Annotated in this window: 160 protein-coding genes, 2 other RNA genes and 2 pseudogenes (1 of these 164 only partly in view); 107 read left to right on the top strand and 57 right to left on the bottom strand. The window is 63.4% G+C overall.

Features of this window, described 5'->3' with window-relative positions; translation table 11 throughout:
• The first annotated feature begins 253 nt into the window (after nucleotides 1-253).
• The 3 genes from FJ958_RS13930 (at nucleotide 254) to FJ958_RS13920 (ending at nucleotide 2,030) form a co-directional block, all read left to right on the top strand.
• Entirely contained in the window at nucleotides 254-772 is a 519-nt protein-coding gene (locus FJ958_RS13930) for an Rrf2 family transcriptional regulator (protein WP_140743438.1), read from the top strand.
• Between the two features lie 29 nt (nucleotides 773-801).
• Nucleotides 802-1,260 (top strand): carboxymuconolactone decarboxylase family protein, encoded by a 459-nt coding sequence (locus tag FJ958_RS13925; RefSeq protein ID WP_140699425.1) that lies wholly within the window; start codon nucleotides 802-804, stop codon nucleotides 1,258-1,260.
• A gap of 275 nt (nucleotides 1,261-1,535) precedes the next feature.
• Complete coding sequence (locus FJ958_RS13920; RefSeq protein ID WP_140743436.1) at nucleotides 1,536-2,030, top strand: DUF3592 domain-containing protein; 495 nt, start codon at nucleotides 1,536-1,538, stop codon at nucleotides 2,028-2,030.
• 239 nt (nucleotides 2,031-2,269) lie between these two features.
• On the opposite strand, the gene FJ958_RS13915 is transcribed toward FJ958_RS13920, so the two are convergent.
• A complete protein-coding gene (locus tag FJ958_RS13915) occupies nucleotides 2,270-2,905 on the bottom strand; it encodes a TetR family transcriptional regulator C-terminal domain-containing protein (protein ID WP_027051045.1) in 636 nt (211 codons plus the stop codon).
• A 227-nt stretch (nucleotides 2,906-3,132) separates the two neighbouring features.
• On the opposite strand from FJ958_RS13915, the gene FJ958_RS13910 reads away from it, so the two are divergent.
• From FJ958_RS13910 to FJ958_RS13885, 6 genes and pseudogenes are all read left to right on the top strand, one after another.
• Complete coding sequence (locus FJ958_RS13910) at nucleotides 3,133-4,461, top strand: aspartate aminotransferase family protein (protein ID WP_140743434.1); 1,329 nt, start codon at nucleotides 3,133-3,135, stop codon at nucleotides 4,459-4,461.
• Between the two features lie 112 nt (nucleotides 4,462-4,573).
• Nucleotides 4,574-4,858: pseudogene (locus FJ958_RS31985) on the top strand (endonuclease domain-containing protein); the annotation flags it as partial.
• Between the two features lie 157 nt (nucleotides 4,859-5,015).
• The gene (locus tag FJ958_RS13900; protein WP_140743432.1) at nucleotides 5,016-6,266 is read left to right on the top strand and encodes a Zn-dependent hydrolase; all 1,251 of its coding nucleotides are present in this window, start codon (nucleotides 5,016-5,018) and stop codon (nucleotides 6,264-6,266) included.
• 154 nt (nucleotides 6,267-6,420) lie between these two features.
• Entirely contained in the window at nucleotides 6,421-6,801 is a 381-nt protein-coding gene (locus FJ958_RS13895) for a DUF559 domain-containing protein (protein ID WP_246679591.1), read from the top strand.
• 100 nt (nucleotides 6,802-6,901) lie between these two features.
• A complete protein-coding gene (gene hydA, locus FJ958_RS13890) occupies nucleotides 6,902-8,353 on the top strand; it encodes a dihydropyrimidinase (RefSeq protein WP_140743430.1) in 1,452 nt (483 codons plus the stop codon).
• Between the two features lies 1 nt (nucleotide 8,354).
• Nucleotides 8,355-8,732: a hypothetical protein gene (locus tag FJ958_RS13885; protein WP_181176386.1), complete on the top strand. Its 378-nt coding sequence runs from the start codon at nucleotides 8,355-8,357 to the stop codon at nucleotides 8,730-8,732.
• A gap of 242 nt (nucleotides 8,733-8,974) precedes the next feature.
• Here the strand turns inward: FJ958_RS13885 and FJ958_RS13875 are convergent, their stop codons facing one another.
• Complete coding sequence (locus FJ958_RS13875) at nucleotides 8,975-9,379, bottom strand: cupin domain-containing protein (protein ID WP_015317160.1); 405 nt, start codon at nucleotides 9,377-9,379, stop codon at nucleotides 8,975-8,977.
• Between the two features lie 145 nt (nucleotides 9,380-9,524).
• Here FJ958_RS13875 and FJ958_RS13870 point away from each other — a divergent pair, with 145 nt between their 5' ends.
• From FJ958_RS13870 to FJ958_RS13850, 5 genes are read left to right on the top strand one after another with little or no spacing between them, the layout of a single operon-like run.
• Nucleotides 9,525-10,316 (top strand): ABC transporter ATP-binding protein, encoded by a 792-nt coding sequence (locus FJ958_RS13870; RefSeq protein ID WP_140743428.1) that lies wholly within the window; start codon nucleotides 9,525-9,527, stop codon nucleotides 10,314-10,316.
• Nucleotides 10,306-10,833 (top strand): endonuclease domain-containing protein, encoded by a 528-nt coding sequence (locus tag FJ958_RS13865; RefSeq protein WP_140743426.1) that lies wholly within the window; start codon nucleotides 10,306-10,308, stop codon nucleotides 10,831-10,833. The genes FJ958_RS13870 and FJ958_RS13865 overlap by 11 nt, the downstream gene beginning before the upstream one ends.
• Entirely contained in the window at nucleotides 10,826-11,704 is an 879-nt protein-coding gene (locus FJ958_RS13860; RefSeq protein ID WP_140743424.1) for an ABC transporter permease, read from the top strand. Before FJ958_RS13865 ends, FJ958_RS13860 begins: the two co-directional genes overlap by 8 nt.
• Entirely contained in the window at nucleotides 11,701-12,855 is a 1,155-nt protein-coding gene (locus tag FJ958_RS13855) for an ABC transporter permease (RefSeq protein WP_140743422.1), read from the top strand. Before FJ958_RS13860 ends, FJ958_RS13855 begins: the two co-directional genes overlap by 4 nt.
• A gap of 40 nt (nucleotides 12,856-12,895) precedes the next feature.
• Entirely contained in the window at nucleotides 12,896-13,867 is a 972-nt protein-coding gene (locus tag FJ958_RS13850) for an ABC transporter substrate-binding protein (protein ID WP_140743420.1), read from the top strand.
• A gap of 49 nt (nucleotides 13,868-13,916) precedes the next feature.
• Here FJ958_RS13850 and FJ958_RS13845 read toward each other — a convergent pair whose 3' ends face one another.
• Nucleotides 13,917-14,375: an Lrp/AsnC family transcriptional regulator gene (locus FJ958_RS13845; RefSeq protein ID WP_140743418.1), complete on the bottom strand. Its 459-nt coding sequence runs from the start codon at nucleotides 14,373-14,375 to the stop codon at nucleotides 13,917-13,919.
• Nucleotides 14,376-14,496: 121 nt separating this feature from the next.
• Between FJ958_RS13845 and FJ958_RS13840 the strand changes: the two genes are divergently transcribed.
• Entirely contained in the window at nucleotides 14,497-15,780 is a 1,284-nt protein-coding gene (locus FJ958_RS13840; RefSeq protein WP_140743416.1) for a cystathionine gamma-synthase family protein, read from the top strand.
• A gap of 152 nt (nucleotides 15,781-15,932) precedes the next feature.
• The gene (locus tag FJ958_RS13835) at nucleotides 15,933-16,376 is read left to right on the top strand and encodes a CHRD domain-containing protein (protein WP_140743414.1); all 444 of its coding nucleotides are present in this window, start codon (nucleotides 15,933-15,935) and stop codon (nucleotides 16,374-16,376) included.
• Between the two features lie 89 nt (nucleotides 16,377-16,465).
• Here the strand turns inward: FJ958_RS13835 and FJ958_RS13830 are convergent, their stop codons facing one another.
• From FJ958_RS13830 to FJ958_RS13820, 3 genes are all read right to left on the bottom strand, one after another.
• Nucleotides 16,466-18,115: a thiamine pyrophosphate-binding protein gene (locus tag FJ958_RS13830; RefSeq protein WP_140743412.1), complete on the bottom strand. Its 1,650-nt coding sequence runs from the start codon at nucleotides 18,113-18,115 to the stop codon at nucleotides 16,466-16,468.
• Nucleotides 18,112-19,287, bottom strand: a complete 1,176-nt coding sequence (locus FJ958_RS13825; RefSeq protein ID WP_140743410.1) for a CaiB/BaiF CoA-transferase family protein — start codon at nucleotides 19,285-19,287, stop codon at nucleotides 18,112-18,114. Before FJ958_RS13825 ends, FJ958_RS13830 begins: the two co-directional genes overlap by 4 nt.
• Nucleotides 19,288-19,395: 108 nt before the next feature.
• Nucleotides 19,396-20,328, bottom strand: a complete 933-nt coding sequence (locus tag FJ958_RS13820; protein WP_140743408.1) for an alpha/beta hydrolase — start codon at nucleotides 20,326-20,328, stop codon at nucleotides 19,396-19,398.
• Between the two features lie 189 nt (nucleotides 20,329-20,517).
• On the opposite strand from FJ958_RS13820, the gene FJ958_RS13815 reads away from it, so the two are divergent.
• The 4 genes from FJ958_RS13815 to FJ958_RS13800 all read left to right on the top strand — a co-directional run bounded on the left by FJ958_RS13815 (nucleotide 20,518) and on the right by FJ958_RS13800 (nucleotide 25,583).
• Nucleotides 20,518-21,525, top strand: a complete 1,008-nt coding sequence (locus FJ958_RS13815; protein WP_140743407.1) for a ribonuclease — start codon at nucleotides 20,518-20,520, stop codon at nucleotides 21,523-21,525.
• 228 nt (nucleotides 21,526-21,753) lie between these two features.
• On the top strand, nucleotides 21,754-23,403 hold the full coding sequence (ettA, locus tag FJ958_RS13810) for an energy-dependent translational throttle protein EttA (protein WP_140743405.1): 1,650 nt from the start codon (nucleotides 21,754-21,756) through the stop codon (nucleotides 23,401-23,403).
• 45 nt (nucleotides 23,404-23,448) lie between these two features.
• Nucleotides 23,449-24,219 (top strand): trans-aconitate 2-methyltransferase, encoded by a 771-nt coding sequence (tam, locus tag FJ958_RS13805; protein ID WP_140743403.1) that lies wholly within the window; start codon nucleotides 23,449-23,451, stop codon nucleotides 24,217-24,219.
• Nucleotides 24,220-24,461: 242 nt separating this feature from the next.
• On the top strand, nucleotides 24,462-25,583 hold the full coding sequence (locus FJ958_RS13800; RefSeq protein ID WP_140743401.1) for a beta-ketoacyl-ACP synthase III: 1,122 nt from the start codon (nucleotides 24,462-24,464) through the stop codon (nucleotides 25,581-25,583).
• Nucleotides 25,584-25,608: 25 nt separating this feature from the next.
• Here FJ958_RS13800 and FJ958_RS13795 read toward each other — a convergent pair whose 3' ends face one another.
• The 3 genes from FJ958_RS13795 to FJ958_RS13785 form a co-directional block, all read right to left on the bottom strand.
• Nucleotides 25,609-26,175, bottom strand: coding sequence for an isoprenylcysteine carboxylmethyltransferase family protein (locus tag FJ958_RS13795; RefSeq protein ID WP_140743399.1), 567 nt, complete (start codon nucleotides 26,173-26,175; stop codon nucleotides 25,609-25,611).
• A 104-nt stretch (nucleotides 26,176-26,279) separates the two neighbouring features.
• Entirely contained in the window at nucleotides 26,280-26,678 is a 399-nt protein-coding gene (locus FJ958_RS13790) for a glyoxalase/bleomycin resistance/extradiol dioxygenase family protein (RefSeq protein ID WP_140743452.1), read from the bottom strand.
• Between the two features lie 19 nt (nucleotides 26,679-26,697).
• A complete protein-coding gene (locus FJ958_RS13785) occupies nucleotides 26,698-27,120 on the bottom strand; it encodes a tautomerase family protein (RefSeq protein ID WP_140743397.1) in 423 nt (140 codons plus the stop codon).
• Nucleotides 27,121-27,244: 124 nt separating this feature from the next.
• On the opposite strand from FJ958_RS13785, the gene FJ958_RS13780 reads away from it, so the two are divergent.
• Together FJ958_RS13780 and FJ958_RS13775 are read left to right on the top strand one after the other, a co-directional pair.
• Nucleotides 27,245-27,886: a TetR/AcrR family transcriptional regulator gene (locus FJ958_RS13780; RefSeq protein ID WP_140743395.1), complete on the top strand. Its 642-nt coding sequence runs from the start codon at nucleotides 27,245-27,247 to the stop codon at nucleotides 27,884-27,886.
• Between the two features lie 4 nt (nucleotides 27,887-27,890).
• Entirely contained in the window at nucleotides 27,891-28,508 is a 618-nt protein-coding gene (locus FJ958_RS13775) for an MOSC domain-containing protein (RefSeq protein ID WP_140743393.1), read from the top strand.
• Between the two features lie 52 nt (nucleotides 28,509-28,560).
• Here the strand turns inward: FJ958_RS13775 and FJ958_RS13770 are convergent, their stop codons facing one another.
• From FJ958_RS13770 to tsaA, 4 genes are all read right to left on the bottom strand, one after another.
• Complete coding sequence (locus FJ958_RS13770; protein WP_140743391.1) at nucleotides 28,561-29,400, bottom strand: SDR family oxidoreductase; 840 nt, start codon at nucleotides 29,398-29,400, stop codon at nucleotides 28,561-28,563.
• A gap of 133 nt (nucleotides 29,401-29,533) precedes the next feature.
• Entirely contained in the window at nucleotides 29,534-30,496 is a 963-nt protein-coding gene (locus FJ958_RS13765) for a D-amino acid aminotransferase (RefSeq protein WP_140743389.1), read from the bottom strand.
• 198 nt (nucleotides 30,497-30,694) lie between these two features.
• The gene (locus tag FJ958_RS13760; protein ID WP_140743387.1) at nucleotides 30,695-31,009 is read right to left on the bottom strand and encodes a DUF2293 domain-containing protein; all 315 of its coding nucleotides are present in this window, start codon (nucleotides 31,007-31,009) and stop codon (nucleotides 30,695-30,697) included.
• Nucleotides 31,006-31,530 carry a tRNA (N6-threonylcarbamoyladenosine(37)-N6)-methyltransferase TrmO gene (gene tsaA / locus FJ958_RS13755; RefSeq protein WP_140743385.1) on the bottom strand — a complete coding sequence of 175 codons (525 nt, stop codon included), beginning with the start codon at nucleotides 31,528-31,530 and terminating at the stop codon, nucleotides 31,006-31,008. Before tsaA ends, FJ958_RS13760 begins: the two co-directional genes overlap by 4 nt.
• A 226-nt stretch (nucleotides 31,531-31,756) precedes the next feature.
• Here tsaA and FJ958_RS13750 point away from each other — a divergent pair, with 226 nt between their 5' ends.
• Both FJ958_RS13750 and metF read left to right on the top strand, forming a co-directional pair.
• Nucleotides 31,757-32,779 (top strand): metalloregulator ArsR/SmtB family transcription factor, encoded by a 1,023-nt coding sequence (locus tag FJ958_RS13750; protein ID WP_140743383.1) that lies wholly within the window; start codon nucleotides 31,757-31,759, stop codon nucleotides 32,777-32,779.
• Complete coding sequence (gene metF / locus FJ958_RS13745; protein ID WP_140743381.1) at nucleotides 32,779-33,696, top strand: methylenetetrahydrofolate reductase [NAD(P)H]; 918 nt, start codon at nucleotides 32,779-32,781, stop codon at nucleotides 33,694-33,696. Before FJ958_RS13750 ends, metF begins: the two co-directional genes overlap by 1 nt.
• A gap of 491 nt (nucleotides 33,697-34,187) precedes the next feature.
• Here the strand turns inward: metF and FJ958_RS13740 are convergent, their stop codons facing one another.
• Nucleotides 34,188-35,105 carry a DMT family transporter gene (locus tag FJ958_RS13740; protein ID WP_140743379.1) on the bottom strand — a complete coding sequence of 306 codons (918 nt, stop codon included), beginning with the start codon at nucleotides 35,103-35,105 and terminating at the stop codon, nucleotides 34,188-34,190.
• 213 nt (nucleotides 35,106-35,318) lie between these two features.
• On the opposite strand from FJ958_RS13740, the gene FJ958_RS13735 reads away from it, so the two are divergent.
• Nucleotides 35,319-36,539, top strand: coding sequence for an alanine racemase (locus tag FJ958_RS13735; RefSeq protein WP_140608085.1), 1,221 nt, complete (start codon nucleotides 35,319-35,321; stop codon nucleotides 36,537-36,539).
• Nucleotides 36,540-36,618: 79 nt separating this feature from the next.
• Here the strand turns inward: FJ958_RS13735 and FJ958_RS13730 are convergent, their stop codons facing one another.
• Together FJ958_RS13730 and FJ958_RS13725 are read right to left on the bottom strand one after the other, a co-directional pair.
• On the bottom strand, nucleotides 36,619-37,797 hold the full coding sequence (locus FJ958_RS13730; protein ID WP_140743377.1) for a lytic murein transglycosylase: 1,179 nt from the start codon (nucleotides 37,795-37,797) through the stop codon (nucleotides 36,619-36,621).
• A gap of 246 nt (nucleotides 37,798-38,043) precedes the next feature.
• A complete protein-coding gene (locus FJ958_RS13725) occupies nucleotides 38,044-38,844 on the bottom strand; it encodes a GH25 family lysozyme (RefSeq protein ID WP_140743375.1) in 801 nt (266 codons plus the stop codon).
• A gap of 285 nt (nucleotides 38,845-39,129) precedes the next feature.
• On the opposite strand from FJ958_RS13725, the gene FJ958_RS13720 reads away from it, so the two are divergent.
• Nucleotides 39,130-40,509, top strand: a complete 1,380-nt coding sequence (locus tag FJ958_RS13720; protein ID WP_140743373.1) for a serine hydrolase — start codon at nucleotides 39,130-39,132, stop codon at nucleotides 40,507-40,509.
• A 23-nt stretch (nucleotides 40,510-40,532) separates the two neighbouring features.
• Here FJ958_RS13720 and FJ958_RS13715 read toward each other — a convergent pair whose 3' ends face one another.
• The 5 genes from FJ958_RS13715 to FJ958_RS13695 form a co-directional block, all read right to left on the bottom strand.
• Nucleotides 40,533-40,841, bottom strand: a complete 309-nt coding sequence (locus tag FJ958_RS13715) for a HigA family addiction module antitoxin (RefSeq protein ID WP_140743371.1) — start codon at nucleotides 40,839-40,841, stop codon at nucleotides 40,533-40,535.
• Between the two features lie 8 nt (nucleotides 40,842-40,849).
• Nucleotides 40,850-41,146, bottom strand: coding sequence for a type II toxin-antitoxin system RelE/ParE family toxin (locus FJ958_RS13710; protein WP_140743369.1), 297 nt, complete (start codon nucleotides 41,144-41,146; stop codon nucleotides 40,850-40,852).
• A 146-nt stretch (nucleotides 41,147-41,292) separates the two neighbouring features.
• Nucleotides 41,293-41,958: a class I SAM-dependent methyltransferase gene (locus FJ958_RS13705; protein ID WP_140743367.1), complete on the bottom strand. Its 666-nt coding sequence runs from the start codon at nucleotides 41,956-41,958 to the stop codon at nucleotides 41,293-41,295.
• Nucleotides 41,955-43,253: a DUF3419 family protein gene (locus FJ958_RS13700; RefSeq protein ID WP_140743365.1), complete on the bottom strand. Its 1,299-nt coding sequence runs from the start codon at nucleotides 43,251-43,253 to the stop codon at nucleotides 41,955-41,957. The genes FJ958_RS13705 and FJ958_RS13700 overlap by 4 nt, the downstream gene beginning before the upstream one ends.
• A gap of 157 nt (nucleotides 43,254-43,410) precedes the next feature.
• Nucleotides 43,411-47,163, bottom strand: coding sequence for a hydantoinase B/oxoprolinase family protein (locus tag FJ958_RS13695; RefSeq protein WP_140743450.1), 3,753 nt, complete (start codon nucleotides 47,161-47,163; stop codon nucleotides 43,411-43,413).
• A 188-nt stretch (nucleotides 47,164-47,351) separates the two neighbouring features.
• Between FJ958_RS13695 and FJ958_RS13690 the strand changes: the two genes are divergently transcribed.
• The 7 genes from FJ958_RS13690 (at nucleotide 47,352) to FJ958_RS13660 (ending at nucleotide 51,333) form a co-directional block, all read left to right on the top strand.
• A complete protein-coding gene (locus FJ958_RS13690; protein ID WP_140743363.1) occupies nucleotides 47,352-47,564 on the top strand; it encodes a hypothetical protein in 213 nt (70 codons plus the stop codon).
• Nucleotides 47,565-47,724: 160 nt separating this feature from the next.
• The gene (locus FJ958_RS13685) at nucleotides 47,725-48,444 is read left to right on the top strand and encodes a DnaJ family molecular chaperone (protein WP_140743361.1); all 720 of its coding nucleotides are present in this window, start codon (nucleotides 47,725-47,727) and stop codon (nucleotides 48,442-48,444) included.
• The gene (locus FJ958_RS13680; protein WP_140743359.1) at nucleotides 48,441-49,196 is read left to right on the top strand and encodes an N-acetylmuramoyl-L-alanine amidase; all 756 of its coding nucleotides are present in this window, start codon (nucleotides 48,441-48,443) and stop codon (nucleotides 49,194-49,196) included. Before FJ958_RS13685 ends, FJ958_RS13680 begins: the two co-directional genes overlap by 4 nt.
• Nucleotides 49,197-49,407: 211 nt before the next feature.
• Nucleotides 49,408-50,127, top strand: a complete 720-nt coding sequence (locus FJ958_RS13675) for a transglycosylase SLT domain-containing protein (RefSeq protein ID WP_140743357.1) — start codon at nucleotides 49,408-49,410, stop codon at nucleotides 50,125-50,127.
• A gap of 65 nt (nucleotides 50,128-50,192) precedes the next feature.
• Nucleotides 50,193-50,591: RNase P RNA component class A (gene rnpB / locus FJ958_RS13670), an RNA gene on the top strand.
• 167 nt (nucleotides 50,592-50,758) lie between these two features.
• On the top strand, nucleotides 50,759-51,043 hold the full coding sequence (locus FJ958_RS13665; RefSeq protein WP_150829157.1) for a type II toxin-antitoxin system ParD family antitoxin: 285 nt from the start codon (nucleotides 50,759-50,761) through the stop codon (nucleotides 51,041-51,043).
• Nucleotides 51,040-51,333 (top strand): type II toxin-antitoxin system RelE/ParE family toxin, encoded by a 294-nt coding sequence (locus FJ958_RS13660; protein ID WP_140743353.1) that lies wholly within the window; start codon nucleotides 51,040-51,042, stop codon nucleotides 51,331-51,333. The genes FJ958_RS13665 and FJ958_RS13660 overlap by 4 nt, the downstream gene beginning before the upstream one ends.
• A gap of 9 nt (nucleotides 51,334-51,342) precedes the next feature.
• On the opposite strand, the gene FJ958_RS13655 is transcribed toward FJ958_RS13660, so the two are convergent.
• Nucleotides 51,343-52,458, bottom strand: coding sequence for a cystathionine gamma-lyase (locus FJ958_RS13655; RefSeq protein WP_140743351.1), 1,116 nt, complete (start codon nucleotides 52,456-52,458; stop codon nucleotides 51,343-51,345).
• 406 nt (nucleotides 52,459-52,864) lie between these two features.
• Between FJ958_RS13655 and mraZ the strand changes: the two genes are divergently transcribed.
• From mraZ to FJ958_RS13535, 23 genes are all read left to right on the top strand, one after another.
• Nucleotides 52,865-53,338 (top strand): division/cell wall cluster transcriptional repressor MraZ, encoded by a 474-nt coding sequence (gene mraZ / locus FJ958_RS13650; RefSeq protein ID WP_140743349.1) that lies wholly within the window; start codon nucleotides 52,865-52,867, stop codon nucleotides 53,336-53,338.
• Entirely contained in the window at nucleotides 53,335-54,351 is a 1,017-nt protein-coding gene (gene rsmH, locus FJ958_RS13645; protein WP_140743347.1) for a 16S rRNA (cytosine(1402)-N(4))-methyltransferase RsmH, read from the top strand. Before mraZ ends, rsmH begins: the two co-directional genes overlap by 4 nt.
• Nucleotides 54,352-54,355: 4 nt before the next feature.
• Complete coding sequence (locus FJ958_RS13640) at nucleotides 54,356-54,751, top strand: hypothetical protein (protein ID WP_140695619.1); 396 nt, start codon at nucleotides 54,356-54,358, stop codon at nucleotides 54,749-54,751.
• Nucleotides 54,748-56,463, top strand: a complete 1,716-nt coding sequence (locus FJ958_RS13635) for a penicillin-binding protein 2 (RefSeq protein WP_140743345.1) — start codon at nucleotides 54,748-54,750, stop codon at nucleotides 56,461-56,463. Before FJ958_RS13640 ends, FJ958_RS13635 begins: the two co-directional genes overlap by 4 nt.
• 56 nt (nucleotides 56,464-56,519) lie before the next feature.
• Entirely contained in the window at nucleotides 56,520-57,974 is a 1,455-nt protein-coding gene (locus FJ958_RS13630) for a UDP-N-acetylmuramoyl-L-alanyl-D-glutamate--2,6-diaminopimelate ligase (RefSeq protein ID WP_140743343.1), read from the top strand.
• Nucleotides 57,971-59,401, top strand: coding sequence for a UDP-N-acetylmuramoylalanyl-D-glutamyl-2,6-diaminopimelate--D-alanyl-D-alanine ligase (locus FJ958_RS13625; RefSeq protein WP_140743341.1), 1,431 nt, complete (start codon nucleotides 57,971-57,973; stop codon nucleotides 59,399-59,401). Before FJ958_RS13630 ends, FJ958_RS13625 begins: the two co-directional genes overlap by 4 nt.
• Nucleotides 59,402-59,424: 23 nt before the next feature.
• A complete protein-coding gene (gene mraY, locus FJ958_RS13620) occupies nucleotides 59,425-60,507 on the top strand; it encodes a phospho-N-acetylmuramoyl-pentapeptide-transferase (RefSeq protein ID WP_140608041.1) in 1,083 nt (360 codons plus the stop codon).
• An 8-nt stretch (nucleotides 60,508-60,515) separates the two neighbouring features.
• On the top strand, nucleotides 60,516-61,916 hold the full coding sequence (gene murD / locus FJ958_RS13615) for a UDP-N-acetylmuramoyl-L-alanine--D-glutamate ligase (RefSeq protein WP_140743339.1): 1,401 nt from the start codon (nucleotides 60,516-60,518) through the stop codon (nucleotides 61,914-61,916).
• Nucleotides 61,916-63,067: a putative lipid II flippase FtsW gene (gene ftsW, locus FJ958_RS13610; RefSeq protein ID WP_140743337.1), complete on the top strand. Its 1,152-nt coding sequence runs from the start codon at nucleotides 61,916-61,918 to the stop codon at nucleotides 63,065-63,067. Before murD ends, ftsW begins: the two co-directional genes overlap by 1 nt.
• 1 nt (nucleotide 63,068) lies before the next feature.
• Nucleotides 63,069-64,196 (top strand): undecaprenyldiphospho-muramoylpentapeptide beta-N-acetylglucosaminyltransferase, encoded by a 1,128-nt coding sequence (murG, locus tag FJ958_RS13605; RefSeq protein WP_140743335.1) that lies wholly within the window; start codon nucleotides 63,069-63,071, stop codon nucleotides 64,194-64,196.
• Nucleotides 64,193-65,593, top strand: coding sequence for a UDP-N-acetylmuramate--L-alanine ligase (murC, locus tag FJ958_RS13600; protein ID WP_140743333.1), 1,401 nt, complete (start codon nucleotides 64,193-64,195; stop codon nucleotides 65,591-65,593). The genes murG and murC overlap by 4 nt, the downstream gene beginning before the upstream one ends.
• Nucleotides 65,590-66,555 (top strand): UDP-N-acetylmuramate dehydrogenase, encoded by a 966-nt coding sequence (murB, locus tag FJ958_RS13595; RefSeq protein WP_140743331.1) that lies wholly within the window; start codon nucleotides 65,590-65,592, stop codon nucleotides 66,553-66,555. The genes murC and murB overlap by 4 nt, the downstream gene beginning before the upstream one ends.
• Nucleotides 66,556-66,878: 323 nt before the next feature.
• Nucleotides 66,879-67,805 carry a D-alanine--D-alanine ligase gene (locus FJ958_RS13590; protein WP_140743329.1) on the top strand — a complete coding sequence of 309 codons (927 nt, stop codon included), beginning with the start codon at nucleotides 66,879-66,881 and terminating at the stop codon, nucleotides 67,803-67,805.
• The gene (locus FJ958_RS13585; protein ID WP_140743327.1) at nucleotides 67,793-68,734 is read left to right on the top strand and encodes a cell division protein FtsQ/DivIB; all 942 of its coding nucleotides are present in this window, start codon (nucleotides 67,793-67,795) and stop codon (nucleotides 68,732-68,734) included. The genes FJ958_RS13590 and FJ958_RS13585 overlap by 13 nt, the downstream gene beginning before the upstream one ends.
• Entirely contained in the window at nucleotides 68,731-70,038 is a 1,308-nt protein-coding gene (gene ftsA / locus FJ958_RS13580) for a cell division protein FtsA (RefSeq protein WP_140743325.1), read from the top strand. Before FJ958_RS13585 ends, ftsA begins: the two co-directional genes overlap by 4 nt.
• A gap of 66 nt (nucleotides 70,039-70,104) precedes the next feature.
• Complete coding sequence (ftsZ, locus tag FJ958_RS13575; protein WP_140743323.1) at nucleotides 70,105-71,793, top strand: cell division protein FtsZ; 1,689 nt, start codon at nucleotides 70,105-70,107, stop codon at nucleotides 71,791-71,793.
• 279 nt (nucleotides 71,794-72,072) lie between these two features.
• Nucleotides 72,073-73,023, top strand: a complete 951-nt coding sequence (gene lpxC, locus FJ958_RS13570; RefSeq protein ID WP_140743321.1) for a UDP-3-O-acyl-N-acetylglucosamine deacetylase — start codon at nucleotides 72,073-72,075, stop codon at nucleotides 73,021-73,023.
• A 263-nt stretch (nucleotides 73,024-73,286) separates the two neighbouring features.
• The gene (locus FJ958_RS13565) at nucleotides 73,287-74,156 is read left to right on the top strand and encodes an outer membrane protein assembly factor BamD (protein ID WP_140743319.1); all 870 of its coding nucleotides are present in this window, start codon (nucleotides 73,287-73,289) and stop codon (nucleotides 74,154-74,156) included.
• Nucleotides 74,157-74,384: 228 nt separating this feature from the next.
• Entirely contained in the window at nucleotides 74,385-76,058 is a 1,674-nt protein-coding gene (recN, locus tag FJ958_RS13555; RefSeq protein ID WP_140743315.1) for a DNA repair protein RecN, read from the top strand.
• Nucleotides 76,059-76,170: 112 nt separating this feature from the next.
• A complete protein-coding gene (gene ligA, locus FJ958_RS13550; protein ID WP_140743313.1) occupies nucleotides 76,171-78,375 on the top strand; it encodes an NAD-dependent DNA ligase LigA in 2,205 nt (734 codons plus the stop codon).
• Nucleotides 78,375-79,067 (top strand): TIGR02453 family protein, encoded by a 693-nt coding sequence (locus FJ958_RS13545; RefSeq protein WP_140743311.1) that lies wholly within the window; start codon nucleotides 78,375-78,377, stop codon nucleotides 79,065-79,067. The genes ligA and FJ958_RS13545 overlap by 1 nt, the downstream gene beginning before the upstream one ends.
• 170 nt (nucleotides 79,068-79,237) lie before the next feature.
• The gene (locus FJ958_RS13540; RefSeq protein ID WP_140743309.1) at nucleotides 79,238-79,966 is read left to right on the top strand and encodes an AzlC family ABC transporter permease; all 729 of its coding nucleotides are present in this window, start codon (nucleotides 79,238-79,240) and stop codon (nucleotides 79,964-79,966) included.
• Entirely contained in the window at nucleotides 79,963-80,259 is a 297-nt protein-coding gene (locus FJ958_RS13535; protein WP_140743307.1) for an AzlD family protein, read from the top strand. The genes FJ958_RS13540 and FJ958_RS13535 overlap by 4 nt, the downstream gene beginning before the upstream one ends.
• A gap of 239 nt (nucleotides 80,260-80,498) precedes the next feature.
• Here the strand turns inward: FJ958_RS13535 and FJ958_RS13525 are convergent, their stop codons facing one another.
• Nucleotides 80,499-82,343 carry an aminopeptidase P family protein gene (locus tag FJ958_RS13525; protein WP_140743305.1) on the bottom strand — a complete coding sequence of 615 codons (1,845 nt, stop codon included), beginning with the start codon at nucleotides 82,341-82,343 and terminating at the stop codon, nucleotides 80,499-80,501.
• Between the two features lie 377 nt (nucleotides 82,344-82,720).
• On the opposite strand from FJ958_RS13525, the gene FJ958_RS13520 reads away from it, so the two are divergent.
• On the top strand, nucleotides 82,721-85,741 hold the full coding sequence (locus FJ958_RS13520; protein WP_140743303.1) for an autotransporter domain-containing protein: 3,021 nt from the start codon (nucleotides 82,721-82,723) through the stop codon (nucleotides 85,739-85,741).
• A 45-nt stretch (nucleotides 85,742-85,786) separates the two neighbouring features.
• Here the strand turns inward: FJ958_RS13520 and FJ958_RS13515 are convergent, their stop codons facing one another.
• On the bottom strand, nucleotides 85,787-86,659 hold the full coding sequence (locus tag FJ958_RS13515) for a 50S ribosomal protein L11 methyltransferase (RefSeq protein ID WP_140743301.1): 873 nt from the start codon (nucleotides 86,657-86,659) through the stop codon (nucleotides 85,787-85,789).
• Nucleotides 86,660-86,719: 60 nt separating this feature from the next.
• On the bottom strand, nucleotides 86,720-87,298 hold the full coding sequence (locus FJ958_RS13510; RefSeq protein ID WP_140743299.1) for an SCO family protein: 579 nt from the start codon (nucleotides 87,296-87,298) through the stop codon (nucleotides 86,720-86,722).
• Between the two features lie 189 nt (nucleotides 87,299-87,487).
• Between FJ958_RS13510 and FJ958_RS13505 the strand changes: the two genes are divergently transcribed.
• The 3 genes from FJ958_RS13505 (at nucleotide 87,488) to FJ958_RS13495 (ending at nucleotide 89,457) form a co-directional block, all read left to right on the top strand.
• Nucleotides 87,488-87,991, top strand: a complete 504-nt coding sequence (locus FJ958_RS13505; RefSeq protein WP_140743297.1) for a CreA family protein — start codon at nucleotides 87,488-87,490, stop codon at nucleotides 87,989-87,991.
• Between the two features lie 85 nt (nucleotides 87,992-88,076).
• The gene (locus FJ958_RS13500) at nucleotides 88,077-88,718 is read left to right on the top strand and encodes a DapH/DapD/GlmU-related protein (protein WP_140743295.1); all 642 of its coding nucleotides are present in this window, start codon (nucleotides 88,077-88,079) and stop codon (nucleotides 88,716-88,718) included.
• A 313-nt stretch (nucleotides 88,719-89,031) separates the two neighbouring features.
• A complete protein-coding gene (locus FJ958_RS13495) occupies nucleotides 89,032-89,457 on the top strand; it encodes a low affinity iron permease family protein (protein ID WP_140743293.1) in 426 nt (141 codons plus the stop codon).
• A gap of 10 nt (nucleotides 89,458-89,467) precedes the next feature.
• On the opposite strand, the gene FJ958_RS13490 is transcribed toward FJ958_RS13495, so the two are convergent.
• The gene (locus FJ958_RS13490; protein WP_140743291.1) at nucleotides 89,468-90,334 is read right to left on the bottom strand and encodes an SDR family NAD(P)-dependent oxidoreductase; all 867 of its coding nucleotides are present in this window, start codon (nucleotides 90,332-90,334) and stop codon (nucleotides 89,468-89,470) included.
• Between the two features lie 226 nt (nucleotides 90,335-90,560).
• On the opposite strand from FJ958_RS13490, the gene FJ958_RS13485 reads away from it, so the two are divergent.
• Nucleotides 90,561-90,842, top strand: coding sequence for a hypothetical protein (locus tag FJ958_RS13485; protein ID WP_140743289.1), 282 nt, complete (start codon nucleotides 90,561-90,563; stop codon nucleotides 90,840-90,842).
• A 122-nt stretch (nucleotides 90,843-90,964) separates the two neighbouring features.
• On the opposite strand, the gene FJ958_RS13480 is transcribed toward FJ958_RS13485, so the two are convergent.
• On the bottom strand, nucleotides 90,965-91,540 hold the full coding sequence (locus FJ958_RS13480) for a TMEM175 family protein (protein ID WP_140743287.1): 576 nt from the start codon (nucleotides 91,538-91,540) through the stop codon (nucleotides 90,965-90,967).
• 504 nt (nucleotides 91,541-92,044) lie between these two features.
• Between FJ958_RS13480 and FJ958_RS13470 the strand changes: the two genes are divergently transcribed.
• A complete protein-coding gene (locus FJ958_RS13470) occupies nucleotides 92,045-93,253 on the top strand; it encodes an MFS transporter (RefSeq protein WP_140743285.1) in 1,209 nt (402 codons plus the stop codon).
• A gap of 19 nt (nucleotides 93,254-93,272) precedes the next feature.
• On the opposite strand, the gene FJ958_RS13465 is transcribed toward FJ958_RS13470, so the two are convergent.
• Nucleotides 93,273-94,745, bottom strand: coding sequence for an MATE family efflux transporter (locus tag FJ958_RS13465; protein WP_140743283.1), 1,473 nt, complete (start codon nucleotides 94,743-94,745; stop codon nucleotides 93,273-93,275).
• A gap of 378 nt (nucleotides 94,746-95,123) precedes the next feature.
• Nucleotides 95,124-96,611, bottom strand: coding sequence for an esterase-like activity of phytase family protein (locus FJ958_RS13460; RefSeq protein ID WP_140743281.1), 1,488 nt, complete (start codon nucleotides 96,609-96,611; stop codon nucleotides 95,124-95,126).
• A 277-nt stretch (nucleotides 96,612-96,888) separates the two neighbouring features.
• Between FJ958_RS13460 and FJ958_RS13455 the strand changes: the two genes are divergently transcribed.
• The 4 genes from FJ958_RS13455 (at nucleotide 96,889) to FJ958_RS13440 (ending at nucleotide 102,091) form a co-directional block, all read left to right on the top strand.
• Nucleotides 96,889-99,300 carry an FAD-dependent oxidoreductase gene (locus FJ958_RS13455; RefSeq protein ID WP_140743279.1) on the top strand — a complete coding sequence of 804 codons (2,412 nt, stop codon included), beginning with the start codon at nucleotides 96,889-96,891 and terminating at the stop codon, nucleotides 99,298-99,300.
• Nucleotides 99,301-99,312: 12 nt separating this feature from the next.
• The gene (locus FJ958_RS13450) at nucleotides 99,313-100,866 is read left to right on the top strand and encodes a trimethylamine methyltransferase family protein (protein WP_140743277.1); all 1,554 of its coding nucleotides are present in this window, start codon (nucleotides 99,313-99,315) and stop codon (nucleotides 100,864-100,866) included.
• Nucleotides 100,867-100,966: 100 nt separating this feature from the next.
• The gene (locus FJ958_RS13445; RefSeq protein ID WP_140607978.1) at nucleotides 100,967-101,722 is read left to right on the top strand and encodes a DUF4239 domain-containing protein; all 756 of its coding nucleotides are present in this window, start codon (nucleotides 100,967-100,969) and stop codon (nucleotides 101,720-101,722) included.
• 54 nt (nucleotides 101,723-101,776) lie between these two features.
• Nucleotides 101,777-102,091, top strand: a complete 315-nt coding sequence (locus tag FJ958_RS13440) for a hypothetical protein (RefSeq protein ID WP_140743275.1) — start codon at nucleotides 101,777-101,779, stop codon at nucleotides 102,089-102,091.
• A 36-nt stretch (nucleotides 102,092-102,127) separates the two neighbouring features.
• Here the strand turns inward: FJ958_RS13440 and FJ958_RS13435 are convergent, their stop codons facing one another.
• The gene (locus tag FJ958_RS13435) at nucleotides 102,128-104,833 is read right to left on the bottom strand and encodes a UvrD-helicase domain-containing protein (protein ID WP_140743273.1); all 2,706 of its coding nucleotides are present in this window, start codon (nucleotides 104,831-104,833) and stop codon (nucleotides 102,128-102,130) included.
• A gap of 80 nt (nucleotides 104,834-104,913) precedes the next feature.
• Nucleotides 104,914-105,744 carry a DUF2059 domain-containing protein gene (locus FJ958_RS13430; protein WP_140743271.1) on the bottom strand — a complete coding sequence of 277 codons (831 nt, stop codon included), beginning with the start codon at nucleotides 105,742-105,744 and terminating at the stop codon, nucleotides 104,914-104,916.
• 187 nt (nucleotides 105,745-105,931) lie between these two features.
• Between FJ958_RS13430 and FJ958_RS13425 the strand changes: the two genes are divergently transcribed.
• Nucleotides 105,932-108,247, top strand: a complete 2,316-nt coding sequence (locus FJ958_RS13425; protein WP_140743269.1) for a glucose/quinate/shikimate family membrane-bound PQQ-dependent dehydrogenase — start codon at nucleotides 105,932-105,934, stop codon at nucleotides 108,245-108,247.
• A 261-nt stretch (nucleotides 108,248-108,508) separates the two neighbouring features.
• On the opposite strand, the gene FJ958_RS13420 is transcribed toward FJ958_RS13425, so the two are convergent.
• Together FJ958_RS13420 and FJ958_RS31585 are read right to left on the bottom strand one after the other, a co-directional pair.
• Complete coding sequence (locus FJ958_RS13420; RefSeq protein ID WP_140743267.1) at nucleotides 108,509-108,943, bottom strand: hypothetical protein; 435 nt, start codon at nucleotides 108,941-108,943, stop codon at nucleotides 108,509-108,511.
• Nucleotides 108,944-108,952: 9 nt separating this feature from the next.
• Nucleotides 108,953-109,108, bottom strand: coding sequence for a hypothetical protein (locus FJ958_RS31585; RefSeq protein ID WP_181176385.1), 156 nt, complete (start codon nucleotides 109,106-109,108; stop codon nucleotides 108,953-108,955).
• Between the two features lie 250 nt (nucleotides 109,109-109,358).
• Here FJ958_RS31585 and FJ958_RS13415 point away from each other — a divergent pair, with 250 nt between their 5' ends.
• Nucleotides 109,359-110,255, top strand: a complete 897-nt coding sequence (locus FJ958_RS13415) for a dienelactone hydrolase family protein (RefSeq protein ID WP_140743265.1) — start codon at nucleotides 109,359-109,361, stop codon at nucleotides 110,253-110,255.
• 26 nt (nucleotides 110,256-110,281) lie between these two features.
• On the opposite strand, the gene FJ958_RS13410 is transcribed toward FJ958_RS13415, so the two are convergent.
• A complete protein-coding gene (locus FJ958_RS13410; RefSeq protein ID WP_140743263.1) occupies nucleotides 110,282-111,193 on the bottom strand; it encodes a DMT family transporter in 912 nt (303 codons plus the stop codon).
• A gap of 89 nt (nucleotides 111,194-111,282) precedes the next feature.
• Here FJ958_RS13410 and FJ958_RS13405 point away from each other — a divergent pair, with 89 nt between their 5' ends.
• Entirely contained in the window at nucleotides 111,283-111,762 is a 480-nt protein-coding gene (locus tag FJ958_RS13405) for an Lrp/AsnC family transcriptional regulator (RefSeq protein WP_140743261.1), read from the top strand.
• Between the two features lie 77 nt (nucleotides 111,763-111,839).
• Here the strand turns inward: FJ958_RS13405 and FJ958_RS13400 are convergent, their stop codons facing one another.
• On the bottom strand, nucleotides 111,840-112,037 hold the full coding sequence (locus tag FJ958_RS13400; RefSeq protein WP_013894716.1) for a hypothetical protein: 198 nt from the start codon (nucleotides 112,035-112,037) through the stop codon (nucleotides 111,840-111,842).
• Between the two features lie 262 nt (nucleotides 112,038-112,299).
• A complete protein-coding gene (locus FJ958_RS13395; protein ID WP_140743259.1) occupies nucleotides 112,300-112,779 on the bottom strand; it encodes a thioesterase family protein in 480 nt (159 codons plus the stop codon).
• A gap of 102 nt (nucleotides 112,780-112,881) precedes the next feature.
• Between FJ958_RS13395 and FJ958_RS13390 the strand changes: the two genes are divergently transcribed.
• The 4 genes from FJ958_RS13390 (at nucleotide 112,882) to FJ958_RS13375 (ending at nucleotide 119,721) form a co-directional block, all read left to right on the top strand.
• Nucleotides 112,882-114,300 (top strand): FAD-linked oxidase C-terminal domain-containing protein, encoded by a 1,419-nt coding sequence (locus FJ958_RS13390; RefSeq protein WP_140743257.1) that lies wholly within the window; start codon nucleotides 112,882-112,884, stop codon nucleotides 114,298-114,300.
• A complete protein-coding gene (locus FJ958_RS13385) occupies nucleotides 114,301-114,837 on the top strand; it encodes a hypothetical protein (RefSeq protein WP_140743255.1) in 537 nt (178 codons plus the stop codon).
• A 113-nt stretch (nucleotides 114,838-114,950) separates the two neighbouring features.
• Entirely contained in the window at nucleotides 114,951-115,472 is a 522-nt protein-coding gene (locus FJ958_RS13380; protein ID WP_140743253.1) for a hypothetical protein, read from the top strand.
• 265 nt (nucleotides 115,473-115,737) lie between these two features.
• Nucleotides 115,738-119,721, top strand: coding sequence for an AsmA-like C-terminal region-containing protein (locus FJ958_RS13375; RefSeq protein WP_140743251.1), 3,984 nt, complete (start codon nucleotides 115,738-115,740; stop codon nucleotides 119,719-119,721).
• An 89-nt stretch (nucleotides 119,722-119,810) separates the two neighbouring features.
• On the opposite strand, the gene FJ958_RS13370 is transcribed toward FJ958_RS13375, so the two are convergent.
• The 4 genes and pseudogenes from FJ958_RS13370 to FJ958_RS13355 form a co-directional block, all read right to left on the bottom strand.
• On the bottom strand, nucleotides 119,811-120,260 hold the full coding sequence (locus tag FJ958_RS13370; protein WP_140743249.1) for an ester cyclase: 450 nt from the start codon (nucleotides 120,258-120,260) through the stop codon (nucleotides 119,811-119,813).
• A 30-nt stretch (nucleotides 120,261-120,290) separates the two neighbouring features.
• Nucleotides 120,291-121,259, bottom strand: coding sequence for a zinc-binding alcohol dehydrogenase family protein (locus FJ958_RS13365; RefSeq protein WP_181176384.1), 969 nt, complete (start codon nucleotides 121,257-121,259; stop codon nucleotides 120,291-120,293).
• A 182-nt stretch (nucleotides 121,260-121,441) separates the two neighbouring features.
• On the bottom strand, nucleotides 121,442-122,098 hold the full coding sequence (locus FJ958_RS13360) for a hydrolase (protein WP_140607946.1): 657 nt from the start codon (nucleotides 122,096-122,098) through the stop codon (nucleotides 121,442-121,444).
• 406 nt (nucleotides 122,099-122,504) lie between these two features.
• A pseudogene (locus FJ958_RS13355) lies at nucleotides 122,505-122,701 on the bottom strand (LysR family transcriptional regulator); the annotation flags it as partial.
• 147 nt (nucleotides 122,702-122,848) lie between these two features.
• Here FJ958_RS13355 and FJ958_RS13350 point away from each other — a divergent pair.
• Entirely contained in the window at nucleotides 122,849-123,448 is a 600-nt protein-coding gene (locus tag FJ958_RS13350; RefSeq protein ID WP_140607944.1) for an NADPH-dependent F420 reductase, read from the top strand.
• A 161-nt stretch (nucleotides 123,449-123,609) separates the two neighbouring features.
• Here FJ958_RS13350 and FJ958_RS13345 read toward each other — a convergent pair whose 3' ends face one another.
• Nucleotides 123,610-124,047: a helix-turn-helix domain-containing protein gene (locus FJ958_RS13345; RefSeq protein ID WP_140743245.1), complete on the bottom strand. Its 438-nt coding sequence runs from the start codon at nucleotides 124,045-124,047 to the stop codon at nucleotides 123,610-123,612.
• A gap of 63 nt (nucleotides 124,048-124,110) precedes the next feature.
• Here FJ958_RS13345 and FJ958_RS13340 point away from each other — a divergent pair, with 63 nt between their 5' ends.
• On the top strand, nucleotides 124,111-126,006 hold the full coding sequence (locus FJ958_RS13340) for a chloride channel protein (protein ID WP_246679589.1): 1,896 nt from the start codon (nucleotides 124,111-124,113) through the stop codon (nucleotides 126,004-126,006).
• Between the two features lies 1 nt (nucleotide 126,007).
• Here FJ958_RS13340 and FJ958_RS13335 read toward each other — a convergent pair whose 3' ends face one another.
• The 4 genes from FJ958_RS13335 to FJ958_RS13320 all read right to left on the bottom strand — a co-directional run bounded on the left by FJ958_RS13335 (nucleotide 126,008) and on the right by FJ958_RS13320 (nucleotide 127,826).
• Nucleotides 126,008-126,232 carry a ribbon-helix-helix domain-containing protein gene (locus FJ958_RS13335; protein ID WP_140743243.1) on the bottom strand — a complete coding sequence of 75 codons (225 nt, stop codon included), beginning with the start codon at nucleotides 126,230-126,232 and terminating at the stop codon, nucleotides 126,008-126,010.
• A gap of 10 nt (nucleotides 126,233-126,242) precedes the next feature.
• Nucleotides 126,243-126,437: a DUF4169 family protein gene (locus tag FJ958_RS13330; protein ID WP_140743241.1), complete on the bottom strand. Its 195-nt coding sequence runs from the start codon at nucleotides 126,435-126,437 to the stop codon at nucleotides 126,243-126,245.
• A 17-nt stretch (nucleotides 126,438-126,454) separates the two neighbouring features.
• Nucleotides 126,455-126,991: an SspB family protein gene (locus FJ958_RS13325; protein ID WP_140743239.1), complete on the bottom strand. Its 537-nt coding sequence runs from the start codon at nucleotides 126,989-126,991 to the stop codon at nucleotides 126,455-126,457.
• Nucleotides 126,992-127,136: 145 nt separating this feature from the next.
• Nucleotides 127,137-127,826: a TetR/AcrR family transcriptional regulator gene (locus tag FJ958_RS13320; RefSeq protein WP_140743237.1), complete on the bottom strand. Its 690-nt coding sequence runs from the start codon at nucleotides 127,824-127,826 to the stop codon at nucleotides 127,137-127,139.
• A gap of 186 nt (nucleotides 127,827-128,012) precedes the next feature.
• On the opposite strand from FJ958_RS13320, the gene FJ958_RS13315 reads away from it, so the two are divergent.
• Nucleotides 128,013-129,218: a multidrug effflux MFS transporter gene (locus FJ958_RS13315; RefSeq protein WP_140743235.1), complete on the top strand. Its 1,206-nt coding sequence runs from the start codon at nucleotides 128,013-128,015 to the stop codon at nucleotides 129,216-129,218.
• A gap of 61 nt (nucleotides 129,219-129,279) precedes the next feature.
• Here FJ958_RS13315 and FJ958_RS13310 read toward each other — a convergent pair whose 3' ends face one another.
• On the bottom strand, nucleotides 129,280-129,834 hold the full coding sequence (locus FJ958_RS13310) for an AAA family ATPase (RefSeq protein WP_140743233.1): 555 nt from the start codon (nucleotides 129,832-129,834) through the stop codon (nucleotides 129,280-129,282).
• 116 nt (nucleotides 129,835-129,950) lie between these two features.
• Nucleotides 129,951-130,311, bottom strand: a transfer-messenger RNA (tmRNA) gene (gene ssrA, locus FJ958_RS13305).
• 166 nt (nucleotides 130,312-130,477) lie between these two features.
• Between ssrA and FJ958_RS13300 the strand changes: the two genes are divergently transcribed.
• Nucleotides 130,478-130,789: a DUF2853 family protein gene (locus FJ958_RS13300; RefSeq protein WP_140607920.1), complete on the top strand. Its 312-nt coding sequence runs from the start codon at nucleotides 130,478-130,480 to the stop codon at nucleotides 130,787-130,789.
• A 354-nt stretch (nucleotides 130,790-131,143) separates the two neighbouring features.
• Nucleotides 131,144-131,938, top strand: coding sequence for a thymidylate synthase (locus tag FJ958_RS13290; protein WP_140743444.1), 795 nt, complete (start codon nucleotides 131,144-131,146; stop codon nucleotides 131,936-131,938).
• 10 nt (nucleotides 131,939-131,948) lie between these two features.
• Here FJ958_RS13290 and FJ958_RS13285 read toward each other — a convergent pair whose 3' ends face one another.
• Entirely contained in the window at nucleotides 131,949-132,158 is a 210-nt protein-coding gene (locus FJ958_RS13285; protein ID WP_140743231.1) for a molybdopterin-binding protein, read from the bottom strand.
• Between the two features lie 171 nt (nucleotides 132,159-132,329).
• Between FJ958_RS13285 and modA the strand changes: the two genes are divergently transcribed.
• The 4 genes from modA (at nucleotide 132,330) to FJ958_RS13265 (ending at nucleotide 135,386) form a co-directional block, all read left to right on the top strand.
• The gene (gene modA, locus FJ958_RS13280; protein ID WP_140743229.1) at nucleotides 132,330-133,124 is read left to right on the top strand and encodes a molybdate ABC transporter substrate-binding protein; all 795 of its coding nucleotides are present in this window, start codon (nucleotides 132,330-132,332) and stop codon (nucleotides 133,122-133,124) included.
• A gap of 27 nt (nucleotides 133,125-133,151) precedes the next feature.
• On the top strand, nucleotides 133,152-133,856 hold the full coding sequence (modB, locus tag FJ958_RS13275) for a molybdate ABC transporter permease subunit (protein WP_140743227.1): 705 nt from the start codon (nucleotides 133,152-133,154) through the stop codon (nucleotides 133,854-133,856).
• Nucleotides 133,853-134,965 carry a molybdenum ABC transporter ATP-binding protein gene (modC, locus tag FJ958_RS13270; RefSeq protein WP_140743225.1) on the top strand — a complete coding sequence of 371 codons (1,113 nt, stop codon included), beginning with the start codon at nucleotides 133,853-133,855 and terminating at the stop codon, nucleotides 134,963-134,965. The genes modB and modC overlap by 4 nt, the downstream gene beginning before the upstream one ends.
• Before the next feature lie 79 nt (nucleotides 134,966-135,044).
• Nucleotides 135,045-135,386: a winged helix-turn-helix domain-containing protein gene (locus tag FJ958_RS13265; protein WP_140731937.1), complete on the top strand. Its 342-nt coding sequence runs from the start codon at nucleotides 135,045-135,047 to the stop codon at nucleotides 135,384-135,386.
• A 136-nt stretch (nucleotides 135,387-135,522) separates the two neighbouring features.
• On the opposite strand, the gene cobF is transcribed toward FJ958_RS13265, so the two are convergent.
• Entirely contained in the window at nucleotides 135,523-136,284 is a 762-nt protein-coding gene (gene cobF / locus FJ958_RS13260; protein WP_140743223.1) for a precorrin-6A synthase (deacetylating), read from the bottom strand.
• Nucleotides 136,285-136,410: 126 nt separating this feature from the next.
• Between cobF and FJ958_RS13255 the strand changes: the two genes are divergently transcribed.
• The 6 genes from FJ958_RS13255 to FJ958_RS13230 all read left to right on the top strand — a co-directional run bounded on the left by FJ958_RS13255 (nucleotide 136,411) and on the right by FJ958_RS13230 (nucleotide 142,035).
• Nucleotides 136,411-137,430 carry a DUF4424 domain-containing protein gene (locus FJ958_RS13255; protein ID WP_140743221.1) on the top strand — a complete coding sequence of 340 codons (1,020 nt, stop codon included), beginning with the start codon at nucleotides 136,411-136,413 and terminating at the stop codon, nucleotides 137,428-137,430.
• Complete coding sequence (locus FJ958_RS13250; protein ID WP_140743219.1) at nucleotides 137,430-137,948, top strand: dihydrofolate reductase; 519 nt, start codon at nucleotides 137,430-137,432, stop codon at nucleotides 137,946-137,948. The genes FJ958_RS13255 and FJ958_RS13250 overlap by 1 nt, the downstream gene beginning before the upstream one ends.
• A gap of 165 nt (nucleotides 137,949-138,113) precedes the next feature.
• The gene (hflK, locus tag FJ958_RS13245; RefSeq protein ID WP_140743217.1) at nucleotides 138,114-139,229 is read left to right on the top strand and encodes an FtsH protease activity modulator HflK; all 1,116 of its coding nucleotides are present in this window, start codon (nucleotides 138,114-138,116) and stop codon (nucleotides 139,227-139,229) included.
• On the top strand, nucleotides 139,229-140,173 hold the full coding sequence (locus FJ958_RS13240; protein WP_140743215.1) for a protease modulator HflC: 945 nt from the start codon (nucleotides 139,229-139,231) through the stop codon (nucleotides 140,171-140,173). The genes hflK and FJ958_RS13240 overlap by 1 nt, the downstream gene beginning before the upstream one ends.
• 6 nt (nucleotides 140,174-140,179) lie before the next feature.
• Entirely contained in the window at nucleotides 140,180-140,368 is a 189-nt protein-coding gene (locus FJ958_RS13235; protein ID WP_140743213.1) for a DUF2065 domain-containing protein, read from the top strand.
• A gap of 149 nt (nucleotides 140,369-140,517) precedes the next feature.
• On the top strand, nucleotides 140,518-142,035 hold the full coding sequence (locus FJ958_RS13230) for a DegQ family serine endoprotease (protein ID WP_140743211.1): 1,518 nt from the start codon (nucleotides 140,518-140,520) through the stop codon (nucleotides 142,033-142,035).
• A 30-nt stretch (nucleotides 142,036-142,065) separates the two neighbouring features.
• Here FJ958_RS13230 and FJ958_RS13225 read toward each other — a convergent pair whose 3' ends face one another.
• Nucleotides 142,066-142,638: a GNAT family N-acetyltransferase gene (locus FJ958_RS13225; RefSeq protein WP_140743209.1), complete on the bottom strand. Its 573-nt coding sequence runs from the start codon at nucleotides 142,636-142,638 to the stop codon at nucleotides 142,066-142,068.
• Nucleotides 142,635-143,522: a phosphoserine phosphatase SerB gene (serB, locus tag FJ958_RS13220; protein WP_140743207.1), complete on the bottom strand. Its 888-nt coding sequence runs from the start codon at nucleotides 143,520-143,522 to the stop codon at nucleotides 142,635-142,637. The genes FJ958_RS13225 and serB overlap by 4 nt, the downstream gene beginning before the upstream one ends.
• Between serB and miaA the strand changes: the two genes are divergently transcribed.
• Nucleotides 143,512-144,477: a tRNA (adenosine(37)-N6)-dimethylallyltransferase MiaA gene (gene miaA / locus FJ958_RS13215; protein ID WP_140743442.1), complete on the top strand. Its 966-nt coding sequence runs from the start codon at nucleotides 143,512-143,514 to the stop codon at nucleotides 144,475-144,477. The two genes, serB and miaA, sit on opposite strands and share 11 nt — an antisense overlap.
• 105 nt (nucleotides 144,478-144,582) lie before the next feature.
• Nucleotides 144,583-145,374 (top strand): GGDEF domain-containing protein, encoded by a 792-nt coding sequence (locus FJ958_RS13210; protein ID WP_140743205.1) that lies wholly within the window; start codon nucleotides 144,583-144,585, stop codon nucleotides 145,372-145,374.
• Nucleotides 145,375-145,593: 219 nt separating this feature from the next.
• On the opposite strand, the gene FJ958_RS13205 is transcribed toward FJ958_RS13210, so the two are convergent.
• Nucleotides 145,594-147,426: an ATP-binding protein gene (locus FJ958_RS13205; RefSeq protein WP_140743203.1), complete on the bottom strand. Its 1,833-nt coding sequence runs from the start codon at nucleotides 147,424-147,426 to the stop codon at nucleotides 145,594-145,596.
• A 154-nt stretch (nucleotides 147,427-147,580) separates the two neighbouring features.
• On the opposite strand from FJ958_RS13205, the gene FJ958_RS13200 reads away from it, so the two are divergent.
• The 3 genes from FJ958_RS13200 to FJ958_RS13190 are packed head-to-tail and all read left to right on the top strand — an operon-like array spanning nucleotide 147,581 to nucleotide 149,034.
• Nucleotides 147,581-148,144, top strand: coding sequence for an XRE family transcriptional regulator (locus FJ958_RS13200; RefSeq protein ID WP_140743201.1), 564 nt, complete (start codon nucleotides 147,581-147,583; stop codon nucleotides 148,142-148,144).
• A 4-nt stretch (nucleotides 148,145-148,148) separates the two neighbouring features.
• Nucleotides 148,149-148,457: a hypothetical protein gene (locus FJ958_RS13195; protein WP_140743199.1), complete on the top strand. Its 309-nt coding sequence runs from the start codon at nucleotides 148,149-148,151 to the stop codon at nucleotides 148,455-148,457.
• 46 nt (nucleotides 148,458-148,503) lie between these two features.
• A complete protein-coding gene (locus tag FJ958_RS13190) occupies nucleotides 148,504-149,034 on the top strand; it encodes a GNAT family N-acetyltransferase (RefSeq protein WP_140743197.1) in 531 nt (176 codons plus the stop codon).
• Nucleotides 149,035-149,044: 10 nt separating this feature from the next.
• Here FJ958_RS13190 and FJ958_RS13185 read toward each other — a convergent pair whose 3' ends face one another.
• Nucleotides 149,045-149,932: a LysR substrate-binding domain-containing protein gene (locus tag FJ958_RS13185; RefSeq protein ID WP_140743195.1), complete on the bottom strand. Its 888-nt coding sequence runs from the start codon at nucleotides 149,930-149,932 to the stop codon at nucleotides 149,045-149,047.
• A gap of 120 nt (nucleotides 149,933-150,052) precedes the next feature.
• On the opposite strand from FJ958_RS13185, the gene FJ958_RS13180 reads away from it, so the two are divergent.
• Together FJ958_RS13180 and FJ958_RS13175 are read left to right on the top strand one after the other, a co-directional pair.
• Nucleotides 150,053-151,204 (top strand): gamma-butyrobetaine dioxygenase, encoded by a 1,152-nt coding sequence (locus tag FJ958_RS13180; protein WP_140743193.1) that lies wholly within the window; start codon nucleotides 150,053-150,055, stop codon nucleotides 151,202-151,204.
• A complete protein-coding gene (locus tag FJ958_RS13175) occupies nucleotides 151,201-151,791 on the top strand; it encodes an HD domain-containing protein (protein WP_140743191.1) in 591 nt (196 codons plus the stop codon). Before FJ958_RS13180 ends, FJ958_RS13175 begins: the two co-directional genes overlap by 4 nt.
• Before the next feature lie 46 nt (nucleotides 151,792-151,837).
• Here the strand turns inward: FJ958_RS13175 and FJ958_RS13170 are convergent, their stop codons facing one another.
• A complete protein-coding gene (locus tag FJ958_RS13170) occupies nucleotides 151,838-153,646 on the bottom strand; it encodes an NAD(P)/FAD-dependent oxidoreductase (protein WP_140743189.1) in 1,809 nt (602 codons plus the stop codon).
• Nucleotides 153,647-153,844: 198 nt separating this feature from the next.
• The gene (locus FJ958_RS13165; RefSeq protein WP_140743187.1) at nucleotides 153,845-155,767 is read right to left on the bottom strand and encodes a sigma-54-dependent Fis family transcriptional regulator; all 1,923 of its coding nucleotides are present in this window, start codon (nucleotides 155,765-155,767) and stop codon (nucleotides 153,845-153,847) included.
• 425 nt (nucleotides 155,768-156,192) lie between these two features.
• Here FJ958_RS13165 and FJ958_RS13160 point away from each other — a divergent pair, with 425 nt between their 5' ends.
• The 3 genes from FJ958_RS13160 to FJ958_RS13150 all read left to right on the top strand — a co-directional run bounded on the left by FJ958_RS13160 (nucleotide 156,193) and on the right by FJ958_RS13150 (nucleotide 158,941).
• The gene (locus tag FJ958_RS13160) at nucleotides 156,193-157,974 is read left to right on the top strand and encodes an acetolactate synthase 3 large subunit (protein ID WP_140743185.1); all 1,782 of its coding nucleotides are present in this window, start codon (nucleotides 156,193-156,195) and stop codon (nucleotides 157,972-157,974) included.
• A gap of 78 nt (nucleotides 157,975-158,052) precedes the next feature.
• Complete coding sequence (gene ilvN / locus FJ958_RS13155; protein WP_013894763.1) at nucleotides 158,053-158,628, top strand: acetolactate synthase small subunit; 576 nt, start codon at nucleotides 158,053-158,055, stop codon at nucleotides 158,626-158,628.
• Between the two features lie 106 nt (nucleotides 158,629-158,734).
• Nucleotides 158,735-158,941 (top strand): hypothetical protein, encoded by a 207-nt coding sequence (locus FJ958_RS13150; RefSeq protein WP_140743183.1) that lies wholly within the window; start codon nucleotides 158,735-158,737, stop codon nucleotides 158,939-158,941.
• A gap of 34 nt (nucleotides 158,942-158,975) precedes the next feature.
• Here the strand turns inward: FJ958_RS13150 and FJ958_RS13145 are convergent, their stop codons facing one another.
• Entirely contained in the window at nucleotides 158,976-159,368 is a 393-nt protein-coding gene (locus FJ958_RS13145; protein WP_140743181.1) for a metalloregulator ArsR/SmtB family transcription factor, read from the bottom strand.
• A gap of 180 nt (nucleotides 159,369-159,548) precedes the next feature.
• Here FJ958_RS13145 and FJ958_RS13140 point away from each other — a divergent pair, with 180 nt between their 5' ends.
• The 8 genes from FJ958_RS13140 (at nucleotide 159,549) to FJ958_RS13105 (ending at nucleotide 168,870) form a co-directional block, all read left to right on the top strand.
• Nucleotides 159,549-160,472 (top strand): acyl-CoA desaturase, encoded by a 924-nt coding sequence (locus FJ958_RS13140; RefSeq protein ID WP_140743179.1) that lies wholly within the window; start codon nucleotides 159,549-159,551, stop codon nucleotides 160,470-160,472.
• Nucleotides 160,473-160,607: 135 nt separating this feature from the next.
• A complete protein-coding gene (locus FJ958_RS13135) occupies nucleotides 160,608-161,204 on the top strand; it encodes a LysE family translocator (RefSeq protein WP_140743177.1) in 597 nt (198 codons plus the stop codon).
• Between the two features lie 213 nt (nucleotides 161,205-161,417).
• Complete coding sequence (locus FJ958_RS13130) at nucleotides 161,418-162,758, top strand: efflux RND transporter periplasmic adaptor subunit (RefSeq protein ID WP_140743440.1); 1,341 nt, start codon at nucleotides 161,418-161,420, stop codon at nucleotides 162,756-162,758.
• Entirely contained in the window at nucleotides 162,755-165,916 is a 3,162-nt protein-coding gene (locus tag FJ958_RS13125) for an efflux RND transporter permease subunit (RefSeq protein WP_140743175.1), read from the top strand. The genes FJ958_RS13130 and FJ958_RS13125 overlap by 4 nt, the downstream gene beginning before the upstream one ends.
• A 73-nt stretch (nucleotides 165,917-165,989) precedes the next feature.
• On the top strand, nucleotides 165,990-166,595 hold the full coding sequence (gene nthA, locus FJ958_RS13120) for a nitrile hydratase subunit alpha (protein WP_140743173.1): 606 nt from the start codon (nucleotides 165,990-165,992) through the stop codon (nucleotides 166,593-166,595).
• The gene (nthB, locus tag FJ958_RS13115) at nucleotides 166,592-167,251 is read left to right on the top strand and encodes a nitrile hydratase subunit beta (protein ID WP_140743171.1); all 660 of its coding nucleotides are present in this window, start codon (nucleotides 166,592-166,594) and stop codon (nucleotides 167,249-167,251) included. Before nthA ends, nthB begins: the two co-directional genes overlap by 4 nt.
• Nucleotides 167,238-167,603 carry a nitrile hydratase accessory protein gene (locus FJ958_RS13110; RefSeq protein WP_140743169.1) on the top strand — a complete coding sequence of 122 codons (366 nt, stop codon included), beginning with the start codon at nucleotides 167,238-167,240 and terminating at the stop codon, nucleotides 167,601-167,603. The genes nthB and FJ958_RS13110 overlap by 14 nt, the downstream gene beginning before the upstream one ends.
• Before the next feature lie 139 nt (nucleotides 167,604-167,742).
• Complete coding sequence (locus tag FJ958_RS13105; RefSeq protein ID WP_140743167.1) at nucleotides 167,743-168,870, top strand: ATP-dependent RecD-like DNA helicase; 1,128 nt, start codon at nucleotides 167,743-167,745, stop codon at nucleotides 168,868-168,870.
• 4 nt (nucleotides 168,871-168,874) lie between these two features.
• Here the strand turns inward: FJ958_RS13105 and FJ958_RS13100 are convergent, their stop codons facing one another.
• Nucleotides 168,875-169,294, bottom strand: a complete 420-nt coding sequence (locus FJ958_RS13100; RefSeq protein ID WP_140743165.1) for an STAS/SEC14 domain-containing protein — start codon at nucleotides 169,292-169,294, stop codon at nucleotides 168,875-168,877.
• A gap of 152 nt (nucleotides 169,295-169,446) precedes the next feature.
• Between FJ958_RS13100 and FJ958_RS13095 the strand changes: the two genes are divergently transcribed.
• Nucleotides 169,447-169,493: the 5' end (the start) of a pyridoxine 5'-phosphate synthase gene (locus FJ958_RS13095; RefSeq protein WP_140743163.1), read on the top strand. Its footprint extends 694 nt past the window's final position; only the first 47 of its 741 coding nucleotides appear in the window; the start codon lies at nucleotides 169,447-169,449; its stop codon lies off the right edge, out of view.

The following is a 169,493-nucleotide window of genomic DNA, read 5'->3' as shown; positions in this document are numbered from 1 at the left end:
TGGCCCAAAGATGCGTCGGCCTCTCGTCCGCCACCGCTCCCGCCATCATAACGGATTCGGCAAATGACAAGTTACAAAGGTGCCGGCAGGCAGGTGAGGGGCAGTGCCAGCGCCGAATTGGAAGGCGTCTTGGCACGACAACGGGTCTTCGTTCTCCAAGAAAACCTCTCTCAAAAATCAGGCTCCTACGATTCTCCTATTGCAGATAAAATATATCGAGGATAAATTATATCGACGAATTTGGAAACCGACAATGAAGCTGGGCGAGGGCGTTGAGGCGGCCATTCACTGCGCGGCCACGCTGGCGAGCGTCGAAGGCAACAGCACCATTCCAGGCGCCGCGCTGGCAGAATCCTTTGGCCTCTCGCCGAGCTATCTCCTGAAGCATCTCAACATGCTGACTTCATCCGGCATCCTGGAATCGGTGCCGGGGCCAACCGGCGGCTACCGGCTGGCGCGGGCGGCCGAACGCATCACCCTGCTCGATATCGTGCTGGCGGTCGAAGGGCGCGAGCCGGCTTTCCGCTGCGGCGAAATCCGCCGCAACGGTCCGGTCAAGCTCGATGCCTCGGCCTATGTCAAACCCTGCGGCATCAACGCCGCGATGCTGAAGGCGGAGAGGGCCTATCGGGCCGCGCTTGCCGAGACCAAGCTGTCCGACGTCGTGGCCAATTTCGCCGAGGAAGGCGATCCCCGGTCGATTGCAGCGAGCTGCGCTTTCGTCGAGCGCCACCAGCGGCCGCAGAAATCCGGTTCCACCAAGCAAATCTAAAACCCAGTCGATGTGAAAGGAACAACACGATGAAACAGAGGATACAGTTCTTCGCCAAGGCGCCGGAGGTCATGAAGGCGGTGATGGCGCTCAACAAGGCGGTCGACGAATGCGGGTTGGAGGTGAGCCTGTTGCACCTGATCAAGCTCAGGGCCTCGCAGATCAATGGCTGCTCGTTCTGCGTCGAGATGCACAGCCGTGAGGCTCGCCGTGACGGCGAGACCGAGCCGCGGCTCTATCTGGTCTCGGCCTGGAAGGAATCGCCACTGTTTTCCGAGCGCGAACGCGCGGCCTTGGCCTGGACCGAGGCGGTGACCCTCATCGCCAACAACGGCGTGTCGGATGAGCTCTATGCACGCACGCTCGAGCATTTCTCGGAAGAGGAATTGGTCAAGCTGTCGGTCGCGCTCGGCATGATCAACACCTGGAACCGGCTTTGCATTCCGTTCCACGCCATTCATCCGATGCCGGCCGCCAAGGCTGCCTGATTGCCCTGTTGCCCGGGAGCGCCGCCAAGGCGGCGGCGCTCCAGCTGTTTGAAGGAAGCGGTCGATGCGGCCGGTTTCCGGGGGACCATCAAGGCCCTGACACCGGGCAGCGCATGAACGGCTTCATCGGCAATGTCGCGCTGAGCGGGGCCTGACGCTTCATAGGGCAATACTTCCGAGCGGGCCGGGGAACTCGGCGCAATCGACGCCACCCGTGTTAATCGCTCCGTTGCGATTATCCTGTATGAAATCGTGGGTTCACGAGTGGAGCGGGCATGGAGCAAGGCTGGACCGCATTCTGGGCACGCGTTTCGGAGATCTTCCATCAGGCGCTGTTTCCGTTCCGCGCGATCGCGGAAGCCGTTGGCTGGCATCCAAGCGACTTACAGATCTGGTGCCTCCTGTGCGGCGTCTTCTTCCTGGCGCCCATCGGCGTGCAGAGCTATGGCGGTTTTGTCCTCAAGCGGCGTGGCATCTTTGCCACCGGCAAGGTGGTGGACATCGATAAGTCTGGCGAATATTCAGACAACCCGATCATAGAATTCGCCGATCGCTCCGGACGAACCTGGCGTTTCGAGTCCTATCTGCCGGTTAATGGCAAGACACGGTCTATCGGTGCCGCGGTCGACGTCATCTACGATCCTCTGCACCCTAAGCGCGCCCGGGAGATGGGCCGCCCCGTCCTGAAAGCAGTCCACCTGGCAGTCGGTTACGCAATTGTCGCCGGGCTGCTGCTGTTCGCCTTCTGGCCCGGTCTGATCTCCAACTGATCCCGCCGCAGTGCCGCAGCCTATCCGTCAAAGGACGACCAGGATCCTCTCGGCCTCCTTCCCACTTTGATCATAGCACTGAACAAACACACAGGATCCTCGGGTCTGCGCTGCGTCGCTTCGCTCCTTGCTCCGCCCGTGGATGACGAAATGATGGATGCCTCGGCCAATCCTTACGGTCGGCAACAACCAAATGACCGGTAAGTTGGCCCTATCCGTTAAGCCCTTTTCCCGAGACCCTAGCCCTTCGGCTTCAGCCCATCGAGGAACAACTGCTCCAGAAAGCGCGCCGCGTCCTCGAAGCGGCCGTCGCCGCCGCGGTTCGGCCCCAGCACGGCGCGGACCTGGACGTCGAAATCGGCGTAGTGCTGGGTCGTCGCCCAGATCGAGAAGATCAGGTGCCAGGGGTCGGTCCGGGCGATCTTGCCGGCACGCATCCAGCCCTTGATGACGGCGGCCTTCTCGTCGACCAATGTCTTCAGTTCGCCCGCCAGCAGCGGCATGATGCGCGGCGCGCCTTGCAGGATCTCGTTGGCGAACAGCCGGCTTTCGCGGGGAAAATCTCGCGCCATTTCGAGCTTGCGCCTGATGTAGCTGCGCAATTCGGTCATGGGATCGCCGATGTCGTCGAGTTCCCTGAGCGGCGCCAGCCAGGTGTCGAGCAGGCGCTGCATCAAAGTCTCGTGAATGTCTTCCTTGCGGCGGAAATAATAGAGCAGGTTGGGCTTCGACATGCCGGCGGCTTCAGCGATCTGGTCGATGGTCGAGCCGCGGAAGCCGTTGGTGGAGAACACCTCGAGCGCTGCCTCCAGGATCAGTTCGCGCTTTTCCTGCTGGATGCGGGTGCGGCGAGGGGCTTCCGTGCCGGTGTTCACCGTTGCGGACCCCCGCGTTGGCGTCTGTCTGGACCAATTCTCTGGACCAGTTTTTCCCCAGCCTGTGGAACGCACTTCAGGAGCCGCATTTCCGCTAGTAATCCCTTGACCGCCGACAGGGCGGTGCTAACGTTTGTCCAATCGGTCAAAAATTTGCGTAGCACGAAAGCGCGGCAAAGACCAAGCGTTGGACGCACCGAAACAGGTTACAAGGGGAAGTCTTGGTCATGTCCAACCGGCTGAAAGTCACGCCGAACGATCTCAGCGCATTCTGGATGCCGTTCACGGCAAACCGGCAGTTCAAGCAGGCGCCGCGCATGTTCGTGTCCGCCAAGGATATGCATTACACGACCAGCGATGGCCGCAAGGTGCTGGACGGCACCGCCGGCCTCTGGTGTGTCAATGCCGGCCACTGCCGTCCGAAGATCACCGAGGCGATCCAGCACCAGGCCGCCGAGCTCGACTACGCGCCGGCCTTCCAGATGGGCCATCCTATCGTGTTCGAACTGGCGAACCGCCTGGTCGACATCGCGCCCAAGGGCATGGACCATGTGTTCTTCACCAATTCCGGTTCGGAATCGGTCGAGACGGCGCTGAAGATGGCGATCGCCTATCACCGCGTGAAGGGCGAGGGCTCGCGCACCCGTCTGATCGGCCGCGAGCGCGGTTATCATGGCGTCAATTTCGGCGGCATCTCGGTCGGCGGCATCGTCTCCAACCGCAAGATGTTCGGCACGCTGCTTGGCGGCGTCGACCACATGCCGCACACGCATCTGCCCGAGAAGAACGCCTTCTCCAGGGGCGTGCCGGAATATGGCGCGGAGCTCGCCAACGAGCTGGAGCGCATCGTTGCCCTGCATGACGCCTCGACCATCGCCGCCGTCATCGTCGAGCCGGTCGCTGGTTCCACCGGCGTCATCCTGCCGCCCAAGGGCTATCTGCAGAAGCTTCGCGAAATTTGTACCAAGCACGGCATCCTGTTGATCTTCGACGAGGTCATCACCGGTTTCGGCCGTCTCGGCGCGCCGTTCGGCGCCGATTATTTCGGCGTCACGCCCGACATCATGACCACCGCCAAGGGTGTCTCCAACGGCGTCATCCCGATGGGCGCGGTGTTCGTGAAGAAGGAAATCCACGACGCCTTCATGACCGGCCCCGAGCACATGATCGAGTTCTTCCACGGCTACACCTATTCGGGCAATCCGGTTGCTTGCGCCGCCGCACTCGGCACGCTCGACACCTACAAGGAAGAAGGCCTATTGACCCGTGGCGAGGAACTGGCGCCCTATTGGGAGGACGCGCTGCATTCGCTGAAGGGCGAGCCACATGTCATCGATATCAGGAACATCGGCCTGATCGGCGCTGTCGAACTGGCGCCGATCGCCGGCCAGCCGACCAAGCGTGCCTTCTCGGCCTTCGTCAAGGCGTTCGAACGCGGCGCGCTGATCCGCACCACCGGCGACATCATCGCGCTGTCGCCGCCGCTGATCATCACCAAGGGCCAGATCAACGAACTGATCGACCATGTGCGTGAAGTGCTGAGGTCAATCGATTGAAGAACTGGGCACAGATATCTCTCCCCCTCGAGGGGAGGGTGGCCGCGAAGCGGCCGGGTGGGGTCAGCGCGGCAGTGCGCCGACCTGATCTTTTGCAGCGAGGCGGCCACTGATGCCCCGTACCCGCGTGAGCTTCGAAATGCGCCAGAAGGCGCGCGCGCTTCGAGTTCACGCGACCAAGGGTGAATCTCTCCTTTGGTATGAGTTGCGTGAGCTGAAATCGGCAGGCATCAAATTCCGGCGCCAGTGCTCGTTTGGGCCTTACATCGTTGACTTTGCCTGCCTTTCCGTGAAGCTGATCGTTGAAGTCGACGGTGATCTTCACGAGTACAAGAAGGGCAAACGGCACGATGCTGTCCGTGACGCCTATCTGCATTCGCTCGGGTTTGACGTCTTTCGCGTCGACGAGCCTGATGTCATAAACAGCGCTTGGCACGTCGCGCAGGTGGTCAAGGAAAAGGTCGAGCGCATGAGCGGCGACCCCACCCGACCGCTTCGCGGCCACCCTCCCCTCGAGGGGGGAGGGGGACGCCGCGCAATCGATGGGGTTTTGAATGGCCGCACCCGGCGAGAATCTGCGAATCAATTCAGACCGTTTGTGGGATTCCATCATGGAGATGGCGAAGATCGGCCCCGGCATTGCCGGCGGCAACAATCGGCAGACCGTGACCGACGAGGATGGCGAGGGTCGGCATCTGTTCAAGCGCTGGTGCGATGCCGCAGGGCTCGAAATGGGCGTCGACGAGATGGGCACCATGTTCGCCCGCCGCGAAGGCACCGACCCCGACCTGCCGCCGGTCTATGTCGGCAGCCATCTCGACACGCAGCCGACCGGCGGTAAGTATGACGGCGTTCTCGGCGTTCTCGGCGGGCTGGAGGTCGTGCGCTCGCTCAACGACCTCGGCATCAAAACCAAACATCCGATCGTCGTCACCAACTGGACCAACGAGGAAGGCGCGCGCTTCGCACCGGCGATGATGGCCTCCGGCGTGTTCGCCGGCGTGCTCGAACAGGCCGACGTCTACGAGCATACGGACAAGAACGGCAAGAAATTCGGCGAAGAACTGGAGCGCATCGGCTGGAAGGGCAACGAGAAGGTCGGCGACCGCAAGATTCACGCCTTCTTCGAACTGCATATCGAACAGGGCCCGATCCTCGAGGACGAAGGCATCGACATCGGCGTCGTCACCCACGGCCAGGGCCTGAAATGGCTGCAGGTGACGCTGACCGGCAAGGAGGCGCATACCGGCTCGACGCCAATGCCGAAGCGCCGCAATGCCGGGCTCGGCATGGCTCGCGTGATCGAACTGGTGCACGAGATCGCCATGGACTACCAGCCCGACGCCGTCGGCGCCGTCGGCCATATGGAAGTCTACCCCAACTCGCGCAACATCATTGCCGGGCGCACAGTCTTCACCATCGACATCCGCTCGCCGGAGAAGGAAGTGCTCGACGCCATGGACGGTCGCATCCGCGAAGGCATCGACACGATCTGCGACGCGCTCGATATCAAATACAAGATAGAGCAGGTCGGGCATTTCGATCCGGTGACCTTCGACAAGGGCTGCGTCAAGGCGATCCGCGATGCCGCCGAGCGCCTCGGCTACACGCACCGCAACATCGTCTCGGGTGCGGGCCACGATGCCTGCTGGATTAACCGCGTGGCGCCCACCGCCATGGTGATGTGTCCCTGCGTCGATGGCCTCAGCCACAACGAGGCGGAGGAAATCACCAAGGAATGGGCCGCCGCCGGCGCCGACGTGCTGTTCCACGCGGTGGTGGAGACGGCGGTGATTGTCGAATGAGATGTCGGCGCTGTACCCCCACCCCTAACCCCTCCCCACAAGGGGGAGGGGGACCGTCCTCGCCGGGGTATTTTCCTGTAGCGCGAAGCTTTTGCGGTTGCGTAATGATGGCGCTATCCCAAGCCTCCCTCCCCCTTGTGGGGAGGGATTGAGGGTGGGGGTACTCGCCTTGGCACCGACCGCGATCGACCCTGCTGCCATAAAACGTGCCAGGGCGTTGCGCCGGAATATGACGGAAGGCGAGCGTAAACTCTGGTCCGAGCTAAAGGAGTTCCGTCGGCTCTATGGTCTGCATGCCAGGAAGCAGGCGCCAATCGGCCCTTACATTGTGGACTTCGTTCTCCACGAGAAAAGTTTGGTCATCGAGGTGGATGGACAGCACCATTTTGTACCGCAGCAAATGGAGAAGGACCGGATACGTGATGGCTGGCTGAGGACGCAAGGCTATCGCGTGCTGAGGTTTTCGACAGGTGAATTGACGGAATCGGTCGACGGGTGCGTGGAAGAGATATTGCGGGAACTCGGAGTCATGTAGCGGCCATTCCCAATGGGGATGACGCTGATCCAGATGGTCTGCTGATCGAGAATAGAAGCAAAGCGCTCTAAAAGAAGCGCAGCAAAACAAGGGAACGAAAATGACCAAAGTCATCAGGAACGGCACCATCGTCACGGCCGACCGCACATGGAAGGCCGATGTGCTGATACAGCATGGCAAGATTGTCGCCATCGGCTCCAATCTGCATGGCGATCACGAATTCGACGCCACCGGCTGCTATGTGATGCCCGGCGGCATCGATCCGCATACCCATCTCGAAATGCCGTTCATGGGCACCTATTCGGCCGATGATTTCGAATCCGGCACGCGCGCGGCACTGGCCGGCGGTACCACCATGGTGGTCGATTTCTGCCTGCCGGCGCCGCAGCAGTCGCTGCTCGAAGCCTTGCAGATGTGGGACAACAAGACCTCCGGGGCCTCCTGCGATTACTCCTTCCACATGGCGATCACCTGGTGGGGCAAGCAGGTGTTCGACGAGATGGCCGACGTCGTCGACAAGGGCATCACCTCGTTCAAGCACTTCATGGCCTACAAGGGCGCGCTGATGGTGGATGACGACGAGATGTATGCCTCGTTCCAGCGCTGCGCCGATCTTGGCGCGCTGCCGCTGGTGCATGCCGAGAATGGCGATGTGGTTGCGGCCCTGTCGCAGAAGCTGCTCGCCGCCGGCAATAACGGCCCGGAAGGTCACGCCTATTCGCGTCCGCCGGAAGTGGAGGGCGAGGCCACAAATCGCGCGATCATGATCGCCGACATGGCGGGCGTGCCGCTCTATGTCGTGCACGTCTCCTGCGAGCAGAGCCACGAGGCGATCCGCCGCGCCCGCCAGAAGGGTATGCGTGTGTTCGGCGAGCCGCTGATCCAGCATCTGACGCTGGATGAGAGCGAGTATTTCGACAAGGATTGGGACCATGCGGCGCGCCGCGTAATGAGCCCGCCCTTCCGCAACAAGCTGCACCAGGATTCGCTGTGGGCCGGCCTGCAGGCGGGCTCGCTGCAGGTGGTGGCGACCGACCATTGCGCCTTCACCACCAAGCAGAAGCGCTTTGGAGTCGGCGATTTCACCAAGATCCCCAACGGCACCGGCGGGCTCGAGGATCGCATGCCGGTGCTATGGACCAAGGGCGTCAACACCGGGCGGCTGACGATGAACGAGTTCGTCGCGGTGACCTCGACCAACATCGCCAAGATCCTCAACATGTATCCGAAGAAGGGCGCCATCGTCGAAGGCGCGGATGCCGACATCATCGTCTGGGATCCGAAGCGCAAGAAGACGATTTCTTCGAAGAAGCAGCAGTCGGTCATCGATTACAACGTGTTCGAGGGCGTCGAGGTGACCGGCCTCCCGCGTTTCGTCTTCTCGCGCGGCGAACTGTCGATCCAGGAGGCCGAGGTCAAGGCGAAGCCTGGACATGGCGAATTCGTCGGCCGCGAGCCGAATGCGGCGGTCAACCGCGCGCTGTCGACATGGAAAGAGATCACCGCGCCGCGCAAGGTCGAGCGGACAGGCATTCCGGCGACCGGGGTTTGAGGTGAGGCACGCGAGGCTTCGTCTCACCGCTGTTTTTGTTCTGCTTGCCGGCTCCGCTTCGGCGGCCTGCATCGACCTGTCCAAGCCGTACGGCAACAAGTCCGGCTGCATCAACAAGAACGGCCAGGAAGTCTATGCCGAGGACATGCTGCTGCTGACCAGCGAGGCATTCGTCACTGTGGCGAGCGCTTGCACCCTTACCGAAAAGAAGGCCCAGGCCGATGGCTCGCTGACGGTCAAGGCTGACTGTGAAGCCGAAGGCGAGGAGGGAAAGTCGCCCGCCACCTTCACCATCAAACACAGCGCCAAGAATGCCGGGAAATTGGTGATCGCTGATGAGGAAGGCACCGTATACGGGGAAGTGACTCGGTGCAGATGATTGCCGACGTCCGCGCCGCCCCTCATCTGCCTGCCGGCATCTTCTCCCCGTATAGAGACGGGGAGAAGGGGGCTGAGTGCGATCTCGGTGCTCTTTCTGGCAACGCAGGCTATTGGCGAAATCCTTCGCGACGGCGTCCTTCTCCCCGTCTCTATACGGCGAGAAGTGCCCGGCAGGGCGATGAGGGGCGGCGCGGACCTGAAGCTATTGAGCGTCGGCCGCCTAACCCGCCAATAACGGCCTCACGCAACCAGGGCATCGAGCTCGGGCAGCAGGACGACGCTTTCCTGTTCGTTGGGGTCGGTGCGGGCAATGACGGCCGAAGAGGGAGCGTTGCTCAGATTGGCCGGCAGATGCGGCACGCCGGCCGGGATGTAGAAGAGGTCGCCGGCCTTGACGACGATGTGGTGCTCGAGCCGGTCGCCATACCAGGTGTGGACCTCTCCGGAGAGCACATAGATCGCGGTTTCATGGTTCTCGTGCAGATGCGCCTTGGCGCGCGCGCCGGGCGGCATGGTGAGCACGTGCATGCAGATACCGGAGGAGCCGACCGATTCCGTGGCAATACCGGCGAAATAGGTCAATCCCTGCTTGCCTTCATAAGTGCTTTCAGGGCGGATAAGATGGCATGTCGGTTTGGGCGACATCGGGAAAACTCCGGGCGTCAATCGAGTGGGACAAATTCAATGGCGAGTGGGACAAATTCAATGGGACTGGGCAAGTGGAAAACAACATCGCGATAAAAGCAATCGGAATCCCGCCGCAGGGACAGGACAAGGCAGGCACCCGCCGATGACTGGGATTTCGCCAGCCGTCGTCGCGGCAAGCAAACTTGGCCTCACTTTCCAGACCAATGACGGGCCGGTGCAGGCGCTGTCCAATGTCGATCTCACCATCGGCAAGGGTGAGTTCGTCTCTTTCATCGGCCCATCGGGTTGCGGCAAGACCACCCTGCTGCGCGTCATTGCCGACCTGGAGAAGCCGACGTCCGGGACGATATCGGTCAACGGCATGACAGCGGAACAGGCGCGCGAGAAGCGCGCCTACGGGTATGTCTTCCAGGCCGCCGCACTGTTTCCGTGGCGCACCATCGAGCGCAATGTCGCGCTGCCGCTGGAGATCATGGGCCTGTCCAGGGCGGAGCAGGTGGAACGGATCAAGCGCACGCTCGATCTCGTCAACCTTTCGGGCTTCGAGAAGAAATATCCCTGGCAGCTTTCCGGCGGCATGCAGCAGCGCGCCTCGATCGCCCGTGCGCTGGCCTTTGACGCCGACCTCTTGTTGATGGACGAACCGTTCGGCGCGCTGGACGAGATCGTGCGCGACCATCTCAACGAGCAGTTGCTGCAATTATGGGGGCGGACGAACAAGACCATCTGCTTCGTCACCCACTCCATTCCGGAAGCGGTGTATCTGTCGACGCGCATCGTCGTCATGTCGCCGCGCCCGGGCCGCGTCAGCGACATCATCGAATCGACACTGCCGAGGAAGCGCCCGCTCGACATCCGCGAGAGCCCGGAGTTTTTGGCGATCGCGGCGCGGGTACGCGATGGCTTGAGGGCAGGGCACAGCTATGATGATTGAGGGGAGCGACGACTGGATTCCTCCTCTCCCCCCCGTGGAGAGGGTGGCCGGAGCGAAGCGGAGGTCGGGTGAGGGGGCGGCGCCGACGCATCCAACCAGGAGGAAGGCCGGGGTCACGGAGCGCGCCCGAGGACTGCGGCTTGACGAAACTAAGGCCGAATACCGGCTTTGGGGCGAGCTACGGGGGCGTCACCTCAACGGCTACAAGTTCGTAAGGCAAGTGCCACTCGGACCGTTCTTCGCCGACTTTCTCTGCCGCGAAAAGAGCTTGATCGTTGAAATCGATGGCAGCCAACATGCCGACTCCCTGACTGATGAAAGCAGAACAGCTTGGCTGAACAGCCATGGTTACTCTGTTCTTCGGTTCTGGAATCACGAAGTTCTCGCCGAACGGCGGGCGGTCTTGGATACGATCTTGGCAGTGCTTGAGGGGCACATACACTCCCCCTCACCCGGCCTTCGCTTCGCTCCGGCCACCCTCTCCCCAGCGGGGAGAGGAGGGGGCGCCAATGGATAGCTTCCGCTCCAAGATCATCCCTGTCACCACCATCCTCGTCGGCGTGGTCGTGCTCTGGTACGTTTTCGCAGTCATCCTAAATGCGCCGTTTCAGCGCGATATCGACAGCCGGGCCAACGTGACGCCGGGCACCGTCGAATTCATCGGCAAGACGCTGTCGCAGCCCAAGCCGACGCTGCCGGCGCCGCATCAGGTGGCGGTGAACTTCTTCGAGAACACTTTCCTGCGGCCGATCAACTCGAACCGCAGCCTCGTCTACAACGCCTGGGTGACGCTGTCGTCGACGCTGCTCGGCTTTGCCTTCGGCACCGCGCTCGGCATCATCATCGCGGTCGGCATTGTGCATGTGGCGACGCTCGACCGCAGTCTGATGCCGTGGATCATCGCCTCGCAGACCATTCCCATCCTGGCGGTGGCGCCGATGATCATCGTCGTGCTGGCGGCCGTCGGCATCACCGGCCTGATCCCGAAGGCGATGATCTCGACCTATCTGTCGTTCTTCCCGGTGACGGTCGGCATGGTGAAGGGCCTGCGCTCGCCCGAGATCATGCATCTCGACCTGATGCACACCTACAATGCCAGCCGCGCCCAGACCTTCTGGAAATTGCGCGTGCCGGCCTCCGTGCCGTTCCTGTTCACCTCGATGAAGGTGGCGGTGGCGGCAAGTCTCGTCGGCGCGATCGTCGGCGAATTGCCGACCGGTGCGGTCGCCGGCATCGGCGCCAAGCTGCTTGCCGGCGCCTATTACAGCCAGTCCATCGATATCTGGTCGGTGCTGGTCGCCGGTTCGATCGTGGCCGCGCTTCTGGTCATGGTGGTCGGCATCGCCGGCCGCACCGTCGACCGCGCCATGGGCGGGAGGCCGGCATGAACTGGCTGAAACCCTCGTGGCAGGCCGTGCTGGCGATCCTGCTGTGCCTGGTCGCGATTGCGCTGGGCGCGATGTCGAAGCCGGAGGCGGCAGCACTCTCGGATACGGCTGCCAGCATCAACTATCCCTATCTCGGAACGAAGGGTTTGATGCTCGGCCTGGCGATCGTGGCGGCGCTGATCTCGATGGTCAGGTTGCCATCGCTGGGCGAGGCCGTGGTGCTGTTCGTCGGCGCCCATCTCGTGGCCTGGCTGCTGATCTCGGGCATTGCCGGTTTCGAAGGCACGGCGCTGGCACCGTATTTCCTGCTGCTCACCGCGGCCTGGCTGCTCGGATGGCGCTGCGTGGCGGCGCTGTCCGGGCTTCGTCCAACGACAGGCTGGTCCCGGAACGCGCTGCGCCTGATCATCCCGGCCATCTTCGGCGCCTGGATACTCATCATCTGGGAGGCGGTGACGCGTGGCGCCGGCATCCCCTTCATCCTGCTGCCGCCGCCGAGCGCCATCGGCGTGCGCATTGTCAACTCGCTGTCGGTGCTCGGCGCCGATGTCCGGCAGACCATCTTCAAGGCGGTGCTTTTCGGCTATATCGTCGGCAGTGGCGCCGGGTTCGTCACCGCGATCCTCGCCGACCGGGTGCCGTTCCTGCGGCGTGGCCTGCTGCCGATCGGCAACATGGTTTCGGCACTGCCGATCATCGGCGTGGCGCCGATCATGGTCATGTGGTTCGGCTTCGACTGGCAGTCCAAGGCAGCCGTGGTCATCATCATGACCTTCTTCCCGATGCTGGTGAACACGGTCGCCGGGCTTGCCGCGTCGGGGCATATGGAGCGCGACCTGATGCGCACCTATGCGTCGGGCTACTGGCCGACGCTGATCAAGCTCAGGCTGCCGGCCGCCGCTCCCTTCATCTTCAACGCGCTGAAGATCAACTCGACGCTGGCGCTGATCGGCGCCATCGTCGCGGAGTTCTTCGGCACGCCCGTCGTCGGCATGGGCTTCCGCATCTCGACCGAGGTCGGGCGGATGAACATCGACATGGTGTGGGCTGAAATCGCAGTTGCAGCACTTGCGGGTTCGGTCTTTTATGGCGTGGTCGCCCTTGTCGAAAGGGCCGTCACGTTTTGGCATCCCTCTGTCCGTGGTGGATAGGGGCGGTGGGTTCAGGGCACTAACTTCAGAGGGTAAAAAAATGAAAAGACTTCTTATTCCGCTTCTGGCCGGCGCGCTGTCGCTGGCCGCTTTCCAGGCAATGGCCGCCGACAAGGTGACGCTGCAGCTGAAATGGGTCACGCAGGCGCAGTTTGCCGGTTACTATGTCGCCAAGGCCAAGGGCTTCTATGACGCTGAAGGCCTCGACGTCGATATCAAGCCGGGCGGCCCCGATATCGCACCCGAACAGGTGATCGCCGGCGGCGGCGCCGATGTCATCGTCGACTGGATGGGCGGGGCGTTGGCTGCCCGCGACAAGGGCGTGATGCTCGTCAATATCGCCCAGCCCTTCAAGAAGGCGGGCATGGAACTGGTCTGCCCCAAGAACGGACCGATCAAGACCGAGGCCGATTTCAAGGGCCACACGCTCGGCGTCTGGTTCTTCGGCAACGAATATCCGTTCTACGCCTGGATGAACAAGATCGGCCTCAAGACCGATGGCGGCCCGGACGGCGTCACCGTGCTGAAGCAGAGCTTCGACGTGCAGCCGCTGATCCAGAAGCAGGCGGACTGCATTTCGGTGATGACCTACAACGAATACGGCCAGGTGCTGGATGCCGGCTACAAGCCCGAGGACCTGATCGTCTTCAACTATTCGGCCATGGGCAACGACTTGTTGGAGGACGGGCTCTACACGCTTGAGGACAAGCTCAAGGATCCGGCCTTCGCCGACAAGATGGTGCGCTTCGTGCGCGCCTCGATGAAGGGCTGGAAATACGCAACCGAGAACACCGACGAGGCGGCCGGCATCGTCGTGGACAATGGCGGTCAAGACGAGAACCACCAGAAGTTCATGATGAAGGAAGTGGCCAAGCTGATCGACAATGCCGACGGCAAGCTGATCCCTGCGGCTTACGAGCGCACCGCCAAGGCCCTGCTCGACCAGAAGATCATCACCAAGGAGCCGACCGGCGCCTACACCACCGCGATCACCGACAAGGCCGTGAAGTAAGCGTAGCCCCGCTACGATCGATCTTCAGAGCGGCGCCTCCGACCAAGGGTCAGAGGCGCCGTTCCTTTATGGTGTTCATCACAAAGCTGGTCTCGATCGAGGCGACGCATTTCAGCCGCGCGATCTTTTCCTTGATGAAGCGCTCATACTGGTCGAGGCCGCCGGTCACGACCTTGAGCACATAGTCGCGCGAGCCGGTGACGAGGTGGCATTCCAGCACTTCGTCCCACCCGCGGATCGCTTCCTCGAACATGACGATCTCGTCCTCGTTCTGGCGGCCGAGCCTTATGGTGGCGATGGCGACCATGGTCCAGCCAAAGGCAGCCGGATCGACCAGCGTCGTGTAGCCCCTGATAATTCCGGCTTCCTCCAGCCGCCGCACGCGCCTGAGACAAGGCGACGGCGACAGGCCGATGCGCTCCGCCAACTCGTTGTTCGTGATACGCGCATCGGCGCGCAGTTCATGCAGGATCTTGCGGTCGAAATCATCAGCTATTTTCTGCTGCACTTTTGGCCTCTCCAGGCAATTCATTGCGATAGTGCAGCCATGGGGGGCCAAGAATAGCAAGGACTGTGTGGTGGGGATCGCATAAATTGCCGCCACACGTCTCGAAAAAGCAGGGAACATCATGACCGCGCCGCGTCCTTCGAAAACCCATATCGGCAACCACAAGCTTCATCCCGAAACGCTGATGCTGAGCTATGGCTTCGATCCGCAGCTGTCGGAGGGCGCAGTCAAGCCGCCGGTGTTCCTGACGTCGACCTTCGTGTTCAAATCGGCGGAGGAGGGGCGTGATTTCTTCGACTACACGTCCGGCCGAAAGGAGCCGCCGAGCGGCACGGCGTCGGGCCTTGTCTATTCGCGCTTCAATCATCCCAACAGCGAGATCGTCGAGGACCGGCTCGCCGTCTATGAGGGGACGGATGCCTGCATCCTGTTTTCGTCGGGAATGTCGGCGATCGCGACGACGCTGCTTGCCTATGCCCGCCCCGGCGACGTGATCCTGCATTCGCAGCCGCTCTATGGCGGCACCGAGACGCTTTTGACGCGCACGCTTGCCGGCTTCGGCATCGGCGCGGTCGGCTTCGCGGATGGCGTCGACGAGGCGGCGGTGCGCGTGGCGGCCGATGCGGCGACCGCGAAGGGCCGTGTGTCGGTTATCCTGATCGAGACGCCGTCGAACCCGACCAATAGCCTTGTCGATATCGCGCTGATGCGGAAGGCCGCCGACGAGATCGGCGCAAGGCAAGGATCGACGCCGATCATAGCCTGCGACAACACGCTGCTCGGTCCAGTCTTCCAGCGGCCTATCGAGCACGGCGCCGATATCTCCGTCTATTCGCTGACCAAATATGTCGGCGGCCATTCCGACCTGATCGCGGGCGCCGTCATGGGCGGCAAGGCGGTCACAAAGCCGATCAAGGCTCTGCGTGGCGCGATCGGCACGCAGCTTGATCCACATTCCTGCTGGATGCTCGGCCGCTCGCTGGAGACGCTGTCGATCCGCATGGAACGGGCGAACGACAATGCCCGTCTGATTGCCGGATTCCTGCAAGAGCATCCCAAGGTGGCGAAGGTGCATTACCTGCCGTTCCTCGGCGAGGACACGCCTGCCGCCCGCGTCTATCGGGCGCAATGCAGCGGCGCCGGTTCGACCTTCTCCTTCGACATCAGGGGCGGACAGAAGGCGGCCTTCGCCTTTCTCAACGGGCTGCAGATCTTCAAGCTGGCGGTAAGCCTCGGTGGCACGGAATCGCTGGCCAGCCATCCAGCCGCCATGACCCATTCGGGCATTCCCTTCGACGTGCGCCAGCGCATCGGCGTTCTGGAGACCACGGTCAGGCTGTCGATCGGCGTCGAGCACCCGGATGACCTGATCGCCGACCTTGCGCAGGCGCTGGCCGCCGTCTGATCCCAGGCGGTGAATGGGCGGTAATCGCCCGTTTTTCCCGTGGCCGGTCACAAAAACGTGTGCAGGGATACATTACGCCGCCCAATCGTTCCCGTTGACGCATTCGCGTGTCGGGAAGCCATGACGGATGCGCAGCTAACTGGAGGTTCTTCATGCGCAGACAATCCTTCATGCCGGTGCTTTCCGCGCTGGCCATTTCGACCGCCTTTCTATTCGCATCGCCGGCCATGGCCGAAATGGTGAAGTACAAGGCAACGCTCGATGGAGGCCAGCAGAGCCCTCCCATCACCACCAAGGGCAAGGGGACTGCCACTTTGACCTTTGACACCACCAAGAAGAAGCTAAGCTGGAACGTCAAATATTCCGGTCTGAGCGGACCGGCGACGGCCGCGCACATTCACGGTCCCGCGGGGATGGGCGAAAATGCCGCGCCGGTAATCCCGTTCAAGGGCAAGCTCAAGAGCCCGATCAAGGGGTCAGCGACGCTCACAGATGCGCAAGCGGCTGACCTTGAGGCCGGCAAATACTACGTTAACGTCCACACCGCCGCCAACAAGGATGGCGAGATCCGCGGTCAGATCGAGAAGGCGATGTAGCGCGGTCGGAAGGGGCGGCGCACCGCCCCTTTGCCAAACGAGTCCTTAAGCTCAGCACGGCCGACGAAAGGCAGCAGGCTGCCTTTGCCTTAGCCCTTGTTGCGGATCTGGGTCATCGTCCGGGTCGGTGTGATCGCCTCCGGATCGAGCCGGATTTCGACGATCGACGGCTTGCCGCTGGCGCGCGCACGCTCGAAGGCGGATGCGAAATCTGACGTCTTCTCCACCGTCTCCCCATGGCCGCCATAGGCTCGGGCCAGCGACGCGAAGTCGGGGTTCTTGAGGTCGGTCGCAACCACGCGGCCAGGATATTCGCGCTCCTGATGCATGCGGATGGTGCCGTAAATGCCATTGTTGACGACCACGACGACGATCGGCAGGTCGTACTGCACGGCGGTGGCGAATTCCTGACCGTTCATCAGGAAGCAGCCATCGCCGGCAAACGCGACCACGGTGCGTTCCGGAAACAGCTCCTTAGCTGCGACCGCGGCAGGCGTGCCATAGCCCATCGAGCCCGACGTCGGCGCCGCCTGCGTGCCGAAGCGGCGGAAGCGGTGGAAGCGATGCACCCAGGTGGCATAATTGCCGGCGCCGTTGGTCAGGATGGCGTCTTCCGGCAGCATCTTTTCCAGATAGTTCATGATCGGGCCCATCTGGACCGGGCCAGGGCCGCTTTCCGGCGGCGTCGACCATTCGAGATAGGCCGCATGGAGTTTTGGCGTCTCGGCCGCCCATACCGGCTCGGAGGCCGGCTTGCGCCTGGCGAAAGCCTCGACGAAAGCCGACGGCGAGGCGTTGATGGCCACGGTCGGCCTGTAGACGCGACCGAGCTCGCCGGCATCGGCGTGGACATGCACCAGCGTCTGGTCAGGGTAGGGGCTCTTCAGCAATGTGTAGTCGGATGAGGGCATCTCGCCCATGCGGCCACCGATCAGCAGCAACAGATCGGCCTGCTTGATGGCGGTAGCGAGTTTCGGATTGATGCCGATGCCGACATCGCCGGCATAGTTCGGATACAGATGGTCGAACAGCATCTGGCGGCGGAAGGAACAGCCGACGGGCAGCGACCACCCCTCGGCGATCGCACGCATCCGTGCCACGGCCTCCGTGTCCCAGCGCGTGCCGCCAAGGATGACGAAGGGCCTGATGGACTTGGCCAACAGCGTTTCCAGCGCATCGAGTTCTGCTTCGCCCGGACGGGTCTCGACCGGCGTGTGCGGCAAGACGGCAGGCGCCTCGACGACGCTGGTCAGCATGTCCTCCGGCAGCGAGATCACCACCGGGCCTGGACGGCCCGATGTCGCCACCGCGAAGGCGCGGGTGACGAATTCGGGAATGCGCGAGGCATCGTCGATCTCCACCACCCATTTGGCGATATCGCCGAAGAACCTCTTGTAATCAACCTCCTGAAAGGCCTCGCGCTCCTTGGCGTGGCTGGCGACCTGACCGATGAACAGGATGAGCGGAATCGAATCCTGCATGGCGATGTGGATGCCGGCCGACGCATTGGTGGCACCGGGGCCGCGGGTGACGAAGCAGATGCCGGGTTTGCCGGTCAGGCGCCCGTGGCAGTCGGCCATCATCGCCGCACCGCCTTCCTGGCGGCAGACGATGGTGCGGATCGTGGAATCATGCAGCGCGTCGAGTACCGCGAGGTAGGATTCGCCGGGTACGCAATAGATGCGGTCGGTGCCGTGGGCTTCGAGCGCGTCGACGATCAGTTGTCCGCCGGTCTTCATTTTCCAGACCTCTCCAGTTCGGCAAGGATTTCTTGGGTGTGTTCGCCAAGGCGCGGCGAGGGGCGCTCATAGACCAGCGGCGTGCCGGACATCACCATCGGCGCGCGCACCGAGGGCAGCAGGTTGCCATGGCCGTCGTCGAGGTCGAGCCGCATGCCGCGCGCGACCGTCTGCGGGTCGGCGAACATCTGGCCGATCGTGTTGATCGGGCTCGCCGGCACGCTTGCCGCTTCGAGTCTTGCCAACAGCGGATCGCGGTCGAGAGACTTCAGCGCCTCGACGATGCGCTCGCGCAGCTTCACGCGGTTGGCGACGCGGGCCGGGTTGGTGGCGAAGTCGGGATTGGCAGGCAAATCGTCCAGTCCGACGGCGGCGCAGAACTTGGTGAATTGGCCGTCATTGCCGACGGCCAGGATGATGTGGCCATCCCGGACCGGAAGCACTTCGTAAGGGGCGATGTTCATATGCGCATTGCCCATCTGCACCGGCGAGTTGCCGGAGACGAGATAGTTGAGGTTCTGGTTGCCGAGCGCCGAGATCTGGGTGTCGAAGAGCGCCATGTCGATATGCTGGCCCTCGCCGGTCTGCTCGGCATGGCGCAGGGCTGCCTGGATGGCGACGACCGAATAAAGACCGGTGAAAAGATCCGATATGGCGACGCCGGCCTTTTGCGGCTCGCGTCCGGCCTCGCCGGTGATCGACATCATGCCGGCCATGGCCTGGATGATAAAGTCGTAGCCGGCGCGGGGCGCATAGGGTCCATCCTGGCCGAAGCCGGTGATGGAGCAGTAGACCAGGCGCGGGTTGATCTTGCGCAGGCTGTCATAATCGAGCCCGTACTTCTTCAAGCCGCCGAGCTTGAAGTTTTCGATCAGTACATCCGACGTCGCGACCAGCCGGCGCACGGTCTCGGCGCCGTCGGGCGTCGAGAAGTCGATGGCGATGGAGCGCTTGCCGCGATTGCAGGAATGGTAATAGGCGGCCGACAGATTCTCGCCATCATGGCTCATGACAAAGGGCGGCCCCCATTTGCGGGTGTCGTCGCCGCCATCGGGGCTTTCCACCTTGATGACATCGGCGCCGAGATCGGCAAGCAATTGCCCGGCCCAGGGCCCGGCGAGGATGCGGGCGAGTTCGACGACGCGGACGCCTTTCAGCGGGGGCTCAGCCATAAATCACCGTGGTTGCCGCAATCACCGTGATCGCAGCGAAAGCAGAGCCTCTATCAAGCCCGGCGACGACTGTCACGGCCCTTGCAATGGGCCAACGAACTGGCTCGGTCACACTTTCAGAACGCTATCCGCCCAGGCCGCGAAATCGTCCATGACGATGTCGCGGTTCACCTCGTTCAGGCTTTCGTGGCGAGTGTCGGCGTAAACCTTTGATACGAGATTCGAAAAACCCATCTTGCGCATGCGGTTGGCGAGATGGGTGATGCCCTTGCCGTAGTCCGGGGCGGGGTCTTTCTCACCGCCGACGATGGCGACGGGAAGACCGCGCCGGACCCCGGCAAAGCCGGCGTCCTTGCCGCCATTGAGCGCCATCGAGACCACGTCGCGCCACATCGAGATAGAGGCATCCCAGCCGCACAGTGGATCGGCGACGTATTTCGCCACCTCCGCCCCGTCGCGCGACAGCCAGTCGAACAGCGTGCGGTGATTGGGCACCGCCTTGCCCCAGGCCTGGAAGGTGAGTCTCGGCAGCAGGCGCGACGGAACGTCCGAGCCCAGCCGCATCCGCTCCCAGGCAAGGATGCCGAGCGCCAGCTGTCCAAGCAGGCCTTGCGAAAAATTGCCGTTCCAGATCGCGGCGGCATGGATGCGGGATGAGTGGCCCAAAAGGAAATTCAGCGCCACGGACGCGCCCATCGAGTGGCCGAAGAGGATGACGGGCAGGCCTGGCCATTCCCCGGCGATCAGATCGTGGACTGCATCGACATCGGCGATCACCTTGGCCGGTCCATCCCTGTCGGCGAATCTGCCGAGCGGCGCGTCTGGCGCCTTGGTCCGGCCATGGCCGCGATGGTCATGGGCATAGACGTGGAAGCCGCGTGAGCCAAGGAAATCGGCAAAGCGGGCATAGCGCGCGGCATGCTCGGCGAGACCATGATTGATCTGGACGACCGCGCGCGGCCGGCCATCGGCCTGCCTGATGAAGAGATTGAGCTCGGCGCCGGTCGGCGAGCGGACCAGGCGTTGCTGGTTGAATGGCATGCAGGCTGGTCTCCACCCCTGGTTCGCCTCATGGCGTCCGACCTGTGTGCCCCTGCCGCCGGTTTTGCGTCAATCCACACCAACCGCTTTTTGCCCAACGATGTTTCTTGCGTTTGGCCAGCAAAATATCGCAATTCTGACATGGAGACAGCGGCAGTCTGTCACCCATTTGCTTCAGCGGGGATTCCTATGCGCATTGGTGTTGTTTTCGGATTGGCCTTGTTGGCGGCATCGCTGGCCAGTGCAGCGTTTGCCGACGTCAAGATGAGCGGCACTTTCGTCGCCGACGCCGCCTGTCCGGCAACGCAGGCCATCAAGAACGGCAAGAACCCCGGCAATGTCTCGACCGATGCCGGACAGGGCTATCAATTGCTTGCCGGCAACAAGGATGCGCCGACGCACTATTTGATCCAGGTGCCCGGCGCCGATCCGGAGCGTCGCTGGGTGAAGGTCTCCTGCGGCCATCTCTCGGGCAGCAGCGCCGCGACGGTTCCGGCGGCTCCTGGTAGGCAAGACAAGCAAGCGGCGTCGGGAAAACCCGAATATGTCTTCGCGCTGAGCTGGCAGCCGGCCTTTTGCGAGACCAAGTCGAACAAGGCCGAATGCAAGGCGCAGAATCCGAGCGAATTCGACGCCACCAATTTCACCTTGCACGGGCTGTGGCCACAGCCGAACGGCAATTTCTATTGCCAGGTTTCGGCCGGCGACAAGGCCAACGACAATCCTGCCCACTGGCAGGACCTGCCGCCGGTCAACCTTGACGCCGGCACCCGCGCGGAGCTCGACAAGGTGATGCCGGGCACCGCCTCGAAGCTCGAGCGGCATGAATGGATCAAACACGGCACCTGCTACGGCAAGAGCCAGCAGGAGTATTTTTCCGACGCACTCAGCCTGATGCGCGAAGTGAACAGCTCACCTGTGCGCGATCTCTTTACCAAGAACATCGGCGGCAAGCTGACGGCCGACCAGATCCGCAGCGCCTTCGACCAGGCCTTCGGCTCGGGCGCAGGGGATCGGGTGCGCGTTTCCTGCGTCATCGATCCGTCGAGCGGCCGGCGGCTGATAGGCGAACTGACGCTCGGCCTCGCCGGCCCGATCGGTCCTTCCAGCTCGCTGAAGGACCTGCTGCTGGCATCGGTGCCCACCAACAAGGCAGGCTGCCCGGTGGGTACGGTCGATCCGATCGGCTTCCAGTAAGCGCAAGACCGCCGCGTTTGGTAAGCCGGCGTGCCAGTCGCGGACAGACGCGGAAGGTTAACCGGAGCTTTCAGCAGGGGCGTGACCGGCAGAAACGTCGCCTCTCGGCGGACACTTCCCCGTGTGCCCGGCCCGCAAAAGCGATTGCCGTTCGCCGCCGCATCGCCTACATAGCGGCCAACCTCCATTCAAATCGACAATTCAGTCAGTTTTTCAGGGAAAGCGCGCGTGGCACGCCAGTTCATCTATCACATGTCCGGCCTGTCGAAGGCCTACGGCACCAAGAAGGTGCTCGATAACGTTCATCTGTCCTTCTATCCGGACGCCAAGATCGGCATTCTCGGGCCGAACGGCTCGGGTAAGTCGACCATCCTGCGCATCATGGCCGGGCTCGACAAGGAATATCAGGGCGAGGCGTGGCTGGCCGAGGGCGCGACCGTGGGCTACCTGGCGCAGGAGCCGCAGCTCGACAACTCAAAGACCGTGATGGAAAACGTCATGGACGGCGTCGCCAGGAAGACCGCCATCATCGAGCGCTACAACGAGCTGATGATGAACTATTCCGACGAGACGGCGGACGAGTCGGCAAAGCTCCAGGACGAGATGGACCGGCTGAACCTGTGGGATCTCGAGCAGCAGGTCGAGATGGCGATGGACGCGCTGCAGTGCCCGCCGGGCGATTCCGAGGTGACCAACCTGTCGGGCGGCGAGCGTCGCCGCGTGGCGCTCTGCCGCCTGCTGCTACAGCAGCCCGATCTGCTGCTGCTTGACGAGCCGACCAACCATCTCGACGCCGAGACCACGGCGTGGCTGGAAAAGCACCTGCGCGACTATCCCGGCTCTGTGCTGATCATCACCCACGACCGCTACTTCCTCGACAATGTCACCGGCTGGATTCTCGAACTCGACCGTGGTCGTGGCATCCCCTACGAGGGCAACTACACCAGATATCTCGACGCCAAGGCCAAGCGCCTGATCCAGGAAGGCCGCGAGGACGACGCCCGACAGAAGTCGATCTGGCGCGAACGCGAATGGATCCAGTCCTCGCCAAAGGCGCGCCAGACCAAGTCGAAGGCGCGTATCAAGGCCTATGAGGAACTGGTCGAGCAGTCGCAGAACCGCAAGCCCACCGACACGCAGATCGTCATCCCGTCGAGCGAGCGGCTGGGCAATGTCGTTATCGAGGTCGAGAACCTCAGCAAGGGCTTCGGCGACGAGCTTCTGATCGAGAACCTGTCGTTCAGGCTGCCGCCGGGCGGCATCGTCGGCGTCATCGGCCCGAACGGCGCCGGCAAGACGACGCTGTTCAAGACGTTCACCGGCCAGGAGAAGCCGGATGCGGGCTCGGTCCGCATCGGCGAGACGGTCAAGCTCGGCTATGTCGACCAGAGCCGCGACGCGCTCGATCCGAACAAGACGGTGTGGGAAGAAATCTCCGGCGGCGCCGAAGTCATCAAGCTCGGCAAGCACGAGGTCAACAGCCGCGCCTACTGCTCGTCCTTCAACTTCCGCGGCGGCGACCAGCAGCAGAAGGTCGGCAACCTCTCGGGCGGCCAGCGCAATCGCGTGCATCTGGCCAAGATGCTGAAGACCGGCGGCAATGTGCTGCTGCTCGACGAACCGACCAACGATCTCGACACCGAGACGCTGAGCGCGTTGGAAGACGCGCTGGAAGCCTATGCCGGCTGCGCGGTCATCATCAGCCACGACCGCATGTTCCTCGACCGCATGGCCACCCATATGCTCGCCTTCGAGGGTGATGCGCATGTCGAATGGTTCGAAGGCAACTTCGAGGAATACGAGAAGGACAAGCTGCGCCGCCTCGGCGCCGAAGCGGCCGCCCCGCACCGCATGACGCACAAGCGGCTGACGCGATAAGGGGGCACTAGGCGGCGAATTCTCAAGGCGATATGAGGAGCTCAAATGGCCGACTGGTCCGCCGCCCAATATCTGAAATTCGAGGACGAACGTACGCGGCCGGCGCGTGACCTCGCGGCCCAGGTGCCGGTCGACTTCCCACGCCGGGTCGTCGACATCGGCTGCGGGCCGGGCAATTCGACCGAGCTTCTGGTCGAGCGCTGGCCGGATGCGGAGGTCATCGGCTTCGACACCTCTCCAGACATGATCGAGAAGGCGAGGGCGCGCTTGCCGGGCGTCAGTTTCGATCTGGCGGACGCCTCCACGTGGCAACCGGCCGAGCCGGTCAACGTCATTTTCGCCAATGCGGTGTTCCAGTGGTTGCCGGGACATCCGGCGGTATCCCAGCGGCTGATGGGTCTTCTGGCGCCGGGTGGCGCGCTTGCCGTCCAGATGCCCGACAATATGGGCGAGGACTCCCACCGCCTGATGCGCGAGACCGCCGCCGAAATGCCGTTTGCCGCCAAGATGAAGGGGGCGGCGCGCGCGCCGCTGCCTCCAGTGTCGTTCTATTACGACCTGTTGTCACCGCTCAGCGACAGGGTCGACATCTGGCATACCATCTACAATCATCCGCTGGCCGATGCCGAGGCGATCGTCGAGTGGGTGAAGGCAACCGGGCTGAAGCCGTTCCTCGATCCGCTTGAAGAGCACGAGCGCAAGCTGTTCCTCGACAGCTATACGGCAAGGATCGCCAAGGCCTATCCCAAGACCGCGAACGGCAAGGTGCTGCTGCGTTTCCCCCGCATCTTCATTGTCGCCAAGCGGGCCGGATAGGGCATGTCCGAATTCAGGTGGCGCCGGCCTGCAAACGCGGCCTCCTGCGCTTCCGCTGCTCAGGTACGAGAACCACGCGCCGCTCCTGTTCTCAACCTGTACGCCTGGTGGAAGTCAGGTTTACGTGCGCGTAAATCTTTGGTTTAAGCCGGCGTAAACCGGCGAAGTGAGAAAAGTGTTGCGCCGAAGCGTTTCGGCGCTCACATGAAGCCGCAAGGCCTGCGGATGGGACGGACTGAAATATGCATCGCGTCATCATCAGCGGCATCGGCGCTGAAATTCCTCAACCTGTCATCACCAACGAAGAGCTGGTCGAAAGCTTCAACAGCTGGGTCGACACCGAGAATGAGCGGCGCCAGGCCACAGGCGGGACGCTGCTGCAGAAGTCGGACGCAGACTTCATCGTCCATGCTTCCGGCGTGCGCAGCCGTCATGTGATCGAACGCGAAGGCATTCTCGACCCGACCCGCATGGCACCGCGCATTCCGGCGCGGCCGGATGACGTCCTGTCGCTGCAGGCCGAGTTCGGCATCGCTTCGGCCAGGAAGGCGATCGCCCATGCCGGCATCGACCCGTCAGAGATAGATCTGGTGATCTGCTCGTCCTCGCATCAGCAAAGGCCATATCCGGCCATCGCCATTGAAATGCAGGAGGCATTGGGCACCAAAGGGGCCGGCTTCGACATGGGGCTCGGCTGTTCGTCGGCGGCGGCGGCATTGCACATGGCGGTCAATCTGGTGCGCTCGGGCGCGCACAAGCGTATTCTGGTCACCACGCCCGAAATCATCACCGGCCATCTCAATTTCCGCGACCGGCAGACGCATTTCATCTTCGGCGACGCTTCGGTGTCGATGGTGGTGGAAGGGCTCGCTTTGGGCGAAAAGCGGCCGGAACGCTTCGAGGTGCTCGACACGCGTATCTGGACGCAGATGTCGAACAACATCCGCACCAATCTGGGCTACCACACCCGCACGGCCCAGGACGATCCCTATATGATCGACCTGGAGAGCAATCTGATCAAGCAGGTCGGCAACAAGGTGTTCAAGGAAGTCACCGTCGCCGGGCACAAATTCATCGTCGAATTCCTGGCCGAACATGGGCTGACGCCGCAGGCCGTCCGCCGCTTCTGGCTGCACCAGGCCAATGCGCGCATGAACGCGATGATCCTGAAGCTGGCGTTCGGCCACGAGGTCGGCCACGACCGCGCGCCGATGGTGCTGGAGCGACTCGGCAACACGGCGGGCGCCGGCGCCATCGTCGCGCTGTCGGAAAACCATGCCGACATGAAGCCCGGCGATTTCGGCCTGATCTGCGCTTTTGGCGCGGGGTATTCGATAGGCGGCGCGTTGCTGAGGATGCTCTGACCTGCGGGGGTACTCCGGCGGCGCGTCAGGCGGGAGCGAACGGCACCAGCATCGGCACACGCCTGGCATAGTCGTCATAGGCGGTTCCGAGTTCGCCGCGCAGGAAACGCTCCTCGAGCTTTGCCTTCATGACGATGCCGATGATGAGCAGGAGCGCGCCGGCAATGCCCCAGACAGTTCCTTTTGCCGCCATGGTGGCAAGAATCGCCAGAAGCAATCCTGTGTAGATCGGATGGCGAACGAGGCCGTAGGGGCCGCTGTCGACGACACGGTGCCCTGCCTTGGCGGTGACATTGCCCGACCAGAGACGGCCAAGATGCAGCCTTGCCCACCACGAGAAGCCGAAGCCGACAGCGATCAGCACAACGCAGGTCCAGGCCACGGCAAGATCGGGAACCCACAGCCGCAGGCGCCCGTAGTAATTGTGTGCCGGGAGGAGGAACAGGACCGCGCCAAACACCATCACCATCCGGTAGCGCATCTCCGACCCAAGGTCGGCACGTTTGGCGACCGGATCCGCCCAGAAGGCGGCAGCCGCCCACGACACCACCCAGGTCAGCCAAAGCAGCACGATTGCCGTTCCGGGACGCATGATGATCTCCGCGGACCTGTCCTGACGTCACCATGGGACCGGCACGGCATGGCGGCAATGCGGAGCCGGTTCTGATCGAGGTAAGAAGATCGTGATCCGCGCCCTCATTCACCGGAACAACTGAACATCCACTGCACGCCATAGGCGTCAACCAGCATGCCGAAGGAGGTTCCCCAATATTGCCGTGCCAGGGGCACGGTGATCCGGCCGCCGACGGCCACGCGGGAGAAAAGTTCGCGCATGGCCGACAGGTCGTCGAACTCCAGCATCATGGCGGAGCCTTTCATCGGTTCGGCATCGTCATTGTCGGAGGCATGGAACAGCACGCCCGGGCCCTCAAAGCGGGCATGCAGGACTTTTCCGCGCATGGCTTCGGTTCGCACCGGCATGTTGTTGTCGCCCCAGCGCAGCAGGATCGTTCCCCGGCCAAGGCCGCATTGTTCGTAGAAGGCCAGTGCCGGCTCGCAATTTGTGGTGAAGAACAGCGAAGGAGAGAGCCGCACCGTCATCGCTCCTGCCGGATCAGTGCGCGGCGGCCGTGGCGGCGGCGACAAGCGCGTCGCCTGTATATTGCCTGTCGCCGATGCCCCAGCCGCCATCGGGCGCGTTGACGATGTTGATCCAGGTGTTTTCGGGTCTGTGCCCTGGCACGCAGAGTTCGGCGACAATTTTCGCGGCAGCGTTGATGAAGGCCTTGCGAGTTTCGACCGAGCCAAGACCGATATTGGGCAATTTCAACTCCACCATGACGACAGGCCGATTGGCGCCGCCGGCATAGATGTGGCGGGGCGGCAGGATGTGGACCGTGCCACCGACAATCGCGGTGAAGAAGGAATTGCCGGTGGCACCGGAGGCTTCGATGAGAGCGGCGCTGAGACGCGGTAGGATTTCGCGCTCTCCGGCCGGGGTCAGTACGCCTTCCGGCGCGGTCACGGTGATTGGCATCTGGACTCTCCTTGTGCTCGGGCTGCATGGCCTTGCCAAGGGATCGTCCTTCGGCTTGCCATGTTTCGTATCAATTGTTATGTTATGTGCGGAAGGTTAGTCAATAGGTTTCGTATCGATCGATATGGAAGATTTGGAAAAGCCGCGCGGTGGCCGGCCGCGTGCATTCGACCCCGACCGGGCGCTGGATGCGGCGATGCATCTGTTCTGGGAGCATGGCTATGAGGCGACGTCGCTCGCCATGCTGCGCGAAGCGATGGGGCTGACGCCGCCACAGATCTACAATGCCTTCACCGACAAGGAGACGTTGTTTCGCAAGGCGCTGACACGCTACCACGAGACCGAGATCGGCTTTGCGCTGGAGGCGCTGAGCGCGCCGGTCCCGACGCGGGAGGCGATCCGGCGGTTGCTGCTGGGTGCAGCGGAAGCTTATTCCAGACCCGGCAAGCCGGGCGGATGCCTTTTCGTCAGCGGCGCGCTGGCAGCCTCGCCGCAGGCGCAAGCTATCGCGGATGAACTCAAGGCCTATCGCAAGGCGAGTGAAGCGGCGATCGCGCAGCGGCTGGCCAAGGGGAGAGCGATGGGCGATCTGCCGGAAGGCCCCTCCGTCGAAGGCTTCGCCAAATATATCGCCGGCGTCATGAACGGCATGTCTATCCAGGCGCGTGACGGCGCATCGGCCGAAGAGTTGCGCATTATGGCCCAAACCGCTCTTGCGGCCTTGCCGGCCGAAGGGCAAAACCGAGCCGCATCATCCAAGGAATGAAGCTATGCTGGATCTCTTCCCCGAGGCCGAGAAGCCGGTCGAAATCATCCCGGCGAAAAAGCTTTCTGCCCGTGCGGCGGCGCTCTATGTCGCGCCGGCGGATCATTTCCAGACGCGTCCGGCGGAGGAATTGCGGTTGGGCTTCGACGGCATTTCAGGCGATTTGCACGCCGGACCAACGCGGCGCTCGGGCGGGCGCGAACCCTGGTATCCACGCGGCACGGAAATGCGCAACGAACGGCAATTGTCGATCGTGGCAGCGGATGAACTGGCCATCGTCGCCGAACGGATGGGATTGGCCGAGATCAAGCCGGAGTGGATCGGCGCCAATCTGGTGATCGAGGGCGTGCCGCATCTGTCGATGCTGCCGGCCGGTACGCTGCTTTTCTTCAAGGACGGAGTGACCCTCAAGGTCGATGCCCAGAACGGGCCTTGCCGCATCGCCGGGCGATCGATCGCCGAAAACGGTGGGATGGCGGATGTGGAAGCCGGCGCGCTGTTGTTTCCGAAAGTGGCCAAGCGGCTGCGTGGCGTCGTCGCCTGGGTCGAGAAACCGGGAACGATCAGGGCCGGCGAAGAGATTTCGGTGCGGGTGCCCGAGCAGTGGATTTATCGCGCATAGCCGAGGGTAGGGCTACGCCGCCCATCGGGCGGCGTAGCAAGACCCTGGGCCCTTAGCTCTTGCGGTTCTTGCTGGCGCCTTGCGCCATGACGGAAACGTGGTCCCACTTTTCCCAGAGCGCGATGCGGTTGGCGTATTCCTGGCGGATCATCGGCAGGCCGCCGTCGCCGAAGAACACACGCAGCGGCGGTTCGGCGGCATCGACAATCGCCAGCATCGCCGGTCCGGTGGCCTCGGGATCGCCTGCCACGGCGCGGCTGCGGCGTTCCGCCATGGCGGCGCGAGCAGGCGCATAGGCCTCGATCGCTTTGGAGACCTTGGCCGACGGGCCGGCCCAGTCGGTGGAGAAGCCGCCCGGCTCGACCAGCGTAACATGGATGCCAAATTCCGCGACCTCGAGGCTCAGCGACTGGCTGAACGCTTCCAACGCCCATTTCGAGGCATGGTAGAGGCCGAGCGAGGCAAAGGCATTGACGCCGCCGATGGACGAGATCTGAATAATGTGACCGGAGCGCTGCGCCCGCATGATCGGCAGCGCGGCCTGGGTGACCCAGAGCGCGCCGAACACATTGGTTTCGATCTGGTCGCGGGCTTCCTGTTCGCTCACTTCCTCGATGGCGCCAAAATGACCGTAGCCGGCATTGTTGATGACGACGTCGAGCCGGCCAAAGCGCTGGTGCGCCTCGGCAATTGCCGCATCGACGGCTTTCTTGTCGGTGACGTCGAGCTTTATCGCTGCAATGTTGTCGCCATATTTCGCGACGAGATCGGCGAGCGTTCCGACGTCGCGGGCGGTTGCGGCGACGCGGTCGCCACGCGCCAACGCGGCTTCCGCCCAGACACGGCCAAAGCCCTTCGACGATCCGGTGATGAACCAAACCTTGTTTGTCATGATGTGCAATCCTTGCCCGTGTGGGCGTGATTTTTGGTGAAAACGGAGGCTTCTCCGCTTTCGCGCATATACGGCCTGTCCCGTGATTTTCCAGAGGCGAGGCGAAATCTTTTTGACCAGCCTGCCCGGTTGATCAGGGATAGCGCACCGGGCTCGACCATGCCGGATCGTCGTGTTTTTGCCAATAGAGGGTCATCAGCCGGCTGGTGATCGGCCCGACCTTGCCGCCGGCGATCGCCGCGCCGTCAATCTCCGTCACCGGCATGATGCCGCCAGCGGTCGAGGTGATGAAGACCTCGTCGGCCGCCTTGAGCGCCGCGACGCCGACATCGGCGGCCTCTGCGGCGAGACCTTCCTCGGAGCAGAGGTCAAAGACTGTGCGCCTGGTGATGCCGGGCAGCACGCCGATGGCCGGCGTCGATAGTTTGCCATCCTTGACGCAGAACACGTTGAAGCCCGGACCTTCGGCGACATTGCCGTTGAAGTCGAGAATGAGAGCGGTCTCGGCGCCACGGTCGTAAGCGTCGTAGAGGCCGCGCACCAGGTCGAGCCAGTGGTAGTTCTTGATCGCCGGATCGATCGAGGCCGGCGGGATGCGCACCTTGTCGCTGATGGCCACGCGCAGGCCACGCTGCAATTGCTCGGCATTGGCGACCGAGCCGAACGGTACGGCGAAGGCCATGAAGCGGTTGACCGCCTGGCGCGGGTCGCGGCTGAAGGTCGGCGAGGCGCCACGCGTGCACAGCATTTCGACATAGGCAGCGCGGAGACCAGACAGCGCGACGCAATCGTGCAGGATTTCGCTCACGCCGTCGCGATCGAACGGGATGGTCATGCGCAGTTTTTCCAGCCCTGCGAAGAAACGGTCGAGATGTTGGTCGAGACGGAAGAAACCGCCGTTCCAGACATGCACGGTATCGTAGGTGGCGTCGGAATGCAGAAACCCCCAGTCCAGGACCGATACCTTGGCTTGCGACATCGGCAGGTACTGGCCGTCGAGGAAGGCGACGCCGTTGGGATAGGCATGCGGGTCGATATGCCGATCGGAGACAGCGGGCAGTTGCCGTGCATCCCACGTCTTCGTTGTCTGGCTCATCGAGGCCTCCTCTCGCACAAGCGGACCATCAGCCTAGCGGTCCCAGTCGGAAGGCATAGGGCCAGCCACCCGGCGCTGTTCGTCCTCTATCAGGATCAGGGTTTACAGGGGAAACCTGTCCTGACCTGGGTCGGCCAGGCGGACGGCCAGCCTGACAATGCAATCGTCGTGCCGACGCGGCAATAGGGGGACCAAGCCTTACTCGTCCTCTTCATCGGCGTCGAGCAAGCGGGTCGCGCGCCAGCGCGTAAGCATGATGTTGGTCTGCTCGATGACGAAGAAACGGGCCGAGTCGCGGTCGTAGCCTTCGGTCAGCAGCTTTTCGTAGTCGGTATGGTTGTGGCGGATATGGGCAATGGTCGCCAGCCAGACGGCGATCGTCGGCGGCAAGGTCTTCATGTGCACCGAGCCGGCGTCGGCGCGGATCTTCTCCATGTCGGCATAAGGCGCCAGCGGCAGGAGCGCGGTCAGCGCCTTGGCGATGGCGCGGCGGCGGCCGGTCGGCGCTGTCATCGTTCATCACGTCCTTCGACCGTCGCCTCTGCTATGGCTTCGGTCGAGGCGAAGTAAGGCTTGATGTCGATGACCGGCGTGCCGTCGAGCACGTCGATGGCGTCGAGGTCGACGCGCCCGGTGCCGATGTCCAGCCCGACGAGCCTGGCCACATGCAGGCCGATCGGGTTCGGTCGGGCAGGGGAGCGCAGGCCGAATACGCCTTTCGCATCAGCCGCATGGCGCGGTTTCTGCACGATCAGATTCCGCGGCGCGTGCTGCAGCCAGGACAGGACAATGACATGGCTGGCTCGTTTCAGTCCGCGCAGGCCATCGCGGTAGGGCGCATCGATGGTCAGCACCGCGGGTTGTCCGGTCTCGCGCGCCGCGCGCATGTTTTTCGGGCAGCTTTCCCGTGTCGTCCATGGCGAGGCGATGCGGCCAATGAAAACGACGCCGCCATCCGCGGGCATCGTTGCCGGATCCTGCTCCAGCCTGATCTCGCCTTCGCGCGACTCGAACATCTCACGCGGCCCGGTCATTCTGTCGATCTCTGCGTTGATGCAAGTCATGGTTGATGCAAGTCATGGTTGATGCAAGTCATGGTTGATGCAAGTCATGGTCCAAAGACCGCAACACATTTTTGCACGACATGCACCCGGAAATCACGCATGCGGCATTTTCTTGTCCGGAAGCGACATAGCTCTTGCAAGGCCTCAAAAATCGACATAAACATATGTTTATATCTTTTTCAAAGAGAATACGCTGATGCATGTCTCGCTCGACACCATGGTGGATACGTTGAAGGCGGCGGCCGAATCGAGCCGCCTGCGCATACTGGCGCTGCTGTCGCGCGGCGATCTCACCGTTTCCGATCTTACCGAAATTCTCGGCCAGTCGCAGCCGCGTGTCTCGCGGCACCTGAAACTGTTGCTGGAAGCCGGGTTGATCGGCCGCTACCAGGAGGGATCGTGGGCCTTCTTCCGTCTGTCGGATGCCGATTCGGCGCGCGATTTCGTGCTGAGCCTGGTTTCCAGCATTCGCGGCGCCGACCCGCAGGTCGAGCGCGATCTCGAGCGCCTGTCCTCGGTCAAGCGCAAGCGGCAGGACCGGGCGGCGGAGTATTTTTCGGTGAATGCCGCGAGTTGGGACCATATCCGCTCGCTGCATGTGCCGGACCGTGCCGTCGAGGCCGCGATGCTGAAACTGGTCGGCAAGCGGCCGTTCCAGTCGATGCTGGACCTGGGCACCGGCACAGGCCGGCTGCTCGAAATCTTCTCGCCGCTCTACCGGCGCGGTGTCGGCATCGACATGTCGCGCGAGATGCTGACCGTGGCGCGCGCCAATCTCGACAAGGCCGGCGTTTCGAATGCGCAGGTGCGGCAGGGCGATATCTTCTCGCCGCCGGTCGAGCGCGATGCCTTCGATCTCGTCACCATCCACCAGGTGCTGCACTATCTCGACGATCCGGCCCGCGCCATCCATGAGGCGGCGCGGCTTCTGCGCCCGGCCGGCCGGCTGGTCATCGTCGACTTCGCGCCGCACACGCTGGAATTCCTGCGTGACGAGCACGCGCATATGCGCCTTGGCTTTTCCGACCGGCAGATCGGCGAGTGGTTCGCCGAGGCCGGCCTCGACCTCGAGGATGCCCAGGAGTTCGAACCGCGCGGCGGCAACGAAGCCAGGCTCACCGTCAAGCTCTGGCTTGGCCGCGACCGGCGCCTGCTGATCGCCGATCCCGCCAACGCCAGCCAGCAGACCAGAGTGAGCTCGATAGGGGAAATCGCGTAATGAACCAGTTCCGTTTTTCCCGCCGGCCCGACATTGGCGACAAAGTCCGGGTTTCGTTCGAATTCTTCCCGCCGAAGACCGACGAGATGGAGGCAAGGCTCTGGGACACGGTGACAAGGCTGGAGCCGCTGAAGCCGAAATTCGTCTCGGTGACCTATGGCGCCGGCGGCTCGACGCGCGAGCGGACGGCGCGCACGATCGACCGCATCCTGAAGGAGACCAGCCTGACGCCGGCGGCGCACATGACCTGCGTCGACGCCGCCCGCCATCAGGTCGACGGGGTGATCCAGGAGTTTGCCGATATGGGCGTGAAGCGCTTCGTCGCCTTGCGCGGCGACCCGGCCGCAGGTGTCGGCACCGCCTACCGCCCGCATCCGGACGGCTACGCCAACGGCGCCGAACTGGTGGGAGCGCTGAAGGTTGCCGGCGATTTCGATATCTCGGTTTCGGCCTATCCGGAGAAGCATCCGGAAAGCCCCGATTTCGCCACCGACATCGACATGCTGAAGCGCAAGGTCGACAATGGCGCGACGCGGGCGATCACCCAGTTCTTCTTCGACAACGATCTCTACGAGCGTTATGTCGAGCGCGCGCGCCGCGCCGGCATCTACATCCCGATCGTGCCCGGAATCCTGCCGGTGCACAATTTCACCCAGGTCGCCAATTTCTCCGCGCGTTGCGGCGCGCTGGTGCCGGCATGGCTGGCCGAGCGCTTCGACGGCCTGCAGAACGACCCGCAGACGCACGCGCTGGTGGCATCGGCGGTGGCGGCCGAACAGGTGCTTGATCTGGTCGAGCGCGGGGTGGGCGACTTCCATTTCTACACGATGAACCGCGCCGACCTTGTCTTTGCCATCTGCCACATGATCGGTATCCGCTCGCACGAGGCGGAGGTGGCCGGATCGGCCGCGGCATGAGGCACTGCTGAACAGCAAAAGGCCGGGTAAAAACCCGGCCTTTTGAATTGTTTGAACTATCTGGTGCTGGTCTTCCCCGGCTTGGCGGGTTCAGGGAAGGACGCCCATAATGAGGGCGCCGATGAAAGCAAACGCAGCACAAATCATCAATGCGTTGATTGGCCTCGTAAGTCCCATGACATAGCCTCCTCTTAAAGAGCTATGCCCGGAGTCTAGGTTCATTTGTGCCACAGGCAAGCGGAAAATGTGCTGCATTGCGACATGAATGCCAGATTTGCGACTCGTTTTTGCCGTTAGATGTTGAAACTTCTAGGCAAAAACTCGCTAGAGACCTGTGAATAAATTATGGCGGGACCGTGTCCCTGGCGTGTCATGGCAGCGCTACCGCGTCGATCCGAAAATCGAATCCGGCTTACATCAAGTCGGCGGCCGACACTTGATCGAAGCGGTTGGAGCGTTCTCTTCTGCGCCCGGTTTGGACGCGCCGCGCTCTAACGTTTTCCGAACAACCGCCCGTCGATGGTAACAAGGCCGAGACCGATCAGCATGACACCGCCGATCTCGAAAAGCTCCAGCCGTTCGCCCAGAAACAGGAAACCGAGCAGCATGGCGCTGGCCGGAACGACCAGCGTCACCAGCGAGGCGTTGGTGGCGCCGGCAGAGGCGACCAGGTTGAAATAGAGGATGTAGGCGAAGGCGGTGGACAGGAGCGCCAGCGCCAGCACCGCCGCCCAGACGGGAGGCGAGGCCGAGAAAAGGCCGGCCGGGCCATGGGCGAAGAGCACGATCGGGACCATGATTATGGTCGAAGCGGTCAGTTGTCCGGTGGCGAGCACCGGCGAAGGCACGCCCTTGAAACGGCGGGCGACCATCAGCGCGACGGCATAGGACAGAGACGCGCCGATGAGGGCGGATTTGGCCCAGACCGGGCCGCCGAGCCCGGCAAGCAGGCCGGGACCGATCATGACGGCGGTGCCCGCGATGCCGAGACCAATGCCGGCCAGTTTGTTCCAGGAGAGCTTTTCGTCCGATGTCATCGCGTTGGCAAGGATCAGCGTCCAGAACGGCGTCGTCGCATTGAGCACGGAGGCGACGCCGGCGCCAAGCTCTGTCTGGCCGGCGAAGATCAGCGAAAAGGGGACGACGTTGTTGGTGAAGGCCAGCACGAAGAACAGGCCGGCGTGAGGCAGGGCAAGGCGGAAGGAGGGGCCGCGCAGGCCGAGATAGAGTTGCAGCGCGATCGAGGCGATGACGACGCGAAACAGGACCAGCACCAGCGGATGAAGTTCCGCCACCGCGATGCGGGCGAAAAAGAAGGAGCCGCCCCAGATCGCACCGAGCAGCAGCAATTGCCCCCAGTCCTTGAGGACCATCGGTCCGCGTGGTGCTGAAGTCGCGGCTATTGCCATGTGCATCGTCCTCCCCAAGACGGCCTGAGAGCCAGTCAGCCAGGCAGAAGCCATATCGGGTTCGGCGACAAGCGCCACCCGAAACCTGATCGATGGCAAACATCGCCGCCAAAAGGATCTAGCGCCACGGCGCCAGGCGCACGAGACACAGAATTGTTTTCATTAGCCGCTAGCTTGGATTAATTGTGCACAGCCGAAGTCGAGGATTCGTCAATGCAGCGATTCGAGAATGCACGCGAGGCGGCTCTGGCGCTTCGCCCCGACGATCCTGTCTATTGCTTCCGCCCGCAGGTGCTCAAGGCCGATGCCAGGCAGTTCATGGGCATGTTTCCCGGCAAGACCGCCTATGCGGTCAAGACGAATGGCGAGCAGATCGTGCTGAAGACGCTTGTCGATGCCGGCGTCACCGCTTTCGACGTCGCTTCGCCCGGCGAGTTCGCCGCCGTACGCGCCGTCTCTCCCGATGCAGAGATGCTCTACATGCATCCGGTCAAGGCGCAGTCGGACATCAAGCTGGCGCTGGAGAAATACGGCATCCGCGTCATTTCGCTCGACCATGAGGACGAGATCACCAAGCTGACGCGGGTGGTGCGGGCGCTCGATATCGACCCTGGCGCGATCAGCGTTTTCGTGCGGGTGCAGACCAAGGGCCATGCGGCCTACGAGCTGTCGAAGAAGTTCGGCGCCGGGCCGGCTTATGCCGTGGAACTCGCCGAGCGGCTGAACCGCACCGGCTACAAGGTCGGCCTGTGTTTCCATGTCGGCAGCCAGATCGAGGACCCCGACACCTATGAGCGGGCGCTGGCCTCGGCCGACTGGGTGCGCAACCGGCTGACCTTCGATCTCGCCGGGCTCGATGTCGGCGGCGGCTTTCCGGCTGAATACGGGCATGACCCCAACCGAAAGCAGATCGAGATGCCGTCTCTCGGCCAGATCATGTCGCGGCTGTCCGGCGACATGAAGGAATACCAGTTCGACCAGATGCCGCTGGTGGCGGAGCCGGGCAGGGTGATCGTGGCGCGCTGCCTGTCGCTGATCGTGCGCGTGCTGTTGCGCAAGGGCAAGCGGCTCTACATCAATGACGGCATTTGGGCGTCGCTGTCGGATTCCTGGACCGGCAAGATCACGCTGCCGGCGCGCTTCATTCCCGATCCGGCTATCCGGACCCGCAATGGCGCCGAAAAGAACATCGTGCCGTTCAAGGTCTGCGGCGCGACCTGCGATTCCGTCGACATCCTGTCCAGGCCGTTCTGGCTGCCTGAAACGGTCGACACCGGCGACTGGATCGAGATCGGCCACATCGGCGCCTATTCGCTGTCGCTGAGGACCCGCTTCAACGGCTTTTATCCCGACACCTTCGTCGAGGTGGCGACACCCTTCGACGAGGGCGATGCGCCGGAAGGGTTTGCAAGTTTGGAGACGATGGCGGATTAGGGAATGGGCAGTAGTCAGTAGTCAGTAGTGGAAATATAGAAATTCCCTACTGACTATTCCCTACTGACTACTCACTCCTTCACAGCTTCCCCAACAGCTCCGGCGTCGGCCAGCCGTCAACTGGCAGATCCAGCCGCGTCTGCTCCTTGCGGATTGCTTCGCGCGTGTTGGTGCCCAGAATGCCGTCGACCGTGCCGACATCGTAGCCCCTGGCTTCGAGCTTGGTCTGCAGCGCCTTCATCTGCTCATCGTTGAGGCCCGGCTCGGGATTGCGCGGGTCGATCGGCGGCGCGCCCGCCAGCCGTGCGGCGAGGTTGGCCGCCGTCAGCGCATAGGTGAAGGACTGGTTCCATTCGAGATAGACGTCGAAATTGTCGTAGGTGAGGAAGGCGGGACCCTTGCGGCCCATGGGCAGCGCCAGCCCGGCCTTGAGGCCCTTGTCGGCCAGCGGCGAGCCGTCGGGATTGGTGACGCCCCACTGCGACCACTGCGTCAGCGGCAATTTGTTGGTGCGCCCGGTCTGGTCCCAGGGCATGTCTTCGGGAACACGGACTTCCTGGATCCAGGGTTCGTCGCGCTTCCAGCCGCGCGACAGCACCTTGTTGCCCGTGGTCATGATCACGTCGGGCACGCTGTTGCGCAGGTCGATCTTGCCGTCACCGTCGCCATCGACGCCACGGGCAAGATAGTCCGAAGGCAGGATCTGCGTCTGGCCGATTTCGCCTGCCCACGCGCCCTTGACGTCGGCCGGCAGCACACCGCGATCGATCAACTCCAGAAGCGGCACGAGCTGCTGCCGGAACAGCTGCGGGCGGCGGCAATCATGCGACAGCGTCACCAGCGCGCTCAGCGTGTGGAAATCGCCCTGCACGGCGCCGAAATCGGTTTCCAGTGCCCAGAAGGCAGTGATGACAGGCGCCTGAACGCCGAACTGCTGGTCGGCGCGAGCAAAGATACCGGCGTATTTCTTCATGTTCGCCGCACCTTGCTTCAGCCGGTAGGCCGAGATCATGCGGTTGGAGAATTCGATGAAGGTCTGGGTGAAGACACCCTGGGCACGGTCTCGCGCCAGCGCCCTCGGGTCGAAGGCGGCGTCCTCCAGAGCGTCGAGGCCGACAGCGCCGACACCAGCCGCCTTGGCTTCGGCCGCCACACCCTGCTTCCAGGTTTCGAAGTCGCCGCCGCATTCCTGCGCCATTGCCGGCAAGGCCGTGGCGCACAGCAATAGCGCCGCGAGGGCTTGGGAACGCAGTCGCATCAGCTTCCTTTCGACATTCAGGGCTCCAGGCGACCCGGCGCGTCCGTGCGGATGCGCGTCGTCTTGGAGTACCGGCGGTTGTACTCTTGGCCGCCGGCAGTGTCGAAAAGCAGGCGGCAGGCCCGGTGTCAACGGTTCTTCTGCCGCGGCCGCTTGTTAAAGACGCCTCCGCTGCCGCTGAACAGGTGTCAACGGTGCCTGCCGCGGCCGCTTGTTAAAGTCGGCCCCGCTGCCGTTCAACAGGTGTCAGCGGGTGTTCTGCCGCAGCCACTTGTTCCAAGCGGCTTCGCTGCCGTTGAAGACGTTGATGTCGGATTTGCCGGTCATGCCCGGAACGATGCCGGTTCCGGTGTACTGCCAGAAGGTGAAGGGGTGGCTGCCATACTTCTCGCGCGGATGGCCGGCGACGGAGCGCAGCCAGTAGGGGTAGCCCCGGAAGGTCGACAACTCATTGTCGTCAAAGAAATCGACCGACGTGTAGATGATCGGCTTCTTGCCGTAATGCCGCTCGACGAGTTCGAGAAAGGTGGTCATCTCCGCGCGCACCGTGGCCGCGTCGGGGCGCAGCCTGCAGGTCGGCGATTTCGGGTTCCATTCCATGTCGAGGACCGGCGGCATGGCGGACCGGTCGACGGGGACATTCTGGATGAACCAGCGCGCCTGCTGGGCCGCCGGCGTGCAGAAATAGAAGAAATGATAGGCGGCGCGCGGAACACCGGCGGCCTTTGTGCGCGCCCAGTGCTCGCCGAAATAGTCATCGAAGCGGTCGCCGCCTTCGGTCGCCTTGATGAAGGCGAACGAAATGCCGCTCGCCCTGGCCGCGGGCCAGTCGACCGAGGTCTGATATTTGGAGACGTCGGTGCCATGGACGGAATAGTTCCAGGGTGCGCCGCTGTCCCATTCATGCGGCTTGGAATCGGCGAAGCGCGGCGCGCGCACCGCTACCGTCGAACTGCTCGACGCGGATGGCGACAGCGGCGACAGATCGTCGACGGTCGAGCAGGCGCCAAGCAGCGTCAGCACGAAAAGAGCCGCAAGACGGCGCATCACAACTCCCGAGCCGGAATCAGCCGGTCGCTGATGGGTCTGTGCACTGACGGCCGCCGACTGGTCGAGCCCCCTCCAGGCGATCGCCCCACAGCATCGCCTGGTATCTCCTTTTTTGCATGTCGCTGCCCCAGAACCGTTGCGAAGTTCGGGCGACACGCTCCCTGTGATCGCCGATCATGGTTGATAATCCGTTGACGGCGCTCGACAAGAGACCCGATTTTGCGGAAGCAATGACGGCAAATCGATGACATAAGAGCCGGGCGAAAGCCGGGGAGGCAACACATGCGGATCGTGGTCAAGTTCGTGAGATGGCTGCTTGGCCTGATCGTGCTGGCGGTCGTCGCGCTGATTGCGTGGCTCTATATCGCGCCGCCTGAACTCATCCGTGTCGGCTCCGGCTATTCGGCCAAGATCGTCTGTTCCAATGTCTTCATTGCCGGGCGCGATGCCAAGGAGGTGCTTGCCGTCGACGTACAAGCGCCCGGACACCCGCTGCTGCGGCTGATGCGGGTGTCGGTCGACAAGAACCGGAGCACGGTTTCAGCCGGACTGCTCGGCTTTCTCGGCAAAAGCGTGGCAGTTGCCCGTGACGGGCTGGGCTGCGCTTCGGTTCCCGATGGGGATGTCGGCAAGGCGCGGCGCACGGCAATCCGTACCGAACCATCCCCGACCGCTCAGGACGCGCTGTGGCCCGAGGGCGAGCGGGTCGATGCCTCGCAGAACCCCGAAGTCTCGAAGATCATCGGCGATGCCGCGATGGCCGGCACCGGCATGCGCGCGATCGTGGTGGTCAAGAACGGCCGTGTCGTCGCCGAACGCTATGGCGAGGGCTTTTCAGCCAAGACGCCACTGCTTGGCTGGTCGATGACCAAGACGGTGAACGCCGCCATCGTCGGCACGCTGGTCAAGGACGGCAAGATGGCGGTCGACAACAAGAGCCTGTTCGGACCGTGGAAGGCGGATGGCCGTGCCGCGATCAGCCTCGCCGACATGATGGCGATGTCGAGCGGGCTGGAGTTCAACGAGGACTATGGCGATGTCGCCGACGTCACGCGCATGCTCTATCTCGAACCCGACATGGCGGGCTTTGCTGAATCAAAGCCGCTGGCGGGCGATGTGGGCAAGGCGTTCTCCTATTCGAGCGGCACGGCGGTGATGCTGTCGCGGCTATGGCAGGACGCGATCGGCGACAAGGCCAAGGCGCTGACATGGCCTCGCACGGCGCTGTTCCAGCCGCTCGGCATGCACAGCGCGGTGCTCGAAACCGATGAGCAAGGCACTTTCGTAGGTTCGTCCTATCTCTATGCCACCGCGCATGATTGGGCCCGCTTCGGCCAGTTCCTGCTGCAAGGCGGGGTGTGGAACGGCAACCAGGTTCTGCCGGCAGGGTTCGTCGACTGGATGCGCGAGCCGGCGCCTGGCTCAAAGGTCTACGGCAAGGGCCAGTTGTGGATCGAGGCGCCCGGCGATGAGGAAAATCCCGGTGCCGGCGTCGCGGCGGGCTTGCCCAAGGACACATATTGGATGGAAGGGCACGACGGGCAAACGGTCGCCATCATACCGTCGGAACAGCTCGTGATCGTTCGGCTCGGCTTGACGCCGGCCAAGCTTGGCTATCGGCCTCAAGCGATGGTGGGAGCGCTGGTGAAGGCGCTGCATTAAGCCGCGCCCGATTGTCGTGTCATCTACGCTGCTGTCGCCAAAGGCTTGGCACGATCGACGCGCGCTCGCTCGATGGGCGAATTCATGACTTGCCAGAGATCGCTACGGCGCTGCACGTTCAGCCAGAAGTCCGGGCTGTTGCCAAACACCCGAGCCAGAATGAGCGCGGTCGCTGCGGTCACGTTGCGGCGGTCATTGCACAATTCGTTGACATGCTTGCGCTGAACACCCATCGCCTCGGCCAAAGCCGCCTGTGTCAGGCCGAGCGGTTGCATGAATTCTTCTGTGAGGATTTCACCAACCGTTGCTGGCTTGCGCGTGGTCGTCAACATATGTCACCTCACTTATAGCTATGGTCGTCGAGATAGATATCCGCCGCCTCACCGCGGCCGCCGTCCCACCGGAAGATCAGCCGCCATTGATTGTTGATGCGGATTGAATGAAGGCCATCGAGATTGCCACGCAACTTCTCGAAATGATTGCTGGGCGGCACACGCAAATCCTGATCGGTCATCGCGTCATCAATCATCTGGAGTTTACGGAATAGCCGTCTTTCGAGATCGGACGGAATGTTGCGGGAATGGATATCTTCCACGAAGAACGCCCGCAGCCATTCGTCTCGAAATCCGACGATCACTCCGCATTCCTCCCAAGCGGAGATAATGTACCACTCCTTGGGTCAGATCGCAATCTGTTTCGGATGGCGATCCAATCGCGTCCTCGAGGCCCCGGGGGGTATCAGGGGCCGGCTACCAACAGCGATGGGCGGCAATTTACCTGATGTCAGTGGCCGAGCTTGACAATCGCAAGCCAGGCATAGCCGCGATAAAGCGTTCTGAAATGGAAGGTTGCGCCGGTTCGCTCAGCTTCCGATTCAAGGACGTCCCACAACGAGTCACGCGGCGTCACGTGGAATTTCCTCAGCCAGCCGCGCAGCAGCGACCGGAACCAGCGCGGCAGGCCTTCCTGCTGGCCGAAGTCGACGACATGCAGAGAACCCTCGGGCGAAAGGGCGGCGAGCGCCGCCGACACCGTTTTTTCCCAGCCGGGGATCATCGACAGCGAGTATGAAACGAACACACGGTCGAAGGTGGCCCGGCCGAACAGCGAGCCGGAGTTGAACTCCGTGGCGTCGCCCTTTGCCAGCTTGACGCGCCCGGACAGGCCTTCACGGGCAATTGCGGTGCCGGCCGTCTCCAGCATTTCGGCTGAAATATCGAGGCCGAAGAAGCGGGCATCGGGAAAGCGACGGGCGGCGAGGATGATGTTGCGGCCGGTGCCGCAACCGAGTTCCAGCACGGTGCCGCCGGCTGGAACGTCCAGGCCGTCGATCAAGCGGTCGCGTCCGAGCAGATAGTATTTGCGGGTCAGGTCGTAGATGTGGCGCTGCCAGCGGTAGACGCCGTCCATCAGCTCGGCGTGGCTGGCCGGCAGCTCCGTCGCGCTCATGCCGCGCGCTTCACATAGAGGTGGAAGCCGCCATAGATGGCGGAACGATCGCGGGCCGAGAATTCGCGTGACGCCTCGTTCTGATAGTCCCATTGGTCGAGCAGCGAGGTCGAGACGCGGCCCGGCAGCAGGCTGGGCTCGGCGGCGGTGCGGAAGATGACGCGGGCGCCGGCGGAAGCCGTGCGGGTGATCTCCGACCACAGCGCATTGAGCTGATCATCGGTCATCCAGTCCTGCGCGTCGAGCAGGATGAACCGATCGACCGCGCCGGCATCCTTGGCGGCGAGGAACTCGATCAGATTGGCATGGTGGATGGCAACGCGGTCGATATTGCCACGGATGGTGTCGTAGTTCTGTTTTTCCAAATAGGCGGGCAGGGCGGCTTCACCTGGATTCGGATAGCGCCGCGCAAAAGCCTGCCAGGCGAAATAGTTGTTCTCCAGAGGGAAATCGCAGGCGAGCTTTTCCAGCCGGGCCTTCAGCACGCTGGCCATCGAGCCGTCGCCTGAGGTGATCAGGGAATCATATTGCGCCGGCGGAATGCCGAGGCCGAACAATGAGGCCTTGCGCGAGGTCGCCCATTTCAGGAGCTTTTTGTCGAAGACCGGAGCCAGCTCCTCGTTGAAGAAGCGGCGCTGTTCGCCGATATTCCTGGCTTCCATCATGCGGGCCGGGTTGACACCGAAGAACTTCGCCGTGCGGTGACCCATGGCGATGAACAGGCCGAGCAGGCCGGTCTGGTAGAAATTGCGGTCGAAAACCGCGATGCGCCTGATGCCGCGCCAGTTGCGGCGTTCCCAATAATGGCGGCTGACCGGATCGAGATGCGGGGCGATGAAGCGGTCGTAGGCTTCCGAATTGTGGCTGGTGTCGGCGGCGCCGAAGAAACGGAACAGGTCGCCCTGCGAGGGCAAGCGGCGCACCGCCTCCAGCTTCATGCGGTTCAGCGCGATGTGCGCGGCGTTGAGGTCGACCGCGTCGACCCTTGCCGGCGAGCGCGTGAGGTAAGCCAGGATGTTGCAGCCGCCCGAGGCGATGGTGACGACGCGGTGGCCCTTGCCGAGCTGCATGGCTTCCATGTCGACATCCGGGTCTTCCCAGATCTGAGGATAGACGAGGCCGGAGAAGAGGAAGGCGAACAGCCGTTCGGAGATGCCGGCTTTCGAAAGCGGGCGGTTCTGGTAGACGGCTTTTCCAACTTCCTTGCCGCGCCGAAAAACCAGATCTGCGGAAACGTCCGTCATGGCAAGGTGATTCCCCATTTGCTTTGGCGCAAGCGGGTAGCGCAGGGTCATGACAAGCCGGTGACAGTCGGAAGCATCGATAATTCTACTGCGACGGTCATCTGACGCGGCTTTCTGCGCTTCCGGTGCTCACGGACCTAGCGTCCGCCCGCTCCGGTTCTCCACAGCCACGCCATCTGACTCGCCGCAGCGAATTGTGGATGCTTCCTTACAGCTTGCCGAACCCGCCCGGCGTCGGCGTCGTCAGGATGACGGCATCGCCGGCGTCGAGCACGGTCTGGTCGCAGGCTTTGAGCACGTCGATCGCGCCGTCCTTGCGGCGGATCTTGGTCGAGCCGACCTCGCCATTGCCACCACCGTCCAGCCCTTGCGGCGGGCGGTTGCGGTGCGATGACAGGATCGCGCATTCCATCGTCTCGAGGAAGCGGATAGTGCGCCTCGTGCCGTCGCCGGCGTTCCATTTGCCCTTGCCGCCCGAGCCGTCGCGGATATGGAAATCCTCCAGCACCACGGGAAAGCGCAGTTCCAGAACCTCAGGATCGGTGAGGCGCGAATTGGTCATATGGGTGTGGACGCCGGAGGTGCCGGCAAAGCCGCGCCCAGAGTTCATGTGCCCGGCCGGCGAGCCGGAACAAATCGTCTCGTAGTACTGGTATTTCTTGTTGCCGAAGGTCAAGTTGTTCATAGTGCCTTGCGCATTGGCCATCGCGCCCATGGCGCCGAACAGCGCATTGGTGACATGCTGCGAGGTCTCGACATTGCCGGCGACAACGGCGGCAGGATAGGCGGGCTTCAGCATACAGCCATCGGGAATGACGATGTTGATCGGCCGCAGGCAGCCGGCATTCATCGGGATCATGTCCTCGACCATGACGCGGAAGGCGTAGAGCACAGCGGCACGGGCGACCGGTTCGGGCGCATTGAAGTTGTTCTTCATCACTGGCGACGTGCCGGTGAAGTCGACGGTCGCCTCGCGCTTCTGGCGGTCGACCGATATCTTCACCTTGATGACCTGGCCGGTGTCAGTGGGATATTCATAGGCCGATGTGTCGGGCAGCCGCTCGATCACCCGCCGCACGCTCTCGGCGGCGTTATCCTGGACGTGGCCCATATAGGCCTCGACGACATCGAGGCCGAAATGCGCGACCATCTTGCGCAGTTCGGCGACGCCCTTCTCATTGGCGGCGATCTGCGCCTTAAGGTCGGCGATGTTCTGGTGCGGGTTGCGGGCCGGATAACGGTGGTCGGTCAGCAGCGTCTGCAATTCCTTCTCGCGGAATCTTCCGCGGTCGACGATGCGGAAATTGTCGAACAGCACGCCTTCCTCATCGACCGTGGTGGCGAGCGGCGTCATCGAGCCGGGGGCGGTGCCGCCGATGTCGGCGTGATGGCCGCGCGAGGCGACATAGAAGAGGATATTCCTTTGAGCATCGTCGAAGACCGGGGTCACGACGGTGATGTCGGGCAGATGCGTGCCGCCATTATAGGGTGCGTTCAAGGCAAAGACATCGCCAGGACGGATGTCGCCGGAGTTCAACCGGATGATGGTTTCGACCGAGCGATCCATCGAGCCGAGGTGCACCGGCATGTGCGGCGCGTTGGCGACCAGCGCCCCGGTGTGGTCGAAGACGGCACAGGAGAAATCCAGCCTTTCCTTGATGTTGACGGAGTACGCAGTGTTCTGCAGTGTCACGCCCATTTGCTCGGCGATCGACATGAAGAGATTATTGAAGACTTCGAGCATCACTGGATCGGCTTCGGTGCCGAGGGCGGCGGCGCGCGCTTTTCTTTCCGTTCGGCGGATCACGACGTGATTGAGGTCGGTGATTTCAGCCTGCCAGCCCGGTTCGACGACGATGGTCTGGTTCGGTTCGATGATCAGGGCGGGGCCTGCCACCCGATCCGACGTGCGCAGGTTTTCGCGACGGTGGACGCCAGCTTCATGCCACCTGCCTTCCGTATAGATGCGCCGGGTTTGGGAAGCGCCGATCTTATCCTTCGCAGGTCCGGCGGGTGCATGGGCTTCGGCGCTGTTTTCGGCGATTTCGGTGCCTTCGACCCCAACCGTCTCGACGATCATCGGCTTATCGTCATAGACGAAGCCGAATTGCGCCTTGTGGGCGATTTCGAAATCGCGCTTGGCTTGGAAAATCGAGCCGCTTTCGAAATTCACCGGCAGCGTCGTATCGGTGCCGTCATAGCGAATGTGCAGCACGGGCCTGGTGGCAACCGCATCCTCGGCGATGCCTTGCGCGGCGAGTTCGGCGATAACGGCTTTTCTCAACGTCGCGATGAGACCGCCGATCTCTGTCCTGGAGTCCTCGGCAAGCGGCTTGAGCAGCGCCTGCTGGCGCGAGGCAAAGACCGACGCCAGGCCAATGCCATAGGCTGATAGAAGGCCGGAGAAAGGATGGATCAGCACGGCTTCCATGCCAAGCGCGTCGGCGACGAGGCAAGCGTGCTGGCCTCCCGCGCCGCCGAAGCAGTTCAGGAGATATTCGGTGACATCGTAGCCGCGCTGCACCGAAATCTTCTTGATGGCATTGGCCATGTTTTCGACGGCGATGGTGATGAAGCCTTGAGCGACGGCCTCGGGCGAGCGGCCGTCGCCGATTTCGGCGGCAAGTGCCTCGAATTTCGCGCGCACCGTTTCCAGATCGAGCGGCTGGTCCTGGTCGGGGCCGAAGATGGCCGGGAAGAAATCGGGCTGCAGCTTGCCGAGCATGACGTTGGCATCGGTAACCGCCAGCGGCCCGCCGCGCCGGTAGGCGGCGGGGCCTGGATTGGCGCCCGCGGAGTCCGGTCCGGCGCGAAAACGGCCGGCCTCGTAGTGCAGGACCGAGCCGCCGCCGGCGGCGACCGTGTGGATGCGCATCATCGGAGCGCGGACGCGCACGCCGGCGACTTCGGTGTCGAAGGCCCGCTCGTACTCGCCATCATAGTGGGCGACGTCGGTGGAGGTGCCGCCCATGTCGAAGCCAATGACCTTGTCGAAGCCGGCGAGCTTCGCCGTCTCGACCATGCCGACGACGCCGCCGGCCGGGCCCGACAGCAGCGCGTCCTTGCCCTGGAACATGTCGGCGGCGGTGAGGCCGCCAGAGGACATCATGAACATGAGGCGCGGGCCTTCCCTCCCCGTCGAGGGGAGGGTGGCGGCAAAGCCGCCGGGTGGGGTCGGTTCGACTGGGTGCGACGTTCTGGCGGTGCCTTCTGAGATGACCCCCTCTGTCGGCTTTGCCGACATCTCCCCCTCGAGTGGGGAGAAGACGCCGAGCTCTCCCGCCACCCTTTGCACATAGCGCGACAGGATGGGCGACAGATAGGCGTCGACGACGGTGGTGTCGCCGCGGCCGACCAGCTTGATCAGCGGCGAGACTTCGTGGCTGACCGATACCTGGCTGAAACCAAGCTTGCGGCAGACCTTCGCCACCGCCTTCTCGTGATCGGGGTATTTCCAGGCATGCATGAAGACTATGGCGACCGCATCGATGCCATCGGCTTTGGCCTGCTCGATCGCTGGCCGGCAAGCAGCGATGTCGAGCAGCCGTTCGACGCAGCCATCGGCGAGCACGCGTTCGTCAATCTCGAGGACGCGCTCATAGAGCTGTTCGGGCAGGATGATCTCCTTGGCGAAAATGTCGGGCCGCGCCTGGTAGGCGATCCTGAGCGCATCGCGGAACCCCTTGGTGACGAGCAAGAGCACGCGGTCGCCCTTGCGCTCCAGAAGGGCATTGGTGGCGACGGTGGTGCCCATCTTGATGTCGCCGATCAGACCCGACGGCATTGCCGCGCCCGGCGCAACGGCAAGCAGATCGCGGATGCCCTCGATGGCGGCATCGGCATAGGCTTCAGGGTTCTCCGAAAGGAGCTTGCGCGGATGCAGCCCACCCTTCGGGTCCCGGCCGATGACGTCGGTGAAGGTGCCGCCGCGATCGATCCAGAAATCCCATTTTGCGGCCATGGCGGCTGTCTCCGGCATTTTTCGTTTCCAGCTTTCGTTGTTAATCCGCCGCGACGCCGGCAGCAACGTTGGCCACATCCCGTTGCTGTTACACGCCGAAACGCAACGTTACGAAACTCATGGCCGTGTGACGCATTTCCCCTGCGACCGTTCACCGCAATGTGAGCGTTTGTTGAAGGAGAGATGTCATGAAAAAGCTCATTCTTGCTTGTGTGTCCGCTCTTGCCCTGTTGGGCGTTGCGGCCTGCAGCGACAGCGGCACAGGCACTGACAAGACCACCACCCAGAGCACCAATCCGCCGCCTGCCGAGCAGCCCATGAAGCCCGCGGCTCCGGCCGATAAATCGACCAAGCCCGCCGAGCCGGCTCCGGCAACGCCTGCTCCTGCGCCCGCGCAGTAGTTCGTTAAGCAGTAAAAGTGTCTTGGGAGGAAGGGCCGGCGTCTCGTCGGCCTTTTCTTCGTCAGGGCACCCGTGGACCGGCAAATGCCAGTCTTCCACAAGCGAGGCCATGGCCGTTATTGGCTTGATAGCGGGGACCGGTTCGCTTTAAGAAGCGGCCATGTCGATTTGGGACCGTCTCGGAGACTTCATCACACGGGTATCGTCGTCAGCTTCGTCGGGCGTGGCCGACGTCGTCGAGGCTGTGCGCACGGTTTTCTCCGGGGATGCAGACCTGCGCCGGCGCGTCGCCTTCTCGGTGGCGATGATCGCGCTTTCGGCAAAGATGGCCAAGGCCGACGGCATCGTCACCCAGGATGAGGTGCGGGCCTTCCAGGAGATATTCGAGGTGCCGCCAAGGGAGACGCGCAACGTTGCGCGGCTCTATGACTTGGCCAAACAAGACGTTGCCGGTTTCGAAACCTATGCCGAGCGCATGGCGCAGCTTTGCGGCTCCGGCCATTCGAATTGCGCAATGCTGGAAGACATACTCGACGGCCTGTTCCACATCGCCAAGGCCGACGGGCTGATCCATGAGCGCGAAGGCCAGTTCCTGCACCGCATCGCCGAGATTTTCCGCATCGACGAGGCGCATTACGAGTCGATCCTCGCCCGCCACGTCAATCTCGGTGCCGCCGACCCCTATGTCGTGCTGGGTATCGAGCGCGGCAAGCCGTTCGAGGAAGTCAGGAAGCGGTATCGCAAGCTGGTTTCCGACAACCATCCCGATCGGCTGATCGCGCGCGGCCTGCCGCAGGAGTTCATCAAGATCGCGACGACCAGGGTCGCGGCGATCAACGCCGCCTATGAGATGATCGAGCGGGGCCTGCGGCACGCATGAGCGGCTTCCTGCCCGACGAGCCAAGCGCCGAGGTCAGGGTATCGCCGAATTTCGGGCCAAGGCGCGACACGCTGAAGCCCGACATGATCGTGCTGCACTATACCGGCATGGCGACAGGTGCCGGCGCGGAATCCTGGCTGTGCGACCCGGCGAGCGAGGTTTCCTCGCACTATCTCGTCCATGAGAATGGCCACGTCGTGCAGATGGTCAGGGAAAGCGACCGCGCCTGGCACGCCGGCAAGAGTTCCTGGTTCGGACGCACCGACATCAACTCCTGCTCGGTCGGCATCGAGATCGTCAATCCAGGGCACTCGCTGGGTTATCCCGGTTTTCCCCGGCGCCAGATCGACGCGGTCATCGGCCTATGCCGGGGGATCGTCAGCCGCCATGCTATCGCGGCCGAGCGGGTTCTGGCGCATTCCGATGTGGCACCGGGTCGCAAGATCGATCCGGGTGAGAAGTTTCCCTGGGCAGTGCTGTTCGAGGCCGGTGTCGGCCATCTCGTGCCGGCCGCCCCTATGAGGCGCGGAGCCGCGCTGAAGCCCGGCGACAGCGGGGCTGATGTCGAGGCGCTGCAGTCGATGCTGGCGCTCTATGGCTACGGCGTTGAGATATCAGGTACTTTTGACCATCAGACACAGAACGTCATCGAGGCTTTCCAGCGGCATTTTCGGCCGCGCCGGATCGATGGGACGGCAGACGGGTCGACGGTGCGTACGCTGGAAAGGCTGCTTGCTTCCGTCCGGAGGTGACCCCGGGTCAAGGTGCCGCCCAAGTAATCCTTTTCGCTGTTAGGTTACAAACTGTCACTCAAAGTGACTTGCCCCGCCTTCATTGCCGCCAATTCGGGCTTCAAAGGGCAATTCGTACAGTTTGTCGGACACCTAACCCCCCGGATGTTCCGACGTTAATCAAGCAATCCCGCGCGAAAATCTTCGCGTGGTCCAGACAGAACAGGATCTCATGCAGAAATTGACCGTTGTAACGGCAGCTCTTGCTGCCGGCGTAATGACTTTTGCCTCCAGTGCGGCCAACGCCGCGCCGGTAAGCCCACGGGCCGATCAGGGGCTGGTCGCGGTGAGTGCCAAGGGCAAGGTCATTCCGACCGAAAGCAGCAAGAGCGCCAAGGCGGTGACGAAGCAGCCTTCGGCGAAGGTGGAAAAGGCAAGCTGGTCCAAGGCAAAGAGATCCGCAGCCAAAAGGCGGACGAAGCGTAGCCGCAAGACCATCGACATGACGACGACGGCATCGATCGGCCTGAGGAATGTCGCCGCGTCGACCGCGGCGGTGGCCAGTGGCGGCCAGTATTCGGCGATCGTCGCCCGCTACGCGGCGAGCTATGGCGTTCCTGTTTCACTGGCTCAAGCCGTCATCAAGATCGAGAGCAACTATCGGCCGAACATGGTTGGCAGCGCCGGTGAGATCGGCCTGATGCAGATCAAGCCGGCAACAGCGCGGATGATGGGCTACAACGGCTCGGCCAAAGGGCTGTTCGATCCCGACACCAACATCAAATACGGCATGAAGTATCTCGCCATGGCGCGGGATCTCGGCGGCGGCACCACTTGTGGCACGATCCTGAAATACAATGCGGGCCACGGCGCGACCCGGATGAACCCGGTGTCGGCGGCTTATTGCAGCAAGGTCAAGGTGCAGTTGGCCGCTGTTGGGGCGCCCGCATGAGAAGAACTGGCCGCAACCGGCTTTTTCGGTTGCGTTTTGCCGGCTGAACCCCTTTATACGCCCAGCCAGCTGGCTGGGCGGCCGCACCCGCAAGCGCCGAAAGGCCGTGGGTGAGGAAAGTCCGGGCTCCATGGAGACACGGTGCCGGTTAATGGCCGGCGGGGGCGACCCCAGGGAAAGTGCCACAGAAAGCAAACCGCCACGATTTATCGTGGCAAGGGTGAAAGGGTGGGGTAAGAGCCCACCGCGCGACTGGCAACAGGAGCGGCACGGTAAACCCCACCGGGAGCAAGACCGAATAGGGGCGGTGCGAGGGGAAACCCTCGAGGGCTGTTTCCGGCTCACCGTCCGGGTAGGTTGCGTGAGGCGCATGGCAATATGCGTCCAAGATGAATGGCCGCCACGTTCTCGTCCCGCAAGGGGCGAGGGCCATACAGAACCCGGCTTACAGGCCGGCTGGCAGTTTCTCCCCGAGAAATCATTGAGATCAGCAGGTTGCGCCGTCCGGCGCGCCTGTCGATTCAAGTCTCTTGTTGCCTCATTGATTCCGTCAACACCGTGCAGGATGGCTATCCTTGAAAATGGTACGATTAAATCGTACCATACCTGTGAACGGAATAAGGAGCGACTCATGGGTCAGGTCGACAAACGTAGCATTACGCTTTCGCCGGAACTGGCGGCAGCTGTCGATGATGTCGTCGCTGCTGGCGAGTATGCGTCGGCAAGCGAAGTAATCCGCGATGCGCTCAGGCAGTGGAAGGATCGTCGCGACCTCTTCGGCTACACGGTGGAGGAACTGCGCAAGCTGGTGCAGGAAGGGATCGACAGCGGGCCGGCGCTGGTGGGACCACCAATCCTCGAACGCGTGCGTGCCAAATATCTCAAGATGGCTGAGGCAAAAGGCCTTGAGGAGTGAAATACCGGCTGCTTCCTCAAGCGGCGGTCGATCTCGAAGGGCTTGGTGACTATATCGCCAGCCACAATCCCAATGCCGCGGTCCGTTTCGTGGACGCCTTGGAAAGACGATGGAACTTACTCACCCTGCATCCTTTCTCAGGGGCGCCGCGCGAGGACATCGCGCCGGGAATCCGCCATCTGGTCGTCGGCGAATACCTTACTTTATATCGAGTTACTGACGACGCGATCGAGATTCTTCGCGTGCTGCACGGCCATCGCAAGATCGAAGCCGACGATCTCGGACCGTGACCGATCCGCTCAGCCGCAGATCTCGTCCAGCGAGGCCTCGATCGCCTTCCAGAGTTCCTCCACCGGTTCACAGCCGACGGAGACGCGGACGAAACCTGGCGGCACCGCGTCGCCGCGCTTCAAGCGCCGTTCGGCCGAGGTATGGACGCCGCCAAAAGATGTTGCCGCCTGCATCAGCCGGCAATTGTTGATGAAATCCTCGGCCTTCTCCTCCGAGGCGAGTTCGAACGAGATCAGAAAGCCGAAACGTTCCATCTGCGCGCGGGCAAGATTGTGCGACGGGTCGCTTTCCAATCCGGGATAGCGCAGGCCGCTTATCGCTTTGTGGCCCTGCAGCCGTCGCGCGATCACTTCCGCCGAGGAGCACATGCGGTCGAAGCGTATGTCGAGCGTCTCCAGGCCGCGATGCACCAGCCAGGCTTCGAACGGTCCGGGAATGCTGCCTGATACCTCGCGCCAGCCGGTCACGGCAGTGATGATATCCGCATTACGGCTGGCGACATGGCCAAACAGCACGTCGGAATGGCCATTGGGGGCCTTGGTGTCTGCGGCCACCACGACATCGGCGCCGTGGTCGAGGGGACGCTGGCCAAAGGGCGTCATTGTCGTGTTGTCGATCGCAAGCAGCGTACCCGCTTTGTGAGCGGCCGCGGCAACGGCTGCTATGTCGCAGATGTCCAGCCCCGGATTGGCGGGGGTTTCGACGAAGGCAAGCCGATAGCCATCGAAGCCTCCATCGAGGAAGGTGGATGTCGGGCGGACATCGTAACTGATGCCGAAAGGCCTCAGGAAACGGTCGGCCAGCGCCCTTGTCGTGTGATAGCCGTCCGACGGCAGCAGAATACGGTCGCCAGCCTTGAGCAGCGCGAAAAACACCGAGCAAATCGCGGCCATCCCCGAGGGAAAGGCCACGCAAGGCGCGCCTTCCAGATGAGACAGCATGTGCTCGACGGCAGCCCATGTCGGGTTGCTGAAGCGGCCATACTGATCGTAGCCGGTGGCGTCGCCGGGCGAGTGGTAGATGGCGGCCATGGTCAGCGGCAGGGGGATCGGGTCGCCCTTTGCGAGCCCGCTGTTGCGCAGATGAGGAAGTGCTGCGGCGCGTGTGTTCGCTGATTCAGGCATCGATTCTCAAACCCCTTTGGTGACCGGTCGGACGCGCAGACGCTATGCCCGGCAGCCATTCGCGGCAAGGCGCGTCCGGTTGGGCCAGGCGGCCCTAAACGGTTCGTTAGGCTTAATGGTTCATAAAGATCAGACGTGCGTAGCGGCTGCTCTGGTGGTCCCGGCGTGCGTGTTTGTGAAGTCTATTCCCGTTGACGCCCATAGTGCCCCATGATATCCCATTACAACACTCAAGCCTTCGTTCCGCGTCAGGGTAAAGCGTACGCCAATCGGGCAGCCGCGCCGGCTGCGCGTTTGCCGGTTTTTGCGCTCGGGGACGAGGTGGGTGCGGGGCAGGGAACGCGCTGCGTCGGCGCGTGCGACACGATGAAGAGGGGTGCGGCGGCGCAAGCGGCTGTAACGTGTGATGGACCGGTTTCTGTCGAACACGGTGAGCAGGATCGATGCGAAGGGGCGGGTGTCCGTTCCGGCGCATTTCCGTGCTGTCGTGCAGAAGCGCGGCTATTCGGAACTCTACGCACTGCGCTGTCTCGACCTGCCGGCGATGGATGTCGGCGGGCTCGATCTTCTCGATCGCTACGAGCAGCGCATCGCTCAGGAAGATCCCTTCCTGCAGACGGCGGACGACATGTCGTTCTTTTGCCATGGCGACGGAGCATTCCTGAAACTCGATCAGGATGGCCGTATCACGATGACCGATTTCATTCGCGAGCACACCGGCATCTTGGCGGAGGTGGCCTTTGTAGGCCGTGGCAATTTCTTTCAGATATGGGAGCCGGCACGGCTTGCCGCCTACGGAGCGCAGGCGCGGGCCAGGCTTTTGCAGCTTCGGCAGGGGACGAAGGCTCACGAGGCCAAGGCTGGGGAGCGACCGGAATGACGGCGGGCCACGGCGATGACCTTCACGCCGTTGGCGGATCGGTTCGCCACATTCCGGTCCTCCTTGGCGAAGTGCTCGCGGCACTGGCGCCGGCGGAGGGCGACGTCATCATCGACGGCACGTTCGGAGCCGGCGGTTACACGAAAGCCATTCTGGCGACGGGCGCTTCCGTGGTGGCGATCGACCGGGATCCCGATGCGATCGCGGCCGGACGCGACCTGGAGGCACAGTCGGGCGGCAGGCTCCGGTTGGTGCAGGCGCCGTTCTCGACGCTGGACGAACATGTCGAAGGCGCCGACGGCATCGTGCTCGACATCGGCGTGTCCTCGATGCAGCTCGACCAGGCCGAACGTGGATTTTCCTTCCGTACCGACGGGCCGCTCGACATGCGCATGGCGCAGGCTGGCCTCAGCGCCGCCGATGTCGTCAACAGCTTCAAGCCGGGCGACCTTGCCCGCATCTTCGGCTTCCTGGGCGAGGAGCGTCATGCCGGCCGCATCGCCCGCATGATCGAGGCACGCCGCGAAAAGCGTCCGTTCGAGCGCACACTCGATCTCGCCGATGCGATCGAGACGCATATCGGTCGCGCGCCGAAGGACAAGATCCATCCCGCCACCCGCGTCTTCCAGGCGCTGCGCATCTTCGTCAATGACGAGCTTGGCGAATTGGCCAAGGCCCTGTTCGCGGCCGAACGCGCGTTGAAACCGGGCGGACGCCTCGTCGTGGTGACGTTCCATTCGCTGGAAGACCGCATCGTCAAGCGCTTCATCGCCGACCGCGCCGATGCCGCCAGCGGCTCGCGCCACATGCCCGAGGCGCAGGCGCGCAGTGCCACCTTCCGTAAGGCCGGTGGCGGCGTGACGCCTGGCGACGCCGAGATCGCGGCCAATCCGCGCGCCCGCTCGGCCAGGCTGCGCGCCGCGATCCGCACCGAGGCTCCGGCGCGCGCCGGCGATTTTTCGATCTTCGGCCTTCCAAAACTTCCCGGTATCGACCGGCCGGGGGAGAGGTAAGCACGTGTTCCGTACCAGCGACATTGTCCTGATCGCCGTCATGGTTTCGGCGGCGGCCCTGACCTACAAGACCAAGCGCGAGGCCGAGGACCAGTTGGCGGCGGTGCAGAAGATCCATACCCAGATCCGTTATGAGGAGGAGACGATCGACCTGCTCAAGGCCGACTGGAGCCTGCTCACCCAGCCGTCGCGGCTGCAGAAGCTGACCGAACTCTACAAGTCGCAACTCGCACTCGAGCCGGTCAGCGGGCGCCAGATCGTGGGCTTGAGCGACCTGCCGGCGAAGGCCCTGGACATTCAGGACATCCTGAACGGACGCCAGGGCACGATGGCCGACAATTCCGACAAGGCGCCCTCGGGCGGCAAGGACCCCGTCGTGACCGGAGGCATCGCCCAATGATCGGAATTGGCAAACTGCTGAAGCGTCGCGCCAGGACGGGTGAAGATGGATCGATCGTTGTCGACGGCGCCCGCAAGGCGACCGGCGGCAAGGGCAAGGCGCGCATCGTGATGACGATGGCGGTGTTCTTCGGCATCTTCTCGACCATTTCTGGGCGGCTGGTCTATCTCGGCTTCCAGACGCCCGACCTGTCGGGCGGCCCGCAGAGCCGGATCACAGCCTCGCGGCCCGACATTGTCGATCGCAATGGCGAAGTGCTGGCGACCGACATCAAGACAGCGTCGTTGTTCGCGGAGCCACGCCGCATCGTCGATGCCGACGAGGCGATCGAAAAACTGTCGACCGTGCTGCCCGAGATCGATTACGAGCAGACCTACCATAAGCTCAAGAGCGGTGCCGGCTTCGTCTGGCTGCAGCGGCAGCTGACGCCCAAGCAGCAGGCCGACATCCTGCAGCTTGGCATTCCCGGCTTCGGCTTCCGTACCGAAAAGCGCCGCTTCTATCCGAGCGGCGAGACCTCTTCCTATGTCGTCGGCCTGACCAACATCGACAACCAGGGCATCTCCGGCATGGAGAAATATATCGATGAGCAGGGCCTGAGCGACCTGCAGGCGTCGGGCCTGGCGGTGGCCAAGGATCTCAAGCCGGTAAAGCTTTCGATCGATCTGCGGGTCCAGCATGTGGTGCGCGACGAGATCGCCGCCGGCCTGGAGCGTTATCGCGCCGTCGGCGCTGGCGCCGTTGTGCTGAACGTCAAGACCGGCGAAGTGATAGCCATGGCGTCGGTGCCGGATTTTGATCCGAATAATCCTTACAATGCGCAAGAGAAGGACCGGCTGAACCGGATGTCGGCGGGTCTCTATGAGATGGGCTCGACCTTCAAGAGCTTCACATCGGCCATGGCGCTTGATTCCGGCAAGGCGACGATGGCGAGCCGCTTCGATGCTTCGCATCCAATCCGGGTCGGGCATCAGGCCATCCATGATTTCCACGGCAAGAACCGTGTGCTGTCGTTGCCGGAGGTGTTCCTCTATTCGTCCAACATCGGGTCGGCCAGGGAGGCCGAGTTGGTCGGCATCGAGGCGCATAGGGAATTCCTGCATCGTCTTGGCATCCTGGAAAGAATGCAGACCGAACTGCCGGAAGTCGCCCGTCCGACCGAACCGAAGGTCTGGAAACAGGTCAGTTCGTTCACCATCGCCTTCGGCCACGGCGTGTCGACGACACCGCTGCAGGCGGCTGTAGGCTGCGCGGCGTTGATGAATGGCGGCTACCTGATACAGCCGACATTCCTGGTCCGCAGCCAGCAGGAGGCGATGGCGGCGGCGAAGAAAGTGGTTAGCGAAAAGACGGTCGAAGGTATGCGCTACCTCTATTCGCTCAACGCCGAGAAGGGTTCGGCCAGAAACGCCAGAGTCCCCGGCTACCGCGTTGGCGGCAAGACCGGAACGGCCGAGAAGGTTATCAACGGCCGTTACTCGAAGGACTTGAATTTCAATACCTTCGTCGCCGCCTTCCCGATGGACGATCCGCAATACCTGGTGTTTACGATTGCCGACGCTCCGCACCCGGAAAAGCCTGGCATGACAGACGTCGCGGCCGCCAATGCGGGGGTTATCGCCGGCAATATTATCAGGCGTTCAGCGGCCATGCTTGGCGTGAAACCCGATTTCAGCCATGAAAATGGTGCAACGCTGGTTTCCTATGAGTGATTCTTGGGGCGCGCCGGCGACTGCGCGCTCTTTAATATTGCGGTGAACGGAACTCAATGAAGCTCAGAGATCTAGCCGGTGTCCTGCCAGTCGAAGGAACAGCTTCCGCCGATCTGGAGGTCACCGGGATTTCGTCCGATTCCCGCCAGGTGAAACCGGGCGTCGTCTTTTTTGCGCTCGCCGGCACCAAGGCGGACGGTGCGGCCTACGCCGCCGACGCTGCAAGGCGCGGCGCGCTTGCGATCGTGACAAGCAAAGGCAGTTCCGTTGCCGGACTGCCGGTTCCGGTGCTGGTGGTCGACGATCCGCGCCTGGCACTGGCGCTCAGCGCTTCCACCTATTTCGGCAAGCAGCCGCAAACCATGGTCGCCGTCACCGGCACCAGCGGCAAGACCTCGGTCGCCGCCTTTACCAGGCAGATCTGGGAGCAGGCGGGATATGCCGCCGCTTCGATCGGCACCACCGGCGTGGTGGCACCGGGCCGCAACGAGTATGGCTCACTGACGACGCCCGATCCGGTCGCCCTGCACCAATTGCTGAGGGAATTGGCCGAAGCCGGCGTCACCCATGCCTCGATGGAAGCCTCCAGCCATGGGCTCGACCAGCGCCGCCTCGACGGCGTGAAATTGGCGGCCGGCGGCTTCACCAATCTTGGCCGCGACCACATGGATTACCATCCGACGGTCGAGGATTATCATCGCGCCAAACTGCGCCTGTTCGATACGCTGCTGCCGAAAGGCGCGCCGGCAGTCATCTTCGCCGACGATCCGTGGTCGGCGCCGACAATCCAGGCGGCGCGGGCCGCCGGGCTCCAGGTGCTGACGGTTGGCCGCCACGGCGATTTCCTGAAACTGAAGCGGGTCGAGCATGAGCGCCACCGCCAGCGCGCCGAGGTCGAGGCCGACGGCGTGATTCACGAGATCGACCTGCCGCTGGCTGGCGATTTCCAGATCGCGAACGCACTGGTTTCGGCGGGGCTTGCCATTTCCACGGGAACGCCCATCGCCAAAGCCTTGATGGCCTTGGAAAAACTGAAGGGCGCGCCTGGCCGCCTCGACCTCGTCGGGACCACTGCCAGCGGCGCACCTGTCTATGTCGACTATGCCCACAAGCCCGATGCGCTGGAAAACGTGCTGGCCTCGGTAAGGCCGTTCACGACGGGCCGCGTCATGGTCGTGTTCGGTTGCGGCGGCGACCGTGACCGGGGAAAAAGGCCGATCATGGGCGAGATCGCGACCCGGCTTGCCGATGTCGTCATCGTCACCGACGACAATCCGCGCTCGGAAGTGCCCGAGACGATCCGCGCCGCCATTCTTGCCGCCGCACCCGGCGCCATCGAGATCGGCGACCGACGCCAGGCGATCCACGAGGCTGTCGGCATGCTTCATGCCGGCGACACGCTGATCGTGGCCGGGAAGGGCCATGAGGAAGGCCAGACGATCGGCTCCGAGACCCTGCATTTTTCCGATCACGAGGAAGTCCGCGCCGCGTTGCGGGAGCGTGCCGCATGAGTCTTCTGTGGACCTCCGAGGCGCTGGTTGCCGCCATGGACGGGCGGCCGCTTGGTCCCATGCCCGAAGGCATATCGGGGATTTCGATCGATAGCCGCAGCCTGCAGCCGGGCGACGCCTTCTTCGCCATCAAGGGCGAGGCGATGGACGGCCACGACTTCGTCACCGCGGCCATCAAGGCCGGCGCCGGCGTGCTGGTGGTGGCGGAGGGCAAGCTGCCGTCTCTCGGCAGGCTGACGGCGCCGATCATTGTCGTCGAGGATGTGCTGGCCGCCCTGGAAAAGCTCGGGATCGCGGCACGCGCCCGCTCGCAGGCCAAAATCATCGCGGTGACCGGTTCGGCCGGCAAGACCACCACCAAGGAAGCGCTGCGCCACGTGCTGTCGGCCGTCGGCAAGGTGCATGCCTCGGCGCAGTCCTTCAACAATCATTGGGGCGTGCCGCTGACGCTGGCGCGCATGCCCGCCGATTGCGGCTATGCCGTGTTCGAGATCGGCATGAACCATCCCGACGAGATCCGGCCCCTGGTGAAGATGGTGCGGCCGCATGTCGCCATCGTCACCATGATCGCGGCCGCGCATCTCGGCTTCTTCCGCAATCTGGACGAGATCGCTCAGGCCAAGGCCGAAATTTTCGAGGGGCTGGAGCCCGAAGGTGCCGCCGTTCTCAACCGCGACGACGCGCGCTTCAAGTTTCTCGACAAGATGGCGCGTGCCGCCGGCGTCGAGCATGTCTACGGCTTCGGCGAGAATGCGCGCTCGACTTTCAAGCTCACCAAATGCGAACTCCACGCCGACCATTCCGACATCGCCGCCAGGATCGGCGGCCACGAGGTGACGGCCCGCATCGGCGCACCCGGCCGGCACATGGTGCAGAACGTGCTGGCGGTGCTGGGCGCGGCGCATCTGGTGGGTGCCGATCTCGACAAAGTGGCATCGGCGCTGGCTGATCTCTCCGCCGAACGCGGGCGCGGCAGGCGCCATGTGCTGCGGCATCCACAGGGCCTGATCACGCTGATCGACGAGAGCTACAACGCCAATCCCGCCTCGATGCAGGCCGCCATGGCGCTGCTCAACGCGACGCCTGTAACGGGCGAGGGCCGGCGCATCGCCGTGCTTGGCGATATGCTCGAACTCGGCGACCACTCGGCCAAGCTGCACGCCGCTCTTGCCGATCTCATCGTCGGCACCGGCACGCAGACCGTCTTCCTCGGCGGCCCGGAAATGCGGGCGCTGGCGCAAGCGCTGCCGGACGATATCAAGACGGAATACCGCGCCGGTGTCGAGGAACTGAAGCCGGTGTTGCTGGCCGCGCTGAAGCCGGGCGACGTGGTGATGATCAAATCGTCGAAGGGCATCGGTTTTGCAAAACTGGTCGATGCCTTGCTGGGCAAATACCCGGCTGAAACAACCAGCAAACTGACCTAGATCAAGCCGGGGACGAAAAGCGCATGTTCACACTGCTGGTCGATTTCGCGGACAAGATCTCGGTCTTCAACGTTTTCCGCTATATCACCTTCCGCACCGGAGGGGCGCTGATCACCTCGGCGCTGATCGTCTTCATCTTCGGGCCGACCATCATCAACTCGCTGCGGCTGCGCCAGGGCAAAGGCCAGCCGATCCGCGCCGACGGGCCGCAGACGCATTTCAAGAAGGCCGGCACGCCGACCATGGGCGGACTGATGATCCTGTCGGGCATCATCGGATCGTCGCTCCTGTGGGCGAATCTGTCGAGCATCTATGTCTGGGTGGTGCTGCTGGTGACACTGGGCTTCGGCTCGATCGGCTTCTATGACGACTATCTGAAGGTGACCAAGCAGTCGCATCTGGGCTTTTCCGGCAAGGCGCGGCTGGGGCTCGAATTCATCATCGCCGGCATCGCCGCCTGGGTAATCATGCGTAACGGCCAGGCGCCGTTCTCGTCGTCCCTGACATTTCCCTTCGCCAAGGAATTCATCGTCAACCTCGGCTGGTTCTTCATTCCGTTCTCCTGCTTCGTCATCGTCGGCGCCGGCAACGCGGTCAACCTGACCGACGGCCTCGATGGCCTGGCGATCGTGCCGATCATGATCGCGGCGGCATCGTTCGGCGTCATCGCCTATCTCTCGGGCAATGCGGTGTTCGCCGAATATCTGCAGATCCATTTCGTTCCCGGCACCGGTGAACTGGCGGTCGTGCTGGGCGCCGTGATCGGCGCCGGCCTTGGTTTCCTGTGGTTCAACGCGCCGCCGGCGGCGATCTTCATGGGCGACACCGGCTCGCTGGCCATGGGCGGCCTGATCGGCACGGTCGCGGTCGCCACCAAGCACGAGATCGTGTTGGTCATCGTCGGTGGCCTGTTCGTGGTCGAGATCCTGTCCGTCATTATTCAGGTCGGCTACTTCAAGATGACCGGCAAGCGCGTCTTCCTGATGGCGCCGATCCACCATCATTTCGAAAAGCTCGGCTGGACCGAAAGCCAGGTGGTGATCCGCTTCTGGATCATCGCGGTCATCCTGGCGCTGGTCGGCCTGTCCACCCTCAAGCTGAGATAGGCAAAACCTTGATCCCCGCCGCAACCTTCGCAGGCAAACATGTTTCGATCTTCGGGCTGGGTGGTTCGGGGATCGCGACGGCGCGCGCGCTGATCGAGGGCGGCGCGCATGTGCTGGCCTGGGACGACAATCCCGACAGTGTCGCCAAGGCCGCCGCCACAGGCATCGCGACCGGCGATCTGCGCGGCGCCGACTGGGCGAAATTCTCGGCCTTCGTGCTGTCGCCCGGCGTGCCGCTGACGCATCCCAAGCCGCACTGGACGGTGGAGCTTGCGCGCGGCGCCGGCGTCGAGATCATTGGCGATGTCGAGCTGTTCTGCAGGGAGCGGATGCTCAGCGCGCCGACGGCTCCGTTCATCGCCATCACCGGCACCAATGGCAAGTCGACGACGACCGCGCTGACGGCGCATATCCTCAAGGCCTCCGGCCGCGACACGCAGATGGGCGGCAACATCGGCCGCGCGGTGATGACGCTCGATCCGCCGAAGCCTGACCGCCACTATGTGGTCGAGTGCTCGTCCTACCAGATCGACCTTGCGCCATCGATCAACCCGACGGCCGGTATCCTGCTCAATCTGACTCCGGACCATCTCGACCGCCACGGCACCATGCAGCACTACGCCTCGATCAAGGAGCGGCTGGTGGCGGGCAGCGAGACGGCGATCATCGGCATCGACGATTCCTGGTGCGCGCAGATCGCCGAGCGGCTGGAGCGGGCAGGCCGCCAGGTCATCCGCATTTCCAAGCGGCTGCCGCTGACCGATGGCTATTTCGCCGACGGCACCAATCTGATGGAAGCCGTGCACGGCCGCTACAGCCGGGTCGCCTTCCTCGAAGGTATCGGCTCGCTGCGGGGCCAGCACAATGCGCAGAACGCGCTTGCCGCGGTCGCCGCCTGTCTCAAGGTCGGGCTCGACCTTGGCGAGATCCAGTCGGGGCTGGAGAGCTTTCCGGGCCTCGCCCACCGCATGGAGCAGGTCGGCCGCAAGGATCATGTGCTGTTCGTCAACGATTCCAAGGCGACCAATGCCGATGCGGCCGCGCCCGCGCTGTCCAGCTTCAACCGCATCTACTGGATCGCCGGCGGCCTGCCCAAGGAAGGGGGGATTGAACCGCTGCGCGGCTTCTTTCCGCGCATCGCCAAGGCCTATCTGATCGGCGAGGCGGCACCCGCATTTTCGGCGACGCTGGGCGAAGCTGTGCCCTACGAGATATCGGGGACGCTGGCCGCCGCGGTCGAGCACGCGGCGCATGATGCGGCCAAGGAGGATGGCGGCGAGGCGGTGGTGCTGTTGTCGCCGGCCTGCGCCAGTTTCGACCAGTTCAAGAATTTCGAAGTTCGCGGCGAAGCCTTCAGGCAAGCTGCGAGCGCTATAGATGGCGTCAAACCCATCGGAGGGGCACGATAATGCAGAGCCGTCTCGATAAAAGTCCCGTCGCAACCTGGTGGTGGACGATCGATCGCTGGTTCCTGGCGGCATTCCTGTCGCTGATGGGGCTTGGCATCGTGCTGTCCTTCGCCGCGAGCCCGGCAGTGGCCGAACGCATCGGCCTCGACAGTTTCCACTTCGCCACCAGGCAGATTATCTTCACCGTGCCGGCGCTCGGCGTGATGCTGGCGGTATCCTTCCTCGATTCCAGGCAGATCCGGCGCATGTCGCTGATCATGCTGTGCCTCATGCTGGTGCTGATGGTCGCGGTGCTCTATGTCGGCGTCGAAGTGAAGGGCGCGCGGCGCTGGGTTTCGCTCGCCGGCCTGTCGATCCAGCCGTCGGAATTCCTGAAGCCGGCCTTCGTCATCATGTGCGCCTGGCTGTTCGCCGAGCACAAGCGCCAGCCCGACATTCCCGGCAACCTGTTCGCCATGCTGCTTCTGGTGCTCGTCGTATCGCTGCTGGTGGCGCAGCCGGACCTCGGCCAGACCATGCTGACGACCGGCACCTGGGGCATCATGTTCTTCATGGCGGGGCTGCCCTGGCTGTGGATCATCGTGCTGGGCGCCGCCGGCGTCGGCGGTGTCTTCGCCGCCTATACGGTGTTTCCGCACGTTGCCCTGCGCATCGACAAGTTCCTCACCGGCGAGGGCGACACGTTCCAGGTCGATATGGGGCGCGACGCGCTGATCAATGGCGGCTGGTTCGGCGTCGGGCCGGGCGAGGGCACGGTCAAGCGGGTCATCCCCGACAGCCACGCCGACTTCGTGTTCTCGGTCGCGGGCGAGGAGTTCGGGCTGATCATGTGCTTCTTCATCATGTCGATCTTCGCCTTCATCGTGCTGCGCGGGCTCAACACGGCACTCAAGGAACATGACGACTTCACCCGCTATGCGGTCGGCGGCCTCGTCACCGTGTTCGGCCTGCAGGCCGTCATCAACATGTGCGTCAACCTGCAGCTGGTGCCGGCCAAGGGCATGACGCTGCCCTTCATCTCCTACGGTGGTTCCTCGCAGATCGCGATCGCCATCTCCATGGGCATGGTGCTGGCGCTGACGCGCAAGCGACCTGAAAAACGCAAGCAGATGGGCTTCACGCTGCCACAGTGCGCCCTGCCGGCGGAGTGATATGGCGAGGGGTGTCATCCTTCTCGCGGCAGGCGGAACCGGCGGACATCTGTTTCCGGCCGAGGCGCTGGCGCATGAGCTCGCCGAGCGCGGCTGGACGGTGCATCTGGCGACGGACGACCGCGCCGAGCGATTTGCCAGCCGCTTCCCGGCCGCCGCCATCCATCCGATCCAGTCGGCGACGATGGGTTCGAAGAACCCTTTCGCCTTGCTCGGGGCCTTCTGGAAAATCTGGCGCGGCGTACGGCAGGCGTCCGCCATTATCGGCAGGATCAAGCCGGATGCCGTCGTCGGCTTCGGCGGCTACCCGACCCTGCCGCCGCTCTATGCCGCGACGCGGCGCAAGGTGCCGACTTTGATCCATGAGCAGAACGCGGTGATGGGGCGCGCCAACCGGGCGCTGGCCGGCCGTGTCGATGCCATAGCCGGCGGCTTCCTGCCACAGGATGCGAGTGCCGCCGGCGCCAAGACGGTGACGACAGGCAATCCGGTCAGGCCGGCTGTGCTGGAAGCGGCCAAGACACCTTATGCGGCATCGACCGGGGAGGAGCCGTTCCGCCTGCTGGTGTTCGGCGGCAGCCAGGGCGCCCAGTTCTTTTCCGATGCCATGCCGGGGGCGATCGCACTGCTTTCCGATGCACAGCGCAAGCGGCTTGCGATCACGCAGCAGGCGCGTGCCGATGACGTGGGGCGGGTGAAGGCGGCATATGCCGCGCTTGGCGTCGCCGCCGAGGTTTCGCCCTTCTTCACCGACATGGCGGCACGCATGGCGGGGGCGCATCTGGTGATCTCACGTTCCGGTGCTTCGACCGTCTCGGAGATCGCCGTCATCGGACGACCGGCGTTGCTGGTGCCCTATCCCTACGCGCTCGACCACGACCAGGCGGCAAACGCGGCGGCCCTTGCCGCCGCCGGCGGAGGCGAGGTGCACCCACAATCCTCGCTGTCGCCCGAGCGCATCGCAACCCTCCTTGGCGGACTGATGGACGCCCCCGAGCGGCTGGCGGCGATGGCGGCTGGCGCGAAATCAGCTGGCAGGCCGCACGCGGCAAGGTTGCTCGCCGACCTCACAGAGGCTATTGCGTCCAGAAAAACCGTTTCGGACTTCAGGAAGGGGACGCACGCATGAAAATGCCGCAGACCATCGGCCTCGTGCATTTCATCGGCATTGGCGGCATCGGCATGAGCGGCATCGCCGAGGTGCTGCACAATCTCGGCTACAAGGTGCAAGGGTCCGATCAGGCCGACAGCGCCAATGTGCAGCGCCTGCGCGACAAGGGCATCGACTGCTTCGTCGGCCACAAGGCCGAAAACCTCGGCGATGCCGAGGTCATCGTCGTCTCGACGGCGATCAAGAAATCCAATCCGGAGCTCAAGGCCGCGCGTGAAAGGCTGCTGCCGATCGTGCGTCGCGCCGAGATGCTGGCCGAGCTGATGCGCTTCCGCCAGGCGGTGGCCATCGGCGGCACGCACGGCAAGACGACGACGACCTCCATGGTGGCGACGCTGCTCGAAGCCGGCGGGCTCGACCCGACCGTCATCAATGGCGGCATCATCAATGCCTATGGCACCAACGCCCGCATGGGCGACGGCGAATGGATGGTGGTCGAGGCCGACGAGAGCGACGGCACCTTCCTCAAGCTGCCGGCCGACATTGCCGTCGTCACCAATATCGATCCCGAGCATCTCGACCACTATGGCAGTTTCGACAAGGTGCGCGAGGCGTTCCGCCAGTTCGTCGAGAACGTGCCGTTCTACGGCTTCGGCGTGATGTGCACCGATCACCCGGAAGTCCAGGCGCTGGTCGGCCGTATCGAGGACCGCCGCGTCATCACCTATGGCGAGAACGCGCAGGCCGATGTGCGCTTCACCAACCATCGCATGGCGGGTGCTACGTCCGAGTTCGACGTGGTGATCCGCGACCGCAAGACCGGCGGCCAGAAGACGATAGCGGACCTGCGGCTGCCAATGCCAGGCCGCCACAATGTCTCGAACGCCACCGCCGCGATCGCGGTGGCGCATGAGCTCGGCTTGTCCGGCGAGGCGATCAAGAAGGGCCTGTCGTCCTTTGCCGGCGTCAAACGCCGCTTCACCCGTACCGGCTCCTGGAACGGCGTCGACGTTTTCGACGATTACGGCCATCATCCGGTCGAGATCGCGGCGGTGCTGAAGGCGGCGCGCAGCGCGACCAAGGGGCGCGTCATCGCCATTGCCCAGCCGCACCGCTTCACCCGGCTGCATGATCTGTTCAACGAGTTTTCGGCCTGCTTCAACGACGCCGACACGGTGATGGTCGCCCCTGTCTACGCGGCCGGCGAAGAGCCGATCGAGGGCGTGACTTCCGATGCGCTGGTGTCGCGCATTCGCGCCGGCGGCCATCGCGACGCCCGCTACATCGAAGGACCGGCCGATATCGCGCCGATCATCCGTGATCTCGCCAAGCCCGGTGATTTCGTCGTCTTCCTCGGCGCCGGCAATATCACCCAATGGGCTTATGCCTTGCCCAAGGAGCTTGCCGCCTCATGACGCACGGCCAGGCCCTGATCGACAGACTTGGCGACCGGCTTGCCGGCCTGCGCGGCCGCATCACGCCCAATGCCGAGATGGACAAGATCACCTGGTTCCGCGCCGGCGGCCTGGCTGAAGCGCTGTTCCAGCCGGCGGACGAGGAGGACCTCGCCGCATTCCTTCGGGCGGTTCCTGAAGAAATCCCGCTGACCATCGTCGGCATCGGCTCGAACCTGCTGGTCAGGGACGGCGGCATTCCCGGCTTCGTCATCCGGCTTTCGGCCAAGGGCTTTGGCGAGGCCGAAGTCATCTCACCGATCAGGATCAGGGCAGGCGCGGCGACACCCGACAAGCGCGTGGCCGCCGTGGCGCTCGAGGCCGGCATTGGCGGCTTCCATTTCTACCACGGCATTCCAGGCGCCATTGGCGGCGCGCTCAGGATGAATGCTGGCGCCAATGGCGTCGAGACGCGCGAGCGCGTTGTCGAGGTGCGCGCGCTCGACCGCAAGGGCAATGTCCAGACGCTGAGCAATGCCGACATGGGTTATGCCTATCGCCACTCGGCCGCACCGTCTGGGCTGATCTTCACCTCGGCCGTGTTCGAAGGGTTTGCCGAGGACAAGGCGGTGATCAAGGCGGCGATGGATGCCGTGCAGAACCACCGCGAGACCGTGCAGCCGATCCGCGAGAAGACCGGCGGGTCGACCTTCAAGAATCCCGAAGGCACCTCGGCCTGGAAGGAGATCGACAAGGCGGGCTGCCGCGGCCTGCTGATCGGCGGGGCGCAGATGTCGCCCATGCACTGCAACTTCATGATCAACACCGGCACCGCCACCGGTTACGACCTCGAATATCTCGGCGAGACGGTGCGGGCGCGCGTGCTCGAACATTCCGGCATCCGCCTGCACTGGGAGATCAAGCGCATCGGCAATTTCCGGCCCGGACATGCCGTGCAGGAGTTTCTCGGCCAACTGCTCTGACCTCAATCTCAATTCACTTTAGTTGCCGGTGAAGTTCACGTGATGGTTGAACTTCAAACGCGTTCCCAGAGTGCGCAAAAAGCGTTGCTTCGGGGACTCACCGACACGGTTTTCACGTCCATTTTCTCAGAAAGTGAATCTCTCGGAATCATAAGCACTTGCCAGTAAATCAACTCTCTGATTCTCTGCTCCAAAGCGTTTCCTGATTTGAGTCGTTCGACGCGTTACCCGCGTTTTCCGTCTGGGGGGCAACCTGCCGGGAGACTCGGACTCAATGTTGCGGAAATTTGGTTTTGGTCCGCCGTGAGAGGGGATGACGGGGAATGAAGAGCAAGCATGTGGCCGTCCTGCTGGGAGGTTTCTCGTCCGAGCGGCCCGTGTCCCTGTCCTCCGGAAAGGCCTGTGCCGATGCGCTGGAGAAGGAAGGCTACCAGGTCACCCGCGTCGATGTCGGGCGCGACGTCGGCTCCGTGCTCGCCGAGCTTCGGCCGGATGTTGCCTTCAACGCGTTGCATGGTCCATTCGGCGAGGATGGCACGATCCAGGGTATCCTCGAATATCTCGGTATTCCCTACACCCATTCCGGCGTGCTCGCCTCGGCGCTCGCCATGAACAAGGAGCAGGCGAAGAAGATCGTCAAATCGGTCGGCGTTCCCGTCGCCGAATCGAAGGTCGCCAATCGCTTCGCTATCCAGAACAAGCATCCAATGAAGCCGCCCTACGTGATCAAGCCGGTCAATGAAGGATCGAGCTTCGGCGTCGTCATCGTGTCTGAAGGGCAGTCGCATCCGCCGCAGATCGTCGGATCGTCCGAGTGGAAATATGGCGATACCGTCATGGTCGAGCGCTACATCCATGGGCGCGAACTGACCTGCGCCGTCATGGGGGATGTGGCGCTCGGCGTCTGCGAGATCATCCCGACGGGCCATTCGTTCTACGACTACGATTCAAAATATGTTGCCGGCGGATCAAAACACGAATGCCCCGCAAAAGTTTCACCGAATATTTACCAAAAAATACAGACACTGGCGCTCAAGGCTCACCAAGCTGTCGGCTGTCGGGGCGTTTCCCGGTCGGACTTCCGTTATGACGATCGTCACTCCGAAAATGGCGAAGTTGTATGGCTCGAGGTCAACACCCAGCCGGGCATGACGCCGACATCTCTGGTGCCTGAAATCGCCGCCCAGGCCGGGCATTCGTTTGGTGAACTGTTGAGTTGGATGGTGGAGGACGCTTCGTGTCTGCGTTGAAATGGGGACAGGGTAGGGGGAAGGGCGCGGCGGTGCCGTCGCTGTTCGGCCTGCCGTTGTCATCGGGCCATTTCGTGCTGCCGCGCATGCTTCGCCGCCCGGTGCGCATGCTCGCGCGCCTGGGTGACGGCGAGTTCCAGGCGCCGCGTTTCTCCTCCGCGATCATGTCGGCCGTGCTGCTTGCGTCGAGCGGCGCCTACGGTGCCTATCTTGGCGGTCATGCCGACGGTATCATCCAGAGCATCACTGCCCGCACCGGCTTTGCCGTCGATCAGGTCAAGGTGGTCGGCAACCATCAGACGTCGGAAATCGACATTCTCGACAGGCTCGAGCTTGACGGCTGGACGTCGCTGATCGGCTTCGACGCGGAGGCCGCGCGCGAGCGCATCTCCGGCCTGCCCTGGATCGAGGTCGCTGCAGTGCGCAAGGTCTATCCGCACACGCTGGAAGTGCGCGTCGAGGAGCGCGAGGCCTTCGCGCTCTGGCAGCAGGGCAGTGATCTTTCGGTCATCGAGAAGGATGGTGCCGTCATCGCGCCCTTCTCGGGCGGCAAGCAGGTGCTCTTGCCGCTGCTGATCGGCACTGGCGCGCCCGCCAAGGCGCCTGATTTCCTGGCCAAGGTCGAGCAATATCCCGATCTCGCCAGCCGCATAAAGGGCTACATCCGTGTCGGCGAGCGGCGCTGGGACCTGAAGCTGGACAATGGCATCACCGTCAAGTTGCCGGAGGATGGCGAGGACCAGGCTCTCGCGGAACTCGCGAAGATGGACCATGACAACGGACTTTTGTCGCGCGACATCGCCGCCGTCGACATGCGACTCACGGACCGGCTGGTCGTGCAGTTGACGCCCGAGGCGGCGACGCAGCGCGAGGCCGCGCTCAATGAGAAACCGAAAACCCTCAAGCGCAAGCCGGAGACGAAGATATGAGCTGGCTTGGCGGTTCTGGCGATGCCTCGTCGCGCCGGTCCGGCACCTTGACGGTGCTGGATGTCGGCTCGAACAAGGTCTGCTGCATGGTGGCGAAGCTCAAGCCGAACGATGACGGCAAGCTGTTGCGAGGCCGCTCGCACCGGATCCGGGTCATCGGCATCGGCCATCAGAAATCGCAGGGCGTGAAGTCGGGTGTGGTGGTCGATCTCGACCGCGCCGAGCACGCGATCCGCTTGTCCGTCGATGCCGCCGAGCGGATGGCCGGGCTGACGGTCGATTCGCTCATCGTCAACATGACCGCCGGCCGGCTGAAGAGCGAAGCCTTCTCGGCGACCATCAACCTCGGCGGCCATGAGGCCGACGAGGCCGACATCAAGCGCGTGCTCGGCGCAGGCGCCAAGCAGGCGCTCAAGGCCGAGCGCGAGGTCATCCATTCGCTGCCCGTCGGCTTCTCGCTGGACGCCGAGCGCGGCGTGCGCGATCCGCGCGGCATGGTCGGCGACGCGCTTGGCGTCGACATGCATGTGCTGACGGGCGACGCGGCCCCAATGCGCAACCTGGAGCTCTCCATCAACCGCTCACATCTGTCGGTCGAGCGCATGGTGGCGACGCCCTATGCCAGCGGGCTGGCGGCGCTTGTCGATGATGAACTGGAACTGGGTGCCGCCTGCATCGACATGGGCGGCGGAACGACCACGATCTCGGTGTTTTCGGAAGGCAGGTTCGTCCACGGCGATGCGATCGCCATCGGCGGCAACCATATCACGCTTGACATGGCCAAGGGGCTCTCGACCTCGCTCGATGCCGCCGAGCGGCTCAAGGTGATGCACGGCTCGGCGCTGCCGGGCAGTGCCGATGACCGCGACCTGGTTTCAATCCAGCCGATCGGCGACGATGGCGACGTGCCGTTGCAGATCCCGCGCTCGGTGATGACACGCATCGTGCGTGCCCGTATCGACGAGACGCTCGAACTTCTGCGCGACCGGCTGAACAAGTCGGGCTACGGCAACGCGGTCGGCAAGCGCGTCGTGCTCACCGGCGGCGCCAGCCAGCTGGCCGGCCTGCCGGAGGCGGCACGCCGCATCCTGGGACGCAATGTGCGCATCGGCCGCCCGCTCGGCGTGGCGGGCCTGCCCGAGGCGGCGAAGGGGCCGGCTTTCTCGGCCGCCGTCGGGCTTCTGATCTATCCGCAGATGGCGAGTTTCGAGAGCCATCCGGCGAAAGGCATTTCCGGTCTCAGGATGACCGGAACGGGTGGAAAACTGCATCGCATGAGTCAGTGGTTGAGAGACAGTTTCTAATTGACGGGGACAGCCCCATAGGCGGCCGCGGCGGCGAAGCGGCGTGAAAGGCAAAGGACGGAGACAATGACCATCAATCTGCAGAAGCCGGACATCACCGAGCTTAAGCCACGCATCACCGTGTTCGGTGTCGGCGGCGGCGGCGGCAACGCCGTCAACAACATGATCACCGCCGGGCTGCGCGGTGTCGAGTTCGTTGTCGCCAACACCGACGCCCAGGCGCTGACCATGTCGAAGGCCGACCGGCTGATCCAGCTCGGCGCGCATGTCACCGAAGGTCTCGGCGCGGGTTCGCAGCCGGAAGTCGGCCGCGCGGCGGCGGAAGAATGCATCGACGAGATCATCGATCACCTGTCCAACACCCATATGTGCTTCGTCACCGCCGGCATGGGCGGCGGCACCGGCACCGGTGCCGCTCCGGTCGTTGCGCGCGCCGCGCGCGAGAAGGGCATCCTCACCGTCGGCGTCGTGACCAAGCCGTTCCACTTCGAAGGCCAGCGCCGCATGAAGACGGCCGACATGGGCATCGAAGAGCTGCAGAAATGCGTCGACACGCTGATCGTCATCCCCAACCAGAACCTTTTCCGGCTGGCCAATGACAAGACCACCTTCGCCGATGCCTTCGCCATGGCCGACCAGGTGCTCTATTCCGGCGTCGCCTGCATCACCGACCTGATGGTCAAGGAAGGCCTGATCAACCTCGACTTCGCCGACGTGCGTTCGGTCATGCGCGAAATGGGCAAGGCGATGATGGGCACCGGAGAAGCTTCGGGCGAGGGCCGCGCGATGGCAGCGGCGGAAGCGGCAATCGCCAACCCGCTGCTCGACGAGACCTCGATGAAGGGCGCCAAGGGCCTGCTGATCTCGATCACCGGCGGCCGCGACCTCACCCTGTTCGAAGTCGACGAAGCGGCAACCCGTATCCGCGAGGAGGTCGACCAGGATGCAAACATCATCCTGGGCGCCACCTTCGACGAGGAACTGGAAGGCGTCATCCGCGTCTCGGTGGTCGCCACCGGCATCGACAAGTCGGCGGCTGAAATAGCCGCCGCGCCGATCTCGATCCGCGCCGCGCCGCAGAAGCCCGCCCCCCGTCCAGCCGTTGCCGCCGTCGAAAGCCGCCCGGCGCCGGTCCAGCAGACCGTTTACGAGCCGCGCACCGTCGATCCGGTCGCGGAAGCGATCCAGTTGGCCGAAGCAAATGCGGCGGCCATGGCTCAGCCGCGTCCGGCACCGGTTGCCCATGCGGACGATTTCCGCCCGCAGAGCAAGATCTTCCAGGCGCCGCCCGCGCAGCCGCAGCCGATGGTGCAGCCGGTTCCCCAGCAGATGATGCAGCCGGCTCCGCAGCCGCGCGAAATGCTGCGTGAGGTCCAGCAGCCGGTCGCGATGGCCCCGCAGCGCATGCCGCGCGTCGAGGACTTTCCGCCGGTCGTGAAGGCCGAGGTCGAAGCGAAGAGCCGTCCGGCAGACCACCACGAGAACAGCGGACCTATGGGCCTGCTGAAGCGTCTGACCAATGGGCTGACTCGCCGCGAGGAGGAGCCCGCACGGCTGCAGCCGGCGCAACCGCGCGAGCCGAAGCTGCGCCAGGCCGCGCCCGAAGTGCGCCGCCTCGCCAGCCAGGACGCGCAGCTCTACGCACCGCGCCGCGGCCAGCTGGATGAGCAGGGCCGCCTGACGCCGCAGACCAGGGCGACTCAGGACGACGATCAACTGGAGATCCCGGCGTTCCTGCGCCGCCAAGCCAACTGAGTAGTTAACGGACTGTAACAATTGTTAACAGGCAGGCAAGGAATTGCTTGCCTGTTAACGTTTAAACTTCTGGAAAATCAAACGCTTATGATGCCGTACATGTTCCAGTTCGCGGTTACAGAGAGTAAGAAACCGTGATTTGGAGTCTCCTTGCCGGGACATTATCTTCGCCGCCTACCATAGTCGGTCTGCTGGGATTTCGGGGAAGTGGCCCTGCCTGCCGATTTCACAAGAGCCGCGCCCTCGGGCTGGAGAAGCGGCCCTAGGCATTTCGGGCTTATGGGGATTGTCTTGCACGACTATCAGACGACAGTGAAGACGCGCGCGTCGCTTACAGGCACCGGCGTTCACAGCGGCAAAGAAGTTTCCATCAGTTTCCTGCCCGCGGATGCCGACACTGGCATCGTGTTCCAGCTTATCAATGAGGAAGGGCAGGGCCGCGAGTTCCGTGCCCTATTTTCCGAGATCGGTGCCACGGACCTTTGCACCATGCTCGGCGATCCTTCGGGCGAGCACATCGCCACCGTGGAGCACATCATGGCCGCGCTGTTCGGGCTCGGCATCGACAATGTCGTCATCGAGATCGATGGGCACGAAGTTCCCATTCTCGACGGCAGCGCCATGGCCTTCGTGGAAGCCATCGACCAGGCGGGTATCGAAAAATTGCCGGTCAAGCGGCGCTACATCAGGGTCGTCAAGCCGGTCCGCATCGAGAACGGTGCTTCCTGGGCGGAGTTCAGACCCTATGACGGCACCCGCTTCGAGGTCGAGATCGATTTCGAAAGTCCCGCGATCGGGCGTCAGCTCTTTGCTTCCGACATCAATGCCGACATCTTCCGCCGTGACATCGCGCGGGCCCGCACCTTCGGTTTCATGAAGGATGTCGAGCGGCTGTGGGCCGCCGGCTACGCGCTGGGATCCTCGCTCGAGAACTCGTTGGTCATCGGTGACGACAACCGCGTCATCAACATGGGCGGCCTGCGCTACCCAAACGAATTCGTGCGCCACAAGACGCTGGACGCCATGGGCGACCTGGCGTTGGGCGGCGCCCGCTTCATCGGCTGTTTCCGCTCCTATCGCGGCGGCCACAGGCTGAACGCCGCGGCGCTGCGGCGCCTGCTGTCGGACCGCACGGCTTTCGAGATCGTCGAGACGACACGTCGCGAGCGTGGCCGCGCGGCGGAGATGAGCGCCGTCAATGCGCCGCTCTATGCGCCCTGGATGATCTGAATCCCTTAGCTTTTTTCGATTCCCTTGGAGACGGCCGGTGTTGCAGGAATGCACCATCGGCTGGTGAAATCACAGGGATGCCGAGGCTCCGACCGCCCGCCACAAAAATGTGCGATTGGCTAGACATAGCGTTGCCCGGCAAGGCGGTTATGGTCTATGGCTGCTGCCGTCGATTAGTGCATGTCGCTCAAAGGTGGGGACCAGTTTTGGGGGAACTGCATGCAACGGGCATTAAAATAACGCCGAAAGGGCGGAATCCAATCATGTTCTTCAAGCGAGTCGGTCAATCGAAAGTGCCGCAGTGGTCTGTTTTCCTGGCGCTTTCGGTAGTTGTTCCATCGCTCTTTCTTTCGGCCTGCATGTCGTCGGAGAAAGATATCGACCTTTCGACCTATGTCGACCATACCGAGCCTGGGGACGTTCTCTACAATCAAGGCCTCGCCAATCTGAATGCCGGGCGGCTGGACGAGGCGAGCAAGAAGTTCGACGCCGTCGACCGCCAGCATCCCTATTCGGAATGGGCCCGCAAATCGATGGTGATGGGCGCGTTCGCCGACTATCGAAAGGGCAGCTACGACGAGGCGATCTCGTCGGCCAAGCGCTACCTGGCACTTTATCCGTCCACCGATGACGCCCCCTATGCGCAGTACATTATCGGCCTGAGCTACTATCGCCAGATCAAGGATGTGACGCAGGATCAGAAGGAAGCACGCCAGACCGTGCAGACCATGCAGGATCTGGTGACGCGCTGGCCGAATTCGGAATATGTCGACGACGCCAAGCAGAAGATCCGCTTCGCCAACGACCAGCTCGCCGGCAAGGAAATGCAGATCGGCCGCTATTATCTGGAGCGCCGCGAATACATCGCCGCCGTCAAGCGCTTCCGTACCGTGGTGGAGAATTATTCCAACACGCGTCATGTCGAGGAGGCACTGGCCCGCCTGACCGAAAGCTACTACGCAATGGGGCTCACCTCGGAGGCCCAGACCGCCGCCGCGGTGCTCGGCACCAACTACCCTGACAGTTCATGGTATAAGGATTCCTACAAGCTCCTGCAGAGCAACGGGCTGGCGCCGCGCGAGAATGCCGGGTCGTGGATATCCAAGGCCGGGAAGCTGATCACCGGCGCCTGACCCGCGGTACCCCGGACCAAAGCGTGCAGAGGGCGCTTTTTCGGATTGATCCGATGCGCAAACGAAAAGATAGTGCGGCGCTGCGACTCCAATCGGTCGCGTGCCGCTTTGAAGCGCGTCGTGCTTGAACGGATCCATGCGACGCGCTTTAAGTCTTTTGCTTTCGTGCATGTCGTTATCCCAAAACCGGGTCCACTTTTGGGCGGCATGCAATAGGTCCGGGTTCTGATGCTTTCCAGATTGTCGATCCGCGATATCGTCCTGATCGAAAAGCTGGATATCGACTTCCAGCCGGGCCTTTCCGTGCTGACGGGCGAAACGGGCGCCGGCAAATCCATCCTGCTCGATGCCCTGTCGCTGGCGCTCGGCGCGCGCGGCGACGCCTCGCTGGTGCGTCATGGCGCGGCACAGGGCCAGGTCATCGCCGTCTTCGATGTGCCGCGCAACCATCCGGTTCGCGCGCTGCTTGCCGAAAACGCCATAGAGGACGATGGCGACGTCATATTGCGCCGTGTGCAAACGGCGGACGGCCGCACGCGCGTGTTCGTCAACGACCAGCCATCCAGCGTGACCCTGATGCGCGATGTCGGCCGCGCGCTGGTCGAGATCCACGGCCAGCACGATGAGCGCGCCCTGGTCGATCCCGGCGCACACCGTGACGTGCTCGACGCTTTCGGCGGCCATCTCGGCGTCGTTCGCTCGACCGGCGAGGCCTGGCGGCACTGGCGCGCCGGCGAGCAGGAGCTTTCGCGCCACCGCGCAAAGGTGGCGGCAGCGGCGCGCGAGGCCGACTATCTGCGTGCCGCGGTCGCGGAATTGACCAGGCTCGATCCGCAGCCTGGCGAGGAAACCGAACTTGCCGAACTGCGCGCCCATATGATGCGCGCCGAGAAGATCGCTTCCGAAATCCATGATGCGCAGGATGTGCTGTCGGGCCCGTCCTCACCCTTGCCGCAACTCGCCAGTCTGTTGAGACGGCTGCAGCGCAAGGCGACGGAAGCGCCCGGCCTGCTCGAGGACGTGGTCAAGTCGCTGGACGAAGCCATGCTGTCGCTCGACGCGGCGCAATCCGGTGTCGAGGCCGCGCTTCGCGCCACCGAATATGACCCGCAAAGGCTGGAGAAAGCCGAGGAGCGGCTGTTCTCGCTGCGCGCGGCGTCCCGCAAGCATAGCGTCGCCGTCGACGACCTGGCGCAATTGCGCGACACGATGGTTGCCGATCTTGCCGATCTCGATGCCGGCGAGGAGCGGCTGCACGGGCTGGAGAAGCAGGCCGCCGCCGCACGCGAGGCCTATGACGTTGCCGCCGCGCAGCTTTCCTCGCTTCGCCATGCGGCGGCCGTCGGGCTGACCAAGGCGGTGATGGCCGAACTGCCGGCGCTGAAGCTCGAACGCGCCGCCTTCATCGTCGAGATGAAGAGCGAGGCCGAGAGCCGCATGCAAGAGGGCATCGACCAGATCGAGTTCTGGGTGCGCACCAACCCCGGCACGCGGCCCGGGCCGATGATGAAGGTCGCCTCCGGCGGCGAACTCTCCCGCTTCCTGTTGGCGCTGAAGGTGGCGCTGGCCGACCGTGGCTCGGCGCCGACGCTGGTTTTCGACGAAATCGACACCGGCGTTGGTGGCGCCGTGGCCGACGCGATCGGCCAGAGGCTGGCGCGCCTGTCGAAGCGCGTGCAGGTGCTGTCGGTCACCCACGCACCGCAGGTGGCGGCGCGCGCGGCGACGCATTTCCTGATCTCCAAATCGGGCAGCACCGACCGCGTGGCGACCGGCATCGCCGAGATGGACAGGACGGCGCGGCAGGAAGAGATCGCGCGTATGCTGGCCGGTGCCACCATTACCGACGAGGCGCGCGCCGCCGCCGAGCGGCTGCTGCGTGAGAACACTACCGCAGCATGAGAATATCCGGCGTCATGGAGCGAGTCAGGATATGGCTCCATCCTGCTGTTCAGCAATGATTTTCCCGGAATTCTGATTTATTGTGACGTGCCATTGTCCAAGGAAGCTTTCCATGTCGGAAAAACCAGTCGATTCGCTTGATGAAAGCGAGGCGGAAGCCGAGCTGAAGCGCCTTGCGGCGGAGATCGCCGAGCACGACCGGCGCTACCATACCGAGGATGCGCCTGTTATCACGGATGCGGAATATGATGCGCTGGCGCGGCGCAACCTCGCCATCGAGGAGCGTTTTCCCGGTCTGGTGCGCGAGGATTCGCCGTCGCGCAGGGTAGGCGCGCCGCCGGCGGAGGGCTTCGCCAAGGTGCGCCACGCCGTGCCGATGCTCAGCCTCGCCAAGGCTTACACCGACGAGGACGTCGCCGATTTCATCGAGCGCGGCCGGCGGTTCTTCCACCGCGACAAGGACCTTGACATCGCCTTCACCGCCGAGCCGAAGATCGACGGGCTATCGGCTTCGCTGCGCTACGAAAAGGGCGTCTTCATACAGGGCGCGACGCGCGGCGACGGTGCGGTGGGCGAGGACATCACCGCCAACCTCAGAACCATCGCGGATATTCCTGCCAGGTTGAAAGGCTCGGGCTGGCCTGATGTCATCGAGATACGCGGCGAGGTCTATATGACCTATGCCGAGTTCGAGGCGCTGAAGGCACGTTCGGCCGCGGCCGGTGGCCAGGATTACGTCAATCCGCGCAACACGGCCGCCGGCTCACTACGCCAGAAGGATGCTTCCGTTACTGCCAGCCGCAACCTCAAATTCTTTGCCTATGCCTGGGGCTACACCACGGAAGATCCAGCCCCGACCCAGTATGATTCGGTCCAGAAATTCGCCGATTGGGGGTTCAAGATCAGTCCCCTTATGGTGCGGGCGAAGTCGGTCGAGGAACTGGTCGCGCACTATCACCGGATCGAGGAGCAGCGGTCGTCGCTGGGCTATGACATTGACGGCGTCGTCTACAAGGTCGACCAACTCGAATTGCAGCGCCGCTGGGGTTTCGTCACCGGTGAGCCGCGCTGGGCCGTCGCGCACAAATTCCCGGCCGAGCAGGCGATGACGACGGTGGAGAAGATCGACATCCAGGTCGGCCGCACCGGCACGCTGGCGCCAGTCGCACGGCTGGCACCGGTGACGGTCGGCGGTGTGGTGGTCGAGAACGTCACGCTGCACAATGAGGATTACATCAAGGGCTTTGACAGCAATGGCCTGCCGATCCGCGACGGCATCGACGTGCGCATCGGTGATACGGTGGTCATCCAGCGGGCAGGGGATGTGATCCCACAGATCGTCAGCGTCGTCATCGACAAGCGCCCGGCTGATGCCGTGCCTTACGAGTTCCCGCATACCTGTCCGGTTTGCGGTTCGCCGGCGACGCGCGAGATCAACGAGAAGACCGGCAAGGAGGATTCGCGCCGCCGCTGCACCGGCGAGCTGATCTGCCCGGCGCAGGCCGTGGAAGGGCTGCGGCACTTCGTGTCGCGCGGCGCCATGGACATAGAAGGCCTGGGCGCTGAAAACATCGACCTGTTCTTCAATTCGGGACTGGTCAAGACAGCCGCCGATATCTTCACGCTCCGGGATCGCCGTCCGGCCGTCACCAGGGCGCTGGCCGAGCGGCGCGAGGAGCAGGCCAGGCAGCGCGAGGCGGCGTCCGGCAAGACGCGCAAGAATGTGCGCGGCGTCGAGGACCGCAACTATGAGGGTCTCGACAAGCTGTTCGCTGCCATAGACGCGCGCCGCGAACCGGAACTCGATCGTTTCATCTTTGCGCTCGGCATCCGCCACATCGGCGAGACGACGGCGGCCGTGCTTGCCCGGACCTTCTCGACGATCGAGGAGTTGATCCGCGTCGGCAAGGAGACGGCGGCGGCGGAGGACCCGCACACAGTCTTCCCGTCGATCAACGGCATCGGCGACACGGTGATCGACGCGCTGCGCGATTTCTTCGGCAATGAGCGCAATGACGACGTGCTCGACAAGCTGCTCGAACAGGTCAAGCCAAAGCCGTATATCGTCACGATCTCGACCGACAGCGAGGTCGCCGGCAAGACGATCGTCTTCACCGGTTCGTTGGAGAAGATGACGCGCTCCGAAGCCAAGGCGATGGCCGAACGGCTCGGCGCCAAGGTGGCTGGTTCGGTTTCGGCCAAGACCGATCTGGTGGTGGCGGGACCGGGTGCCGGCTCCAAGCTCAAGCTTGCCAGTGAACTCGGTGTCGAAGTCATCGACGAAGACACCTGGCTGCAGCGGGTCGGCAAGGCGTGATGTCGGGCGAGTTCAAAGGGTTCGGTCCAAAAGCCATCCCATTCCTGAAGGCGCTCGATTTTCATCAGAGCCGGGAGTGGTTCCTGGAGAACCGGGAGTTGTTCGAAAAGGAATTGCGCGATCCCCTGGGCGATCTCGTCGAAACGCTGACGCAGCGTTTCTTGGCAGCCGGGCTCGGTCTGCGTGGTGACCGCAAGAAGTCGCTGTTCCGCATCAACCGCGACGTCCGCTTCGCCAAGGACAAGCGGCCCTACAACAGGCATCTCTCCGCGATCCTGTCGCCCGACGGCAGCAAGATGGAGCAAGGCGTGTTCTACGTCCATATCGGGCTGGAGGGTTGCTTTGCCGGTGTCGCCTGGTGGCAGCCGGAGGCGGCGCTGCTGTTGTCGATGCGCCGGGCCATCGAGACATGGCCCGAGAGGTTTCGCGCCATGGTGAAGGCGTTGAACAAGAATGGCCTCGAGCTCGATGCCGAGGGCGGCATGAAACGCACGCCGCGCGGCTTTGAGCACGTCGTGGACAAAGATCTCGTTGCCGCCATCCGCAACCGGCATTTTGTTGTTCGCCACGTCATCGACCCGGCTGGCATCCATGGACCGGAACTGGTCGAGGAACTCGTCGATTTCACCTTGCGCGCCAGGCCACTGCTCGACTGGGGCAGGGCGATCGAGGGCAAAATCGCGCAGGATTGAATAGTCGACGCCGCGATCCGGCGATGATTTCCGCTGATCGTTTGGCTCAAGCGAATTCGTGTGACAAGGCGGGGCATGCCACCTACATACCGCCTCTCCCTTTGTTGTTGTGCATGCCGTTGTCCCAAAACCGCCACGCACTTTTGGGCGACATGCATCAGGAGTGGTCGATGGCGACGGACGTGATTTCCGAAAGCGGCGGCAAGAGCGAGTTCTGGCAGGGCGTGCGGCTGTCCATGCCGGTCGTGGTGGCGTCGGCGCCATTTGCCGTGCTGTTCGGAGCGCTTGCCGTCGACCAGGGCTTCTCGGTCTTCGAAGCCTTCCTGATGAGCGCATTGGTGTTCGGCGGCGCCAGCCAGATGGTGGGCATCCAGCTGTTCGGCCAGCATGTCGCGCCATGGCTGATCGTGCTTTCGATCTTCGCCGTCAACTTCCGCCATGTGCTCTATTCCGCCGGGATCGGCCGGCGCATCGCGCACTGGCCCGTCATCCAGCAGGCGCTCGGCTATTTCATCCTTACCGATCCGCAATACGCGGTGGCCGAAGCGCGGGCGCAGTCGGGGCAGACCGTCGGCTTTGCCTGGTATCTGGGGCTCGGCCTGCCGGTCTATCTGTTCTGGATCACCGAAAGCGCGCTCGGCGCGGTGTTCGGCAAGCTCATCCCCGACACGCATGCGCTGGGTATCGATTTCCTGCTGCCGATCTATTTCCTTGGCCTTGTGATGGGGTTTCGCAAGCGGCCGCTGTGGCTGCCGGTGGTCATCGCCAGCGGCTGCGCCTCGATCATCGCCTACAAGACGGTCGGATCGCCCTGGCATGTCTCGATCGGCGCCGTTGCCGGCGTGCTGCTCGCCGTCATCCTGCCGCCGCACCATAGCGGCGTGGGAGAGCAGCCATGAGCACGACATTCTGGATCATCATCGCTGGCGCGATCGCCACTTATCTGACGCGCATCGGCGGGCATCTGGTGATTTCGCGCTTCGAAAATATCCATCCGCGCGTCGAGGCCGGCCTCAATGCGGTGCCGGCGGCGGTGCTGACGACACTGGTGGCGCCGGAACTGTTGAACGCCGGACCGGCCGAATGGGCGGCCCTGGTCGTCACGGCGGTGGTTTCGCTGCGTGGCGGGCTGATGGCGATGTTTCTGGCGGGTGCCGCGGTGCTGATCCTGGCGCGGCAGTTCATCGGATAAGAGCTCTGCCTCGCGATGCTTCCAACGTAGGCGCCGCACCTCATTGCCCTGTCGGGCATTTCTCCCCGTATAGGGACGGGGAGAAAGACGCTGTCATCGACGATTTCGCCAACTATAGGCGCTGCAAAAAAAGGCGGCGAGGTTGCGGCCAGCTCCCTTCTCCCGTCACTATGCGGGGAGAAGGTGCCGGCAGGCGGATGAGGGGCAGCGCCAACCTTCCAAGCTGAATATCGGCCGCCTCAAATCTTGGCGTCGTGCGGCAGCGGTGCGGTCGCCTTTTCCAGCCAGGCCAGCGTTTCGCCGTCGAGCATCGGGCCGATTTCGGCCAGCACGCGGGCGTGGTAGGTGTCCAGCCAGTGCAGTTCCTCGCGCGTCAGCAGGTCCGACCGCACCAGCCTGATATCGATCGGCGCCAGCGTCAGCGTCTCGAAGCCGTGCATGGCGATGTCGCCGCCCTCGATCTGTTCTGCCGGCGTCACCAGGATGAGGTTCTCGATGCGGATGCCGTAGGAGCCTTCCTTGTAGTAGCCGGGCTCGTTGGACAGCATCATGCCTTCGAGCAGCTTTTCGGTGCCGGTGCGGGCGATGCGCTGGGGGCCTTCATGCACGGCCAGATACGAGCCGACGCCATGGCCGGTGCCATGGGCGAAGTCACAGCCATGCTTCCACAGAGCCATGCGGGCGACGGCATCGATCTCGGAACCGCGCGTGCCGGCTGGGAAGCGCAGCGTGGAAATGCCGATCATACCTTTGAGCACCAGGGTGAAGCGTTCGCGCATTTCCTCGGTCGGCTGGCCGATCGGCACGGTGCGGGTGATGTCGGTGGTGCCGTCCTGATATTGCGCGCCGGAATCAAGCAGGAACAATTCGCCGCTTTGAAGCTTGCGGCTGGTGGCGCGCGACACGCGGTAATGCATGATGGCGCCGTTGGGGCCGGCGCCGGAAATGGTGTCGAAGGAGACGTCGCGCAGCGGCATCTGGGTTTCCTCGCCGGTCTGCCGGCGTGTCTCTTCCAGCTTGGTGACGACGGCGATCTCGTCAAGCGAGCCTGGCTTCTGGCGTTCCAGCCAGCACAAGAGTTTTGCCACCGCCGCGCCGTCGCGGCGATGCGCGGCGCGCGAGCCGTTGATCTCGGCCTGGTTCTTGGTGGCGCGTGGGATGCGGGCCGGGTCGGGCGCGGCGATCACCGTGCCGCCATTGTCCTCGACCAGCATGCGCAGCCTGTCGGCCGCGAGCACCGGGTCGAGCGCGATCTTCGCGCCACCCTTGGCGAGGGCCATGATCGCCGCTTCGAATTCGGCGGGCTCGTGCGGATCGGCGAGCTGCGTGAGATAGGCCGCGACCTGGCGCGAGAATTTGCGCTTGTCCATGAACAGCTGATGGGACCCATCGGCCGCGAGGATGGCGAAGCCGAGCGCCAGCGGCGTGTGCGGCACGTCGCCGCCACGGACGTTGAAGGCCCAGGCGATGGAGGAGGGATCGGTCAGCACCGCATGGGTGGCGCCGTCCTTGCCGATCGCCGCCGCCAGTCGCGCCAGCTTGTCCTTGGCGAGTTCGCCGGCAAAGCCGATCGGGTGCAGCTCGACCGGCGTTACGGGCGCCGCGGGCTGGTCCTTCCAGATGACGTCGATCGGGTTCCTGTCGAGCGGCACCAGGACGGCGCCCGTCTTGTCGGCCGAGGCCTGCAGCGCCTTGACCTCGCTGATCGTGTGCAGCCATGGATCGAAGCCCAGCCGCGCGCCCTTGCCGATATTCTCGCGGAGCCAGACGGCGGGCGGGTTGTCGACCAGGCTTTCGATCGAAAAGACGTCGAGGTCGACCTCATTGCGCACCTGCAGCGTGTAGCGGCCGTCGACAAAGACGAAGGCGCGGTCACGCAGGACGATGGCGACGCCGGCCGAGCCGCTGAAGCCGGTCAGCCATTTCAGGCGCGCCGAACGGTCGGCGACATATTCGCCCTGATGCTCGTCGGCGCGTGGGACGATGAAGCCGTCCAGGCCATTCGCCGCAAGCCATTGGCGCAGCAGCGCCACGCGCGGCTTGCCGACCGCCGGGTCGCCCGCGGAATCGAAGGTCTGGAACATGATGGGCCTCCTGATGTCAGTTCGACCGTAGCCTATGGACCTGGAAATCGGAATCGATTTCCGGCTGGCGCAAACTGCTACAGCGTCGCCAGGCTGACAACCAATCGCGCTTGGTCCAGCGGCAGTACGAAGGTCGATGCCGCTGAAACACGCTTTCCAGCCGGCAACAGCCGTGCTTTCTCGGTTTGGCATTTGACGCGCCCGATATTCATTGATGCAAAATCGCAACGGGCGTGCGCGGATTGCTTTCCAAGGCCTGCGTTGTTTGGTTTCGGCAATCCTCGCGGCTTGTCTCGGGCCGGCGCTTTTCGTAGCGTTGTCATGGGTTTCAGGGGCGATCCAGTCAAATAGATGGCTGGTCGGGGAGATTGCATTACATGAGACATTCGGTTTTTGCAGCGCACGCCAAATGCAAGAGCGAGGCGAACGCGCAGCTTGCGCGTCCATTGCTGGCGTCGACGTCGCTACCGGCTCTGCTGCTAGCCGGAGTTGTAGTGATCGCCATGACGCCACTTATGTCTGGTGGCGCCTCGGCTGAGGATTTCACCCATGGCGCCGGCGGCTGGGGTACGGCTGCGAATTGGACCCCCGCAACGGTTCCAGATGGGGTCGATGCGGTCGCGAACTTCAACCATGATGCGGCGGACCAGGGTGTCTCCTATACCGTCGACCTGTCAGGTGGGCCCTACACGGTGGGGACACTGAACCTCAATGCAACGAGCACCTCTGGCGGCTACCAGTTGGCGAACGGTGTTTTGAATTTCCAGGCCTCTGGCCAGGCCGCCGTTAACGTGGAAACGAACAATTTCGTCACGGATCTGGCGACCAATGCCGGTTTCAACCTGATCTCCGACACCGTTTTCTCGGTTGGTGCCGGTACTCATTTTACGGCGGATGGAGTGATTTCAGGCAGCGGCTTGACCAAGAGTGGCGATGGCTTGCTCACCTTAAATGGGGCAAACACCTATGCTGGCGGTACCACTCTCTATGGCGGCACGCTCAGCCTCGGCAACGATGCCGCCCTCGGGACCGGCCAGCTTACCGCTTTCAATGGAACCGTGATCGATATCCAGAACGGTATTACCGTCAGCAACGATCTATACATCGACGTCAGCCAGACCATCAATGTTGGGCCGGGAACAGGCACCTATTCCGGTCAGATTTCGGAATTCGAGGTCGGCACGGTCGTGAAGACCGGTGCCGGTACACTCGTCCTGACCAACTACAACTATTTGAGCGGTGGGGTAAGGATCAGCGACGGCACGTTGCAGGTCACGGCCGATCATGCGGCGGGTTCGGGGCCGATCACCCTGGAGGGCGGCGCGTTGCAGGCAGGTGCCAACCTTAACCTTGCCAATGTCTCGATCCTGTTCGACGCAACGGGCGGCACCATCGATACAAACGGGTTCGACGTGAGCACCAGCGCGAGCATGGGCGACAATGATGTGCCGACCGGTACCTTCACGAAGACCGGCGCGGGAACGCTGACGGTGAGCGGCTTCGCCAACAACAACACCTATGCCACGGCGACCAACGTTGCCCAGGGCACGCTGAAGGCAGGCGCGGCCAACATTTTCAGCGCCAACAGCGCCTATACGGTTGCCAGCGGTGCCACGCTTTCGCTTAACAATTTCAGCCAAGCAATCGGTTCGCTTGCCGGCGCGGGAACGGTCGATACCGGTTCGGGCACGCTGACGACCGGCGGCATGAATAACGATACGGTGTTTTCCGGCAATCTCACCGGCACCGGCGACCTGACCAAGACGGGAACGGGAACCTTCGAGCTTTCGGGCACCAGTTCGTTCTCAGGCAACACCAAGGCTCAGGCCGGCACGCTTCTGGTCAGCGGCTCCTTGGCCAATTCGGCCGTGGCCGTCGCCAACGGCGCCACGCTGGGCGGCGGCGGCACGATTGGAGCGCTCGACGTCTCCGGCACGGTCGCGCCCGGCAACAATGCAATTGGCACGTTGACAGTCAATGGCACCGCCAAATTCGAGTCCGGCTCCACCTATGCGGTGGAACTCAATTCGGCCGTCGTCTCGGATCTGATCGATGTGCATGGCGCCGCCACCATTGCCAGCGGCGCCGGCCTGACGGTGACCAATATTGGACTTGGCGGTCTAGTGGCAGGCACCCGCTACACCGTTCTTGAGGCCAGCAGCGTCACCGGAACCTTCACCTTGGCCGACCCGCAGCTCTCCAACTTCGTCAGCCTCACCACCGGTTCCAATGCAACGCAGGCCTATATCGACGTCACCCAGTCGAAGAGCTTCGGTTCGGCCGGCCTGACGCCGAACCAGATCGCCACCGGCGAGGGGCTGGACAGCGCCGCCGGCAGCCCCCTGGTCAGCGCGATGCTCGCCTTGCCGAGCGACGCGGCCGCGCAGGCCGCCTACGACCAGCTTTCGGGCGAAGTCCATGCCTCGGCCAAGGGCATGCTCGTCCAGGACAGCCACTTCCTGCAGGATGCGGTGACGGCACGCTTGCGTGGCGCTTTCGGCGACAGCGGCAAAACCGCTTCGCTGCCGGTCATGGCCTATGGCCAGGACGGCGTTCAGCCCGTGGCCGCCGACACGGACCGCTTTGCCGTCTGGTCGCAGGGATTCGGCTCCTGGGGCGGCACTGACAGCGATGGCAATGCAGCTGCCTTCGACCGTTCGACGGGTGGCCTGCTGGTGGGCGCCGACGGCCTAGCCGGCAACTGGCGGGTTGGCGTGGTCGGCGGCTACAGCCACACCAGCTTCGATGCCGACGACAGGCACTCCTCAGGCGACAGCGACAATTACCATCTCGGCCTCTATGGCGGGACCAATTGGGGCGCCATCGCCTTCCGTACCGGCGCCGCCTACACCTGGCACCGTATCTCGACGTCGCGGTCGGTCGCTTTCCAGGGCTTCACCGACAGCCTGTCGGCCGATTACGACGCGGGGACCGCGCAGGCATTCGGCGAACTTGCCTACAAGACCGATGCCGGGCCATTTGCCTTCGAGCCGTTCGCCAATCTCGCCTATGTCAATCTGCACACGGACGGTTTCTCGGAGAGCGGTGGCGCCGCGGCGCTGAGCAGCGGCAGTTCGACCACCGACGCGACCTTCACCACGCTCGGCTTCAGGGCCTCGACCGACGTCACCATTGGCGGCGTTGCGGCGACCGCGCGCGGCATGTTCGGCTGGCGCCATGCATTCGGTGAGGCGACGCCGGTGTCGACGGTCGCCTTCGCCGGCGGCGACGACTTCACCGTCGCCGGCGTGCCGATCGCCAGGGATGCGATGCTGGTCGAAGCCGGTTTCGACGTGCAGCTGGCGCGCAACGCCACGCTTGGCCTGTCCTATGCCGGACAGTTCGGGCCGGATGCCTTCGACAATGGGTTCAAGGCCAATCTTGGCATCAAGTTCTAATCTGGGCATTAGGACGTCAAGAACCGGCCGGCTGTCTTGCCGGCCTCAATGCTTGAGGTGGATCGTCACCCAGCCTTCGCGGTGCAGCGTGCGCACGTGGCGGAAGTTCTGGCCGACATAGGCCGAGATGACGGCGTCGCGCTGGCGATCGAGAATGCCTGACAGCACGATCGAGCCGCCGAGCGCGATGTGCCCGGCCATTTGCGGCGCCAGCCGCATCAGCGGCCGTGCCAATATGTTGGCGACGATGAGATCGAAGGGTGCGCGCTTGCCAAAGATCGGGTGGTGAAAGCCCGGTGCGGTCACCGTCTCGACGAGCGCCTTGACGTGGTTGAGCCGCGCATTGGCTGCGGCGACCTTCACCGCCACCGGATCGATGTCGGTGGCAAGCACCGGAATATGCGCCAGCTTGGCGACGGCGATCGCCAGCACCGCACTGCCGGTGCCGAGATCGAGCGCGTTGCGCGGGTGCTCGCGCCGCACCACTTTCTCCAGCATTTCGAGGCATCCCGCGGTGGTGCCGTGATGGCCGGTGCCGAAAGCAAGGCCGGCCTCGATCTCGATGGCGAGTTCGCCGCTGTGGCGCTTCCTGCGGTCATGCGCGCCGTGGACGAAGAAACGGCCGGCGCGCACCGGCTTCAGGCCTTCCAGCGAGCGCGCCACCCAATCGATGTCGGGCAGCTTTTCGCGCTCGACCGGTTTTGACAGAGCGAGGCCGGCGAGAACGTCCTTCACCCGCGCCTCGACCGCGTCGACGTCGCCGTCGGCGTAGAGCGAGACTTCATGGATGTCCTGGTCCTCGTCCACCTCCAGCACGGCGATCGGCAGCCCTTCATCCTCGAAGGCCATCTCGAGCGCCGCGAAAATGCGGTCAGCCTCGATCTTTCCGGTGGTGAAATGCAGTCGCGTCTGGGTCATGTGGATTAAGGTCTTCCTTGAGCTTGATCTTGTCCGAAAACCGGTTTTCGGAATCAAGCTCTAGCCCCTGGCGGCAAGACGCTTCAGCTTCTCCACGGCGGTGCTGGCGCTTTCGCCGTAGGCGATCGTGCCGGCAAAGTCGCCCTTGGCGTTCAGCAGCAGCACCGAGGCGGTGTGATCCATGGTGTAGTCGCCGTCGCCGGTGTCGACCTTCTTCCAGTAGATGCCGAAGGACTTGGCCATGGCATGGACCTTGTCCGGCTCGCCGGTGATGCCGGTGATACGGTCGGAGAAATTGCTGACATAGGCGTTCATCACCTGCGGCGTGTCACGCTCCGGGTCGACCGAGACGAAGTAGGCATGCAGGTTCTTACCGTCGTCGCCGAGCGTCTTCAGCCAGCCGGAGAGTTCGAAGAGCGTGGTCGGGCAGACCTCGGGGCAGTGGGTGAAGCCGAAGAAGACGACACTGGGCTGCCCCCTGAAGGCGGCCTCGGTGATCGGCGCGCCTTTCTGGTCGACAAGAGTGAACGGGGCTCCGAACGGCTCGCCGCCGTAGTGGCCGCGATACCAGTCGAAGGTCAGCCAACCGATGCCGGCCGCCATCAGGACGAGAATGCCGATCAGGATAGAACGCATCATCAGAAAAGTCCGTCCGCAGAAATCATCGCCGGCGGCTCAGTGCGCGCCGATGCGACAGTCTTAGCGGTTCGACCTTGCCCAGGCAAAGTGCCGCGTTGCCGCAACCGCATATGGTGTTGAAGCGTCTGCTTGCAAAGCAACCCAACTCGCCCCACCTGAGACCGGCTACTCGAACCGCAGGAGGCTTCCTTGCAAAGACCGATTGGGCCAAAACTGATCGGCGGCGCTCTGGCCGCATGCCTTGTCCTTGGTGCTGGTGCCGCCATTGCCGAGGAAGTCGGCAAGGTCGGCGTCGACTGGGTCGGCAATGACATCATGATCGACGCGATCAAGGACCCCAAGGTTGATGGGGTGACCTGCCATGTCGCCTATTTCGACCGAAGCATCATCGATAGGCTGCACAAGGGCAACTGGTTCGAGGATCCCAGCGATTCCTCAATCTCGTGCCGCCAGACCGGCCCGATCACCATCGGCGACATCGATATGGGCGAGGGCGGCGAGGAGGTGTTCAAACAAGGCCTCAGCCTGATCTGGAAGAAGCAGGTTGTGAACCGCATCTACGACAAGACCAACGAGACCTTGATCTATCTGTCGCACTCGCGCCAGGTGCAGAACGGCTCCGCGAAGATGTCGGTCACAACGGTGCCGCTCTACGGCCAGAACGTGGTGTGGACCAAGGGCAAGCCGAAATAGGCTGATCGAACTCTTTCCCAGAACTGGCTTGACGGATAATTGGTCCCGCTTGCGGGAACAATTGCTCTGACGTAAAGCCGCGCCCATGGACCGTTCCGAAAACCTCGTCCTGAAAGATCCAGAACCGCGCATCCATCCGACCGCGGAGCTGAAGGGGTGCAAGCTTGGCCGCTATACCTCAATCGGCGAGCGCGTGGTGCTGCGCGAGGTGAGCGTGGGGGATTTTTCCTATTTCGAGCGCCATGCGGAGGCGATCTACACGAGCATCGGCAAATTCTGCTCGATCGCCGCCAACAGCCGCATCAATGCACTGGAGCATCCGATCGAACGGCTGACCCAGCACAAGGTCAGCTATCGGCCAAACGAGTATTTTCGCTGGTTGGGCGTCGATGCCGCGTTCCGCGAGCGGCGGCAGGCGAAGGCCGTGGCCATCGGCCATGATGTCTGGATCGGCCATGGAGCGGTCGTCATGCCCGATATCACCATCGGCAATGGCGCCGTCATTGGCGCCAATGCGGTGATAACTCATGACGTGCCGTCCTACACGATCGTCGCCGGTGTGCCGGCGAAGCCGCTCAGGCCGCGCTTTGCTCCTGAAATCGCGGCGCGGGTCGAAGCTCTCGCCTGGTGGGACTGGCCGGTCGAGAAACTCGCCAGGGCGGTTCCCGATATCCAGGCAATGCCGATCGAGGCCTTCCTCGATCGCTGGGAAAACGACGCCGTTTGAACCTGAAGTGATCGTCTGTTTGTATGCCGGTCGGCGCTTTCGGGAAACCACGCTCCGCGCCACGGGCTGAAACCCCTTCCGCCATGCGGGGGGTGGCGCGGCGGAAGGGGCTGGAGGTAAACCGCCGTGGAGCGGACGGAACAGGCACTTTTGCCTGCGCGGGTTACCATGACATTGAACCGATAAGGTGTGTTTTTCACCATATGCGCGCGTTGCGTGCATTCAATTGCAGCGGTTGTATTTATTGCCTGCGGGAACCCGAAACGGTCGCCGGTTGTTTCTCATCGCGGCAGCCATTGAGGGACCTCGACAGATGGAAAAGCTCTTCACCAGGATCGCCAACCGGGTCTCCCACATAGCCGGCCTGTCACCGACATTTGCCGTCTGCTGCCTGGTCGTCGTCATCTGGGCGGCGAGTGGGCCGTTCTTCAATTTCTCGGACACCTGGCAGTTGGTGATCAACACCGGCACGACCATCGTCACCTTCCTGATGGTGTTTCTCATCCAAAACACCCAGAATCGGGACGGCGCGGCGATCCAGGCCAAGCTCGATGAACTGATCCGGGTCAGCGAGGCGCACAACCGCTTCATCGGCATCGAACACCTCACCGAATCCGAGGTCGAGGAAATCCGCGACAAGTGCGAGCAGGCGGCGCGCCGGCACGATGAGAAGATCGCCGCCATGGCCGCAAAGAAGGCCGTGGCGCAAAAACGAACTCCGAGAAAGCGCGCGGCCTAAAGACTCGAACTCAATCTTTCATGAAGGCCGCGAACGCATCCTTGTAGTTTGGATGCCAGCGAGACAAAGCGGGGCGGTTTTCGATGATGTCTCCGGCTGCCCACGCCATGCGCTTCTCGTCCAGCGGCCGCGCCGTCTCGTTGTCGGGACACAAGATGTAGAAGTCGCCCCTGACCAGCGATTCCAGCATGAAATCGACGACCTGTTCGCCTGTCCAGGCGCCGGCGGGCTTTTCCGTCGCCCCTACGGTGAGGCCGGTATAAGTGAAGCCGGGAATGAGCAGATGCGCCGACAGGCGGGCGCCGGGCTCGTTGCGCAGCGCATGCGCCAGCCCTTCGGTGAACGTCTTCACGCCAGCCTTGGAGACATTGTAGGCGAGGTTGCCGGGTGGTGTGGTGATGCCTTGCTTCGAGCCTGTGTTGACGATGAGGCCCGGCCTGCCTGAGGCCAGCATGCGCGGGGCGAACGCTTCCACGCCATGCACGACGCCCCAGAAGTTGATGGCGAGCAGCCGTTTCCAGGCGTCGCGGTTTTCCCAGGGCTTTCCGGGGTTGTCGCCGACACCGGCATTGTTCATCAGCAGCGAGATATCGCCGAAGGCGCCGAATGCCCGGTCGGCTAGACGATCGACCTCGTCGGCGTTCGAAACGTCGGCGGCGACCGCAAGCACGGCGTCATTGCCCGCGATCGCCGAGATGGCGCGGGAGGCCTCGTCGAGGCGCGCGCCGCCAATGTCGGCGAGCACGATCTTCATTCCCATCAGCGCCAGCCGCCTGGCGGCCGCAAGACCAATACCGCTGGCGGCGCCAGTGATGACGGCGGACTTGCCTGGCTCAAGGGCGGGCAGGGCGGTCTGGACCTCGGTGTCGGGGATCATCGGCGATGGCTTCCTTCTTCGATAGCGCCGAACTTAGCGCCGCAACGGCCTTGCGCAAGTCCTTCGGGCAGCGGCGCTCAAGGCCCCACGGCGCACACTCAAAGTGTTGTTTTCATGCACGTCGTTGTCCCCAAACCGCGGCGCGTTCCCTGACGGGAGAGATGGGTTCGGGTTGACCATGCCGGTCGAGGCTGCGCATGCTGCCCAGGCAAATGGAGGTTTTCGATTGACGGACTGGGTCGCAATTCTGAAGGAGCAGACCGCCACCGGCGACCAGATGGGGCGCGAGGTGCCGCAGATGCTGGCCAATCCCGAAATCACCGAAGCCCAGGTGAAGACGTTGTTTTCAGCGCTGGAAAAACAGGCGGAGTTCGTCGAGAAACTGCGCATGGCGCTGGAAAAGTTTGGCCATGATTTCTCGATCATCAAGGCCGCGGAACGGCTGGAGGAGCGCTATGCCGATCTGGCGGCTGCAGTGGCGGAAAAACTGAAAGAAATGCGCGGCTAAGCAATTCCAGGAAAAGTGCGAAGCGGTTTTCCGTCCGGAATTGCGCCGAACCAAAGAGCAATTCCAGGAAAAGTGCGAAGCGGTTTTCCGTCCGGCATCGCGCCGAGCGATGAGCCCGCGCGTTATTTTTCGAGAACGCGCGAAAAACGCGTGTCCGGTACAAGCCACACCAAGGCGATGGCGACGTAGAGCGCCACGCCGATCCACCGGTTGAGGAAGGTAAGCGCGATCGCCGCGAGGTAGACGGCGAGGGAAAGCCTTCCCTTGCGGTCCCGGCCGATCGCCTTGGCGAAGGCGGTGTCCGGCCCATGCAGCCGATGCAGGGTAATGACCAGGATGCCATAGGCGGCGGCGCACATTGCAAGGTCGAAACCGTAAACCGCGACCGGAACCGTGGCGAAATGGTTCTCGCCCATGAAAGCCGTCGTTACCGGCATCAGGGACAACCAGAACAGCAGATGCAGGTTTGCCCACAGCACGCCACCATCGACGCGCTGCACGGTGTGGAACATGTTGTGCAGGTTGTTCCAGTAGATGCCGACATTGATGAAGGAGAGCACGTAGCACAGGAAGATCGGCAGTTGCGGCACCAGGGCGGAGAAATCCTCGCCCTCCGGCACCTTCAGGTCCAGCACCATGATGGTGATGATGATGGCCACCACGCCGTCGGTGAATGCCTCGACCCTGCCTTTGCCCATGATCACCGCCCTGCCTAAAAGGAATTGTCGAAAGACAGCAAATTGTTAGCTCATCTGGCCGGTTCGATAAACGGCATGCGATAAATCCCCAACAATATCAGGGGAACTTTCGCGCCAGGCCGCCGATGGTGCTGACAGGCATTGGCTACTTGTTGACCTTTCTGCTCCCGACTCTCCCTTGTGATGCAGTCTCGCGCCGAAGCAACCGAACGGCTGGGGCCGCCGCATTACCGCCCTCGGCACCATCGCCCGCCGCACAAACCACGCCCGGACAAGTGCAAGGTCGCGCTCGGCTTTCCCTGCAAATAGGATCGGTTGCACCGGATGCCGCACCAACGATAGCGTGGCGGATCGGGGCCACGGGCCCGACCCGTACCCGTTCAGTCCGGGATTCCTGACTAAGGCTAGGCTCATCGTAGTGTCAGGAGCCTGCTGGCCGGCCGGAACGTTGGGGGCGAAAACGCGTTGGGATCGCGATCTCCGAAGCGGGTAATGAGGTTGGCCATGGCCTTTCGCGATTTGGCGCCTGGGCAAGAAACGGCTCGCGGCAGCGCTCTTGCCATCCCGATCGTCGCCACGATGATCGCCGTGCTGTTTGCCGGCAGCACGGTGCTGACGCCGCTCTATATTCTCTACAAGCAGCAATTCGGCTTTTCACAGATCACGCTGACGTTGATCTACGCGGTCTATGTCGTGGGCAACCTTGGAGCCTTGCTGCTGTTCGGCGGCGTGTCGGATGTTGTCGGGCGCCGGCCCGCCGCCCTCGCGGCGATGATCGTTGCCATCGTCAGCGCGATTGTTTTCCTGTTCTCCGAGAATGTTCTTTCGCTCGACATAGCGCGCATCCTGAGCGGGCTTGGCATCGGTATCGGCGCGGGGACCGGAACCGCGTGGATTGCTGAGCTTCTCTCCCGTGCCGACAGGTCGCGCGCCAGCGTGATCGCCACCAGCACCAATTTCCTCGGCCTCGGCTTTGGCGCGCTTGTCTCGGGACTGTTGGCTCAATATGAGCCCTGGCCTTTGCGCCTCGTCTTCGTCACCTATCTCCTGGCGCTCGCAGTGGTGACGATCCTGGTCTGGCGCACCCGCGAAACCGTGGCGAAGCCAGGCAGCCTCAGTCGCATTTCCATACGGCCGCAATTCTCCGTGCCGCAGGAAATCCGCCCGCGCTTTGTTGCGCCGGCGGTTACCGGCTTCGGCGCCATGGCGTTGGTCGGCTTCTACGCGGCAGTGGCGCCAAGCATCCTGGCGCAGCAGCTTCATGAGACCAACCACGCTGTTGCCGGTGCGCTGTTCTTCGAACTGGCGATCGTCGCGGCGGCCAGCATCGTGGTGCTGATGCGCGTGCAGAGCAACAGGGCCATGCTGGCCGCGCTGGGCTTGATGATCCCGAGCGTCCTGCTTGTGGTCGCGGCACAGATATTGGGTTCGATGGCGCTGATGATCGTGGCCACCGCCTGCTGCGGCGTCGTGGCGGCGCTTGGCTACCGGGGCGGCCTGCAGGTGGTGAACGAGATCGCGCCGAAGGATCGCCGGGCGAAAGTCGTCTCCAGCTTCTTCATCTGCTGCTTTGTCGGCAACGCCTTGCCCGTCATCGGCATCGGCATCGTCTCTACCTATGCCGGTTCCGTCGCCGCGAGCCTTGCCTTCGCCGGCATCATCATCGCGTTTGCGCTGGTGGCGCTGGCCTTCGGGGTGAAGCATAGCCGGTAACACGACGCGGTGCCCGGCCTCAGCCGTTCGGCGTCTCAGGCGCCATGTTGGCGCGCTGGCGCGGTATGCCAAGCCCGGTATCCGGCGGCTCGCCCGCTGCCGGCCTGTTCTCGATCATATGGACGGTGCGCCAGCCACCAAAGCGGTAATAGGCCGCGGCCAGAACCAGCGAGGTGATCGAACCCGCCGGAAAACTCCACCACAGCGCTTCCTCGCCGATCACACCGCGCATGAAATAGGCGAAGCCGGTGCGCACGACCAGCACCGAGATCACCAGGATGATCAGAGGCGGCATCACGGCACCCGTGGCGCGCACCGTGGCGAACAGCACGATGGTGACGCCGAACAGGATGAACGACCAGGACGCGACATTGTTGATGTGGGCGGCAATGTCGATCGCCGCGCTGTCGCTAGTCAGGAACAGGCTGAGGATCGAGCGGTCGAAGACCCAAAGCAGCGCGACCAGAGCGCCGGTCAGGACGAGATTGAAGCCGACGCCGGAGGCAGCGACGCGGCCGATCCGGTCCCAGCGGCCGGCGCCGACATTCTGCGCCGCCATGGAGGACACCGCGGCCCCGATGGCGAGCGCCGGCATCTGGATGTAAGTCCAAAGCTGTGCGGCGATGCCGTATGCCGCGGCGACCTGCGAACCGTATGAATTGACGATGCCCATCACGGTCAGCGCGGCCGCCGAGATGACGATCATCTGCAAGCCCATCGGCACGCCCTTGAAGACGACGATGCGCAACAGGGTGGGGTCGGGCCGCAGCAGGGCGAGATCGGTGCCGGCCAGCCGCAGCGGATGCTTGCGGACGTAGAGCACGACAAGGATGGCGATCACGCTCACTGTCTGGCCGATCAGCGTCGAGGTCGCCGATCCGGCGATGCCGAGTTCGGGAAACGGGCTGATGCCGCGGATGAGCAGGGGATTGAGCACAATGTCGAGCACGACCGCCAGCGCCATGAAGATGAAGGGCGTGCGCGAATCGCCGGCGCCGCGCAGCACGGTCATGACGAAGGACAGAAGGTTCATCATCGGCACGGCGACGAAGATGATGCGCAGATAGGAACGCGCGAGTGGAAGCGCGTCGGCCGGAGTGCCGAGCGTGCGCAAGATCGCATCGACCCAGATCCAACCGCAGACCGCGAAGACCACCGATATGAGGAAGAAGAACGTGGCGCTTGTGCCGACGATGCGGCGCGCCTCGGGCAGGTCGCGCGCGCCGACCGACTGCGCCACCAGGATGGTGGCCGCCATGCCGATGCCGAACACCGTGCCCAGGATCAGGAACAGGACGAGGTTGGCGTTGGACGTGGCGGTCAGCGCCGATTCACCGAGGAAGCGGCCGACCCAGACGGCGTTGATCGACCCATTGAGGGATTGCAGGACATTGGAGCCGAGGACCGGCAGAGCGAACAGCAGGAGTGTCCGCGGGATCGGACCGCTTGTCAGGTCGCCGGTGCGCCGGCGCGGGGGTATTTTTTCGTCCATGGCTGGAAACTCGGTGAAGGCCTGTCTGTGTCCACTGTGCGATGATTGCAAATTGAACCGGAGAGGTCGATGCAAAGCCGTCCAGGCCGTGGTCAGGCGGGGGAGAAGCGGCCGGATCCGGAAGCCGCCACCTGAAGAGATACAGCGTGGGCCGGAACTGGCAAGTCCAAGGACGGCATGCCGCCCGGCCCACACAGTCCGCAGGGCGCCCGCGCTTGTTCCGTGAGGCAAGGATACGACATACCGGCCGCACGGCACGCGGAGTGGAATTCCACAGCCAGCGCGGTCGACCCGGGCGTGCCAAGGGACGCGAAGATGTTGATTCGGGGTCCTTACGATCCGCAGGCGGACGCTCGGCGCGCCCGCCTGCACGCGGCATTACTTCTTTGCGAGACCCGGAATCGTGACCTGGTAGACCAGGAACATGGTATCGACGTCGGCGCCGTCGTCGGCCTTGTAGGGTGCGCCGACCTGGAAACCATCCTGAGTAAGAAAGTCGTTGTCATTGGCGACGAACAGGAAGTAGTCGTCGGGCTGCTTCGGATCGAGCACGCTCGCCAGCGACATCGCCTCCCACTTCTCGGAAAGCTCGTTGTGGTCCTTCGTCCCGCCATTGTGCAGGCCGAAGCGGCCGAGCTCGGCAGCGTCGTTGATGTCGATGAACGGCGTCAGCTTGGCCGGCGTCACCGACGGATCGAGCACGCCCTTGGGCGCCACCGGCTTGTCGGCGGCATCGAAGGCGCCGCCGGCGATGTCGGTCGCAGCGGAGACATCGACGATGTTGATCCGGCGGTAGAGCGATGCGTCCCCTTTTGCCAGCCCCTGGCCGTTGCCGCTGTCGCGGGCCAGCATCAGGAACGCCGTGTCCGACAATGCCACGATCTCGCTTTGCGCGGCGACCTTGGTCTTGCCCTTGGCATCCTTGAACACCGGCAGCGGCACGACATATTCGTGCGCGAGCTTGAGGTGGCCCAGGTCGGAGGCGTCATAGACCAGTGCCCGTGTGTTCTGCCGCGTCGAAGGGGAATCGCCGCCATCCTGCCGGGGCGCCGACTGCAGCACGGCGATCAGGAACTTGCCGTCCGGCGTCATCGCCATGCCTTCCAGGCCCTGGTTGTTCTGGCGGCCGGTTTCGGGATCCTTCGGATCAGGCTCGGCGGCTCCTGGGCCGGGATTGTCCGAGGAGAAATTCGGCGTCCCCTTGCGCATCGGGACAAGAGCGGCAGGCGGCTGGGTCGCCGACATCAGGCGGCCTTGAGCCGAGAAGCGGTAGATGTTCGGGCCATACTCGTCGGAGATGAACATCGAGCCGTCGGGAAGCCGCACGATCGCTTCATCGTCGAGGGCGAGCTTGCCGTTGGTGGCGACAGGCAGCATCGGCATGTTCCCGGCGGCCGGGCGCACATCCGACAGCGGATCAAGGCCAGTGGTATCGGCGCCCTTGTCGTCGGTCAGCAGCATCGTGTCGGCGAGCGTCGCCTTGACGCCAGTCTGCTCCTTGCCGGCGGCGGGTGCCGCGCCCGGCGCGATAGGCGAGAACTCGATCCCGACAGTGTTGACACGCGCACGGTAGTCGGTGGTGCCGCCGACATTGTAGCCGCGATCCGGCAGCAGCCACAGCGAACCCTTGTAGCCGGCCGCGTCACGCGTCCAGCCTGACGTGTCGATCGCCATGCCCGAGCCCGAGCCGAACGTCTCGCCGAACTTGTCGCGCTGTGCGGCCGGGATGCGGCCGACGCCGACGAGGCCCTTATTGACGAAGCTGATGCCGGCGACGGTCGCGGTGCCGTCGGCGAGCGCCGGCGTAAGCGCGGTAAAAAGGACCAGCGCGACGCCGAGCGACGCGGTTCGGTGCAGGTGTTTCATGGACAATCCTCTTTGTGACGAAGCATGCCGGAGCGGCTGAACGACGAAAACGGAAAGAGGTGCCACATCGATGATGCCGCGCGCGCCTCCCCGAAAGCGATCTAAGGGGTGAACATGATGCTGGCGTGACAGCGGGCGGCGCATCCCTGCCGGCGTTTCATCCACCGATGAAAGGCGGGATAGCGCGAGAGGCTGCATCGGGCGTATTCATACGCACTGGACACTTATGTCCAGTGCGTATATGGTGCCGGCTTCGGACAGATCGGGAGGGAAGGCCTTGAAGCCGCATTATCGCGCAGTGGTCATCGGGGGTGGGGTGGTCGGTGCCTCGGTGCTCTACCATCTGACGCGGTTCGGCTGGTCGGATGTGGCGCTGATCGAGCGCGCCGAATTGACCGCCGGTTCGACCTGGCATGCCGCGGCCGGATTCCATGCGCTCAACGCCGATCCCAACGTGGCGGCGCTGCAGGATTACACGATCAACCTCTACCGCGAGATCGAGGCCGAATCCGGCCAGGATATCGGCTTGCACATGACCGGCGGCGTCAACATCGCCAGCGATCCCGCCCGCTGGGAGTGGCTGAAGTCGGCCTGGGCGGTGTTCCAGTCGGTCGGCATCGAAACCGCGCGCTTGGTGACCACGGAAGAGATCCGGGAAATCTGCCCGATCGTCGATGTCGCCGGCGTGCTCGGCGGCCTGCACGATTCCAACGAGGGCCATCTCGATCCCTACGGCACGACGCATGCCTATGCCGGCGCCGCCAGGAAGCGCGGCGCCGACGTCATCCTGCGCAACCGTGTGGTCGAGCTGAAGTCCCGCGCCGATGGGCTGTGGGACGTCGTCACCGAGCAGGGCACCATCGTCGCCGAGCACGTCGTCAATGCCGGCGGCTTGTGGGCAAAGCAGCTCGGCCGCATGGCCGGCGTCGACCTGCCGGTGACGCCGATGGAGCACCACTACTTCGTCACCGAGGACATTCCCGAGATCGCGGCGCTCGACCGGGAAATCGGCATCGCCGTCGATCTCGACGGCTTCTCCTACCTGCGCCAGGAGCGCAAGGGCGTGCTGCTCGGCGTCTATGAGCAGGATCCGAAGCACTGGAACATGGATGGCGCGCCATGGGACTACGGCATCGAGCTGATCCCGGAAGACATAGACCGTATCAGCCCGGAACTCGCCAAGGCGCATGAGCGCTTCCCGTGCCTTGCGACGGCCGGCATCCGCAAATGGGTCAATGGCGCCTTCACCTTCACGCCGGACGGCAATCCGATCGTCGGACCGGTGCGCGGTTTGAAGAACTACTGGGTCGCCTGCGGCGTCATGGCCGGCTTTAGCCAGGGCGGCGGCGTCGGCAAATCGCTGGCCGAATGGATGATTTATGGCGAGCCGCAGGCCGACATCTTCGGCATGGACATTGCCCGCTACGGCGCCTTCGCCGCCAACCGCGAATATCTCAAGCAGACGACACGCCAGTTCTATTCGCGCCGTTTCGTCATGACCTTTCCCAATGAACGGCTGCCCGCCGGCCGGCCCTTGAAGCGCCCCGGCGCCTATGACGGCATGGCTGCCGCGGGCTGCGAATGGACGGCGTCCTGGGGGCTAGAAATCCCGGCCTATTTCGCGCCGATGGGGTTTCGCGAGAACACCACGCTCAAGCGCTCCAATGCCTTCGACATCGTCGGCGACGAGGCGCTGCAAGTGCGGCGTGCCGCGGGTCTCATCGATATCTCGGCCTACTCGCGGTACGAGATTTCGGGAGCTGGCGCGCAGGCGTGGCTCGACCGGCTGCTGGCGTGCAGGCTGCCGCAAGCCGGGCAGGCGCGGCTGGCGCCGATGCTTGGGCCGGACGGGCGCTTGAAGGGCGATCTCACCGTGATCAACTGGGGCGGCGGCGACTATTGGCTGATGGGCTCTTACTACCTGCGCGAATTTCACATGCGCTGGTTCGAGAGCCAGGCGCGAGAGGACGTTACGGTCACCGACATTTCGGACGCCATGAGCGGCTTCCTGCTGACGGGGCCGAATGCGCGCAAGATCCTGGAACGCACCACGCATCAGGATGTGTCGGCGGCGGCATTGCCGTTCATGGCCTGCGGCGCGTTCGACGTCGGACTGGTGCGGGCGCGGGTTGCCCGCCTGTCCATCGTCGGCGAGCTCGGCTTCGAGATCAGCTGCCCCGTGACCATGCATGCCACACTGCGCGAGACGCTGCTGACCGCCGGCGAGGAGCTTGGTCTGGTGGAGATCGGCTACTACGCGCTCAATGCGCTGCGGCTGGAGAAAAGTTTCGGCATCTGGTCACGCGAGTTCACGCAAGGCTACACGCCTGGGCAGACCGGACTCGACCGCTTCATCGCTTTCGACAAGGGCGATTTCGTCGGCCGCGACGCGGCGCTGAGGGAGCGCGAGGCCGGCGCCTCGCAGCGGATCGTGACGCTGGAGATTGACGCCGTCGATGCCGACGCCAGCGGCTTCGAGCCGGTGTGGCTCGACGGCCGGCGCATCGGCTTCGTCGCCTCCGGCGGCTTTGGCTACACGATCGGCAAGAGCGTCGCGCTGGCGTTGGTGGACGACGATTTTGCCGAGGAGGGAACGGCGCTTTCGGTGCACATTGTCGGTGTCGAGCGGCCGGCGCGGGTCATCGCGGCTTCGCCCTACGATCCCTCGGGCAAGGCGATGCGGCAATGAGGAGGATTTTCGATGGTCGATGACGCGGCACGAGACAGCAGGCGCGAACGCCGGCGTGGACGCACAGGCGAGGCCGGCAGCGAGAGCAGCCGCCGGCCCGATTACCGGTCGCTGAAGAACCCGTTCCTGCCGCAGTCGATCTTTTCCGACGATCAGGTCGCCGCGATCCACGACACGGCGCTGCGCGTGCTGGAAGAGCTCGGCATCAAGGTGCTGCTGCCGCAGGCGCGCGACTATTTCGCCCGCGCCGGCGCGCTGGTCGATCCGGACACCGACATGGTGCGCATCGGCCGCGACATGGTGGCGGCGGCGCTGGCCTCCGCGCCGCGATCGATCCATGCCCACGCCGGCGCGCGTGCCCGCGATCTGTCCCTCGAACTGGGTTCGATGACGTTCCTGGCTGGCTCCGGCGCGCCCAACGTCACCGATCTCGTACGCGGCCGGCGGCCCGGCACGCTCGAGGCCTTCGAGGAGTTCATCAAGATGGTGCAGCATTTCGACGTGCTGCACATGCTGGGGCCTTGCGTCGAGCCGCAGGACGTCGACAACCGTTTCCGTCACTATGCCGTCAACCGCGCGCAGCTGACGCTGTCCGACAAGTTCCCCTTCGTCTTCGCGCGCGGCACGCCGCAGGTCGATGACAGTTTCGAGATGGTCAGGCTGGCACGAGGCTTGTCGCGGGACGAATTTCAGTCGAATGCCTGGTGCTATACCGTCATCAACACCAACTCGCCGCGCCAGCTCGACATACCGATGGCGCAAGGCATCATCGATTTCGCTAAAGCGGGCCAGGTCTCGATCATCACGCCGTTCTGCCTGGCGGGCGCCATGGCGCCGATCACGGTGGCGGGCGCGCTGGCGCTGCAGCATGCCGAAGCGCTGGCCGGCCTGACGCTGGCGCAGATCGCGCGGCCCGGTGCGCCGGTCGTCTACGGCTCGTTCTCCTCCAATGTAGACATGAAATCCGGAGCGCCGGCCTTCGGCACGCCGGAGCATGTCAAGGCGACGCTCGGCGCCGGCCAGCTGGCGCGTTTCATCGGCCTGCCTTGGCGGTCCGGCGGCGGCAGTGCCGCCAACATCTCGGACGCGCAGGCGGCGCATGAGACGCAGTTCGCCTTGTGGGGCTCGGTGCTGGCCGGCGCCACCGTCTGCATCCACGCGGCCGGCTGGCTGGAGGGGGGCTTGAGCGTCTCGCTGGAGAAGCTGGTCACCGATGTCGAAGCCTTGCAGACGATCGCCGAACTTTGTGCCGCGACACCCGGCGACAGCGATTCCATCGGCTTCGAGGCGATCGCCGAAGTGCAGCCGGGCGGCCATTTCTTCTCGGCAGGCCACACCATGGCGCGCTACCGCACCGCTTTCTACGAGCCGCTGGTGGCCGACTGGTCGAATTTCGGCAACTGGACACAAAGCGGTTCCAAGAACGCCACCGAACGCGCCACCGGCATCTGGAAACGCATCCTCGCCGATTTCGAGCCGCCGGCAACGGCGGTGGCCACGTCAGGCGTGCTGGACGCGTTCATCGCGCGGCGCACCGAGGAAGGCGGAGCAGCACCGGTGTCGTAAGACACCAGAGATACGAGAAACGCCTGACGGAGTCGCAACTTTCGCTATGTGACCAGTGTCTTGCCATTGGCAATTGGCGCATGCCGTGCAGAAATGACGGATGCGCGAAGCGTTGATCGCATTGGTGATCTTCCTATGCCTGGTGGCGGCGGCGTTCGCCAGCATGGCGATCTGGCCGACATTGCCGGCCAAACATCGCGACGACGACACGAACACCGTGGTTCGGCTCACGGCCAATCTGTTCGGGGTCATGACGTCGCTGATGCTCGGACTGATGATCAACTCGGCCAGGAACACCTACGAATCTATCGACCGCAACGTGCACGCCTATGCGACCGAAATGATCCTTCTCGACCGGTCGCTCCGGCAATACGGGCCTGGGACCGACGTGGTGCGCCAGCCTCTTGGCATCTATGTGCAGCGCGTGACGGGTCAGGACTCGCCGACCCATGAAACGCCAATCGACGCCAACCGGCTATCGGAGCACCTGCTCATTGAGATCGGCAATAGGCTGAGTGCGCTGATACCGGCGGATGACGCGCATAGCGCCTTGCTGCAAGATGCCCGCCAGCATCTGCAGAAGGTGACGGAACTACGTTGGGTTCTGATCGAGCAGTCGGAGAGTACGATCCCCGTGGCGCTGATTGTCATGCTGGTTGCCTGGCTGGTGCTGATCTTCGCCGGTTTCGGCTTCAGGGCACCGCGAAACGCGATCACCATCGGCACCTACGTGGTGTCGGCAGCCATGATTGCCGGGGCGATCTACCTGATCTTCGACATGGATCTGGCATTTTCCGGCCCGATCCAAATATCGACGGCACCGCTGGAGAGGGCGCTGGCCGAATTGCAACGATGATGCGGAACCGGCGCCGTTCCCGGGCATTCACTGGGACTAACCACGGAGGACGACATGGGTTTCGACCAGTATCACGAACCGCCAGAAGAACTGTCGCAGCAAGTGCGGACCTTTGCCCGCATGATCACCTCGCTGATCGAGGAGGCGGAAGCGATAAGCTGGTACGAACAGCGCATGGCGGTGGAGAAGGACCCTCAAGCCAAGGCGATCATGCAGAACGCGCAGAGTGAGGAGTTCAAGCATTTCGGCATGGATCTCGAATTCCTGCTGCGCCAGAAGCTGGACTGGCGGGCGGAACTGAAGGAAATCCTGTTCACGACGGGGGACATCGTGAAGGCTGGGGAGGCGGGCGAGAAGAAGGTGGATTGAGGGCCAGCCGGTTTTACGAGGCTTGCAGAATCCGGCTCACACCGGCAGCACGAACCCGTCCAGCACTCGTTTCTGGCCGGCCTTGTCGAAGTCGATTGTCAGCTTGTTGCCTTCGATGGCCGAAATGTTGCCATTGCCGAATTTCTGGTGGAAGACGCGGTCGCCGACGCTGAAGGGCGACGGCTTGTCGGCGACGGATTTGGCGACCAGTTCGCCGTCGATGGTGCGGCCTTTTACGCTCGTGCGGCCGGCGCCGTAGCCGGAATCGGTCTCGCCATAGCCGATGCGCTCGACCTGATGGCCGGAGCGCGTGCCCCAGTTGCGGTCGGTCGCCTCGGTGCGGTTGGCCTGCGCGCGCTGCCAGCCCGGCGTCGAGTAGGTGTTGGAGAAGGCGCCGGATTTTTCCGTGCCGCCGGCATTGCCGCCGATATTGTCGAAGCGCGAGGCACCGTAGGGATTCTGCCTTCCTGCCCCTTTGCCGCCTCGGCCGGAGGCGAAGGAGCCGCCGCCATAGGGATTGCCGTAGCCGCCATAGGAGTTGCCGGTTTCGGCGATCTCGACATGGGCTTCGGGCAGTTCCTCGAGGAAGCGAGACGGAATGGTCGATTGCCACAGGCCGTGGATGAGGCGGTTGGAGACGAACCAGAGATGCAGGTTCTTCTTGGCCCGCGTCAGGCCGACATAGGCCAGCCGCCGCTCTTCCTCCAGGCCGGAGCGGCCGCCCTCGTCGAGCGCGCGCTGATGCGGGAACAGGCCTTCCTCCCAGCCGGGCAGGAAGACAGTCTCGAATTCGAGGCCTTTGGCCGAATGCAGCGTCATGATGCTAACTGCGTCCTGGTCGGCATTCTGCTCGGCATCCATGACCAGGGCGACATGTTCGAGGAAGGAGCGCAGCGACTCGTACTCCTCCATCGAGCGGATCAGTTCCTTGAGGTTCTCCAACCGGCCGGGCGCCTCGACCGAACGGTCGTTCTTCCACATGTCGGTGTAGCCGCTCTCTTCGAGAATGGTCTCGGCAAGCTCGGTGTGCGGCTTGTTTTCCAGCGCCTTCTGCCAGCGTTCGAAATTGGCGGCCACTTCGCGCAAAGCGGCGCGGGGCTTCGGCTTCAGCTCGTCGCTTTCGGCGAGCGTCGCCGCAGCCTCCAGCATCGGGATGCGCAGCGCGCGCGCCGTGTCATGGATCTGGCGGATGGTGGCCTCGCCGAGTCCCCGCTTGGGCACATTGACGATACGTTCGAAGGCAAGGTCGTCGGTGCCGTTGGCAACGACACGGAAGAAGGCCAGCGCGTCGCGGATTTCCATGCGCTCGTAGAAGCGTGGACCGCCGATGACGCGGTAATTGAGGCCGAGCGTGATGAAGCGGTCTTCGAAGGCGCGCATCTGGAAGGAGGCGCGCACCAAGATCGCCATGTCGTTGAGATTGTGCTTCTGGCGCTGGTAGGCCTCGATGGTCTCGCCGATGGCGCGGGCTTCCTCCTCGGAATCCCAGGCCGCGTGAACGTTGACCTTGCCGTCCTCGGGATCGTTGCGGTCGGTGAACAGCGTCTTGCCGAAGCGGCCCTCATTGTGGGCGATGAGGTGGGAGGCGGCGCCGAGGATATGCGCGGTCGAGCGGTAGTTGCGCTCCAGCCGGATGATGGTGGCGCCGGGAAAATCCTTGTCGAAGCGCAGGATGTTGTCGACCTCGGCGCCGCGCCAGCCGTAGATGGATTGGTCGTCGTCGCCGACGCAGCAGATGTTGACGGTGGCCGGGCGCGAGTTTCCCTCCCCCTTGAGGGGAGGGTGGCCGGGCGAAGCCCGGTCGGGTGGGGTCCGCGCGGCAGTGCTCGACGCCCTGGCGGTGCCTTCTGCAGCGACCCCCTCCGCCCGCTTCGCGGGCACCTCCCCCTCGAGGGGGGAGGATTGCGGCCTTTGCGCCAACAGGCGCAGCCACATGTACTGGGCTGTGTTGGTGTCCTGATACTCGTCGACCAGAATGTATTTGAAGCGCTTGTGGTATTCCTTCAGCACGTCCGGATTGGCGCGGAAGATGCGTATCGGGTGGCAGAGCAGGTCGCCGAAATCGCAGGCGTTCAGCGTCCGCAGCCGCTCCTGATAGGCCTTGTAGAGTTCTCGGCCCTTGCCGTTTGCGAAGCTGCGCGCGTCGCCCTCGGCGATATCGGCCGGACCTTGCCCTTTGTTCTTCCAGCCGTCGATCATCTGGGCGAACTGCTTGGCCGGCCAGCGCTTGTCGTCCAGCCCTTCGGCCTGGATCAACTGCTTGATCAGCCGCACGACGTCGTCCGTGTCGAGGATGGTGAAATCGGAACGCAGCCCGGCGAGTTCGGCGTGACGGCGCAGCAGCTTCACGCCGATCGAATGGAAGGTGCCGAGCCAGGGCATGCCCTCGACATTGCCTTCGCCGATCAGGATGCCGATGCGCTGCTTCATCTCGCGCGCGGCCTTGTTGGTAAAGGTCACCGCCAGGATCTGCGACGGGAAGGCCTTGCCGGTGGCGAGGATGTGGGCGATGCGGGTGGTCAGGACGCGCGTCTTGCCGGTACCGGCGCCGGCCAGCACCAGAACCGGGCCCTCGGTGGTTTCCACCGCCAGCCGCTGCTCGGGGTTCAACCCCCTGAGATAATCGGGCGCGTTGTTATGGCCGCCGCGGGCGGCCATGGCACGCGCGGCAATGCCCGACGGGGCCGAGGGCCGCGCATTGGGTTCGTCGAAAAAGGGCATGTCTTCGGAAAAGCCGGACATCTCCTCCGAATGTAGTGATTCGGTGGCGAAAGACCAGAACTGTCTACGTTTTGTTCCCGGTAAAGTGCCGAGAAGGCCGCTCAGGCCTTGCGGTAGCCGAGAGCGACGAACAATCGCTGCCCTAGCGAACGCGCCTCGTCGGTTATCGCCGCGCCCGGAGCGACCTGCATCTGGTCGTAATAGTGGCTACCGGCAGGTGAGGCCAGGAAAGCTTCGTAAAGTCCGAGATCATCAAGCGACAAGTCGCGATACGCGAAAGCAGTATTTTCCATGATCCGCTTTTCGGCTTTCTCGCGAATGTTACCGGCCTGCTTATGCACCAGTGCCATTATCTGCTGATCCGATAAAGGCTGTCCGGCTGCCGCGAGCATTCCCGAAACCACCGCATAGCTCGCGTTCAGTGTCATTGCTTCAGTCATGTCCACGGCGCTGATATCCTCGATGATTTTCCGGTAGAGCGCGAGCCGCGTCGGATCTCCAGCCTGAAGTTCCGCAAGGATTTTCGGACCTTCGATCTTTCTGCGCTCCAAGGCTTGCGGATCGGAGGCCTGAATCTCCAGGCCTGTGACCCGCTTACCCAACGGCGAAGCGAAGAAAGCCGCCAGATCGGTGAGCTCGGCAGGCTGCAGTTGGCGCGAGATTCGGGCTTCGATGGCTTTCTCCACCTTGTCGGCGTCAAAAGCCCCTTCGGCAGCGGCGGACAAGGCCTCCTTGACCTTTCGCGGCGCCGGCACGGATTTTATGCCGGTGACTACGCTTGGGCCTATCCCGGCCAGCATCTCGTGAAAGCCGTTCGCCTTGTTGATGTCGCTGATTGTCTGCGCCGGCGCGGCCACAGTGCCAGTAATGAGCAGGACGAGGCAGTAGAGCGCAAACGCCATGCGCGTCGAATGCGAAACGAATGACGACATTCTGCTTGCTCCACGGGAAAGATGACCCATGGAGACTGCTGGAAAACCCGAACGCCGGCAAGATGGATTGCCACCTTGGCGTGTGGGCCAGCTTGACAGGCGGAGCTGGTGAGGGAAAGCTGAACAAAGGGCAGGGACGTTGCCCATGGCCGCCTCACTGGCGAGCAACAGTCGAAGGAGTATCATCTTGGCTGTCACCATCACCTCCCTCATCCTGTTTCTCATCGGCCTGGCGCTCGGCGGGGGCGGCATCTGGTTGGCTTCGCTAGGCGGCAGTTGGTATTACATCATTGCCGGCCTCGCCTTCCTGATCACCGCCTGGCTGCTCTACCGACGCCGGACCACCTCCCTGTGGCTTTACGCGGCGATCGTGCTCTGCACTTTGGCCTGGGCGGTCTGGGAAACCGGCTTCGACTGGTGGGAACTCGGCCCGCGCGGCGGCATCATCGTGCTGGTGGCGCTGTGGCTTTTGACGCCCTGGGCGAGGCGCGGCCTTGCCGGGCCTGACGGGCGCGCGCCGCTGATCCTGGCTGTGCTGGCATCGCTGGCGGTGGCCGGCTATTCGATGACCGCGGACCCGAAGGACATCGGCGGCGCGCTCGACACCGACAAGGTGATCCCCAATGCCAATCTTGGCGGCGACGTGCCGGCCGGCGAGTGGCACTTCTATGGCCGCACGCAGTTCGGCCAGCGTTACTCGCCGCTCGACCAGATCACGCCGGACAATGTCGCCAATCTGCAGCCGGCCTGGACCTACCGCACCGGCGATGTGAAGGGACCGGACGATATCGGCGAGACCACCTATCAGGTGACGCCGCTTAAGATCGGCGACATGCTCTACATCTGCACGCCGCACAATTTCGCCATCGCCATCGATGCGGCGACCGGCAAGGAGAAATGGCGCTACGATCCCAAGATCAAGCTCGACAAGGACCGCCAGCACCAGACATGCCGCGGCGTGTCCTACTATGCCGATGCCGCCGGGGCCGTCGGCCAGCCTTGCGCAAGCCGTGTCTACCTGCCGACGTCGGATGCGCGGCTGATCGCGCTCGACGCCGCCAATGGGCAGGTTTGTCCGGCCTTCGCCGAGGGCGGCACGCTCAACCTTTTGACCGGCATGCCTTACCCGAAGTCGGGTTACTACTATTCGACCTCGGCACCGCTGATCGCGGGCGGCAAGATCATCGTCGGCGGCGCGGTCAATGACAATTATTCGACGCAGGAACCGTCCGGCGTCATCCGCGCCTATGATGCGAGCACCGGCAAATTGTTGTGGAACTGGGATTCCGGCAATCCGGATCAGATCACGCCGCTGCCGGCCGGCCAGACCTACACCGCCAACTCGCCCAACATGTGGTCGACGCCGAGCGCCGACGAGAAGCTCGGCCTGCTCTATGTGCCGCTCGGCAACCAGACTCCTGACCAGCTCGGCGCCGGGCGCAGCGCCAATGTCGAGAAATTCTCCTCCTCTATCACCGCGCTCGACCTCAACACCGGGCAGTTGAAATGGGTGCGGCAGACCGTGCACCACGACCTCTGGGACATGGACGTGCCGGCGCAGCCGAGCCTGATCGACATCACCAAGGGCGACGGGACAGTGGTGCCGGCGCTGGTCGGGCCGACCAAGCAGGGCGACCTCTATGTGCTCGACCGGCGTACCGGCGAACCGATGATACCGGTCAAGGAAATGCCGGCGCCCGGTGGCGCCATCGAAGGCGATCACACATCGCCGACGCAGCCGGCATCGGGCCTCTCCTTCAACCCGCCGCCGCTGACCGATGCCGACATGTGGGGCATCACCATGTTCGATCAGCTGGCGTGCCGGATCGCCTTCCACAAATTGCGCTATGAAGGCCGCTACACGCCGCCCTCCCTACAGGGATCGCTGATCTATCCCGGCAATTTCGGTGTCTTCAACTGGGGCGGGGTCGCCGTGGACCCGGTGCGGCAGGTGATATTCGGCATGCCGACCTACCTGGCATTCACGTCCAGACTTATTCCCCGCGCCGACGTGCCGCCGCCGGGCGACGCGAAGGGCAGCGAGCAGGGGCTGAACCGCAACGAGGGCGCTCCCTACGCAGTGGTCATGGGACCATTCCTGTCGCCGCTCGGCATTCCCTGCCAGGCGCCGCCATGGGGGTATGTCGCCGGCGTCGACCTCAGGACCGGCGCGGTTGCCTACAAGCACCGCAACGGCACGGTCTACGACATGACGCCGCTGCCGCTGCCCTTGAGGGTCGGCGTGCCCGGTATTGGCGGGCCGATGATCACCGCTGGTGGCGTCGCCTTCCTGGGTGCCGCGGTCGACGACTATCTGCGCGCCTACGACCTGACGTCGGGCAAGCAGCTCTGGCGGGCCCGGTTGCCGGCCGGCGGGCAATCGACACCGATGACCTATACGGTGGCCGACGGACGCCAGTTCGTGGTCATCGTTGCCGGTGGCCACGGCTCGGTCGGCACCAAGCCCGGGGATTATGTGATGGCTTACGCGCTGCCGAAGTAAGGCAGATACCGGACGAGTGATCGGTCAAGTTCTGCAATTTTGCAAAGCTGGCGCCGCCGCTCATTGCCGGGCACTTCTCCCGGAATAGAGACGGGGGGGAAGGACGCCGTCATCGGCGGTTTCGCCAATCGCCAACATTGCCGGAATTGTAGTGCAGGGACTGCGCCAGGGCTGAAATTGCCCCTTCTCCCGTCACTACACGGGAGAAGGTGGCGGCAGCCGGGATGAGGGGCGGCGCAAAGCTTTCCGAGGGGGAACGCCTTAGCCAAGTCCCAGATGGCTCTTCAGGCTCGGGACCGAGCCGAGCACCTCGTTGGTCAAATCGGGACCGGCGGCGGCTTCGGCCTGCTGGACCAGCGTGGCGCCGGCCTTCTGGATCTGCGCCATGTCGAGGCCGGAGGCCTTGAGCACGGCGAGGCCGTTGACCAGCGCGCCCGCCTTTTCGCCGAGAACGCCGCCAAGCGCGCCCTGCAGTGAGGACAGGAAGCCGCCACCGCCGGCAGGGGCGGCGGCCATGACGTCATATTGGTGGGCAAGGTCATCGGCGCCGGGGATCTTGGCGAAAAACGAGGAGGCGCTGGTGCCATCGGCCTCGTGCTCCAGCACCGAGAAGATGGTGCCGACGACTTTCTCCGTCGTCGCCTGATCGAGGCCTGCCTTCTGGGAAACGGTGTTGACGATATCCTGGACGTTCATGATCTCACCTCATCCTTGGGTTTTCGTGTTTGCCGGATGGCGCTGGCGGCTGCGAACCTTGACCATGGACTTCCAGCTCGTGGCGACAACGGTCGCGCGCATCGCCAGGATGGCGGCCGCGGCAACCATGAAGGCGGTTGCCAGGATCGGCGAGTTCATGGTCATCGGCGTGTTCCTTTCAGATCGGACCATTCAGGACCGTGGCCGCGCCATGGGGGGCCGGTTCCTCAGTCTCCCCCACTATTGTGGCAGCGCCATCAAGATTTGTCGCCGATGACCAAAATGTGATGATCCCGCCGCTCGCCCATAGCCGCGCAACCGGAGTGTCACCGAAGCCGTGACTGGACGATGCGAGGCTCGCCTCTATCTTGCCAACCGCAAGGAAGTCGAGGCATCGAGATCGAGGAGTGCGTCCATGACGACGATATCCGCAAACACTGGAAAACCCGTCATTACCCAGGCGATGATCGACGCCTATGACGAGTATACCCATCTGACGCTCGATCGCCGGCGCTTCATGGAACAACTGACGAGGCTTGCCGGATCTGGCGCGGCGGCGGCCGCGATCGCGCCGCTTCTGGCCGCCAATTCCGCCCAGGCGGCAATCGTCGCCGAAAACGACCCCCGCGTGAAAGGCGAGGACATCACCTATCCCGGCAACGCCGGTGAGATGAAGGGCTATCTGGTCAAACCGGCAGACCAGACCGGCAAGCTCGGCACCGTCATCATCATCCACGAAAACAGAGGGCTCAACGCGCATATACGCGACGTCGCCCGGCGCGTGGCGTTGGAGGGGTTCGTGGCGCTTGCGCCGGATTTCCTGTCGCCGCTCGGCGGCACACCCGCCGACGAGGACAAGGCGCGTGACATGTTCACCCAATTGGACTCCGCGCAGACCGTGGCCGACGGCGTGGCGACCGTCGCCTTCCTCAAGGCCGACAAGGACGGCAATGGCAAGGTTGGCGTCATCGGCTTCTGCTGGGGTGGCGGTGTCGCGAACATGCTAGCCGTCAACGCGCCCGATCTCGCCGCCAGCGTCGCCTATTACGGCATGCAGCCAAAGGCCGCCGATGTTTCGAAGATCAAGGCCGCGTTGCTGCTGCACTATGCCGGGCTCGACGAGCGCACCAATGCCGGCATCGATGCCTTCAAGAAAGAGCTCGACGCCGCCCATGTCGAGTACACGGTCTATGTCTATGAAGGCGCCAACCATGCCTTCAACAATGACACGTCGGCGGCCCGCTACGACAAAAAGGCGGCCGATCTCGCCTGGGGCAGGACTGTCGCTTTCCTCAAGCAGAAACTGGCATAGCGCGAGGTGTCAGACAGCCGGCCGGGTCACCTGGCTGATGGAGCCGGCTTGTGGAAGGCAACGCCGGCCACCACCAGCGCGATGCCGAGGCAATCCCTGAGGCCGGGAACCTGGCGCAGCACGATGACGCCGATCAGCGTTGCCGTGACCGGCAGCAGCGACAGCATCAGCGCAAAGCTCGAGCGCGGCAGCCGTGACATGGCAAGCTGGTCGCAGATGTAGGGAATGACCGAAGAACAGATGCCGACACCAATGGCTGCAATGAGCAGCGGCGGTGAGAACAAGGCGGGCAGTGCGTCTCTGAAGCCGATCGGCAGCACGACGACGAAGGCGACCGCCATGGCGGCACCGAGGCCCGCTATGCCGTCGCCCGCACCGGCGCGGGCGACGCGGTGGCCAAGAACGATGTAGCCGACAAAGAGAGCGCCGTTGAGGAAGGCCCAGAACAGCCCGACAGGATCGCTGGACCATTTCACGTCGATCAGCAGCAAGGTGCCGCTGACGGCCACGGCCAGAGCGGCCAGGTTGCGAGTGCTTCTGAGGCCGACCAGCGCCACGCCGATGGTGCCGACGAATTCGATCGCCGCCACCAGCGAGATCGGCAGGCGGTCAAGCGCCAGGTAGAACGAACAGTTCATCACCGCCAGACAGGTGCCAAAGGCCAGCAACAGCAGGCGGGTTGGGCGATCGGCGCGGGCGAAGCTCCGCCATGGGCGCGTCGGCGGCGCAAAAATCAGCGCCGCGGTGGCGATGCGCAGCCATGCCATGCCGAGCACGCCGACATGCGGGAAAAGCAGCACGGCGAAGGCCGGCCCGAGATAGTGGAAGACGGCGCTGACACCGAACCAGACATGCGGCGGCAGTTTTGCCGCCAGACCGCCGGGTGCGTGGCGGCCGAGGGCAGGGCTGGCAGCTGAAGCTTGCGTTTGATCGCTCATCGAATCAGTATCGCAGGCAGCTTTTCCAGTTTATATGGAGAATGGTCGATTATCGGGCCATTTTCATCACTGGAAACAAGGAGCTTTCAATGAAGCGCCTTCGAACTGAAAATATCGATCTTGATGCGGCCGACATGAAGATCCTGCGCCTCTTGGAAAAGGACGCACGCGCCAGCACGGCGGAGCTTGCGCGCTCCGTCGGCCTGTCGGCGCCCAGCGTCACCGAGCGCATCAAGCGGCTGCAGGAAAACGGCGTGATCGAAGGCTATTCGGTGAGGATCAATCCCTCGGCCCTTGGGCTGAAGCTGTCGGCGTGGCTGCGCATCCGACCAGTGCCGGGACAATTGTCGGTGGTGGCCGAGATCATCCGTGAGTTGCCCGAAATCGCGCAATGCGACCGGGTGACCGGGGAGGACTGCTTCATCGCCCTGGCACATGTCGGCTCGGTCGCCGAACTCGAACGGGTGATCGATCGCATCATCCCCTATGCGATGACCAACACGGCCATCATCCAGTCGTCCCCGGTGACCGCGCGTTCGCCTCTGGCGGCGATCCGGCGATCGCCGTGAAATGGCGCGACGCTTATCGGATGTTTCCGCGGGGCGGCTGTGACGAACGGCATCAGCCTCGGGCCGGCTCGCCGGCGTCAGGCGTGGCCGCGCTTCAGGCGGGCGCGCTTTAAAATGCTGCGCCAGCGGATCATGTCGAACGGGATCGGCTCATTGTTGTTGGCGATGTGGAAGATTTCGTTGTCGACGTTCTTGAGCGAACGCCAGAAATCATAGTCCGTTATGCGCGGATCAGCGGCCAGCCTGTCCACCTCGACCTTGATGTCGGTTTTCATGCACGTCCCTCGAACCGGCTTTGCCCCGCCGCCCGTATCGCAACTCGATGCGGATCGTTTTCGACCGCTCCGCTGAGTCGTTCAACGTCTCAATTGGCTTGTTCCCGTTAAAACCTCGGTAAGGTTAACGCGGGTCCAGAGCCGCTTCAAGCACTGGTGCCAGCGGACATCAGAGGTTCGGCGATTTTGAGTTTCGGGTGTGGCTTTGAAGTCAGACCCGGTCGCCTCGCCGTTTGGGAGCTGGACGGATACCGGCCCCGCCCTACTTGCGCTTTATGCCGATCGAGCGGCCCGCGCGCTCGGGCATGGGCAGGGCCGAATGGGCGGCGCGCATGGCTTCGATCCTGGCCAGCACATCGGCGGGGAAGGGTGCCACCTTCGGCCCCGCCATGTCGACATGCAGCGACAGGGTCTCGGACGTGGCGGCGAGCCAGCCGTCGACATGGCGGATTTCCTGGTAGGCCCTGAGCCGCTTCTCGTCATGGTCGATGAGTTGGAAGGAGACCCTGACCTTGTGGTCCAGATGCAGCTCCTGCACGTAGCAGACATGGACTTCGGCCGTGTAGATGGTGAGCCGCCGCTCTTTCACGTAATCCAGCCCCATGCCCATCGCTTCGAAGGCCTCGTCCGAACAGCGGTCGAACAGGACGTTGTAATAGGCCATGTTGAGATGGCCGTTGTAGTCGATCCAATCCTTCTCGATGTCCATGGGCCTGGAGACGAAGGGGGCGGGGATGGACATCGAAACTTCCTTGTTCTGGTGCTGGACACAGCGTGGCTGGTGAGACTACGCATCCATAATCGCATGGCAAGCGTGGGCACTGGTCCATTAGCGGAGGAATTCATGGCTCTGAGCGACCTCAATCCCGTCGAACGCAACGAGGAAGGCATCGCGGCGGTGCTTGGCATCCTCAAGCAGCGGATGGGCGAGCGCTTCCAGATCGGCCAGGCTATCCGCTCGCAGCATGCGCACACCACCACCTATATTCCGACGCAGGCGCCGGACGGCGTCGCTTTCCCGGAGACGACGGCCGAGGTGCAGGAGATCGTGCGCGCCTGTGCCGCGCACCGTGTGCCGGTGATCGCCTTCGGCGTCGGCTCGTCGCTGGAAGGCCACACCAACGCGCCCGGTGGCGGCATATCGATCGATACGTCACGCATGAACCGCATCCTTGCGGTCAATCCGCAGGATCTGGATTGCACCGTGGAACCCGGCGTGACGCGCGAGGATCTGAACCGGCATCTGCGCGACACCGGGCTGTTCTTCCCGATCGATCCGGGCGCCAATGCCTCGCCGGGCGGCATGGCGGCGACGCGGGCCTCCGGCACCAACGCGGTGCGCTACGGAACGATGCGCGAAAACGTGCTGTCGCTGACGGCGGTGATGGCAGACGGTGAGACGGTGACGACCGGCAAGCGTGCAAAAAAGAGCTCGGCCGGCTACGATTTGACGCGGCTGCTGGTCGGCTCGGAAGGCACGCTCGGCATCATCACGTCGCTGACACTCAAGCTGCAAGGCATTCCGCAGGCGATCTCGGGCGGCGTCTGTCCGTTTCCGAGCGTCGAGGCCGCCTGCAACGCGGTCATCGCGACCATCCAGATGGGCATTCCGGTGGCGCGCATCGAGCTGGTCAACGCGCTGCAGATGCGGGCGATGAAGAATTATTCCAAGCTCGATTATCCCGAGAGCCCGTGCCTGTTTGTCGAATTCCATGGCAGCGACGCCGGCGCCGCTGAACAGGCCGAAACCTTTGGCATGATCGCCGAAGAGAATGGCGGCGGCCCGTTCCTGTGGACCAGCGTCGCCGAGGAACGCTCCAAACTGTGGAAGGCCAGGCATGACGCCTACTGGTCGTCGTTGACGCTGCGCCCGGGCGCCAAGGGGCTTTCGACCGATGTCTGCGTGCCGATCTCGCGTTTTGCCGAATGCGTCACCGAGACCGAAGCCGACATCGCCGAAATGGGATTGATCGCGCCGATCGTCGGCCATGCCGGCGACGGCAATTTTCACGTGCTGGTGCTGATGGATGTGAATGACCCCAGGGAGATCGCGCTGTCGGAGAAATTCGTCGCTCGGCTCAACATGCGGGCGATCGCCATGGACGGCACCTGCACCGGCGAGCACGGCATCGGCCAGGGCAAGATCGGCTTCCTGCGCCACGAACTCGGCCATGGTGTCGACATCATGCGCACGATCAAGCAGGCGCTCGATCCGCAAAACATCATGAATCCGGGCAAGATCTTGCCGGGCCAAGATCATTAGATGTCGAAACCAGAGGTTTTGCTGCCCATCGAGGTGCCGCCGTTGAGCGCCGGCGCGCCGCTGCCTCATATATTTGCGGATGAAGGCAGGCTGCTCATAGCCTACCTGGCGAACATCCCGGACCCGTCATTCGATGGCACAAACCCACGATCGGTTTCGGCTGCAACCAGCAACCAGACCGTCGTTATACTGGCGGCAGATCCCTATTTGGCTTTGCAATTTGGACCGCCGAACGACGAAAAGATCAGTGGGCATCGTTTGCATGGATTGGGTTTGCAGCCCTATTCCGCATTCGAAGTCGAAAATTCATCGTGGATCGGCTCTCTTGAAAGGGCAAATCGGAGTCACTCGTCTCATGCGCCGGAGCTGCTCTCAGGCTATCGGCATTTCATCCTGACGTTCCACGATTCCACGATTGAGTTCGTCGCCGCGAGTTTCTCGACCAGCCTTCATGAGGGGGCGGTCCTCGCCGTGTTGATGGAGGCGGCTGTGAATCCTGCCTCACTTCATGTCGAAGTCGGTTCGCTTTCTCGATAGATTTTGGCGGCGGCGCGATTGATCGATTTGCCCGTCTTGACCGCGCCGCCATTCGGGTCGAGGCTTCCTGTGGCAACCCTGAAAGATGGGTCTGCCGGCTGAGGAGGACTGTCATGGCCATTTCACGCAAGGAAGAAGCCCGCGCGCTGAGCGCCGATGAAAAGGAACTGGTGGAGAAATCGCACCATCCGGCGGTGCAGGATCTTTCCGACGCCGACCTTTCCGGCCTGGTCAAGCTTTTGCGGGAGCGGCGCGACAAGGCGCAGACCGAAGCCCACCGCCGCCGGCGTGAAATACGTGGCAAGGGCGCGCCCAAAGGCGCGGCCGCCTCAAAGGCCGATGGCGGTTCGCAGGTGAAGCTGGCGGTGCTGGCGATGGCCATGCGGCGCCTGAATGGCGAGGCCGAGCGACGGCGCCAACTGGCAGCTCGCCTTTCGCTGGTCGGGAATGCTCGCAAGGCGCTGGCCATGAAGCAAAGCGCGGCGGCGGACGGTCCCGCTCACAATTCGCGGACGGCTCACAAGGGCATGCGGGCCGTGGCCAACGAGCGGGCGCCGGAGCTGGTGCGGCCGGCGGAACTTGGCCGCCAGCACAAGGCGGGCAAGGTAGCGCAGGCCAAGCGCGACGCACGCTAAGGTCTTTTCAATTGTGACTGTCGGCCCGCCACGTCAGCGTGCAGCGGGATTTGCCTCTGCTTGCTCAGGACAAGGCCTGCGGCATCGGGCGCGCCCGCGCGATGTCGTGCTGCCCTGCGGGGTGGAGACGTCCAAAAATCCCTGCTTTGTCCCCGATTTGTTTTCAGATCGTCCGACGCGACCCCACACTGGGTGAATTGCCTCTTTATCGACACGCGGATGCGGGTAGAGTGCGGCAGAATTTCAATCAACCCGTTCGGAGCTGATGCTCGCACGCCTGTTCGTGATCTTCGGTGGCCTTTTCGTACTGGTGCTGTGCGCGGCGCTGGTGGTGCCGTACTTTGTCGACTGGACCGGCTACCGCGCCGAGTTCGAGCGCGAGGCGAGCGCCATCCTTGGCCGCAAGGTGACGGTGCAGGGCGACGCCACGGCAAGACTGTTGCCGTTCCCTTCGGTGACATTCTCCAACGTCGCGGTCGCTGGCGGCCCCAATGGTCAGCCAGCGATGACCGTCGAGACGTTTTCGATGGATGCGGAACTGGCGCCTTTCCTGCGTGGCGAGGTGCTGATCTTCGACATGCGGCTGGTGCACCCGAAAGCGACAATCGATATTGCCAATGACGGCACGGTCGACTGGGCGATGCGCCCGTCCACGCCGGTCAATCCCGGCCAGATCTCGATCGAGAAGCTGACAGTGACGGAGGGGCAGATCGAACTGCGCCATGCCGCCGGCGGACGCAGCCATATCTTTTCCGAGATCAACACCACCATTTCGGCCAAGTCGCTGGCCGGTCCATGGCGCATGGATGGCACGTTGCGGCTGGATGGGCTGCGCACCACGATCGCGGCATCGACCGGCAAGGCCGAACCCTCCGGACAGATGCGGATCCGGCTGAAGGCCGATCCCGACAGCTATCCGCTGGTGATCGAAACCGACGGCAATGCCGGCATCGTCAATGGTGCCGCCGCCTATTCCGGCCAGTTCAAGATTTCCGGCGCCGACAAGAATTCGGCCCAGTTGCGCGGCAGCGACGGCGAGACGGTGAAGGTCAGCGCCGGCAAGCCAGATCCCGGCTTCCGGCTGAACGGCAAATTCTCGCTCGACCACCAGAAGCTCGGTGTCGACGAATTTCGTTTCGAAACGGGTCCGCTCGACAATCCCTACACCGCCGACGGCAAGGCTTCGGTCGATCTGGGTCAGAGGCCGAGCTTCGCCATCGAGGCCAACGGCGCGCAGGTGCAGTTCGACGAGGCGGTGGGCGCCCAGGCCGGCGCCGGCCTGACGCTGGACCAGCGCATTGCCGGACTGGAGCAGGCGCTGCTCGAACTGCCGAAGCCGACCATCCCCGGCACCGTCGAGGTCAAGCTGCCCGCGGTGGTTGCCGGCGATACGACCGTGCGTGACGTCCATCTTTCCGCCGAACCCGTCGAAGGCGGCTGGTCGGTCAAATCGCTTGCCGCGACCTTGCCCGGCCGCACCACGCTGGAAGCCGACGGCATGCTCAGCGTCGAGGACCATTTCGGCTTCACTGGTTCACTCCTGCTGGCCGTCGCCCAACCTTCCGGCTTTGCCGCCTGGCTGTCAAAGGACGTCGACGAGGCGATCCGCCGTCTGCCGGCCGCCGGCTTCAAGGCCAAGGTCGATCTCTCGGAGAAGCGCCAGGCCTTCAGCGATCTCGAGCTGATCCTGGGCAAGGCGAAGTTTTCCGGACGCATCGATTCCAGCCAGCCCGACGATGCCAGGCCTTCGGTGCTGATGCGGCTCGACGGCGGTGAGCTCGATGTCGATGGACTGGCGGCCTTCGCCTCGATCTTCGTCAGCGACAAGGGCGCCAACCGCTTTGCCGATCGCGATCTCGATTTTCAGATCAAGGCCGGGCCGGTCAGCGCCGGCGGGTTGACCGCCGACACGGTCGACACGGCGCTCAGGCTGCGCGACGGGTTGCTTGAAGTCGACCGGCTCTCGGTTGGCGGGCTGGCCGGCGCTTCGATCAGCGCCACCGGCCGGATCAAGGATTTTGCGGCAAGCCCGACCGGCAAGCTCGATGCCTCGGTTGTCGCCGTCGACCTGAAGCCGCTGATCGACGTTGCAGCTCAGCATTATCCGGGCAATGCGGTGCTGAAGGGGCTGGCGAGCCGCGCCGCTGCCTATCCGGATCTGTTTCAGGACGCCCGCGTCGACCTTGTAGCGAGCGCCGCCGACAATGGCGACGGCACAACGGGGCTGGCGGTAAGCGGGCAAGGCAAGGCCGGTGGTTCGGCTTTTTCCGCCTCGCTGTCAGGGAAGGGGGCGCCGGACAAACTGCTCGAAGCGCCGGTGACGCTGACTTTCAACGCCAAAAACCCCGATGCCACAACGCTGCTGGCGCTCTACGGCCTGCCGGCGCTGCCGCTCGGCATGTTGGGCGAGGCAAGCACGGATATCCAGGCCAAGGGCACGTTTGGCGGCGGCCTGGCGACGAGTTTCAGCCTCGCCGGCAATGACTTCAAGGCCGGCTTCGAAGGAACTGTCACGGCGACCCCGCAGGGGCCCACCGCAAAGGGCAAGATCAGCCTTGATGCCGCCGACATCGAACCCTGGCTGATGACCGCAGGCATCGGTCTGCCGGGCATGGGGGCTGGCATGTCGACGTCGCTTGCGGCGCAGGGCGATTATGGCAACGGCCTGTTGGTGCTCGACAATGTCAATGGTGCCATCAACGAAGCAGCGGTCTCCGGCGACGTCAACGTCGATGTCAAGGACGGCGCGCCGCATCTGGCCGGCGCGCTGGTGCTCGATGAACTCGACCTCGATCCGTTGGCGGTGGCGCTGTTTGGCGATTCCGCTTTCCTTGCCGACAAGAATCGGGCCGACAAGAGTGGGACCGATAAGAATGGGGCTGACAAAAGCGCGAGCGACAAGGGCGGCGCGTGGCCGGCCGCGCCGTTCAGCCAGAAATCCAGCCTGCCGTTCAGCGCCGACCTCGACCTGACGACGGCGGCATTGGCAGCCGGCCCGTTAGCCACTGCCTATGGCGCCGCCTTTTCACTCAAGCTCGACAAGGAAGGCATCCGTGTCTCCGACCTCAAGGCGAAATACCTGGGCGGCGCGCTGACCGGCCTGTTCGAGTTGAAGAACAATGACGGCACCGGGCTTTTCACCGGCCAGATGAAGCTGGCGGGCGCCGATCTGGCAAACGTGTTGCCGGACGCCGGCATCAGCGGCAATGGCGATTTCTCGACGACGCTGTCGACCAGCGGCAAGTCGGTGGATGCGATGGTCGCTGCCCTGTCGGGTTCCGGCACGGCGACGCTGAGGGGGGTGCAGGTCGCCGGCGTCAATCCCGATGCGTTCAGCGCGTTCCTTGCCAAGGCGGATGCGATCGGGCGCGATATCGACGCGGCCAAGACCGCCGCCTTTGCGCCTGACATTGCCGCCGATGGCAGCTTTGCCGCCAAGGACGCCGACATCGCCTTCACGGTTGCCGGCGGCACGCTGAGGGCGCCGCCGATCAGTCTCGAGAATCCGGCGGCGACCCTGTCGGCCGACATCACCGCCGATTTCAACGCCAGCACGGTTTCCGCCAAGGGCGCGATAACCTATCGGCCCGGCGACGAGGCGCTGGTCGGCTCCGAACCGGTCATGAATTTTACCGCCGAGGGTCCATTCGGCGCCGTGACGCGGCAGTTCGACAGCGAGCCGCTGGCACAGTTCCTGACCCAGCGCGCGTTGGAAAAGGAGCAGCAGCGTGTCGAAGCGATGCAGGCGGCGCTGCTGGAGAAGCAGCGCCTGCGGCGCGAGGTGCGTTACTACGCGGCGCTGCAGGACGCGCGCGACAAGGCCGCCGAGGAACTGCGCCAGCAGGAGGAAGCGGCCCGCCTGAAAGCCGAGGCGGACGCCAAGGCCAAAGCGGAGGCTGACGCGCAGGCCCAGGCTGAAGCGGATGCGAAGGCGAAAGCCGACGCTGAAGCGAAAGCCAAGGCTGATGCCAAGGCCAAGGCCGACGCCGACGCAGAAGCGAAGGCCGCCGCGGAACAGCAGGCAGCGGACGAGGCCGCCAAGGCGCAGGCCGAGCAGGAACGCCAGAGGGCGGAAGAGGCGATGCGCATCGCCTCGCAGGAAAAGGCCAGGCAAGAAGCCGAGCGCAAGGCCGCGGAACAGGCGTCCAAAGTCCAGCGTGCGCCGTTGCCCGAGGCCAACGACAACCCTCCGGCCAAGCCAAAGGCCAATCCGTTCACAATCGACAATCTGCTGAAGTCGCTGCAGTAGGGCCGCCGCCTTCCCCGCTCGCGCCGAAAGATCAGCGCCGCCGACAACCGGGATTCAAGGATGCGATGCGTCTGCGGCGCCGTTGGAGATCAGTCCTTCAGGGCGTTCTGGAAGGACTTGAAGGCAGTCGCCGCGGGCTTTGCGGTGAGCTGTTCCTGGAACTTGGCGAAGTCAGCGACTTCCCAGTGCTCCGCGAGTTTGCCATCGGCGATCCGGTAGAACTGAAAGGCGGCGAAATCGACGCGGTTTCCGGTCGCCTTGATGTCCCCGAAATCATGCACTTGGGTGCCGCTGACGCGGTTCATCACGGCCACCCGATCGCCTTCGGCGATGATCTGCTCAATGGTCCAGGTGAAGTCCGGGAAGCTGGCCTTCAGCCCCTGGAGGTAGCTCCGGACGACTTCTATTCCCGAGGTCTGCCCTTCGAGCTTGTCGCCATAGTCCTCCGACACAATGTCGGCGAGCTGACTGAGGTCGCCGGAATTGAACATCTCGAAATAGCGACGCACGATGGCTTTGTTGGCTTCGGAGTCGGACATCGGCAGATCCTTCTTGGAATAGTGAGGCGGCTAAGCATTTTGCGGATTCAGGATATGTTTTGCCGAGGCATTGCCGGCGGCAACTGCCTCATAGGCCTCCACTGCATCATCGAGCGGCCAGGTCTTGACCGGCGACGGTCGCAACGCGCCGCTCTCGAAACCCGGGCGAAGCGCGTTCAGGATCGCCGCGATTTCGACGCCTGTGAGCTTGGCGGTATCAACGCCGATCAAACGTTGGCGGTTGTGATAGAAATCCATCAGATCGAATTCGACGCGGCGCGAACCGACGCTTGTGATCGCCACCTGACGGCCATCCAGACCCAGCGACTTCATCGCCGGCTCGAAGACCGGCCCGCCGACGGCGTCCAGTACAAGATTCACGCCTTTGTTCTCGGTCAGAGCCGCCACCATGGTGGGCAGGTCCTTGGTTTTCGTGTTGATGAAGATATCCGCTTCGGAATCCTGGCTCATGTTGATGTCGGCGCCGATCACGCGAGCCTTCTTCCAGTGCGCAATCTGGATCGCCGCGCGGCCGACGGCGCCGGACGCGCCGGTGATGAGCACCGTTTCGCCGGCTCGGACATCGCCTGCCACCACGAGCGCGGACCACGCCGTGACAAAGGGGACGCCGATGGCGGCGGCCTGCTCCATCGACAGGTTCGCCGGCATCTCCGAAAGCCAATCTTCCGGTATGGCAACGAACTGGGCGTGGGAGCCGTCGCGGATGATGCCGAATCCGGCGCCGTTGCCCCATACGGACTTGCCCGCCCAACGGCTCGAAGCTGCGACGACCGTCCCGGCATAGTCGCGGCCAGGTGTGCGCGGCAACGTTGGGTTAAACACGCCGGAGACAAATTTCACGTCGCTGGGATTGATCGCCGAAGCAGCCACTTTCACCAACGCCTCGCCAGCTTGCGGGACGGGCTTTGCGATGGTCTGAACGCCCAGGACCGAGGGCGGACCAAAGGCCGAAAAGCGAACGGCGCGCATCGTCGTCATCGCCAGTCTCCAGACATGAGAACCTTCACCGGGCAATGTCCCGACGCGGAATTGAAGAGCGATCGAAAGCCGAACTTTTAACCCGCGGATCTCTGCAAGCGGGGAGGGAGGTCGTGCGGCAGTAACCATGAGGTCCGGAAGGCGAAACCCGCGGCAGCCTGGCTGCGGGCTTCGCCGTGCCGTCAGGCTCCGCCGTGCGAGCCGAGGAGTTGCCACTCCCACGCCAGACTGGTGCCGGTCGCTCCACCATGGTCCAGGAGGACCTGCGCCAGCGCCGGAACGGTGGATTCCCGCGCCCAATCGCGCTGGAGTTCCGATGCGAACACTATCCAGGTCAGCGGCACGCCGCCGGCCTGGATCATCCGTTGAACGCCGCGATCATGCGCTTCCGTGCTGACGCCGCCGGAAGCGTCGGTCACAAAATAGACTTCCCAGCCCTCGCCAAGCGCCTGGATGACGGGGAAAGCGAGGCATATTTCGGTCCAGAGGCCAGCGATGACGACTTTCTTCCGGCCGGTCTTCTTCACCCAGTCGACGCAGGCCTTGTCCTCCCAGGTGTTGATAGTGGTCCGGTCGATCGGCACCTGATCGGGAAACACGTCCTGGATCGCCTTGAGAAGCTCGCCACCGCGATCCTTGATCACCGTCGTCAGAAGTGTCGGCACATTGAACGCTTTGGCCACCTTTGCGAGAGCAACCGTGTTGTTGATCATGATTTGCGGGTCGATGTTTCGAACACCCGCAACCTGGAACGCCTGATGATCGATAAGCACAAGGACGCAATTCTCGGGCGTCAACATCGCCTCGAGACCAACCTTGGGGAATACTGCAGCGGCCATGTAATTTCCTTTTGATGTTTTCGCGGACGGGCCTGCGCCCATCCGCATGGTGATTCAATCTTCAATTCAAGTGATCGAATATCTGGTTCGTACGGGATCAGATTTGACCGCAGTTGCGTCAGGCGAACAGTCAGATACGGTCGAGCGTGACGTTCGATGTGATCGACAAGCCGCTACGAGGCGTGTGGATCATCGAACCAAATTGACTGTCTTGCGGCGAGGCCAGCGCTATGCGCCGACTGGAGTCACTAGCGCTCCAAGCGCGTCGCGTCTCAACGGATTCAGGCGAACCATCTCAGGTCTTTGTCTTATGCATGTCGTGTTGCCAAAACCGAAGTCACTTTTGGGTGACATGTATTCGCTCGCTATTCCCGGTTCATTTGCTCAATTCGACGTCTGCTGCTCGGGCAACGTTGCGCGCCTCCGAAAGCAGCGCTTTCCCGTCGTCTGTGAGCCGGGCCGGCGGGTGGAATCTCGTTCGAAAAGCGTGACGCCAAGCTACGCTTCCAGATTGGTGATCGTGTAGCTGACAACCGAAGTGGCTCGGTTGAGCTGGCGCGCCGCGCCCGCGAAACTTCCAACGTCGATCACGGTCAGAAACACTCGCTATTGATCAAACGTTGGCGTGCCGGGATCAGACATGCCGATTTCCTCGAATGGAAGACTCGAAATTTTACGAGTTTCGTACCCTGGGTCAGGGGCGCTACCATTCGCAACAGACGACTCCACCGACTTTAGAGGACCTGGCAAATGACCTATGCGATAATCGGATCCGGCGCCATCGGCCATGCCATCGCCACGCAGTTCGCGCGCCAAGGCATCGATGTGATGGTGGCCAACAGCCGAGGACCGTCGTCGCTCACCGACATGGCACGCGCACTCGGTCCCAACATCAAGCCTGCCACCACCGGTGACGTGGTCCACGCCGACGTGGTGATCCTGGCGATTCCCTTTGGTGCCATTCAGGCGTTCGCCGGGAGCGCGGGTGCGGATTGGAACAACCGTCTGGTGATCGACGCGAGCAACGCGGTCGACTTTCCAGCGTTCAAGCCCGCCGATCTGGGCGGCCGCCTCTCAACCGAAATCGTCGCGGAGGCTTTTCCTGGCGCCCGTGTCGTGAAGGCCTTCAATACGGTCCCGGCGGCAAAGCTGGAAGCGCCGCCAGCGCAGGCGGGCGGACGGCGCGTTGTGGTGTTGTCCGGTGATGACGGCAGCGCGAGGTCCCAGGTTGCCGCTCTGATCGAGCGACTCGGCTATGCGGCGCTTGACCTCGGCACGCTGCGGCAGGCCAGTCATCTGCAGCAGTTTGGCGGCACGCTGGTGGCTCAGGACCTGATCAAGTTGGCCTGATCTTGCCATGCACCGAGACAACGCCGCTGGCGGCAACGGGGACAGCCGTTGATTTCACGGCATCGGCTGCTTTGGCTGTCCTGCGTCAAGACGCTGCGGCGAAGCCAAGGGATTCGGGTGCCGGGAAATAATCGGTATCGTTCCACCCAAGATCCGAGATGTCACTCGCGGTCCCGATCGAGCAGGCGCCTCAGCATGGGTTCGATGCGCGAGAGCTCGTCGAGATGCGCCGCCGACAGCTCGGCCAGGCAATCGTCGGCGCGCTCCGTCAGCCGCAGCAGCACACGGCGATGGTCGTCCTTGTCCTGATCCCGCACGACCAGTCCCGCCTCGCTAAGACGGTTGACCAGTTCGACGGCGCTGTGGTGGCGGATGCGCAGGCGCTCCGCCAGGTCGCCGACCGTCACCGGTCCGCCGCTCGGATATCCCTTGATCGCCAGCAGTGCCTGATGCTGACGCGGTGTCAGTCCGGCGTCTTCCGCCTGCAACTGGCTGAATTCGAGAAAGCGGCGGATCAGATAGCGAAACTCGGACAGCCGCTGGTAGTCGGCCTGTTTGATGGCGGGGCGAGGTTTTGCGGGCTGCGTCATGCCAGACATTTGTTCGTTTTCCGGCGAAAGCTCAAACGGATTTCATGCGAAACCGGCTTGAATAATTATATCGTGTTACGATACATAGCCAGCCGACAATCCGGCCGGCCGTTTCGACCGTGCCGCATATCCCAGACACGGCCCGCCGCCAGGAAGCAAACCACGAAGAAGACCCGTCAACCCAACCCCGGTCATCTCAGGGATTTCACCACCGATGCACGGGTGCTGTTCATCGCGGCAATAGCCGTTGTGGTCGCCACGGCTGGGCTGTTTGCCGGCATCGCGCTGTTGGAGCTGATCCGGCTCGCCACCAACATCGCCTATTTCGGCCAGTTCTCGCTCGCCGAGCTGAAGCTGCAGGACACGCCGCTTGGGCTTGCCGCCGTCATCGTCCCGGTCATCGGTGCGCTGATCATCGGCCTGATGGCGCGTTATGGCAGCGAGAAGATCCGCGGCCATGGCATTCCCGAGGCCATCGAGGCGATCCTGCTCGGACGTTCAAGGCTCGATGCCAAGGTGGCGATCCTGAAGCCGCTGTCGTCGGCGATCTCGATCGGCTCCGGCGGCCCGTTCGGCGCCGAGGGGCCGATCATCATGACCGGCGGCGCCATCGGCTCATTGATCGCGCAGATGCTGCCGGTCAGCGACAATGAGCGCAAGACATTGCTGGTGGCGGGGGCGGCGGCGGGCATGACCACCGTGTTCGGCACGCCGATCGCCGCGATCATGCTCGCGGTGGAGCTGCTTCTGTTCGAATGGACGCCGCGCAGCTTCATTCCCGTTGCAGTTGCCGCGATCATCGCCGAGGTCGAGCGCACTCTGCTGCATCTGCCTGGGCCGATCTTCCCGTTCCAGGGCGGCATGGCGGTCTCGTTCCTTGGCCTTGGCGGCTGGGTTCTGGTCGGCATCTGCGCCGGCCTGCTGTCGGGGCTTTTGACGCAGATGGTCTATGGCTGCGAGGACGCCTTTCAGAAATTGCCGATCCACTGGATGTGGTGGCCGATGATCGGCGGCCTGGTGGTCGGCATCGGTGGCCTGATCGAGCCGCAGGCGCTCGGTGTCGGCTACGACAATATCGGCGACATGCTCGATGGCCGCACGCTCGCCACCGCGGCACTGCTCCTGCTCGTGGTCAAGGCCATCATCTGGTCGGTGGCGCTCGGTTCGGGAACATCCGGAGGCGTGCTCGCGCCGCTTCTGATCATGGGCGGGGCGATGGGAGCGGTGCTTGCCGGAATTCTGCCTCAAGCGGATCCGGGTTTCTGGACGCTGCTGGCCATGGCCGCCACGATGGGCGGCACGATGCGCGCGCCGCTGACGGCGACGTTCTTCGCCGTCGAGTTGACCGGCAACACGCATGTGCTGGTGCCGCTGATCACGGCCTGTGCGGCGGCGCACGCCGTGACGGTGCTGCTGATGAAACGTTCGATCCTGACCGAGAAGATCGCCAGAAGAGGACATCATCTGGTTCGTGAATATCGTGTCGATCCCTTCGCGCTGACCAGGGTGCGCGAGGTGATGACCTCGCAGGTCGAGAGCGTGCCGGCGACCATGACGCTGCATGGCGCGGCGGCTTTCCTGACCGCACCGGAAACGCGGCATCCGAGCTTTCCTGTGGTGGATGAGAACAGGCAGGTGCTCGGTCTCATCGATCCGCCGGCAATTCTGCGCTGGCGCCGTGCCGGCAAGCACAGGACGACGACGCTCGGCGACTTGCTTGCCGGAAGCAAGGTGACGCTCGCCTACCCCGACGAATATCTGGAAGGCCTGTCCGACAAGCTGCTGATGGCCAACGTGTCCCATCTGCCCGTGGTCAACCCCGAAAGCCTGCAACTGGTCGGCTATGTCGGCTGGAAGGACCTGATGCGCGTGCGGTCGAGGAAACAGGCCGAAGAGCACGACCGCTCGACCTTGCTCGGCTTCGGCACCCGCCGCGGGAAAAAGGCGGACGCGGCCGAGAGTGTCTAGTCTACGCGTTCATTCCGCGCTTGGCCCACTCCAGTACATGGAGCCTGAGCGCCGAGGACAGGTTGGTGTCGCGAGGCCGGGTCTCATCGACTTCGGCGACAAGCGCGGCGAGTGTCAGCTTTCTCTCCGCGGCAATGGCGACGAGATCGTCATAGAAGGGTTTTTCGAGGGAATAGCTGGTGCGGTGGCCGCGAATGGTCACCGAACGCTTTTCGACGACGCTCACGGCCAAAGGCTCATTGTTCGTCCTTGCCGGAGGGGTCGAGGCGATGGCCGGCGATAAATTTCTCGGCCTTGTCGGCAGTCAGCCGGTCGCGCTGCCTGTCCGCCTTGGACCGGCCGTGCAGCGCCCGGTTCTGTTCGGCGACGCGCGCCTTGTCTTCCCGCGCCTTCTGCTTGCGAGCCTGGCGGAGATTGACGATGTCGGCCATGGCGGCGGCCCGCGAGACTATTTCTTGCGGAAGGCGTCGAGCGAAACCACTTCGGCGCCCTTGGTGCCGGCGTCAGCCGCGGCGGGTTTCTTCTCCGGTTCGGCCGGGGCCTTCTTCTCGGCTTTCGGCTTCTTCTCCGTGACGATGGTCAGCGGTTCGGGGATAGGCTGGGCCGGCTCCTCGTCGGCCTGCGCGTCGGTCTTGACGTCGAATTCGAGCTCGAAATTGACCGATGGGTCATAGAAGCCGCGCACGGCCGAGAACGGGATCTCGAGTTTCTCCGGCACGTCGGAAAACGACAGGCCGACCTCGAAGCCGGTGTCGGTCACCTTCAGGTCCCAGTACTGGAACTGGATGACGATGGTCATCTGCTCGGGATAGCGCTCGCGCAAGCGCGACGACACGCGCACGCCTGGCGCGCCGGTTAGGAAGGTGATGAAGAAGTGGTGATTGCCGGGGAGGCCGGTGCGCGCGACTTCGGCCAGGACCTTGCGCATGACGCCGCGCAACGCCTCCTGGGCCAGAATGTCGTAGCGGATGTGGTCGTCGGCCATGTGGTGGTCGGGTTCCGTTGAATCGTCCGTATAGCTGTAATCAAGCTTGAGCGCGGCGTAAACCGCATATAGACCGCTGCCGCGTCGAAGCGAGGACTATTGCCGACGATTTGATCGGCGAAGCCGGCTTCATCAATCGCAAATGTTATGCGTTAGCCAGCGCGCTTTGCTTTTTGACGCTGCTTGGGGAAGGGCGCTTGCCGAAAGCACGCAGGAAAGTGCGCACGCCATTGGTCGCCGATTGCACCACCTCGTCCTCGCGCGGCGTGCAGCCGAGCATGAAGGTGGTCTGCAGTTCGGCATTGACCAGGCCGAGGAACTGGCGCGCCGCGACATCGGGGTCCTCGATCGCGAGATAGCCGCCATGAGCGAGGCGGGCGAAGCGTGCGGCGATGGCCGGCCATGTCCTGCCCGGACCCTGTTCGCGCCACTCGGCAAACAGTTCGGGATAGCGCTCGCCTTCGGTCTGGATCAGCTTGCGCAGGAATTTTCCGTCGCGGTTGCAGATGCAGTTCTGGTTCAAACGGACGGCAAAGCCGATCAGGTCGGCTTCGAGATCTCCGGGCTGATCGGGGAAGGTGGCAATGGTGGCGAAGATGCCGGCGTTGCAGCGCTCGGTAAGGTCGCGCACCACGGCCATGAAGAGCTTCTCCTTGTCGCCATGGTGATTGTAGACAGTCTGGCGCGACACGCCTGCCTCGGCGGCGATCAGGTCGATATTGGCGCCGGCGAAGCCTTCGCGGCAAAACACGCCGGCCGCGGCTTCAACGATCGACAGCCGCTTGGCCTCGTGGCCGCGTGGCGGGAAAGTGTCAGGAGAAACGCCCAATCTCATAAAAATCCATATAGAGATGATTGACGATTTGGACAAGCCTGTCTAAATTTATGGGCATAAAGATAAAAGAGATTCGTCCCGAAGCGAATATTTCCGTGCTTGGGGAGTCGGAATCTTGCGGGATGGAACGTCCTAGGGTTACGCGCTGCTTCGGTGCGGCAACCAGATTCGAAAGAAACCAATATCATGAGTCCCAAATTCCTCCGCATCGCGGTCGTGCTCGGCCTGTTGTCCGCCATCGGCCCGTTCGCCATCGACATGTATCTTCCCGCCCTGCCGTCGATCGGCGCGGATCTGCATGCCGGCACCGCCGCCGTGCAGATGAGCCTGCTGATCTTCTTCCTGTCGATGGGGTTTGGCCAGATCGTCGTCGGGCCGATCTCCGACATGGTCGGCCGCAAGCTGCCGCTCTATGGCGGTCTGGCACTGTTCATGGTCGGCGGCGTCGGTTCGGCACTGGCGCCGACCATCGAGTGGCTGATCGCCTTCCGCTTCCTGCAGGGCCTTGGGGCCAGCGCCGGCATGGCCGTGCCGCGCGCCATCGTGCGCGACCTGCACACCGGTAACGAGGCCGCCAAGCTGATGTCGTTGCTGATGCTGGTGTTTTCGGTGTCGCCGATCCTGGCGCCGCTGACCGGCAGCCAGATCATCGAGAATTTCGGCTGGCGCGCCGTCTTCTGGACGGTGACCGGCGCGGCAGCCCTTGCCACCATTTTGCTCGCGACCTCGCTCAAGGAGACGCGGCCGGCGGAAGAACGCGTTGGCTCCTCCTTTGGCACCGCCCTTGCCGGCTATCGTTTCCTCATGGGCGACCGCAACTTCCTTGGCCTGGTGGCGATCGCAGGCTTCGGCATTGCGAGCTTCTTCGTCTATCTGTCGAGCTCATCCTTCATCCTGATCGACCATTTCGGGCTGTCGCCTTCGGTCTACAGCGTGTTCTTCTCGATCAACGCGGTGGCCTTCATCGGCATGTCGCAGCTGACGGGACTGCTGGCCGAGCGCTTCGGGCTGCGGCGCGTGGTGCGCGTCGCGGTGACGGGCTATGCGACCACGATGGTGGTGCTGCTGGCGGTGATGGCGACGGGTGTCGACCGGCTCGACGTGATGGCGGCCCTGTTGTTCGTCGGCTACGGCTTCCTCGGCCTGGTCATCCCCACCACTTCGGTGCTGGCCATGGAAGAGCATGGGGAGATCGCAGGCACGGCTTCGGCGCTGATGGGCACGCTGCACTTCGCCATAGGCGCGCTGGCGATGGGCGTTGCCGGCGTGTTCTTCGACGGCACGCCGCTGCCGATGGTCGCCGGTATCACGCTCTGCGCGGTGATCTCGTTCACGCTGGCCAAAGTCACGCTCGGCCGCTCGCGCGAAGCCGTCGAGGCGCCTGCGGAATAAGCAGCCGCAAAACGCATGGAAGGGGCCGGGTTCGTCCCGGCCTTTTTCATGCTCGGAGCCTTTATGCCCGCAGACCGGCCTCGACGAGGATGAAGCGAACCCGCTCCTCAACCGGCACAAGCGGCAGAGGCACCAGTTCGTAGCCGAGTTCGGCATAGACGCCAGCCACCGAATCATGGGTGCGTCTGGCTTCGTCCAGCGTCTGTTTGCGCTCGTCATCCTGTGCGAAGATTTCCGGCCAGGGCGGCGCGACGAAGACACGGCGCGCATAACGGAATTTCTCCGCCGCATTGACGAGATGATCCGGCACCCGCAGGCCGCAGAGCCTGAGGTAGCCGAGCGTGTCCGGCACGCCGCGATCGAAGAAGACCGGACCGGACTTGGCGTGCGCGGCATGCCAGGAACGCAATTCCCATGACAGCATCAGTTCGGCAAAGAGCGCGCGGTCCCGCCAGGGCAGGGCGGGACCGCCGATCGCCATCTGGTCGCGAATGATGCCGCGTCCGGCCTCCGGCGCCGTCGCAAACCCGGCCTGTTTCAGCGCCTCGATCAAAGTGGTCTTGCCGGAGCCCGGGCCGCCGGTCAGCACGAAGAATCGATCGGAATCGTTCTGCATCTTTTTGTCCATCGGGTAGGCACGCGACGCGGCGGCTTCGCGGCCAACAGGGTCGAGCGAAGTCTGGACAGCAAGAGCCTTGCCGTCGTGCGTGGCGTATATTGAGGGAGGGGAGAAGTGGAGGTTTCTGTTGCCAGGTACCTCCGAACCCCGCCTAGAAGTGCGAACCCCTAGGGCTTGATTTGAAGCTATCGCACTGCATTAAGCAGCGAGACGTGCTTCCGCATAGTTGTCGTTGGCAACTATAAGTTTAGCCCGATGACGGTGGTACAATGCCGGGCAAAAGTACGATCTTTACACCTTCGTCGATCCTATTTCGCCCCCAGCAAAAACCGCTCTGTCGTCAACAGCGGCTTTTGGTGGAGGCGCCGGGTACCGCCCCCGGGTCCGAACGGCTTATTTCATCGCCTGTTTATCGCCATAGTCGGTCAAGCCGACAAAACGAATATAGGGGGCGTTTCGCTGAAATGAAAGGCCGCAATGCGGCTTTGTCCCTGTGTCAAATCGCGACGGCGAGGGTTGACTTGGGCACGGTCTCAACCGAAGCTTTGCGGGCGGTGAGGAGTTACCGACCTAGCGCACAAGTTGCGAAGCGCCACAGCCCTCATCGATCGGATCCGTGGCGCCGACGAGGGGAATTTTGATGGCCGACTATCTTGCGGATGTGAAGAAATACGACGCGGGCGCCAGCGCCGACGCCGTCGAAAAGATCGTCAAGCATCTGGGTATTGCGCTGAGGAACCGCGACTCTTCGCTGGTGTCCTGCACCGACCCGAAGGAGCTTGAGCGCGTCAAGGAGAGCTGGGTGGCCAAGAAGCTCGGCGTCAGCGATGGGGCGAAAGCCGATGCCGCGATCGAGAAAACCTGCAAGGCAATGCACGCGGACCACAGCAAGGGCCGAGTGACCTTCTATTATCTGGTGGCCAAGGAACTGGGCAAGCTCGGCTCGCTCTGACGGTCGCTGGTCGGTTCGCCAGGACTGGTGCGGCAGGACAGGTTTGTTTTTCACTTCACCATGCGCTAGCGCTGCCCCTCATCTGGCTGCCGCCATCTTCTCCCCGTATAGTGACGGGGAGAAGGACGCTGCGATTGCCGGTTTTGCCAATTGCCAGCGTTGCAAAGAGCGCGCGACGTCGCAACTAGCCTTTTTCTCCCCGTCACTATACGGGGAGAAATGCCCGGCAGGGCAATGAGGGGCGGCGCAAACGCTTGGGAAGAGTGGTGGTGCCAGCAACGCTGACATCGTTTTGAGTGTTCGGCCGTCCGTATGGCGGCTATAGTGCATACCCTTCGAATCGAGCCGGAACCAATGCGCCAGTATCTCGACCTCCTGCAGCATGTGCTGGAAAACGGTGCCGATCGCGGCGACCGCACCGGTACCGGCACGCGCTCCGTCTTCGGCTACCAGATGCGTTTCGACCTCTCGCGCGGTTTTCCCGTCACCACCACGAAGAAGCTGCACCTGAAGTCGATCATCCATGAACTCCTCTGGTTCCTGGCTGGCGACACCAACATCAAATACCTGACAGACCACGGCGTGACGATCTGGGACGAATGGGCCGACGAGAATGGCGACCTCGGCCCGGTCTACGGCAAGCAGTGGCGCTCCTGGCCGGATGGCAATGGCGGTTCGATCGACCAGATCGCCAATCTTCTGAAGGAGATACGCCGCAATCCTCAATCGCGGCGGCTGATCGTTTCGGCCTGGAACCCGGCCGAGGTGGAGGCGATGGCGCTGCCGCCCTGCCACTGCCTGTTCCAGTTCTATGTGTCCGAGGGCCGGCTTTCCTGCCAGCTCTACCAGCGTTCGGCCGATATCTTCCTCGGGGTGCCGTTCAACATCGCGTCCTACGCGCTGCTGACCATGATGGTTGCGCAGGTGACCGGGCTGAAGCCCGGCGATTTCGTCCATACGCTCGGCGACGCGCATCTCTACTCCAATCATTTCGAACAGGCGCGCGAACAATTGCGGCGCACGCCGAGGGCGCTGCCGACGATGTGGATCAACCCGGAGGTGAAGGATTTGTTCGCCTTCCGCTTCGAGGATTTCCGCCTGGAAAACTACATCGCCGATGCGTCGATCAAGGCGCCGATCGCGGTGTGAGCCACCAGGCTCAGTCGATCCCAACCATCACGTCCGAAGCCTTGATGACGGCGTAAGCTGGCTTGCCCTCCTGGAGCTTGAGGTCGGCCAGGGCCTCGTTGGTGATCGAGGCCGTCACGATGGCGTCCCCGCCAATGTCGATCCTGACATGCGAGGTGGTGGCTCCCTTGACGATCTCGATGATCGTTCCCTTGAGGGTGTTGCGGGCGCTGATCTTCATTCGGTTAACTCCGTGCTTTTCGCTGTATCCAAACCGGCCCCATGGTAGGTCGGCCCGACGTCCCGGCGCAATGACGTCATTGGGTGAAAAGCCTTCCCTTGTTATGTTCATCCGGATATATCGATCGGCAGGCTTCGAGCCGATCGGATTTCAAACCAGGGAGAGTTTTCGATGACACGCAAAGGTTTCGGGTTGAAGGCGATCGCCATTGGCGGGTTTGCAGTGGCGTTGATGGCCGGCGTGCCGGCAGCACACGCGGAAGGCAAGGTCGTGGTATTTGCAGCGGCCAGTCTCAAGGATGCACTCGACGCGGTGAACAAGGCATGCGAAGCCGATGTCGGCGAGGCCGCGACGGTCTCCTACGCCGCGAGCTCGGCGCTGGCCAAGCAGATCGAGGGCGGGGCGCCTGCCGATGTGTTTATCTCGGCCGATCTCGACTGGATGAAGTATCTCTCCGACAAGAAGCTGACCAGGCCCGACACCGAAGTGAAACTGCTCGGCAACGAGATCGTGCTGGTGGCGCCGAAGGATTCGAAAATCGAAGCCAAGATCGAGAAGGGGTTCGACCTGGCCAAGCTGGTTGGCGACGGCAAGCTCGCCATGGGTGATTTCAAGGCGGTGCCCGCCGGCAAGTACGGCAAGGCAGCGCTGGAATCGCTCGGCGTCTGGTCGTCGGTCGAGGGCAAGGTGGCGCAAGCCGAGAATGTCCGCGCCGCCCTGAAGCTGGTTTCTACAGGCGAAGCCGCGCTCGGCATTGTCTACGCCACCGACGCGCATGCCGAAAGGGGCGTCAAGGTGGTCGGCACCTTCCCGGAGGATTCGCATCCGCCGATCATCTATCCGGTTGCCCAGACCACCGACTCGAAGGACAAGGATACGCCGGCCTTCCTGAAGTGCCTGCAGTCGGCCAAGGCCGGCGCGCTCTTCAAGGAGCAGGGCTTCACGGTGCTGACGCCGAGCAACTGAGTTTCGAAAAGGACCTGATGCCTCGACATGAACTGGCTGCTGGACCTCACTCCCGACGAATGGAATGCGGTGCGGCTGTCCATCAAGGTGGCGACCGTGGCGATGCTCGCCAGCCTGCCGCCCGGCATAGCGATCGCGCTGCTGCTTGCCCGAGGCCAATTCTGGGGCAAGACGCTGCTCAATGGCGTGGTTCACCTGCCGCTGATCCTGCCGCCCGTGGTGACCGGCTATCTCTTGCTTTTGACTTTCGGCAAGCGCGGCCCGGCCGGAGCCTTCCTGGCCGAGTATTTCGGCATCGTCTTTTCGTTCCGCTGGACAGGTGCGGCACTCGCCTGCGGCGTCATGGGTTTTCCCTTGATGGTGCGGGCGATCCGGTTGTCGATCGAGGCGGTGGACCGCAAGATGGAGGCGGCGGCGGGAACGCTCGGCGCCAATCCTTTGTGGGTGTTCGGCACCATCACGCTGCCGCTGATCCTGCCCGGGCTGATCGCCGGCTCCATCCTCGCCTTCGCCAAGGCGATGGGCGAGTTCGGTGCGACCATCACTTTCGTCTCCAACATTCCCAACGAAACGCAGACGCTGCCGTCGGCGATCTACACCTTCACGCAGGTGCCGGGCGGCGATGAAGGCGCGCTACGGCTGACGCTGATCTCGATTGTCATTTCGATGACGGCACTGGTCGCCTCGGAAGTGCTGGCGCGGCGGGTCGGCCGACGAATGGATATCGAATGAGCGTCCTCGTCGACATCGGCCACCGGCTCGGCGATTTCGCCATCGACGTCCACTTCGAGAGCGCCGGGCGGCTGACGGCGCTGTTCGGGGCGTCCGGTTCGGGCAAGACGACGCTGATAAACATGATCGCCGGGCTGATCCGGCCCGACAAGGGGCGCATCGAGGTCGAGGGCCGCGTGCTGGTCGACACCGATGCCGGCATTTTCGTGCCGAAGCACAAACGCCGTATCGGCATGGTGTTTCAGGACGCGCGCCTGTTTCCGCATATGAGCGTGATGAGCAATCTGCGCTACGGCCGCTGGTTCACGCCGGCAAAGGAGCGCTACGCCGACATGGAGGCCGTTGTCGAATTGCTCGGCATCGGCCCGCTGCTGGACAGGCGCCCGGCAAAGCTTTCGGGCGGCGAAAAGCAACGTGTGGCGATCGGGCGGGCGCTGCTGGCCAGCCCCGGATTGCTGCTGATGGACGAGCCGCTGGCTTCGCTCGACGAGGCGCGCAAGGCCGAGATCCTGCCCTATATCGAGCGGCTGCGCGACGAGACGAAGATCCCGATCGTCTATGTCAGCCATTCGGTCGCCGAAGTGGCGCGGCTGGCCAGCGATGTGGTGATGCTGGCGCAAGGCAAGGTCGTCGCCAGCGGTCCGACCGAGGCCGTCATGCAAAGGCTCGACCTGTTGCCGGTGGAAGAGCGCGGCGAGGGCGGTGCGGTTCTGGATACCAAAGTGCTGCGTCACGACGAGGCTTTCGGCATGACCGTGCTCGGCTCGGCCGCCGGCGAGATCCGCGTGCCGCGTCTTGCAATGAAGCCCGGAGCGCCTGTGCGTATCCGCATTCGTGCCCGCGATGTGATGATCGCGACGGAGAAACCAACGGGCCTGAGCGCGCTCAACATCCTGCCCGGCGTGATCGTCGCGATCAATCCGGGCGAGGGGCCGACAGTCGAGATCGGCATCGATTGCCATGGCGCAACCGTACTGGCCCGGATCACCGAACAGTCGCGGCAGGCGCTGAGGCTGCGGCTTGGCGGCAAGATTTTCGCGGTGGTCAAGACAGTGAGTTTCGACCGCGCCAACACCAGCGCCGGCTTGCCGGTCGAAGCGGATGGCTGACCGCCGGATGCGATCGCTATATCATTTCGGAATAGCGCTATGGATCGAGAGAGGCTAATGTGATCGCGGAGGACAGCACATGCCGTCGCTGAGCTTGCGGATAAATCTCGATCCGGACGGGCGAATCGGTCCGGGCAAGATCGAACTGCTGGAGCACATTGCCACCTTCGGCTCGATCTCAGCCGCCGCACGCGGCATGGAGATGTCCTACAAGCATGCCTGGGATCTGGTCGAGGATATGAACCGGGTATTCGGCAAGCCGCTGGTTTCGGCGCAGACCGGGGGCCGCAAGGGTGGTGGCGCGCAATTGACGACTGTCGGCCTTGCGGTGGTCAGCCGCTTTCGTGCCATCGAGCGGGCGGCGTCCGCCGCGGCAGCGACGCATATGGATGCGTTGCAAGCGGAGATTGATGCGGGGTAGCGCAATAAGGGAGTAGGCAGTAGGCAGTAGGGTGGCAGCACCGTTCTCGACCGTCGGAGCTTTTTGTTCGAACAGATGACTTACTTCACTTCGGGAATATCATTCCCTACTGCCTACTGCCTACTGCCTACTGCCCTTACTCCGGCTTGCGCAGAAGATAGGTGTCCATGATCCAGCCCTTCTTTCGGCGGGCGCCCTCGCGGACTTTTTCGATCTCGGCGCCGACATCGCCGAGACGGCCGGAGATGATGATCTCGTCCGGCGTGCCGAGATAGGCGCCCCACTGGATGAAGACATCCTTGTCGGCAAGCGTGTTGAAGGCGCATTTGCCGTCGAGCATGACCACCGCCGAGCCGGCATTTTCCGGCAAGCCTTCCTCGGTCAGCCGCCGGCCGGTGGTGATCAGGATGGAATCTCCGATGCGGTTCAGTGCTGTTTTGTGGCTGGCTGCAAGCGCCTGGATGGCTGTGATGCCAGGGATGACCTCCAGTTCGAAGGCGACGTTGCCTCGCAGGCTCACCCGCTCGAGGATGCGTAGCGCGCTGTCATAGAGCGAGGGATCGCCCCAGATCAAGAACGCGCCGCAGCCGTCGTCGCCGAGTTCGTCGCCGATCAGGCCTTCATAGATGGCGGCGATGGCTTCGTGCCAGTCGTCGACGGTCGAGCGGTAGGAGGACGTCGGTTCGGCGCGCACCGGCACGTCGAACTCGACCCGGCGTGACTTGGGGTTGGTGACGAAGCGGTCGCATATCTCGCGCCGCAGCTCGGCCAGGTCGTTCTTGTCAGCCCCTTTGTCGGGGATGAACAGCACGTCGGCTCGGTTCAGACCTGATATGGCCTGCACGGTCAGGTGGTCGGGATTGCCGGCGCCGATGCCGATGACGAGAAGTTTGCGCATGGAGCGAACTCCTGCCCGATCGGAACCTGATAGTCCAGACCGGCGTGCCTCGGATGCGGAAGGGCTTTGAAACGCCAGGTCGAAACAGCTAGGGTCATCCTAGGCATTCCAGCCGAGGGGGCTTCGATGTTGCGATATGTTCTGGCCGTGGCGTTGGCGTTTTCAATCGCGCCTGCCTTTGCCAACGACTCGATTGCCGAACTCGGCACCGGCGGCCTGATCCTGTCACGCAGCGACGCCGTGGCGATGCAAAGCGAGGACCTCTTCATCTCGCCGGAAAAGGTGACGGTCGACTACGTCTTCCACAACAACACCGACAAGGACGTTGAAGCGATCGTCGCCTTCCCGATGCCCGACATCTCGGGCGATCCGGAGGAGATGCCGGCGATCCCCGAAAACCAGAGCGACAATTTCCTCGGCTTCGAGGTGACGATCGACGGTGCCCCGGCAACACCGCAGCTCGAACAGAAGGTGTTTGCGCTCGGTATCGACATCAGTGCCGACCTCAAGGCGCAGAATGTGCCGTTCAATCCGTTCGGCGACGCGGCCAAGGCGGCACTGGCGAAGCTGCCGCGGGCGGTTGCCCGGGACTGGGAGAGCCGCGGCATCATCATACAAGATCCAGCGGCGGATAGCGGCCCGGGCGCCACCCCAGCCTATACACCCTTCTGGCAATTGCGCTCGACCTATTGGTGGCGCTCGACCTTTCCGGCGAACAAGGACGTTCATGTCTCGCACCGCTACAAGCCCAGCGTCGGCGGTACGTCTTCGGTCAGTTTCTTTTACGACGGCAAGTTCCAGGGGCAGTACGCGGCCTACAAGACCCGCTACTGCATGGACGATACGTTCGAGAATGCGGTGCGAAAGGCCGCCAAGGACAATGCGGACGGTTATCCCCGGTATTACGAGCGCCGTATCGCCTATATCCTGACCACCGGCGGCAACTGGGCGGCCGGCAGCATCGGCAAGTTCAAGCTGACCGTCGACAAGGGCAATCCGAAAGCGCTGGTTTCGTTCTGTGGCGACAACGTCAAAAAGGTCGGGCCGACGGCCTTCGAGATGACGGCGGACGATTTCTATCCCGAGCACGATATCGATATCCTGCTGCTCGAACCGTCGGACAGCAATGGCGGGGATGCGAACTGATGCACATCGCGATCTACGTTGCCATCGCGGAGAATGGCGTGATCGGCCGGGACGGTGGATTGCCCTGGCGGCTCTCCACCGATCTCAAGCGTTTCAAGGCAGACACGATGGGCAAGCCCATCATCATGGGCCGCAAGACCTATGAGGGCATAGGCGGGCCATTGCCGGGCCGGCTGAACATCGTCGTCACCCGCGACAAGGCCTGGCGCGCCGAGGGCGTCGAGGTGGCGCATACGCTGGAAGCCGCGATTCAGCTGGCAACGGTGCGCGGACGCTGCATGGCTGGCGTGGACGAGGTCTGCGTTGTCGGCGGCGGCGAGATCTATGCCCAGGCGCTGCCGCTGGCCGACCGGCTGCACGTCACCCATGTGCTGGCCGCCGTCGACGGCGATGCGCATTTCCCGCCGATCGATCCGAAATCCTGGCGCGTGGTAAGGACGCAGGATATTCCGGCCGGCGAAAAGGACAGCCATGCAACACGCTATACGGTTTACGAGCGCCGCCGCGACATACTTTGAAAGACAAAAACGGTATTGAAGGACGACAAAGGGTCGCTACCGGCCCAAAACGGATGAAGTCGCGGCGCATCGCGTTGAAAGCGTGCGGTGGCGTCCCTATAGAAGAACAACTGGATTTGCGCCGCAACGCCGGCGCTTGAGGGAATTCCAAGCGAAAGGACATTCATGCCCTGGAACGACAAGAGTGGCGGAGGCGGCGGCCCTTGGGGGGGCGGCGGCAACAATCAGGGACCCTGGGGGCAGGGGCCAAAGGGACCGAGCGGCCCGCAGGGCTCGCCTCCCGATCTTGAAGACATCATCCGCCGCGGACAGGACCGGCTGCGGCGCGCGCTGCCCGGCGGCGGTGGCGCCAGTCCGGCCGTGTTCGGGCTGATCGCCGCGGTGTTGGTCGTTCTGTGGGCATTCCAGGCCGTCTATACCGTGCAGCCCGACGAGGTCGCGGTCGAACTGCGCTTTGGCAAGCCGAAGGCCCAACTGTCGCAGCCCGGCCTGCATTTCCATTGGTGGCCGCTTGAAACCGTCGAGACGGCCAAGATTTCCGAGCAGCTCGTCGATATCGGCGGCGGCAACACCAGCGGCAACGGCCTGATGCTGTCGGGCGACCAGAACATCGTCAACGTGCAGTTTTCGGTGGCCTATCAGGTCTCCGATCCCCGGGCCTATCTGTTCGACGTCTCCGATCCGGACGGCATGCTGCGGCAGGTCGCCGAAAGTGCCATGCGCGAAGCCGTCGGCCGCAGGCCGGCGCAGGATATCTTCCGCGACGACCGCCAGGGCATAGCGGCCTCGGTGCGCGAGATCATCCAGACGACGCTGGACGGCTACAAGGCCGGCCTGCAGGTCAACGCCATCTCGATCGAGGACGCGGCACCGCCGCGCGAAGTGGCTGACGCCTTCGACGAGGTGCAGCGCGCCGAACAGGACGAGGACAAGTTCGTCGAGCAGGCCAACCAGTATTCCAACCAGAAGCTCGGTCAGGCGCGCGGCGAGGCCGCACAGATCCGCGAAGACGCGGCCGCCTACAAGAACAGGGTCGTGCAGGAAGCCGAAGGTGAGGCGCAGCGCTTCATCTCCGTCTACGACGAATACGCCAAGGCGCCCGACGTAACGCGCAAGCGCCTTTATCTCGAAACCATGGAGAGGGTTCTGAAGGACTCCGGCAAGGTCATCGTCGAGCAGGGCAACGGGCAAGGGGTCGTTCCCTATCTGCCGCTGCCGGCATTGCAGCAGAAAGCGCCTGCACCAGCCACGCCTGGCGCGAACACGGGAGGTAACCGGTGATGGGCAACCGTCTTCCCGTCTTCGTCGTCATCGCGGCGGTTATCCTGTTCCTGATCTATTCGTCGGTTTTCGTGGTCAATGCGCGCCAGCAGGCGCTGGTGCTGCGCTTCGGCGAAATCGTCGACGTCAAGACCGAACCTGGCATCTACTTCAAGGCGCCGTTCTCGTTCTTCGACGCCGACACGGTGCAACTGATCGAGAACCGGGTGCTGCGTTTCGACCTCGACAACATCCGCGTCCAGGTTTCGGGCGGCAAGTTCTACGAGGTCGATGCCTTCATCGCCTACCGCATTTCGGATCCACGCGTGTTCCGTGCCGCGGTGTCCGGCCAGATCGAACTCGCCGAAGCGCGGCTCAGGACCCGCCTCGACGCCGCCTTGCGCCGCGTCTACGGTCTGCGCGACTTCGAGGCCGCACTCTCCGAAGAGCGCGCGGTGATGATGCGCGAAGTGCGCGATCAGCTCCGGCCCGACGCCACCTCGCTCGGCCTGCAGATCGAGGATGTCCGCATCCGCCGGACCGACCTCACGGCCGAGGTCTCGCAACAGACCTACGATCGCATGAAGGCCGAACGTCTGGCCGAGGCCGAAAGACTCAGGGCACGCGGCAACGAGGCGGCGCAGCGTATCCGCGCCCGCGCCGACCGCGAGGTCGTCGAGATCGTCGCCGAAGCGCAGAAGGAGTCCGAGATCCTGCGCGGTGAAGGCGAGGCCCAACGCAGCGCCACCTTCGCGGACGCCTACAAGCGTGATCCGGCCTTCTTCGATTTCTACCGGTCGATGAACGCCTACGGCACGGCGCTGGACAATACCGGGACGACCATGGTGCTGTCGCCGAGTTCGGAGTTCTTCCGCTACTTCCGCGATCCCGATGGCAAGGAAGGGCCGGCGAAACCAGCATCGGCGCCTGCCGCGCCGACGACACAACCCAGCACCAGCCAGTAACGGCCGGTGCAGGATTTCTTCGCGGCGATAGGCCTGGTCTTCGTCATAGAGGGCCTGGTCTATGGCGGCTTTCCCGGCTTCGCGAGGAAGCTCGCGGGCGAGGTGCTGTCGATGCCGGAGAATGCGTTGCGGATCGCCGGGCTGGCCGCGGTCGCCATCGGTGTCGGCGTCGTCTGGCTGGTGCGGGGTGGATGAGGCGGCCGGTTTTCGTCTCGGGCATAACGGAGGATTTATCCTCCGCGGATAGTCCTAGCCGCAAACGTGCCTTATTTTTTGCCAACATGGCGCGACACGGTGTTTTCGCCGTTGCGCTTTCTTTCTCAGAAATACCGGGAGGCCTCTCGATGACATCCACACTGCTTCTGCGCACGGTACGGCGGACGTTCATCGCTGGCACGGCGGCGCTTCTTGTCGGCACCGCCGCCATCCCGTCCTTCGTGACGCCGACATTCGCCAATGACGGGCCTGCTTCGGTGGCCGACCTCGCGGCAGGCCTGCTCGGCGCGGTGGTCAACATCTCGACCTCGCAGACGGTGAAGGGCACGGAAGGTCCCGGTGCCGTGCCGATGCCGCAGCTTCCCGAAGGCTCGCCGTTCCAGGACTTCTTCGACGATTTCTTCAAGAATCGCGGCGGCGGCAAGGACAATAGCGCGCAGAAGGTGCAGTCGCTGGGCTCGGGGTTCGTCATCGACGCCGAACAAGGCATCGTCGTCACCAACAACCACGTGATCGCCGATGCCGACGACATCGAGGTCAATTTCTCCGATGGGGTGACGCTGAAGGCGACGCTGGTCGGCACCGATACCAAGACCGATGTCGCCGTGCTGAAGGTCGATCCGAAAGGCCACAAGCTGACCGCGGTGAAGTTCGGCGATTCCACCAAGATGCGCGTCGGCGACTGGGTGATGGCGGTCGGCAATCCGTTCGGCCTTGGCGGCACGGTCACGGTCGGCATCGTCTCGGCGCGCAACCGCGACATCAACTCCGGTCCCTATGACGACTTCATCCAGACTGACGCCGCGATCAATCGGGGCAATTCGGGCGGACCGCTGTTCAACAGCGCCGGTGAGGTCATCGGCATCAACACGGCGATCATTTCGCCGTCCGGCGGCTCGATCGGCATCGGTTTTTCCATCCCCTCGCAGCTCGCCTCGGGTGTTGTCGACCAGTTGCGCCAGTATGGCGAGACGCGGCGCGGCTGGCTCGGCGTGCGCATCCAGCCGGTGACGGCCGACATCGCCGAAAGCCTCGGCATGACCACGGCCAAGGGCGCGTTGGTCGCTGGCGTCATCAAGGGCGGTCCCGTCGACAACGGCACCATCCAAGCCGGTGACGTCATCATCAAGTTCGATGGCAAGGACATCCATGAAATGCGCGACCTGCCGCGCGTGGTCGCCGAAAGCCCCGTCGGCAAGGCCGTCGACGTGCTGATCGTGCGCAAGGGTGTCGAGCAGACCGTGAAGGTGACGCTCGGCCGGCTTGAGGATGGTGAGAAGCTCGCAAGCGGTGAGCCGGGCAATACCAATCAGGACAAGGGCGGCGACAAGGCTCCGGCGGTCTCGACCGCCTCGGTGCTTGGCATGACCGTCGGCGAGCTCAACGACGAGACGCGCAAGAAGTTCAGCATCGCCGCCGATGTCTCCGGCGTCGTCATCACCGACGTGGCAAAGGACTCGGCCGCCGCCGAGCGAGGCATCCAGCCGGGCGAGGTGATCACCGAGATCGCGCAGGAATCGGTCGCCACGCCCAAGGATGTCATGGATCGGATCGGCGCGCTGAAGGAGCAGGGGCGCAAGAACGCGCTGCTGATGCTGGCGTCGAAGACCGGTGAACTGCGCTTTGTGACGATCCGGATGGATTGAGCTTTCAATCAAGCGACTTCCAGAAGGCGGCTAACCGGCCGCCTTTTTTCGCGCCCGCCACGCGGCGCGCGAGAGCCGGTAGAGCACATGGCGCTTGAGCGCGGGATGGCTGTCGGGAATGCCGGGATGATCGAAATCGGCCGACGGGTCGGTCGTCATGCCGAGGCGTTTCATGACGGCGGTCGAACGGTGGTTTTCGGCGACGGCGAAGGACACGATCTCGTCGAGGCCGAGCGTCTCGAAACCATAGGCGAGCCACGCCTCGGCGGCCTCGGTGACATAGCCCTTGCCCCAGAATTCGGGCGCCAGCCGCCAGCCGATCTCGATCGTGCCGGCCGGCAGCACGTCCATATCCTCCGTTCCTGATAGTCCGACAAAGCCGACGCACTGGCCGGTGGCGGCAATCTCGGCCGCGGCGAAGCCATAGCCATCCGCATCGACCCAGGCGCGGACCTGGTCCATCTTGGCGTCCGCCGCGGCGCGGTCGCGGCGGAACGGGAAGAACTCCATGACGCGGTCATCGGAGTTGATGCGATGGAAGAGCTCACGGTCGCGCTCTTCCCAATTGCGCAGGATGAGGCGCTCGGTGCGCATAGGTTTCATTGCACAAACTCTTCCTGACGATAGCCTTGGACATAGAGCAAGGCCGTCAGGTCGCCATGGTCGATGCGGACCTTGGCCTGCGCCGCCACGACCGGCTTGGCATGAAGCGCCACACCGGTGCCGGCGAGGCGGATCATGTCGAGATCGTTGGCGCCGTCGCCAACGGCAATGGCTTCGGCCGGCGTCAATCCCAGGCGCGCCGAAATGTCGATCAGCGCCTCGGCCTTGGCGGCGCGGCCGAGGATCGGCTCGCCAACCAGCCCGGTGAAGCGTCCGTCCTGTTCGAGCAGACGGTTGGCGCGGTTTTCCTGAAAGCCGAGCATATCAGCGATGCGCGTGGTGAAGACCTCGAAGCCACCCGAGATGAGCGCTGTCCAGGCGCCGTTGGCGCGCATGGTCTGGACCAGCGCCCGGCCGCCCGAGGCCAATGTGATGCGGTTGGCGACGATGCGGTCGACGACGGCGGCATCGAGGCCCCTGAGCAGCGCCACGCGTTCGCGCAGCGCCGGCTCGAAGGCGATCTCACCGTTCATCGACCGCGCGGTGATCGACGCGACGTGCTCCTTGACGCCGATCTCGTCGGCCAGTTCGTCGATGCATTCCTGGTCGATCATGGTCGAATCCATGTCGGCGAGGAGGATTTTCTTGCGACGCGTTTCGGCCTGCTGGACGATCACATCGACCGGTTCGGCGGCCAGTACGGTGCGCAGCGCAGCGGTGATATCGGCGGCGTCGGCCGCTTGCGGCAAGGCGAGATCGCAGGCAATCCCTTCTGCCAGCCAGATAACAGTGCTTGCGCCCACCGAGCGCGAGGCCATATTCGCAAGCGACGGCGACAGAGCGCGGTCTGCGGGACGGGAAACAAGCGTGGCAATGAGCGGCATCGAGAATTCCGGCGCGGATGCGGGCGAGGGCCGCGTGAAGAACGCGATCCTGATAGCCGGGCCGACCGCCAGCGGCAAGTCGGCGCTGGCGCTCGATCTGGCCGAGCGCACAGGCGGCGTCATCGTCAACACCGATTCCATGCAAGGCTATTCTGTTCTCGACGTGTTGACCGCGAGGCCGGAGGCGGCCGAGCTTGCACGCGTGCCGCATTTTCTCTACGGGCACGTCCATCCCGGCAGCGCCTATTCCACCGGCGCCTGGCTGCGCGACGTGATGAAACTCATCGACGAGGGAACGCTCTCGCGGAGGCCAATCTTCGTCGGCGGCACCGGCCTTTATTTTCGCGCGCTGGCCGAAGGCATTTCCGAAATGCCCGATATTCCGCAGCGGATCCGCGACCGTTGGCGCCATGAGCTGAAGGAGCAAGGCGCGGTCAAGCTGCACGCCTTGTTGCTGCGCGAGGATTCGAGAGCCGCAATGCAGCTGAAGCCAACCGACAGCCAGCGCATCGTGCGGGCGCTGGAGGTGCTCGACGCCTCCGGCCGATCGATCCTGGACTGGCAGGCCGCGCGCGGTCGCCCGCTCATCGACAGGCAGACGGCCCGTTTTCTGGTCATCGAGTCGGACCGGGCGGCGCTGGTTGATCGCATCGAAAGGCGCTTCGACCAGATGCTGGAAAAGGGTGCGCTGGAAGAGGTCAGGCAATTGGCGGCCCTTCGCCTCGATCCGGATCTGCCGGCGATGAAGGCGATCGGCGTTCGCGAACTCCAGGCCGCGATGGCCGGACAATCCAGCTTTCCCGAGGCGATCGAACGCGCCAAGATCGCAACACGGCAATATGCCAAGCGGCAGGCGACCTGGTTTCGACATCAGCTGGGGCCGGAATGGCAAAGACTGTGCCCGGGTGACGATCTCGAAACCAAGATTTCAACGCTGGTTGCTAATGCAACTTAAAAAGTCGACATCGAGGGAAAGGTTCTCGCCGAAGTTGTTGGAATTAACGCTCCGTAAGTCGGTCCGTGCCATAAGGTCGATGGGTACTTTTCCATCGGGGAGCAGATGCGTTTCCATAAGGCGGAATCCGCTTTCTTCGTCTTTATCTTCGTGATCCTGGCCGCCGGCCTGGTGACGCTGCACGCTTATGGGCTCTTGCAATCCTTCGCCACCGAACTCCATACGGCCTCGGGCCTGGACAAGGTCATCTACCTCAACAAGCTGTTGTTCGCGACGGGCGTGCTGCTTGCGACCGCGCTGTTTTTCGGCATCTTCTTCATCTATCCGCTGATCCGCAAACAGGCGACGGAAGAAGGCAAGCTGCGCGCCATGACGGTTTCACTCAGCGCCCGCTCCGAAACGCTCGAGCATGCCGCCCTGACGGATGGCCTGACCGGCATGCAGAACCGGCGCTATTTCGACGATGCGCTGAAGGAATATCTCGAGGAGTTCCGGCGCATCGAAAAGCCGGTCGGGCTGATGATCCTCGATCTCGACCATTTCAAGCAGGTCAACGACACCCATGGCCACGATGTCGGCGACGAGGTGCTCCGGGCTGTCGCCAACTGCCTCAAGGACATGACACGCTACCACGACGTGGTGGCGCGGTTGGGTGGCGAGGAGTTCGCCGTGGTCACGCCCAACATGGAGGCGGAACTGCTGGCCAAATTCGCCGAGCGCATCCGCAGGGCGATCGCCAACATGTCGGTCCTCTCGGGCAATGTCCGGCTCAAGATCACGACCAGCGTCGGCCTTGCCGTGTGGGACCGCAAGGAAACGGCCGAGGAGTTTTACCGTCGCGCGGATCGTCAGCTCTACGAGGCGAAGAGGCAAGGCCGCAACCGCGTCTGCGCTTGAAATCCCATCATTGAATTCGTGAGGCTGGCCGTCTGCCGCTGTTTTCTGCGCTTCCGGTGCTCACGGACTGAATGTCCGCTCCGCTCCGGTTCTCGAAAACAGCACCACCCGGACTCAGCCTGACGAAATCCCTGACGGGATTTACCCAAGACGGCCCACGAAGCAGAACTTGTTGAGGCTTGGTGCGGCTTCCCAGTCGATCGTCCGCGAGCTGCAGGCTCAATCGTTCTGGGGACGCAGGCCGAAGGTCGCGGGTTTGAGGCCGTAGCGCATGTCGAAATCGTCGTCCGACTGGACTCGGGCGGTTGCCGGCTTGCGATAATCAGGATCACCGGCCTGCCGGCCGGAATCGACCACCTCGGCGAAGGGGATCGCCTGCTGCTGTGGCTTCGGCACGTTGCGCAACCGCTCGACGATCGCCACCAGGTCGACATCGTCGCCGCTCTTCGGCGACGCGGTTTCTTCGCGCCTGGACGTGCCGGGGATCAGCTGCGCCGGCAGTCTTTCGAATTTCAGCCGCATCGTCGTCGCCACGCCTTCGCCGAAGGCAATGGCTTCGCGCTGGCCCATCGACGACAGGAAGGCCAGCGTGGAGGCGGACGAGTCGGCGATGGCCGAGCGGATGATCGCCTGGTCCTGCTCGTTGGCGAGCCGCATGGCGAAGAAGGTCGAGCACTGTGACAGGATGGTCGGGTCGAGCTCGCCCGGACGCTGGGTGACAACGCCGAGGTAGCAGCCATATTTGCGGCCTTCCTTGGCGATGCGCGACAGCGCGTGGCGTGTCGGCGCAAAGCCGAGGCGCGCATCGGCCGGCATGTAGCGGTGCGCTTCCTCGCACAGCAGCAGGAGTTGCAGCTTGCCCTCGCTCCACAAAGCAAGGTCGAAGGCCAGGCGCGCCAGCACCGAACAGACGGAGTTGACCACTTCGGAGGGCATGCCGGCCATCTCGAAGCAGGTTACCGGGCGGCCGTGATGCGGCACGCGGAAAATGTTGCCGATCGTCTCGTGGATGGTGTCCTCGATCAGGCGCGAGTTGAACATGAAGCGGTAGCGCGGATCGGCGGCCGCCGATTCGATCCGCGTCTTCAGCGATTTGAGCGTCGGGCGTTCGTTCTTGCTTTCGAGCATGCCCATGCGCTCGTCGATCTGCTTGAGCAGGTCGGCGATGCGGTAAGGCACAGGCGTATCGGCGGTCAGCGCATCGCTGCCGCGCCTGAGATAGGCGCCCGAGCTCGGGTTGCGGTAGAGATTCTTGGCGAGCGGAATGAGATCGCGCAAAGCGTCGAGCTCTTCCGGGTCGGTTTCACGACCCCGAAACAGCACCTCGGCGAATTCCTCGAGCTTGAACATCCAGAACGGCAGGTCGAGCGTCTTGGAATCGACCCTTACGCAATATTCGGGCAGCGAGGCCGCGAACTCGTTGTGCGGATCGAGGATCAGGATGCGCAGGTCGGGTCGCGCCCTGATCGATTTGCGCAGCAGCAGCGAGACGGCGGTGGACTTGCCGACGCCGGTGGTGCCGACGATGGCGAAATGGCGCGCCAGCGTGTCGTCGATGGCGATGTTGGCGGCGATCGCCTCGTCCTGCGACAGCGAGCCGATGGTGATGGAATGCCGGCCGGCCAGGTCGTAGACGGCCTGGAGGTCGCGGCTGCGGATGCGGTGCGCGACGGCGCCAATGTGTGGATAGGTGGTGATGCCGCGGTCGAAGATCGGCTTGGCGCCGGGTTCGGCCGCGTCGCGGACTTCACCAATCAGCTCGATGCTGACCTCGATGGCGTTCTGGCCCTCATCGCTCCAGGCGCGGTCCGATTTGCCGATGGCATAGACCAGGCCGACGGTTCGCGTCGTGCCCAGATTGATGGAGATCATCTTGCCGACCGTCCACAGGCCGGTGACGGCGCCGTCAATGTCGTCGGCATAGGCGCTTATGGTGGCGCGCGCGCCGTCGCATTGCACGACATTGCCCAGGATGCGCCGGTCGTTCTGCTCTGCGTTGCGGCGCTCCTGCGATGTCGGTCCTCCGACGGAAGCTTCGCGTTCGACATACATGGACAGGCCAATCCCCATTTCCCTGGAGCATGGACCCTAGCGGAATGGGGTTAAGGTCGGATGAGGCTGGATGGTGTAAGGAGGATTAAGGGTTTGTTGAAAATTGTTGCAAAATGGCTCTTCTCCATTGTCGGAGTTTCGCTATAACGGACGAATGGATGATATAGCGAACGATATTTCCCAGGGCATCGGCAGGCGAATCCGTACCGAACGGACCATGCGGGACTGGTCATTGGCCGAGCTCGCCGAGCGGTCCGGCGTTTCCAAGGCGATGCTGAGCACGATCGAGCGCGGCATGACCAGCCCGACGGCGACCCTTCTGGTGCGCATCGCGGCCGCCTTCGGCATGACGCTGTCGACCCTCATCGCGCGGGTGGAATTGCAAGGTGGCGGGGTGCTGCGCGAGGCCGACCAGCCGGTATGGCGCGATCCCGACACGGGCTATGTCAGGCGGCATCTGTCACCGGCATGCGACATGCCACTCGAATTGATCAAGGTACATCTGCCGGCCGGCGCCAGGGTCAGCTTGCCGTCGGCCTCCTACGCCTTCATCAAGCAGCAGATCTGGCTGATTTCCGGCCGGCTCGACTTCACCGAGGGCGATGTGGTGCACAGGCTGGAACCCGGCGACTGCCTGGCGCTCGGAGCGCCGTCGGACTGCACCTTCCATGCCCTGGAGGCGGGCGCCGACTATCTCGTGGCGCTGGTCAGGGGCTGACATCATGGCACGACGGCCAAAGCGCTCCCACAATGGGGGGCCGCCGCTTGACGATTACAAGGGGCCGCCATGGGGCAAGGGCGATCCGTATATCTTCCTAGCTTGGCAGGCGGCGCACGCCAAGGCATGGAAGGCGCCGAGCCGGGACGTCATGCTGATGCGCATGGACAAGGCCGAACGGCTGGGCCTGACCTATGAGGAATACACGCTCGAGATACTCGAGCGCGGTCGGCACCTCAGGGAATACGACGCCGAGCGCATCAGCGCCATCAAGGCCGCGCGCAAGCGACGCCGCGTGCGCCATCTCGACTGACGCCGGCACGCAACCGAGCCCATTCACCGTTTCCAGAGGACCAGGCATGAATTCCATCGAAATCCGAGCCCTGAGCGCCAGTGCCGAGACGTTGCCTATGCTGACTGACCTGCTGGTCGAGACGGTTGCCGCCGGCGGTTCGGTCAGCTTCATGCATCCGTTGGCGCCCGAGGCGGCAAGCGCATTCTGGGAGCGGTCGCTGGCCGCGGCGGCAAGAGGCGAAAGGATGGTGCTTGGCGCGTGGGATGGCAGAGCCCTGGTCGGTACCGTCACCTTGCTGCTCGACTGCCCGCCCAACCAGCCGCACCGGGCCGAGATCGCCAAGCTGATGACATCGGTCGAATACCGGGGCAGGGGTGTCGGAACGCGTCTGATGAAAGCGGCGGAGCGTCTCGCAGCCGACAAGGGGCGCACGCTTCTGGTTCTTGACACGGCGACCGAGGAGGGCGCTTCGGGCCTCTACGAAAAACTCGGTTTTACTTTGACCGGGGAAATACCGGACTATGCGCTGAAGCCGCATGGTGGGCTGACCGGCACGCTGATCTACTGGAAGCGTATAGGCACTCCGTCGCGGTAGTTCCGCGCCGTCAGGCCGAAGCCGCACTGGAGAGGCGGCTCAGCAACCACCGGCGGAAATCCTGCTCGGCACTGGTCAGGCGCACGGTCGGCGCCCGGGTCAGGAAATGGCCCGAGGTGCTGGAGAGCTCGAAATCGGAAAGCGGCACCAAGGTCCTGTTTTTGAGTGCCGCGTCGACGAGCGGCCGCGACCCCAGAAGCACGCCGGCGCCGGCACTCGCCGCTTCCATCGCGGCGACGAAACTGTCGAAGCGGTGGGATCGCTGGGGGTGGCCGGCCAATCCGGCCGCCGCGAACCATTCCGCCCACATCTCGCGCGCGCCGGCGACCAGAAGCAGCGGCAGGGATGTCCAGTCGGCGGCGCCGGCCAGGGCCGGGCTGGCCACCGGCACGAGCCGCTCGGCCGTCAGCCTGTCGGCCTCGCGTCCGGGAAAGGATCCGTTGCCGAAACGGACGTCGAGCGCGGAGCCCGGCAGGTCGTAGTCGGTCGGGCGATGGATCGTCACCAGATCGAGCTGGATGCGCGGCAGCGCCTCGGCAAGATCAGGCAGTGCCGGGACCAGCACCAGCAAGGCGAAGGAGATCGGCACCCGGATCGAGACGGTCTGGACGGCGCGCGGTTCGAACAGTTCCGTCGTGCTGCTGGAGATGGTGGCGAAGGCCGACTGGATGTGCGGCAGATAGGCGGCGCCCTCCGGCGACAGCGCGACACCACGCGCCAGCCGTAAGAACAGGCGCGTCTTCAATCGTTCCTCGATCAGCCGGATATGCTGGCTGACGGCTGCCTGTGTCAGGCCGAGTTCGGCCGCCGCCGCCGTGAAGTTCGACAGCCGTGCCGAGGCCTCGAAACTGCGCAGCCAGTCGAGCGGGGGCAGGGAGGGAATGGATCTTCGAGCCATTAGCTATTTGCGGTCATTGGCCAAAAAACGATAATTTGAGTTATGCCGTTCGCGCGGTCAACATGCAATCGAAACCCATGGATCGGGCCGTGGGCCGTAACGGACAGGAACAGTATTTCCATGTTGACCGAGGCGCTGGTTGGCGACGACGGCAGAACAATCGAACTTGGCTGGCAGGGCGGGAGGCGCACCCGCTTTCATGCCATGTGGCTGCGCGACAATGCGCTGGACGCCAAGACGCGCAGCGCCGGCAACGGCCAGCGCCTGATTACCATCCTCGACATTCCGGCCGACACGAAGATCAGCGCGGCCGCGATCAAGGGCGATGCCCTCGAGATCAGCTTCGTGCCGGAGCAGAAGACCGTCAGCTTTCCGACTGCCTGGTTGAGCGCCAATGCCTACGATCGCGATACGGCGCGCGGGGCTGGCTGGACCGGAGAGGATATTGTGCGCTGGACCAAGGCCAGCATGCAGAACTCGGTCCCACGCGCCGGCTACGCTGCCGCCAGCCGTGACCGTACAGTCCTGCGCGATTGGCTTTCCGCGGTGAGGACCTATGGCTTTGCCGTGATGGACGGCCTGCCGGCGGAATCCGGGGCATTGTGCAAGGTCTCCGATCTGTTCGGCTATATCAGGGAGACCAACTACGGCCGCTGGTTCGAAGTGCGCGCCGAGGTCAACCCGAACAATCTCGCTTACACCAATCTCGGCCTCCAGGCGCATACGGACAACCCCTATCGCGATCCGGTGCCGACCCTGCAGATCCTGTCCTGCATCGAGAATACGGTGGAGGGTGGGGAATCCAGCGTTGTCGACGGTTTTGCCGTCGCGGCGGCGCTGCAGGCCGAGAACCCTGAAGGCCTCCGGCTGTTGAGTTCCTGTCCGGCGCGTTTCGAATATGCCGGCTCATCCGGCGTTAGGCTGCAATCCAAGCGTCCGATGATCGAGCTTGGACCGGATGGCGAGTTGATCTGCATCCGCTTCAACAACCGCTCGCTGGCGCCTGTCGTCGACGTGCCTTTCGCCGACATGGACGCCTACTATGGCGCCTATCGCCGGTTCGCCAAGCTGATCGAGGATCCGTCCTTCGAAGTGACCTTCAAGCTGGAGGCGGGCCAGGCCTTCATCGTCGACAACACACGGGTCATGCATGCCCGCAAGGCGTTTTCAGGCGCCGGCAAGCGCTGGCTGCAGGGATGCTACGCCGACAAGGACGGTCTGTTGTCGACGCTCGCGGCGATCGAGCACGGCTTCAAGGAGGCCGCGGAATGAGCGGCCGGGATTTGAACGCGGACAACATCGTCGAATTCATCGCCGACATCTTCGAGCGCCGGGGTGCGGAATCCTATCTCGGCGAGCCGGTGACGATGTCCGAACACATGCTGCAGGGCGCCTGGCTGGCGGAGCAGGATGGAGCGCCCGAGGTGCTGGTGGCCGCCGCCCTGCTGCACGACATCGGCCATTACACCAGCGAGTTCGGCACCTATTCTCCGGACGATGTCGAGGACAAGCACCATGACGAGGCCGGCGGCGAGGTGCTGGCGCCATTCTTCCCGCCTGTGATCGTCGAATGCGTGAGGCTGCACGTTGCGGCCAAGCGCTATCTCTGCGCCACCGACCCGACCTATTTCTCCAAGCTGTCGCCGGCTTCGGTGCATACGCTGTCGCTGCAGGGCGGACCGATGAGCGCCGAGGAGGTGGCCGAGTTCCGCAAGAACCCGTTCCATGAGGAAGCGGTGCGGGTCCGTATCTGGGACGAGGGCGGCAAGATCGCCAACATGAAGACGCGGGCGTTTCGGGACTATGTGCCCTTGCTGCAGCGCGTCGTGGAAGAGTTCGCGGCCCAAAGGGCGACATAAGGACGAAGCCCGACCCGACCGGGCTTCGTCCCTCCACCTTTTTGCTTCAGCCCTTGTGGTGGACCTCCTGCAGGCCGTAGACCGGCGTCGGCAAACCGACCTGACGGGCCTTCAGCTGTAGCGCCAGATATTGCGAATAGTGGCGCGACTGGTGGAGATTGCCGCCGTGGAACCACAATGCTTCCTGCTGGGTCGGCTTCCACATGTTGCGCTGCTCCCCTTCCCAGGGGCCGGGGTCCTTGGCGGTGTTGGAGCCAAGGCCCCAGACCTTGCCGACCTTGTCGGCCACGTCCTGCGAGATGAGGTCCGCGGCCCACCCGTTCATCGAACCGTAGCCGGTGGCATAGATGACGAGATCGGCGGGCAATTCGGTGCCGTCGGCGAATTTGACGCCGCTCTCGGTCAATTCCTGCACCGCTGCACCTGGCCCGCTTTTGAGCTTGATGGAACCGTCGATGACGAGGTCGCAGGCGCCGACATCGATATAGTAGCCCGACCCCCGGCGCAGATATTTCATGAAGAGGCCCGAGCCGTCATCGCCCCAGTCGAGCAGGAAACCGGCCTTTTCCAGATCCGCATAGAACTTCGCGTCGCGTTCCTTCATCTGTTCGTAAAGCGGGATCTGGAACTCGTGCAGGATGCGGTAGGGCAGCGAGGCGAAGATCAGGTCGGCCTTGCGCGTCGTCATGCCGTTTTCCACCGCCTGCTCGGAATAGAGCGCGCCGAGGCCGATATCCATCAGCGTGTCGGACTTGACGATGTGGGTGGAAGAGCGCTGCAGCATGGTCACGTCGGCGCCTGCCTCCCACAGGGCCGCGCAGATGTCGTGAGCGGAGTTGTTGGAGCCGATGACGACGACCTTCTTGCCCCGGTATCTGTCGGGGCCTGGATGGGTCGAGGAATGCTGCTGCTCGCCCTTGAAGATGTCCTGGCCCTTGTATTTCGGCCAATTCGCCTTGCCTGACATGCCGGTGGCCAGCACCAGTTGCTTGGGCTTGAGCACGATCTCCTTGCCGTCGCGTTCGACCACGATGGTCCATTCCCTGGCTTTCTCGTCGTACTTCGCGGATTTGGCGGTCGTGGAGGACCAGTAATTCAGCTCCATCACCTTGGTGTACATTTCCAGCCAGTCGCCGATCTTGTCCTTCGGCGCGAAGACCGGCCAGTTCTTGGGAAAATCGATATAGGGCAGATGGTCGTACCAGACCGGATCATGCAGGCAGAGCGACTTATAGCGCTTGCGCCAGGAATCGCCCGGCCGCTCGTTCTTCTCGATGATGATGGCCGGTACGCCGAGCTGGCGCAGGCGCGCGCCGAGCGCGATGCCGCCCTGGCCGCCGCCGATGATCACCACATAAGGCTGCTTGCTGTGGCCGAGTTCGGCGACCTCATCGTCACGCTCCTCGCGCCATGATTTCCTGTCCTTGCCGTGGCCATGCTTGGCGCCGAGCGGACGGGTGAAGCCGGCCTTTTCCTCGTGGCCCTTGAGCTCGGCCATGGTGGTGAGCAAGGTCCAGATCAGGTCGCCCTTGAACCGCACCAGGCCGAAGCCGCGCGCCACCTTGGTCTCAAAGGTGATCCAGGCGGTGGTGATGCCGTCCGCCTCGCTCGCCTCCTCGCCTTCGGCCACCTTCCAGTCGCTCGGACCGGTCAGCGCCAGGGTTGCTTTCAGCATGTCGCGGACCTGGTCCTGGCCCTCCATCGTCCTCAGGTTCCAGGTGAAGGTGACGAGATCGCGCCAGTAGCAATCCGCCTGGAAGCAGTTGACCGCCGCGTCGATGTCGCCGGTCTCCAGCGCCTTTCCGAACTTGTCGAGCAGCGCCTGCGCCTTCGTGATGGGTGTTCTTTCGAGCATGGTTTCTCCTCCGGTTTTCGGTTTCCATGGGCGCCTCCTCCCGGCTCCGCATGTGTACCTGGAAAATAGCAAGCGGTATGCCAATCATGCTTTCGACATAGGGATCGCAATGAAATCAGAGCCTTAAAGTGATCTCTGCTGTGTGACCTGTTGCGCTGCCCGTGGCGTGCGCCACGGCGCGCCACAGGTGACGCAACACTAGTTCGGCGCGTCCACCTGCAGCCGCTTCATGCGGCGATGCACTGTCGTACGGTCGACGCCCAAGCGCCGCGCGGCTTCGGAGATGTTCCAGCCCGCGCCCGCCAGCGCGTCGAGCAGCGCCGACCGCTCATCCTCGGATGACGGAGCACGCAGCGCAACCAGTTGGGCGGGCGGAGCTGGTGGCGTCAGATATGGCAATGCGAAGTCGGGCAGGTCGGCGGGCTCGATCATCTCGCCCTCGCAAAGCGTTACCCCGAGATCGATGGCGTTTACGAGTTCGCGGATGTTGCCGGGCCAGCGATGTCGGATCAGCGCCAGGCGCGCCGCCGGCGATAGTTCTGCTGGCCGGTTGGCAAGGCGGGCGCGCTGGTCGACGAGCCGGCCCAGCAGCCATTCGAAATCGGTGCGTTCACGCAAAGCGGGCAGTGTCAGCGAGGCGGCGTTCAGCCGGTAGAACAGATCCTCGCGGAAACGTCCCTCGGCCACCAGCTTGCGCAGATCATGATGCGAGGCGGAGATGATCTTGATGTCGACCGGTCGCGGCTTAATGCCGCCGACCGGGATCAGTTCACGCTCGGCGATCACGCGCAGCAGCCGCGATTGCAGGGGATAGGGCATGTCGCCGATCTCGTCGAGGAACAGCGTGCCGCCGTCGGCGCCCTCGATCAGTCCCTTGCGGCCCCTGGCCGCGGCGCCGGTGAATGCACCGGCTGTGTGGCCGAAGAGTTCGCTCTCGATCAGATGCTCGGGGATGGCCGCGCAATTGATGGCGACGAACGGGCCGGGACGCTGCGAGCAATCGTGCAGCGCTCGGGCGAGATATTCCTTGCCGGAGCCGGTCTCGCCATGGATCAGGACCGGAATGGTCGTGCGCGCCAGCTTCGCGGCGCGCAGTTGCATGGCCGCCATCGCCGGATCGCCGCTCGACAGATCGCTGATCGGTTTCGGCACGGCCTCGACGGGCGCGCGGCGTCCGGTTGGCGGCTGCGGCTCGATGGCGTGCGCGAACAGCGCGCTGCCGCTGCGGCCGAAGACCAACCGCTCCTCGGTCGGGCGCCCGCGTGTCAGATGCGGCAGATCGTCGATGCTCATATCGAGATAGCGTGAAATCGACTGGCCGATCGGCGAAGGCGAGTGTCGCCAGTCGACACCTCCGGCTTGCGCCAAAAGCAGCGCTCCGCCACGCGTGGTGCCGAGGATGCGGCCCGAGGCGTCGAGCGCGATGGCCGCCTCGGGATCCACGTCGAGGAATTCCGGTGATCGGGAAAAGCGCAGCACCCATTCGGAGTGCATCTGCGCCATCAAATTGGCGAGCTCTATGCGCCGTGCCGACGCCGTCACCAGATGCAGCGCGAGGTTCTGGCTGACCTTGGGTTGCGGAGAGCGCAGCAAGGAAATGTCGAGCACGGCTGCGAGATCGCCATTGGTGTCGAAGATCGGCGCGGCGGTGCAGGAGAGAGGCGTGTGAGTCGTATCGAAATGGTCGGTCTGGTGGATCGTCATCGCCTCGCCGGTGACGATGCAGGAGCCGACGCCGCAGGTTCCGGTGCGGCTTTCCGACCATTCGGAGCCGAGATAAAGCCCCGCCGTGCGCAACTGGTCCATGAACAGCGGATCGCCGAGGAAATCGACGGTGACACCCTTGGCGTTTGCCAGCAACAGCACGTAGTTCTGGCCCGCCACCTGCTTGAAAAGCGTCTCCAGCCCGCTGCGGGCGATGGCAATCAGCCGCTCGGATTGTTCGCGATGTTCGCGCAACTGTGTATCGGGAACGATATAGGCTTCCGTGGGCCGCGTCGGATCGAGCCGGTGGGTGTCCACGCAACGCAGCCAGGATTTGACCACGACATCGTCACGGGCAGACCGCCCGCCGGAAAGGACCTGCTCAATCTCGCGGATATGCTCCCGTTCGCCAGCCACGTGTCCTCCTCCCAAGGCAACGTTGTCAGCCCGACAGACACTGTCTTAGCCCGGCATAAGGCAATGCCTTAGCCCGGCATAAGGCAACGTCTTAGCCCGGCATAAGGCAACGTCTTAGCCGGGCATAGTGGTGCCTCGGTGGCATGGGCTCAACTGTACTATGGTAGCGCGTGGCGGAGCCGATCTCACAGGCGAGTGATTTCGCACCAACCCCCATTGACGAGCCCGCGCTTCCGCCCTTATGGTTCGCCACCATGAAAAAGGCACTCATTCTCGTAGGAAGGCGCGTGGGCAAGGCGGTGTAACCGCCGGGCGAAAACCTCCCATGCGCAACACACAGGCTCCCTCGGGGGCCTTTTTTATTGCCTGAAACACGACTAAACGACCAGCAAACGCCAGATGGCGGACAGTACGGGACCAGACCGATGAGCAATGGACAGAACGGGCGACGTGAAATGACGGGCGCCGAAATGGTGGTGCAGGCGCTGAAGGACAATGGCGTCAAGCATGTCTTCGGTTATCCAGGCGGCGCGGTCCTTCCGATCTACGACGAGATTTTCCAGCAGGACGAGGTCGAGCACATTCTGGTCAGGCACGAACAGGGTGCGGGCCACGCCGCCGAGGGCTATGCCCGTTCGACCGGCAAGGCCGGCGTCATGCTGGTGACCTCCGGGCCCGGCGCCACCAATGCGGTGACGCCGCTGCAGGACGCGCTGATGGATTCCATTCCGCTGGTCTGCCTGACGGGGCAAGTGCCGACCTCCTTGATCGGCTCCGATGCGTTCCAGGAGTGCGACACAGTCGGCATCACGCGCCCCTGCACCAAGCACAACTGGCTGGTCAAGGACGTCAACGACCTCGCCGCGACCATCCACGAGGCCTTCCATGTCGCCACGACCGGCCGTCCCGGTCCGGTGGTGGTCGACATTCCGAAGGACGTGCAGTTCGCCAAGGGGTTTTATGTCCCGCCGCAGATCGCGCCGCGCACCAGCTACCAGCCCAAGGTCCAGGGTGATCTGGAGAAGATCAAGGCCGCGGTGGACCTGATGGCCGGTGCCAAGAAGCCGATCATCTATTCGGGCGGCGGTGTCATCAACTCCGGCCCGGAAGCGAGCCACCTGCTGCGCGAACTGGTCGACCTCACCGGCTTCCCGATCACCTCGACGCTGATGGGGCTCGGCGCCTATCCGGCATCGGGCAAGAACTGGGTCGGCATGCTGGGCATGCACGGCACCTACGAGGCCAACATGGCCATGCACGACTGCGACGTGATGGTCTGCATCGGCGCCCGTTTCGACGACCGCATCACAGGGAGGCTCAACGCGTTTTCGCCGAACTCGAAGAAGATCCATATCGACATCGATCCATCCTCCATCAACAAGAACGTTCATGCCGATATTCCTGTTATCGGCGATGTCGGCCGCGTGCTGGAGGACATGGTGCGGCTGTGGCGGGCGACCGCCAAGACCGACAAGAAGGCGCTTTATCCCTGGTGGGAGCAGATCGCCAAATGGCGCGGACGCGACTCGCTGGCATTCAAGATGAACCACGACGTGATCATGCCGCAATACGCCATCCAACGGCTCTACGAACTGACCAAGGACAGGGACACCTACATCACCACCGAGGTCGGCCAGCATCAGATGTGGGCGGCGCAGCACTATCATTTCGAAAAGCCGAACCGCTGGATGACGTCAGGCGGACTGGGCACGATGGGTTACGGCCTGCCGGCCGCACTCGGCGTGCAGATCGCGCATCCCGACGCGCTGGTGATCGACATCGCCGGCGACGCCTCGGTGCAGATGACGATGCAGGAGATGAGTGCGGCGGTGCAGTACGACGCGCCGATCAAGATCTTCATCCTCAACAACCAGTATATGGGCATGGTGCGCCAGTGGCAGCAGCTGCTGCACGGCAACCGGCTGTCGCATTCCTACACCGAGGCGATGCCGGACTTCGTCAAGCTGGCCGATGCCTATGGCGGCCACGGCATCCGCTGCGAGAAGCCGGACGAGCTGGATGACGCCATCAAGGAGATGATCTCGGTCAGGAAGCCGGTGCTGTTCGACTGCCGCGTGGCGAACCTCGCCAATTGCTTCCCGATGATCCCCTCGGGCAAGGCTCATAACGAGATGCTGCTGCCGGACGAGGCCACCGACGAGGCCGTGGCCAACGCCATCGATGCCAAGGGCAGGGAACTGGTGTAGACGACGAGCCAAGGCAGGGCTTGTCGAAAGAGGCCGTGCGCAAACAAATAATTAGATCAAGAATTTGAGATCCAGGTCATGAACGCACAGCACCTTCAACCCACCGGTTCCGCCTACTTCATCGCCAAGGAGACGGAGCGGCCGGAAAACCACACGCTTTCCGTGCTGGTCGACAATGAACCAGGCGTTCTTGCCCGGGTCATCGGCCTGTTTTCCGGGCGCGGCTACAACATCGAAAGTCTCACCGTTTCGGAAACCGAGCACGAAAAACATCTGTCGCGCATCACCATCGTGACGCGCGGCACGCCGCATGTGCTGGAGCAGATCAAGCACCAGCTCGAGCGCATCGTGCCGGTGCACCGCGTGGTCGATCTCACCGTGCGTTCGCACGAGTTCGGACAGGAGCGGCCGCTGGAGCGGGAATTGGCGCTGGTCAAGGTGGCCGGCACCGGCGAGGCCCGCGTCGAGGCGCTGCGGCTGGCCGACGCTTTCCGCGCCAGCGTCATCGACGCCAACACCGAGCATTTCATCTTCGAGATCACCGGCAAGGGTTCCAAGCTCGACCAATTCATCGCCATCATGAAGCCGCTCGGCCTGGTCGAGATCTGCCGCACAGGCGTGGCGGCGATGAACCGCGGCCCGCAGGGGATGTAGGCATTCATGCGAAACTAAATTTCCGCAATCACTGTTGGCTAAGTCAGTCTGAAAGTCGATCTGGCAATCGGTGACGCATGACCCGCGAAAAGAACTGGTGATACATGTGATGATGTATGCCCTAATCGCGGTCTCGATTTGGGTGCTCGCCCATGCTTGGGTAACGATGACTGTCCCGGTCGGACGAACCAATGAATGGGTTGCCTATGCCGACAATCCAAAGGAATTCTGGGGCGGGATTTTGTTCTATGCGGGATCCATTGTGATCTTCAGTTGTTTTCTATGGGCGCTGAAATATCGCCGTCGAGACTGATCCGTCGAATTCACCCGGTCGGGCGCGCCCCGGATTACCAGTTGCCGGATTTCGCCGGATTGGCGTCGGCCTTGCCGCCCGCCAGATCCTTGCTCTCCCGCTTGATCGGGCGCGATACCGGGCAGACGTCCTGAACGAAACCGTTCAGTGTGTTGACCAGATTGTTCTGGACCAGCGAGTAGTGGATGAACTGCCCCTGCCGTTCCTTGGCGATGAGGCCGGCCGTTTCCAGAATGCTAAGGTGCTGCGAGATGGAGGGCTTCGACATATCGAAGCGCGCTGCGATCTCGCCCGCCGTCAGCGACGAGTGCGCGAGATAGGCGAGGATCTTGCGCCTCGGCTGCGACGACAGCGCCTCGAACACGCGCTGTATGGCGCCGCTGCCACTTGCCGCTGTTTCGCTGTCCCTTAAGTCGTCTTCGATCACCCGTTCCTGCCTCGTAAGTCGCGAAGGCGTGCGCCTTCAGTCTGCTTTTTATCCAGCATTTAGATTATTGCCTAAATGCCTAATCCGAGATAGTAGATAATTAGCTTATTGCCTAATTAATCGGCGGCACGGCGAAAGGCAAGGCCTTGGTTCGGAAATGTTTCCCTTGGGGAGGTACCGATGAAAACCATATCCACAGGCAGAATGATCTCGCAGCCATTGAGCGACGCCGAGGACGGCGATGTCGTATGGATACCGGCCAAGTCGATCTGGGTCGGCGCGATGATGCTCATCGCCCTGGTGTTCGGGCCGCTGGCGTTCAGCTGGAGCGCCTTTGCCGTCTTCGTGGCGACAACGGCGGTGACGATCTGCGCCGGGCACTCGGTCGGCATGCATCGGCTGCTCATCCACCGGTCGTTCAAGGTGCATATCTTCATCGAGCATGCGCTGGTCTATCTCGGTACGCTCGTGGGTATGGCCGGCCCTTTCGGCATGATCTATGCGCATGACATCAGAGACTGGGCGCAGCGCCAGACGGCGTGCCACGATTTGCATGCGCATCGCCGGTCCTTTTTCGTCGATGCCTTCTGGCAGATGCATTGCGCCGTCGCCTTGCGCAACCCGCCGGCCTTCGTCATCGAGCCGTCGATCAGGAATGACCGGTTCTACAAATTCCTCGAGCGCACTTGGATGCTGCAGCAGCTGCCATGGGCCATTGTGTTCATGCTGCTGGGTGGCTGGAGCTGGGTGGTCTGGGGCACCGCGGTACGTGTTTCGGTGTCCCTTACCGGACATTGGCTGGTTGGATATTTCGCGCACCGGGATGGAGACCAGGGATGGTGCGTCGATGGCGTAGCCGTGCAGGGCTACAATCTGCCGCGTTTTGGACTGGTGACTTTCGGCGAGAGTTTTCACGGCAATCATCATGCCTTTCCCGAATCCGCGCGTCTCGGGCTGGAGCGGGGGCAGATCGACCTTGGCTGGATCTTCATCCAGGTCCTTGCGCGCCTTGGTCTTGCCCGCGGCGTAAAGCTTCCCGAGAACACTCCAAGACGAAAGGGGTTGCGCCGGCTGCGCGGCGGAGAGCAGGCGTTGCCGCCGTGAACAGCCGGTTGTCAGCGCGGCCTCATGGCACCTGACGTTAGGCCAAGAGCGGCCGGCGGCTCCGGTGGACCAATGTATGGCTGTTGCACCAGAGGCTCCGGTTATCTAAGTCAATATTGCTGACCTGTGATCCCGATGTCCCTCGACGCATTCCTCGCTCTGCTGGTCTACGCCTTCGTGACCTCGATCACGCCGGGGCCGAACAATCTCATGTTGCTGGCTTCGGGCGTGAATTTCGGCCTGGTCAGGAGCGTGCCGCATATGCTGGGCATCAGCATCGGCTTTCTTGTCCTGCTGCTTGCAGTGGGTCTTGGTCTCGGCGCGCTGCTGACGGCGTTTCCCGCACTGCACACCGCGCTGAAGATCGCGGGCGCCGTCTATCTGCTCTACCTTGCCTGGAAGATCGCCATGTCGCGTTCGCTCAGCGGCAGGGGAGAGGCAAAGGGGCAGCCGATGCGTTTCATCGATGCGGCGGCATTCCAGTGGGTCAATCCCAAGGCCTGGGTGATGGCGATCACCGCCATGGCCGTCTACAGCAATCCGGAGCACCCGTTCCTCTCGGTGGTGCTGATCTCGGTAGCCTTTACCATCGTCAATCTGCCGAGCGTCTCCGTGTGGGCGGGCTTCGGCACCGCGTTGCGCGGTTTCCTGTCGGATCCGGCGCGGCTGAAATGGTTCAACATCGCCATGGGCGTGCTGCTGGCGGCGACGCTGTGGCCGATGCTGCGGTAACACGATCCGGAGTCGATAGACCCTGATCCGCGGATGCGGCAGCCTGCACAGCGATTGTGCAGTGCACATTAAATCTTCGTAATGCCGTGTTTTGGCCCTTTTCCGCCCAACGCGTGTCCTATCTATTCAGCGAAATTGCGGCAGCGTGCCGTGAAATGAGCTAGAATACGACCACCTGGCTATGGCGTGTCGGACGGAGTGGGCCCCTTGACGATGCGTGGAAAAGTCATTTTTTCGTTGCTGGCAGCCGCCTGTGCAGGCGCGGCGTGGCTCTATGTGTCTCCCGACACGCTGGGCAAGGTCCAGCAGTTCATCGGCGCAAAGCAAGCCGCGGTGGCAGACAAGGCGGCAACCGGCACCCAGACGGCCGACAAGCCAGCAGCGGACAAGGGTGCAACGGATAAGCAGGCGACGGACAAGCAGGCGACGGACAAGCAGGCGGCCGGCGGCAATGGCGCCCGCTCGGCCTCGATCGTTTCCGCGACCGCGACGACGGCTGATTTCCCGATCCGGCGTTATGCCATCGGCTTCGTCTCCTCTCCCGCCGTGGTCAACATCAACGCGCGCGTCTCCAGCCAGATCGTGTCGATCGAGGTCAAGGATGGGCAGATGGTGAAGGCCGGCGACGTCCTGTTTTCGCTCGACGACCGCGCGCTGAAGGCGCAGCTTGCCAAGGACCAGGCGACGCTCGCCAAGGACCAGGCCCTGCTGACCAGCGCCACGGCCGATCTCACGCGCGCCAAGGATCTGGTGGCCAAGCAGGCCGGCACGCAGCAGACCTATGATCAAGCGCTGGCGGCGCAGAAAGCGGCGGCCGCAACCATCGATGCCGACAAGGCAACGATCGACGCCGATACCGTCCAACTGAGCTATGCCACGATCACTGCGCCGATCGCCGGCAGGCTGGGCGCGGTCAACGTCGCCGTCGGCGATCTCGTCACCATCAGCAATGGCAACAGCAGCACGGCGACCCCGCTCGTCACCATCACCCAGATCGACCCGCTGCAGGTGAACTTCAATCTGCCGGAAAGCAATCTGGCGCTGCTGCACAAGGCGCTCGCCGATCCGCAGCAAGGGGCGGTGACCCTGACCAAGGACGGCGACCCGAAGCCGATCGGCAAGGGCACGCTCGATTTCGTCGATTCCAGCGTCGACACGGCGTCTGGCACGATCGCCACGCGGGCCAGCATTCCAAACGCCGATCTTTCACTATGGCCCGGCCAGTATGTGAATGTCGTCCTGGAAGCCGGCATCATGCCGCACATGACATCGGTTCCAACCGTCTCGGTACAGCCCAGCCAGAAGGGACCGTTCGTCTATGTGGTCAAGCCTGACAACACGGTCGAGATGCGACCGGTGCAGGTTGCGCTGACCGAGGGCCAGAACAGCGCCATCAGCGATGGTGTGAAAAGCGGTGAGAAGGTCGTTGTCGAAGGCCAGACGCGATTGAAGAATGGTGCCGCGGTGCATGAAGGCAAGACGGCGGCCGGATCCGGCGACCAGGCCTCACCCAAGGTCGCGCAATCCGGCAAGGCCGGCGAGGCGGCCCAATGATTTCCGAATTCTGCATCCGCAGGCCCGTCGCCACCCTTCTGATGTCGTTCGCCCTCGTTCTGGGCGGACTGTTTGCCTACAAGTTCCTGCCGGTGGCGGCGCTGCCCAGCGCCGAATTCCCGGTGGTCAACGTCTCGGCCCAGTTGCCCGGCGCCTCACCGGAAACCATGGCGACATCGGTGGCGACGCCGCTGATCAAGCAGTTCGCGACTATCGCCGGCATCGATTCCATTTCGACCACGAACTCGCTCGGCCAGACCTCGATCGCCATCCAGTTCGTGCTCAACCGCAACATCGACGCAGCCGCGGCGGACGTTCAGGCGGCGATCGCGCGCACGCAGAAATCATTGCCGCCGCAGATGACCTCGCCGCCGAGCTATCGCAAGGTCAATCCAGCCGACGCGCCGATCCTTTTGATGTCGCTGGTCAGCGACACGGTTCCGCTCACCGATCTCGACGCTTTCGCGGAAAACGTCATCTCGCCATCGCTGTCGACCATCGACGGAGTGGCGCAGGTCTCGATCTTCGGCCAGCAGAAATATGCCGTGCGCATCCAGATCGATCCGACCGCGCTTGCCGCGCGCGGCATCTCGATCGACCAGCTGCAGGCGGCGATCTCGTCGGCCAACAGCAACACGCCGCTCGGCGTGCTGCAGAACAACAAGCAGCAGCTCACCATCACCGCCAACACGCAGCTGACCAACGCGGCGGGATTTTCCAACCTCATCATCGCCACCAAGAACGGTCACCCCGTGCGGCTGGGTGATGTGACGCGCGTCGTCGATTCGGTGCAGACCACGACGACGGCAAGCTGGTACGACGGTACCCGCGCGATCATCATGGCGGTGCAGCGCCAGCCCGACGCCAACACGGTCGACGTCGTCGACAAGGTCAAGGCGATGTTGCCGTCCTTCCAGGACCAGCTGCCGGCCGCCGCCAACATCAAACTGCTCAATGACCGTTCGACCTCGGTCCGCCAGGCCGTCAACGACGTGCAGTTCACACTGCTGTTGACCATCGCGCTGGTGGTCATGGTGATCTTCGTGTTCCTGCGCCGGGTGACGGCCACCATCATCCCGGCGGTGGCGGTGCCGATCTCGCTGATAGCCACGCTCGGCGCGATGTTCCTGTTCGGCTTTTCCATCGACAACATATCGCTGATGGGCCTGACGCTCGCCGTCGGCCTTGTCGTCGACGATGCCATCGTGATGTTGGAAAACATCTTCCGCCACATGGAAGAGGATGGGCTGTCGGCCTTCGACGCGTCGCTGAAGGGCGCGCGCGAAATCGGCTTCACCATCATCTCGATCTCGATCTCGCTGGTGGCGGTGTTCATTCCCGTGCTTCTCATGGGCGGCGTGATCGGGCGCATCTTCAACGAGTTCGCCGTCGTGGTGACGGTTGCCATCCTGGCGTCGATGTTCGTGTCGCTGACGCTGACGCCGATGCTGTGCTCGCGGTTGCTGTCGGTGACCAAGGCCGATCGCGAGGCGCACAGCGCTGGCCACAGGCGCGATCTCGTCACACGCAGCTACGACTGGCTCTTGAGCTTCTGTCTGCGGCACACCTTCCTGGTATTCCTCGTCTTCATCGGCACCGCGGCGGCGTCGGTGTGGCTGATCCAGATCTCGCCGAAAGGCTTCTTCCCGCAGGAGGATATCGGCCAGATATCGGTGACGACCATCGCGCGCCAGGACATCTCGTTCGATGCCATGGCCAAGCTGCAAGGCCAGGTGGCCAGCGTCTTCTCGCATTCGCCCTATGTCGACCATGTGGCGTGGTCGGCCGGCAGCGGCAACAATGCGCTCAACCAGGGGCAGCTTTTCGTCCAGCTCAAGGGCAAGGACCAGCGGCCGAACATTGAAAAGGTGCTTTCGGATCTGCGCAAGCAACTGGCCGGCGTGGCGGGCATCGAAACCTACATGCAGCCGGTGCAGAACCTGAGGCTCGGTTCGCGCTCGTCGGCCAGCGCCTACCAGCTCGTGGTTCAGGGCCTCGATACCGTCCAGACCGATATCTGGGCGCAGAAACTGAATGACGCGATGGCGGCCGACCACACAACCTTCACCGACGTAACCAGCGACCTGCAGAACAATGCGCTGCAGGCGTCGCTGGTGGTGGATCGCGACAAGGCCGCCCATCTCGGTGTCGATACCGACACGTTGCGCAGCGCCCTCTATGGCGGATTCGGCACCTCCCAGGTTTCGACGATCTTCGGTTCGGCCGACAGCTACGAAGTCATCACCGAGCTTGATCCCAAGATCGAATGGTCGCCCGAGCGCATGCTCGCTATCCAGATGAGGACGGCGAGCGGCTCTCTGGTGCCGCTTGGCGCCTTCGCCCGGGTGGACCGCACGGCCGGTGCCTTGACGGTCAACCAGCTCGGTCAGCTTCCGGCCGTGACCATTTCCTACAACCTGCCGCAAGGCGTGGCGCTCGGCGACAGCGTGACGCGCATCAACGCGCTCAAAGAGCAGATCGGCATGCCGACGGCGATCTCGACCACCTTTGCCGGCACGGCCAAAACCTTCCAGGATTCGCTTGCCAACCAGGGCCTGCTGATCGGCGGCGCGATCCTGACCATCTATATCGTGCTCGGCATTCTGTACGAGAGCTTCATTCACCCGCTCACCATTCTCACCGGCCTGCCATCAGCGGTGCTGGGAGCACTCGTTGCGTTGCGCTTTGCCGGCATGGACCTGTCCGTCATCGCGGTGATCGGCATCCTGATGCTGATCGGCATCGTCAAGAAGAACGGCATCATGATGGTCGACGTGGCGCTGGAGCTCCGACGTGAAGGCATGTCAGCCAGGGATTCCATCCACAAGGCCTGCCTTATGCGTTTCAGGCCGATCATGATGACGACGCTGGCAGCACTTATGGGCACGTTCCCGATCGCACTTGGCACCGGCGCCAGCGCCGAATTGCGCCAGCCGCTGGGCGTTGCCGTTGTCGGCGGCCTGCTTGCTTCGCAGGCGCTGACGCTGTTCGTGACTCCGGTGATCTATGTCTACATGGAAAATTTCTCGGGCTGGCTGCTCGGGCTCATGCCGAAGCGCAAGGCCGAGTTGCGCCTGGTCGAATCAGGGGATCAGCCCTCGCTGTTCGACGCGGACGACGAGGCGCAAGGCGAGCCGCAAAAGGCGGCCGCGGAATAGAGAGTCCGTTCCGTGCCCGCTGGCCCAAGCCGTCTTGCTTGCGGCCGGCGGACCGGAATCGTAATTTGTGGCCATGTCCCATGATCATGACCACGGCAACGAACTCGATCCGTTTGCCGCCCGCGTGCGGGCGCTGGAAACCATCCTGACCCGCAAGGGTCTGATCGATCCCGCCGCGATCGACGTCATCGTCGACACCTACGAGACCAAGATCGGGCCGCGCAACGGCGCCAGGGTGGTGGCCAAGGCCTGGACCGACCCTGAGTTCGCCGCCTGGCTGAAAAGCGACGCAACCGCAGCGATCGCATCGCTCTCCTACACCGGGCGGCAAGGCGAACACATGCAGGCTGTCTTCAATACGGAGGACACCCACAACCTCGTCGTCTGCACGCTGTGCTCCTGCTATCCATGGTCGGTGCTCGGCCTGCCGCCGGTCTGGTACAAGGCGCCGCCCTATCGGTCGCGCGCGGTGATCGATCCGCGCGGCGTGCTTGAGGAATTCGGGCTGGTGCTGCCGGCCGGGACAAAGATACGCGTCTGGGATTCGACCGCGGAACTGCGCTATCTCGTGGTGCCGATGCGGCCGGACGGCACCGCGGGTTGGAGCGAGGAACGGCTCGCCGAACTGGTGAGCCGGGATGCGATGATCGGCACGGCGCAAGCGAGGGAGCCGGCATGAACGGGCCGCAGGATCTCGGCGGACAAATGGGGTTCGGGCCGGTGGCGCCCGAAAAGGATGAACCCTGTTTCCATGCCGAGTGGGAAAGGCGGGCGCTCGGTGTGACGCTCTGCGCCGGCGCCATGGGCGCGTGGAACATCGACGAGAGCCGGCACGCGCGGGAATCGCTGCATCCGGCCGATTACTATGGCTCCAGCTACTATCAGATCTGGATCAAGGCGCTGGAGACCCTGCTCAAGCGCCATGGTTTCGTCAGTGAGCGCGACCTCGGGGCAGGCGAGGCGATCGATCCGGCGGCGACACCCAAAAGAGTGCTGAAGGCCGAGAATGTGCCGGCCGTGCTGGCCAAGGGCGGTCCGTGTAACCGGCCAGTCGAGACAGCGCCGCGCTTCAAGGTCGGTGATGCGGTGCGGACCAGAAACTTCAACCCGACCGGCCACACCAGGCTGCCGCGCTATGCGCGGGACAAGCAGGGCACGATCGAGGCGGTGCATGACGGCTTTGTCTTCCCGGACACCAACGCGCATGGGCAGGGCGAGAACCCGCAATGGGTCTACACCGTGGTTTTCGAAGGCGGGGAGATCTGGGGCGAGGGCGCCGATCCGACCCTGACCGTCTCGATCGACGCCTGGGAGAGCTATCTTGAGCCGGCCTGAAGCGAACGGGCCCGCCGCCGGTTTGCCCGCTGGCCTCGACGCGCCGGTTTTCGACGAGCCATGGCAGGCCGAAGCCTTCGCCATGACGCTGGCGCTCCATGAGAAAGGCCTGTTTTCGTGGGGCGAGTGGGCACAGGCGCTGTCGGCCGAGGTGAAGAAGCCGGGCGCGGCGGCCGACGGCCATGACTATTACGAGCATTGGCTGGCGGCGCTGGAAAGCCTGCTTGCCTCCAAGGGACTGGCCGCCAAGCCCGATGTCGATGCGATGGCGCAGGCCTGGGAACGCGCCGCGCATGCCACACCGCATGGCAAGCCGATCCTGCTGGAGAACGATCCGCACGCTATCAAGTGACCGCGCGGGCCAACCTATGTTCCCTTTACGTTCTTGTCTGCGCCTGATAGTTTAAAACGCAGGGGAGTTCGCCGCCGGCTGCATCGATGATGGTGGCGGCTATCTTGTCTTTGCCTCGCGAATCCGGTCACACGATCAGATGGAATTTTCACCCCAACAGGACGAGGCGCTGCAGGCCGTCGCCCGCTGGCTCAAGGCCGGCAAGCCGCAGCTGTTCCGGCTGTTCGGCTACGCCGGCACCGGCAAGACGACGCTGGCGCGCTATTTTGCCGAACATGTCGACGGACAGGTGCAGTTCGCCGCCTTCACCGGCAAGGCCGCGCAGGTGCTGCGCTCCAAGGGAGCGGTCAACGCCCGCACGATCCATTCCCTGATCTACAGGCCCAAGGGCGAGGAATCGGTGGCCGACGAGGTGACCGGCAAGACCTCTATGTCGCCGACATTTTCGCTTAACCGGCAAAGCCCGATCTCGCGCGCGAAACTGGTCGTCATCGACGAATGCTCGATGGTCGACGAGCAGCTCGGCCGCGACCTGATGAGTTTTGGCACGCCGATCCTGGTGCTGGGCGATCCAGGCCAGTTGCCGCCGATCTCGGGCGGCGGCTTCTTCACCGATCATGAGCCGGACTTCCTGCTCACCGAAATCCACCGGCAGGCGCGCGACAATCCGATCCTGCGGCTGGCGCTCGACGTGCGCGAGGGGCGCGAATTCATGCGCGGCGACTATGGCACGGCGCAGGTGATCGGCAAGGAAGACGTCAACCAGGAACTGGTGCTGAAGGCTGACCAGGTGCTGGTCGGCACCAACCGGACGCGCCGCCGCTACAACCAGCGCCTGCGTGAACTCAAGGGGTTCAACGCCGACTATCCGCAGGCTGGCGACAAGCTGGTGTGCCTGCGCAACGATCCCGCCAAGGGGCTGCTCAACGGGTCGCTTTGGAAAGTGATGACCTCATCGCGCGAGACGGTGAAGCCTGGCATCAATCTTCTGGTGTCGCCGGAAGAGGACGATCCGGACCGCGGCGTCGCCAAAATCAAGCTGCTCAAGGCGGCGTTCGAGGATCCGGACGCCGACATCCCCTGGCAGCAGAAGAAGCGCTTCGACGATTTCGACTATGGTTATGCGCTGACGGTGCACAAGGCGCAGGGCTCGCAGTGGAACGAGATCGTGCTGTTCGACGAAAGCTGGGCCTTCAAGGAAACGCGCCAGCGCTGGCTTTACACGGCCATCACGCGGGCCGCCGAACGGCTGACCATCGTCAGGTAGAAAATCACGATGACGGCTTTTCTCGCGCGCCGACCCGCCGGACCCCGAGCCATTGCCATGCATCGGCTTCTTCCCCGGCCTTGAAATGCCTGAATTCGATGGGTGACGACGAGGGCAGGGCACGTCGTGCGTCCGAAGTCCAGTCCGGACTGCCGATCGCCGCGCACCGGCCTATGTGTTGCATTGCATGGGTTGCGCCCTGTTTGAGGGTCTCGTCGGAGATATCGGCCCAGTCGACGCCATCGTGATCGACCATGCGCACGGCGACGTCGATTCGCTGGTGAAGCGCATAAGCGGCCTCGAGCAGGCCGAAAAGGTTCTCGGCATCGGCTGGTGAGACATGGCCGACGACATCGATGGCGAAAAGGTCGTCGCGGTCGGTATCGATGCGACGGATTGCCGGTACGGATTCAAGAAAATTCAACTGGACGCCTCCTTTCCACAGCAACGTTGCCGTTCTGGAACATCGCAACCCCCCTATCTGTTCCCATCAAAGGCGTTATAGATGCCCGGCGCGAAGAACGCCGCGTCTGGGACGAGGCGCTCCAGATCCTAGTTTTTCACGGATGTCAGCCCATGCCCGCAAAGCTCTCCGTCAATCTCAACGCCATCGCCATGCTGCG

Origin of the sequence: Mesorhizobium sp. B2-3-5 (assembly GCF_006442395.1) — a bacterium.
GTDB lineage: Bacteria > Pseudomonadota > Alphaproteobacteria > Rhizobiales > Rhizobiaceae > Mesorhizobium.
The sequence above is the reverse complement of the archived record's forward strand: the minus strand, read 5'-3'. Positions and strand labels throughout refer to the sequence as shown.

What these genes read in the sequence shown, in the direction of transcription:
- FJ958_RS13930 (WP_140743438.1), top strand. Translation starts at nt 254, where the DNA reads ATGAAGCTGGGCGAGGGCGTTGAGGCGGCCATTCACTGCGCGGCCACG.
- FJ958_RS13925 (WP_140699425.1), top strand. Translation starts at nt 802, where the DNA reads ATGAAACAGAGGATACAGTTCTTCGCCAAGGCGCCGGAGGTCATGAAG.
- FJ958_RS13920 (WP_140743436.1), top strand. Translation starts at nt 1,536, where the DNA reads ATGGAGCAAGGCTGGACCGCATTCTGGGCACGCGTTTCGGAGATCTTC.
- FJ958_RS13910 (WP_140743434.1), top strand. Translation starts at nt 3,133, where the DNA reads ATGTCCAACCGGCTGAAAGTCACGCCGAACGATCTCAGCGCATTCTGG.
- FJ958_RS13900 (WP_140743432.1), top strand. Translation starts at nt 5,016, where the DNA reads ATGGCCGCACCCGGCGAGAATCTGCGAATCAATTCAGACCGTTTGTGG.
- hydA (WP_140743430.1), top strand. Translation starts at nt 6,902, where the DNA reads ATGACCAAAGTCATCAGGAACGGCACCATCGTCACGGCCGACCGCACA.
- FJ958_RS13875 (WP_015317160.1), bottom strand. Translation starts at nt 9,379, where the DNA reads ATGTCGCCCAAACCGACATGCCATCTTATCCGCCCTGAAAGCACTTAT.
- FJ958_RS13870 (WP_140743428.1), top strand. Translation starts at nt 9,525, where the DNA reads ATGACTGGGATTTCGCCAGCCGTCGTCGCGGCAAGCAAACTTGGCCTC.
- FJ958_RS13865 (WP_140743426.1), top strand. Translation starts at nt 10,306, where the DNA reads ATGATGATTGAGGGGAGCGACGACTGGATTCCTCCTCTCCCCCCCGTG.
- FJ958_RS13860 (WP_140743424.1), top strand. Translation starts at nt 10,826, where the DNA reads ATGGATAGCTTCCGCTCCAAGATCATCCCTGTCACCACCATCCTCGTC.
- FJ958_RS13855 (WP_140743422.1), top strand. Translation starts at nt 11,701, where the DNA reads ATGAACTGGCTGAAACCCTCGTGGCAGGCCGTGCTGGCGATCCTGCTG.
- FJ958_RS13850 (WP_140743420.1), top strand. Translation starts at nt 12,896, where the DNA reads ATGAAAAGACTTCTTATTCCGCTTCTGGCCGGCGCGCTGTCGCTGGCC.
- FJ958_RS13840 (WP_140743416.1), top strand. Translation starts at nt 14,497, where the DNA reads ATGACCGCGCCGCGTCCTTCGAAAACCCATATCGGCAACCACAAGCTT.
- FJ958_RS13835 (WP_140743414.1), top strand. Translation starts at nt 15,933, where the DNA reads ATGCGCAGACAATCCTTCATGCCGGTGCTTTCCGCGCTGGCCATTTCG.
- FJ958_RS13830 (WP_140743412.1), bottom strand. Translation starts at nt 18,115, where the DNA reads ATGAAGACCGGCGGACAACTGATCGTCGACGCGCTCGAAGCCCACGGC.
- FJ958_RS13825 (WP_140743410.1), bottom strand. Translation starts at nt 19,287, where the DNA reads ATGGCTGAGCCCCCGCTGAAAGGCGTCCGCGTCGTCGAACTCGCCCGC.
- FJ958_RS13820 (WP_140743408.1), bottom strand. Translation starts at nt 20,328, where the DNA reads ATGCCATTCAACCAGCAACGCCTGGTCCGCTCGCCGACCGGCGCCGAG.
- FJ958_RS13815 (WP_140743407.1), top strand. Translation starts at nt 20,518, where the DNA reads ATGCGCATTGGTGTTGTTTTCGGATTGGCCTTGTTGGCGGCATCGCTG.
- tam (WP_140743403.1), top strand. Translation starts at nt 23,449, where the DNA reads ATGGCCGACTGGTCCGCCGCCCAATATCTGAAATTCGAGGACGAACGT.
- FJ958_RS13800 (WP_140743401.1), top strand. Translation starts at nt 24,462, where the DNA reads ATGCATCGCGTCATCATCAGCGGCATCGGCGCTGAAATTCCTCAACCT.
- FJ958_RS13795 (WP_140743399.1), bottom strand. Translation starts at nt 26,175, where the DNA reads ATGCGTCCCGGAACGGCAATCGTGCTGCTTTGGCTGACCTGGGTGGTG.
- FJ958_RS13785 (WP_140743397.1), bottom strand. Translation starts at nt 27,120, where the DNA reads ATGCCAATCACCGTGACCGCGCCGGAAGGCGTACTGACCCCGGCCGGA.
- FJ958_RS13780 (WP_140743395.1), top strand. Translation starts at nt 27,245, where the DNA reads ATGGAAGATTTGGAAAAGCCGCGCGGTGGCCGGCCGCGTGCATTCGAC.
- FJ958_RS13775 (WP_140743393.1), top strand. Translation starts at nt 27,891, where the DNA reads ATGCTGGATCTCTTCCCCGAGGCCGAGAAGCCGGTCGAAATCATCCCG.
- FJ958_RS13770 (WP_140743391.1), bottom strand. Translation starts at nt 29,400, where the DNA reads ATGACAAACAAGGTTTGGTTCATCACCGGATCGTCGAAGGGCTTTGGC.
- FJ958_RS13765 (WP_140743389.1), bottom strand. Translation starts at nt 30,496, where the DNA reads ATGAGCCAGACAACGAAGACGTGGGATGCACGGCAACTGCCCGCTGTC.
- FJ958_RS13760 (WP_140743387.1), bottom strand. Translation starts at nt 31,009, where the DNA reads ATGACAGCGCCGACCGGCCGCCGCCGCGCCATCGCCAAGGCGCTGACC.
- tsaA (WP_140743385.1), bottom strand. Translation starts at nt 31,530, where the DNA reads ATGACCGGGCCGCGTGAGATGTTCGAGTCGCGCGAAGGCGAGATCAGG.
- FJ958_RS13750 (WP_140743383.1), top strand. Translation starts at nt 31,757, where the DNA reads ATGCATGTCTCGCTCGACACCATGGTGGATACGTTGAAGGCGGCGGCC.
- metF (WP_140743381.1), top strand. Translation starts at nt 32,779, where the DNA reads ATGAACCAGTTCCGTTTTTCCCGCCGGCCCGACATTGGCGACAAAGTC.
- FJ958_RS13740 (WP_140743379.1), bottom strand. Translation starts at nt 35,105, where the DNA reads ATGGCAATAGCCGCGACTTCAGCACCACGCGGACCGATGGTCCTCAAG.
- FJ958_RS13735 (WP_140608085.1), top strand. Translation starts at nt 35,319, where the DNA reads ATGCAGCGATTCGAGAATGCACGCGAGGCGGCTCTGGCGCTTCGCCCC.
- FJ958_RS13730 (WP_140743377.1), bottom strand. Translation starts at nt 37,797, where the DNA reads ATGCGACTGCGTTCCCAAGCCCTCGCGGCGCTATTGCTGTGCGCCACG.
- FJ958_RS13725 (WP_140743375.1), bottom strand. Translation starts at nt 38,844, where the DNA reads ATGCGCCGTCTTGCGGCTCTTTTCGTGCTGACGCTGCTTGGCGCCTGC.
- FJ958_RS13720 (WP_140743373.1), top strand. Translation starts at nt 39,130, where the DNA reads ATGCGGATCGTGGTCAAGTTCGTGAGATGGCTGCTTGGCCTGATCGTG.
- FJ958_RS13715 (WP_140743371.1), bottom strand. Translation starts at nt 40,841, where the DNA reads ATGTTGACGACCACGCGCAAGCCAGCAACGGTTGGTGAAATCCTCACA.
- FJ958_RS13705 (WP_140743367.1), bottom strand. Translation starts at nt 41,958, where the DNA reads ATGAGCGCGACGGAGCTGCCGGCCAGCCACGCCGAGCTGATGGACGGC.
- FJ958_RS13700 (WP_140743365.1), bottom strand. Translation starts at nt 43,253, where the DNA reads ATGACCCTGCGCTACCCGCTTGCGCCAAAGCAAATGGGGAATCACCTT.
- FJ958_RS13695 (WP_140743450.1), bottom strand. Translation starts at nt 47,163, where the DNA reads ATGGCCGCAAAATGGGATTTCTGGATCGATCGCGGCGGCACCTTCACC.
- FJ958_RS13690 (WP_140743363.1), top strand. Translation starts at nt 47,352, where the DNA reads ATGAAAAAGCTCATTCTTGCTTGTGTGTCCGCTCTTGCCCTGTTGGGC.
- FJ958_RS13685 (WP_140743361.1), top strand. Translation starts at nt 47,725, where the DNA reads ATGTCGATTTGGGACCGTCTCGGAGACTTCATCACACGGGTATCGTCG.
- FJ958_RS13680 (WP_140743359.1), top strand. Translation starts at nt 48,441, where the DNA reads ATGAGCGGCTTCCTGCCCGACGAGCCAAGCGCCGAGGTCAGGGTATCG.
- FJ958_RS13675 (WP_140743357.1), top strand. Translation starts at nt 49,408, where the DNA reads ATGCAGAAATTGACCGTTGTAACGGCAGCTCTTGCTGCCGGCGTAATG.
- FJ958_RS13665 (WP_150829157.1), top strand. Translation starts at nt 50,759, where the DNA reads ATGGGTCAGGTCGACAAACGTAGCATTACGCTTTCGCCGGAACTGGCG.
- FJ958_RS13655 (WP_140743351.1), bottom strand. Translation starts at nt 52,458, where the DNA reads ATGCCTGAATCAGCGAACACACGCGCCGCAGCACTTCCTCATCTGCGC.
- mraZ (WP_140743349.1), top strand. Translation starts at nt 52,865, where the DNA reads ATGGACCGGTTTCTGTCGAACACGGTGAGCAGGATCGATGCGAAGGGG.
- rsmH (WP_140743347.1), top strand. Translation starts at nt 53,335, where the DNA reads ATGACGGCGGGCCACGGCGATGACCTTCACGCCGTTGGCGGATCGGTT.
- FJ958_RS13635 (WP_140743345.1), top strand. Translation starts at nt 54,748, where the DNA reads ATGATCGGAATTGGCAAACTGCTGAAGCGTCGCGCCAGGACGGGTGAA.
- FJ958_RS13630 (WP_140743343.1), top strand. Translation starts at nt 56,520, where the DNA reads ATGAAGCTCAGAGATCTAGCCGGTGTCCTGCCAGTCGAAGGAACAGCT.
- FJ958_RS13625 (WP_140743341.1), top strand. Translation starts at nt 57,971, where the DNA reads ATGAGTCTTCTGTGGACCTCCGAGGCGCTGGTTGCCGCCATGGACGGG.
- mraY (WP_140608041.1), top strand. Translation starts at nt 59,425, where the DNA reads ATGTTCACACTGCTGGTCGATTTCGCGGACAAGATCTCGGTCTTCAAC.
- ftsW (WP_140743337.1), top strand. Translation starts at nt 61,916, where the DNA reads ATGCAGAGCCGTCTCGATAAAAGTCCCGTCGCAACCTGGTGGTGGACG.
- murG (WP_140743335.1), top strand. Translation starts at nt 63,069, where the DNA reads ATGGCGAGGGGTGTCATCCTTCTCGCGGCAGGCGGAACCGGCGGACAT.
- murC (WP_140743333.1), top strand. Translation starts at nt 64,193, where the DNA reads ATGAAAATGCCGCAGACCATCGGCCTCGTGCATTTCATCGGCATTGGC.
- murB (WP_140743331.1), top strand. Translation starts at nt 65,590, where the DNA reads ATGACGCACGGCCAGGCCCTGATCGACAGACTTGGCGACCGGCTTGCC.
- FJ958_RS13590 (WP_140743329.1), top strand. Translation starts at nt 66,879, where the DNA reads ATGAAGAGCAAGCATGTGGCCGTCCTGCTGGGAGGTTTCTCGTCCGAG.
- ftsA (WP_140743325.1), top strand. Translation starts at nt 68,731, where the DNA reads ATGAGCTGGCTTGGCGGTTCTGGCGATGCCTCGTCGCGCCGGTCCGGC.
- ftsZ (WP_140743323.1), top strand. Translation starts at nt 70,105, where the DNA reads ATGACCATCAATCTGCAGAAGCCGGACATCACCGAGCTTAAGCCACGC.
- lpxC (WP_140743321.1), top strand. Translation starts at nt 72,073, where the DNA reads ATGGGGATTGTCTTGCACGACTATCAGACGACAGTGAAGACGCGCGCG.
- FJ958_RS13565 (WP_140743319.1), top strand. Translation starts at nt 73,287, where the DNA reads ATGTTCTTCAAGCGAGTCGGTCAATCGAAAGTGCCGCAGTGGTCTGTT.
- recN (WP_140743315.1), top strand. Translation starts at nt 74,385, where the DNA reads ATGCTTTCCAGATTGTCGATCCGCGATATCGTCCTGATCGAAAAGCTG.
- ligA (WP_140743313.1), top strand. Translation starts at nt 76,171, where the DNA reads ATGTCGGAAAAACCAGTCGATTCGCTTGATGAAAGCGAGGCGGAAGCC.
- FJ958_RS13545 (WP_140743311.1), top strand. Translation starts at nt 78,375, where the DNA reads ATGTCGGGCGAGTTCAAAGGGTTCGGTCCAAAAGCCATCCCATTCCTG.
- FJ958_RS13540 (WP_140743309.1), top strand. Translation starts at nt 79,238, where the DNA reads ATGGCGACGGACGTGATTTCCGAAAGCGGCGGCAAGAGCGAGTTCTGG.
- FJ958_RS13535 (WP_140743307.1), top strand. Translation starts at nt 79,963, where the DNA reads ATGAGCACGACATTCTGGATCATCATCGCTGGCGCGATCGCCACTTAT.
- FJ958_RS13525 (WP_140743305.1), bottom strand. Translation starts at nt 82,343, where the DNA reads ATGTTCCAGACCTTCGATTCCGCGGGCGACCCGGCGGTCGGCAAGCCG.
- FJ958_RS13520 (WP_140743303.1), top strand. Translation starts at nt 82,721, where the DNA reads ATGAGACATTCGGTTTTTGCAGCGCACGCCAAATGCAAGAGCGAGGCG.
- FJ958_RS13515 (WP_140743301.1), bottom strand. Translation starts at nt 86,659, where the DNA reads ATGACCCAGACGCGACTGCATTTCACCACCGGAAAGATCGAGGCTGAC.
- FJ958_RS13510 (WP_140743299.1), bottom strand. Translation starts at nt 87,298, where the DNA reads ATGATGCGTTCTATCCTGATCGGCATTCTCGTCCTGATGGCGGCCGGC.
- FJ958_RS13500 (WP_140743295.1), top strand. Translation starts at nt 88,077, where the DNA reads ATGGACCGTTCCGAAAACCTCGTCCTGAAAGATCCAGAACCGCGCATC.
- FJ958_RS13495 (WP_140743293.1), top strand. Translation starts at nt 89,032, where the DNA reads ATGGAAAAGCTCTTCACCAGGATCGCCAACCGGGTCTCCCACATAGCC.
- FJ958_RS13490 (WP_140743291.1), bottom strand. Translation starts at nt 90,334, where the DNA reads ATGATCCCCGACACCGAGGTCCAGACCGCCCTGCCCGCCCTTGAGCCA.
- FJ958_RS13480 (WP_140743287.1), bottom strand. Translation starts at nt 91,540, where the DNA reads ATGGGCAAAGGCAGGGTCGAGGCATTCACCGACGGCGTGGTGGCCATC.
- FJ958_RS13470 (WP_140743285.1), top strand. Translation starts at nt 92,045, where the DNA reads ATGGCCTTTCGCGATTTGGCGCCTGGGCAAGAAACGGCTCGCGGCAGC.
- FJ958_RS13465 (WP_140743283.1), bottom strand. Translation starts at nt 94,745, where the DNA reads ATGGACGAAAAAATACCCCCGCGCCGGCGCACCGGCGACCTGACAAGC.
- FJ958_RS13460 (WP_140743281.1), bottom strand. Translation starts at nt 96,611, where the DNA reads ATGAAACACCTGCACCGAACCGCGTCGCTCGGCGTCGCGCTGGTCCTT.
- FJ958_RS13450 (WP_140743277.1), top strand. Translation starts at nt 99,313, where the DNA reads ATGGTCGATGACGCGGCACGAGACAGCAGGCGCGAACGCCGGCGTGGA.
- FJ958_RS13445 (WP_140607978.1), top strand. Translation starts at nt 100,967, where the DNA reads ATGCGCGAAGCGTTGATCGCATTGGTGATCTTCCTATGCCTGGTGGCG.
- FJ958_RS13440 (WP_140743275.1), top strand. Translation starts at nt 101,777, where the DNA reads ATGGGTTTCGACCAGTATCACGAACCGCCAGAAGAACTGTCGCAGCAA.
- FJ958_RS13435 (WP_140743273.1), bottom strand. Translation starts at nt 104,833, where the DNA reads ATGTCCGGCTTTTCCGAAGACATGCCCTTTTTCGACGAACCCAATGCG.
- FJ958_RS13430 (WP_140743271.1), bottom strand. Translation starts at nt 105,744, where the DNA reads ATGTCGTCATTCGTTTCGCATTCGACGCGCATGGCGTTTGCGCTCTAC.
- FJ958_RS13420 (WP_140743267.1), bottom strand. Translation starts at nt 108,943, where the DNA reads ATGAACGTCCAGGATATCGTCAACACCGTTTCCCAGAAGGCAGGCCTC.
- FJ958_RS31585 (WP_181176385.1), bottom strand. Translation starts at nt 109,108, where the DNA reads ATGACCATGAACTCGCCGATCCTGGCAACCGCCTTCATGGTTGCCGCG.
- FJ958_RS13415 (WP_140743265.1), top strand. Translation starts at nt 109,359, where the DNA reads ATGACGACGATATCCGCAAACACTGGAAAACCCGTCATTACCCAGGCG.
- FJ958_RS13410 (WP_140743263.1), bottom strand. Translation starts at nt 111,193, where the DNA reads ATGAGCGATCAAACGCAAGCTTCAGCTGCCAGCCCTGCCCTCGGCCGC.
- FJ958_RS13405 (WP_140743261.1), top strand. Translation starts at nt 111,283, where the DNA reads ATGAAGCGCCTTCGAACTGAAAATATCGATCTTGATGCGGCCGACATG.
- FJ958_RS13400 (WP_013894716.1), bottom strand. Translation starts at nt 112,037, where the DNA reads ATGAAAACCGACATCAAGGTCGAGGTGGACAGGCTGGCCGCTGATCCG.
- FJ958_RS13395 (WP_140743259.1), bottom strand. Translation starts at nt 112,779, where the DNA reads ATGTCCATCCCCGCCCCCTTCGTCTCCAGGCCCATGGACATCGAGAAG.
- FJ958_RS13390 (WP_140743257.1), top strand. Translation starts at nt 112,882, where the DNA reads ATGGCTCTGAGCGACCTCAATCCCGTCGAACGCAACGAGGAAGGCATC.
- FJ958_RS13385 (WP_140743255.1), top strand. Translation starts at nt 114,301, where the DNA reads ATGTCGAAACCAGAGGTTTTGCTGCCCATCGAGGTGCCGCCGTTGAGC.
- FJ958_RS13380 (WP_140743253.1), top strand. Translation starts at nt 114,951, where the DNA reads ATGGCCATTTCACGCAAGGAAGAAGCCCGCGCGCTGAGCGCCGATGAA.
- FJ958_RS13375 (WP_140743251.1), top strand. Translation starts at nt 115,738, where the DNA reads ATGCTCGCACGCCTGTTCGTGATCTTCGGTGGCCTTTTCGTACTGGTG.
- FJ958_RS13370 (WP_140743249.1), bottom strand. Translation starts at nt 120,260, where the DNA reads ATGTCCGACTCCGAAGCCAACAAAGCCATCGTGCGTCGCTATTTCGAG.
- FJ958_RS13365 (WP_181176384.1), bottom strand. Translation starts at nt 121,259, where the DNA reads ATGACGACGATGCGCGCCGTTCGCTTTTCGGCCTTTGGTCCGCCCTCG.
- FJ958_RS13360 (WP_140607946.1), bottom strand. Translation starts at nt 122,098, where the DNA reads ATGGCCGCTGCAGTATTCCCCAAGGTTGGTCTCGAGGCGATGTTGACG.
- FJ958_RS13350 (WP_140607944.1), top strand. Translation starts at nt 122,849, where the DNA reads ATGACCTATGCGATAATCGGATCCGGCGCCATCGGCCATGCCATCGCC.
- FJ958_RS13345 (WP_140743245.1), bottom strand. Translation starts at nt 124,047, where the DNA reads ATGTCTGGCATGACGCAGCCCGCAAAACCTCGCCCCGCCATCAAACAG.
- FJ958_RS13330 (WP_140743241.1), bottom strand. Translation starts at nt 126,437, where the DNA reads ATGGCCGACATCGTCAATCTCCGCCAGGCTCGCAAGCAGAAGGCGCGG.
- FJ958_RS13325 (WP_140743239.1), bottom strand. Translation starts at nt 126,991, where the DNA reads ATGGCCGACGACCACATCCGCTACGACATTCTGGCCCAGGAGGCGTTG.
- FJ958_RS13320 (WP_140743237.1), bottom strand. Translation starts at nt 127,826, where the DNA reads ATGAGATTGGGCGTTTCTCCTGACACTTTCCCGCCACGCGGCCACGAG.
- FJ958_RS13315 (WP_140743235.1), top strand. Translation starts at nt 128,013, where the DNA reads ATGAGTCCCAAATTCCTCCGCATCGCGGTCGTGCTCGGCCTGTTGTCC.
- FJ958_RS13310 (WP_140743233.1), bottom strand. Translation starts at nt 129,834, where the DNA reads ATGCAGAACGATTCCGATCGATTCTTCGTGCTGACCGGCGGCCCGGGC.
- FJ958_RS13300 (WP_140607920.1), top strand. Translation starts at nt 130,478, where the DNA reads ATGGCCGACTATCTTGCGGATGTGAAGAAATACGACGCGGGCGCCAGC.
- FJ958_RS13290 (WP_140743444.1), top strand. Translation starts at nt 131,144, where the DNA reads ATGCGCCAGTATCTCGACCTCCTGCAGCATGTGCTGGAAAACGGTGCC.
- FJ958_RS13285 (WP_140743231.1), bottom strand. Translation starts at nt 132,158, where the DNA reads ATGAAGATCAGCGCCCGCAACACCCTCAAGGGAACGATCATCGAGATC.
- modA (WP_140743229.1), top strand. Translation starts at nt 132,330, where the DNA reads ATGACACGCAAAGGTTTCGGGTTGAAGGCGATCGCCATTGGCGGGTTT.
- modB (WP_140743227.1), top strand. Translation starts at nt 133,152, where the DNA reads ATGAACTGGCTGCTGGACCTCACTCCCGACGAATGGAATGCGGTGCGG.
- modC (WP_140743225.1), top strand. Translation starts at nt 133,853, where the DNA reads ATGAGCGTCCTCGTCGACATCGGCCACCGGCTCGGCGATTTCGCCATC.
- FJ958_RS13265 (WP_140731937.1), top strand. Translation starts at nt 135,045, where the DNA reads ATGCCGTCGCTGAGCTTGCGGATAAATCTCGATCCGGACGGGCGAATC.
- cobF (WP_140743223.1), bottom strand. Translation starts at nt 136,284, where the DNA reads ATGCGCAAACTTCTCGTCATCGGCATCGGCGCCGGCAATCCCGACCAC.
- FJ958_RS13255 (WP_140743221.1), top strand. Translation starts at nt 136,411, where the DNA reads ATGTTGCGATATGTTCTGGCCGTGGCGTTGGCGTTTTCAATCGCGCCT.
- FJ958_RS13250 (WP_140743219.1), top strand. Translation starts at nt 137,430, where the DNA reads ATGCACATCGCGATCTACGTTGCCATCGCGGAGAATGGCGTGATCGGC.
- hflK (WP_140743217.1), top strand. Translation starts at nt 138,114, where the DNA reads ATGCCCTGGAACGACAAGAGTGGCGGAGGCGGCGGCCCTTGGGGGGGC.
- FJ958_RS13240 (WP_140743215.1), top strand. Translation starts at nt 139,229, where the DNA reads ATGGGCAACCGTCTTCCCGTCTTCGTCGTCATCGCGGCGGTTATCCTG.
- FJ958_RS13230 (WP_140743211.1), top strand. Translation starts at nt 140,518, where the DNA reads ATGACATCCACACTGCTTCTGCGCACGGTACGGCGGACGTTCATCGCT.
- FJ958_RS13225 (WP_140743209.1), bottom strand. Translation starts at nt 142,638, where the DNA reads ATGAAACCTATGCGCACCGAGCGCCTCATCCTGCGCAATTGGGAAGAG.
- miaA (WP_140743442.1), top strand. Translation starts at nt 143,512, where the DNA reads ATGAGCGGCATCGAGAATTCCGGCGCGGATGCGGGCGAGGGCCGCGTG.
- serB (WP_140743207.1), bottom strand. Translation starts at nt 143,522, where the DNA reads ATGCCGCTCATTGCCACGCTTGTTTCCCGTCCCGCAGACCGCGCTCTG.
- FJ958_RS13210 (WP_140743205.1), top strand. Translation starts at nt 144,583, where the DNA reads ATGCGTTTCCATAAGGCGGAATCCGCTTTCTTCGTCTTTATCTTCGTG.
- FJ958_RS13205 (WP_140743203.1), bottom strand. Translation starts at nt 147,426, where the DNA reads ATGTATGTCGAACGCGAAGCTTCCGTCGGAGGACCGACATCGCAGGAG.
- FJ958_RS13200 (WP_140743201.1), top strand. Translation starts at nt 147,581, where the DNA reads ATGGATGATATAGCGAACGATATTTCCCAGGGCATCGGCAGGCGAATC.
- FJ958_RS13195 (WP_140743199.1), top strand. Translation starts at nt 148,149, where the DNA reads ATGGCACGACGGCCAAAGCGCTCCCACAATGGGGGGCCGCCGCTTGAC.
- FJ958_RS13190 (WP_140743197.1), top strand. Translation starts at nt 148,504, where the DNA reads ATGAATTCCATCGAAATCCGAGCCCTGAGCGCCAGTGCCGAGACGTTG.
- FJ958_RS13185 (WP_140743195.1), bottom strand. Translation starts at nt 149,932, where the DNA reads ATGGCTCGAAGATCCATTCCCTCCCTGCCCCCGCTCGACTGGCTGCGC.
- FJ958_RS13180 (WP_140743193.1), top strand. Translation starts at nt 150,053, where the DNA reads ATGTTGACCGAGGCGCTGGTTGGCGACGACGGCAGAACAATCGAACTT.
- FJ958_RS13175 (WP_140743191.1), top strand. Translation starts at nt 151,201, where the DNA reads ATGAGCGGCCGGGATTTGAACGCGGACAACATCGTCGAATTCATCGCC.
- FJ958_RS13170 (WP_140743189.1), bottom strand. Translation starts at nt 153,646, where the DNA reads ATGCTCGAAAGAACACCCATCACGAAGGCGCAGGCGCTGCTCGACAAG.
- FJ958_RS13160 (WP_140743185.1), top strand. Translation starts at nt 156,193, where the DNA reads ATGAGCAATGGACAGAACGGGCGACGTGAAATGACGGGCGCCGAAATG.
- ilvN (WP_013894763.1), top strand. Translation starts at nt 158,053, where the DNA reads ATGAACGCACAGCACCTTCAACCCACCGGTTCCGCCTACTTCATCGCC.
- FJ958_RS13140 (WP_140743179.1), top strand. Translation starts at nt 159,549, where the DNA reads ATGAAAACCATATCCACAGGCAGAATGATCTCGCAGCCATTGAGCGAC.
- FJ958_RS13135 (WP_140743177.1), top strand. Translation starts at nt 160,608, where the DNA reads ATGTCCCTCGACGCATTCCTCGCTCTGCTGGTCTACGCCTTCGTGACC.
- FJ958_RS13130 (WP_140743440.1), top strand. Translation starts at nt 161,418, where the DNA reads ATGCGTGGAAAAGTCATTTTTTCGTTGCTGGCAGCCGCCTGTGCAGGC.
- FJ958_RS13125 (WP_140743175.1), top strand. Translation starts at nt 162,755, where the DNA reads ATGATTTCCGAATTCTGCATCCGCAGGCCCGTCGCCACCCTTCTGATG.
- nthA (WP_140743173.1), top strand. Translation starts at nt 165,990, where the DNA reads ATGTCCCATGATCATGACCACGGCAACGAACTCGATCCGTTTGCCGCC.
- nthB (WP_140743171.1), top strand. Translation starts at nt 166,592, where the DNA reads ATGAACGGGCCGCAGGATCTCGGCGGACAAATGGGGTTCGGGCCGGTG.
- FJ958_RS13105 (WP_140743167.1), top strand. Translation starts at nt 167,743, where the DNA reads ATGGAATTTTCACCCCAACAGGACGAGGCGCTGCAGGCCGTCGCCCGC.